Source organism: Enterobacter cloacae complex sp. ESBL7 (assembly GCF_041679625.1).
In the GTDB taxonomy this organism is placed as follows: domain Bacteria; phylum Pseudomonadota; class Gammaproteobacteria; order Enterobacterales; family Enterobacteriaceae; genus Enterobacter; species Enterobacter asburiae_B.
The window spans coordinates 517,851-680,027 of sequence record NZ_JBGORN010000002.1; the positions used below are offsets into that span (position 1 = coordinate 517,851).

Annotated in this window: 162 protein-coding genes, 7 tRNA genes and 2 pseudogenes (1 of these 171 cut by a window edge); 85 read left to right on the forward strand and 86 right to left on the reverse strand. The window is 50.0% G+C overall.

The genetic code is table 11. The features are described 5' to 3' along the window. From ACERY3_RS12480 to ACERY3_RS12495, 4 genes are all read left to right on the forward strand, one after another. On the forward strand, nt 1-785 hold the 3' portion of the coding sequence (locus ACERY3_RS12480) for an SDR family oxidoreductase (RefSeq protein WP_024908072.1). The gene continues 40 nt to the left of window position 1, outside the view; only the last 785 of its 825 coding nucleotides appear in the window; its start codon lies off the left edge, out of view; it ends in the stop codon at nt 783-785. A gap of 42 nt (nt 786-827) precedes the next feature. Further along, nucleotides 828-1,757, forward strand: a complete 930-nt coding sequence (locus ACERY3_RS12485; protein WP_033145949.1) for a LysR substrate-binding domain-containing protein — start codon at nt 828-830, stop codon at nt 1,755-1,757. A 219-nt stretch (nt 1,758-1,976) separates the two neighbouring features. Further along, on the forward strand, nt 1,977-2,039 hold the full coding sequence (gene yoeI, locus ACERY3_RS12490; RefSeq protein ID WP_099458931.1) for a membrane protein YoeI: 63 nt from the start codon (nt 1,977-1,979) through the stop codon (nt 2,037-2,039). After that, nucleotides 2,029-3,387, forward strand: a complete 1,359-nt coding sequence (locus ACERY3_RS12495) for an APC family permease (protein ID WP_033145948.1) — start codon at nt 2,029-2,031, stop codon at nt 3,385-3,387. Before yoeI ends, ACERY3_RS12495 begins: the two co-directional genes overlap by 11 nt. Before the next feature lie 118 nt (nt 3,388-3,505). On the opposite strand, the gene sbcB is transcribed toward ACERY3_RS12495, so the two are convergent. Then, entirely contained in the window at nt 3,506-4,942 is a 1,437-nt protein-coding gene (gene sbcB, locus ACERY3_RS12500) for an exodeoxyribonuclease I (RefSeq protein WP_370650855.1), read from the reverse strand. A 198-nt stretch (nt 4,943-5,140) separates the two neighbouring features. Here sbcB and dacD point away from each other — a divergent pair, with 198 nt between their 5' ends. The 4 genes from dacD (at nt 5,141) to ACERY3_RS12520 (ending at nt 8,545) form a co-directional block, all read left to right on the forward strand. Then, nucleotides 5,141-6,307, forward strand: a complete 1,167-nt coding sequence (dacD, locus tag ACERY3_RS12505) for a serine-type D-Ala-D-Ala carboxypeptidase DacD (protein WP_032658759.1) — start codon at nt 5,141-5,143, stop codon at nt 6,305-6,307. Nucleotides 6,308-6,426: 119 nt separating this feature from the next. Beyond that, nucleotides 6,427-6,900, forward strand: a complete 474-nt coding sequence (gene sbmC / locus ACERY3_RS12510; RefSeq protein WP_033145946.1) for a DNA gyrase inhibitor SbmC — start codon at nt 6,427-6,429, stop codon at nt 6,898-6,900. Nucleotides 6,901-6,992: 92 nt separating this feature from the next. Next, nucleotides 6,993-8,051 (forward strand): FUSC family protein, encoded by a 1,059-nt coding sequence (locus tag ACERY3_RS12515; protein ID WP_023312358.1) that lies wholly within the window; start codon nt 6,993-6,995, stop codon nt 8,049-8,051. Nucleotides 8,052-8,209: 158 nt separating this feature from the next. Next, nucleotides 8,210-8,545, forward strand: a complete 336-nt coding sequence (locus tag ACERY3_RS12520) for a DUF496 family protein (protein ID WP_008499467.1) — start codon at nt 8,210-8,212, stop codon at nt 8,543-8,545. A gap of 47 nt (nt 8,546-8,592) precedes the next feature. Here ACERY3_RS12520 and ACERY3_RS12525 read toward each other — a convergent pair whose 3' ends face one another. After that, nucleotides 8,593-8,928: a gamma-glutamylcyclotransferase family protein gene (locus ACERY3_RS12525; protein WP_058841463.1), complete on the reverse strand. Its 336-nt coding sequence runs from the start codon at nt 8,926-8,928 to the stop codon at nt 8,593-8,595. Between the two features lie 53 nt (nt 8,929-8,981). After that, nucleotides 8,982-9,057 (reverse strand) — tRNA-Asn (locus tag ACERY3_RS12530). Nucleotides 9,058-9,218: 161 nt separating this feature from the next. Here ACERY3_RS12530 and emmdR point away from each other — a divergent pair. The 7 genes from emmdR (at nt 9,219) to ACERY3_RS12565 (ending at nt 14,104) form a co-directional block, all read left to right on the forward strand. Beyond that, entirely contained in the window at nt 9,219-10,673 is a 1,455-nt protein-coding gene (emmdR, locus tag ACERY3_RS12535) for a multidrug efflux MATE transporter EmmdR (protein ID WP_139153142.1), read from the forward strand. Between the two features lie 103 nt (nt 10,674-10,776). Next, a tRNA-Asn gene (locus tag ACERY3_RS12540) sits at nt 10,777-10,852 on the forward strand. A 180-nt stretch (nt 10,853-11,032) separates the two neighbouring features. Continuing rightward, entirely contained in the window at nt 11,033-12,316 is a 1,284-nt protein-coding gene (locus tag ACERY3_RS12545) for a tyrosine-type recombinase/integrase (protein WP_373225772.1), read from the forward strand. A gap of 112 nt (nt 12,317-12,428) precedes the next feature. Next, a complete protein-coding gene (locus ACERY3_RS12550) occupies nt 12,429-12,881 on the forward strand; it encodes a hypothetical protein (RefSeq protein ID WP_373225773.1) in 453 nt (150 codons plus the stop codon). After that, entirely contained in the window at nt 12,878-13,135 is a 258-nt protein-coding gene (locus ACERY3_RS12555) for a hypothetical protein (RefSeq protein WP_373225774.1), read from the forward strand. The genes ACERY3_RS12550 and ACERY3_RS12555 overlap by 4 nt, the downstream gene beginning before the upstream one ends. Nucleotides 13,136-13,262: 127 nt before the next feature. Continuing rightward, nucleotides 13,263-13,730, forward strand: coding sequence for a hypothetical protein (locus ACERY3_RS12560; RefSeq protein WP_373225775.1), 468 nt, complete (start codon nt 13,263-13,265; stop codon nt 13,728-13,730). Further along, nucleotides 13,727-14,104, forward strand: coding sequence for a hypothetical protein (locus tag ACERY3_RS12565; RefSeq protein WP_373225776.1), 378 nt, complete (start codon nt 13,727-13,729; stop codon nt 14,102-14,104). Before ACERY3_RS12560 ends, ACERY3_RS12565 begins: the two co-directional genes overlap by 4 nt. A gap of 229 nt (nt 14,105-14,333) precedes the next feature. On the opposite strand, the gene ACERY3_RS12570 is transcribed toward ACERY3_RS12565, so the two are convergent. Continuing rightward, complete coding sequence (locus ACERY3_RS12570; protein ID WP_373225777.1) at nt 14,334-14,666, reverse strand: conjugal transfer protein TraD; 333 nt, start codon at nt 14,664-14,666, stop codon at nt 14,334-14,336. Beyond that, a complete protein-coding gene (locus ACERY3_RS12575; RefSeq protein WP_373225778.1) occupies nt 14,659-15,048 on the reverse strand; it encodes a hypothetical protein in 390 nt (129 codons plus the stop codon). The genes ACERY3_RS12570 and ACERY3_RS12575 overlap by 8 nt, the downstream gene beginning before the upstream one ends. Before the next feature lie 825 nt (nt 15,049-15,873). Between ACERY3_RS12575 and mobQ (ACERY3_RS12580) the strand changes: the two genes are divergently transcribed. Then, nucleotides 15,874-17,388 (forward strand): MobQ family relaxase, encoded by a 1,515-nt coding sequence (gene mobQ / locus ACERY3_RS12580; protein WP_373225779.1) that lies wholly within the window; start codon nt 15,874-15,876, stop codon nt 17,386-17,388. Between the two features lie 5 nt (nt 17,389-17,393). Here the strand turns inward: mobQ (ACERY3_RS12580) and ACERY3_RS12585 are convergent, their stop codons facing one another. Both ACERY3_RS12585 and ACERY3_RS12590 read right to left on the reverse strand, forming a co-directional pair. After that, nucleotides 17,394-18,032 (reverse strand): hypothetical protein, encoded by a 639-nt coding sequence (locus tag ACERY3_RS12585; protein ID WP_373225780.1) that lies wholly within the window; start codon nt 18,030-18,032, stop codon nt 17,394-17,396. Next, nucleotides 18,022-18,861: a GTPase domain-containing protein gene (locus tag ACERY3_RS12590; RefSeq protein WP_373225781.1), complete on the reverse strand. Its 840-nt coding sequence runs from the start codon at nt 18,859-18,861 to the stop codon at nt 18,022-18,024. Before ACERY3_RS12590 ends, ACERY3_RS12585 begins: the two co-directional genes overlap by 11 nt. Nucleotides 18,862-19,454: 593 nt before the next feature. On the opposite strand from ACERY3_RS12590, the gene ACERY3_RS12595 reads away from it, so the two are divergent. Beyond that, entirely contained in the window at nt 19,455-19,937 is a 483-nt protein-coding gene (locus tag ACERY3_RS12595) for a hypothetical protein (protein ID WP_373225782.1), read from the forward strand. 146 nt (nt 19,938-20,083) lie between these two features. Here ACERY3_RS12595 and ACERY3_RS12600 read toward each other — a convergent pair whose 3' ends face one another. Then, entirely contained in the window at nt 20,084-20,593 is a 510-nt protein-coding gene (locus tag ACERY3_RS12600) for a TIR domain-containing protein (RefSeq protein WP_373225783.1), read from the reverse strand. A 146-nt stretch (nt 20,594-20,739) separates the two neighbouring features. On the opposite strand from ACERY3_RS12600, the gene ACERY3_RS12605 reads away from it, so the two are divergent. Further along, a complete protein-coding gene (locus ACERY3_RS12605) occupies nt 20,740-21,576 on the forward strand; it encodes a macro domain-containing protein (protein ID WP_373225784.1) in 837 nt (278 codons plus the stop codon). 52 nt (nt 21,577-21,628) lie between these two features. On the opposite strand, the gene ACERY3_RS12610 is transcribed toward ACERY3_RS12605, so the two are convergent. The 11 genes from ACERY3_RS12610 to ACERY3_RS12660 form a co-directional block, all read right to left on the reverse strand. Then, on the reverse strand, nt 21,629-21,904 hold the full coding sequence (locus tag ACERY3_RS12610; RefSeq protein WP_373225785.1) for a hypothetical protein: 276 nt from the start codon (nt 21,902-21,904) through the stop codon (nt 21,629-21,631). A gap of 11 nt (nt 21,905-21,915) precedes the next feature. Further along, entirely contained in the window at nt 21,916-22,446 is a 531-nt protein-coding gene (locus ACERY3_RS12615) for a membrane lipoprotein lipid attachment site-containing protein (RefSeq protein ID WP_373225839.1), read from the reverse strand. Nucleotides 22,447-22,874: 428 nt separating this feature from the next. Next, nucleotides 22,875-23,996, reverse strand: a complete 1,122-nt coding sequence (locus tag ACERY3_RS12620; protein ID WP_373225786.1) for a tetratricopeptide repeat protein — start codon at nt 23,994-23,996, stop codon at nt 22,875-22,877. 55 nt (nt 23,997-24,051) lie between these two features. Then, nucleotides 24,052-24,450, reverse strand: coding sequence for a hypothetical protein (locus ACERY3_RS12625; RefSeq protein ID WP_373225787.1), 399 nt, complete (start codon nt 24,448-24,450; stop codon nt 24,052-24,054). Between the two features lie 165 nt (nt 24,451-24,615). Next, nucleotides 24,616-25,047 carry a hypothetical protein gene (locus ACERY3_RS12630; protein WP_373225788.1) on the reverse strand — a complete coding sequence of 144 codons (432 nt, stop codon included), beginning with the start codon at nt 25,045-25,047 and terminating at the stop codon, nt 24,616-24,618. Between the two features lies 1 nt (nt 25,048). Further along, nucleotides 25,049-26,227, reverse strand: coding sequence for a hypothetical protein (locus ACERY3_RS12635; protein WP_373225789.1), 1,179 nt, complete (start codon nt 26,225-26,227; stop codon nt 25,049-25,051). A 2-nt stretch (nt 26,228-26,229) separates the two neighbouring features. Beyond that, entirely contained in the window at nt 26,230-26,811 is a 582-nt protein-coding gene (locus tag ACERY3_RS12640; protein WP_373225790.1) for a PAAR domain-containing protein, read from the reverse strand. A gap of 71 nt (nt 26,812-26,882) precedes the next feature. After that, a complete protein-coding gene (locus tag ACERY3_RS12645; protein WP_373225791.1) occupies nt 26,883-27,416 on the reverse strand; it encodes a PAAR domain-containing protein in 534 nt (177 codons plus the stop codon). After that, nucleotides 27,413-27,943, reverse strand: coding sequence for a PAAR domain-containing protein (locus tag ACERY3_RS12650; protein ID WP_373225792.1), 531 nt, complete (start codon nt 27,941-27,943; stop codon nt 27,413-27,415). The genes ACERY3_RS12645 and ACERY3_RS12650 overlap by 4 nt, the downstream gene beginning before the upstream one ends. A 5-nt stretch (nt 27,944-27,948) precedes the next feature. Next, entirely contained in the window at nt 27,949-28,431 is a 483-nt protein-coding gene (locus ACERY3_RS12655) for a PAAR domain-containing protein (RefSeq protein WP_373225793.1), read from the reverse strand. Between the two features lie 78 nt (nt 28,432-28,509). Further along, nucleotides 28,510-28,827, reverse strand: coding sequence for a hypothetical protein (locus ACERY3_RS12660; protein WP_373225794.1), 318 nt, complete (start codon nt 28,825-28,827; stop codon nt 28,510-28,512). An 867-nt stretch (nt 28,828-29,694) separates the two neighbouring features. On the opposite strand from ACERY3_RS12660, the gene ACERY3_RS12665 reads away from it, so the two are divergent. The 3 genes from ACERY3_RS12665 to ACERY3_RS12675 all read left to right on the forward strand — a co-directional run bounded on the left by ACERY3_RS12665 (nt 29,695) and on the right by ACERY3_RS12675 (nt 31,531). After that, nucleotides 29,695-30,402, forward strand: coding sequence for a hypothetical protein (locus tag ACERY3_RS12665; protein WP_373225795.1), 708 nt, complete (start codon nt 29,695-29,697; stop codon nt 30,400-30,402). Between the two features lie 87 nt (nt 30,403-30,489). Then, nucleotides 30,490-30,969 (forward strand): DUF4756 family protein, encoded by a 480-nt coding sequence (locus ACERY3_RS12670; RefSeq protein WP_373225796.1) that lies wholly within the window; start codon nt 30,490-30,492, stop codon nt 30,967-30,969. A gap of 157 nt (nt 30,970-31,126) precedes the next feature. Further along, the gene (locus ACERY3_RS12675) at nt 31,127-31,531 is read left to right on the forward strand and encodes an H-NS family nucleoid-associated regulatory protein (protein WP_373225797.1); all 405 of its coding nucleotides are present in this window, start codon (nt 31,127-31,129) and stop codon (nt 31,529-31,531) included. Nucleotides 31,532-31,695: 164 nt separating this feature from the next. Here ACERY3_RS12675 and ACERY3_RS12680 read toward each other — a convergent pair whose 3' ends face one another. The 9 genes from ACERY3_RS12680 to shiA all read right to left on the reverse strand — a co-directional run bounded on the left by ACERY3_RS12680 (nt 31,696) and on the right by shiA (nt 39,569). Continuing rightward, a complete protein-coding gene (locus tag ACERY3_RS12680) occupies nt 31,696-32,076 on the reverse strand; it encodes a hypothetical protein (RefSeq protein ID WP_373225798.1) in 381 nt (126 codons plus the stop codon). 52 nt (nt 32,077-32,128) lie between these two features. Further along, nucleotides 32,129-32,419 carry a hypothetical protein gene (locus ACERY3_RS12685; protein WP_373225799.1) on the reverse strand — a complete coding sequence of 97 codons (291 nt, stop codon included), beginning with the start codon at nt 32,417-32,419 and terminating at the stop codon, nt 32,129-32,131. A gap of 78 nt (nt 32,420-32,497) precedes the next feature. After that, nucleotides 32,498-32,809 carry a hypothetical protein gene (locus ACERY3_RS12690; RefSeq protein WP_373225800.1) on the reverse strand — a complete coding sequence of 104 codons (312 nt, stop codon included), beginning with the start codon at nt 32,807-32,809 and terminating at the stop codon, nt 32,498-32,500. Between the two features lie 13 nt (nt 32,810-32,822). Further along, nucleotides 32,823-33,152: a hypothetical protein gene (locus ACERY3_RS12695; RefSeq protein WP_032260079.1), complete on the reverse strand. Its 330-nt coding sequence runs from the start codon at nt 33,150-33,152 to the stop codon at nt 32,823-32,825. Between the two features lie 15 nt (nt 33,153-33,167). Next, a complete protein-coding gene (locus ACERY3_RS12700) occupies nt 33,168-33,386 on the reverse strand; it encodes a helix-turn-helix transcriptional regulator (RefSeq protein WP_373225801.1) in 219 nt (72 codons plus the stop codon). Nucleotides 33,387-33,533: 147 nt separating this feature from the next. Next, nucleotides 33,534-34,397, reverse strand: coding sequence for a DUF6387 family protein (locus ACERY3_RS12705; RefSeq protein WP_032443437.1), 864 nt, complete (start codon nt 34,395-34,397; stop codon nt 33,534-33,536). 545 nt (nt 34,398-34,942) lie between these two features. Beyond that, on the reverse strand, nt 34,943-36,709 hold the full coding sequence (locus ACERY3_RS12710; protein ID WP_058841461.1) for an aminopeptidase P family protein: 1,767 nt from the start codon (nt 36,707-36,709) through the stop codon (nt 34,943-34,945). A gap of 18 nt (nt 36,710-36,727) precedes the next feature. Next, nucleotides 36,728-38,182: an AMP nucleosidase gene (locus ACERY3_RS12715; protein WP_058841460.1), complete on the reverse strand. Its 1,455-nt coding sequence runs from the start codon at nt 38,180-38,182 to the stop codon at nt 36,728-36,730. A 73-nt stretch (nt 38,183-38,255) separates the two neighbouring features. Next, nucleotides 38,256-39,569: a shikimate transporter gene (gene shiA / locus ACERY3_RS12720; protein WP_045887841.1), complete on the reverse strand. Its 1,314-nt coding sequence runs from the start codon at nt 39,567-39,569 to the stop codon at nt 38,256-38,258. Nucleotides 39,570-39,824: 255 nt separating this feature from the next. Here shiA and pagP point away from each other — a divergent pair, with 255 nt between their 5' ends. Further along, a complete protein-coding gene (gene pagP / locus ACERY3_RS12725; protein WP_033145939.1) occupies nt 39,825-40,400 on the forward strand; it encodes a lipid IV(A) palmitoyltransferase PagP in 576 nt (191 codons plus the stop codon). Here the strand turns inward: pagP and ACERY3_RS12730 are convergent. From ACERY3_RS12730 to ACERY3_RS12740, 3 genes are read right to left on the reverse strand one after another with little or no spacing between them, the layout of a single operon-like run. After that, nucleotides 40,397-41,362: an acyltransferase gene (locus ACERY3_RS12730; RefSeq protein ID WP_048979814.1), complete on the reverse strand. Its 966-nt coding sequence runs from the start codon at nt 41,360-41,362 to the stop codon at nt 40,397-40,399. The two genes, pagP and ACERY3_RS12730, sit on opposite strands and share 4 nt — an antisense overlap. Further along, the gene (locus ACERY3_RS12735) at nt 41,359-44,421 is read right to left on the reverse strand and encodes an efflux RND transporter permease subunit (protein WP_373225802.1); all 3,063 of its coding nucleotides are present in this window, start codon (nt 44,419-44,421) and stop codon (nt 41,359-41,361) included. The genes ACERY3_RS12730 and ACERY3_RS12735 overlap by 4 nt, the downstream gene beginning before the upstream one ends. Further along, complete coding sequence (locus ACERY3_RS12740; RefSeq protein ID WP_048976429.1) at nt 44,421-45,506, reverse strand: efflux RND transporter periplasmic adaptor subunit; 1,086 nt, start codon at nt 45,504-45,506, stop codon at nt 44,421-44,423. The genes ACERY3_RS12735 and ACERY3_RS12740 overlap by 1 nt, the downstream gene beginning before the upstream one ends. Nucleotides 45,507-45,901: 395 nt before the next feature. Between ACERY3_RS12740 and ACERY3_RS12745 the strand changes: the two genes are divergently transcribed. The 5 genes from ACERY3_RS12745 (at nt 45,902) to ACERY3_RS12765 (ending at nt 52,908) form a co-directional block, all read left to right on the forward strand. After that, nucleotides 45,902-46,333 (forward strand): universal stress protein, encoded by a 432-nt coding sequence (locus ACERY3_RS12745; RefSeq protein ID WP_023312348.1) that lies wholly within the window; start codon nt 45,902-45,904, stop codon nt 46,331-46,333. Nucleotides 46,334-46,380: 47 nt separating this feature from the next. Beyond that, on the forward strand, nt 46,381-49,074 hold the full coding sequence (locus ACERY3_RS12750) for a cation-transporting P-type ATPase (RefSeq protein WP_058841458.1): 2,694 nt from the start codon (nt 46,381-46,383) through the stop codon (nt 49,072-49,074). A gap of 61 nt (nt 49,075-49,135) precedes the next feature. Further along, the gene (ldtA, locus tag ACERY3_RS12755; RefSeq protein WP_373225803.1) at nt 49,136-50,032 is read left to right on the forward strand and encodes a L,D-transpeptidase; all 897 of its coding nucleotides are present in this window, start codon (nt 49,136-49,138) and stop codon (nt 50,030-50,032) included. A 160-nt stretch (nt 50,033-50,192) separates the two neighbouring features. Beyond that, nucleotides 50,193-51,899: an AAA family ATPase gene (locus ACERY3_RS12760; protein WP_058842184.1), complete on the forward strand. Its 1,707-nt coding sequence runs from the start codon at nt 50,193-50,195 to the stop codon at nt 51,897-51,899. Beyond that, nucleotides 51,889-52,908, forward strand: coding sequence for a hypothetical protein (locus ACERY3_RS12765; RefSeq protein ID WP_048979807.1), 1,020 nt, complete (start codon nt 51,889-51,891; stop codon nt 52,906-52,908). Before ACERY3_RS12760 ends, ACERY3_RS12765 begins: the two co-directional genes overlap by 11 nt. A 109-nt stretch (nt 52,909-53,017) precedes the next feature. On the opposite strand, the gene ACERY3_RS12770 is transcribed toward ACERY3_RS12765, so the two are convergent. Continuing rightward, nucleotides 53,018-53,093, reverse strand: a tRNA-Asn gene (locus tag ACERY3_RS12770). Between the two features lie 320 nt (nt 53,094-53,413). On the opposite strand from ACERY3_RS12770, the gene nac reads away from it, so the two are divergent. Beyond that, nucleotides 53,414-54,331 (forward strand): nitrogen assimilation transcriptional regulator NAC, encoded by a 918-nt coding sequence (nac, locus tag ACERY3_RS12775; RefSeq protein ID WP_033145933.1) that lies wholly within the window; start codon nt 53,414-53,416, stop codon nt 54,329-54,331. Between the two features lie 96 nt (nt 54,332-54,427). Beyond that, nucleotides 54,428-55,378 carry an HTH-type transcriptional regulator Cbl gene (gene cbl / locus ACERY3_RS12780; protein ID WP_023336219.1) on the forward strand — a complete coding sequence of 317 codons (951 nt, stop codon included), beginning with the start codon at nt 54,428-54,430 and terminating at the stop codon, nt 55,376-55,378. 43 nt (nt 55,379-55,421) lie between these two features. On the opposite strand, the gene ACERY3_RS12785 is transcribed toward cbl, so the two are convergent. Continuing rightward, entirely contained in the window at nt 55,422-56,027 is a 606-nt protein-coding gene (locus ACERY3_RS12785) for a glutathione S-transferase family protein (protein ID WP_048980132.1), read from the reverse strand. Nucleotides 56,028-56,200: 173 nt separating this feature from the next. Here ACERY3_RS12785 and ACERY3_RS12790 point away from each other — a divergent pair, with 173 nt between their 5' ends. The 3 genes from ACERY3_RS12790 (at nt 56,201) to ACERY3_RS12800 (ending at nt 57,932) form a co-directional block, all read left to right on the forward strand. Further along, complete coding sequence (locus ACERY3_RS12790; RefSeq protein WP_058841456.1) at nt 56,201-57,094, forward strand: LysR substrate-binding domain-containing protein; 894 nt, start codon at nt 56,201-56,203, stop codon at nt 57,092-57,094. A gap of 177 nt (nt 57,095-57,271) precedes the next feature. Next, nucleotides 57,272-57,625 carry a type II toxin-antitoxin system RelE/ParE family toxin gene (locus ACERY3_RS12795; protein WP_058841455.1) on the forward strand — a complete coding sequence of 118 codons (354 nt, stop codon included), beginning with the start codon at nt 57,272-57,274 and terminating at the stop codon, nt 57,623-57,625. Between the two features lie 4 nt (nt 57,626-57,629). Then, nucleotides 57,630-57,932, forward strand: a complete 303-nt coding sequence (locus ACERY3_RS12800) for an XRE family transcriptional regulator (RefSeq protein WP_058841454.1) — start codon at nt 57,630-57,632, stop codon at nt 57,930-57,932. Between the two features lie 74 nt (nt 57,933-58,006). Here ACERY3_RS12800 and ACERY3_RS12805 read toward each other — a convergent pair whose 3' ends face one another. Next, nucleotides 58,007-58,927 carry a LysR family transcriptional regulator gene (locus tag ACERY3_RS12805; protein WP_058841453.1) on the reverse strand — a complete coding sequence of 307 codons (921 nt, stop codon included), beginning with the start codon at nt 58,925-58,927 and terminating at the stop codon, nt 58,007-58,009. 141 nt (nt 58,928-59,068) lie between these two features. Between ACERY3_RS12805 and ACERY3_RS12810 the strand changes: the two genes are divergently transcribed. The 9 genes from ACERY3_RS12810 (at nt 59,069) to ACERY3_RS12850 (ending at nt 63,505) form a co-directional block, all read left to right on the forward strand. Next, nucleotides 59,069-59,458, forward strand: a complete 390-nt coding sequence (locus ACERY3_RS12810) for a RidA family protein (RefSeq protein WP_058841452.1) — start codon at nt 59,069-59,071, stop codon at nt 59,456-59,458. A 291-nt stretch (nt 59,459-59,749) separates the two neighbouring features. Next, nucleotides 59,750-60,007 (forward strand): hypothetical protein, encoded by a 258-nt coding sequence (locus ACERY3_RS12815; RefSeq protein WP_058841451.1) that lies wholly within the window; start codon nt 59,750-59,752, stop codon nt 60,005-60,007. Further along, the gene (locus tag ACERY3_RS12820) at nt 60,008-60,340 is read left to right on the forward strand and encodes a type II toxin-antitoxin system PemK/MazF family toxin (protein WP_058841450.1); all 333 of its coding nucleotides are present in this window, start codon (nt 60,008-60,010) and stop codon (nt 60,338-60,340) included. Between the two features lie 463 nt (nt 60,341-60,803). Further along, complete coding sequence (locus tag ACERY3_RS12825) at nt 60,804-61,667, forward strand: DUF6387 family protein (protein WP_373225804.1); 864 nt, start codon at nt 60,804-60,806, stop codon at nt 61,665-61,667. A gap of 147 nt (nt 61,668-61,814) precedes the next feature. Next, nucleotides 61,815-62,033 (forward strand): AlpA family transcriptional regulator, encoded by a 219-nt coding sequence (locus ACERY3_RS12830; protein WP_002911792.1) that lies wholly within the window; start codon nt 61,815-61,817, stop codon nt 62,031-62,033. 15 nt (nt 62,034-62,048) lie between these two features. Continuing rightward, complete coding sequence (locus ACERY3_RS12835; RefSeq protein ID WP_032260079.1) at nt 62,049-62,378, forward strand: hypothetical protein; 330 nt, start codon at nt 62,049-62,051, stop codon at nt 62,376-62,378. A gap of 13 nt (nt 62,379-62,391) precedes the next feature. After that, on the forward strand, nt 62,392-62,703 hold the full coding sequence (locus ACERY3_RS12840; RefSeq protein WP_373225805.1) for a hypothetical protein: 312 nt from the start codon (nt 62,392-62,394) through the stop codon (nt 62,701-62,703). 78 nt (nt 62,704-62,781) lie between these two features. Then, nucleotides 62,782-63,072: a hypothetical protein gene (locus tag ACERY3_RS12845; RefSeq protein WP_373225806.1), complete on the forward strand. Its 291-nt coding sequence runs from the start codon at nt 62,782-62,784 to the stop codon at nt 63,070-63,072. Between the two features lie 52 nt (nt 63,073-63,124). Next, entirely contained in the window at nt 63,125-63,505 is a 381-nt protein-coding gene (locus ACERY3_RS12850) for a hypothetical protein (RefSeq protein WP_157715735.1), read from the forward strand. Between the two features lie 125 nt (nt 63,506-63,630). Here the strand turns inward: ACERY3_RS12850 and ACERY3_RS12855 are convergent, their stop codons facing one another. The 3 genes from ACERY3_RS12855 to ACERY3_RS12865 form a co-directional block, all read right to left on the reverse strand. Next, a complete protein-coding gene (locus ACERY3_RS12855; RefSeq protein WP_373225807.1) occupies nt 63,631-64,035 on the reverse strand; it encodes an H-NS family nucleoid-associated regulatory protein in 405 nt (134 codons plus the stop codon). A 158-nt stretch (nt 64,036-64,193) separates the two neighbouring features. Continuing rightward, a complete protein-coding gene (locus ACERY3_RS12860) occupies nt 64,194-64,673 on the reverse strand; it encodes a DUF4756 family protein (protein WP_373225808.1) in 480 nt (159 codons plus the stop codon). A 319-nt stretch (nt 64,674-64,992) separates the two neighbouring features. Next, nucleotides 64,993-65,727, reverse strand: coding sequence for a DNA-binding protein (locus ACERY3_RS12865; protein WP_373225809.1), 735 nt, complete (start codon nt 65,725-65,727; stop codon nt 64,993-64,995). Between the two features lie 1,744 nt (nt 65,728-67,471). Between ACERY3_RS12865 and ACERY3_RS12870 the strand changes: the two genes are divergently transcribed. The 5 genes from ACERY3_RS12870 to ACERY3_RS12890 all read left to right on the forward strand — a co-directional run bounded on the left by ACERY3_RS12870 (nt 67,472) and on the right by ACERY3_RS12890 (nt 71,055). After that, nucleotides 67,472-67,960, forward strand: a complete 489-nt coding sequence (locus tag ACERY3_RS12870; RefSeq protein WP_373225810.1) for a PAAR domain-containing protein — start codon at nt 67,472-67,474, stop codon at nt 67,958-67,960. Next, on the forward strand, nt 67,960-69,537 hold the full coding sequence (locus ACERY3_RS12875) for a colicin E3/pyocin S6 family cytotoxin (RefSeq protein WP_373225811.1): 1,578 nt from the start codon (nt 67,960-67,962) through the stop codon (nt 69,535-69,537). The genes ACERY3_RS12870 and ACERY3_RS12875 overlap by 1 nt, the downstream gene beginning before the upstream one ends. Further along, nucleotides 69,534-69,788, forward strand: coding sequence for a pyocin S6 family toxin immunity protein (locus tag ACERY3_RS12880; protein ID WP_151360131.1), 255 nt, complete (start codon nt 69,534-69,536; stop codon nt 69,786-69,788). Before ACERY3_RS12875 ends, ACERY3_RS12880 begins: the two co-directional genes overlap by 4 nt. A gap of 450 nt (nt 69,789-70,238) precedes the next feature. Further along, nucleotides 70,239-70,769, forward strand: a complete 531-nt coding sequence (locus ACERY3_RS12885; protein ID WP_373225812.1) for a lipoprotein — start codon at nt 70,239-70,241, stop codon at nt 70,767-70,769. Nucleotides 70,770-70,779: 10 nt separating this feature from the next. After that, nucleotides 70,780-71,055: a hypothetical protein gene (locus ACERY3_RS12890; RefSeq protein WP_000428933.1), complete on the forward strand. Its 276-nt coding sequence runs from the start codon at nt 70,780-70,782 to the stop codon at nt 71,053-71,055. A gap of 41 nt (nt 71,056-71,096) precedes the next feature. On the opposite strand, the gene ACERY3_RS12895 is transcribed toward ACERY3_RS12890, so the two are convergent. The 3 genes from ACERY3_RS12895 to mobQ (ACERY3_RS12905) all read right to left on the reverse strand — a co-directional run bounded on the left by ACERY3_RS12895 (nt 71,097) and on the right by mobQ (ACERY3_RS12905) (nt 75,501). Further along, on the reverse strand, nt 71,097-72,971 hold the full coding sequence (locus ACERY3_RS12895) for a P-loop NTPase fold protein (RefSeq protein WP_373225813.1): 1,875 nt from the start codon (nt 72,969-72,971) through the stop codon (nt 71,097-71,099). A 386-nt stretch (nt 72,972-73,357) separates the two neighbouring features. After that, nucleotides 73,358-73,921 (reverse strand): hypothetical protein, encoded by a 564-nt coding sequence (locus ACERY3_RS12900; protein ID WP_058674310.1) that lies wholly within the window; start codon nt 73,919-73,921, stop codon nt 73,358-73,360. Nucleotides 73,922-74,001: 80 nt separating this feature from the next. After that, complete coding sequence (gene mobQ / locus ACERY3_RS12905; protein WP_373225814.1) at nt 74,002-75,501, reverse strand: MobQ family relaxase; 1,500 nt, start codon at nt 75,499-75,501, stop codon at nt 74,002-74,004. Nucleotides 75,502-76,253: 752 nt separating this feature from the next. On the opposite strand from mobQ (ACERY3_RS12905), the gene ACERY3_RS12910 reads away from it, so the two are divergent. Then, nucleotides 76,254-76,508 (forward strand): hypothetical protein, encoded by a 255-nt coding sequence (locus ACERY3_RS12910; RefSeq protein WP_058674308.1) that lies wholly within the window; start codon nt 76,254-76,256, stop codon nt 76,506-76,508. A gap of 33 nt (nt 76,509-76,541) precedes the next feature. Here the strand turns inward: ACERY3_RS12910 and ACERY3_RS12915 are convergent, their stop codons facing one another. Further along, nucleotides 76,542-77,126 (reverse strand): YkgJ family cysteine cluster protein, encoded by a 585-nt coding sequence (locus ACERY3_RS12915; protein ID WP_072207278.1) that lies wholly within the window; start codon nt 77,124-77,126, stop codon nt 76,542-76,544. A gap of 373 nt (nt 77,127-77,499) precedes the next feature. Here ACERY3_RS12915 and ACERY3_RS12920 point away from each other — a divergent pair, with 373 nt between their 5' ends. Beyond that, nucleotides 77,500-77,811 carry a conjugal transfer protein TraD gene (locus ACERY3_RS12920; RefSeq protein WP_373225815.1) on the forward strand — a complete coding sequence of 104 codons (312 nt, stop codon included), beginning with the start codon at nt 77,500-77,502 and terminating at the stop codon, nt 77,809-77,811. 228 nt (nt 77,812-78,039) lie between these two features. Here ACERY3_RS12920 and ACERY3_RS12925 read toward each other — a convergent pair whose 3' ends face one another. The 10 genes from ACERY3_RS12925 to ACERY3_RS12970 all read right to left on the reverse strand — a co-directional run bounded on the left by ACERY3_RS12925 (nt 78,040) and on the right by ACERY3_RS12970 (nt 91,655). Then, nucleotides 78,040-79,080, reverse strand: a complete 1,041-nt coding sequence (locus ACERY3_RS12925) for a hypothetical protein (RefSeq protein WP_373225816.1) — start codon at nt 79,078-79,080, stop codon at nt 78,040-78,042. Continuing rightward, on the reverse strand, nt 79,077-80,330 hold the full coding sequence (locus ACERY3_RS12930) for a hypothetical protein (protein WP_373225817.1): 1,254 nt from the start codon (nt 80,328-80,330) through the stop codon (nt 79,077-79,079). The genes ACERY3_RS12925 and ACERY3_RS12930 overlap by 4 nt, the downstream gene beginning before the upstream one ends. A gap of 190 nt (nt 80,331-80,520) precedes the next feature. Continuing rightward, nucleotides 80,521-81,732 (reverse strand): hypothetical protein, encoded by a 1,212-nt coding sequence (locus ACERY3_RS12935; protein WP_193804662.1) that lies wholly within the window; start codon nt 81,730-81,732, stop codon nt 80,521-80,523. Nucleotides 81,733-82,006: 274 nt separating this feature from the next. Continuing rightward, nucleotides 82,007-83,281 carry an integrase arm-type DNA-binding domain-containing protein gene (locus ACERY3_RS12940; RefSeq protein WP_089187607.1) on the reverse strand — a complete coding sequence of 425 codons (1,275 nt, stop codon included), beginning with the start codon at nt 83,279-83,281 and terminating at the stop codon, nt 82,007-82,009. Nucleotides 83,282-83,460: 179 nt separating this feature from the next. Further along, nucleotides 83,461-83,536, reverse strand: a tRNA-Asn gene (locus tag ACERY3_RS12945). 164 nt (nt 83,537-83,700) lie between these two features. Further along, on the reverse strand, nt 83,701-85,890 hold the full coding sequence (locus tag ACERY3_RS12950; RefSeq protein WP_045142987.1) for a TonB-dependent siderophore receptor: 2,190 nt from the start codon (nt 85,888-85,890) through the stop codon (nt 83,701-83,703). 26 nt (nt 85,891-85,916) lie between these two features. After that, a complete protein-coding gene (locus ACERY3_RS12955; RefSeq protein WP_069303042.1) occupies nt 85,917-87,242 on the reverse strand; it encodes a lysine N(6)-hydroxylase/L-ornithine N(5)-oxygenase family protein in 1,326 nt (441 codons plus the stop codon). Then, a complete protein-coding gene (gene iucC, locus ACERY3_RS12960; protein WP_373225818.1) occupies nt 87,239-88,969 on the reverse strand; it encodes an aerobactin synthase IucC in 1,731 nt (576 codons plus the stop codon). The genes ACERY3_RS12955 and iucC overlap by 4 nt, the downstream gene beginning before the upstream one ends. Then, nucleotides 88,966-89,913 carry a GNAT family N-acetyltransferase gene (locus tag ACERY3_RS12965; RefSeq protein WP_373225819.1) on the reverse strand — a complete coding sequence of 316 codons (948 nt, stop codon included), beginning with the start codon at nt 89,911-89,913 and terminating at the stop codon, nt 88,966-88,968. The genes iucC and ACERY3_RS12965 overlap by 4 nt, the downstream gene beginning before the upstream one ends. Then, nucleotides 89,913-91,655 carry an IucA/IucC family siderophore biosynthesis protein gene (locus ACERY3_RS12970; RefSeq protein ID WP_373225820.1) on the reverse strand — a complete coding sequence of 581 codons (1,743 nt, stop codon included), beginning with the start codon at nt 91,653-91,655 and terminating at the stop codon, nt 89,913-89,915. Before ACERY3_RS12970 ends, ACERY3_RS12965 begins: the two co-directional genes overlap by 1 nt. 138 nt (nt 91,656-91,793) lie before the next feature. Between ACERY3_RS12970 and ACERY3_RS12975 the strand changes: the two genes are divergently transcribed. After that, nucleotides 91,794-93,005, forward strand: coding sequence for an MFS transporter (locus ACERY3_RS12975; protein ID WP_373225821.1), 1,212 nt, complete (start codon nt 91,794-91,796; stop codon nt 93,003-93,005). Here the strand turns inward: ACERY3_RS12975 and mtfA are convergent. Next, nucleotides 93,002-93,799, reverse strand: coding sequence for a DgsA anti-repressor MtfA (mtfA, locus tag ACERY3_RS12980; RefSeq protein ID WP_033145920.1), 798 nt, complete (start codon nt 93,797-93,799; stop codon nt 93,002-93,004). The genes ACERY3_RS12975 and mtfA overlap by 4 nt on opposite strands. Before the next feature lie 215 nt (nt 93,800-94,014). On the opposite strand from mtfA, the gene ACERY3_RS12985 reads away from it, so the two are divergent. The 3 genes from ACERY3_RS12985 (at nt 94,015) to ACERY3_RS12995 (ending at nt 96,679) form a co-directional block, all read left to right on the forward strand. Continuing rightward, nucleotides 94,015-94,161, forward strand: a complete 147-nt coding sequence (locus tag ACERY3_RS12985) for a DUF2256 domain-containing protein (protein ID WP_071891562.1) — start codon at nt 94,015-94,017, stop codon at nt 94,159-94,161. Next, on the forward strand, nt 94,158-95,687 hold the full coding sequence (locus ACERY3_RS12990) for a cryptochrome/photolyase family protein (RefSeq protein ID WP_373225822.1): 1,530 nt from the start codon (nt 94,158-94,160) through the stop codon (nt 95,685-95,687). Before ACERY3_RS12985 ends, ACERY3_RS12990 begins: the two co-directional genes overlap by 4 nt. Before the next feature lie 92 nt (nt 95,688-95,779). After that, entirely contained in the window at nt 95,780-96,679 is a 900-nt protein-coding gene (locus tag ACERY3_RS12995; RefSeq protein WP_023312331.1) for a LysR family transcriptional regulator, read from the forward strand. On the opposite strand, the gene ACERY3_RS13000 is transcribed toward ACERY3_RS12995, so the two are convergent. From ACERY3_RS13000 to ACERY3_RS13015, 4 genes are all read right to left on the reverse strand, one after another. Further along, complete coding sequence (locus tag ACERY3_RS13000) at nt 96,654-97,442, reverse strand: substrate-binding domain-containing protein (protein ID WP_373225823.1); 789 nt, start codon at nt 97,440-97,442, stop codon at nt 96,654-96,656. The two genes, ACERY3_RS12995 and ACERY3_RS13000, sit on opposite strands and share 26 nt — an antisense overlap. After that, on the reverse strand, nt 97,439-98,752 hold the full coding sequence (locus tag ACERY3_RS13005) for an MFS transporter (protein WP_029741700.1): 1,314 nt from the start codon (nt 98,750-98,752) through the stop codon (nt 97,439-97,441). The genes ACERY3_RS13000 and ACERY3_RS13005 overlap by 4 nt, the downstream gene beginning before the upstream one ends. A gap of 282 nt (nt 98,753-99,034) precedes the next feature. Then, entirely contained in the window at nt 99,035-100,684 is a 1,650-nt protein-coding gene (gene fumA, locus ACERY3_RS13010) for a class I fumarate hydratase FumA (RefSeq protein WP_048977161.1), read from the reverse strand. A 55-nt stretch (nt 100,685-100,739) separates the two neighbouring features. Further along, entirely contained in the window at nt 100,740-102,248 is a 1,509-nt protein-coding gene (locus ACERY3_RS13015; protein ID WP_072210827.1) for an anion permease, read from the reverse strand. Between the two features lie 605 nt (nt 102,249-102,853). Here ACERY3_RS13015 and ACERY3_RS13020 point away from each other — a divergent pair. Further along, nucleotides 102,854-105,634: a flavocytochrome c gene (locus ACERY3_RS13020; RefSeq protein WP_373225824.1), complete on the forward strand. Its 2,781-nt coding sequence runs from the start codon at nt 102,854-102,856 to the stop codon at nt 105,632-105,634. Between the two features lie 94 nt (nt 105,635-105,728). Next, nucleotides 105,729-106,691 carry an FAD:protein FMN transferase gene (locus ACERY3_RS13025; protein WP_373225825.1) on the forward strand — a complete coding sequence of 321 codons (963 nt, stop codon included), beginning with the start codon at nt 105,729-105,731 and terminating at the stop codon, nt 106,689-106,691. Here the strand turns inward: ACERY3_RS13025 and dcuR are convergent. Further along, complete coding sequence (gene dcuR, locus ACERY3_RS13030; protein ID WP_045887823.1) at nt 106,672-107,391, reverse strand: two-component system response regulator DcuR; 720 nt, start codon at nt 107,389-107,391, stop codon at nt 106,672-106,674. The genes ACERY3_RS13025 and dcuR overlap by 20 nt on opposite strands. After that, complete coding sequence (locus ACERY3_RS13035) at nt 107,388-109,004, reverse strand: sensor histidine kinase (protein ID WP_039263791.1); 1,617 nt, start codon at nt 109,002-109,004, stop codon at nt 107,388-107,390. The genes dcuR and ACERY3_RS13035 overlap by 4 nt, the downstream gene beginning before the upstream one ends. A 164-nt stretch (nt 109,005-109,168) precedes the next feature. Between ACERY3_RS13035 and ACERY3_RS13040 the strand changes: the two genes are divergently transcribed. Then, nucleotides 109,169-110,032: an N-acetylmuramic acid 6-phosphate etherase gene (locus tag ACERY3_RS13040; RefSeq protein ID WP_373225826.1), complete on the forward strand. Its 864-nt coding sequence runs from the start codon at nt 109,169-109,171 to the stop codon at nt 110,030-110,032. A 52-nt stretch (nt 110,033-110,084) separates the two neighbouring features. Here the strand turns inward: ACERY3_RS13040 and ompC are convergent, their stop codons facing one another. Beyond that, on the reverse strand, nt 110,085-111,251 hold the full coding sequence (ompC, locus tag ACERY3_RS13045) for a porin OmpC (protein WP_087822815.1): 1,167 nt from the start codon (nt 111,249-111,251) through the stop codon (nt 110,085-110,087). 284 nt (nt 111,252-111,535) lie between these two features. On the opposite strand from ompC, the gene ACERY3_RS13050 reads away from it, so the two are divergent. The 3 genes from ACERY3_RS13050 (at nt 111,536) to ACERY3_RS13060 (ending at nt 114,186) form a co-directional block, all read left to right on the forward strand. Next, nucleotides 111,536-112,237: a phosphohydrolase gene (locus ACERY3_RS13050; RefSeq protein ID WP_064672753.1), complete on the forward strand. Its 702-nt coding sequence runs from the start codon at nt 111,536-111,538 to the stop codon at nt 112,235-112,237. Nucleotides 112,238-112,298: 61 nt separating this feature from the next. Further along, on the forward strand, nt 112,299-113,714 hold the full coding sequence (locus ACERY3_RS13055; RefSeq protein WP_069303031.1) for a DNA cytosine methyltransferase: 1,416 nt from the start codon (nt 112,299-112,301) through the stop codon (nt 113,712-113,714). Continuing rightward, on the forward strand, nt 113,695-114,186 hold the full coding sequence (locus ACERY3_RS13060; RefSeq protein ID WP_373225827.1) for a very short patch repair endonuclease: 492 nt from the start codon (nt 113,695-113,697) through the stop codon (nt 114,184-114,186). Before ACERY3_RS13055 ends, ACERY3_RS13060 begins: the two co-directional genes overlap by 20 nt. Here ACERY3_RS13060 and yedA read toward each other — a convergent pair. Then, on the reverse strand, nt 114,158-115,072 hold the full coding sequence (yedA, locus tag ACERY3_RS13065; RefSeq protein WP_039263786.1) for a drug/metabolite exporter YedA: 915 nt from the start codon (nt 115,070-115,072) through the stop codon (nt 114,158-114,160). The two genes, ACERY3_RS13060 and yedA, sit on opposite strands and share 29 nt — an antisense overlap. Before the next feature lie 178 nt (nt 115,073-115,250). Here yedA and ACERY3_RS13070 point away from each other — a divergent pair, with 178 nt between their 5' ends. The 3 genes from ACERY3_RS13070 to dgcQ all read left to right on the forward strand — a co-directional run bounded on the left by ACERY3_RS13070 (nt 115,251) and on the right by dgcQ (nt 118,185). Then, nucleotides 115,251-116,162: a DUF808 domain-containing protein gene (locus tag ACERY3_RS13070; RefSeq protein ID WP_373225828.1), complete on the forward strand. Its 912-nt coding sequence runs from the start codon at nt 115,251-115,253 to the stop codon at nt 116,160-116,162. A 78-nt stretch (nt 116,163-116,240) separates the two neighbouring features. Further along, a complete protein-coding gene (locus tag ACERY3_RS13075) occupies nt 116,241-116,423 on the forward strand; it encodes a YodC family protein (RefSeq protein WP_023312315.1) in 183 nt (60 codons plus the stop codon). Nucleotides 116,424-116,496: 73 nt separating this feature from the next. Next, entirely contained in the window at nt 116,497-118,185 is a 1,689-nt protein-coding gene (gene dgcQ / locus ACERY3_RS13080) for a cellulose biosynthesis regulator diguanylate cyclase DgcQ (protein ID WP_373225829.1), read from the forward strand. On the opposite strand, the gene ACERY3_RS13085 is transcribed toward dgcQ, so the two are convergent. Both ACERY3_RS13085 and yodD read right to left on the reverse strand, forming a co-directional pair. Continuing rightward, on the reverse strand, nt 118,182-118,982 hold the full coding sequence (locus ACERY3_RS13085) for a mannosyl-3-phosphoglycerate phosphatase-related protein (protein ID WP_262771255.1): 801 nt from the start codon (nt 118,980-118,982) through the stop codon (nt 118,182-118,184). The genes dgcQ and ACERY3_RS13085 overlap by 4 nt on opposite strands. A gap of 301 nt (nt 118,983-119,283) precedes the next feature. After that, nucleotides 119,284-119,511 carry a YodD family peroxide/acid resistance protein gene (gene yodD / locus ACERY3_RS13090; protein ID WP_008500310.1) on the reverse strand — a complete coding sequence of 76 codons (228 nt, stop codon included), beginning with the start codon at nt 119,509-119,511 and terminating at the stop codon, nt 119,284-119,286. 129 nt (nt 119,512-119,640) lie between these two features. Here yodD and dsrB point away from each other — a divergent pair, with 129 nt between their 5' ends. Then, the gene (gene dsrB, locus ACERY3_RS13095) at nt 119,641-119,829 is read left to right on the forward strand and encodes a protein DsrB (RefSeq protein WP_013097741.1); all 189 of its coding nucleotides are present in this window, start codon (nt 119,641-119,643) and stop codon (nt 119,827-119,829) included. Nucleotides 119,830-119,930: 101 nt separating this feature from the next. Here the strand turns inward: dsrB and rcsA are convergent, their stop codons facing one another. The 14 genes and pseudogenes from rcsA to fliF form a co-directional block, all read right to left on the reverse strand. Next, nucleotides 119,931-120,554 carry a transcriptional regulator RcsA gene (gene rcsA / locus ACERY3_RS13100; RefSeq protein WP_262771257.1) on the reverse strand — a complete coding sequence of 208 codons (624 nt, stop codon included), beginning with the start codon at nt 120,552-120,554 and terminating at the stop codon, nt 119,931-119,933. Nucleotides 120,555-120,841: 287 nt separating this feature from the next. Next, a pseudogene (fliR, locus tag ACERY3_RS13105) lies at nt 120,842-121,634 on the reverse strand (flagellar biosynthetic protein FliR); the annotation flags it as partial. 7 nt (nt 121,635-121,641) lie between these two features. Continuing rightward, nucleotides 121,642-121,911 carry a flagellar biosynthesis protein FliQ gene (gene fliQ / locus ACERY3_RS13110; protein WP_008500315.1) on the reverse strand — a complete coding sequence of 90 codons (270 nt, stop codon included), beginning with the start codon at nt 121,909-121,911 and terminating at the stop codon, nt 121,642-121,644. Between the two features lie 9 nt (nt 121,912-121,920). Then, the gene (gene fliP / locus ACERY3_RS13115) at nt 121,921-122,658 is read right to left on the reverse strand and encodes a flagellar type III secretion system pore protein FliP (protein ID WP_373225830.1); all 738 of its coding nucleotides are present in this window, start codon (nt 122,656-122,658) and stop codon (nt 121,921-121,923) included. Continuing rightward, entirely contained in the window at nt 122,658-123,032 is a 375-nt protein-coding gene (fliO, locus tag ACERY3_RS13120; protein ID WP_023312309.1) for a flagellar biosynthetic protein FliO, read from the reverse strand. The genes fliP and fliO overlap by 1 nt, the downstream gene beginning before the upstream one ends. A gap of 2 nt (nt 123,033-123,034) precedes the next feature. Then, nucleotides 123,035-123,448, reverse strand: coding sequence for a flagellar motor switch protein FliN (gene fliN / locus ACERY3_RS13125; RefSeq protein WP_023312308.1), 414 nt, complete (start codon nt 123,446-123,448; stop codon nt 123,035-123,037). Beyond that, nucleotides 123,445-124,449, reverse strand: a complete 1,005-nt coding sequence (gene fliM / locus ACERY3_RS13130) for a flagellar motor switch protein FliM (protein WP_023336184.1) — start codon at nt 124,447-124,449, stop codon at nt 123,445-123,447. Before fliM ends, fliN begins: the two co-directional genes overlap by 4 nt. Nucleotides 124,450-124,453: 4 nt before the next feature. Beyond that, on the reverse strand, nt 124,454-124,924 hold the full coding sequence (gene fliL / locus ACERY3_RS13135) for a flagellar basal body-associated protein FliL (protein ID WP_023312306.1): 471 nt from the start codon (nt 124,922-124,924) through the stop codon (nt 124,454-124,456). Between the two features lie 106 nt (nt 124,925-125,030). Continuing rightward, nucleotides 125,031-126,263 carry a flagellar hook length control protein FliK gene (gene fliK / locus ACERY3_RS13140; RefSeq protein ID WP_262771269.1) on the reverse strand — a complete coding sequence of 411 codons (1,233 nt, stop codon included), beginning with the start codon at nt 126,261-126,263 and terminating at the stop codon, nt 125,031-125,033. Next, nucleotides 126,260-126,703: a flagellar export protein FliJ gene (fliJ, locus tag ACERY3_RS13145; RefSeq protein WP_023312304.1), complete on the reverse strand. Its 444-nt coding sequence runs from the start codon at nt 126,701-126,703 to the stop codon at nt 126,260-126,262. Before fliJ ends, fliK begins: the two co-directional genes overlap by 4 nt. A gap of 21 nt (nt 126,704-126,724) precedes the next feature. Next, the gene (fliI, locus tag ACERY3_RS13150) at nt 126,725-128,095 is read right to left on the reverse strand and encodes a flagellar protein export ATPase FliI (protein ID WP_023336182.1); all 1,371 of its coding nucleotides are present in this window, start codon (nt 128,093-128,095) and stop codon (nt 126,725-126,727) included. Next, a complete protein-coding gene (fliH, locus tag ACERY3_RS13155; RefSeq protein ID WP_373225831.1) occupies nt 128,095-128,802 on the reverse strand; it encodes a flagellar assembly protein FliH in 708 nt (235 codons plus the stop codon). Before fliH ends, fliI begins: the two co-directional genes overlap by 1 nt. Continuing rightward, the gene (gene fliG, locus ACERY3_RS13160; protein ID WP_023312301.1) at nt 128,795-129,793 is read right to left on the reverse strand and encodes a flagellar motor switch protein FliG; all 999 of its coding nucleotides are present in this window, start codon (nt 129,791-129,793) and stop codon (nt 128,795-128,797) included. The genes fliH and fliG overlap by 8 nt, the downstream gene beginning before the upstream one ends. Next, nucleotides 129,786-131,465 (reverse strand): flagellar basal-body MS-ring/collar protein FliF, encoded by a 1,680-nt coding sequence (gene fliF / locus ACERY3_RS13165; protein ID WP_214579636.1) that lies wholly within the window; start codon nt 131,463-131,465, stop codon nt 129,786-129,788. The genes fliG and fliF overlap by 8 nt, the downstream gene beginning before the upstream one ends. A 228-nt stretch (nt 131,466-131,693) precedes the next feature. Between fliF and fliE the strand changes: the two genes are divergently transcribed. Together fliE and yedD are read left to right on the forward strand one after the other, a co-directional pair. Continuing rightward, nucleotides 131,694-132,008: a flagellar hook-basal body complex protein FliE gene (fliE, locus tag ACERY3_RS13170; RefSeq protein ID WP_008500329.1), complete on the forward strand. Its 315-nt coding sequence runs from the start codon at nt 131,694-131,696 to the stop codon at nt 132,006-132,008. A gap of 74 nt (nt 132,009-132,082) precedes the next feature. After that, nucleotides 132,083-132,496, forward strand: a complete 414-nt coding sequence (gene yedD / locus ACERY3_RS13175; protein WP_196366589.1) for a lipoprotein YedD — start codon at nt 132,083-132,085, stop codon at nt 132,494-132,496. 105 nt (nt 132,497-132,601) lie between these two features. On the opposite strand, the gene amyA is transcribed toward yedD, so the two are convergent. Genes amyA through fliD form a run of 4 tightly spaced genes read right to left on the reverse strand, consistent with a single transcriptional unit; the run spans nt 132,602 to nt 136,371 of the window. Beyond that, nucleotides 132,602-134,089, reverse strand: a complete 1,488-nt coding sequence (gene amyA, locus ACERY3_RS13180) for an alpha-amylase (protein WP_039263834.1) — start codon at nt 134,087-134,089, stop codon at nt 132,602-132,604. Between the two features lie 51 nt (nt 134,090-134,140). Beyond that, nucleotides 134,141-134,515, reverse strand: coding sequence for a flagella biosynthesis regulatory protein FliT (gene fliT / locus ACERY3_RS13185; protein WP_023312297.1), 375 nt, complete (start codon nt 134,513-134,515; stop codon nt 134,141-134,143). Nucleotides 134,516-134,520: 5 nt separating this feature from the next. Next, a complete protein-coding gene (fliS, locus tag ACERY3_RS13190) occupies nt 134,521-134,925 on the reverse strand; it encodes a flagellar export chaperone FliS (RefSeq protein ID WP_023312296.1) in 405 nt (134 codons plus the stop codon). Between the two features lie 21 nt (nt 134,926-134,946). Next, complete coding sequence (gene fliD, locus ACERY3_RS13195) at nt 134,947-136,371, reverse strand: flagellar filament capping protein FliD (protein WP_262770458.1); 1,425 nt, start codon at nt 136,369-136,371, stop codon at nt 134,947-134,949. Between the two features lie 401 nt (nt 136,372-136,772). Here fliD and ACERY3_RS13200 point away from each other — a divergent pair, with 401 nt between their 5' ends. From ACERY3_RS13200 to sdiA, 9 genes are all read left to right on the forward strand, one after another. After that, a complete protein-coding gene (locus ACERY3_RS13200) occupies nt 136,773-137,597 on the forward strand; it encodes a flagellin (RefSeq protein ID WP_058841426.1) in 825 nt (274 codons plus the stop codon). Between the two features lie 62 nt (nt 137,598-137,659). Next, nucleotides 137,660-138,865 carry a flagellin lysine-N-methylase gene (fliB, locus tag ACERY3_RS13205; RefSeq protein ID WP_373225832.1) on the forward strand — a complete coding sequence of 402 codons (1,206 nt, stop codon included), beginning with the start codon at nt 137,660-137,662 and terminating at the stop codon, nt 138,863-138,865. 129 nt (nt 138,866-138,994) lie between these two features. Beyond that, a complete protein-coding gene (locus ACERY3_RS13210) occupies nt 138,995-139,714 on the forward strand; it encodes an RNA polymerase sigma factor FliA (RefSeq protein ID WP_039263779.1) in 720 nt (239 codons plus the stop codon). A gap of 54 nt (nt 139,715-139,768) precedes the next feature. Then, nucleotides 139,769-140,320 (forward strand): flagella biosynthesis regulatory protein FliZ, encoded by a 552-nt coding sequence (gene fliZ / locus ACERY3_RS13215; protein WP_236903278.1) that lies wholly within the window; start codon nt 139,769-139,771, stop codon nt 140,318-140,320. Between the two features lie 86 nt (nt 140,321-140,406). Then, entirely contained in the window at nt 140,407-141,207 is an 801-nt protein-coding gene (tcyJ, locus tag ACERY3_RS13220) for a cystine ABC transporter substrate-binding protein (protein WP_023336163.1), read from the forward strand. A gap of 106 nt (nt 141,208-141,313) precedes the next feature. Further along, nucleotides 141,314-142,300, forward strand: coding sequence for a D-cysteine desulfhydrase (gene dcyD / locus ACERY3_RS13225; RefSeq protein WP_112778414.1), 987 nt, complete (start codon nt 141,314-141,316; stop codon nt 142,298-142,300). A gap of 21 nt (nt 142,301-142,321) precedes the next feature. After that, a complete protein-coding gene (gene tcyL / locus ACERY3_RS13230) occupies nt 142,322-142,990 on the forward strand; it encodes a cystine ABC transporter permease (RefSeq protein WP_014884380.1) in 669 nt (222 codons plus the stop codon). After that, nucleotides 142,987-143,739: an L-cystine ABC transporter ATP-binding protein TcyN gene (gene tcyN / locus ACERY3_RS13235; protein WP_182383772.1), complete on the forward strand. Its 753-nt coding sequence runs from the start codon at nt 142,987-142,989 to the stop codon at nt 143,737-143,739. Before tcyL ends, tcyN begins: the two co-directional genes overlap by 4 nt. Nucleotides 143,740-143,960: 221 nt before the next feature. Beyond that, nucleotides 143,961-144,683, forward strand: a complete 723-nt coding sequence (sdiA, locus tag ACERY3_RS13240) for a transcriptional regulator SdiA (protein ID WP_373225833.1) — start codon at nt 143,961-143,963, stop codon at nt 144,681-144,683. Between the two features lie 66 nt (nt 144,684-144,749). Here sdiA and ACERY3_RS13245 read toward each other — a convergent pair whose 3' ends face one another. Beyond that, nucleotides 144,750-144,974, reverse strand: coding sequence for a DUF2594 family protein (locus tag ACERY3_RS13245; RefSeq protein ID WP_008500345.1), 225 nt, complete (start codon nt 144,972-144,974; stop codon nt 144,750-144,752). Nucleotides 144,975-145,440: 466 nt separating this feature from the next. Between ACERY3_RS13245 and uvrY the strand changes: the two genes are divergently transcribed. The 7 genes from uvrY to ACERY3_RS13280 all read left to right on the forward strand — a co-directional run bounded on the left by uvrY (nt 145,441) and on the right by ACERY3_RS13280 (nt 149,875). After that, on the forward strand, nt 145,441-146,097 hold the full coding sequence (gene uvrY / locus ACERY3_RS13250; protein WP_013096026.1) for a UvrY/SirA/GacA family response regulator transcription factor: 657 nt from the start codon (nt 145,441-145,443) through the stop codon (nt 146,095-146,097). Next, nucleotides 146,094-147,926: an excinuclease ABC subunit UvrC gene (gene uvrC / locus ACERY3_RS13255; RefSeq protein WP_262770459.1), complete on the forward strand. Its 1,833-nt coding sequence runs from the start codon at nt 146,094-146,096 to the stop codon at nt 147,924-147,926. The genes uvrY and uvrC overlap by 4 nt, the downstream gene beginning before the upstream one ends. 56 nt (nt 147,927-147,982) lie before the next feature. Then, nucleotides 147,983-148,531: a CDP-diacylglycerol--glycerol-3-phosphate 3-phosphatidyltransferase gene (gene pgsA, locus ACERY3_RS13260; protein WP_028019572.1), complete on the forward strand. Its 549-nt coding sequence runs from the start codon at nt 147,983-147,985 to the stop codon at nt 148,529-148,531. A gap of 152 nt (nt 148,532-148,683) precedes the next feature. Further along, nucleotides 148,684-148,759: transfer RNA gene (locus tag ACERY3_RS13265), tRNA-Gly, on the forward strand. A gap of 46 nt (nt 148,760-148,805) precedes the next feature. After that, nucleotides 148,806-148,879: transfer RNA gene (locus ACERY3_RS13270), tRNA-Cys, on the forward strand. 12 nt (nt 148,880-148,891) lie between these two features. Next, a tRNA-Leu gene (locus tag ACERY3_RS13275) sits at nt 148,892-148,978 on the forward strand. A gap of 549 nt (nt 148,979-149,527) precedes the next feature. Continuing rightward, on the forward strand, nt 149,528-149,875 hold the full coding sequence (locus ACERY3_RS13280) for a hypothetical protein (RefSeq protein WP_126327672.1): 348 nt from the start codon (nt 149,528-149,530) through the stop codon (nt 149,873-149,875). 173 nt (nt 149,876-150,048) lie between these two features. Here ACERY3_RS13280 and ACERY3_RS13285 read toward each other — a convergent pair whose 3' ends face one another. The 5 genes and pseudogenes from ACERY3_RS13285 to ACERY3_RS13305 all read right to left on the reverse strand — a co-directional run bounded on the left by ACERY3_RS13285 (nt 150,049) and on the right by ACERY3_RS13305 (nt 155,054). Next, nucleotides 150,049-150,765: an ABC transporter ATP-binding protein gene (locus ACERY3_RS13285; RefSeq protein WP_094935629.1), complete on the reverse strand. Its 717-nt coding sequence runs from the start codon at nt 150,763-150,765 to the stop codon at nt 150,049-150,051. After that, nucleotides 150,762-151,637 carry an ATP-binding cassette domain-containing protein gene (locus ACERY3_RS13290; RefSeq protein ID WP_039263773.1) on the reverse strand — a complete coding sequence of 292 codons (876 nt, stop codon included), beginning with the start codon at nt 151,635-151,637 and terminating at the stop codon, nt 150,762-150,764. The genes ACERY3_RS13285 and ACERY3_RS13290 overlap by 4 nt, the downstream gene beginning before the upstream one ends. Beyond that, complete coding sequence (livM, locus tag ACERY3_RS13295) at nt 151,634-152,908, reverse strand: high-affinity branched-chain amino acid ABC transporter permease LivM (protein WP_069303023.1); 1,275 nt, start codon at nt 152,906-152,908, stop codon at nt 151,634-151,636. Before livM ends, ACERY3_RS13290 begins: the two co-directional genes overlap by 4 nt. Nucleotides 152,909-152,919: 11 nt before the next feature. Next, nucleotides 152,920-153,833: pseudogene (locus ACERY3_RS13300) on the reverse strand (branched-chain amino acid ABC transporter permease LivH). Nucleotides 153,834-153,932: 99 nt separating this feature from the next. Next, nucleotides 153,933-155,054 carry a branched-chain amino acid ABC transporter substrate-binding protein gene (locus tag ACERY3_RS13305; protein WP_033145885.1) on the reverse strand — a complete coding sequence of 374 codons (1,122 nt, stop codon included), beginning with the start codon at nt 155,052-155,054 and terminating at the stop codon, nt 153,933-153,935. Between the two features lie 423 nt (nt 155,055-155,477). Here ACERY3_RS13305 and ACERY3_RS13310 point away from each other — a divergent pair, with 423 nt between their 5' ends. The 5 genes from ACERY3_RS13310 to ACERY3_RS13330 all read left to right on the forward strand — a co-directional run bounded on the left by ACERY3_RS13310 (nt 155,478) and on the right by ACERY3_RS13330 (nt 162,074). Next, complete coding sequence (locus tag ACERY3_RS13310) at nt 155,478-156,146, forward strand: YecA family protein (protein WP_373225834.1); 669 nt, start codon at nt 155,478-155,480, stop codon at nt 156,144-156,146. Between the two features lie 380 nt (nt 156,147-156,526). Beyond that, complete coding sequence (locus ACERY3_RS13315) at nt 156,527-159,046, forward strand: type VI secretion system Vgr family protein (RefSeq protein ID WP_373225835.1); 2,520 nt, start codon at nt 156,527-156,529, stop codon at nt 159,044-159,046. Next, a complete protein-coding gene (locus tag ACERY3_RS13320; RefSeq protein WP_373225836.1) occupies nt 159,043-161,190 on the forward strand; it encodes a DUF3274 domain-containing protein in 2,148 nt (715 codons plus the stop codon). The genes ACERY3_RS13315 and ACERY3_RS13320 overlap by 4 nt, the downstream gene beginning before the upstream one ends. Then, nucleotides 161,187-161,882, forward strand: a complete 696-nt coding sequence (locus ACERY3_RS13325) for a hypothetical protein (RefSeq protein WP_262770463.1) — start codon at nt 161,187-161,189, stop codon at nt 161,880-161,882. Before ACERY3_RS13320 ends, ACERY3_RS13325 begins: the two co-directional genes overlap by 4 nt. A gap of 3 nt (nt 161,883-161,885) precedes the next feature. Continuing rightward, a complete protein-coding gene (locus ACERY3_RS13330; RefSeq protein WP_373225837.1) occupies nt 161,886-162,074 on the forward strand; it encodes a hypothetical protein in 189 nt (62 codons plus the stop codon). The last annotated feature ends 103 nt before the right edge of the window (nt 162,075-162,177 follow it).

Consider the following 162,177-nt stretch of genomic DNA (forward strand, 5'->3'; position numbering starts at 1 on the left):
TGCCGCTGGCGATGTCATTAGCCGCGAAAGGCTGGCAGGTGACCGGGAGCAAAACCACGGCGGATGGGGTAGAGGCAGCGCGCATGTGCGGTATTGATGGCGTTGAGCTGCGCCTTGAACCGGAGCTGGTGTGTGATGCTGACGATCTGGACACGCTGATGAACGTCGATGCGCTGGTGATCACGCTCCCCGCGCGGCGCAGTGGCCCGGGCGAGTCGTTTTATCTGCAGGCGATGCAGGAGATCGTCGACAGCGCGCTGGCGCACCATGTTCCGCGCATCATTTTTACCAGCTCGACGTCGGTGTATGGCGAAGTTGAGGGCGTGGTGAAAGAGAGTTCCGAGCGCCGTCCCGTGACGGCGAGCGGTCAGGTTCTGAAAGAGCTGGAAGACTGGCTGCATAATCTTCCCGGCACGCAGGTCGATATCGTACGTCTGGCGGGGCTGGTGGGCCCTGGCCGCCATCCGGGACGCTTTTTTGCCGGTAAGTCTGCGCCAGACGGCCAGCATGTCGTCAATCTTGTGCATCTTGACGATGTTGTTGCTGCGATTGAGCTACTCTTACAGGCTCCGAAAGGTGGACACATCTATAATATATGTGCACCTTCTCATCCGGCACGCAGCACGTTTTACCCGCTGATGGCACGTCAGCTGGGTCTGGCTCCGCCGGTTTTTGGTGAGGCAAAGGATGACAGTAAAGGCAAAATTGTTGATGGCAATCGCATTTGTCATGAGCTGGGGTTTGAGTATCAGTATCCCGATCCGCTGGTGATGCCCATGGAATAAGACCCGCAGCGGAGAAGATCGCGCACCAGAAGGGGGGCGAGCATGAAACCGCTGCTGGATGTTCTTATTATTCTGGATGCTCTGGAAAAAGAGGGGAGCTTTGCCGCTGCGTCAGCAAAGCTCTACAAAACCCCATCTGCGTTGAGCTATACCGTCCAAAAACTGGAAAGCGATCTCAATATCCAGATCCTCGATCGCTCCGGACACCGCGCACGTTTCACCCGTACCGGGCAGATGCTGCTGGAAAAAGGTCGCGAAGTCCTCCATACCGTTCGTGAACTCGAAAAACAGGCCGTAAAACTCCATCAGGGTTGGGAAAACGAGCTGGTTATTGGCGTGGATGATACCTTTCCGTTTTCTCTCCTGACGCCGCTGATTGAAGCCTTCTATCAACACCACAGCGTGACCCGGCTTATCTTTATCAACGGCGTGCTGGGTGGCTCCTGGGATGCCTTAACGCAGGGCAGGGCGGACATTTTCGTCGGTGCGCTCCATGAGCCTCCCCAGCTGAGTGATTTTGGTTTTGCCCGGCTGGGCGTGCTCGAGCAGGTATTTGCCATAGCGCCTCATCATCCCCTGGCTCAGGAACCCGAGCCGCTTAACCGTCGCGTGATTAAAGGCTACCGCGCCATAGTTGTTGGGGACAGTTCTCGTCCGGAATGCTCGGTTTCCTCGCAGCTGCTTGATGAGCAGGAGGCTATTACCGTTTTCGACTATAAAACCAAGCTGGAACTGCAAATAAGCGGCCTCGGCTGCGGCTATTTACCTCGCTATCTGGCGCAGCGGTTTATTGACAGCGGCGCGCTTGTTGAAAAACAGGTACTTGCTCAAAGCAGTAATGAATCGGTGTGGGTAGGCTGGAATGAACAAACTGCCGGGCTGGCCAGCGCCTGGTGGCGAGACGAGATTTTAGCAAATAGTGCTATCGCCGCCGTTTACTCTCAGCCCGGCGTCCAGAAATCAGCCAGTTAGCAAAAAGAAAAACGGACCGGGCGTTGCAAAGTATTGCCTTTTGTATCCGATGTGGGGCAAAATGCCGCCGCTGCAACCAAATGAATAATCGACGATATAAAAGGCGTCGGTTATTTTTTTTTGCATGTACGAAACGAAACTAAAAACCAAGAGGCCGGGCTTCGTACCGGATAGATATTTACTAAAATCCGACAGTTGTTGTCGCTGAGGAAGAAAGAAATGGGGCAATTTTTCGCTTACGTGGCGGTTATCACCGTAAAGGAGAATAACTATGTCGCATAACGCAACTCCAAACACCTCTCGCGTGGAATTACGTAAAACGCTTACGTTGATTCCGGTTGTTATGATGGGCCTTGCCTATATGCAACCGATGACGCTGTTCGATACATTCGGTATCGTATCAGGCCTCACAGACGGTCATGTGGCAACGGCGTACGCCTTTGCGCTGGTCGCCATTCTCTTTACTGCGCTGAGCTACGGTAAACTGGTTCGCCGTTTCCCGTCTGCAGGCTCTGCCTATACCTATGCCCAAAAATCCATCAGCCCGGCGGTTGGCTTCATGGTGGGCTGGTCATCTCTGCTGGACTATCTGTTCATGCCGATGATCAATATTCTGCTGGCAAAAATTTACTTCGAAGCGCTGGTGCCTTCTGTTCCATCGTGGATCTTCGTTGTCGCGCTGGTGGCCTTTATGACCATCTCTAACCTGCGCAGCATCAAGACCGTGGCGAACTTCAACACCCTGATTGTTATACTGCAGATGGGTATTGTGGCGGTTATCGTTGGCCTGATCATCTACGGTGTTTCTCACGGTGAAGGTGCAGGTACGCTGACCAGCACGCGTCCATTCTGGTCTGAAGGTGCGCACGTTGTGCCGATGATTACCGGTGCGACGATTCTGTGCTTCTCGTTCCTGGGCTTTGACGGTATCTCTTCTCTGTCCGAAGAGACCAAAGATGCTGAGCGCGTGATCCCGAAAGCGATTTTCCTGACAGCGCTGATTGGCGGCCTGATCTTTATCGGAGCTTCCTACTTCCTGCAGCTGTACTTCCCGGACATCTCTCGCTTTAAAGATCCAGATGCGTCACAGCCTGAAATCATGCTGTATGTAGCGGGTAAAACCTTCCAGTGGGGCGTGCTGATCTTCTCCAGCGTGACCGTACTGGCGTCCGGCATGGCGGCACACGCAGGCGTTTCTCGTCTGATGTACGTGATGGGCCGTGACGGCGTATTCCCGACCCGTTTCTTCGGCTACGTTCATCCGAAATGGCGTACTCCGGCGTGGAACGTGCTGCTGGTTGGCGCTATTGCCCTGCTGGCGATTAAATTCGACCTGGTGACGGCGACCGCGCTGATTAACTTCGGTGCGCTGGTGGCGTTTACCTTCGTTAACCTCTCCGTGATCTCACAGTTCTGGATCCGTGAGAAGCGCAACAAAACGCTGAAAGACCACTTCAACTATCTGGTGCTTCCAGTATGTGGTGCCCTGACCGTGGGCGCGCTGTGGGTTAACCTGGAAGAGAGCTCTATGGTGCTTGGCCTGATTTGGGCGGGTATCGGCCTGATTTACCTGGCCTGCGTCACGAAGAGCTTCCGTAACCCGGTTCCTCAGTACGAAGACGTCGCGTAATGACTTGCCGGGTGGCGCTAGCGCTTGCCCGGCCTACAAAACGACACACCCGTTGGCCTGTGCCAGCGGGCAAAAAAAAGCCGGAGACATCGCCTCCGGCTTTTTTTATACCCCTCGCTCAGACAATCTCTTGAGCGTACTGGAACAGGGATTTCAACAGCGCCTGTTTCTCAGCATTCCCCTCATACTGGCCATAAAGCATTTCCAGCTCCTGGGCATAGCTATTAAGGAACTCAGGGGTAAAGACATTGCGACGATGCTGCAGCCAGCGATCCTGCTCAGCCTCGTCCAGCGTGCCGGGGAAGTTACGCGCGCGGTAGTTAAACATCAGCTTTTCGATGCGTTTATCGGCAAAGGTGATATCCAGCGCCGGCAGGTTACGCGGCTCGGTTTGCAGAACGATATTCATCGCCGCGCGGTCGGCATCGCTGAAGAAGCCGTTGTAGAGCTGGGCATCCACGTTTTCAGACGGCACGAACGGCTCCGCCTCGGCAAAGATAGCAACTACTTTCTCGCGCACCTGCGGGTTATCGCGCAGCACTTTCAGGTTATCAAGGCAGCGCTGACGGTTAATGCCCAGTCTGTCCGCATCTTCCGGGCGCAGCGTATTCGCCTGCGCGAGTACCGGACATTTATTGATATGCACCAGTTTGACCGGCACCGCGGGCAGATCGCCGAGTTCATTTTTCGGGGTATAGAGCCGTTCGCGCAGGGTATCGCTGTCGAGCTCCAGCAGCGGCGAAATATCGCCGGCTAAATCCACCATGATGACCGCATTACGGTTGTCCGGATGCCACGCCAGCGGGGCGACCCAGCTGGTATTACCGCGCCAGGCACCAAACATGCCGGAAATATGCACCAGGGGTTTCATCTGCGGCACGTCGATAAGGGTCATCAGCTTCTGCTTGCTGCGGTGGCTCAGCAGATACTCAAACAGCCGGGGCTGCGCGTTTTTCACCAGCTTCGCCATGGCAATGGTGGCATAGACGTCCGCCATCGCGTCGTGGGCATTGCTGTGCTCGATGCCGTTGGCGCGCGTCAGGTGTTCCAGCCGGAAGCTGGTCAGCCCTTCCTCGTTTTCCGGCCAGTTAATGCCCTCAGGACGCAGGGCATAACAGGCGCGCATGATGTCGAGCAAATCCCAGCGTGAATTGCGGTTCTGCCAGCTCCAGGCATAGGGATCGTAGAAGTTGCGATAGAAGATGTTGCGCGTTACTTCGTCATCGAAGCGGATGTTGTTGTAACCGACCACGCAGGTATTGGGGACGGTAAACAGATCGTGGATGCGTCGGGCGAATTCTGCCTCGTTAACGCCTTTCTCGCGCGCTTCCTGAGGCGTGATCCCGGTGACCATGACCGCCCCGGGCTGCGGCAGGTAGTCATCAGCCGGTTTGCAGTAAAAGACCTCAGGCTCGCCAATAATGTTGAATTCGTCGTCGGTACGGATGGCGGCAAACTGCGCCGGTCGGTCCAGCGCCGGGTGCGTGCCAAAGGTTTCGTAGTCATGAAATAAAAAAGTCGGGCGAGCGGCAGAGTCAGACACCAGTAATACCATCCTGTTAAAAAATGACGTCACTATGGTAAACGATCGTGCGGTTCAGACCGAATAAAAAGCACCGCTGTCGAGCAAATTTGCGCGCCAGCATCAGAGAAAAATCTGTGCTCTGTCACATTTTTTTGCAATTAAGCCAGGTAACGACATCAGAACTCCCGTAAAAAGGTCATCGATTTTTAATGACCTGAGGATATACCGTTGAAACGCCGTCTGTTTATTGCTGTTTCTTTACTCGCTTCGAGTGTCTCATCTGCTTTTGCGGCCGAACCACTGGATTTTTCGCCGCAGCCTCCGGCCATTCAGGCTGGCTCCTGGGTGCTGATGGACTACACGACTGGTCAGATCTTAACGGCGGGCAACGAACATCAACAACGTAATCCGGCGAGCCTGACCAAACTGATGACAGGGTATGTGGTTGATCGGGCCATTGATAGCCATCGCATTACGCCGGACGACATTGTCACCGTCGGGCGTGACGCGTGGGCAAAAGGCAACCCGGTTTTTGACGGCTCGTCGCTGATGTTCCTGAAAGAGGGCGATCGCGTCTCCGTGCGTGATTTAAGCCGCGGTCTGATTGTCGATTCCGGCAACGACGCCTGCGTGGCGCTGGCCGATCACGTGGCGGGCGGTCAGCCGCAGTTTGTGAAGATGATGAACGACTACGTGCAGAAGCTGAACCTGCGCGATACGCACTTTGAAACCGTCCACGGGCTGGACGCGCCGGGCCAGCACAGCTCGGCCTATGACCTGGCCGTACTCTCCCGGGCCATCATTCACGGCGAGCCTGAGTTTTACCATATGTACAGCGAAAAGAGCCTGACCTGGAACGGGATCACCCAGCAAAACCGTAACGGCCTGCTGTGGGATAAAACCATGAACGTGGACGGGCTTAAAACGGGGCATACCTCGGGAGCGGGCTTTAACCTGATTGCGTCCGCCGTTGACGGCCAGCGCCGTTTAATCGCGGTGGTGATGGGGGCGGACAGCCCGAAAGGCCGTGAGGACCAGGCCCGGAAACTGCTGCACTGGGGGCAGCAGAACTTCGATACGGTGCAAATCCTGCATAGCGGTAAAAAAGTGGGGACAGAGCGTATCTGGTACGGCGATAAGGAGCAGGTGAAACTGGGCACCGACCAGGATTTCTGGCTGGCCTTGCCGAAAGCGGAAGTGCCGAACATCAAAGCCAAATACGTGCTGGATAAAAAAGAGCTGGAAGCGCCGATTGCTGCGCATCAGCGGGTCGGGGAGATCCAGCTCTATGACCGTGACAAGGTGGTGGCGCACTGGCCGCTGGTGACGCTGGAAGCCGTTGATAAGGGCGGACTGTTCTCTCGCATGAGCGATTATCTCCACCACACGCTTTAACCGCTGATGGGCAGACTGGCAGGGTTGCGAGTCTGCTCACATAATAAACACTCCTCGTTTGCCGATAATAGTAATCCAGCTTTATAGTGTATAAATATACAGTAATAAATGGAGGCAGCATGGACTACAGCATCAAGCAGCAACAGAAACGTAAGATTGCCGGTTTTCATTTGGTCGGACCGTGGGAACAAACGGTTAAACAGGGCTTTGAACAGCTGGTGATGTGGGTGGACGGGCGCCACATTGAGCCGCTGGAGTGGGTTGCGGTCTACTACGATAACCCCGACGAGGTCCCGGCAGAAAAACTGCGCTGCGATACGGCCGTTACGGTACCGGACGATTTCGTTATCCCGGAAAACAGCGAAGGCGTCATGATGACGGAAATCGCGGCCGGGGATTATGCCGTGGCGACGGCGCGCGTGGAAAACTACGACTTCGCCACGCCGTGGTATCAGTTCTTCAACTCTCTGCTGCAGGACAATAAGTACCAGATGGCGCTTAAACCCTGCTTCGAACGCTATCTCAATGACGGCAATGCAGACGGCTACTGGGATATCGAAATGTATATCGCGGTAGAGCATAAAACGGCTTAAGCCTGCTAAATGAAGGGTTTTTCAGCCGGGAGCGATCCGCCCGGCTGAAAACACAGTACAATTGTGATTTGCCGTGTAGCTGGAGAGCGGGTGTGCGTCCCGACAAATCATTAACCCCTTTTGAAATTCGGTTGTACAAACATTACCGCGTGGTGCACGGGTGCCGCATCGCGCTGGCGTTCGTATTGACGTTTGTACTGGTCCGTTTGCTTGATGTTCCGGAAGGGACGTGGCCGCTGATCACCCTGGTGGTGGTGATGGGGCCCATCTCGTTTTGGGGGAACGTTGTTCCGCGCGCCTTTGAGCGAATTGGCGGGACGGTTTTAGGCTCGGCCCTTGGGCTTATTGCCCTGAAGCTGGAGCTCATCTCATTTCCCGTGATGCTGGCATGGTGCGGGGCCGCCATGTTCCTGTGCGGCTGGCTGGCGTTGGGCAAAAGACCGTATCAGGCCTTGCTGATTGGGATTACTCTCGCGGTGGTTGTCGGTGCGCCCGCCGGGGATATGACCACCGCGCTGTGGCGAAGCGGGGATGTTATCCTGGGATCACTGCTGGCCATGCTCTTCACCGGCATCTGGCCGCAGCGCGCTTTTCTGCACTGGCGTATTCAGATGGCGAACTACGTCACCGCCTTTAACCGCGTCTATCAGGCCGGTTTTTCTCCGAATCTGGTCGAGCGTCCCCGGCTGGAAAAGCATCTGCAAACAATCCTCAACGACGTGGTCAAAATGCGCGGCCTGATCACGCCCGCCAGCAAAGAAACCCATATTCAGAAATCGATTTTCGAAGCCATCCAGACGGTAAGCCGCAATCTGGTCTGCATGCTTGAACTGCAAATCAACGCCCACTGGGCCTCGCGTCCCAGCCATCTGTTGATGCTTAACGCGCAGACTCTCAAAGAGACCCAGCAGATGACGCAGCAAACGCTGTTGACCATCGCCCATGCGCTCTATGAAGGGAACCCGCAGCCGATACTGGCCAACAGCGAGCGGCTGAATGAGATCGTCGCGGAGCTGAAGCAGCTCATCAATGAGCGCCAGAGCGATAACGTGGCGGAAACGCCAATTCATGGCTACGTCTGGCTGAGCATGGAACTGGCGCGGCAGCTTGAGCTGTTATCGCACCTTATTTGCCGGGCGCTGCGCAAATAAAAGGCGTATGTGACGGCTGCTGCTTCGATTCAGCAGCAATTGGGGTTATGATAGCTTTAAACGATATACTCATTGTCATTCGCAGCCGCTGTCAGTAAGGTTATTGTTACAACGGTTGCCTTAACGAATCCGAATCTCACATTATCAGGGGTGTAAAAATGGAAACTACCAAGCCTTCGTTCCAGGATGTTCTGGAATTCGTCCGCCTGTTCCGCCGCAAAAACAAGCTGCAGCGTGAAATCCAGGACGTTGAGAAGAAGATCCGTGACAACCAGAAACGTGTTCTGCTGCTCGACAACCTGAGCGACTACATCAAGCCAGGTATGAGCGTTGAAGCTATTCAGGGCATCATCGCCAGCATGAAGAGCGACTATGAAGACCGCGTTGATGACTACATCATCAAAAACGCTGAGCTGTCCAAAGAGCGTCGCGACATCTCTAAAAAGCTGAAAGTGATGGGCGAAATCAAAAACGGCGAAGCAAAAAGCGAGTAATCGCAGCGAATAATGAAAAAGGCTCTCTGGTGACAGAGAGCCTTTTTTTATGATTCAGAACGCGGCTGTAGCTGATAAATCCAGGCCTGAACCTGCTTGCCTTCAAGGGTGGTTACCATGACCTCAACCCGATCGTAGCCGTCTTCAAACTCGTCCAGCATTTGCCAGTTTGCGGCAAGGTTATCCGAGATAAACAGATAGCCTTCGACGCGGGGGCCATCAGGGTGGAGCAGAATTCCCGGGAAGTCCGCCGCGGCGCCCCAGCCGCGTTCGTAAAACGTGCCGGATACGGAACCGGCCAGCCATTCGCCGCCGATGTTTTCAAGAATATGCGCATTAGAGTGGCCCGGGCGCAGCGTGCCGTAGACAAACAGAGCGTTCATTTTCCCTCATCCGCAAAGCAAAAAGCCTGCTTTAAAAGCAGGCTTTTTAAATTTGGCTCCTCTGACTGGACTCGAACCAGTGACATACGGATTAACAGTCCGCCGTTCTACCGACTGAACTACAGAGGAATCGTTGTGGAGGCTTATCTTAGCGGCGAAAAAACTTTTGTCAAACCTGATCTTAGGGAAAATCGACTGATTGCTGATTCTGTCGTCAGTTTGTTGTAAATCCACCCATCTTTTTCTGGAAAATACTTTGCAGGATTAGCATTTGTCCCCCATCATTTGAAATGGAGTTTCAACTTTTCTCGCTAAGGTCCATTTTGAACGTCACTGCCTCCTTACGCCAGGCGATAACGCGCACGCCATGGTATGCAAAACGTAAAAGCTATCGTGTCCTGTTCTGGCGTGAAATCACCCCTCTTGCCGTGCCTATCTTCCTGGAAAATACCTGCGTTCTGCTGATGGGGGTTTTGAGCACCTTCCTGGTGAGCTGGCTGGGTAAAGAGGCGATGGCTGGGGTTGGGCTGGCGGACAGCTTTAACATGGTGGTGATCTCGTTCTTTGCCGCCATAGATCTCGGGACGACGGTGGTGGTGGCCTTTAGCCTCGGCAAGCTTGATCCCAAACGTGCACGCGAGGCGGCCCGCCAGTCGCTGATGATCATGACCATTTTTTCGATCGTTCTGGCGGCGGTGATCCACTATTTCGGTAAAGAGATTATCGATTTTGTCGCCGGGGAGGCCACTAACGAGGTTAAAGACCTGGCGCTGACCTACCTGGAAATGACCGTCTTAAGCTATCCGGCGGCGGCCATTGCGCTGATTGGCAGCGGTGCGCTGCGCGGGGCGGGCAACACCAAAATTCCGCTGCTGATCAACGGCGGGATGAATATCCTGAATATCATTATCAGCAGCGTGCTGATCTACGGCGTGTTCTCGTGGGAGGGGCTGGGGGTCGTCGGTGCCGGACTGGGGTTAACCATTTCACGCTATATCGGTGCGGTAGCCATCATTGGGGTGCTGATGGTGGGGATCACCCCCTCGCTGCGTCTGACGCTAAAAAGCTATTTCCGCCCCTTTAATTTCGCGATTATCTGGGAAGTGATGGGGATCGGCATTCCTGCGAGCATTGAATCGGTCTTGTTCAACGGCGGGAAGCTGCTCACGCAGATGTTTGTCGCCGGGATGGGCACCGACGTTATCGCCGGTAACTTTATCGCCTTCTCTATTGCCTCGCTGATTAACCTGCCGGGTAACGCGCTGGGTTCGGCATCGACCATTATTACGGGTAAACGGCTCGGGAAAGGGCAGATAGGCCAGGCGGAGCGGCAGCTGCGGCACGTCTTCTGGCTGTCGACCATTGGGCTGACGCTGATCGCCTGGGGAACCGCGCCGTTTGCCGGGCTGATGGCCTCGTTCTATACCCACGAAGATGACGTTAAAGAGGTCGTAAAGATCCTCATCTGGCTCAACGCGGCCTTTATGCCCATCTGGGCGGCCTCATGGGTATTACCCGCCGGGCTGAAAGGGGCGCGCGATGCCCGCTTTGCGATGTGGGTATCGATGCTCGGCATGTGGGGATGTCGCGTTGTCGCGGGGTATACGCTCGGGGTGATGCTTGGATGGGGTGTGGTCGGCGTCTGGCTGGGGATGTTCCTCGACTGGGCTGTGCGGGGTGCGCTGTTCTACTGGCGGATGGTCAGCGGACGCTGGCTGTGGAAATATCCGCGAAAAAATGCCTGACAATTGCGCGAAGTGGAGAATAATTCGGCAAACGATCGGAAATGTGCATTCTGCCTTTGACATCCCGGGGGAGCATCGATAATATGCGCCCCGTTCACACGATTCCTCTGTAGTTCAGTCGGTAGAACGGCGGACTGTTAATCCGTATGTCACTGGTTCGAGTCCAGTCAGAGGAGCCAATTTAAGGGAAGCAGACGTTCACTGACGTCTGCTTTCTGCATTTCTATCAGTTGGTTATCCCTCTTCAGTCGTTCACCCTCGTTCACTAAAAACCACTCGAAGCCATATCATTTTGATGGTAAAAATGCTGGTAATGCTGGTTCGATTTCCCTTTTACCAACAATCGAGGGGATGTTTTCATGTCACTGACTGATATTAAAGCAAAAAATGCAAAACCCCTTGAGAAGGAATACAAGCTTACTGATGGCTTTGGTATGTTCCTTCGTGTTACCCCTAAAGGTTCGAAATACTGGCAAATGGCCTACCGTTTTGAAGGGAAGCAAAAACTCTTCTCTATTGGTGTTTACCCTGCTGTTTCTCTTTCTGACGCAAGACAGCGCCGTGATGAAGCCAGAAGGCTTCTTGCTCAGGGCATTGACCCTAATGCAAAGAAACAAGCAGAGGTTAAAGAACTAAAGGCCAAGCGTGATAAGACACGCACCTTCACTGTGGTGGCTAAAGCTTGGTTCTCCACGAAAACAAAATGGTCAAAAGATTATGGTGACTCCGTATGGAAGCGCCTTGAAACCTATGTCTTCCCGACTATTGGCGATAAAGATGTTGCTGAACTGGATACGGGTGACTTGCTGGTTCCGGTGAAAAAGGTTGAGGCACTTGGTTATCTTGAAGTTGCCATGCGCATTCAACAATACATTACGGCGATCCTCCGCCATGCAGTCCAGCAAAAACTGATACGCCATAACCCCGCCTATGATATGGAAGGTGCAGTTCAGAAACCACAGACTGAACACCGCCCTGCACTGGAGCTGGAAGAAATCCCACAACTACTGAAAAAAATTGCCGAATACAAAGGTCGCAGGTTAACCATACTGGCTATTCAGCTCAACCTGATGATTTTCATTCGTTCCAGTGAGCTTCGTTTCGCTCGCTGGTCTGAAATTGATTTCAAAAGTAAGTTATGGGTGATCCCCGAACAGCGGGAAGCAATTGAAAACGTGAAACATTCGACTCGTGGTGCCAAAATGAAGCGTAAGCACTTTGTTCCCCTTTGTAAGCAAGCCATGAGGATACTGAAAGAGATCCGACAACTGACTTATGAAGAAGGCAATGATGACGGATTAATCTTTACTGGCTGTTATGACTCGTTTAAACCTATGAGTGAAAACACCATCAACAAAGCCCTTCGCAATATGGGCTATGACACGAAGCAGGACATCTGTGGACACGGTTTTCGCACACTGGCCTGTAGTGCCTTAATTGAGTCCGGTTTATGGTCAGAAGACGCAGTAGAGCTTCAGATGAGCCACAAGGAAAGCAATAGCGTCCGTGCAGCTTATACCCACAAAGCCAAGCACCTTGATCAGCGCCGCCTGATGCTTCAGTGGTGGGCTGATTTCCTTGATGCTAACAGCAATTCCATGATCAGGCCGTTTGAATTTGCGAAAACAGAAGAAGTAGTATAATCCCTTATTTTTCAATCCCTCCGGTAAACAGCTGGAGGGGAAAACCTTGCCTTATGTATGTGATAGCGTTAGATTATCTGACCACATCAGGTCGTTGATTATAAGGGTAACAATGGAACTGGAAAGTGTTGTAAAAGTTGCTGCTATCTGCGCATCTGTTGCTGCATTAGGAAATTTAGCTACTGCAGTTTTTTCATATCTGGCAACAAGAAAGACAACGAAAAATCAACGAGAGTTAACACAGCGACAGATCATTCTCCCATTATGGGATCATATTTCTGCCTTAAGTAAAATTAATCCTCAAAACCCTGTGACAGTTGATGTCGTTAAAAATATTAATGCTTTAGAACTTGTAGCACTCTGTTGCGAAGCAGATATTGTTGATGAAAAAGTTATTTTCAGAACGTTTTCTGAACAATTTATTCAGCACTTTGAAGACATTAAAAGCTGTCAGGATGTAGGTGATGGGAGAAGCGGTACGTCACTCATCAAAGAAAACCGGGCTGCAGAAGAGTTTTATGACCGTCTGAATGAAGCGAGAAAATCAACCGGGAGAATAAAATGAAGGATGATTTAGGTTTACATACAAAAGAAGCGATACGGCATTTATTATTGGCACTGAGACACGAACACCCTGAAATATTGAGAAACGGTGGTGATATACGGTCAGAGGACAGTAGAGATTTCTTAATTACTATATCAAAACTAGAAGTAGTGCTTGAGTCTTATCAGGGAACAGAGTTCTTTAAATCCCTTTCCATCTCGGCTCTTGGGGCTGGTGCTCCTTGCCCTAATTGTAGAGGAACGGGTAAGGTTTAATATTTTATTGTTGAACCCTACTCTTTAATAAGTGAAGGGCTTTTTATAGCCCTTCACCACAGTAAGATGAACAAAGAGGATAGATGAGCATAGGTTATTTAAAATGCTTTACTAAAAGGGGCTTATTTTGACACAAGATAGCATTATAACAATAGTAGGTACTATCGTAACCATACTCAGTATGATTATTACCATATGGCAAGCCTCTGAAGCACGTAGTTATAAAAACCAGATAAAATCAGACATTCGGAAAATAAATTTAACCAATATTTCTGATTCATTAAAACGAGCACAAGAAGAAATAAGGAAACTTCCCACGGCTTCCCAAGATATAAAGCGTGGAATGCGCCCGATTGAATTAATCCGTAAAACGCGAGAACATTTTGATATAGCCCTGAGCACTATAAATGCCAATGGACCAGATGGAAATATCCGAACACTCATTATTGAAGCCCAAAAAAGGTTAAACTCATATGAAATTTCGATGAATAAAGGATCCCCTAATCCGCAGGATGTTCATGAGCTTCAGGGTAAAATACAAGATGCCGTATCTATAACCAGTACAGCAATTTATCAAATGGAGGGTAAGATATGAATATAGAAGAAATATATAAAGAACTTGAGAAGCTTAAATATCATGTACGTATTCTTGGCGAGACTATTGATTATCAAGCCCACCCGGTAGAGTCTTTGATTCTTTCTATGGATTGGAATGAAGATGATATCGATAGTGCGCATGACATCTTCGAAAAATATGATCGAAAAATAGAAAATAAGGAAGAGATAGAGTGGTCAGAATTTGAATATGAACTGAGAAATAAGTTTAACATTGGATATCAAACAGTTAAACAAATAGTCATTTCATTTTTTAACAATCACCAATGGACCGATGTTTGTTATGGATACGCTATGAGTTTTGAGCCTTATACCCCTGTAGAGTTTCATCAGATTACACGAACTAACAAATAAAAAATGCTTACAAGGGCCTTTTGGCCCTTCTTATTTTAGGTAAAGAAACATCAGTAAAGATAATTTATTTAATAACAATAACTATTTTTCCTATTGTCTGGACGTGAAAACAATAAATTATCATTTTGAATATATCAAATTAATTAATCAAATTATACTATCGCGCCCTCTGGGGCTTGTTCAACACTTCACCCGCTCAAAACAAGTTTTAAGCAGGTTCACTGTTATATTACGTCTTCCTTCCCTTCATACTCGCCAGAAATAACAGACCGTTCTTTCTAAACCTTACCTTATCATCAGGATGTAAATGAGGGATATCTAATAAAACCCCTAAAACCAGTTCCTTATCAACAGTAAAAATGTCACAATCAAGAGCTTTGGCAACTTCAGCCCCCAAAATAATTTTCTGCCGTGTTTCAATCTGCTTGGATTCTTGCTTAGACTTATATTTCAAACGATTTAAATGCATCTGTGCCGAAGCTATTTTTTGCTTAATTGTTTTTTCTATTCGAGGTTTTTTGCTTTTCTCATTACCGTCAAGAACATCTCCCTGTTTACTCATCAGAACTCTTCTCCTTTTTCCATTCATTCATATAAAATGAAAGAAGTATATAAAAAACATTATCATTTCCATTATCAACGGTATGCCAGAACAGCTTGCCGGGGAAGAAGCCGATTAAGTTCGTCATTGAGGTGTTTTCTTCGAGATACATGAGTGAGTACAGGTAAGCATCCAGAGACACGCAAAATTTATAATAAGCTGGGAACGATACGTTGGTATGACGTTCAAGAAAGTAATCCATAAAGCAACAAAAATAGAATAGCTCATCGTCAAAGTCATCATTGTTGATTTGTATCCGTTTTTCAAATCCAGAGAACGACTTTTTCACCTCCTCTATCTTATTAAAATCCAGCCCCATGAAGTTAATGTATTTATGTGCCATTTATTTGTCCTTTTATTATTTAATGATTGCTCCTTGCAATACAATTAAAAAATGAAAAGGTCAAATAATATGACAGTAATGTGTTATAAATACTGAAACAGCGCCGTATGATTGTTTAAAACAATCATCTGCTGAACAGGCTTGTCCTGTTAATGATGGGATTTATCCCGAAACAATGGTGTTTTTGTTTTAAAAATGAGATATCAGTGAGCTAAAAATAAAATTATGCAACACAAACGAGTGCAGCCACTAACATTGAATGTCTGATTCTCTCTGCGTTACTTATTTTATCAGAACAATGAAAAACATTTTACCTGTTGTTTTTAAACTCTGATTTTGAGCCTTAACCTGTGAATTGTGCAACACATAAAATATTTTGTAACTTTCACCATTTTATCTTAAATTCTGCTTTCCCGCCTTACGGCGGGAGGGGAAACACTACTTTTGCCCTTACGGGCGTTATCTAAAGCCAAAATATTCAATATAACTACGCTACCTCAGCCGTTCATCCGATTCTAGCCCTGTTAATTTCACAGTCTGTAAAACTAGAGTTATTATTTAACTATAGAAAAACTTAATACATTGTCGTTATTTTTAGCTCCTTCAGGAGATATAAAAATAAAGCAATGCCCACCTATACACTCACTTCGTGAGCGTGTGGGGTCTACCGACGGTTGCTGCCGCAGGCTAACACCGTTTCCTTCGGAAACAAGGTCAACGTCAACACCAGAGTTTTTCTTGCGAAAAACTAAAACCAGCATAGTCGCATTGGAGATTTATATTTTGGTTTGATATTGAAATTTATATTGAGGTTGTTTTTATTGTATGGCTATTTTTCATCTTTATTTTAAAATTGTGAAACGTTCAGAAGGCAGATCTTCCGTTGCGAAAGCTGCCTATCATGCTCGTTGTAGAATCACAGATGAAAGAACAGGTGATACGTATGATTATAGTCGCCGTAATGATTTATACGGGCATTTCATATTAGCTCCTGCTAATGCTCCTGCACACATCGTAAAAGACTCTACAGCATTGTGGAATGAAGTTGAAAGCGTTGAGCGCCAGCACAACGGTCAAACATCCCGTTATTTCGATGTTGCCATACCTGCCGAGTTAACCAATGATGATAAGAAAAAGCTTGTTCTTGAATACTGCCAGAAAAATTTCGTTGATAAAGGCATGATTGCCGATATCGCTTTTCATGATCTTGATAGCGATAATCCTCATGCTCACGTTATGTTAACATTAAAAACCATAGGCCCTGAAGGTTTTGGTAAAAAAGAAAGAAGCTGGAACGACAGAAAAATGTCTGTTTTATGGCGTGAATCATGGGCATCGATGGCTAACAGCTACCTCGCTGCCGCTGGTTCATCAGAACGTATTGACCATCGCTCTCTCCAAGCCCAGCATGAGGAAGCTTTAGAAAAAGCAGCAGTAGCTTTAGATAATGAAGAAAAAGCGCTATGGCTTGCTAAAGCCGCTGAAACAAACCGTCCTCCAATGAAGCGTATCCATAGTGCCAAATGGCGTAGTAAAGCAGCACAAGAGCAAAGAGCAGCAGAACAGGCTGTTCGTGATGCTGCCAAGCAGGAAGCGGTTGAAGTCTACAAGACTTTCAGCGAACTTGATCTTGAAATCGTCGTTGATGTCAGAAGCTTTACGATTACACATCTTGCTGAACCAGAAGAGATTGTATTACCTAAAACACACCCCGGCTCTTCTACTGATGAGAATCAAAGACCTGTATTGGTAGCACCAACTCCTCATACTCGTATGCGTGGCGTTAAATCTTACAGTGATAAAACAAAAGTCAGTAAGGTCGTTGCTGGTAAGAAACCATTGGTAAGTATCTCTGATTCCAGAACAAATACTACCCTGAAAACATCCTCCTCTAAAAACCAAAACAGGCCATCCAGAAGCGCCCCTGAACGTGTTAAGAGGAAACAGACTACTCCACGTCAGGATAATATTTTTAAACGCTTCACAACTCTTGTCATTGATTTTTTTAAACAGAAGTTTGTATGGGCTAAAGAAAACAAATCCCATATTGATCTTATCAGTGAAGAACATGATAAACGTATTGCTGAAAACTACGTCTTTGACGAGGTATTAGGCCGTCATATCTCTCGCATTGAATATGAGCAAAAAGCCAAGTTTAACCAAGATGACTATATACCAACGCCGGATGAGACCAGCCGCTTCCCAAGTCATCCTAAAAAAGAACTGCCTGAAAGCGATCATAGTCTGGATCTCACACCACCTGTACCATCCAGACCACCTGAGCATTCGAGCAGCCTTCCCCCAAGGCTGAGGCCATCGAGTTATCGTAGTAAAAATTAGAGCTTTCAAATAATGAACTTCATAAAAAACAGTAATGAGATAATAATTAAATATATGAATGAAAAAGCAAGCAAGACCTGCCTAGTTTTTTTGTTTTTATTAATTATAAGTGAAGATACTCGTTCTGCTTGATATACTATTATAGAAACACGCTCTTCAATATTTCTTTCAATATTTTCTATCTCATTATAATTAACGTTTATTGAATCATTACCATTGAACTCCTCAAGTTCTTTCGTCTTAATATCAATCCATTTTTTAAAATTTTCATAAATATATTTCTCATAAGCATGAAATATATTTGATAGTTTTTCATGATTGCATTTATTACTTAAACCCTCCCATGCAAATATAATATGGGAGTTTCTCTCGTCTGCATTATTAATATCAGGATAGGTATCCTCTGAAAAAATAAAATGTATGCCTTTTTCGTTACTCTTTATACCAAAGGCATTTGTTATAATAGAGGAAATTAAGTATTTATTATTTTCTTGGTCATGAGATTGAAAATAACCATATGCTTTTAGCCCAAATTTCCTATCATTATAAATACAAAGCGTGTCTCTACCGTTTACTGGGAGAATAACAGCAAAATTGAATGGAATATCATTCAAAATCAAAGGTTCAAAGAAATTATTTTTCATATACATTCACCTTTATAAATTCAATTATGTCATTTAATGCATATGTAGTACTTGAAGTATTGTCAATGGCCTCTGAAACATTTTTATTTGAATATTCTATGCATTTTTTATTTTTACCAAAAACATGACTCCAATTAATTATTGCTTTTTTATAAAACCTTTCATATAAATCATAATCACGAGATAAATCAGACTTGTTTATTAAAAACAAAGTTGGGATGTTCTTGTTACTCCCCTTTTCATTATATGATGAACTCAAATCTTCGATTAATTTAACGTTCGCATTAATCCTTTGTTCATTAATAGCTGTATCATCGCTACTTTCATTATGATCTAGCAAGAAAATGATACAATCCGACAAATGCATAACGTCATTTATCTGTATAGTGCTTTCACCACTCATGTCGTAGAAAAAAACATCCTTTTTATCCCCGATGTTTTTTAACCTACCATAGATACCCTGCGTCCTTTTATTTAATGGTTTATTATAAAAAACAGTGTCAATTAAGGTTGTTTTCCCCGTTCTTGATAAACCTAAAACAGCAACTATAGGGATTATATCTTTATAATGATTTAAATCATTGTAAGAATAGACTTTATTATAATCTTTTTCCTTAAACCGCTTATTAACATAGATGAATTGAGATTGTATAAGAATAAAAATGGCTGAAACAACTAAGAAAACATTTAAAACTAAAGCGTGTTCTTTTATTAATTCTTGAACATCATTTTTTTGATAAGAATAAATGAATGCAAGTAATGTAATGATAACTACATATGTCCAGACACCTATTGATATCATAATATTCTTGGGTTTACGTTTAAACACTATTGCCTCTGAAATCCATTCGCAAAAAAAAATCAGGTATTTTATTATATTATTTTCACTATTGAAAAGCAAGATATATATACTATAGGTCTTATATCATGAACTCATTTAAATGATTTTATTATGAGAATTAATTTTATTGATAGAAATAACATTTATTATGTCCATCAGATTTTATTTATATTATAAATCTGAGGATTTGTTAAAGTATTAGAAAACACATAACAACTGCGCCCCTTAATATGCCATCCGAAATCTTTTTCTCTACATCTCTCTCTGTTGTAACTTATTAACATACAAGCTGAAAAATCGTATGAGGTGATAAGCAAAGCGATAACACGGTCTCTCCAACAATAATCTGTAAATTTCATTTTATTGGAAGTTATGGAATTAATCTCTCTCTTTCTGAGCCGTCCTTAAAAAATGGCCTAAGGGCGTTCATAGTTTGGAACTTACTCCACCAATGCCATCCTGAAAAAATACATTAAAGCTAATACCTTCCGGCTACAGAGAACAATAATAAAATACTCTTTTTAATTCACCGTCAGTTATGTATATTATCTAGATTAATATACTCACTCTACCAAGGACACATGTTGTTAACGATTACCGAAATCAAAGATGAAGCTACAATGTTTCGAAAATTGATCGAGAACTGTGACAAAAAGAACACCAGCCTTGTTATAGACTGTTTTCCTGTTATGAGTTGTAAACTTTCTTCGATGCTTCTTTCTTATCACTTCCTGATGTTATGGCCTGAACTTGAAATAAAAGGAGTCAGTGCAGCTACAGGAAAACATGATCGGATAACCCATTACTGGCTTGAAATCAATGATATTGTTGTTGATATCACAGGGGACCAGTATAACATAATCAATGATCGAGAATTAAATACTGAAATTATAAATAGCAGACCATTCCCGCCAATACATGTCTTACACAAGGATGAGAGCTACCTTAACAAGATATTCAAAACAAAGGAAATACATACTTTTGTTCATGGTTTTCCTGATATAGCTGATGATTTCATCGATGAGATGATTTGTGGGTATAGCCAGTTATTAAATCCTATATAGCTTAGAACTTTCTAAATAAGTGGAAGCTGACTATTTAGGTATTCATCTCAAGAAAACGTGAATCCAGAATATCACCCAATCTTAACTTTAAATAAAAAACCATAGTATAAGTTGTTATCTATGGTTTTTTTTAAAATTATAATAGCTTAAATACCCAAATCACTATAAACACTAGCTTTATAATAATATGGCCCTTTATTTGTGCTTGTGGAATAAGTCGCACAATAGTTATCTAATGCATGTTTGATGATTTTGGGCTGAAACGAAACAGACATAGTAAAGTGATTTGCATCCAATAATGGTTTAGGAATGAAATCATTATTCACAGTCCTGCCACCATCCAGATTAGCGATGACCACAGGAAGGTTAAACTCAAGAATGAGATCTATTTCATGTGCAAGGAATGAGTCGCCATCACCACCTTTTTTCTTGGCAGTTGAACTTCCAAGAAGTACGATTTGTTTGGCATTTTTCATTCGTTCACGAAGATTTTTCTTTATTGTATCTGGTTTACTTGTGTCTCTCGACACAAACAAATCATGAGCATCAAAGAAATTGAAATCGATATTTTCATTCGCTTTCCATGCTTCCATCAAACGGTAATAACTAATATCTTCGCTGGCAAATGCAACATAAGTCTTGTTTCTGTAACTCATCTGAAATCCTTATCTAAATTTTCTTTTGTGAAATTATGACTATACAATGAGTTGTTCACATAGTAAACTAACGAATTCAACATATTTGTTACAAAAAGAAACTACAAGCAGGAAGTGATAGAACAATACTGGAGATTACTTTTAACATGGCAAAAGTACAATTTTTAGACAAGCGCATTAGGAAAATATTCTCAGGTTATACGTCCACGATTAGCACAGCATTTTCATTAATCTTAATTTTTTTAACTATTCCTGCCGACCATAAAATTCGATATGGTTTTTTATTTATTCTGTCATTGTTAATTTTGTATTTTTTTTTATGGATAAGATCCAACGATCTCAATGAGGTTAGTCTGGATATTGAAGGTAGCACGGTAACAGTCAAAACAGGAGACTTGTTCGAGCAAGAGGGCTTTAAGGTAATAGCTTTTAATGAGTATTTTGATACTCAAGTTGATGATGTCGTGATTTCACGAAACTCACTTAATGGTATTTACATTAACTATTATCTTAATTCATCCATTCCTAATTTAGATGCTGCCATTAAGGAGTATAACCACGATGAATGTTGTGTTTTAAACGTTAATCATGAACGCAAATCAGGTAAGCAGCAGCGCTATGCTTTAGGAACTATATTCGTTAATGACGAATATTTATTGACTGCTTTTTCTAAATTTGATGCTCATAATCAGGCATACTTAACAATGCCTGATTACTTAGGTTTTTTGATAAACTTCTGGGATCAAATAAACAGAATATATGCACAGAAATGCGTTTCCGTGCCGATCTTTGGATCCGGGATAACCAGATTTAAAGAGCATAAAAACATAGGTGATGAAGAACTTCTCAAAATAATGTTATGGACTTTCAGAATAAGCGAGATGAGATTTAAATATCCAGCAAAGCTGACAATAGTTATCCATAAGGATAAAATAGATCAGATAAATTTACTGGATATCAAATCGGCAAGAAATGGACTTTAATTGAAAAAATAATACATGGGTGAGTTCCCCCATGTATTATTAAAATTTGCTATCACATTCTTCTTCTGAAAACAACATTATCAGAGAAGATAGCCTTGCCAGCCACAAACCCCACGATGGCAATTATCGGAAGGCTAATAGTCGCCCCAGCCATACCTGATGACATACCAATCAGAGCTGACAGTCCAAAAGTCAGCAGGATAACCACGAAAGCATACCAGCCGGGGTAGGCTCCGTATAAGACAGTCGCCATGCAGCCGGTGCAGACATGAACCCCACGCTGGCTTTCCTTCAGACAAAAAGGACACTGAATCGTATTATTTTCCATGAGCGTATCCTTTAATTAGTTTTCCAGCCGTTGCTGGTTTTAACAAGGGTCATAGTGCCATCAACTGGCCCATTCATTCCCTTAACATCAGAAAATGCGCTCTTATCCACCCAGCGTGGAACATCTACCAGTTTCCATGTATACGAAACCCTCACAACCTTTTGGTTGCCATTCCCCGGTTCTGTCCATTCCTTTACTTGATCGACAACACGACGGCCAATACAAACACCTTCTTGTGTATTCCAAATCTTGGCTGCTTTACCTTCATCTGTAATACCCAGCACGTTATCGTCCCAGCCTTTATTGAAGGCCATCAGCCCCTGCTCAACAAGCGCATCGAGGATAACAGAGCCTGTTCCAGTGCCAGTCTCATCAAATCGTGGTTTAGAGAGCCGAACAGGGAAATTGACATTGTTATCTCTCAGAGAAAAACAGGATTTTGATTGACCAATCTTCGCGTTGATCGCTTTCTCAAAGTCACCTTTTTCACCACAACCAGCAAGAGCCATAACAGCACCTGCCACAAGTAGAATTTTCTTCATTTTCATATCCAATCAGTGATAGTGGATGAGGTTGTCTAGCGTATGAATCAAGCGCTACGTGGGTCTTAGCCGGACTACAGGCAACGACACCAACAAAACAACCTGTTTAACCAATTGATAGGATTGAATTATTTTTACTGTTCGTCATATCGTTTATATCGATCGAATGCAAAACAATCAATAGATTAAATCTATCATAAAAACACTATTGATCGATTTAATCAATTAAAATACCGATCAATCAATCGTTTTTAATCGCTTGTAACTATTAAACTATGTTTATCGATCTTTTTTATCAATTGATTAGGGCAATGTGATACTACGGACCACCATAGTTGGAGTGCTTTGGTTGGATGTTCAAAGTAACAAGGAATGAAGCAACACACTAGGAACAAGGTGCTGCTTATACCGATTAGTCCTATCTGCTTTCACTTCAAATGACTCAACTCATCACAACTCTTCTTATAACCGTTATCACAGGATGCCTTAAACAGATCTATTGCCTTTTCTTTGGATTTATTTACCCCCTGACCATTTACATACATAATAGCCAACTGATATTTCGCCACCAATTGATAATCGTTCCCAAGATAATATATAGCTTTATTGGTTAGTGTGGTTGAGAGGGTTTCAAAATAGTTGAATGCTTTCTTGAAATCTTTATTGAGATAAGGTTCCTCACCATTAAGATAATAATATGAAATATCTCTTATGGCTTTGAAATTCCTACGCTCTGCCGCTTTCTTGAGATATTTTAACGCTTTTCCTTCATTGGTGTTATTAGTGTACTCATAGAGAGAATATGGAGCATCACGATTACCCTGTCGATCAGCTTCAATTAAGTAATTAAATGCCTTTTCACGGTCTCTCTTTAAACCATTACTCCCGCGTAAATAAATGTAGCCGATATCATACTGTGCATACGGATTACCTTCTTTAGCTGCCTTTTCAAGGTAATACATCTGCTTTTCCCGATCGTATTTTTGTATTTCATCTCCTTCATAGATCAAACTTAATTTATATGAGGCATCAGCATTACCATCATTGGAGAGCTGTTCCAACATCTTTTTGTTATTTTCATGAAAACGACTAAATCCATCATCGGCTTCTTTTAAGTCTTGAATGTCAGCATTCTTATTTTTTAACATAGAGTTAATATTTATAACAGCACGATACTCTCCTTTTCGTGCTGCCTGAAGAAATAATTTCTTAGCAATTTCGACACTCTCATGTTTTATATTTTTCTCTGTGTAATAAATTACTCCCAGTCCATTTAAAGATGAAGCATCACCGCTTTTAGATGCTCGCTCCCACAACATCTTTGCCATCTTAATATTTTGGGGAAGACCCTCACCTGTATAATACATTTTCCCTAAATTATATTGAGCCTGTGTATCACCATGTTCAGCTGCTTGCTGGCACACTAATACATCAACTTGGCACCTATCATAAGCCTCGTTTCTCTCCTGCATACTTTGTGCGTAAGCCGGAGCACCAATCAGAAATCCTTCTAAAAAAACAAACCCGATATAAAGACTTTTTTTCACCATTCCAAACAATCCTGTGAATTCATATTTCATGACAAAGAAAATTTAAAATGCTATTTTAGTCTGCAGCCTTAATCTCAACTGTATAAGTTTTATCAAATTTTGCAACATGTGAGAACATTCCACCACTGACACCACCAATAATACGAATAGTCAACAAACTAGTTTTCTTAGGTGTTCCTCTCACCTCTATGCAATTGCTATTATAAACATCGCCGTCACACGGTTGAAGATGTATTCCATTATAGGAAGTCACAAACTCTCCGGTGGGAGTAATAATATCCCCTACGACTCGATTATAATCTGAAACCACATGTCCACCCAAAATAGTTATTTTGTTGTAATATGGAATCCCAACGGTGGCATCATTGAGCTTTCCTTCATCAGGAATAAATTCAGCATTCAATGCACATGACGATAACATTAATAAAAAAGGAGAAAAAAGAATAGACCTCATTTTATTTCAATGGTTTAAAAACCATCCCCCCGAAAAATCCATTAATAAAAAACTGAAGGTTTTTACCTTCTTTAATTCCCACATTACTCCTCCACTATGAAAACATGTCATCTAGTCAAGAACGCTGCGATTTCTGGATTCTAAATACTATTTTATCTCTATAATTTAATTTTCTAGTTTGACTCTGAGATTGTAGGTTTTACTAAAGCTGGTTGATTTTGAAACCATGCTCCCATACATCCTCCCGCCAATATTTACTTTTATTATACCTCGTTTGGTTGGCGTTCCAAAAATCTCAACACAATTATAGTTATCACTAACATGTGGTTCAATAGTCGTATTTTCACTATAAGATGGTTGGCAGTTTCGCAAATATAAACCTGTATCATTTGGTACAATAAAACCGATTTTCCTTTCCAATCCCTCGCCGCCAATAACCACCCCGCCTAATATATCTATTTTAGCCATGTATGGGACACCAACCACAGCTTCTTTTAAATTTATACTATCAGGAATGAACTCTGATTTTGGAGTTAGTAAACTACATCCCGACAAAACTAATACTGATGAGATAAAAGTCATTTTTTTAAATTTCATGTTATTTTAATGGCTTAAATACCATACCTCCAAAGAACCGGTTTATAAAAAAATCAAGACTTTTTCCTTCTTTAATTCTCCCATTAACTCGTCCCCATGAAAAGAAGTCTAAATGAATGTTGTTATCGCTACATTGTATTACAGGTCCATTCCAAACAATCCAGTGTGTAGGTACGGTCATTCTCTCAGACTGACTCCCTTCTAATATACCATCATTAATTAATGTGATAACCCTATAGCCTTTTTTAACATATTCATTTAATTCACGTATCCCCTGAACTCCAGCTTGAGTAATCCCGACATTACTGAATGTTTTTTCATATCCGGCTCTTTCAAACCACGATGATAATGTATCCCACAAGGTTATCCCAGCAACAGGAGAGTCCAATGTATCGAAATTTAATACCGCATTTTCTGAATCTCGCAATCCAACTAGTGTCATCCAATCAACACCTAAAATAATAGCCCCATAATTATCATAAAAATCTCCAGAAGGATGCTTACAGCCATCTCCGGGAGCTATTTCCAGATGACCAATTTTAGTTTTCCCATATTTCCACAAATCTCTTGCGGCTTGAGCATACACATCAGGCCGATCTTTCTGTAAACAGTAAAAAAATGCCGCCGGACCACAGGTGCTTGCACCTCCTTGGTTCGGGTAATCCTGCCAGTTATAACGCCTGTTGATTTGTGTTTCTATTTTATTTTTCTCAAATGGATCACGAACATCACCAATCGGATATTCTTTCGCAATAAACGGACGGGATGGTATGGTGATTTGAACCTGCTGAGTATGCCCTCCCTGATTTTCCGGGCGTGGAGTCCCCTGTGTTTCAAAATAGCAGGGATTTTCACGTTTGACAGGCGACCATGCGTTTCCCGAAGCAAGTTCTCCCAACGTATACATTCTGGTAAAAGGCGTTGGCGTCATACATAGGGTTTTCAGCATTGTCTTTCTGTAAATCGTGACCTCCATGATAAAAATAGTAGAAAGATCATCCGTAATATTTTGGGTCATGTGATCACGGGTTTCATAATTGCTCTGTAAGGGCTGTTGTTTTACATCGATAATTATTATTTTATTTCTTTTTGAATCTACTCTGTATACAAGAAAATCATATAAAATATTGCAGGCTGCAACGTTCGACTTAATGCGGGTGCTTAAATGATACACAGGCATAATTAATGCATTTCCATATTAATAGCGACTATTTGTGCGGACTCATGACTATACCACCCGGTATCACCAAATTCATTAGTAATGCCAGTCTCAGTAAATCCGTCTGCGAACAGTAATGTGTAATGATGATGTGCCATTGCTGAACCCGCATCATTCATACAGTGGAACTGAATCATATAATCATTTTTTGATTCATTTGCAATTGCACTTTGACGTTGTTCACAGTAAAGACTTAATAATTCGCCTTCACTATTGGCAGAAGAAATGCTATATCCGACACATCCATCATCATAACCAATAAACTCAAAAGCTCCCGAAGAGGCTATCAGTCGGTTAACACCAACAGGACAACGACACTCGACAATATCCCCTTCAATACAAACGGGTCTGTCTTCAGCAAAGACATTAAAGGGCTGAGTCCGGCGAATGACACCGGAAGTTTTACATTGCGGACAGAACGATGTTGAGCCAATAAACGCGACCGCTTTACTCTGGCAAAATACTGTTCTGGCACCGTTGAGAACCCTTCCTCCGGTGGTGGTCTGGTCACCTACGGTGATGATTTTAAATCTCTTTCCTGACACGATCCTCAACACTCCATGAAATATGGTCGGGAATAACGGCAGAATACCATTCTGGCATTCCTGCCCGATGATTACAGGTGAACATGGTCGTTCAGAATATGCAGGCTGATATCGTCTGCTGATTCTGCGTAATGCCATCCAGTCAGGCCACTATCGTCTGTCATACCCGCTTCGGAACGCCCATCCGGGAACATCAGGGTGTAACGACAACACGCCATCAACCGTTTCTCATCGTCAACACACTGAAACCGGATACAGCCCCTTCTATTGTTGTCCTGTGCCTGTTGTGAAGGAATAGAATTATCTCGGGTATTGCGGGACGTCAGAGAAGAGAGTGTTGTGCTGGTGTATTGAGTAGCTGAACCATAGACATAATGATCGGAGCAACAACATAGCACCTTGTCGCCTGTTGCAGCATAGGCTTTCCTGTCTTCCGTCCAGTCCTGCGCGGATGCCATAATTTCGAAATACCCACTACATTTTCGACATGAGGCTTTGTCTCCAGTGCGGGCAATGGCTTTATTCCCCTCAAACCAGCTTGCAGTAGCGGAGATAATCTCTCCATAGGTGGTTTTATCACCGAGACATACAAGCGCTCTGCTCATTCTGATTGCTCCATGAAAACATTTAAATGGATGCCTCTGGCACTGTCAGCAAAATGCCATGCCGTCATCCCATTATCGTCAGTTTTTCCTTCCTCGGTGTGTCCGTCGGGGAACATAAGCTGGTATCGGTGTTGCTTAAGCAAGCTTCCGTTATCGTCAGAACACTGGAAATTAATTTTGTTTAGGCTACTGTTTTTCGCGCTGTTTATTTCATTCAACTGGTCAACAGGAATCGCGCTCCGCGTGATTATTCCGGGAGCAATGAGATAATTAATTCCTGCCGGGCATCCACACCTGACAGGTGCCCCATCCACAGCAACAGAGATACTGTCCTGAGTCTGATGGGCATTGCCTCCGACTATTTCCCCAACCTTATCACATTTGGGACAATAGGACGTTTTGTCGCCAAGATGAAGTTTATATCTGCCATGCACCGAGCTTCGGGTAAGTGAAGCATAACAGGTTGCCCCTGTTGATGTTTTATCGCCATCGAGGCCAACATTTTTACCGTGAACGATGTTTGCCACCAGTCTTATCCTTTTTCTGTCAGAAAATCTCCCGGTAACTGTTCACCTTCACGGTGAAGCAAAACCTCACTCGATTGTGGGGTGCTGATGATCTCATCCCCGTTGTTCAGACGGCTACCCACCAGCGCGACACTACGACCATTAACTTCACTCATCCTGCCAGAACCTGTCACAATTTTGGCAGTTTTGCCATCAGGATAAACGACATCATCGCCTTCCAGAGCGACATTAACTTTACGCCCATCTGGAAGCTGGATTTCACATCCATTGTAGTTAGTACGCACAATGCCCCCTTCTCTGGTAAGGCTACCATCTACAGCAATACGGTAAATGGCATTCACAGGGTGTTGGCGGCGATAATCCTGCTGGCCATCAATGATCCTTCTCGCCTCATCGTTCATTGCTACCAACTGTTCGGGAGTGAACGGTGATTGATCCATTGTTGCCAGCAGTTCCGGGGTCAGTTCATTGTTGTATTGACGATCCATTTCCTTTTCCTTGTCATTTCTATGGTTTAGTTGATGCAATACTAACCTATTTTTAATTTGACTTAAAAGAGATGTTTATCATTCGGTTACAAAAAATGCCCTCGGAACAATGGTGGTGGATTTAGCTCTGTGCATTAATGAATTTACTGTCACTTTACTTATCCCGCAGAGTTCAGAAAATAACCTTCTGTAGCTGTTTATCATTTGCTCTCTGTCCAAATCACCGTCAGCTTCTGACAGGAAGTAATAACCGTAATCTTTAATGTAAATGTTTTCACCATTTTCCAGCGTGAGGTTTATTCCTTTTTCATTTTCCTCCATGCTGGTGATCAAACAGGTCATAAAGGGAATGTTTTCTTTCGCTTTAAAGATGTTTATTATTTTTATAGCTTTCATTGTATGCTCCTCCTTATCTTATATAAAAAATACCATTTCCTGTTGAAGAAAATCCAATTTAACTTACTCTTCAGAACAGGTTTACTGCTTGTTTATTACTCTCTTTTGAAAAGATATTTATATTATGAGCTAACGCTCATGTGCTGCCGCACGGCTACGCCCTGACGCTGATATCAAACAGGATTTAATGGCTAACACATTTCCGATTATTTAATTGCAATATGGAAAGGATCCTTTTTTTGAACATCAGATCCTTCTTTCGATATATAGCATTACCGAGATAACATATAGCACTTGCTCTTAAACGTATAGGAAAACTAAATTTTCAGAAGCAGCACTTAGTGATTGTCCAAAACAATCACATTGCTGAAACAGGGTTCATCCCTGTTAATGATGGATTTATCCATAAAGAATTGCGGCGTAGCCGCTATAACGTAGAGGAAAAACAATTGTATATTTACTAAAAAATCAGCAGCGCTTCGTGATTGTATAAAACAATCACTTGCTGCCCATAACATCAAGTAAAAACAAAGCAGAAAAATAGACGGTGCCATTTAACCGGCACACTCCCCGTTAAGGTTATTAAACATATTATAGTATTAAGGAGGCGTAACCTATTATATTTAAAAGAGATTTCACGCAAAAAGTTTCCTGTACGGAAATTTAAGTTTCTTCTGTGGAAACTGAAGTTTCCTGTACGGAAACCAAAATTTCTTCTGTGGAAACTTTTTTATAGTTAAAACTCCCAGAAAGAAGTGAACGCTATTTCGCAAAAGTGTATTATTTTTCCTTTTTTCACATTTATTTTTGACAAAAGTATATCCTGCATTATATAGAATAAACATAAAAACAATAAAAGGATAACCGATGAGCATTGATTACAATACAATAATGACCTCCAGCAGTGAAGAAGTGGAAGAATATATAAACAGAAATCATTTCACAGACAAACAGAAACTGGAGATTTACAGTTTTTATAACAGAAACAGAAAAGATAAAATAACCGTAAATGTAAAAAAAGAGAGAGGTTCTGATATTCAACCGGGAATATCCTATGTCCATGCTTTTCTTGATAATCTGGAAAAACTCGGAAAAAATATGTCTGGTGCAGAATACACAATAATGATCCGCTTATGTAAACTCATGCAGCATGGAAACCTCATTGCCAGTATATCTCAGTCGGCACTCGCAGAAGAGCTTAATATGAGCAAATCTAACGTATGTAAATGCTGGAATAAGCTAATAAATAAAGGAATTCTGGTCAAAGAAGGGAAGCATACCATGATAAACGCAAATCTCTTTCTGAAAGGCCAGTACAGAACATTAAATGCCACAAGGAAAGAATATGTTAAGAAGTCGCTGAGAACGACCAGTGAAGGCATAGAAGACGTATTCGTCACCGTTTATAAAGATGCGGTACTTACAAACAACGCAGAAAAAACCATCGATAAAGGAGATGATAAACCTTTACTTTCTACGCCCGACGAAGATATTGACTGGGACTCTGTTTCAGAAGACAGCATATTTGATGATTATTCTCAAGAAGATGAGTTTGATGAAGAAGAAAACATATAAAACTTTTGCCTATATATTAGGTCATTTGACACTTACACCATATCTCGTAATATAAATATATACATTATTTTATTAACGAGGTTTTATATGAGAAAAGTAAAAACAGACAACAGTGATTTAATCCAATATTTAGATACAGTAAAAGAACTAAAAAATCATATTCCGATAGAGGAATACCGAAATGAATATCGTAAACTATGCTCTGATAATATTCCGTGGATTAAGATTCAAAAATTTAAGTCTGCCCATACCGAACTTCGCAGACTGGATAAAAAGAGAGAATCTCTTATTGAATGCTTTATTGATGAACTTAACCCGATAAGCAGTTCAAAAGCTAACACATCAGCGAAGTCATCAGGTAATCTTGATCTGTTTAACGAACGCGTTCTCTACCGTAAAGCAATCTCAGAAAAAAGTGATGAAGAAATTGTTGCCTTGGTCGTAAAACAGCGTACAGAAGCCGCTCTGGAGTTTCAGCGTTCTATTGAACAGAGCCTTGAGCAACTCTCTCACATCTCGTCAGAGTTCGCACCATCAAGCCAGAAGGGCAAGAAAATGTCTCTTTAAGAAAAAATCTATGTTATTCACTTGAAATAGGGTGTATTAGATTGGTCAATCAGTAGTATTTACTATATTATTTAATGGTTGGTATATTTTGGGCTGTTCAATCGCATCCTATACATTAACTTTATAAATCCCCATTTTAAACACAGGAAGGCATCGTATGAGTGAAACTCTCAAGGCACTGAACAATATCCGTACACTTCGTGCACAGGCCCGTGAAACAGATCTGGCAACTCTGGAAGAGATGCTGGAAAAACTGACGACTATCGTTGAAGATCGTCGTGAGGAAGAAGCGTCTTCACGCAAAGAGCAAGAAGAGCGTCAGGCTAAGCTGGAAGCCTACCGCCAGAAACTGTTAGATGATGGTATTGACCCGGCGGAACTCCTCGCAGCAGTTGGTTCATCTCAGACTAAAGCCAAATCAACACGCACTCCACGCCCTGCTAAATACAAATATACGGATGAAAACGGTAATGAGCAGACTTGGACAGGTCAGGGCCGTACTCCTAAAGCAATGGCTGCTGCTATTGACGCAGGTAAAACACTCGAAGACTTCGCGATCTGACCACTCTATGACCGTCAATTTATTTTGGCGGTTTTAATTCAAAGTCCTTAAGCACCGCTTTCGACGCTTCCACCGAAGTAGTCAGGCTATGTAAAACCGGAATCCATTCCGGCATTACACTATTAATATACTCATACATCCCTCTAAAGGATCTTTTTCTGATATTATCTCTTTATATCCAGATTCCAGTTCAGCACACCATAATCATCCATAGATATTCCTTCCTCCAGATTTCTTATCAACATATCCTTAATATACATACCATGATAAAACATTACTCTATTCAATAACTCTGCCATATCGATATATTCCTTTTTTTCGTTCCCCGTACCAAAAAGGATTTTGTAATAATCAAACTCCTTTAGAACCTCTAACATATGAACACGTAGCGCAAAATCAACGGCATCCTGCTCCTTAACGAAAGTCATGACATTTTCATCATTTACACTTGCCATACCGTAAATCTTGTTTACGTATAACATTAATGTCACTGATATTGCAAAGATCATCGTTTCATCTTTTTTACTCATTTTGTTTTTTTTCATTTATATCCTCTCTTATTGATATTTAGTATTTAATAAAAAGTAGTCGCAGGTATTAACAATACATCCAAGCATTACGTACAAGCCGTTCTGCTACTTCTTCGTAGTTAACCTCTTCAATATTCCCATGATGGCCTTCCTGCGCGGTTAACTTGTCAAAGTTATGACAAACATGATTAATCGTTATCCTTATAAATGCACTCATAAAATCAGCATCATCGACAAGATGCGAAATGCTGTCACTACACATATCCTGCATTGTTTTCCAGCTCGCTTCAAAAGAACGCTTTGCAAGATCATAAAACAACTCAGTAGATGTATTTTTACTTTCAATATTTTTAGTCATGATTACTCCTCATTTTTACATGATATATTTTAACTTACTCTTATTTTCAGCCCCTGAATACGGGGCTAAAACAAAAAACTACTTTTGAGAATCTTTCATAAAATCCATTTCTTTATGAAATGCCTTTAATGCTTTCAATATAAAATCGTTATCAATGAGTCTTAGTGATAACTTTACATCAAAGAATGTATTCCTTACGACTTTAGGGAACATCTGTTTTGCTACTTTAATACTGTCCTTATAAGTATTCATCATAAAAGCTTCTTCATGCTTGAGTTGTTCTACTTGTTCAGGATGGTTCTGAATAATAGAACTCACACGCAATTCAAAGCATTGTTTAGATAAATGCAGTAATATCTTGTTTGCTTCTTTTTTCAGATCTTTATTCATGATTTCTTCCTCTTTATTTAATGCCAAGTTTAGGATAGATTTTTTTGAACTCTCTATAAGAGTATTTTAAATCTTCCATAACTTCATCAATCAAAAAAATACATTCCCCAACATTATTGTCTCTCACCCACTTGAGGAAGTCTGGTTTTGTGATATAAATAATATGATCCATAACCATATTCATATATTTTTTATCATAAAGATGACGTTCAAATTGATCACCCATTATCTTAAACATGTTTTCCACATAAAGAGCTAAGTTATCCATTGCCATTCTTGAGAAAACTTCAGTTTTATCATTATCAAAGATAAATGATATTTCAGGCACATTTATATTTTTCATGTTATTTTCCTTTTATTAGTTAGATGTATTACGAGAAGCAGTTATAGCTTTATAAATCCACTCATCAACTTCGCTTTCAATGAAAGCAACAGCTCTTTCACCGATTTTTATTTGTCTGGGGAATTTCCCCGCGCTGATAAGTTTATAAATCCACGTCTTGCCGAACCCGGTTTTCCTTATTACTTCTGATAAGCGAATAAGTTTTAAAGTTTTATCTGTTTTGTTTTGAACCATGTTTATCTCCTGTGTTGTTCGATGGAGATAATTCTAGGATTTTGGCTGGTTCTAAACTAGGGATGTTCACCAACCGTGAGTTTCGCGGAAATTTTTGGAGGGATACTCTTTATAGGGACGTTCGCAGGTTGTGAACATCCCTTGTGTTTACTTTTTGTTTTTATCCGTGGCTTTATCGTTAAATGTTATCACGTCAGTGATCTTCCAGTCCTTTAACATATTGTTTTTAATATAAAAATCATTTAAAACCTTGAAGTACTCATCGTTATCAAGATAACTTTTCGCGTAATCATAATCAGTATCTTTGATGTTATCACGGCTCCGAATCCCACCAGTACCATGTAGAATGTCAGCTAAGATGTTGAAAGGTATGTTCTTACCTTCGTTGTAGAGCTGTTCCCATGAGATCAAATCCATCAAAGGGATGACTTTGTAATCAAGTATTCTTTCAAAGGTCTTATGACCAAACCGAAACATTCGTTTAGGTGGCTTAGGCGTTTTTAGGTGCTTTTGCCATAGAGCAATCAGTACTTTCAGGTGTTCTGCGAGATCGTCACTGCTGGCTTCTTCCAAGTCAATTTCAATCAGCATCTTGTTAGCAGGGTTCATGCCCCCTTGTTTAAGATACTCAGAGATGTAGTCCGAACTCACTGCAACAGGGTCTGTTTGCTCAGAATTCTCCAGCCGATACATAGCCCGCCCATAGTTGAACAATTGAACTCTGCTCATTGGTCTTACAGCATAGCTATGTGACAGTCTGTGATTGCCTGAAATCCAGTCCGATTGAAGTATCACATCACCACATCGGATTTTGGCATCATGGTATATAGCTTGCATTTGATTATCTTTGCCTGCTGTTTCCCATTGTTGCCTTGTTTTGTAAGCCAACATCCGTCTTTCAAGCTCTGCATAGATTTGTTCTAGGGTGAGGTCTTTCAGGCCATCATATCGGCGTACATCAAACCAAGATAATGCAGTCCTGATTTCTTCCATTTCCTTTTGTGTAGTCATTATTCTACCGATTGCTTTTAAGTTTCATAAAAGTTAACCCATTCAACATGATAGAGAAAGTGGAAAAGAGGGGCGGGTTTTCAAAATGGTGTGAGAGCAGATAAGTGATCTTGGATGTAAGTGCTTTAATCTTGACTAAACATCGTTTATTTACTAAAAATTAACTAATTGTTTTATATCAATTACTTTAACAAAAATAACGACAACATCATGTTGATAGATAAAGTTAAATCAGATTCGTATAGTTAGATGGTTATGACAACAACCAATTGTTTTTAATTGACATTTTATTGATAAGAAAACAATAATGATGGTAAATATGTTGGTAAAAATATATTTAACTTTAACAAAGTCAGTAATAACAGGAGATACAGATGAAGTTCGAGTCCAGTCAGAGGAGCCAAATTTAAAAAGCCTGCTTTTAAAGCAGGCTTTTTGCTTTTCTGCGCAAGGTAAATGCAAAACGGCAACCTTGTTGCCGTTTTTAGTGTGTGCACCCTCTCCCGTGGGAGAGGGTTGGGGTGAGGGCACCAGACCGCACGAAATTACACACGAATCGGCGCCGTCGCCTCAACCAGCCACGGACGCGCATCGCTATTCACCAGAGGTGAAAGCGCCTCGCGTACCTGCCGGTGATACGCATCCAGCCACTGCTTTTCCTGCTCGCTCAGCAGATGCAGCTCAACCTGACTTAAGTCGATCGGGATCAGCGTCAGCGAGGCAAATTTGCAGAAACCCGGACGGCTCTCCACAATCTCCACCTGGTTTTCAATACGAATACCGTGGCTATCGCCCAGATAGTAGCCTGGCTCGATAGTCATGATATTGCCCGCCACCAGCGGCCACGGGTTAACCTTTTTGGCGATGCGATGCGGGTTCTCGTGGATCAGCAGCTGGTGCCCCACGCCGTGTCCCGTGCCGTGATCGTAATCCAGCCCCATCTCCCACAGCGGGCGACGCGCAAACGCATCCAGCTGATGCCCCTGAGTCCCGGAAGGGAACTGCAGGGTAATGAGCGACAGGAAGCCTCTCAACACGGCAGTGTAGTGCAGGCGCTGCTGCGGATCGACGTTACCCCACGCCAGCGTGCGCGTGGCATCGGTGGTGCCATTAGCATACTGGCCGCCGGAATCGTTCAGGTAAAAATGGTCATGGCCGATGGGCTTATTGCTGGCCTCGCTCGAATGGTAGTGGCACATCGCCGCATTGCTCGAAGAGGCGGAGATGGTCGCAAAACTCTGCTCGATGAACCCGGGCTGCTGTTGACGGAACGCGAGCTGCTGCGCCTGCGCGTCCAGCTCGGTGAGCGGTTGTCCTGCCGCCTCGCGCAGCGGCACTTCGCGGCTCAGCCAGGCGAGGAAGTTGACCCACGCGGCCCCGTCCCGGTGATGGCACTCGCGATAGCCTGCCAGCTCGACCGGGTTTTTAGTCGCTTTCATCAGGGTGATGGGATCGGTCCGCCAGACAATTTCTCCCCGTGGTTCAACGGCGAAGCGCAGGGCAACCGGCGCGGAATCGGCATCAATCATCACCCGTTTGCCTACGGCAATCTGCTGGCAGCGTTCAATAAAGGTATCCTGCGGCGCAACGGTAAACGCATTGCGCACACCGTCAGGCAGGGCGCTGAGCTTATTGTCGTTAACAAACCACTCAACGCTACCATCACGGCTGAGCAGGGCGAAGGAAAGAGGAACCGGGCTAAAGGGGATATCTGATCCACGCAAGTTTAGCAGCCAGGCGATGTTATCCGGCAGCGTCACGGCGAGGAAATCAGCATTGTGTTCTGCCAGCACGGCGGCGACGCGCTGACGTTTGTCCGCGCTGCGTTCGCCGCTGTGTTCAACCGGCATCTCACGGATAAGCCCCGCCGGTGCGGCAGGGCGATCGGTCCATAGCGTGTCAAACGGCGAGGCCTTCAGCGGCACCAGCTCGCACGGCGTGGCAGACAGTTGCTCAAATTCCGCGTTGGTCATCAGCAGCGCGTCAAAACCGATGCGCGTTCCTGACTCAACGTTTTCTGCCAGCCATTCCGCCAGCGGCTCGTTGTGCAGGTGGTGGATCTCAACCTCATCCGTATTGACCTGAACGCGCGCCTGAACCTGATAGCGCCCGTCGACGAACAGCAGCGCTTTGTTTTTCAGCACCAGCGCCACGCCGGCCGAACCGTCAAAGCCCGTCAGCCAGGCCAGCTTTTCGTCGTAAGGCGCGCAGTATTCGCTCTGCCAGGCATCCGCCCGCGGGACGATCATCCCGTCGAGATGGCTGGCCTCAAGCCAGTGGCGCAGGGCAGAGAGCGGTGATGTGCTGGACATTGTTTTTCCTTATCGTGATTAGCGGAATGGCGGCTCGTTGAAGGTGCGCAGCTTGCGGGAATGGAGCCTGTCACCTTCTGCCCGCAGCAAATCAATGGCGCGAATACCAATCTGCAGATGCTCGGAGATTGCCCCTTCGTAGAAACGGTTGGCCTGGCCCGGCAGCTTAATTTCACCGTGCAGCGGCTTATCGGAGACGCACAGCAGCGTGCCGTAAGGAACGCGGAAGCGATACCCCTGCGCGGCAATGGTGGCGCTCTCCATATCGATCGCCACCGCGCGGCTCAGGTTGAACCGGAGCGCGGAGGCGGAGTAGCGCAGCTCCCAGTTGCGGTCATCCGTTGTGACGACCGTACCGGTGCGCAGGCGCTGTTTAACCTCTTCGCCCGGCATGCCGCTGACCTCTTTGGTGGCGTCATACAGCGCGCGCTGTACTTCGGCGATGCTCGGGATTGGGATATCCGGCGGCAGCACCGCATCAAGCACGTGGTCATCGCGCAGATAGGCGTGGGCCAGCACGTAGTCGCCAATCAGCTGGCTTTCGCGCAGGCCGCCGCAGTGGCCAATCATCAGCCACACGTCCGGGCGCAGTACCGCCAGATGGTCGCAGATGGTCTTGGCATTTGACGGGCCAACGCCGATGTTAATCAGCGTGATGCCCTGGCCGTCTGCGGTGATCAGATGCCAGGCGGGCATCTGGTGCTTTTTCCACGCCAGGTCGGAAATGGCCTGCTCGGGCGCTTCGGTTTCAGCGGTGATCCAGATCCCGCCCGCGCAGGACAGCGCGATGTACGGGCTCTCCGGATCGAGGATCTGACTACAGCCCCAGCGGACAAACTCGTCGACGTAGCGGGTGTAGTTGGTAAAAAGCACGAACGGCTGGAAATGTTCGACTGGCGTACCGGTGTAGTGGCGCAGGCGCGCCAGGGAGAAATCGACCCGGCGGGCATCAAAATGCGACAGGGGAGAAAATTCTGCCGGGTGATAAATCCCGTCGGCCGTCTCATCGCCAATCTGCGAAAGTTCCGTCGTCGGGAAGTGGCGGGTCAGCCCCGCGCTCATGGAGCGGTCAAGCGTTAACGCCGAACCGTCAATCACGTACGGATACGGGATCTCATGCTGCGAGGGCTCAACGGCAATGTGCGCGCCGTAATCCTGGTACAGCAGCGTGAGTTGTTCTTCAAGATACGGTCGGAACAGCGAAGGGCGGGTGACGGTGGTGCTGTAGCAGCCGGAGTGGGTAAAGCGCGCGTAGGCGCGGGTTTTGGGATTACTGCTGGCGCTGCCGTCCCAGGTCACAGAGAGCGATGGATAAACAAAAAGGCCCTCGGTTCTGGCCTTTTGGTCGGGAAGTTTCCCTGTTTCGATATATTCGCTGATGGCGCCGCGCAGCGCGTTGACGGACTGTTCATACAGCGCGTCGAGTTTTTCCAGCGCCTGAGCCGGGGTCAGGCTGGAGCCCTTATTATTCATCTCTGTCTCCTTGTTCCACAGGTGTGCGACTCTACCCGATAGTATGTCACACGCCTGTGAAACAAAAGGGAGATCAGCCGTGGCTCGTCTCTTTCATCAGCAGCGCCGTCGCCGCCGACAGCAGGCAGCCGGCCAGCAGATAAATCGCCACGCTGTGCCAGTTGCCGCCGGAGAAGGTCACCAGCGCGGCGGCAATAAACGGCGTAAATCCGCCGCCGACCACGCTTGCCACCTGATAGCCCACGCCCGCGCCGCTGTAGCGGTAGCTTGCGCCAAACAGCTCGGTGAACATCGGCTGCTGCACACACACCACCATGTCGTGAGCGATATTGGCGAGCATGATGGCGAAGAAGACAATCCAGAAGATCGACTGCGCCTCGAGCGCCATAAAGAACGGCCAGGCGCTGAGGGTGCCAATCAGCGCCCCGGTGATGTAGACGCGACGGCGGCCAAACCTGTCAGCCAGCCAGGCGAAGCAGGGGATAGTCAGACAGCTTATCCCGCCGACCAGCAGGCCAATATTGAGGAACAGCTCGCGCGGCAGACCGAGGTTCTGCGTCGAGTAGTTCAGGGCAAACGCGGTGACGATATACATCGTCAGCAGCTCGCACAGGCGCAGGGCGATAATTTTCAGAAAAGCGCCAGGGTGCCGGACGAGGGCTTCCATGACCGGAAGACGTCTGTTCGTGGCCGGTTTTTCCTGCTGCTTTTCAAACTCAGCCGACTCCTCCATCCCGTTACGGATCCACAGCGCGGCGATGACCAGCACGATGCTGAAGATGAACGGAATACGCCAGCCCCAGCTCAGGAACTGCTCGTCGGTGGTGAGCTGGCTGATTAGCGATACCAGCCCGGTGGAAAGCAGAAGGCCCACGCCGTACCCGACCTGTACGCCGCTGCTGTAAAACGCTTTCTTATTTTTCGGCGCGCTCTCTACGGACAGCAGCGCCGCACCGCCCCATTCGCCGCCTACGGCGAAGCCCTGGATGGCGCGTAGGGTGACCAGCAGTACCGGTGCCCACCAGCCAATGGTGGAAAACGAAGGGAGAATACCAATCAGCGCGGTGGCGATCCCCATCATCCAGACGGTGAGCATCAGCATGCGCTTGCGGCCCAGGCGGTCGCCGAAGTGGCCGAAGATCACACCGCCCAGCGGGCGAAACAGAAAGCCGACGCCGAAGGTGGCAAACGCGGCAAGCGTGCCCATCGCAGGGCTGACCTGGGGAAAAAACTCGCGGTTAAACACCAGGGCGGCAGTGATGCCGTAAAGCAGAAAATCATACCAGTCGACGACGGCACCCGCGAAGCTGCCTAAGGCTGCGCGGCGGGCACGATTGAGCGAAGGTGTCTCCTCGTTGGGACGATCGGAGATGAGGGTGGAGTCCATAGTTGTCCTGTCCGTACTGATTTTTAATTATTGGTATAAGAAAAGGTCACTCACATAGCGGCCGTCATATAAACGGAACCTATGAGACTACCGCGACAGAACGCCTGAGAAAACGTTTTTATCTTTCCGGATGGTGCTGAATAAATAAATTTCATCCCCGCCTGCATCGAGATAATTGTGTCTTCTGGCTCCGTTAAAGGCTGAATGGTTTACAGTAATAGTGACCGCTGCGTAAGTTAAGCTGAGGGAATAACGATGCAACGCACCTTTTCGGCATTCTGGATGGTCCTGTTTTTATTCGTCGCACCGCTTCATGCGGAGCCCAACGTCTATGGTGAACAGCGTATCAGCGGCTGGTGGAATGCGCTGACGGATGATATTTCGCAAACCTGGGAAGAGCCTCAGCGTTACGATCTGTACCTGCCGTTTCTGAGCTGGCACGCTCGCTTTATGTACGACAAAGAAAAAACCGACAATTACAATGAAATGCCGTGGGGCGGAGGCTTGGGCGTTTCCCGCTATAACGAAGAGGGCAACTGGAGCGCGCTGTTCGCGATGATGTTCAAGGACTCGCATAACGAATGGCAGCCCGCGATGGGCTATGGCTGGGAGAAGGGCTGGTATCTGGATGATGCCAAAGATTTCCGCCTTGGACTCGGTGCCGCGGCGGGCATCACGGCGCGAGATGATTTTGCAAACTATGTCCCGCTACCGTTCATCTTCCCGCTGTTTTCGGCCGGGTATAAGCGCGTTACCGTCCAGTTCACCTATATTCCCGGAACCTATAACAACGGCAACGTGCTCTTTGCCTGGCTGCGCTTGGGCTTCTAAAGGGTGATCACCTTTTTTGCCACGGCGTTAGACAATACCAGCATGGAGAACAGAACTGAGGTGACGAAGGTGAGCACAATCAGCGCCAGCTTCATACCGAGAGAGGTCACCGGTATCAGCGCCGTCAGCAGATGAAACACCGAGTAGTGCACAATATACACGCCGGTCATCGTTTTGCTGATGGCGGCCAGAATGGACTCCTTAAATTCAGCATTGCGGCGAAAGCGCACGCCGTTCGCCGCAATCACCAGCGCGATGATCAAAATGTAAATCTGCGAGCCGGTGAGAATAAAGGCGTTTCTGTCCGCCTTGAACAGCGCGAAGAAAAAGTGGCGCTCGTAAAACCAGGTGAAGAGGTAGATAAACGGGATGGCGACAACCGCCGCCCTGACGACATTTTTGCGGCTAATCCACTCGGCAATTTTCGGGTCGCAAAAGAGTTGCCCCGTCAGATAAAACAGCAGCCATGTCCACAGCCGATACTGCGGTGAAAGAGAAAGGGCGTGCGTTCCAGGATAGAGCGCTGACAGCAGATCGTATCCGTAGGAAAAGAGCAGCAGGGCGGCAATCGAGCCGCAGAACAGCCTTCGCCGCTGGCTGAGCCACTCCACCGCCGGGTGGAAGGTGTAAATCACCACAAACGCAAACACGAACCAGGGCTGGATTAAATACCCGCGCTGATAGGGCTCCCACAGGTAGTAGATCGTAATCCAGAACAGAAAAACAATCACCAGACTTTTAATTTTACCCAGCTGCCAGCGGGTGCCGTGCCGTGATTGTCCGTCGAGATAGCCCGCAACGACAAAAAACAGCGGCGTGGCAATCGTCGAAATAAAGGTTAAAAACCCCAGGATCCAGTGATAGTCATAATCATAATGATCCCAGGTGTTGTAGATGGTAAAGAAGGTCACCGCCGTCATACAGCCCAGCGTCTTGATAATGTTCAGCCCTGTCGCATTCATTGTTGTTTGGCTTCGTCCTTACGATGGAAACACGCATAGATCACGGGGAGTACCAGCAGCGTCAGGATTGTAGCAAACCCCAGTCCAAACATAATCACAACGGCCATGCTCTGGAAGAACACATCCAGCAGCAGCGGAGCCAGGCCAAGTACGGTCGTAAACGCGGTGAGCAGGATGGGGCGCAGACGCGAGGTCGCGGCGTACACGATCGCGCTGTGCTGATCCTGCTGCGTTTTCTGCTGCTCGATCTCTTCCACCAGCACGATGCCGTTGCGGATGAGCATTCCGCTCAGGCTCAGCAGACCAATCAGCGCCATAAAGCCAAAGGGAATGCCGGTAATTAAAAATCCCGGCGTGACGCCAATCAGCGCCAGCGGTACGGTCAGCCAGATGGCGACCGCATTTTTCACCGAACTGAACATCAGCACCGTAATGACAAACATCACCAGATACCCAAGAGGTAGCGTAGTGAATAGCCCCTGCTGCGCTTCGCTGGAGTTTTCCGCGTCGCCCCCCCACTCGATGCTGTAGCCGTGTGGCAGGGGAAGGGCATCTACCTGCGGCTTCACCCGGGCGAGAATGTCCCCGGAGGTTTGCTGGCTCAGCGGGTCCGGGTCCGTCTGCACCGTCAGCACCCGCGAGCGGTCGCGTCGAAGGATGAGCGGATCTTCCCACTCCAGCGAGAAGCGGCTGACGACGTTACTCAGCGGGATATACTGCTGCCGCGTCTGGCTCCAGACCAGCACGTTGTTCAGGTGACTGGCGTCCAGCCGTTCGCTCTCAGGCGGGCGCACCACGACCGGAAGCAGGTCACTGCCTTCCCGGTACAGCCCCGCCCGGCTGCCGGAGAAGTTCATCTCCAGCGCGTTATCAACGTCCTGCTTATCTACGCCAAGCTCGCGGCCAAGGGCGGCAACGTACTGTGGGCGGATCACCTTGCTGCGGTTTTGCCAGTCGTTCCTGACGCTGCCCGTGGCCGGGTCGCGCGTGAGGATATCGTCCACCTGGCTGGCAATCAGGCGCAGCCGGTCAGGGTCCGGGCCTTTAATGCGCACCTCAATGGCGCTGTCGCCGGAGGGGCCAAACATCACGCGTTTGGTGCTGGCGTTGACCTGCGGATAGTTTCGCGCGATGTACTCGTCCACGTGGCGCGTCAGGGCGGAGATGTTGCGCTGGTCGTCCATGCGCACCATGATCTGCGCATAGTTGCTGTACTGGCGCTGTCCGCTGTAGGTCAGAATAAAGCGCATACTTCCCTGACCAATGGTTGAGACGGTGGTCTCCACGCCAGGCTGGCCGTTAATGGTTTTTTCGATATCGCTGGTCATTTTCTCAGTCCACTTGATATCGGTACCGTAGGGTAACCACAGGTCGACAAAGAAAATGGGCGTATTAGACGACGGGAAAAAGTTTTGCCGTACGGCGCCGAAGCCCCAGACAGACGCTGCCAGCAGCGCAGCCATCACAATGAGCGTCGGTGCCTTATGGTGCAACAGCGTGTTAAGCAGGCGCTGGTAGGCGCGGTAGAGTCGTTTATCGTAAGGGTCTGATTCGTCGGTTTTATCCGGCGCGCTGTCGTTTTTAAACAACCACCACTTAATCAGCACCGGGGTGAGGGTGAGCGCCGAAAACCAGCTCAGCATCAGGGAAATCAGCAGCACCTGGAACAGGGATTTACAGTATTCCCCGGTGGAATCCTGCGACAGCCCGATAGGAGCAAACGCCAGGATGGCAATCACCGTCGCCCCCAGCAGCGGCAGGGCGGAGCGGCGGATGATGTAGTTTACGGCGGTTAACAGCGGGGAGCCCTGCTGTCGGGCAATCAGCACCCCTTCGACAATCACGATGGCGTTATCCACCAGCATGCTGAGGGCGATAATCAGCGCCCCAAGCGAGATGCGCTGTAGCTCAATGCCACACAGATACATAATCAGCAGCGTGCCCAGCACGTTAAGGGCGAGAGAAACCGCAATGATGATCCCGCTGCGTACGCCCATAAAGATCAGCAGCACGCCGATGACAATCGCCAGCGCCATCAGGAAGTTAATAATAAAACCGTTAACGGAATGGCCCACTTCAGCGGCCTGATCGTAAAACAGGTCTATCCGTATGCCTGCCGGTTTTTCCGCCGACATCTGGTTTAGCTTCGCCTCCAGCGCGTGGCCCACGTCGATCACGTTCACCCCGGGAATAAACGAGACGCCCATGGTGACGGCTTTTTTGCCGTTGGCATGGTAGATACTCGCTGGCGATTCGTTCAGCCCGCGCGACAGCGTGGCGATATCCCGCAGACGCGTCGCCGCCCCGGTGCCGGAAGGCGTGATGATGAGATCCGCCAGTTCATCAAGATTCCCGAACTCGCCGGTCGGGTGCAGGCGAATGGATTCGGTGCCGGAGGTGATTTCTCCTGCGCTGGAAACAACGTTAAGTCTGCTGAGCAGGGCGGAAAGCTGGTTCAGCGTAATGCCGCGCGCGGCCATTTTGCTCAGGGAGATATCAATGTTGACCTGCTGGCTAATCGCCCCGCCGATGGCGACCTTCGCGACGCCGGGTATCAGAATTAACTCCCGGCGCAGCTGCTCCGCGTATCTCACCAGTTCAGGGTTACTGAATTCATTCCCGGAAATGGCGAAGAAGAAGCCGAACACGTCGCCGAAATCGTCATTTACAAAGGGCGTAACGACGCCGGGCGGGAACTGACGCGAGGCATCGCCCACGCGGCGGCGCAGTTCATCCCAAATCTGCGGCAGCTCGTTCGAGTGATAGCGTGACGCGATGTTAACGGTGATTTGCGACAGACCGTTTGACGAGATAGAGCTGACGTTATCCAGATAAGGCAACTGCTGAAGGGCATTCTCCAGCGGAAGCGTCACCTCTTCTTCAACCTGCTGAGCGGATGCGCCGGGGTAGTGGGTGACCACCACTGCGGTTTTGATGGTAAAGGCGGGATCTTCCAGCCTGCCGATATTCAACAGGGCAAAAATCCCCCCGATGCCCAGCAGCAGGATCGTTAGCCAGACGCGAACAGGGTTATTGATAAATTGACGAGAGATATCCATTACAGTCCCCGTTCACGCGTCCAGATTCGCACCGGCTGGTTAGCATGGAGCTCCCCAACGCCCGCGGCCACCACGCGTTCGCCCGCCTTAAGCCCGCTGGTAATCACCACGCCTTCGGTGCTCACTTGCCCCACGCTGACCTTGCGGTCTTCGAGATGGAGCGCGTCGCCTTCGCCCGTTACGACCCAGACGTGCGGCTCATTGCGCGGGCTGTTGTCCGGGTTAAAGACGGCCTCAACCGGTACGACCAGCGCCTGAGCGCCCGCGCCCGCCGGAAGGTTGGTTAAATTGATGGTCACCGTACCGCTTACGCCGCCGACGGCGGGAAAATCATCTGGCCGCGGCATGGTCAGTATCACCTGCCAGGTCAGGGTATTGCTGTCGCTGCTGCCCGAGTGCTCTTTGTAGACGGCGGTAAATTCCCGATCCGGAATGGCGTTAATTCTCACCACGGGGCGATACTGCGCGTTGCGGATATCAAAGGTCTTAAACAGATTTTCAGGGATGCTAAACACCACGTCCAGCAGGTCGGTGCGGGTTAACGTCGCGATGGGCTGACCGGGGGACACTACCTGATGGTTTCGCACGTGCACGCTGGCCACCGTCCCGCTGAAGGGGGCGACGAGCGTCATCTGATTCAGCTCTTCCCGGGCAATCTGCAGCGCCGCATTCGCCGAATCGCGGTTCGCACGCTGCACGTCCATTTCCGCTTTCGAAATCGCCTGCCGGCCCGCCAGCGTCTGGAAGCGATCGAACTGCCTCTGGGCCAGCGTCGCCGCCGTTTGTCTGTCGTTAACCCGCTGCTGGGCTTCACGGGCGTTCAGTCTGGCAAGCTGTTGCCCCTGCTTGATGGCTGCGCCCTGACGCACATCCAGCGCTTCAATTTGACCTGCGCGCTTGAAGGAAAGGTCTGTGGCATCGCCCGATTCAATGCGGGCGGGGAAAACGCGCTGCTGGGCGTGACCGGGAACCGTCACCTCCGCCACTTTTACCATCCTGGGAAGGGGAGAGTCTTGCTTCGGTTTCGGGTCGCACGCCGTGAGCGTTAACAAAACGAACGGTAAAAGAGAGAGGTAGCGGTTCACTGTATTCCCCTAATAAATAACTGTTTTATTTATTCCATAACCTGGACAGGGGTGACACTATTCTGCCAGAACAGTGACGACCATATAGGTAAATAAACCAATCGCCGTGCTGGCGATAATGGCAAGCGCAATAAACATACCCAGACGGATCAGGCTTAAACCATACATACATTCCTCCATGAGCCGGAAGCGGTAGCTGACTATGAGCATAGTCGGCGAAAAGATAAATGTTAAATAACCATTATCAGTGGGGAAGCGCTAAACCTGATATTCCTGTGCTACGTTTAATGTTAATCATCTTTTTTTTCCGTAACTGGCATTAAGGGCAACCCCCTGCATTTAATGCGTTTTTTTCTTCATTCACTCTCGTGTTGGTTATAAAAAGGATGCTCGATATGTATAAAAACATTCTCGTTCCGGTGGATGTCTACGAGACAAGCCTTGCGGATAAAGCGTTGCAGCATGCACAGTTTCTGGCGCAAAGCGCATCGGGTGACATTCATTTGCTGCACGTCATGCCCAAATTTTCAGCCGAACTGACGCGTGGTTTTATTTCAGATGCGCGCAAGATGGATGAATATATGATTAATAATTCAAAAGAAAAGCTGTCTGACCTGGTCAAAAAAGTAAATCTGCCAGAAGAGCGTGTTCATCTCCACGTCCGTAGCGGGAATGTTCGTGATGAGGTTATTAAGCTGGCGGATGAACTTACCGTCGGCGCGATTATTGTCGGCTCGCGAAATCCAAATATTCAAACCCATTTGTTAGGATCGGAGGCGGCAAGTATTGTTCGTTACGCACATGTTCCTGTTTTCGTTATTCGTTAATTACAGAGAAGCAAGGTGATTTCTGAATAGAACCTGAGGAAGGAACGATGAAAACAGGAAAACCTGAACGTCCGTATTATCAACAAACCGTTGACGAAACCCTGTCGAATATTCACTCCACCCTGGAAGGCCTTAGCGGCACTGAGGCATCAGCCCGACTGCAGCAGCACGGTGAGAATGCGTTACCGCAAAAAAAGGGCAAACCCGCCTGGCTGCGCTTCCTGGCGCATTTTAACGACGTATTGATTTACGTTCTGCTGGTGGCCGCGTTGCTTAAGCTCTTCATGGGCCACTGGGTAGACATGTTTGTGATCCTTGGGGTTGCCATCATTAACGCGCTGATTGGCCATATCCAGGAGAGCAATGCTGAAAAATCGCTGCAGAGCATTCGCAATATGCTCTCCAGCGAAGCCGTGGTGGTACGACAGGGGAATCATGAAACGATCCCCACCACGGCGCTGGTCCCGGGAGATATCGTTGTGATCCGCGCCGGGGATCGTATCCCTGCGGACCTGCGCGTGATTGAAGCGCATAACCTTCGCGTGGAGGAGGCCATCCTGACCGGCGAATCCACCGTTGTTGAGAAAAACAGCGATGCGTTAAGCGGGGAACTACCCTTAGGTGACCGGTATAATCTGCTCTACTCAGGCACTACCGTTAGCTCCGGCGGCGGTAAAGGCGTGGTGGTGGCAACCGGGGGCGAGACCGAGCTGGGCCACATCAATCAGATGATGTCCGACATTGAAAAACACCGCACGCCGCTGATGGTGCAGATGGATAAGCTCGGTAAGACCATCTTCATCACTATCCTGGTGATGATGGTGGCGCTGTTTGTCTTTAGCCTCCTGTTCCGGGATATGCCGGTTTCTGAACTGGTGCTGTCGCTTATTAGCCTCGCCGTTGCCGCCGTACCGGAAGGCCTGCCGGCCATCATTTCCATCATCCTTTCGCTTGGCGTACAGGCCATGGCGCGTCGCAAGGCCATCATTCGCAAGCTGCCTACGGTGGAAACGCTGGGGGCGATGACGGTCATCTGCTCGGATAAAACCGGCACCCTGACGATGAATGAAATGACGGTCAAAGCGGTGATTACCGCTGACACGACCTATCGCGTAGAGGGCGACAGCTACGAACCGGTGGGGAATATTCACCCCGTAGATGACCCGACGCCCGTCAGCGTGACGCAGGGTTCCCTGCTGGAACGCTACCTGCGCACCATTGATCTCTGTAATGACAGCCAGCTGATCAAAGACGAGCAGGGGCTGTGGAAAATCACCGGGGGGCCAACCGAGGGCGCGCTGAAGGTGCTGGCGGCGAAAATCCCGCTCCCACCGGTCGACACCGAAATGCGCAGTAAAATCCCGTTTGATTCACAGTATAAATACATGTCCACCCTGTACCGGCTGTGCGATGAAGAGGTGATTTTAATCACCGGCGCGCCGGACGTCCTGTTCCGCCTCTGCCAGTACCAGCAGACGAATGACGGGCTGCAGCCGTTCGATCAGCCTTACTGGGAAGGGAAGATTGAAGAGTATGCCCGTGAAGGGCTGCGCATGGTGGCTGCGGCCTGGAAACCTGCCCACGAGGGACAACGCGAGCTGGATCACCCGGACCTGCATGACGGCGTGATCCTGCTGGGTATCGCAGGAATGATGGATCCGCCGCGTCCGGAGGCCATTACCGCCATTGCCGACTGTCTGCAGGCCGGGATCCGCGTGAAAATGATCACCGGCGACCACCCGCAAACGGCAATGAGCATTGGGCAAATGCTGGGGATTGGTAACGCCGCAAGCGCTATCACCGGACGTGAGCTGGAGGCGATGGACGATCGTCAGCTGAGCGACGCCGCACAGCAGTACGATATTTTCGCCCGAACCAGCCCGGAGGATAAATTCCGCCTTGTGCAGGCTCTGCAAAGTAAACAGGAAGTCGTGGGCATGACCGGGGATGGCGTAAATGATGCCCCCGCGCTCAAGCGGGCGGATGTGGGTATCGCCATGGGGATTAAGGGGACGGAAGTGACCAAGGAAGCCGCCGACATGGTGTTAACGGATGACAACTTTGCCACCATTGCCAGCGCGGTGCACGAGGGGCGTCGGGTTTACGATAACCTGAAAAAGACCATTCTGTTCGTTATCCCCAGCAACATCGCGCAGGCCCTGCTGATTATCATCGCGCTGCTGGCGGGGAACCTGATCCCGCTGACGCCGGTCCTGATCCTGTGGATGAACATGGCGACGTCGGCAACGCTGTCGTTTGGCCTGGCGTTTGAAGTGGGTGAGAAGGACATCATGAACCGGCCACCGCGCAAGGCGAATCTCCATGTGATGGACGGCTATGCCATCTGGCGCGTCGTGTTTGTCGGTCTGATGATTGCCATCAGCGCCTTCGTGCTGGAAGCCTGGCTACAGCCGCGCGGCTACTCGGCAGAATTTATCCGCACCGTGCTGCTGCAAACCCTGGTCACTGCGCAGTGGTTCTACATGCTCAACTGTCGCGTGAATGACGGCTTCTCGCTGAGCAAAGGCCTGCTGGCGAACAAAGGGATTTGGATCGTGAGCGGCGTACTGCTGGCGCTACAGCTTCTTATCATTTACGCACCGTTCATGCAGATGCTCTTTGGCACCGAAGCGCTGCCGTTCCGCTACTGGGTCATCACCTTCCTGATTGGTTTTGTGATGTTCCTTATTGTCGAGGCGGAGAAAGTGCTGACGCGCAGGTGGCGCAAAACCGAGGCGTAATAGCGTAAACTGAGAAAGCCTGCCTGAGTCCGGGCTTTCTCTTTTTTGAGCGCAGAAAACTATGATTCGACTTACCTGGTTCGTCCTTGCGCTGTGTGCCGCTGTACCCGGTGCGTTTGCCGTAACTTATACGCTTCCGCCGGAAGGCAGTCGTCTGGTAGGTACCCCGATTATCATCACCGTTCCCGAAGGCAACACGCTGCCTCTGGAAGCCTTTGCCGCGCAGTACGGGCAGGGGCTGAGCAACCTGCTGGAAGCAAACCCGGGCGTGGATCCTTTTTTGCCCAAACCCGGCACCCGGCTGGTGATTCCTCAGCAGCTGATTTTGCCTGACACCGTCCGCGAGGGCATTATCGTCAATGCGGCGGAGATGCGTCTCTACTACTACCCGCCAGGCGGTAACACCGTTGAAGTGCTGCCCATCGGTATCGGTCAGGCCGGGCGTGAAACCCCGCGTAACTGGGTGACGGCCGTTGAGCGTAAGCAGGAGGGGCCAACCTGGTCTCCAACGCCGAACACGCGCCGTGCCTATGCGGCAGAAGGGAAAACGCTGCCGGCATTCGTGCCCGCCGGGCCGGATAACCCGATGGGGCTGTATGCGATTTATATCGGCAGGCTGTATGCCATTCACGGCACAAACTCGAATTTCGGCATCGGGCTGCGGGTAAGTCAGGGCTGTATTCGTCTGCGTAATAACGACATAAAGTATCTTTTCGATAACGTTCCCGTGGGAACCCGCGTGCAGCTTATCGATCGGCCTGTAAAGATGACCACGGAGCCGGACGGCAGCCGCTGGGTGGAAGTTCACGAGCCATTATCACGTAACCGTGCGGAATTTGAGTCAACCCGGAAAGTGCCGCTGCCTATTTCAGCCGCGCAGCGAACGCAGCTGATAAACGAGGGCGCGGGCGCTGAGCTGGAACGGCGGTCGGGGATGCCGGTTAAGATTGGCATGTGAGGGCCATCTTTCCAGGCACAGAAAAGCAAAAAGCCTGCTTTAAAAGCAGGCTTTTCAAATTTGACTCCCCAGAATCAGGGAGTAAGGGGCAAATTTAATACACAACGATAAATAGTTGATGATATTCTTGACGTATTTCCCCTTCCGCAAGGAAAAGCTAATGAGTGCACTTTCTCTCTGTATTGAATGCTGGCGCAATATTACCGACCAGACCTATGACTTTTCCTTACAGTATCGATATCGCTTTAATCAGGAAAAATCCGTTATAGAAGTTTCTCCCCGGGATGACGCTGTTCCGGTCAATTTTTTTGGCGTCAATGCTGAAGTGGTCTGCCTGACTGGAATAAATGGCAGCGGTAAAACTGCTGTCATGGGCATTCTAAATCTAACAGGGATGAAATTAGAGCGGGGGCAGCGTGTAGATACTGGCGAGCAGGCAATGCGACAGGCTTTCACCTATATCTTTAAACATTCAGCGTGTCTGTATGTGATACAGGTAAAACAGGGTGTGATTATCAATTTATGGAAAGCGCGTTGCAATGACGTCGTTGGCTCAATGGCGCTCCACTGTGAATCTATATCATCAACACCTATCGCTAACACCTGGTATTACGCATCAAATAACGTTCAGTTGAGCGTTGCGTTCAGTAAAATTTCCCGCCACGATTTATCGATTGCGCAACGCCGTCGATATAATAGCTATGCAGCTCCCTATGAAATTTATCATGCCTACCAGGCAATGGATTATTTTGAACTAAGGGAGAGTATCGCTCCACGCTTTTATACCTGGCGTGTTCAGGCTTCCTGGTATCAACATTTTCAGGGAGTAGATGTAAAAATAAAACAAGTCAATCAGCGCTTCTCGAAGAACGTTTATTTGGCTTCGCTTGTTGTATTGAAGCTTTTTTGGTTGATGGTGAGTTATGCCGAAGAAAACACAGGTTTCTGGAAAGAGGCTAATGTATCATTACAGCTACTGGATATCATTCCTGAGCGTATGGAACTGCTTGAAGATATTGTTCAACTTAATTCAAATGCGAAAATACTTGAGTTGCTGGAGAAATTTGAACCATTGTGTCAATCTCTCTTTTTAATCGACACCTATGCATTGGTGAAATTCTTATCATATATTCAAAAAGGCCGTAGTAGTCAAAAAGGTACCGTGCGGTACGAGTTTGGTCCTTCCGAAAATTATGAGAAACCGTTTAACCATGTTCTTCCTGTTTTGCTGAAAATAATGATGCTGATGAGGGAGAAGGTCCCCGAATGTCGGTTTACGATTGATCCGCCCTTCAGCACGGGAGAATGGAAGCTCGTTGATCTTTATGCTACGCTACAACGTAAAGCTGAGGACGCCCGACTAAAATCTAAAAACATTCAGCTACTGCTTGATGAACCAGATTCTGATTTACATCCTAAACGACAGGCACGTTTAATTAAAACGGTGCTTGATATACTGTCTGCCTATCCAGACGTTTATTTTCAGCTCATCATCTCCAGCCACAACCCGATAGTAATTTCAGATTTGCCCCGGGCAAGTGTCATACCCGTTGCGCCAGGCCCTGAAGAGCTGGGTAAAACATTTGGAAGTAATATTCATGATTTGTATAAACATCGCTTTTTTGTGGAGCAATCCGTTGGAGAGTTTGCCAGCAAAAAAATACGAGATGCGCTGAAGAATCCGGATATAGATGAAACAACATTACGTTTTTTGATATCTGAAGTCGGAGAGCCTGTTGTGACGTACGCGCTTCAACGCAAACTGGACAAACCCGCTCTGCTGGAGAGACGTGAAATTGAACACTTTATCTCACAGTTGACGGATGAACAGCGTGCTATGGTCAGAGGAAAACTTAGTGAGAAATGATACGGCTTTTCTTGAATGGTGCGTGCGAAGTAAATTCTTCGAAGGATTCAACAGACCATCACGAGGAAAGGATATACTGAGGGATACTATAATTGCCGTTTTTTTCGCAGGGATAAAGGAAAATTATCTGGCATTTAACAACGCTATCGCCGAAATGCAGAAATGTAAAACATCGTCTGATAAACTTAAAAAGTTGCGAAGTATACTTCAGAATCCGCAGTTTTCATGCGTGAGAGCTGCAGTTCTAATTTCCCCATGGCAAAAAAAAGTATTGAGTGCACAAAGCGTTTCTTTTGAGAAGGCGCTTACAAGTCTACCTGCGGCTTATAAAGTGGTTTTTGATGACTGGATGAAAGAAAATTATACTTGTTTTCGAGATTCAGTTTCAGCACCGCGTTTTGCCGGAGCATTAAATACCCCTGTTTGCCCATACTGTGATAAAGCCTTTCTGGATGTTACTAAAAAATTTTACGGTGAGCTTGATCATTATTTGGATAAATCAACTTACAGCTATTATGCCTTGAACATCTATAACTTTGTCCCGGTATGCGCTGTTTGTAATAAGAAGAAAAGCAAAAAGAAACTTGAGCATTTCCATCCCATGAATGAAACTCTTGACTCAGTTTTTCAGTTTTGTTTATCCGATAGCGACAGAGTTATTGCGCTCTCAAATTACCAGGTGTTAAACGTAAAGATAAAACAGCGTTTCCTGGTGGGAAAATCTGATGCGCTAAAGGAGCTAAATGAGACGTTTGCGCTTGATGATCGTTATGAGAACATGATAGCAGTGGTGGATTATCTGGCACAGCTTAAACGTATTTACACATCAGACTGGCTTAAAGAGTTGCAGTCTATGTATGACCTCACCTTTACTCAGACAGAACTCAGACAATTGCTGCTGGGTCAGTTTAATTTCAGCCAGCCGTCGGTTCGATTACAACCGTTAACCAAGCTTATTGACGATCTGGTAAGAGATCTGGACGTGTTTAACGATAACATTCTGGACTGATTCACAGCCGTAGACATATTCTGACCAGACAAAGAGGCCTCTTCAAAGGCCTCCAGACTGTCTCACCAGAAACGGAAAAAGCCTGCTTTAAAAGCAGGCTTTTCAAATTTGGCTCCTCTGACTGGACTCGAACCAGTGACATACGGATTAACAGTCCGCCGTTCTACCGACTGAACTACAGAGGAATCGTGTGAACGGGGCGCATATTATCGACCTGCGTTCGCCTTGTCAAAGGGTGGATCAACGCCTTTTGATCGTTTGCTGACAAAATCGGCAAAGTGATGTTTTTGGCAGCGGAATGCACCGTCATGGTGCGGGTATACCCCTAATGGGGCAGATCATAAACTGCTGTTTCGGTAATAAAACCCCCCTCCATGATTAGGTTTCCTTATTTTCAGGCGCTTAGCGAACAATTTGGACCGCCTGGTAAAAGTGGCATTCATATTGCAAAACCTGTTCAACAACGACAGCCGGTTCCGGCACAGCATTTCGAACAGGGGGCAAAATGAACTTAAGACGACTGAAATACTTCGTAAAAATCGTCGATATCGGCAGCCTGACTCAAGCGGCAGAAGTGCTGCATATCGCGCAGCCTGCGCTGAGCCAGCAGGTGGCTACTCTGGAAGGCGAGATGGATCAGCAGCTGTTGATCCGCACCAAACGCGGCGTCACGCCAACGGAAGCAGGCAAAATCCTTTATACCCATGCGCGCACCATCCTCCGCCAGTGTGAACAGGCGCAGCTGGCGGTGAATAACGTGGGACAGACCCTGAGCGGGCACGTGTCTATCGGCCTGGCGCCGGGAACGGCCGCGTCCTCTATTACCATGCCGCTGCTGCAGGCCGTCCGCGCCGAGCTGCCAGAAGTGCTGGTGTACCTGCACGAAAACAGCGGCTCCGTGCTGAATGACAAACTGCTCAACGGCCAGCTGGATATGGCGGTCCTTTACGATCGCTCCCCGGTCGCCGGCATCACCAGCCAGCCGCTGCTGAAAGAAGATCTCTACCTCGTGGGCACCCGTGACTGTCCGGGCCAGAGCGTAGACCTTACCGCCGTGGCAGAGATGAACCTTTATCTGCCGCGCGACTACAGCGCCGTGCGCGTGCGCGTGGACGAAGCGTTCTCCCTGCGCCGCCTGACGGCCAAAATCATCGGCGAAATTGACTCAATCTCCACGCTCACCGCGGCCATTGCCAGCGGAATGGGGGTGACGGTTCTGCCGGAATCCGCAGCCCGCTCGCTGTGCAGCGCGGCAAACGGCTGGATGGCGCGGATCACCACGCCTTCGATGAGCCTGCCGCTGTCGCTGAACATGTCTGCACGCGGTTCGCTGACGCCGCAGGCGCAGGCGGTAAAAGAGATTTTGATGTCGCTGGTCAGCAAGCCGTCGCTTGAGAACCGTGAACTCCAGCTCGTGAGCTGATATTCCATAAAAGCATAAGATGCTGGTTTTTATTATTTGTTCTGCAGCGCGGCTGACTCTAACAATAGAGCTATGTCAGATGCGCCGGAGTGAACCGTGAATTTCCAGCAACTTAAAATTATCCGTGAGGCGGCCAGGCGGGACTACAACCTGACCGAGGTCGCCAATATGCTTTATACCTCTCAGTCCGGCGTCAGCCGCCACATCCGCGAGCTGGAAGAGGAGCTGGGCATAGAGATCTTTATCCGTCGCGGCAAGCGGCTGCTCGGCATGACGGAGCCGGGTAAGGCTTTGCTCACCATCGCTGAGCGGATCCTCAACGAGGCCAGCAACGTGCGTCGTCTGGCGGATCTCTTTACCAATGACGCCTCGGGCGTACTCACCATCGCCACCACCCACACCCAGGCGCGCTACAGCCTTCCGCCGGTGATTAAAGCGTTCCGCGAACTTTTCCCCGACGTCCGTCTGGAGCTCATCCAGGGCACGCCGCAGGAAATCGAAGTGCTGCTGCAAAACGGTGGGGCGGATATCGGCATTGCCAGCGAACGCCTGAGCAACGACCCGCTGCTGGTGGCCTTTCCCTGGTTCCGCTGGTATCACAGCCTGTTACTCCCGGTCGATCATCCGCTGAATCAGGTTTCCCCTCTGACGCTGGAAGACGTTGCGAAATGGCCGCTGATCACCTACCGCCAGGGGATCACCGGACGCTCGCGCATAGACGAGGCCTTCAACCGCAAAGGGCTAACGCCGGACGTGGTGCTGAGCGCGCAGGATTCTGACGTGATCAAAACCTACGTCGAGCTGGGTCTGGGCATTGGTCTGGTGGCGGAACAGTCCAGCGGAGAACGCGAGGACGGGAACCTGGTGCGTCTTGATACGCGTCATCTGTTCGACGCCAACACCGTATGGCTTGGCCTGAAGCGCGGGCAGCTGCAGCGCAACTACGTGTGGCGCTTTATCGAACTCTGCAACGCCGGGCTGTCGGTAGATGAGATTAAACGCCAGGTGATGGAGCCGGAAGAAGTGGCGATTGATTATCAGATTTAGGTGCTGATTTGCCCGGTAGCGCTGCGCTGACCGGGCTCATCGCTTAGCTGAACGGATATTTTTTAAAGACCGCCTGTGATTCAAATGATTCGGCAACCGCCTGAATCCCTCTAAAATCCGCTGCGTTAACGACGTGCGGGATCATCGACTGAATAAACGTCCAGACAACCGTGCTCGTGACGGCAACCTGATCGGGAACGGCGGAGGCCGGACGCGTCTCCAGCAAGGCATTCCATTCCCTGCAGGCCGCCAGCAGCTGGGTGGTAATGCGTTCGACCCATAAAGCGTGCTGCTTTTCCACCGGGCGCTGGTGGTGTTCATACACATTTTGCACGGCTTTCTCCGCGGCGGCGAGGATAAAGCCCAGCGTCTGAAGATCGTTTGCCAGCGCATCCGGCTCGACGGGCAGAAGTCTCCGCCCGGGTGCGGCCTGAGTCTCGAAATAATTCAATATCAATGACGAGTCCATCAAACGTATTCCGTTATCCAGAATCAGCGTCGGCGCTTTTACCGCGGGGTTGATTCGGGAGAACGCGTCGAAAGTGCTAAAGACCGACAGCGGCTGGCTTTCAAACTCAACGCCATAAAGCTCAAGGGAAATCGCCACGCGCCGTACATAAGGTGAATCCATCATGCCAACAAGCTTAATCATCGTTGCCGTTTTCCTGTCTCTGTGAAATAACGCGTCATTGAAGAGGATGAACAGACAGTACAATACAAACTTCCTGGCGAATATCTTCAGTATCTTACCGTAAAGGTTAGTATTACTGACATGTGGGCAAGTTGCCGTTATAAATCCAGCGCGGATAAGGGAGAGGTTTCATGTCGAATTTTCCACCCATTGCCAGTTTGCGAAGCTTTGAAGCCGTCGCCCGTCTTGGCAGCGTGACGCTGGCGGCGAAAGAACTCCACGTTACCCATTCCGCTATCAGCCAGCAGATCAAAGTGCTGGAGGAGATGGTGGGCGTTAAGCTCTTTATCCGTCAGGGACGCGGGGTGCAGATCAACGAAGAAGGGCGGCTCTATGCCTTACAGGTACGCGAGGCGTTGAACCATATTGCGGATGCCACCCGGCTTGTACAGGTGAAGCCGAGAAAGCAGGAGCTGACGCTGGCGATGGTTCCGTCTTTTGGATGCCACTGGCTGTTGCCGCGCCTGGAACGCTTTCGGGCGAAATATCCGCTTATCACCCTTCGGATCCAGGCCTGCCTGACGGTCACCAGCCTGCAGCAGGAAGGAACAGACATCGCGATACGAATGGGGAAGGGAAACTGGGAAGGGAGCGAAAGCCATTACCTTTTTTCCGATGAGCTTATTGTGGTGGCCGCACCCGGCTATAACGACGGTGTGCTGCCCGCTACGCCGGCTGAGATTGCAAAAAGTCATATTATTTTTTCCATGGAGTCGTGGAAAACGTGGTGCGTAAATGCGGGGCTGGAGAAAGAGATCGTGCCTGGCGGTTTATGCATTAACGACTCGAATTTAATTATCGAAGCCGTTCGGCTCGGGAAAGGCATCGCGCTGGAGCGCCGCTCTCTGGTTCAGGATGCCATCACCCGGGGCGAGCTGGTCCAGTTAACCTCCATTACCGCGCCGTATCCCTGGCCTTACTGGCTGGTGAAAGCGCGGTCAACGGAGACGAAGCCGGAGGTGGCTCTTTTTGTCGCGTGGCTGGATGAGGAAGTGGCGGCCTGGCGGCAGTTGCTGGGCTGCTGAACTTTTTCCGATGCTGCTCGTAACAAAATGAATATCCAACAAGGGAGACATAGAATTACTCCGGCACGCATTCAGTATTTCCGTAACCCCACAAGATTCTGCTTTTCCATCTCAGCATAATCATCGCTATAGCTTTGCACGTATATAGCTTTTGATCTATATTGGATGGAAGGTCTTGTGTGGGCAATTAACACGACGGACAGGTTTGATCGCTGGTTCACTTCGCTTGACGATACCGATCGCGCCAGCGTACTTGCAGCACTGCTTGTTTTGCGAGAGAAGGGGCCGGGTTTATCGAGACCCTACGCTGATACGCTTAAAGGCTCTCGTCACAGCAACATGAAAGAGCTACGTATTCAGAGTAAGGGCGATCCCTTGCGGGCGTTTTTCGCCTTTGATCCAAACCGTACTGGCATCATGCTTTGTGCTGGCAATAAGGTCGGCAATGAAAGGCGATTCTACGATGAGATGCTTCTCGTTGCTGACCAGGAATTCACTCACTGGCTGGATACATTAAAAGAGAGAGAATAGCGCGATGGGAAGAACCCTTGAGCAGCTTATAGCGGATGAAAAGCCGGAGGTTGTCGCCAGCGCTCAGGCGATAGCAACGGATATTTTGCTCAACATTCATCTTGCTGAGTTACGCGAGAAAGTACAAAAAACGCAGGTAGAAATGGCGCAGGCGTTGGGTATCAGGCAACCTACCGTTGCGGTAATGGAAAAGCCCGGGCGCGATTTGAAACTCTCTTCTCTCAAGCGCTACGTTGAGGCGGCGGGCGGAAAGCTGCGGCTTGATGTGGAGCTGCCGGACGGCTCGCACTATGAGTTAGTGCTGTAGGGCAGAAAAGCAAAAAACCTGCTTCAAAACCGCCAGCATGACCGTCACTCGCGGTGATGAACGAATAGATGCAGTTATTTATGGGTAGAAGTGGGGACATGCTGCTGCATCAATTCAACGATCCAATCAATAAAAACGCGCAGTTTGGCGTTAACGTGGCGGTTCGGCGGAAAGGCCAGATACAGGGGCATTGGATCAATACGCCAGTCTTCAAATAGCGGAATCAAGGAGCCACAAGCCTGATGTGCTGCCGCCATATAGACGGGTAGCGCAATCACGCCTAATCCCGCGAGCCCGGCTTCGAGGTAGGCATTGCCATCATCCACTGCAAGCACGTAGCTGCCCGTGATTTCAATATGTTCGCTCTCACCGTGCAGTACCAGAGGATCAACCTTACCGGTGCGTGAGGACAAGAATCCCACTATGCGATGGTCCGTGTTTTCCAGCTCTCGCGGATGCGCAGGTGCGCCGAGGCGTTCCACATAGCTCGGTGCGACGTAAACACCGATTTGCAGATCGCCGACATGGCGTGCGATCAGGGACTGGTCGTTGATTTCACCGCCGCGCACGACGCAATCCACGTTGTCGCCGATCAGATCCACCACCCGGTCACTCACGCCCATGTCGAACTGGATATCAGGGTAGCGCGCGTGAAAAGCCGGTAGCGCGGGCACCAGCACCAGGCGGGCGAGAGGAGTGGGCACGTCTATCCGTAGCCGTCCCCTGGGCGTCATCGCCGAACTGGACAGGCTGTTTTCAGCATCCTCCATGTCCGCCAGCAGGCGGATGACGCGCTCGTAGTAGACCGCGCCATCAGGAGTGACGCCGAGCCTGCGGGTGGTGCGATGGAGCAGCCTGACGCGCAGGCGCGCTTCCAGCTGCTGAATAAGCTGCGTCACCGTGGTTTTGCTCATATGAAGCGTTTGGGCAGCCCTGGTGAAACTGCCTGCCTCAACTACGCGAGCAAAGGCGCGCATCGCATCGAAACGATCCATCCGTTGTTCTCTCTTTTCACCGATTGTTTGGATATTACAAACAATGATGGACAAAGTCGCTTGTTTATCCGCCCGCTACAGCAACTGTAAAGTGTCTTTATGTTCACCGGGCAGATTTCGCCCCATTACAGAGGCACAAACATGACAACACGCGAAGCCGTTTTTCCCTTCGGTCGGCAGGCGCTCTACGAGCGCAACCGGTATTCACCCGCCATCAAATCTAACGGCTTCCTGTTTGTTTCGGGACAGGTTGGTAGCCGGGAGGATGGTTCGCCTGAAGAGGATCTCAACGCGCAGATCCGGCTGGCATTCGATAACCTTAATGCTGTTCTTGCGGCTGCGGGCTGCACGTTCGGTGACGTGGTTGACGTTACCCTCTTTGTCGTCGATCCCGAGTCAAACCTCGACGCAATCTGGAGTATCCTGCCAGAATATTGGGGGGAAGCGCCTTACCCGACGTTGACCGGGATCGGCGTGACGTGGCTGTACGGATTCCAGTTTGAGATTAAGGTGATTGCCAGGCTGCCCTGAGCGTTACGGGTCTTTCCGACGGTCAAAAGACAATACAGCGGGCGCAGCTCCGATCCGGAAGCCGCCTCGCATTTCGTTTATCCGATTCGCCATAATCCTTTGAACCGCAAAAACAGTTTTCTATTATCAGCCTTCTTAGTTCCGCGCTTCGTTCCCGCCTGCACTGTCCTTCGATGGATAACGGCTTTATGGACACCTAAATACGAAAAGGAAATCACCATGAATCTGATGAATAATTGTGCACTTCCCGTCATGAATGTTATATTAAAATATAATATCTGGAGGTGCGCTATGTATACAACTCGTCTGAAAAAGGTCGGCGGATCCATCATGCTGGCAGTTCCTCCCGCCGTGCTGAAAACGCTGGAGCTGTCGACGGACAGCGAAGTCGGCATGACCATTAATAATGGCTGCCTGATTATTGAACCCCAGAAGCGGCCTCACTATTCGCTTGAGGAGCTGCTGGCGCAGTGCGATCCGTACGCTGAAATGAGCGAAGAGGAGCGGGAATGGATCGATGCGCCTGCGGTGGGCAGGGAGATCCTGTAAATGGACAGAGGGGAAATCTGGCTTGTTTCACTGGATCCGATTGCTGGCCACGAGCAAAGTGGAAAACGTCCGGTTCTTGTCGTATCGAAGGCATCGTTTAACAAGCTGACCCGGTTACCGGTAGTGGTTCCCGTCACCAGCGGCGGAAACTTTGCACGTACAGCAGGTTTCACCGTTTCACTGGAAGGGGCGGGGACAACAACAACGGGCGTTATTCGCTGTGACCAGCCCAGAACCATTGATATGGCTGCCCGGAACGGCATGCGGCTGGAACGCATACCTGACGCCGTTGTAAATGAAGTGCTTGCCAGACTGGATGCGATTCTGAGTTAACATCAGTGACGCAGAAAAGCAAAAAGCCTGCTTTAAAAGCAGGCTTTTCAAATTTGGCTCCTCTGACTGGACTCGAACTTCATCTGTATCTCCTGTTGTTACTAACTTTATTTAAGTTAACTATATTTTTACCAACATATTTACCATCATTATTGTTTTCTTATCTATAAAATGTCAATTAAAAACAATTTGTTGTTGTCATAACCATATAACTATACTCATCTTATTTTACTTTCATTATCAACATGATGTTGTCGTTATTTTTTATAAAGTAATTGATATAAAACAATTAGTTAATTTTTAGTAAAGAAATAATGTTTAGTCAAGATGGACGTTCTTACATCCAAGATCACTTATCTGCTCTCACACCATTTTGAAACCCCGCTCCTCTTTTTCACTTTCTCTATCATGTTGAATGGGTTAACTTTTATGAAACATGAAAGTAATTGGCAGGACAAGAAAATTGACTACACAAAAGGAAATGGAAGATATCAGGGCAGCCTTATCTTGGTTTGATGTACGCCGATACGATGGCCTGAAAGACCTGACCCTAGAACAAATCTATGCTGAACTTGAAAGACGGATGCTGGCTTACAAAACGAGACAGCAATGGGATACAGCAGGCAAAAATAATCAAATGCAGGCTATATACCATGAGGCGAAAATCCGATGTGGTGATGCGATACTTGAATCAAAATGGATTTCAGACAATCAGAGACTCTCACATAGCTATGCTGTCAGACCAATGACCAGAAGTGCATTGTTCAACTATGGGCGGGCTATGTATCGGCTGGAGACTTCAGAGCAAACAGACCCTGTTGCTGTGAGTTCTGACTACATCTCTGAGTATCTGAAACAAGGTGGCATGAATCCTGCCAACAAAATACTGGTTGAAATTGACTTGGAAGAAGCCAGCAGCGACGATCTCGCAGAACACCTGAAGGTGCTGATTGCTCTATGGCAAAAGCAGCTTAAAACGGCAAAACCACCAAAACGAACTTTTCGGTTTGGTCATAAGACTTTTCAAAGAATACTTGATTACAAAGTCATCCCTTTGATGGATTTGATCTCATGGGAACAGCTCTACAACGAAGATAAGAACATACCATTCAACATCTTAGCTGACATCCTGCATGGTACTGGTGGTGTTCGGAATCGTGATAACATCAAAGATACTGATTATGACTACGCGAAAAGTTATCTCGAAAAGGATGAGTACTTCAAGGTTTTAAATGATTTCTATATTAAAAACAATATGTTAAAGGACTGGAATATCATTGACGTGATAACATTTAACGATAAAGCCACGGATAAAAACAAAAAGTAAACACAAGGGATGTTCACAACCTGCGAACGTCCCTATAAAGAGTATCCCTCCAAAAATTTCCGCGAAACTCACGGTTGGTGAACATCCCTAGTTTAGAACCAGCCAAAATCCTAGAATTATCTCCATCGAACAACACAGGAGATAAACATGGTTCAAAACAAAACAGATAAAACTTTAAAACTTATTCGCTTATCAGAAGTAATAAGGAAAACCGGGTTCGGCAAGACGTGGATTTATAAACTTATCAGCGCGGGGAAATTCCCCAAACAAATAAAAATCGGTGAAAGAGCTGTTGCTTTCATTGAAAGCGAAGTTGATGAGTGGATTTATAAAGCTATAACTGCTTCTCGTAATACATCTAACTAATAAAAGGAAAATAACATGAAAAATATAAATGTGCCTGAAATATCATTTATCTTTGATAATGATAAAACTGAAGTTTTCTCAAGAATGGCAATGGATAACTTAGCTCTTTATGTGGAAAACATGTTTAAGATAATGGGTGATCAATTTGAACGTCATCTTTATGATAAAAAATATATGAATATGGTTATGGATCATATTATTTATATCACAAAACCAGACTTCCTCAAGTGGGTGAGAGACAATAATGTTGGGGAATGTATTTTTTTGATTGATGAAGTTATGGAAGATTTAAAATACTCTTATAGAGAGTTCAAAAAAATCTATCCTAAACTTGGCATTAAATAAAGAGGAAGAAATCATGAATAAAGATCTGAAAAAAGAAGCAAACAAGATATTACTGCATTTATCTAAACAATGCTTTGAATTGCGTGTGAGTTCTATTATTCAGAACCATCCTGAACAAGTAGAACAACTCAAGCATGAAGAAGCTTTTATGATGAATACTTATAAGGACAGTATTAAAGTAGCAAAACAGATGTTCCCTAAAGTCGTAAGAAATACATTCTTTGATATAAAGTTATCACCAAGACTCATTGATAACGCTTTTATATTGAAAGCATTAAAGGCATTTCATAAAGAAATGGATTTTATGAAAGATTCTCAAAAGTAGTTTTTTGTTTTAGCCCCGTATTCAGGGGCTGAAAATAAGAGTAAGTTAAAATATATCATGTAAAAATGAGGAGTAATCATGACTAAAAATATTGAAAGTAAAAATACATCTACTGAGTTGTTCTATGATCTTGCAAAGCGTTCTTTTGAAGCGAGCTGGAAAACAATGCAGGATATGTGTAGTGACGGCATTTCGCATCTTGTCGATGATGCTGATTTTATGAGTGCATTTATAAGGATAACGATTAATCATGTTTGTCATAACTTTGACAAGTTAACCGCGCAGGAAGGCCATCATGGGAATATTGAAGAGGTTAACTACGAAGAAGTAGCAGAACGGCTTGTACGTAATGCTTGGGTGTATTGTTAATACCTGCGACTACTTTTTATTAAATACTAAATATCAATAAGAGAGGATATAAATGAAAAAAAACAAAATGAATAAAAAAGATGAAACGATGATCTTTGCAATATCAGTGACATTAATGTTATACGTAAACAAGATTTACGGTATGGCAAGTGTAAATGATGAAAATGTCATGACTTTCGTTAAGGAGCAGGATGCCGTTGATTTTGCGCTACGTGTTCATATGTTAGAGGTTCTAAAGGAGTTTGATTATTACAAAATCCTTTTTGGTACGGGGAAAGAAAGAAAGGAATATATCGATATGGCAGAGTTATTGAATAGAGTAATGTTTTATCATGGTAAGTATATTAAGGATATGTTGATAAGAAATCTGGAGGAAGGAATATCTATGGATGATTATGGTGTGCTGAACTGGAATCTGGATATAATGAGATAATATCAGAAAAAGATCCTTTAGAGGGATGTATGAGTATATTAATAGTGTAATGCCGGAATGGATTCTGGTATTACATATAGCCTGATTTTTAAAACCGTCAAATTATATTGACGGCCTTAGAATGATCAGATTGCGAAGTCTTCAAGTGTTTTACCTGCTTCAATAGCAACAGCGATCACTTTAGGAGTACGGCCCTGACCCGTCCAAGTCTGTTCATTACCGTTTTCATCTGTATATTTGTATTTAGCCGGGCGTGGAGCACGGGGTGATTTTGCTTTAGGCTGAGATGAACCAACTGTTGCGAGGAGTTCAGCAGGATCAATACCATCTTCTAACAATTTCTGACGGAAGGCTTCAAGCTTAGCCTGATGCTCTTCTTGTTCTTTAAGGGCTGCATTTTCATCTTCACGGCGCTCATCAACGATAACAGAGAGTTTTTCCAGCATTTCTTCAAGCGTTGTCAGATCTGTTTCACGAGCCTGTGCGCGGAGTGTACGGATATTATTCAGTGCCTTGAGAGTTTCACTCATACGATGCCTTCCTGTGTTTAAAATGGGGATTTATAAAGTTAATGTATAGGATGCGATTGAACAGCCAAAAATATACTAACCGATAAATAATATAGTAAATACTATCGGTTAATCAATCTAATAAATTCCATTTTACACTGAATAGCACAGGATAAGTTTTACAGAGGCATTTTCCTGCGTATCTGACTTGATGGTTTGAACTCTGACGAAATGCGGGAGAGTTGCTCAAGGCTCTGTTCAATAGAACGCTGAAACTCCAGAGCGGCTTCTGTACGCTGTTTTACGACCAAGGCAACAATTTCTTCATCACTTTTTTCTGAGATTGCTTTACGGTAGAGAACGCGTTCGTTAAACAGCTCCAGATTACCTGATGACTTCGCTGATGTGTTAGCTTTTGAACTGCTTATCGGGTTAAGTTCATCAATAAACAATTCAATAAGAGATTCTCTCTTTTTATCCAGTCTGCGAAGTTCGGTATGGGCAGACTTAAATTTTTGAATCTTAATCCACGGAATATTATCAGAGCATAGTCTACGATATTCATTTCGGTATTCCTCTATCGGAATATGATTTTTTAGTTCTTTTACTGTATCTAAATATTGGATTAAATCACTGTTGTCTGTTTTTACTTTTCTCATATATACCTCGCAAATAAAATAGTGGTTATATTATATATTACGGCGTATGAGGGAAGTGTCAAATTAACAGGCTGAAGAACTATAATTATCTATTACTCGTTATTTTGATTGGTGGCTTTTTTGTAATGAATTCTTGCTGAATGACCACATCCAAAAAATTGTTTTTTATCGTAGCTATAGAGATAGTCACCATCGATTTTTCCACAAGATTTACAAAAAGAGTATTCCCATCTAAGATTGTTTTTTTGTGAGACAGAAAACCTGTCTGTCATTTATCTTCCACATGAACATTGCATATTGATTCCCCTTGTTAACTATTTCAGGACACTGCTTTCAAATGGGAGGCAGCGTCAGTCAGGATTTTTCGTGCTTCCTCATTCTCTTTGGTTCGTTTATATACTTTTCTGGGTTTATCGATTTTTATGCTGTTTTTACCGTTAGGGACAGCGTGGTTTTTTTTCTTCTTACTAAAAATAAATGCATCCGTGTAGATGTCTTTAGTTTCGGTTTCTAATACTAAACTTCGTCTTTCCTGTTTTGTAAGGTCAGTGTAGTTTTCTGGGTATTGTTCAATATCAGCAGAAATGTTTTTGGCGTTACTCAAATGTTCTTTACGTTTCTCATCAAGTTGATGACTCATGCCTTTGGCAAAAATATTGGAGTTGATATACAGGTGTCCATGATGTTCAACGAGTATTCCTTTTTGTCTGAGTTTCTTAAATATATTGGACATATTCCCGGAGGCAATATTTAAAGCCTTACAGAGTGATGACTGTGAAAGATTGATAAGGTTTCCAAACTCCATGTATTCCAAGATATAAGTTAAGACACGGAATTCATTTTTAGAGATGTCCAGATCGGAAAAAACACGGAAGTTAGATGTAAAAGCAAAGACATAAGGTTGTGAAAATGAAATCGCTTTATCGTCTTCTGTGGAAATAACGGTGGTGGATTTGATCTCTTTGTTTTTTATCAGGGTTCGCGCGATATCAATCTTTTGCTCAGTCGTTAATGCTTCAAAAAGGTGTAATAGTTCGGCGTCATTTGTGTTCATATTAATCTCTCGTGTTATTGTTATTATGTATATTTAAATACTATGCAAAAAAATGAAAGTCAATAGATAACCTATAAATAAAATAGGAGAGGTATAATTATAACATGATAATATGTAAAGTAATGTTAAAAAAACTATGTTCAAACATAGATCCCGCTATGTTCAAACATAGGTACGATCTATGTGCGCACATAGGACTTTGCTATGTTCGAACATAGCAAAAAAAGTTGTGAGGCCCTGATTTTATTGGGCTGAGAGGGTGCTTATAATTAAATAATTAGTAAGAAGTTAAGAGAGTCTGGTTTTCCTTTAATGTTATGCAAGGAACGTTTTACGCAGGGATTCAGGTTTTTCTTGCTACTTATTTTCAGCGATGTGATTGTCTTATACAATCACGAAGCGCTGCTGATTGCTTTGTTTTCCCATTTGACAGAAAAATTAGTCTCAAATGTGTAATCGGGAACGGGATTTTGCGACAACAATAATATTGCAGAGAAAGGGCTAAGCCATGAGCGACAGTTGACGGGATAAAAACATTTTCCAGATCGTGTTTTTGATTAACAGGAAGGTTAAATATATAGATATTAATTTTATGATTAAGTTTACTCCTTTTTACTGGCGGCTGTCGCCGCGATCTTTTATGGATAAATCATCATTAACAGGGTAAACCCTGTTTCAGCGAAGTGATTGTTTTGAACAATCACGAAGTGCTGCCATTGGTAATATAGTTTTCCTATGCGTTTAAGAGCAAATGCTATATGTTCGAGGATGAATTCTGTATTGAAACAGATCAAGGGCGAAGCCTGTGAGCGTTAGCTCATGAGAAAAGTGTTTTTTTCAAAATGGGTTCTGGATAATAAAAAGTAAAGCCACAATAAAGATGAAACGCTATGATTAAATCACCTTCTTACTTACTGGCGGCTCCGCCGCTATTTTTATGGATAAATCCATCATTAACAGGGATAAACCCTGTTTCAGCAATGTGATTGTTTTGGACAATCACTAAGTGCTGCTTCTGAAAATATAGTTTTCCTATACGTTTAAGAGCAAGTGCTATATGTTATCTCGGTAATGCTATATATCGAAAGAAGGATCTGATGTTCAAAAAAGGATCCTTTCCATATTGTAATTAAATAATGGAAAAATGTGTTAGCCATTAAATCCTGTTTGATATCAGCGTCAGGGCGTAGCCGTGCGGCAGCACATGAGCGTTAGCTCATAAGATAAATATATTTTCAAAAAGAATGACAAACAAAAAATAAACCTGTGCTGAATGATGAGTTAAATTTGATTTTTCAGTGGGAAGTGGTATTTAAATATATAACAAACATAATAAAGAGAGGTAAACAATGGAAAACATAAAAATAATAAGTATCTTTAAACAAACAAAAAAATACCCTTTATGACATGTATCGCAAACGATATGGAAGTAAATAAAGACGGAATAAAGCTCATGCTGGAAAGTGGTGAAAGCATCTGCATTAAAGATTACGGTTATTATGTCCTGTCAGACGCTGACAGTGATTTGGACAGAGAACAAATGATAAACAGCTAAAGAAGGTTATTTTCTGGACTCTGCGGGATAAGTAAACTGACAGTAAATTCATTAATGTCCTGAGCTAAATCCACCACTATTGTTCCGGGGGCAATTTTTGTAACTGAATGATAAACATCTCTTTTAAGTCAAATTAAAAATCGGTTAGTATTGCATCAACTAAACCATAGAAATGACAAGGAAAAGGAAATGGATCGTCAATACAACAATGAACTGACCCCGGAGCTGCTGGCAACAATGGATCAATCCCCGTTTACAGCGGAACAACTGGCCGGAATGAATGATGAAACGCGTGCGCTCATTGCCGAAAAGCAGGCGTATTGCCGCCAGCATCCTGTTAATGCCATATACCGTATTGCAGTGGATGGCAGTCTTACCAGAGAGGGGGGAACAGTCCGTGCTGCATACAACGGAAACGAAATCGAACTTTCAGACGGCAGGAAGGTTAATGTTGCGTTAGTCGGTGATGACGTTGTTTACCCTGATGGGAGAACGGCGAAAATTGTCACTGGCGCGGGGAAAATGAGTGAAGTAAATGGTCGCGGTGTAGCACTTGTCAACAGTCGTCTGGATAACGGAGATGAGATTATCAGCACTCTGTGCGATGGCCCGATGATTGTAGGTCGTGAAGGAGAAGACATGCCGGAGGATTTCCTGTCATCTTGTGAGGCGGCGTAATGGGAAATCGATCTAACTGTTATGGGCGGGGAACAGCACTGGAGGGAGATAAAACAACCACGGGTGCTGAATGTATCGCCTCTATGTCCAATGATACTGAACATGGGCGAAGGGTTGTTCGTGTTGGGGATAAAACAACCCCCTGTCCTAAATGTGGTGAGGTAGGGGTTATCGTTTCCGGTGAACCCCGTGATACCAATAATGGAAAAATAGCGGCGGTTGATGGTTCAATTGTGCGCTGTGCCTGCCCTTCAGGGTCTAACTGGATTATTGCGCCAGCAGGACAATGGGTTGGCAGAGGCCCGGATCCTTCTATTGCAGCCCTTGCTGCATTGGTTGCTGAACGTAAGGCCGCAGAAGAAGAAAGAACTAAACAACTGGCTGAAGAGCGTGACCGCAATCGGGTATTCGCCAAATCCTGCCTTCGGGGTGAAGGTTGCAATGATGCCGGAGTAGATCAGGAGCCTCATACCAATTTCGCTGCGATGGCATTTTATCAGGCAGTTCCACCTGCTGATCCAGCTTCCGATACTGATGTTCCCCAACATGCTCAGACCGCCAAGAAAAAGAAACCTGTTGAAGATATTCCAAAGCCGAAAAAGCGAAGCGCCCTGTATAAATGGCTGAATGGTAATCATGAAGAAATCGAATACCAGCGGGCAACAGCCGCAGCTACAAGTGCTGCTAACGTTCAGACGGCTGTTGAAGGTGCCAGCATTCTTGGGCTGGTAGGCGGAAGTGCCATTACGTCAGGAACGTGGGCGGTAAAACTGGGTGAGATGGCTACAGGACTTGGAAGAATAGCCGCCAGCGGTCCCGGTGCTCCTGTAGCCGCAGTCGTGATGGGAATGATGCCCGGAAGACTTAATGACGGTGAACAGGACTTTATTGACCGGATGCGTCTGGAACAGATGCGTGAAGCGCCAAGCCGCGTGCGTTATACATGGGAACAGGATGATAGAGGTAACCCGGTTCCTCATGGCTGGCATACACCACCCGGCAAAGATATGGTGCGTGTGCGTAAAATGGAGTGGGACAGCAGCCGAAAAGCGTATACGTTCACCACAGAGGAAGATCCGCGTATCACCATTATCTGGACGCCCGACAGTTCAGGTGTCAATGTTCCTTCAAATACAGGCAACCAGAACCCAGTAAGGATACCAAATCCGGTAGTTGTCGATCCGCTGCCAGAAAATACCAGTATTGAGGCAACGACCACTCCGACCCCGGAAGAGAAGAATTTTGCGGATTATATTCTTGTTCTGCCACTGCCTAATATCCCACCAATATATATTTATCTGAATGCTGATCATAAATATCATGTGGCTCCAAAGGGAAATCCTCCATTACCTGCCTTCCCAGATGCTAAAACGGCTAAAAAAAGGACCCCGGTTAAGGGCGGGGGATCATTGCGTTCAAGATGGAAAGATTCTAAAGGGCGTATCTATGAATGGGATTCACAACACGGTACGGTCGAAATTTATGATCGTTCAGGGCGCAATCATTTAGGCGAGTTTGACCCAATAACAGGTGAGCAAACTAAACCAGCAGATCCGACAAGAAAGGTAGAAAAATGACAATTGTTTATACTATTGATGCTTTCGAACGTGTAGATGAACTACTCGTCTTCGAAATCGATATACCAAAAGAAAAACTCCCGGAAATAGCTAAAGTCATGGTTTGGACGGATGAAGACTATAGTGACTTTACTGCAGGGATCGGTGGATGGGATCTTAACAGCCAACAGGTCAAGGCAATTGAGAAAATCTTGGATAAAAACTTTTTCCAAGAGGATTTGGATTTTCAAATATCAGGTGGGGAACTCTGAAATAGAGTTATCCTCGCTTAAAGCGCGTTTTCAATTATCTATCCAACATAAGCAGCACAACACACCTTGTGTGCTGCTTCGTCCTTTATCCCTTAGAACATCCAGCCAAAGCCCCCAACTGTGGCGTTCCATTGCTGACCACGACATCAATCAATTGATATGAAAGATCAATAATTTATTATTGATAGCTTGTGACGATTAAAAACGATTAATTGATCGTTATCTCAATTGTTTTAGTCGATCGATATAAATAATTTGATAGCCTATATCTATCATTTGTTTTTTATCGATCGATTTAAACGATATGACGAACAACTAAAATAATTCAATTCTATCAATTGGTTAAACAGACTGTTTGTGGATCGGGTGCGATCCGCTTCGGAGTAGGATCTCTTTTCCTTTCAATCCTGCCACGAACAGTCAGTTCGTTAACATTGATGGGATATGAAGATGAAAAGAATTTTACTCATGGCAGGCGCTGCGTTGGTTCTGGCGGGATGTGGTGAAAAAGGCGACTTTGAGAAAGCAATCAACGCGAAGATTGGTCAATCGAAAACCTGTTTCTCACTGAGAAACAACAACGTCACATTCCCTGTCCAGCTCTCCAAACCGCGATTTGATGAAACAGGGACTGGAACAGGGTCTGTAATCCTCGACGGTCTCGTAGAACAGGGCTTAATGGCCTTTGTTAAAGGCTGGGATAACAATACGCTTGGGATAACAGATGAAGGTAAACAAGCCAAAATCTGGAATGCCAAAGAAGGTGTTTGCATTGGTCGACGTGTTGTTGATGAGGTGAAGGAATGGACCGAACCGGGCAACGGTAATCAAAAAGTTGTTCGCGTCACCTATACATGGAAATTAACTGATGTTCCATCATGGGTGGACAAAAGCGCGTTCTCTGGAGTGAAAGGGATGAATGAGCCTGCCGATGGTGCCATGAATCTTGTTAAAACCAGCAATGGCTGGAAAGCGATCTAAGGGGTCTATCATGGAAAACAAAACTATCCAGTGTCCGTTTTGCCTGAAAGAAAGTCAGAGAGGCGTCCATGTCTGCACCGGCTGCATGGCGACGGTTCTGTATGGAACCTTCCCCGGCTGGTATGCTTTCGTGGTTATATTATTGACCTTCGGCCTGTCTATACTGATCGGAATGTCTACAGGTATGGCGGGAGCTACTATCAGCCTACCAATAATTGCGGCTGTTGGGTTTGTCGCAGGTAAGGCAATTTTCTCTGATAATGTTGTGTTCAGGAGAAGAATGTAATTTTTAAGGGGCTGGACATTTCATTGACCAGCCCCAGAAACTTAAACATCAGGCACTGAAGATAGGATTGTTATTATCTCCTTAATGGTTGTATCAAGCTGTTCCATGAAATGTTTTTTTAGGGGAGGCATTCGAGGTATTTCTTTCGAGATTTTATTTTGTAACTCAATCCAAAACTCCTCTTCAATTTTCAGATATTTATATGCTCTCAGACCATTGAGAGTATCTCTCGAAGTATAACGTTCCTTTATAATATGATTAAAGTACGACGTTATGTAATTACTTGAGTGCAACAAGACCTTCACTAAGTCTTCAGCATTTAATTTATTGAAAAATGGCTTAAACTGATTTTCAGTATATAAAATATTGATCAGCTCATCCTTGTTTCCTTGTGCAAGATATGTGAATATTTCATTTGCTCTGATGATTTCTGCTTGGTGCTTTAATTCGTCAGAGATAGATTTGCATTCAGACCTGAGTAAATTAAATAGTTTTCTAAAGTCTTCATCTGAATCATTGTAGTAGCTATAGCCAGTATTGTTTCCAAAGACTATATCTTCAAAAGAGCGATTATTCAAAATAGCCCAACCATCTTTATAGGTTTTAATGTATTCATAAACTGTATTGTTTATTTCATCGATTTTCTTACTAATTAGAGAATTTTTTGAGAAGTAAATTATTAAGGCTAATTTATGTAAGTAAACCTGATGCTCTTCCTTCTGAAGAGAGTCGAACTCCAAAACTAACTGATTGGTAAGAGAAATAAACTGTTCTTCATTCAGTGTGCTAAAATTCCATAATTTGAACCAGAGAGGATGTTCATTGTTTTTTTGTTGTTTAAAATATACAAGTTCATCAGTTGCTGACTTTAAATTACTTGCATCACCCTTGAACAAAATATCAGCCCATAGATCACCTACATACAAGTTCCTGTAACTAATGTCATATTTATAAAATGCATTATTAGAACCATCGCTATTGTCTTTGTCACTTTGGAATGGCTCATTATTTCTTAATTTTTCCTCACTTAGCTCACCACTTTTCATTTCTAATGATAAGGCAAAGAAAACGCGTATTAACAGCGATGAATACTCTTCATTTTTAAATTTTTCTTCATCGATATAATTTGCAATGTATCCAAAATCTAAAATACTTTGCTTTAGTTTTCTGAGATTTGTATCATCTGAGCGTATATAGATGTTTTTAATGACATCTCTATGTCTCTTTAATGGCGCACATTCTGATTCATCGAGGAAGCCATCCAAAACATTATCAATATTATGTTTAATTTGGAATGTTTTACCTATAACTTTTTCTTTGAATTTTGAATAAATATCCGTATTTTTATCCGCGGATGATTTATCCTTTTCATGTAGAATTTTTTCATTAGCTATGAGAATGACTTTAACCTTTGAAATTTCGACAAGATAATTAACATACCCGAGAATTTCTTTTAACGGGATATCAGTGCGTTCAAGATCATCTAATGCGATAATGATCTCTCCGCTATCCGTATTAGTAGAGAATATTTCTCTGAATTTTATTTTATCTAAACTTGCATTAATATCTACATCCGGTTTGCTATCGCCATTTATATCTATCTTACAACCGAGCTTTAATGCTCCTTTTAGAATATTACCTGCTAACTTAGTATATCTGTGGCCTAAAAGTGGGTGTAATGATTGGAAAATCATTTCATCAATACTGGATGTGGTTTTAAAGCCGAATAAACTTATTTTTATTATTTTATTTCCAGACTGACTATCAATGGCATTTTTATTATATTCCTTTATGAAATTTTCTATAAAATAGGTTTTCCCAGCTCCCCACCCGCCAGTAATCATGAAAGCATATTCTGGAGTGCTTGTATTTAAGTAATAATTTAAATTATCGATTATATGATTATTAAGATCCATTTTTAACAAACCATTCGCTGTAAAGTGATTTTACATTCTACATCGAAAGTTTTTTGTTGTCATTTGTTATTAATAATATTAGATATTGAAAACATGGACTTAGGAGTAAATACAATACGAATAGAGGATGTATGGATATTGCCCCTATTGACATCTCTCGATTGATTTATTATTCCCCATAGTAAAGATAACAAAAATAGCAGAAAAATGAAGCTAAATGTTTGTGATGATTACTGAGTGATCTGAGTGAATAAAACGTTTAGTTTTATTATTCTTATAAATAAAATAGGAGAAAATCATGTTCCAAACAAAAAAAGAAAAAGATCAGATGCTTTTAACTGATCTTCAACAATATATTTTACATAGTATGAAAAATGAACCGCCAATCATTGATGTATATACTGGCAAAGTTGTTGGAAATCAGGTGGTGACAATTCCTCATAGTGTTTACCTTCACCAGTTATATCAATGCCAAAAGATATTATATTTGATGCAACAGTAATAGGCACAAAAGAATACCACCAAGTAGATGCTTTGGATTTAATCAATATATCTTTTTCGTGAGTTGGACCGATGCCATCAAACCCAACAGGAAAATAAGCAGCAATGGAAAGCCCGCGTAATAAATCTGGGCTGTTTTTATAGTATTCACTGGCGGATACAATATCTAGCCCTGTAGGGGCTATAGTGATTCTGCATTTTATGTTATTGATGGAATGAAGCCTGTCATTGATTATGGTGTAATATTTTAATGTTTCAGCCTGTTTTGGAGTTATTTCTCTACCATCTGGTAAACCGTGCCCAACGGGATCTTTGTCTGTAGTCAGACTAACTGCTGAGTTTTCCATAACAACACCATTGGATGAGAGAAACCGTCCTAGCAAGATAGAACCATCAGCTACAATCTTTTCAGCAGCTTTCTGCGATGTAAAATGGTAAAGGTACTGCATTTGGTTATCCTCGTTGTTTGAATCAATAGGGATAGAACCATAGAAGGCTTCTTATAGTCAATGCAGAAAATCAGGAATGATTAGTTCTTGCCACGATAGCTCGGCTGCCTCAACCTTTGATAGCTATTCTTTCTGACCTGCTCAAGTGACATAGAAGGGGTTAGATCCTTGCTGTGATCGATTTCTGGTTGTTCCTGCTTCGGACGGCTTGGGAAACGGGTGATCTCGTCAGTCGTTGGCTTGTAGTCATCTTGGTTAAACTTAGCTCGTTTCTCATATTCAGGGCGTAGAACATGACGGCCTAATACCTCATCAAAGACGTAGTTTTCAGCAATACGCTTATCATGTTCTTCACTGATAATATCAACTTTAGTTTTAGCCCATATAAATTTACCCCTGATAAAATCAACCAAAAGGGCTGTAAAGCGTTTAAAGATATTATCCTGACGCGGAATAGTCTGTTTCCTTTTAACACGTTCAGGGGCGCTTCTGGATGCCCTGTTTGGGTTTTGAGAGGAGGATGTTTGCAGAATAGTATTTGATCCAGAATCAGAAATACTGACCGATGGTTTTTTACCAGCAACAACTTTGCTGACTTTTGTTTTATCACGGTAAGATTTAACGCCACGCATACGAGTATGAGGAGCTGGTGCTACCAATACAGGTCTTTGATTCTCATCAGTAGAAGAGCCGGAGTGTGTTTCAGGTAATACGATCTCTTCTGGTTCAGCAAGAACAGCCACAGTAAAGCTTCTGACATCAACAATGATTTCAAGATCAAGCTCACTGAATGTTTTGTAGACTTCAACGGCTTCTTGCTTGGCAGCATCACGAACAGCCTGTTCTGCGGCTCTTTGCTCTTGAGCAGCTTTACTACGCCATCTGGCACTATGGATACGTTTCATTGCAGGGCGGTTTGTTTCAGCGGCTTTAGCAAGCCATAGCGCTTGTTCTTCATTGCCCAGAGCAGCCGCCGCTTTTTCTAATGCCTCTTCGTGCTGGGCTTGAAGGGAACGATGATCAATACGTTCTGGCGAACCAGCAGCAGCGAGGTAGCTGTTAGCCATCGATGCCCATGATTCACGCCACAACACAGACATTTTTCTGTCGTTCCAGCTTCTTTCTTTTTTGCCAAAACCTTCCGGGCCTATGGTTTTTAATGTCAACATAACGTGAGCATGTGGATTATCGCTATCAAGATCATGGAAAGCGATATCAGCAATCATTCCCTTTTCTACAAAATTTTTTTGACAATACTCAAGGACAAGCTTTTTCTTGTCATCATTATTTAACTCGGTGGGGATAGCAACATCGAAATAACGGGCTGTTTGACCATTTTGTTGACGCTCGACTCTTTCAACTTCATTCCACAATGCTGTGGAGTTTTTTACAATATATTGAGGAGCATTAACGGGTGCTAATATGACATGTCCGTATAAATCGGTACGGCGGCTATAATCATACGTATCACCTGTTCTTTCATCTGTTATACGTGTACGAGCATGATAGGCAGCTTTCGCAACGGAAGATCTGCCCTCACTTCGTTTCACAATTTTAAAATCAAGATGAAAAATAGCCATACAATAAAAATAACCTCAATATAAATTTTAATATCAAACCAAAATATGAATCTCCAATACGACTATGCTGGTTTTAGTTTTTCGCAAGAAAAACTCTGGTGTTGACGTTGACCTTGGTTTTGCTTTTAGCCTGCGGCAGGCAACCGTCGGTAGACCCCACACGCTGCGTAGCAGTGTATAGGTGGGCATTGCTTTATTTTTATATCTCCTAAAGGAGCTAAAAATAACGACAATGTTTTAAGTTTTTCTATAATTAAATAATAACTCTAGTTTTACAGACTGTGAAATTAAAAAGGTAGGAATCGGATAAACGGCGGAGGTAGCGTAGTTATATTGAATATTATTGTTTTAGATAGCGCCCGTAAGGGCAAAAGAAGTGTTTTTCCCTCCCGCCTTACGTCGGGAAAGCGTAAATTAGATGAAATTGATAAAATAACAAATGCTTTTATGTGTTGCACAATTCACAGGTTAAGACCAGAAATCAGAGTCAAAAAACAAGAGGTAAAATTGTTTTAATTGATTTAATAAAATAAGTAACGCGGAGAGTATTAGATATTTTAAGTTAGTGATTGCACTCGTATGTGTTGCATGTTTTTATTTTGAGCTTGCTGGCATGATATTTTTAAAACCAAAACACCATTTCTTGTTCCAGTGATGTTATTCTCACACCAATAAATAGGTGCTTATAATTTGATTTTTAGTTTATTAAATTGTATTTTAAACATATATTAAAAATAACACGAGGGATAATAATGAAAGATAATTGCAACCTAAATAATATCGGATATGATAACATAGATGTTGCTATGGTATTTTTATCCTTCATAACCAGTGAGGCATTTATTCTCTATCATGAAGAAACTAACTGTCTAGATGGGTTCATAAGAGAAACCAAAAAAAACATGGCGTCATATATTTCGGGTTTTAAATGCGAGGAAGAGGATAAGGAAAAGCATAAAAAAAATATCTTTGAGATTATTGATATTAAACTCAAAAGGAGAGGATGAAAAATGCCATTTTATAATGGCATTTTCTGATATTTAAAACCATTCGCGAATGTCGGCTGTATATCCTTGGCTGGCTTCAATTAGTGTTTGTAAAAGACCTTCTAGTCTCTCACTTGAATATGTATGGAAAGTATTATGGATAACATCTGGAGTCTGACAATATTTATAATGGTCAAAAGACTGGAAGTTTCTACAATGAAGAGGTCTTACTTTGTAAATTGAACAACTTGCGGTTGTTAGGTCCAAAAAAGGACAGTAATTATATTTATTTGCAACTGGATTTATTTCGAAAAGCTCTTTAGGTTTTCTTCCTAAATACTCTCCTATAAGGATTGCTTCCATTGCAGTAACTGAAACTGGTATTTTACAACAGTGGGCACATCCTTTTTGACAAATAGAATATGAAGGAACACCATCTTGCTCTCTGATTTGGTCTGCCAAATCAAGAATAATTTGTGTTCGTTCATTATTGTTTACTGCAAGTGAGTATTTTTCTATTAATGAATTAATCTGCATTACATCATAATTTTTAGACGCTTTCATTTTAATGCCATTAAGTTTAGGATCATAGTCTTTCAAACGAGACTTTATTAAAGCACTATCTGGTATGATTTTCATAAAAACCTTATTGGTGATGGTGAGTTGATGTTAAGTTACTCCATATAAATAAATTTTGCAATAAAGATGGTGTTGAAATATTGTTAAGGTATTATGGTTTTCTCTTTTAACATCAGAGGTAATCTGAAGTAAATAAATTTTATTTATTTATATTTCCTTTTTTAATTGGATGGTATCGGGTATTTTAAGTTAGTGGTTTAAAACCAAAGCATCATTTATGAACCCTGTTCCAGCAATGTGATTGTTTTGAACAATCATATCGCGCTGCGTAATTTAATCTGGAATACAAAGCATTCAATCTTCTGCCTATGATTTGACCTTTTCTTTTTTTAATTGTATTTCATGTTTCTGACAACTAAAAGGAAAAGTAATTATGGATACAGATGATAAAAACAGAAAGCCAAGAACAGAAAAAACAATTAAGCAAAAAATAGCATCAGCTCAAATGCGTCTGAATCGCCTTAAGATTAAAGAAAAATCTCTATCCAAGAGCGCTGAGACACGCTTAAAGATCATTTTGGGTGCTGAAGTGGCTAAAGCTGTTGGCTGCAAAGTAGAAGAAGTGGATAAAGAGCTAATATTAGGTCTAATATTACAATCATCGAATATTAGTGCTGAAGATAAAGCAAGGTTAAAATTACGAGGGGGAAGGTTTCTTGAGGATATGGTTGGTAGACAGGAATGAACTATCTATGAAGTTAATAGTCTAGGGAACGACTATATGATTTTATTCTCTAGCTGTGTTAGGTGTTGTGAATAGTATAAAAATAAAAATGCTATTATAACTCCCAGCCCAATGGGTTGATTTAGTGATCCCATGTGTGGGTATAGTAGTTTATATTCTATAGATAGTTCTTCTAAGGGGATGTGAAAGGGCTGGAAAGCCCTTTCCTTAAGTGGAACACATATCTTTTCAGAAAATTATTTTTTTTCGCTCTAAATCATAAAAATCACAAAGTAGTGCTATAACGGATTGTGATGATGCTGGTAGTGTTGAGGGGGAAGGTATATTATCTTGATAAGCAAAAGATTCGAATTGCTTTGCCATTTCAAACAATGAGTTATTGACATTTGGCCTTGAAAAATATTCAGCAAGTATTTCTGACTTTATACTATCCGATAGTTTTTTAAATTCACACTCTAGTGAGTTTTTTAAATTTGAATTTGGGATAACACTTTCGGCTAATGCGGAAATTATACTCCCCACTTTCTCAGTGAAATCTTTTCCTGAATTACCAAATTTAAAACCAAGATCCAAAACCGCTTTTCTCTTATCATGCTCACATGTTTGATATTCGCGCAAAATATAGTCTAAAGAAATAAGGAAATGTGACGTTGTGATATAAATCGCTCGCCATAAAGATATTGATGCTTGTAATTCAGTTGACAATCCAAGTGAACATTCAAAAAAATATTTTAAGTCCTTGAGATAAGCATTACAACTGTCAAAACTTATGTTGTCGATCAGTCTGGATTTTCCTTTTTCAATTTTACCTTTCCAGTCGCCTCCGATTTTATTATTGGATGCAATATCTAAATTGCTGAACAATGTCTCTTCTGTGATTCGTTCTGATTGACTTTTGTTACTTTTATACAATCTTGTCAGAAAACTACCATCTAAGACTCGGATGTGATGTTTAAGACCAAAATCTAAGACGTCAGCACGATTTTCGCTTGTGACTATCAGACAATCATCCAATCTCAATATTTTTGATACACCCTGAGCCCAGAAGAAACGTTCGATAGCTTGTGGGGTTTTTTTATTTTTTATGTCAACATTTATTCTAGTTCTTATCAGTGGAGATTCCTTCGAAAAAATTAAAAGATCAATATCTGTTACATCAAAATTTTTATATTTAAACTTAATGCCTCTTACCACATAAAAACCTAGTCCTAAAAAATAGTTTCTAAGAATCTCTTCTGTTTCATAACCTTTTGATAGCTTAATGCTCATGGATTCAGCCCTCCAGAACGAATATCATCGAGTAGATTTCTGGCTTGTATTTTAACCGCTTCAGTACAATTTTTTCGGATGATTTCTCTGTTTTTTTCTGGGCCAATATATTCAGTGACTTTTGCTCCGGGAATGTTCATAACTGCTTCAGCAGTAATATCTCCATTTTGAATTACAGATAACGCAAGTTGTCCTACTTCGGGCTTAAGCAGCCTCATACCGAATCGCCCATTATCATAAGGTATTATTTTTAACACGCCCTTGTACTCTAGTGCTTGATAATCATTTCCAATAGCAGTAGCTGGACCAACTTCCCCGCCATTAATTAGCTTTTGCATCAGCAGTGATATTTGCTGAATACGCCCTCGGTAATATGAACTTATCGTCATTCCATAAGTTAATGATGCGACGAATGCCTTAGCCAAATCCAAGGCATCATCTGCTATTGAGTCAGTGAATTTTGAAAAGGCGCTTGGTCTTGTAACAAAATAACTTCTACCTGACTCATTACCCACAACACTTACATCAAATAAAGCTATTGACTGCAGTTTTATGAAAAGTTCGTCACCAAGAATTCTTTTAGCTGTTTCTAATGGAATGCATCCCGAGGCTTCAAGACGTCCATTAAATTCTACTACCTTGGTACTTTCAGCACCGGATAAAGAAGATAGAATAATATTTGTTTTTTTTATGTCTTTTTTTCTGAATAAATTTCCATTGAATAAAAGTGATTCATTTTTAGATATTGTTTCAGAATCGAAAAATGTTAGTCCACAGCCAGTTGCAATCGTCTCTTTTGCTTCTCGACCAGAGATAGAATAATTGTCAGATATGTATTCCTCTGCGAATTTAGCAGTCAGTGGGGCATCTGATGCCTTTTCTGAAATATCAATTATTGCTTCTTCATGGCTGTCATGACTGCTTTCATTAAAGATGGTTGCAGTATATTCGAGAATGGTTTGCCCGGTAAGGGCTAAAACTTCAATACCTCCTTTTCCTTTAGATAATAAGCGCTGATTCTGTAGTTCATTTAATATTGCAGGCAATTCCGTTTTAGGACTAATATAGTTAGCTTTTGAGAGTGCTTCTAACTTTTTGGTACTGAGTTGTTCTTGTGTGCTTGCTGAAATAGCTGATAGGAAAAGACCACATTTTCCGGCAAAACCGATTGAATCAAAATCTTGATTAGTTGTTGTTTGTATTTTTTTTGCATGGTGGATGATCCATGCTCCTTTGATTTTTCGTTTCATACTACTATCTCCATAATCCTTCAAACATAGATAGATTGATAGCTATGGTTTTACAAAACCACGTATATTATATTTTAGTAATTTATTTTTGCCAATACAATAAATTTTTATTTGAGATATCATCAACAAAAAATCGTCGGATAATACTTTTATAGACGGCTTTTATTTATGTTTTGCTGAGAAAGTTACATCAGGATTTGATTGTAAGATACAGTTCGTTGTCATAAACGAAACGTTCAAATAAGCTAACTATTGTTCTATCATTGTATAAAATGAAAGTGCTTCGTATATAATTAAAAAAATTTGAAAACAGCAAGATTTTCATTTTCAAAATATTATCATTCGATTCGGTAAGAATATTCTCCATTGTTCTCCAGTCAATTCTACAGTTTTCATCTTCTGGTATGCCATCTTTTAATTTTTTGTTCTCTAATATTACTGGAATCTTCAAGAAAAGAGATAATGACCATGCTTCTTTATGAGATTTGACTGTGCTATTAATTGCACAGTTGATTGTTTCATTGCTTACATTGATTGCATTTTTATTGATTTCATGTTTACTGAGAAAAATATCTTCATGTTTTAAATTTGAGTTTGTTTTTTTTTGATAGCAATCCCTTAAAAATCGATTGCTGGGGATTACTATTTGGTAACTTGAGGGGCCGATGTAAAAATAAAAATTTAAAATTTTATTTTTTTTATATGAGTTTGTATTTTGTAATGAAACTATTAGGTTTTCATTTATCGGGATGTCTAAAAATGTATTTCTTTCAATCAATAGAAGATTGCTTGTTTTTATTTTTTCTATAATTTCTACGCCTTTATATAAATTGATAACAACAAATGGATTGTTGGAGTCATCCATTAAATAACTCTTCATGATGGAAAAATCTGATATCATATCGTAAGGCATGATAGAAAACGCCATCTTTAATATAGCTTTAAATACTTTAATTTTATTAAATCTTTGTTTTTTGTCTTTTATAATTACGTCATCTATACCTAATTTTATGATGTCGGTATTCATTAAATTAACATACTGTGAATTCCTGTCAGGAATGCTAACTATTTTGTGATTCAATCCTTTTGGATTGTCAATAATATATTCAAATCGTTTTGTCTCTTTGGGGATAATTTTAGAAAAAGCGCGTTCGATTCCCATAAATTTAGCTAGTTCAACTTCAAAGGCTGAGAAATATTTGTTGCAGGCATCACATTCATATTTTAAAAATATTTTTTTATTTCCGAGAAGTTCTGATATTGCGTGAGCATCATGAGCAAATAGTTCAGGCTTAAAGCCTTTTCCGCAAAATCTGCATTTCATAGGACTACCATTATCTATGTAATGATGATCTTCATTTACATCGTGTGTGCCAATGTCGGTAAAGGTTTTTATTTTCATAATAATATCAAAGCGGAATAATTGTAGTAGAATTCTGCTGCTGTTAGTAAGCTAGCAGCAGCAGAATACCTCATACGCTTCTTATTAAGAGAGCATTACAAGGATTAGCTCTAAAAAAATAATTATCAGCTTGATAATAGATTTTAACTTTTCCATAAGGAAAGTCCCTTATTTAAATTATATGCCATGCGGCAAAGTCAAAAAATAAGGGTTAGAGTTATAATAAAGCTATCATGATTATTTTACAAAGTAAAAAGATTTTTGGGTATGTTATCTACAATTTATGAGCAAACTCAAACGGCCTTACCATACCGTTGCTGTTCGCATCCAGATAATCAGCCCACCATTGGAGCATCAGGCGGCGCTGGTCAAGGTGTTTGGCTTTGTGGGTATAAGCGGCGCGGACACTATTGCTTTCCTTGTGACTCATTTGAAGCTCTACAGCGTCTTCTGACCACAAACCGGACTCAATTAAGGCACTACAGGCAAGTGTCCGGAAGCCATGACCACAAATGTCCTGTCGGGTATCGTAGCCCATCTTACGTAGCGCCTTGTTGATGGTGTTTTCACTCATCGGTTTAAAGCTGTCATAGCTACCCGTGAAGATAAAACCATCATCATTGCCATCTTCATAGGTGAGCTGTTTAATTTCTTCCAGCAACATGATTGCCTGACGGCAGAGAGGGATGAAATGTTTACGCTTCATCTTGGTGCCACGGCCTGAATATTTCACCCCTTCGATGACTTCCCGCTGTTCGGGGATAACCCACAGCTTGCTCTTGAAATCGATCTCTGACCATCTGGCGAAGCGTAGCTCACTGGAACGAACAAATACCTGCAGGTTAAGTTGAATCGCCAGTGTGGTGAGTCTGCGGCCTTTGTAGGTATCAATACGTTCAAGTAGCAAGGGAATCTCTTCAAGCTCCAGAGCAGGACGGTGTTCAGTTTCAGGTTTCTGTATGGAGCCTTCCAGATCGTAAGCCGGGTTATAGCGGATAAGCTGCTGTTGGACGGCATAGCGCAGGATAGAGGTGACATATTGCTTAACCCGTGTGGCAACTTCCAGATAACCAAGGGCTTCCACTTTTTTGAGGGGGACTAAAAGATCGCCAGTGGTAAGCCCGGTAACGTCTCTGTTGCCAATATCCGGGAAGATGTAGGTTTCAAGACGGGTCAAGACAGTGTTCTGGTAATCTTCAGACCATTTCTTTTTGGTAGAAAACCACGCCTTGGTCACTGCTTTGAATGTTCGGGTGTTATCACGCTTTGCTTTTAGCTCTTTAACTTCGGCCTGTTTCTTTGCATTAGGATCAATACCCTGAGCAAGAAGCCTTCTGGCCTCATCACGGCGTTGTCTTGCATCAGCAAGTGAAACAGCAGGGTAGACACCTATGGAGAAGATTTTTTGCTTCCCGTCGAAGCGGTAAGCCATTTGCCAGTATCTGGAACCTTTAGGGGTAACGCGAAGGAACATACCAAAGCCATCGGTCAGCTTGTATTCCTTATCAAGGGGTTTGGCGTTTTTTACTTTAGTATCAGTAAGTGGCATAGCGGCATCCCCCGTTTGTTGGTAAAAACGCAATCGAACTACCATTACCAACTTTTTTACCAGCAAATGGGTATGGCTTCGAGTGGTTTTTAGTGAACGAGGGTGAACGTGAAAGAAGGGATAACCAACTGATAAAAATGCAGAAAGCAGACGTCAGTGAACGTCTGCTTTTCTTAAATTGGCTCCTCTGACTGGACTCGAACCAGTGACATACGGATTAACAGTCCGCCGTTCTACCGACTGAACTACAGAGGAATCGTGTGAACGAGGCGCATAGTAGCGACCTCAGTACGCCTTGTCAAAGGGTGAAAACGCACTTTTCATTTGTTTGCCGACAATTTCAGCAAATCGCTGATTTTATAGCAAATTCGCGTTGAAATTACACAGCAAAATGCGCCGCCCGCAGGCGGCGCGCAGGATCAGAACAGTACGGAGTAGTTCAGACCAAACGTACGTCCGCGGCCTTTATAGGTATACAGCCCCGGTGCTCCGTAGGTTGGGCTATACAGCCCCGGTGCGCGCTGGCCCCAGGCGGTGGTGTAGTCTTTGTCCAGCAGGTTTTCCACGCTGAAGCTGACCTTACCCACCGGCAGGGCGTAGCTGCCCAGGAAGTCGACCGTGTTATAGCCATCGATCTTCTTGCCGTCGGAGTCTGACACGTCAAAGGTCTGCGTGCTCTGCACGCGCAGGGTCCAGTCGCCCGGCGCCCAGTTGACCCATGCGCTGGCTTTCGACGGGCTGGCGCTGTCAACCGTCAGCTTCTCCCATTTGCCGTTTTCGCGCGTTTCAGACTTGATGGCGTTAAAGTTCGCACCGGTGCTCCAGTCGCTGTCGGTGAAGAAATAGTCCACCTGACCTTCCACCCCGTAGATACGACGCTTATCGTCTTCCAGGTTGATGGTCATATCCGTCTTGTTAATGGTGATGGTTTTATCCGAGAGCGAGTAATACGCCGCGACCTGCGTGCGCAGGTTATCGCCGGTGTAACGCCAGCCCAGCTCATAAGCGTTGACCTTGATACCGTCCAGCGTCGAGTCGTTCACGTTGACGCTGTTCAGCAGGCGATAGTGACCGTTGCTGAGCTGATAGGTGCCGGAGCCGTAGTACTTCGCCAGGTCCGGAATTTCGAAGCCCTGGGAGAAGTTAAACCACAGCTGCTGCTGTTCGGTCAGGCGACCGAGGATCCCGGCGTTAAACAGGAAGTTGTTGTAATCGGTTTTTCCGCCCGGCACCGCGTCGGCGGAGGTGGCTTTCCCGGTGGCGATGGCCTGCTGCTGGGTATAACCGACAAAGTCGTCCACCTTGTTTTCGGTGTACTGATAGCGCACGCCGCCGCTCAGGGTGATGGCGTCAATGTCGTAGCTGGCCTGCAGGAACGGGGCGAGGTTGGTGATGCTGTAGCCCGGGTAACGGCCCACGTTGTAGGCGTTATCCAGCTCCATGCCGCCGCTCGCCGCGGCCTTGCTCAGGTTGAAGAACTGCTGGTTGGCATCGAAGGTTTCGTGGTCGGCATCCACACCCCAGGTCAGCGTCAAATCGTCCACCGGCTTGCTGTTCAGCGTCAGCTTGCCGCCGTAAAAATCGGTTTTCTGCTGGGACGCGCCGATGCTGCTCACCACGCCTTTGGTCAGGGTCGGGAACGGATAATAGGTCAGGCTCTCGTCGCGATAGTAAATCTGCGCGACCAGATCCTGGCCCCAGAAATCGGTATTGGAGTACTGCAGGTTAATCAGATGGCGCTCGGTGCCCGGTACGCGGTCAGAATCGAGATTATCTTTGTTGTACGCGGTCGCATCGCCCGTTACCGCCGAGAAGTTCTTCCCGAGATACAGGCCATGCTTGCCGTCGGACTCGCTCTTGTAGTACTGGGTCGTCAGCTGCAGCTGCTGGCGATCGTCAATGTTGATGGTGCCTGTGCCCATCACATCAATACGGTCGGAATACTGGAGGCCGGTCTGGGTGTTATCGATAATCACCTCGTTGCCTTTGCCGTCATACCAGCCGCCGTAGCGCTGATACGACACCGACAGACGACCGGAGGCATTGTCGTTGCCGCCGCTTACGGCTGCCGACACGTTCTCATCGCGATCGTTGTGGCTGTTAAACCCGCTCTTTGCCCCGGTCTGGAACTCAACTTCGGTATCCGGCTGGCCCTTTTTGGTGACGATGTTCACCAGGCCGCCGGTGCTGCCGCCACCGTAGAGCGAGGTGGCGCCGGAGATCACTTCGATACGGTCAATGTTGAACGGATCGATAGAGTCCAGCTGGCGGCTGTCGCTGCGGGACGAGTTCAGGCGAACGCCGTCCACCATCACCATCATGGAGCGGCCGCGCAGGTTCATGCCGTAGTTGGTACGGCCCTGGCTGCTGACGTCCATGCCCGGGATCAGCTGCGCCAGCACTTCTTTAATCTCTTTCCCGCCCTGAACCTGCTGCTCAATTTCAGCCCGTTCAATGACCCAGGTGGTCTGCGCCATCTCCGCCACGCTGCGGTGCGCGCGGCTGGCGGAGACCACGATATTTTCTTCCTTTTGTTCTTCCGCCCACGCAGAGGTAGAAAGCATTGCAAGCAAGCAAGGATTTAAAACCCAAAGATGAGAACGTTTCATTGTTATGTTGATCCTGATTGTGTGTGTCAGTACTCGGTTGTTTTTGCTAACGATTTAAAAACCGGGCTGTTCTCCGGGCTGGTGGTGCTGCGCCAGTGGATAACGCCGGGTGTGGTAGCCAGCTCAAACGGCTCGTCGGCGTGCGCGCGATTAAGAATTCGCGCCGCGCGCCAGGCCATCAGGCTGAGCTGGGGTTCGGCAATGCCGAGACGGTGCATCCCGGCATTCACGGCGAACAGGCGGTTGCTCTGCGGGCCGTCCCATTCGAGGGTGAAATCGTTGTTAATGCAGAAGGCTTCGTCCGTATCCAGATGCAGGCGGTGAGACAGCGGCGCGAGGAATGCGGGTTGCACGGCGCGGTAGCCGGTGGCGAAAATCACCACGTCGCTCTCCAGCTGCTCGCGGCCGCCGTCGAGGTGATGCTGAATGCTCAGGCGATGGCCATTTTCCTGGCGCGTCAGGGACGTCACCGAGCGGGACGGCAGGAGATGCGCCCAGGGTTTTTCACGCAGCACTTCGAAGCGGTGGTACATGGCGCGGTAAATCGCCAGCAGGGACTCGGTGGTGATCCCGTCGGACGTCATCTTCTGCTCGTGCAGCATCTGCCGACGGGCCTCTTCACCCAGCGTGGAGAAGCTGTCCACGTACTCCGGCGTGAAATACTCGTTGGCAAAGGCGGCTTCATCCAGCGCATTATAGTTATTGCGGCGCGATACCCAGTTCAGGCTCAGCGGCTGGCCCCATTCGCCGCGGAAGATATTCAAAAACAGGTCGGCGCCGCTCTGGCCGCCGCCGACGACGGTGACGCGCTTGCCCGCGAGATCCGGCGTGCGCAGCATCATCTCGCTGGCGTGGAAGCAGGTATCGTCCTGCGCGGTGACGCAGTCAGGCAGGTTGATCTGCTTGCCAATCCCCACGCAGACGTGGCGCGCCAGGAAACGGTCGCGCTGGGTCACCACCTCAAACAGGCCGCTTTTCTCATCAAAGCTCACCTGCTGTACCTGCTGGCTGAAGGCGAGGTTGGTAAGGTTTTCCGCCGCCCAGCACAGGTAGTCCGCAAACTCTTCGCGGGAGACGGTGCGCTGCTCGGTGGTCAGGAAGCGGTAGAACTTTTTGCGCTGCACCAGGTAGTTCAGGAAGCTGTGGCGGTTGGTCGGCTCCACGGCGCTGACCAGGTCCTTCAGGAAGCTGGTCTGCATGTGGCAGTCCGGCACCATCATCCCCGGGTGCCAGGAGAAGTGCGGTTTACGCTCAAGGAACAGCGAGCTAAAGCCGTCCAGGCCTTCGGCCAGAGCGGCGATGCTGAGGTTAAACGGGCCAATACCAATGCCGATGAAATCATAGGTTTTCATTGCGCTGACTCCCGGGAGGCGAGAAAAAGAGGGTTATCAAGGTCGGTGACGTAGTTCGGCAGCATGCGGCTGCCGCCGTCGTGTTCGGAGAAGGTCAGTTTGACCGGGTTGAGGATCACACGAATAATCTGCGGCTTGAAGAGATCGAATTTGGCGAAGCGCTCTGCCAGATCCGGGTGCGCCGCCATATAACCCCGTAATACCCCGGCCAGAATCTGGTAGAAGCGCGTTTCGCTCACGCCGCTTTGCAGCGTGAGGCGCGAGATAAAGCGCAGCACCGTCACAAAGTTACCGGTTTGCAGGTCGTGAATAATGTAATCCGCGCTCAGGCGCGCCGTGACGGCCTTCACCTGCTCCGGCAGGCTCTGGGCCTGCGGGAAATCCTCATCCACCAGGCGCATATCGCCCTGGAAATCTTTCAGCAGGATGCGCTGCGGGACGTAATCCTTCATCACCAGCGTCACGTTCTGGCCGTGGGCGATCAGCGCCACGCCGTAGCGGCAGAGCAGGTGATAGAACGGGATCACCGTTGCCTCAAACAGCTTTTCAAGCCACGCGTCGGCGCTTAGCCCCGAGTGTTTAATCCACGCGTCGATCAGCGGGCGCCCGGCATTGTCGGTTTCCATCAGCGCCGCCATCAGCACCGCCTGTTCACCGTCTTCTACATAGCAGGACGGATTCTCGCGCCAGATCACCCCCAGCATCTCCTGATAGCGGTAGGGCGCTTTCGGCAATGCGGCATAGCCCGGATGCGACAGATAACCGGCGGCGGGTTCGCCAAGCACCTGCGCACCGGAGCGGGCAAGCGTAGCGTCGGTAGCGAACTGCTGCTGCAGCCAGCGCGAAGCCAGCGGCCCGGCGGCAATGTATTTGCCCGGGATGCCGCGATAGCAGGAGGTGTTGTAGATGGTCAGCGGAAGCTTGATGTCATACGGCGCGCGACGGCTGGCGTTAGTGAGCGTGCGCAGGGACTGCTGCGCCAGATACTCGTCGCCAAATTCGCCCAGCTCAACCATCTCACCGCGCGCCAGCTGCGCCAGGAAATGAATGGCGATCTTCTGCTGCCACTGCCACGGGTGCAGCGGCACCGGCAGCCAGCCGTCGTTGAGACCCAGCGCGTGCCAGCGGGCGTCAAAGCGAGCGCGCTCGGCGCTGGCCAGCAGGGCGCTGATATCGCAATCGGCGTCGCTGCTCCAGACCAGATGCTCCCGCTGAACGGCGACCCAGTGCAGGCGAAAACGTCCGCGATACTCAGGCGCGTACTGACGCAGCGCGTCCAGGCCCCAGCCGCGGCGACCTTTGTTGAAAATAAACTTCGGGTGACCGCTCATCAGACACTGTAATTCGTCCGGGTCGAGGTGGATCAGCGCGTCCGCGTCCAGCGCTTCACGCGCCTGCAGCAGCTGCATGTCGCCGCGCAGCGTGGCGTAGAGATCTTCCATATGCTCTGCCGTTTGCGCGTCGCTCATCTCCAGCACTTTCGCCAGCTGCAGCAGCGCGCGTTCCGCTTCCACGGCATCGCCGCTGGCGACGATCAGGCTGTCCGGGTCGATATGCAGCCAGCCCCAGATCCCGCGCGTGGCGCGAAACTGCCAGGACTCGTTGCCCATGGCGATGCGCCAGCCGTTCGACGAAACCGGCTCAGCGCGCAGGGTGCGTTCGTACTCCAGCTCGGCGAGGATCTTCGCCACCATCTCGCGGTTCACTTTCTGCCAGAGCGCGTTCACAGTTCCACCTCGCTGAAGAAGCGGTGGCGCTGGCTCATGATGAGGCGCGAGCGCTTGTGCGGGAAGTCGAACTCTTTCACCGTCTCGAAACCGGCGGAGGCCAGATGGCGGAACAGGCGCTGGTTGTCGAAGCGCGGCTCGGCGACAATTCGCGCGGTGCGCGGTTCATCGAGATACAGATAGTGGCTCAGGCCGCGCAGCCAGCTGCGGATGTACTGCGCGCCGCGCCAGTTCTCTTCGCCCACCAGCATGTGCAGCCCGCGGTCAAACGACTGCCAGCGGTAGTGGCGGCCAATGCGGTCTTCTGGCGCCCAGTAGAGCTCAAAATAGCCGAACGGCTGGTCATCGAAGCAGCCGATAACCGGGTAGCAGTAGGTCGAGTCAAGCTGACGGCGCAGGTAGTTTTCCTGCTCGGCCTGCGGGCCAGCCATCTCCCAGAAGGCGTTCACGCGCGGGTTGTTCATCCAGCGCGTAAAGCGCTCGCCGTCCAGCGCCACGTCGACCACGCGGAAGCTGAGGGTGCGCTTAATTTGCGGATCGTAACGACGGTACACTTCGCCCTGCGGGCGGTGAGGACGCAGCGGGAAGTACAGCTGACGGCTCTCATCAAACTGCATACCGCCGCTGGCCTGCGGCCGTTCGCCTTTCAGCCACAGCGGCAGCTGCCAGAAGGTTTCGCGTGCCAGATAGTCCCCGTGGGCCAGGCTAAACAGCGCCTGCGCCTGGGGGGCATCCTGCCAGGCTGCCCAGGGCAGGGTAATGCCGGTCAGCGCGGGCGCGGCAACAAACAGCTGATCGAGTGCTTCGACCAGCCAGCCGTCCGGGATCCCATTCAGACGCTCGAGCACCGCGCTGCCGTCGAGACCCAACGTCAGCGGCAGCGCGCGATCCGTTGCGGTGCAGCGAAAGCCGTAGCCGGAATGGACGATATTCGCGATTGCCATTACGCCTTCTCCTTGTAAAACGGGTTGCTAAAGTCGAAATAGATCACCGCCGGATCGACGATGGTGTTTTCATTGCGATCGTGCAGGTAGCAGAAGAAGTTGCCTTTGCAGTTCCAGGTCGGGCTGTCGAGCACGTAGTCGAGGCAGCGGGTCTGCTTCGCCGTGCGGCGCAGTTCGGCCAGCGCGTCGCGCACGCGGGACATCAGGCTCTCCTCACTGTCGAAACCGGCGGCGGCGAGGGCGGCGGTGACGGCAAGGGTAGAGTTCAGCAGCAGGTAATAAGGGAAGTAGCGCAGCAGCTGGCTCTCACCGAAGCGGTTTTCCACCTCGGTTTCGCCCGCTGAATTCAGCCACGCGTCGGCCCCTTCGGTCCACGCGCTGCCCTGGCAGTCGCGGTAAATCAGCCCGACGGGGAAATCCTGCTGCATCTCAACGAGGATATTTTGCTGGTGCGCCAGCAGGACCAGACCGTAGTCCGCCTCGGCGCTGAACAGCGGGAGCAACACGCGGTCGCAATAGGCGTCCAGCCAGCAGCGGGCGGCCTGGGCGAGGGGTAAATCCAGACGCTGGCTCAGACGGCGCACCGCGGAGGCCAGCAGGCTGTCGCCGCCGTCCGGCGCGGCCTGGGTCAGGCTCACCAGCACGTTGGTCTGGGTGTCTGGCGTATCGAACAGCAGATTGACGCGCAGGGCCATCAGGCTCTCTTCCTGAATAACGCCGCTTTCGTCACGCAGCCCCGCCCAGCCGTCTTCCTGCATCACGCGCATGGTCGGGTAGCGGGCCTGTAATTCTTGCCAGCGTTCCGTTTTCGCCAGGCGCGCCAGGCGCATTCCGCGCTTAACTTCTTTGACCGACAGCGTGCGCACGGAGTTGGTCAGGCGCACGCTGAGGGAGAACTTAATCATGTCGCTGTTGGTTTCGCTGTACAGCGAGCGGGAGGAGCTGGTGGGCAGCCACTGCGCGCCCGCTTCACCCAGGTCCTGCAATGCACCGTTTTCCGCCAGACGCTGGCACCAGTCCTGCTCCAGCAGATAGTCGGCCTGCCACGGATGCATCGGCAGCAGCCAGCGGGTGTCGGTGAAGTGGCCGAGCAGCTCAGGCGCGCTCTGGGCCGCGAAGCGCAGCAGACGCTCACGCAGGGAGACGTTCAGGCTGTCGCCGGCAACGAGCGCGCTCTCAACGGCAAACCAGCGCAGCGGGAAGCGGGAGGCGAAATCAGGAAGATAGCGACGCGCCTCTGTTTCGCTGAACGGCTCGTGCGACTTCGGCGCAGGGTGAAACGCGTGGCCGACCAGCAGCGCCTGTTCCGCGTCGGCAAACGTCAGCGGCTTATCGCGCAGGGTTGCCCAGCCGTGGCGCAGATCGATTGCCTGCCAGGTGTGCGCATGGCTTTCGAGAACGCGCTGCTTAAAACGCGCCAGCGTATCGGCATCCAGCGAGCCTTTAACTGATGGTTTTTCAAGAATTAAATCAACCAGCTGATTAAATGTGACGGCGTCACCGTCATCACTGTTGCTCTGAAGAAGCGTTGCCGGGAAACGATACTGATGATGCTGGGTGGAAGAGAAATAGCGTACCGGAACCCGAAGAGCCTGGGTTTGGGACAGCGGGATGTGAATGTTCGGTAACGCATCCGCAGCGGTAGCGGGGAGATAGCGCCAGTCCTTCGTTTCACGCAACAGGGCGTTTAAAAAACACTGGGCTGCAACGTCTGTACCGGCAGAGCGGGGCAGAGCACGCATAGATGTACCTCATTCCATGATTGATAATAATTCTCGTTATGATATTCATTCTGTTTACAGTCGCAACCATTTTTGCAATATTTGTTTTCATAAACTTCATGATTTCCACACATTTATTGACACTATGTTCACATTCTCATGCGCGCTGACTCAGAAACATTGACCGAAAAGGTCACCTCAAAAGCCAACTGGCCCCTGGCGTTATGTGCGGGTTTATTAGGTATCGGGCAAAACGGCCTGCTGGTGATGCTCCCGCAGCTGGTAACCCTGACCGGGCTGTCGCTCTCGGTCTGGGCCGGTCTGCTGATGTTCGGATCCATGCTCTTTTTACCGGCCTCGCCCTGGTGGGGACGCCAGAGCGAGCGGCGGGGATGTAAGGCCGTGATGGTGGCCTCGCTGAGCGGCTATCTGGCCAGTTTCGCCGTCATGGCGCTGGTGGTCTGGGCGATGGCGGCCGGAAGGCTGGATACCGTCTGGGGACTGGCGGGACTGATTCTTTCACGTCTGCTTTACGGACTAACGGTCTCGGGGCTGGTGCCTGCGGCCCAGACGTGGGCTATTCAGCGTGCGGGGCTGGAGAAAAGAATGGCGGCGCTGGCGACGATAAGCTCCGGCCTCAGCTGCGGACGTTTGCTCGGCCCGCCGCTGGCGGCGCTGATGCTCAGCGTCAGCCCGGTCGCGCCGCTCTGGCTGATGGCGATCGCGCCGTTAATCGCGCTGATGCTGGTGCTTCGCGAAGCCGCAGACCCGCCGCTGCCGCCGGTGGCGCACCAGGCGACCCGCCTGCAGGCCTCCATGCTGCCGTTCCTGCTCCTGGCGCTGCTGCTGGCGGCGCTGGTCAGCCTGATGCAGCTTGGCCTGTCACCGCATCTTAGCCCCCTGCTGGAGGGCAACGCCCGGGAGATCAGCCATCATGTTGCGCTTCTGCTGAGCCTGGCCGCGCTGGCCACGCTCGCGGCGCAGTTTCTGGTGGTCCGCCCGCAGCATTTCACCCCGGTGACCTTGCTCTGCATCGCGGCGGTGTTAATGGTTGCAGGGCTTGGGCTGATGACCGTCGCCGGTTTAACGCTGTTCTACGTGGGGATTGTTATCACTTCACTCGGGGCGGCGATGGCCACGCCGGGCTACCAGCTTCTGCTGAACGACAGGCTGACCACCGGGAAAGGCGCGGGCGTCATCGCCACCAGCCACACGTTAGGCTACGGCGTCAGCGCGCTGCTGGTGCCTGTAGTGACGCGCTTTTACGGCGAGCAGTCTTTGACGGTGGCCGCATGGGGAATGGCAGTGCTGTTTTTAGCGTTGAGCATAGGGGTACGGTCAACCGAGCGGACCCCTTCCGAAAAGCCTTAATGGATCTGGCGGGAGGAATGGCCGCCAGACTCCTCATTTTGCCGCAGACGCTGGAGCGGATCCTGCTGATAAAACTGGCAGAAACGCTGCCACAGCGCCGGGAAGCGGGGCGCGAAGAGCTCGGGCGCGCTGAAGAAATACTCCGAGAGCACCGCAAAGCACTCGGCCGGGTCGGTTGCCGCATAGGCGTCAATGCTGGCCGCGCTTTCGCCCACCAGGTCTATTTCATCCTGAATGTTATCCATCGCCGCGTGCAGATCGTGCTCCCAGCCCGCCACTTCGCGAAGCGGGATCAGCGGAACTCCGCTGGCGCGATCGCCGTTGCGGGTATCGAGCTTATGCGCCACTTCATGGATAACCAGATTAAAACCGGACGCATCGAACGAGTCCTGAATGTCGAGCCAGTTGAGGATAATCGGCCCCTGCTGCCAGCTTTGTCCGGACTGCACCACGCGCTGGTTGTGCACCAGCCCAATGTCATCTTCCCACTCGTCATCGACGATAAAGGGGGCCGGATAGATCAGCACTTCGTGGAAACCGTCCAGCCACTCGATACCCAATTCCAGCACCGGCAGACAGAAAAGCAGGGCGATGCGCGCGTTTTTCAGGGGATCGAGTTCGAAACCCTGCAGTGGAACCAGGCGTTTTTGCTGTAAAAAACGATCCGCCAGCTGAACCAGTTTCGCTTGTTCATCCGGCTTAAGATTAGCCAGAACAGGGATCGTCAGCGCGTCATCCCATGGCAGCGCCATATCCCGGCCAGCTTCATTCGTTTTCCAGGGCCACTTTATCATCGCTTTGCTCGCAAACTCGTCACTTGAACAAAAATGGGAAAGTCAGGTTTGGTTAAGATGCCAGAAAATCGCTCACTGCGACAATTCCAGCCTGAATAAACTATCATTCGTACGTAGCGGTGGGTAGCGGTTTACGGGCATCACCTTCATTTTGTGAAGTCTGTCGTAGCCTGAATCCACAGGTTCAGTGAAGAAATCAGTACGGTATTGAAAAGATGAGCGATTTCAAAGGTAACAAGCAGGACCTGCCCAGCCGTGCGTGCGCGCACTGCCAGCGGCCCATGACGTGGCGCAAGAAATGGGCGAAATGCTGGGATGAGGTCAAATACTGTTCCGAGCGCTGTCGCAGGAGCCACCGTTGACCGAACTGCGCCTGATCCTCGGCGATCAGCTTAATCCGCACCACAGCTGGTTTGATGCCTGTAATCCAAATGTCATTTACGTGATGATGGAGCTGCGGGCAGAAACCGCGTACGTGCTTCACCACGCTCAGAAAGTGATCGCCATTTTTGCGGCCATGCGCGCGTTTGCCTCTGCGTTAAAGGAGAAGGGGCATCGGGTGAGGTATGTCCGGCTATCTGACGACTCAAACCGCGGCGCGCTGGAAGACAATCTTAACGCGCTTGTCGCGCATTACGGCGCCGACAGGGTGATATGGCAGGAGCCCGACGAATGGCGCCTGGACACGCAGCTGCAGGCGTGGGCGAAAGCGGCGTCCGTCGAAACGACCTGCGTCAGCAGCGAGCATTTCTTCACCACCCGTGAACAGGTGAGCGCGTTCTTTGCGCCACGCAAAAGCTGGCGAATGGAGTACTTTTACCGGGAAATGCGTCGTCAGCACGGCATACTGTTAACCTCAGAAGGCGAGCCGGAAGGGGGAAAATGGAATTTTGATGCTGAAAACCGCAAACGCTGGTCCGGCGAGCCGCCCGCGCCGGAGGATTCGCGTCCGCGCCACGATTATTCAGCCTTATGGGCGGAGATCCAGCGCTGCGGCGTAAACACCTTCGGCGAACCTCAGGCCGGGAATTTTCGCTGGCCGCTCAACCGTTCGGAAGCTAAAGCCAGGCTGGATGAATTTATCGCTCACGTGCTCCCGCAGTTCGGCGCCTGGCAGGACGCGATGCACGCGGAGGAGCCTTTTCTTTTCCACTCGTTAATTTCATTCGCGCTGAACACCAAAATGCTTAATCCGCGGGAAGTAGTGGCTGCCGCCCAGCAGGCATGGCGTTCGGGCCATGCGCCGCTGCCTGCCGTTGAAGGGTTTATCCGACAAATTCTCGGCTGGCGGGAGTACGTGCGTGGGATCTACTGGTCGCAGATGCCGGGCTATCGGGAGCTGAATGCCTTAGACCAGCACGCCCCGCTGCCGGACTGGTTCTGGACCGGCAGGACGCAGATGCGCTGCCTGGCGCATGCCGTTGGACAGTCGCTCACCGAGGCTTACGCCCACCATATCCAGCGCCTGATGGTCATCGGGAACTTTAGCTTGCTCAGCGGCCTGTCGCCGCAGGCGGTTCATGAATGGTATCTGGGGGTCTATATTGATGCCTTTGAATGGGTAGAGCTGCCCAATACCCTCGGCATGAGCCAGTTTGGCGATGGCGGATTGCTGGCCAGTAAGCCCTACGTCTCGAGCGCGTCGTACATTCACAAGATGAGTAATTACTGTCAGGGGTGCCGGTATCAGCACACCCAGCGTACCGGAGAGCTGGCGTGCCCCTTCAATGCCCTTTACTGGGATTTCTTTGCGCGCAACCAGGCGCGTCTGGGTAACAATCCCCGCCTGGGCATCGTCTTTAAACAGCTTGCAGACATGAAGGAAGAGGAGCGGCAGGCCATTGCCGATCGCGCCGGGTATATTCGCCTGCATCTCAACGAGCTCTGACGTATTTCACCACCGCGCCGGTTGCGGCGGGTTAATAAGACGCTATTATTTTTGACTTTGTTGCGTATTCCCTGACAGGACATCCAGACGCCATGCCCGTGAATTTTGACCTTAACGATCTTTATGCTTTCAGAGCGTTAGTGGAATACGGTAACTTCCGTGTCGCTGCTGAATCTATCTGCTTATCCCAGTCGGCGCTGAGCCGCAGGATTGAAAAGCTGGAAGCCGCGCTGGGAAACCGGCTGTTTGACCGTACCACCCGCCGCGTGGCCTTAACGTTATACGGGCAAAACTTTGCTGAACGCTCCGCGCAGCTGCTCGACAACGTTGAGTCAATGCTGGCGGATGTCGATAAGGTCAGCGAAGAGCGGACGGGGCTGATCACGGTTGCCACGGTCCCTTCCGCGGCCTGTTACTTTATGCCTGATGTGATTCGTCGTTTTCAGTCTCGCTATCCGCGCGTTCGCATTAAGCTCATCGACAGCAGCGCGGGGAATGTGATTGACGCCGTGGCCCGAAGCCAGGCGGATTTTGGTATCAGCTTCGCAGGAAACCTGCCGTCTGACATCGAATTTTTCCCGCTGGTGGAGGATGTCTATGTTGCGGCGTGCCGAAAGGATCACCCCCTGGCGCAGAAGAGTCACCTGACGTGGCAGGCCTTTTACCAGCAGGATTATATCTCCCTCGATAAAACGTCAGGTAACCGTAACCTGCTCGATCGGATGCTGGGGGATATCGTTCCCGAACGCCCCAGCGTCTGCGAAACGCGCCACGTTACCACGATGCTCGGTATGGTAGAGGCGGGGATCGGCATTGCTGCCGTTCCCGCCATGTCGATGCCGACGTCAGAGCACACGCTGCTGACGCATCTGCCGCTGGTGGCGCCGGAAGTGAAACGCACCGTGGGGCTTATCCGGCGCCGGGGGCGCATCCAGTCCTACATTGCGGCTGAACTGGAAAAGCAGATCACCGAGCAGTATCGCCGGACGTAACGGGGATCATCCCCGTCTTCTGGATGACGGCCCTGGAGGGCGGTGAGGCGAGATAGGTCAGCAGCGCTTTCCCCTCCGCGGGATGTTCTGCGTGACGGGTGACCGCACCCGCGAAGCGCGTGATGTACTGCAGATTATCCGGGATTTTCCCGATAAAGGTGACGCCCTGAACCGGCAGCAGCTCGCTGACCTGCTGGAAACCGACGGCGTATTTTCCTTTCGCCACTTCTGAGGCGACCGGGATACGCTCGACCATTGTCGCTTTACCCGCCACTTCTTTTTCAATCCCCATTTTTTTGAACAACGTCTGGCTGACGTACCTGCCGCTGGCGCTGTCAGAGTAGGCGATGGAGCTGGCCTGCAGCAGCGTTTTACGCAAAGCCGACTCGCTGCTGATATCAGGGACATCCGCCCCTTTTTTCACCACCATGCCAACGGGGGAGTCCGCGAGTTCCGTTCGCGAACCCGCCTGGGTCTGACCGGCTTTTTCAAGCTTCTCCAGCGCATCGCCCACCATAATCACCACGTCGGCTTTCTCGCCGCGCGCCAGTCGGTTTGGGATCGCCTGCGGCGTAGCGCCCATTGAGGGGCCGGGGATGATCACAATTTTATCCCCGGTCCGGCGTTCATAGTCCGGAGCCAGCTTTTCCAGGGCAGCCTTGAAGCCGCCTGAAATCATGACCTTTACGTCCTGGGCACAGGCATTAACGCTCAGGAGCGTCAGCGCCAGCGCGCTGGCGGTAAAGCGATAGGTGCGTTTCATACTGCCCCCTGTGACTTGACGGTGTTTTGCAGCGATACCGCGCGGCGGCGGTAGAGGTAGAGCGTGGCCAGCAGGGCGCACACGGCAGCGAAACTCATCCAGTAGCCAGGCGAGGCTTTGTCACCGGTGTATTCAATCAGCGCGGTGGACATGACCGGGGTAAAGCCGCCAAAGACCGCTGTTGCCAGGCTGTAAGCCAGAGAGAACCCCGCCACGCGCACTTCAGCAGGCATAATCTCCGTCAGGGCCGGGATCATTGCGCCGTTGTACAGGCCGTAAAGGAAGGAGAGCCACAGCAGCACGCTCAGCATCATGGAGAAGCTGGGCGCGCTCGCCAGCAGCGTCAGGGCGGGATAGCTGGTCGCCAGCGCCAGCAGGGCCATGGCAATCAGCACCGGCTTGCGCCCGAAGCGATCCGACAGCGCGCCGCCCACCGGCAGCCAGATGAAGTTAGAAATCGCCACCAGCAGCGTGACCAGCAGGCTGTCCGAGGCACTGAGCATCAGCACCTTTTTGCCAAAGGTGGGGGCGTAGACGGTGATCAGGTAGAACGCGGTGGTGGTCATCGCCACCATCAGCATGCCTGCGACCACCACCTGCCAGTTGCCGAGCAGCGTTTTAAAGACCTGACGCATCTCCAGATGCTGGCGGCGCGCGCTGAACTCTTCCGTCTCCTCCAGCTTGCGGCGCAGGAAAAAGATAAACGGCACGATTAAGCAGCCGAACAGGAACGGGATGCGCCAGCCCCATTCGCGAATGGCGCTCTCCTCCATCAGGGCATTCAGGGCAAAGCCCATCGCCGCGGCGACCATAATGGCGACCTGCTGGCTGCCGGACTGCCAGCTGGTATAAAACCCTTTGCGGCCCGGCGTGGCGATTTCAGCCAGATAAACCGAGACGCCTCCAAGCTCCGCACCGGCGGAAAAGCCCTGCAGCAGACGGCCCGTCAGCACCAGCAGCGGCGCCCACAGACCGATGCTTTGATAAGAGGGGATAAGCACGATCAGGAACGTCCCCGCCGCCATGATGGAAAGCGTGACGATTAGCCCCTTTCTGCGACCTACCTTGTCGATATATGCGCCAAGCACAATGGCACCGATGGGGCGCATCAAAAAGCCCGCGCCGAAGACGGCGAAGGTCATCATCAGCGACGCAAATTCACTGCTCGCCGGGAAGAACGTGTGGGCGATGTAGGTGGCATAGAAGCCGAACAGAAAGAAATCGAACTGCTCAAGAAAGTTGCCGGACGTCACGCGGAGTATGGCGCCCGCTTTCGAGCGTACGGTTGCAGGTGAGGTTGAGGAAAACATGGTTATCTCCAGTTTATTGTTGACGTTTTACGCGTCTGTTTTTGAAAACTGGATCAGGATGAGGAAATAGATAAGCGCAAATGCCGCATCGGCTGATGCACGTTTTGCATGAATAGCCTTCGCGGGATCAATACAATTAATGACAACAATAACTTAACAATTAATTGATTTTTTATTCACCACTTTTTGCTAAGTGGCTGATATCACGGTTTTGTGACATGACGCAGGCTCATGTCTTTCTGCGACTGCCGGGCAGCGTTGCGCCACCCGGCCTGTCTCAACCTAGCGCTGTGAACAACCCGCGCACTGTTTGTTCTGGATCTGCTGGAAGAAATCGTTGCCTTTGTCATCCACCAGGATAAACGCCGGGAAGTTCTCGACTTCAATTTTCCAGATGGCTTCCATTCCCAGCTCCGGATACGCGACGCACTCCAGGCTCTTAATGCTGTTTTGCGCCAGCACCGCCGCCGGGCCGCCAATGCTCCCCAGGTAGAAGCCGCCGTGCTTATGGCAGGCGTCGGTCACCTGCTGGCTGCGGTTGCCTTTCGCCAGCATGATCATGCTCGCGCCGTGGGATTGCAGTAAGTCCACATACGAGTCCATACGGCCCGCCGTGGTCGGGCCGAGTGAGCCAGAGGCGTAGCCTTCCGGCGTTTTGGCCGGTCCTGCGTAGTAGATCGGATGGTCTTTAACGTACTGCGGCAGCTCTTCACCGTTGTCGAGCAGCTCTTTCAGCTTCGCGTGGGCAATATCGCGCGCCACGATGATGGTCCCGTTCAGCGACAGGCGGGTAGAGACCGGGTGCGCGGAAAGCTGCGCCAGGATCTCCTTCATCGGCTTGTCCAGATTGATGCTCACTACGTCGCCTTCGCCCTGCTGGCGCAGTGATTCAGGAATATACTGACCCGGGTTGTGTTCCAGCTTCTCAATCCAGATCCCGTCGCGGTTGATCTTCGCTTTAATGTTGCGGTCTGCGGAGCAGGAGACGCCCATGCCGATTGGGCAGGAGGCGCCGTGGCGCGGCAGGCGGATCACGCGGATATCGTGGGCGAAGTATTTACCGCCGAACTGCGCGCCGAGGCCGAGGTTCTGCGCTTCCTGGAGCAGTTCCTGTTCGAGCTGAACGTCGCGGAACGCCTGGCCGTGTTCGTTACCTTCGGTTGGCAGCGCGTCGTAGTAGCGCGTGGAAGCGAGCTTCACGGTTTTCAGCGTGGCTTCCGCTGACGTTCCGCCAATCACAAACGCGATATGGTAAGGCGGGCAGGCCGCAGTGCCCAGGGTGCGCATCTTCTCAACCAGATAGTTTTTCAGCTTCGCCGGGGTGATCAGCGCTTTGGTTTCCTGATAGAGGTAGGTTTTGTTGGCAGAACCGCCGCCTTTTGCCATGCACAGGAATTTGTATTCGTCCCCGTCCACGCTGTAGAGATCGATCTGCGCGGGCAGGTTGGTGCCGGTATTCACCTCTTTATACATGTCCAGCGCCGCATTCTGCGAGTAGCGCAGGTTATCTTCAATGTAGGTGTTATACACGCCCTGGCTCAGCGCCGCTTCGTCACCGCCGCCGGTCCAGACGCGCTGGCCTTTTTTGCCCATGATGATCGCGGTGCCGGTATCCTGGCAGGTTGGCAGCACGCCTTTTGCGGCAATTTCAGAGTTACGCAGGAACTGCAGGGCAACGTATTTGTCGTTCTGGCTGGCTTCCGGGTCGTTGAGAATGGCGGCAACCTGCTTCTGGTGAGAAGGACGCAGCATAAACGCGGCATCGTGGAAGGCCTGCTGCGCCAGCAGGGTCAGGGCTTCCGGCTCCACTTTCAGCACTTCCTGACCGTCGAATTCGGCAACGGAGACGTGCTCTTTGGTCAGCAGGTAGTATTCGGTGTCGTCATGGGAAAGAGGGAAGGGGTTCTGGTAGATAAATGGTTTGTTTGACATAGCGTATTGCTCCACAAAAATAAAACCGCCGGAGGAGAAGTCCGGCGGTCAGGAATCAGAACATCATGGACATCCACGGATAACCAATCAGCAGCAGGGCCGCCAGGAAGATGGCACCGAAGATGGTGCCGAGGCGCCAGTAGTCTTTGGTTGGCAGGTAGCCGCTACCGTAGTAAATCGGGCTTGGGCCAGTACCGTACGGGGTGATGATCCCCATGACGCCCAGCGAGGTCACCATCAGCAGAACGAACACTTCCATATTCATGCCAGGGATGGTGGAGGCGATGGTCAGCATCGCAGGCAGCAGCGCCGTGGTGTGCGCGGTGGTGCTGGCAAACAGGTAGTGCAGCAGGTAGAACGCCAGCAGCAGGACGACGGTCGCCACGCCCGGAGAGATACCGCTCATCAACAGACCGCCTTCTTTACCTAACCAGCTGATAAAGCCGGTCGAGGAGAGGCCATCCGCCAGTGCCACCAGGGTAGCGAACCAGACGAAGGTGTTCCATGCGGCCTTGTTACCGGTGATATCGTTCCACTCCAGCACGCCGGTCCACAGCATCAGACCGACGATGAGCAGGGCTGCCATGGCAGGCTCAATCCATGCGGCAGCGAAGATCCACATCAGCAGCGCGCAGCATACGAACACCAGCAGCAGAATTTCATTGCGGGACAGTTTGCCGAGTTTTTCCAGCTCGCGGGTCGCCCACAGCGGCACTTCGTTATTCACTTTGACTTCAGGTGGGTAGAACCAGTAGGCCAGCAGCGGCATGGCCAGAATCAGCAGGATACCCAGCGGCAGGAAGGCGAGGAACCAGGTGCCCCAGGAGATATCAATCCCAACCGTACTTTTCACCAGCGCCAGGGCCAGCAGGTTTGGCGCGAGGGCGGAGAGGAACATTGAGCTGGTGATACAGGCTGCGGTGATCGCCACCCACATCAGGTATGAACCAATCTTACGCGCGCTTGGGTCGTTAGGTTTTGAACCGTACAGCGGCGGCAGGTTAGCGATAATCGGGTAGATGGTCCCGCCGCTGCGCGCGGTGTTGGACGGGGTGAACGGTGCCAGCAGCAGGTCAGCAAACGTGATGGCGTAACCGAGCGTCAGGCTGCGACGGCCGAGATACTTCACCAGAATCAGCGCCAGACGGCGGCCGAAGCGGGTTTTGTCATAGCCTGCGGCGAACATAAAGGCACCGAAAATCAGCCAGACGGTAGAGTTGCCAAACCCGCTCACCGCCCACTTAAAGGAGGCGCCCGCCAGCTTGAATTTCGGGTCAGCCAGCTGATCGGGGCTGAACAGCACCCACTGACTGCACAGGGCGATGGCAACCACGCCGGTCAGGCCGATCACCGCACCCGGCAGCGGTTCGAAGATCAGACCGACGATCACGCCGACAAAGATGGCGAAGTAGTGCCATGCGTAAGGCGGCAAGCCTTCAGGAACGGGAACAAACAGCAGCAGTACCGCGACGATGACGGGTAACGCCATCATCAGCAATCGTTTTGCGTTTCCATTTGATGCCTGGTTCGCCACAGGGGGCGTTACAGCAGTTTTTGTATTCATAGTTTCACGTCTTAAGTTGTCAAAAATTCGGTCGCACTGAAAAAGCACTTTATTTAGTTTCTTTGCTTTTTTTAGTTATTAAAGGTGCTTTCTTGTATTTTCAGTAATAGCGATTTAACGCGTTTTCGTGTGCGCTAAATTAAAAAAAAGATGATGTTTTTATATTGCGCTTTTGAATGCCATAACTATTGATCGCGATCAAAAAAATAGAATTACAGCGTTATTTTTATGCTTTTATTAATAACCACTCTGGCGTATGTGGTTATTGCCTGTTTTTTGCGTGTTTTTTATCATTTCTTTAACAAAATAGATTTTGGTGTCATTGTAATGTATTGTTTTTATTGATTTTGTATGTGTTAAGGTGAATTGGTTTTACCATTCATATTTTAACGGTTTTTAAATTATTGTGAATGACTGAATTACAATCGCTAACACCAATGTGTTATTTGTGTTATCGCAGGGATTAAATAGTTTTTTAACTAACGTAATAACTTTAGAAACTAAAAAAATCATTATATTAATATCATGACATCGGCAAATAACGACGAAATAAAAAATCAATCCGATAACGAATTCTTAATTTTTAAAAGTTTGGAGTTTCTATTATGAGCACTAACGAACGCATTCTTAGCCCCTTCACATTACCGAATGGTACTGAACTGAAAAACCGTTTGTTAATGGCCCCTATGACAACCTGTACCGGCTATTTTGACGGCACCGTCACCAGCGAGCTGGTGGAGTACTATCGGGCCCGTTCCGGCAGCATTGGCACCATCATTGTGGAGTGTTGCTTCGTCGACGATCTCGGTCTCGCCTTCCCGGGTGCCATCGGTATTGATAATGACGAGAAAATTGCCGGGCTGGCGAAAATTGCGGAGGCCATTAAATCCAAAGGAACTAAGGCGCTGCTGCAAATCTACCACGGCGGCCGCATGGTCGACCCAAAACTGATTGGTGGCCGCATCCCGGTTGGCCCGAGCGCCGTAGCCGCGCCGCGTGAAGGTGCCGCAACGCCGGTTGCTCTGACCGCTGAAGAAGTGGAAGGCATGATCGGCAAGTTTGGTGAGGCGGTGCGTCGCGCCATCCAGGCCGGTTTCGACGGCGTGGAAATCCACGGGGCGAACACCTATCTGATTCAGCAGTTCTACTCCCCGAATTCAAACCAGCGCGACGACGAGTGGGGCGGCAGCCGCGATAACCGCGCGAAGTTCCCGCTGGCGGTGCTGGACATTACCCACAAAATGGTGCGCCAGTACGCGGACGACGCGTTTATTATTGGCTACCGCTTCTCCCCTGAAGAGATGGAAGTCCCGGGCATCCGCTTTGACGACACCATGTATCTGCTGGAAAAACTGGCGGCGCGCGGCGTGGACTATCTGCACTTCTCCGTCGGCGCTACCCTGCGTCCTTCCATCGTCGACACCCAGGATCCCACCCCGCTTATCGAAAAATACTGCGCGATGCGTTCTGAAACGCTGGCGCAGGTTCCGGTCATGGGCGTGGGCGGCGTGGTGAATGCTTCAGACGTGAATGAGGCGCTGGACCACGGTTACGACCTGATTGCCGTTGGCCGCGCCACCATCGCTTATCCGGACTGGACCGACCGCATCGCGGCCGGCGAAAGCCTGGAGCTGTTTATGGACAGCACCCAGCGCGAGGCGCTGAGCATTCCTGAACCGCTGTGGCGCTTCTCGCTGGTAGAAGCGATGATCCGCGACATGAGCATGGGTGAATCCAAATTCAAACCGGGTACCTTTGCTGAGAAAGTGCAGGATGACGCTAACGAGCTGGTGATTAACGTCAGTCTGGAAACTGACCGCATTGCGGACATCGAGCTGGCCTCCGGCCCGAGCGAAGACGTTGAGTTTGTAACCAGCTTTGAAGAGATCCGTACCCGCATTCTGGACGCCAATACCCCGCACGTGGATGCCATCACCGGCGCAACCAGCCAGAGTGAAGCGGTGAAGAAAGCGGTCTCTAAAGCGATGCTGAAATCCAGCAAAGCGCTGGCCGCGGAAGAGGGCGTTGACCCGAACGAAACCCGCAGCGTGGACGTGGTCGTTGTCGGCAGCGGCGGCGCCGGTCTGGCGGCGGCGATTCAGGCTCACGACGAAGGCGCGAGCGTGCTGATTGTCGAGAAAATGCCGACCATCGGCGGGAACACCATTAAAGCTTCAGCCGGTATGAATGCCGCCGAAACCCGCTTCCAGCGCGTGAAGGGCATTCAGGACAGCAAAGAGCTGTTCTATCAGGAAAGCCTGAAAGGCGGCGGGAACAAGAACAACCCGGAACTGCTGCGTCGCTTCGTCGAAAACGCGCCGCAGGCAATTGAGTGGCTGGCAACGCGCGGCATCATGCTGAACGACATCACCACCACCGGAGGGATGAGCATCGATCGTACTCACCGTCCAAAAGACGGTTCAGCGGTAGGCGGCTACCTGATCAGCGGCCTGGTGCGTAACGTCAACAAACGCAACATCGAGGTGATGCTGGATACCTCCGTCAGCGACATCATCTTCGAGAACGGCGAAGTGACCGGCGTACGTCTGACCACCGAAGAGAACGAAACCGTCACCGTGGCAACCAAAAGCGTGATTGTCGCCACCGGCGGCTTCAGCGCTAACAGCCAGATGGTGGTGAAATACCGTCCTGATCTGGAAGGGTTCGTTACCACCAACCACAAAGGGGCAACCGGCGGCGGCATCGCGCTGCTGGAGCGCATCGGGGCCGGTACCGTGGATATGGGCGAAATTCAGATTCACCCAACCGTAGAGCAGAAAACCTCGTACCTGATTTCCGAATCCATTCGCGGCGGCGGGGCGATTCTGGTCAATCAGAAAGGGGAACGCTTCTACAACGAAATGTCGACCCGCGATAAGGTCTCGGCGTCAATCATCGCGCTGCCGGAGAAATACGCATACATCGTCTTTGATGAGCACGTGCGTGCCAAAAACAAAGCCGCGGATGAGTACATCGCGAAAGGTTTCGTGACCAGCGCCAGCTCGCCAAAAGCCCTTGCTGAGGCGCTGGGGATGGATCACCACGCTTTCCTCGCGACGCTGGAACGTTACAACGGCTTCGTTGAAAAACAGCACGATGATGATTTTGGCCGTACCACCGCGCTGCGCGCGCCTATCAACGAAGGGCCGTTCTACGCCATTCAGATTGCACCGGGCGTGCACCACACCATGGGCGGCGTGACCATCAACACCGAAACCTGCGTGCTGGACAGCAACCACAACGTGCTGCCAGGCGCGTTTGCGGCCGGTGAAGTGGTCGGCGGGATCCACGGCGGTAACCGTATCGGCGGTAACGCAGTGGCAGATATCATTATTTTTGGTACGCTTGCAGGACATCAGGCGGCTATGCGTTCGAAAAAGCAGTAAGACCCCTGTGTTGTAGGCCGGATACGCCCAGCGCTATCCGGCATTTTCCCCGGCGGCGCTGTGCTGGCCGGGGCTACATCTGAGGACTCCAGCCATGCCTGATAGCCATCGCGTTTACAGCTACTCCGCCGTCCTGATGGGCTCACCCATTCTCCTGAAACTCTTCTCCCACGACGAAGCCCTCGCGTCCCGCGTGTTTCGCCTGATCAAACAGTACGAAGATCTGCTCACCGTCAACCGCGCGCACTCGCAGGTGATGGACATCAACCATGCGGCTGGCCAGCATCCGGTTACCGTCAGCCGGCCGGTGTTTGAGCTGATCCGCTGTGCCAAAGCGGCAAGCCTGTTCAGGGACAGCGCCTTTAACCTGGCGATAGGTCCGCTGGTGAAGCGCTGGAAAATTGGCTTTCAGGGGAACAGCGTTCCGCCTGCCGATGAAATCGCGTCGCTGCTGGCGATAACCCGTCCTGAAGATGTCATTCTTGATGAGGCCAGCAGCAGCGTGTTCCTGACCAGAGCGGGGATGGAGATCGATCTGGGGGCCATTGCCAAAGGCTATATCGCCGACAGGGTGCGTGATTACCTGCATAAAGAGGGCGCTGAGCTGGGGCTGATCAACCTAGGCGGAAACATTCAGACGTTAGGCTCGCCGGAAGGGGGCTGGAGCGTGGGGCTGAAAAAACCGTTCGCCGGTGATGCGCTGATCGGCACGATGACCGTAGAGAACCTCTCCGTCGTGACGTCGGGAACGTACGAGCGCTACTTTGAGCAAAACGGCAAGCGCTATCACCATATTCTCGATCCGCGCACCGGGTATCCGCTGGACAACGAGCTGGACAGCGTAACGATTGTTTCGAAGGACTCCATCGACGGCGATATCTGGACCACTCTGATGTACGGTATGGGCGTAGAGAAGGGCTGTGCCGCCCTGCGCGCGCGCCCCGATATTGAAGCTATCTTTGTGACCAAAACAAAAGAAGTGGTGTTCTCTTCAGCACACCACTTCCGCTTTACCCTGCTGGATAACGACTACCGCGTTACTGACAGTATTGCTTGAGCAGGCCGGTCTGCTCCGGCTGGAGACGGTAGCGATACACCGGACGTCCGGTGGCACCGTAGTGAATGCTGGTGAACAGAATGTTGATTTGTGCGAGCCAAATCAGGTACTTGCGGCAGGATACGCGGGAGATATTGACCGCGCTTGCCAGGTCATCGGTAGAAAATTCCGTCTCCGGGTGAGCGTCAATCCACTGGCAAATCGTGCGCAGCGTTTGCGGCGTTAACCCCTTCGGCAGCTTTTTACTGTCCGCCAGTTCCGGCGCCCCGCCGTGGATCAGCCGGTCGACGTCGGCCTGCTCATAATACTGGTGCGAACCCATCAGGCTATGCTTTGCCTTCCAGCCGTTCAGCGCCTCTTCAAAGCGCGGGAACTGGAACGGCTTGATCAGATAATCCACCACGCCGTAGTGGATGGAGGTCTGGATCGTGGCGGCGTCGGCAGCCGACGAGATCATAATCACATCGATTGGGCGACCGGATGCGCGAATAACGGGCAGCAGATCCAGCCCGTTATCCTGCTGCATATAGACATCCAGCAGCACCAGGTCGACAGGCTGCCCGGGGTTATTAATGATGGCCTCGGCCTGGTTTAGCGTGGAGGCGACGCCGCAGCAGCTAAAACCTTCAACACGGTTGACATACAGACGGTTGAGGTCGGCTACCATGGCGTCATCATCGACAATTAATACATTTATCACGCGATATTCCTCTCGCTATCCCAGGGGATGTGAACAAAAAATTGGGTAAATACGCCTGGCTCAGACTCGACGGTGATATCGCCGCCGAGGTTCTGGATTTGCTGGCGAGCAAGGAACAGCCCAACGCCGCGGTTTTCACCTTTTGTTGAGAAGCCCTTTGTAAAAATAGCCTCCAGCTGAGCGGGTTCAATGCCGGGGCCATCGTCGCTGACTTCGCAGCTGAGCCAGCCATTCTGATAATGCAGCAGCAGGCCGATCTCACCTTCCTGCTGTCCTTCCATCGCGTCGAGCGCGTTTTCAATGAGGTTACCCAGCACGGTGATCAGCACCGCGACCTGCTCTTCGCTCGCGGTATCCGGTATCTGGCATTCATCCGCCAGCGTCAGGGTGACGCCCGCTTCTTTCGCCCGATTGATTTTACCCAGCAGGAACCCGGCAATAACCGGGGATTTTACCTTGCTCTGTATCGTACCGATATCCGTCTGGTAATTATGCGCCGTCTGGATGATGTACTCTTCCAGCTTGTCGTAGCGCTTCATGTGCAGCAGGCCCAGGATCACATGCAGTTTATTCATAAACTCGTGCGTGTGGCTGCGCAGGGCGTCGACGTAGTTGACCATGCCATCAATACGCTGCATCAGCTGGCTGATTTCCGTTTTATCACGGAAGGTGGTGATGGCGCCGATTACCCGATCCTGACTTTTAACGGGCACCATGTTGCACAGCAATAGACGCCCGTTACAGCTGATCTCCTGATCCTGGCGCGCGACGCCCGTCTTTGAGACTTCGCGCAGGCTGGCCAGCAGGGGGGCGCTGGCGTTTTCGGTCTGCTTGCCGGAAGGGAGAAGCAATATTTCTCTGGCGGTCTGGTTGATCATCGTCACGCGCCCGTGAATATCGACGGCCAGCACCCCCTCGCGAAGCGACTGCAGCATCGCCTGACGCTGTTCGAATAGGGCGGAAATTTCGTAAGGTTCGAGCCCGAACAGGATGCGTTTCAGTACCCGCACCAGACCCCAAATCGCCATGGAGCTCATAAAAATACTGAATAAAATGGTCCAGACGGCGTTGAGCCGCCCGCGAGCGATCTGCTCTTCAACCTTTTTCAGGGAGATACCTACCGCCACCACGCCGATCTGCTCGTGCTGGCCGTCGTAGACTGGGGTGAAGACGCGAAGCGCTTCGGCGAGCGCACCCCGGTTTACCGATACGTTCTCTTTGCCTTCAAGCGCGGGAGTTAAATCGTCACCGATAAAATGCAGCCCCAGCAGCGCCTCGTTCGGGTGAGAGTAGCGGATCCCGCGCATATCGGTGACCACGGTGAACAGCAGATCGTTTCGTTTCGTCACCGCCTGGGCGATGGGCTGAATAATATTCTCCTGCGGTGCCTGCATCAGGCCGCGCTGGATCTCCGGGCTGTTGGCCAGCGTTCTGGCAATACCCAGAGCCGTATCTTTTACATCATCGCGGGTCGCCCGGGTGATTTGCACGGAGTAGAGCGCAAAGACCACCAGCAGCACAGAGGCAATAATCGCGCACACCATCAGCGTGACCAGGGTGTTCAGCTTCATGGGGCGCTTGCGCGTCGGAAGGAAAGGCTGCAAATCGCTCATCAACACTCCGCGATGATTAAGAAAGGGGTAATTATCGCCGATGACGCGCTTTTCTTAAAGCCATGTAAAGGCGTGGATTTGGTCCTCTTTTCGTGACCCTCCTCGCAGGTCATCTATATAAAACACTTTATAGTGTGTGGGTACTCATAATAAGGAGGCTGTTTATGAGCGTTATGCTTACCGGTTCGGTCAAGGAAAGACGGCACGCCAGCACGATGAATATTGATAGATTGTCCACGCTGGACATGCTGAAAGTCATTCACCAGGATGATGCACTCATTTCTGCTGCGATTACCCCCTGTTTAAATACTATTGCCCGCGTGGTGGACAACGCCGCCGCGACGCTCAGCCACGGCGGTCGCCTGATCGTCGTTGGCGCGGGGCCGTCAGGGCGCGTAGCGCAACAGATTGCCGATGAATATGCGCCGGGCAAAACCCCTGTAATGGCCGTTACGGCACAAGAAGGGGAAGGGAGCTACGAGCGCGGCGTTGCCGATCTGCAGGCCATCAAGTTTGGTGAACACGATATGATGCTGGCCGTGACCGTCAGCGGAAAAACGCCGTGGGTCTGGGGGGCAATGCGCCATGCGTGGTCGCTGGGTTCACCGGTCGCTATTGTTACCGGTGATGCGCAAAGCGAAGCCGCGCAGCTGGCGAGCATGGTTATCGCTCCGGAGCTGGGGGCCGACGTCGTCGCAGGCTATATCAACACCAAAGCGGGGATCGCGCAAAAAATGATCCTCTCGATGATTGCCACCGGGCTGGCCGTCCGAACCGGACGGGTTTACAGCAACCTGCGGGTGGATCTTGAGGCAGGCACGACCAAATGGGCTGAACGGCAAATCGCCATTGTGATGGAAGCGGGGGGATGCACACGGGCGGAGGCAAAAGCCGCGCTGGCGAGCTGTAACCATAACTGTAAAACGGCGGTATTGATGGTGCTGACAGGGCTGGATGCGTGGAAAGCCCATGAACTGCTGGCGCAAAATAACGGGTTTATCCGCGTGGCGCTGCAGGAAGCGCCGTAAGATCTTCAGATAGTAAAAAGGCCGCAATTGCGGCCTTTGGTATTTTGGGGAATTAGAACTGGTAGGTCATGCCTACGCCAACGATGTCATCAGTTGAGATGCCATTGGCTTCGTAGAAGCTTTCATCGTTGTCCAGCAGGTTGATTTTATAATCAACGTAAGTCGAGAAGTTTTTGTTGAAGCTGTAGGTCATACCGAGATCGATATAGTTCACCAGATCCTGATCAACATAGTCGTAATTATTACCTGGGTTGTAATCATTGCCGCCAATGTCTTTACCTTTGGAGTAAACCCATGCCAGAGACGGACGCAGGCCGAAGTCGAACAGGTACTGCGCGACGGCTTCAAAGTTCTGAGTCTGGTTGGCGATACCAACGTTACCATATGGCGTCATGTTGCGGGTTTCCGCATACATCATGGCCAGGTAAACACCTTGCGCATCATATTTTGCGCCAATTGTCCAGGCTTCAGCGCGTTCGCCACCTGCATACGGGCTGTAGCGGTTGTAGTTACCTGCACCGTATGCAACCTGTTTGTTCGTGCGGTCGGAAGATGAATATGCCGCACCCAGGCTCAGTCCGAAGTCAAAATCATAGGTGGTAGACATACCAAAGCCGTCGCCGTTCTGGAAACGAACATTGTCATGGCCATTTTTCGTGCCTTCCTGACCTTCTGTTGCATCCTGACCTTCATTCGCACCCTGATACTGCAGCGCGAAATTCAGACCCTCAGCCAGACCGAAGAAATCCTGGTTACGATAGGTTACCAGACCGTTAGCACGACCGTTCATAAAGTTATCGGTCCAGGTGTAAGAGTCACCGCCAAATACAGGCAGCATATCGGTCCAGGCTTCAACGTCGTACACGACGCCGTAATTACGGCCATAATCAAATGAACCGTATTCACCATATTTCAGGCCAGCATACGCCAGGCGGTTAAACGATTTGTCACCCGCGCCCTCGGTATTATTAGCGAAGGTTTTATATTCCCACTGGCCGTAACCGATCAGATCGTTAGCGATCTGGGTTTCGCCTTTGAAACCAATCTGCACATAGGTTTCGTCGCCGTCGTCGCCAGGGTTGTCAGAGAAGGTATGACGCGCGTCGACTTTGCCGTACAGGTCAACTTTGTTGCCGTTTTTGTTGTACATTTCAGCCGCATTGGCTGCGCCTGCCATTAATAACGCGGGTACCACAATTGCCAGAACTTTTCTTTTCATTATATATTCCCTTCAAGCATAATTTATATGAATATATGTAATCACCCTCCGCAATTACAGGCTTGATACTATTCCAGGAAGTGTTATTTAGTTTCAAAAATAAATGTAATTAAATCCTATGAAATATTGCCAAACATTTCTATTAATCTCTTTATTTTTCTGCTGAATTAATTCATTGAATTTATACGGTGTAATTATTATTAAGTATTTCGTGGCTCTATTTTTAAATTGATTTAATTCGTCTATGTTATAATTCATGCACTTTTAAACAACAGGATATGACGATGGAACTTGCCCGGTGGCAGCAGCGATTTGAGCGCTGGCTTGAGGAAAACCACAGCACCGACGATACCGCACATGATATTTCGCATTTTCGTCGGGTCTGGATGACGGCGCAAAAAATCATGGCTGATCAGGCGGTGGAGCCGCTGGTGATCCTGACCGCATGCTATTTCCACGATATTGTCAGCCTGCCGAAAAACCATCCCGAACGCGGCCGGTCATCCCAGATGGCAGCGCGCAGGACGTGTGACATTCTGCGCCGCGACTTCCCTGAGTTTCCGCCAGAGCACGCAGCCGCCGTTGCGCACGCGATTGAGGCGCACAGCTTCAGCGCCGGGATTGCGCCACAGAGCATGGAAGCCAAAATTGTGCAGGACGCAGACCGGCTGGAAGCGTTAGGCGCGATCGGCCTGGCGCGCGTCTTTGCCGTCTCGGGCGCGCTGGGCGTGCCGCTTTTTGATGCAGACGATCCCTTTGCCGATGCGCGTATCCTTGATGACCGTGCGTTTGCCCTCGACCATTTTCAGACCAAGCTGCTGCGATTGCCTGATACAATGCAAACGGAAATGGGCCGCGAGCTGGCACGTCACAATGCCGATTTCCTGATCCAGTTTATGGCGAAACTCAGTGCCGAATTACACGGCGACTGCATCGGGCTGGATAGCCAGGTGTTGAGCCGCTTCCGTCGCAGTTTGCGCAACTGAACTGTGGTAATCTGTTTCCAGTCTTTACTCTCCGGTTAAAAGAATGCAGGAAAATCGATCAGTGACAGAGCCCGCGCCCGAGCAGGCTGAGAAATCAACGGCAACGGTGCAGGCGTTGCTGCGCCAGCTGTTGGATATCTATGATGCTAAAACGCTGGCCAATCTGCTGGTGGCGCACGGCGAGAGCCACTGGAGCCCGGCGATCCTTAAGCGTCTGCTGACCAGCGAACGCGCAGGGCGTCGCCTGAGCGAAGGCGAGTTTCGTTATCTGCAAAACCTGCTTCCGCGTCCTCCTGCCGCGCACCCGAACTACGCCTTCCGCTTTATCGATCTGTTCGCCGGTATCGGCGGCATCCGGCACGGTTTTGAAGCTATCGGCGGACAGTGCGTGTTTACCAGCGAGTGGAACAAACATGCCGTCCGGACCTACAAGGCCAACTGGTACTGCGATCCGCACGAGCACCAGTTCAACGCGGATATCCGCGATGTCACCCTGAGCCATAAAAGCGGCGTGAGCGATGAACAGGCCGCCGAGCACATCCGCCAGACGATCCCGGCGCATGACGTGCTGCTGGCCGGCTTCCCGTGTCAGCCCTTCTCGCTGGCCGGTGTCTCCAAAAAGAATGCCCTTGGACGTGCCCACGGCTTTGCCTGCGATACCCAGGGAACGCTGTTTTTTGATGTGGCGCGCATTATTGACGCCCGTCGCCCGGCCATCTTTGTGCTGGAAAACGTCAAAAATCTAAAGAGCCACGACGGCGGAAAAACCTTCCGCATTATTATGCAGACCCTGGATGAGCTGGGGTATGACGTGGCCGACTCGCAGGACATGGGCGCGGACGATCCTAAAATCATTGATGGGAAACATTTTCTGCCCCAGCATCGCGAACGTATCGTGCTGGTGGGTTTCCGCCGCGACCTCAATCTCAAGGGGGATTTCACCCTTCGTGATATCCCGTCTTTGTATCCCGAGCGTCGTCCTACCGTTGCCGACCTGCTGGAACCTGTCGTTGACGCAAAATTTATCCTTACCCCGGTGCTGTGGAAATACCTCTACCGCTATGCCAAGAAGCATCAGGCGAAGGGCAACGGCTTCGGTTTTGGGATGGTAAACCCCAACGATCCGCACAGCGTGACCCGTACGTTGTCCGCTCGCTACTATAAGGATGGGGCAGAGATCCTGATCGACAGAGGCTGGGACAAGGCGCTGGGTGAAAAAGATTTCGACGATCCGCACAACCAGCGCCACCGTCCGCGACGCTTAACGCCGCGGGAATGCGCCCGGTTGATGGGATTTGAGACCCCGCAGGGTTACCGCTTCCGCATTCCGGTTTCGGATACCCAGGCGTACCGCCAGTTTGGTAATTCGGTGGTGGTTCCCGCGTTCGCCGCCGTGGCAAAACTGCTGGCCTCGCGCATCAGACAGGCGGTGGCACTCCGTCAGGGTGAGGCCGTCAATGACGGATGTTCACGATAAGGCCACGCGCAGCAAAAATATGCGTGCCATCGGCACGCGTAACACCGCCATCGAAAAGCGCCTGGCCGGGCTGCTGACGCAGGCGGGGTTTGATTTCCGCGTGCAGGATCCCGCGCTTGCGGGTCGCCCGGATTTCGTCATCGATGCCTGGCAGTGCATCATCTTTACCCACGGCTGCTTCTGGCATCACCATGACTGCTACCTGTTTAAGGTCCCCGCGACGCGCACCGATTTCTGGCTGGATAAAATTGGCAAGAACGTCGAGCGCGACAGTCGGGATCTCACCGCGCTGATTGCGCAGGGCTGGCGGGTGCTGATCGTCTGGGAATGTGCGTTGAGAGGCAGATTAAAACTGAACGATACCGATCTGACCGAGCGGCTGGAGGAGTGGATCTGCGGCGGCGGCCAGACCGCGCAGATCGACATGCAGGGTATTCACCTGCTTACGGTTTCTCCACCTCGCAAGGCGTGACCACCGGTTTTGCGGGCAGTAAATATTTGCCCAGGGTGACCAGCACGACGGCAAAAACAATCACCCCTAATGCCAGCCATTCAACGGAAGAGAGCGTTTCTCCCCCCAATCCCGTCCCGAGCAGCACGGCCACGACCGGGTTGACGTAGGCATAGCTGGTGGCAACTGCCGGCGAGACATTGCGGATCAGGAACATATAGGCGTTAATGGCGATGATGGAACCAAACAGCGCCAGGTAGCCTACCGCCAGAAAGCCCGACAGCGGCGGCAGGGTCGTCAGCTTTTCTCCCGTCAGCGTGGAGGCGAGCAGCAGTACAATCCCGGCGGCGAGCATCTCAATCGCGCCCGCCATCATGCCGGTCGGCAGTTCGATACGCGAACCGTAGACGGAACCAAACGCCCAGCTCATCGAGCCAATCAGAATGATGATTGCGCCCCACGGATTCCCGCTCAGGTTACCGCCGCTGTTCAGCAGAATGATGCCGGCAAGGCCAATACCAATCCCCAGCCATTCCAGCTTGCGGGTGCGGATACCAAAAAGACGGCTAAAGCAGAGTGTAAACAGCGGTACGGTGGCAACGACCACGGCGGCGATCCCGGACGGTACGTTCTGGTGCTCGGCAATCGTTACAAACCCATTCCCCACCGCCAGCAGCAGCAGGCCGATCAGGGCGGCATTCAGCATCGGGCGCAGCGGGGGAAGCTTATGCCCGCGCAGCAGCAGGAAGGCCAGCAGCAGCACGCCAGCCGAGAGAAAGCGGACGCCCGCCATCATCAGTGGCGGCCAGCTTTCCACGCCGATGCGAATGACAAAGTAGGTTGAGCCCCAGATGATGTACAGCGAAAAGAGTGCCCCAATGAGCGGTAGCAATTGCCGGAAACGCATAATCCCTCACGACGAAATAAAAAGGTCGCTGATAGTAAACGCGAAAACTATCTCGCTGGCGAGCCCTTTAATTGTATGGCAGATGTGAATTTTTTGTTGACGTGAGGTGGGTGTTTCCGGGTTTGCGCTTTTGCTCCATACTATTCACCTAATTACCAAAAAATGAAGGATTAAGATTTTGGCAGGAAGTAGCTTATTAACATTGCTGGATGATATTGCCACCTTACTGGATGACATTTCAGTGATGGGGAAACTGGCGGCGAAAAAAACCGCAGGCGTGCTGGGAGATGATTTATCGCTTAACGCCCAGCAGGTGAGTGGGGTGAGGGCTAACCGCGAACTGCCGGTGGTGTGGGGCGTGGCAAAAGGCTCCTTCCTGAATAAGGTGATTCTGGTCCCGCTGGCGCTGCTGATCAGCGCGTTTATTCCCTGGGCCATCACGCCGCTGCTGATGATTGGCGGGGCGTTTCTCTGCTTCGAGGGCGTAGAGAAGGTCCTGCACTCCTTTAGCGCGCGCAAGCAGAGCGATACGCCGGAGATGCGCCAGCAGCGTCTCGAAGCGCTGGCCGCTCAGGATCCGAAAACCTTCGAGCGCGATAAGGTCAAAGGCGCTATTCGGACCGACTTTATCCTGTCCGCAGAGATTGTCGCCATTACGCTGGGCATCGTGTCTGACGCGCCGCTCCTGAATCAGGTTCTGATCCTCTCCGGCATCGCCATTCTGGTCACGGTCGGCGTCTACGGCCTGGTGGGACTGATCGTCAAGCTGGATGATATCGGCTACTGGCTGGAGGAGAAATCGAGCGCGGTGGCAAGAGGCATCGGCAAAAGCCTGCTGGTGCTGGCCCCGTGGCTAATGAAGAGTTTGTCGGTGGTGGGCACGCTGGCGATGTTCCTCGTGGGCGGCGGGATCGTGGTGCACGGTATCGCGCCGCTGCACCATGCTATCGAACATTTTTCCTCGGCGCAGGGGGCCGTTATCGCGGCGATTCTGCCCACGCTGCTGAATCTGGTGCTGGGCTTCATCATTGGCGCTATCGTGGTTGCAGCCGTGAAGCTGATTGAAAAAATACGCGGCACGTCGCACTAATTGTTACCCGTTATGGGGTGCAAAAAGACCATTCCTCGTCTAAATTGAAACAGTTTCACCCTGATACAGGAGGCAGGTATGGTCTTTTTGGTCAGTGATGAAGTTAAGCCTAAGAAGGGCGGCCCACGTATGATTGTGACCGGGTATTCCAGCGGAATGGTGGAATGTCGGTGGCACGATGGCTATGGCATCAAGCGGGAAGCATTTCGTGAAGATGAGCTTCAGCCGGGGGACGGGCAGCACCAGCGGGACAAGGCTTAATCACATAACGCCCGGCTTTGCCGGGCGTTTTTATCTCCAGTACCGGGTGTAAGGCAGCGATCAGGGAGTGTGTGTGCAGCGCGATACCTTTGTTGTAAGACAATCTTTTTTGCAATGGCTGCATAAGCGTAGCAATCCGGGGTTGATTGTTAATCTCTGTTTTCTGGTTGTTCTGGTATTTTCGACTCTACTGACCTGGCGTGAAGTGGTGGTACTGGAAGAAGCGTACATCTCCAGCCAGCGTAACCATCTGGATACGGTCGCCAGTTCGCTGGACAGGCAGCTGCAGAACAGCGTCGACAGGATGCTGTTGTTCCGTCAGGGCATGCATGATGCGATCCAGACGCCGCTGGCATTTGATGTACTCCAGAATGCGGTGTCACGCTTTAGCTCAGTCCGCATGCTCCCCACCTGGCAGCTTGCCGTTGATAAAAAACGCACCCTTCCCATTAACGGTGTCTCGGATGCCTTCGTCGAGAAAACCACGTTTCTGAATCGTGACGCCGAACGCCTCAGCCACGAGATTTCTGCCACGCTCGAAGTGGGGTATCTGCTCAGGCTGGCGTCGTCCAGAGCACAAACGGAAGCGCGCGTGATCTACGTCTCCCGCGCCGGGTTTTTCATTTCCACCGATACGCCGGACCAGGCGGGCGACATTACCTCCCGCTATTACCATCTTGTCACGCAGTCCTGGTTTACCCAGCAGTCAGAGCGGAACAATCGCGCTCGCGCGGTGCGCTGGTTCATCTCCACCCCCTCATCCTGGACCAATGATGAACGAATGATCACCGCCAGCGTCCCCATCTATTTCGATCATTACTGGTATGGCGTCGTGGCGATGGATTTTACGTTGGGCACCATGCAGCGCCTGCTGGCCGATGCGACCGAAGACCGAACGGAAGGGGAGTATCAGCTGTACGATACCCGGCTCAATATGATTGCCACCTCTGCCCATACGGAAAACGCGGTTAACCATTTTGACGAACGCGAAACGGCGCAGATTGCGCAGGCGATTGAGCACGCCACCGGCGGCGGGATCCGCCTCGGAAGCCGTTTTGTGAGCTGGGAACGACTCGATCACTTCGACGGCGTTGTCCTGCGGATCCACACCCTGCACGAAGGGGTACAGGACGACTTCGGCAGCATCAGTATCGTGCTGGCGCTGATGTGGGCGCTCTTTACCGCCATGCTGTTGATCTCGTGGCTGGTGATCCGCCGCATGGTGAGTAACATGTACACGCTTCAGCACTCGCTCCAGTGGCAGGCCTGGCATGATCCGCTTACCCGGCTGAATAATCGCGGCGCGCTGTTCGACCGCGCAAAATTGCTGGCGGAAACCTGTCGCCAGCAGTCGCTGCCGTTCTCGGTGATTCAGATCGATCTCGACCATTTTAAAAATATCAACGACCGCTTCGGCCATCAGGCCGGAGATAAAGTGCTCTCCCACACGGCAGGGCTGATTGCCAGCACGTTACGCAAGAATGATGTGGCAGGGCGCGTAGGCGGGGAAGAGTTTTGCGTCGTCCTGCCGGGGATTGGTCTGGAGGAGGCGAGAAGCGTCGCGGACCGTATACGTTGCCGGATCAACAGTAAGGAGATCCTGGTGAAGAAGAGCACGACCCTGCGCGTCAGCGCGTCGCTGGGGGTCAGCAGCGCGGATGAAGCGGGTAACTACGAGTTTGAACAGCTGCAGTCCGTGGCGGACGTCCGGCTGTATCAGGCCAAACAGAGCGGGCGTAACCGGGTCGTCTGGCGGGATTAAGAGAGGAAGTGATCCAGCCCCTCCTGCCAGCCCGCCGGGCCGGGCTGTCGGGTGTGATAAACCCGGGCAGGGTTATCGTCCCTTAGCGTGATGCCCTCACGGTTAATGCCCTTAATCACTACCGCGAAGTCAACGCTGTCGAGCAGCGGCGCATCATTGGGACCGTCGCCGAGCCCCAGCGTGGTGGGTTCAATCTCTTCCAGCTCGCGGTATTGCTCAATCAGCCAGTTCACCGCAACGTCTTTGCCGCAGCGGGCGTCCAGAACATGCCAGAAGCGTGCGCCCTGCAGGCATTTCAGGCCGGCATTCGCCAGCTCCTCTTCAAACTGAACCATTTTCTCGTCGGTATCGCGCCAGATGAGCGTGACGGACGCTTCATGCTTGCGGGCAAGCGCCGAACGGTAGCGCGACAGTCCGGTCCACTCGCTGATAACGTGCTCATCCACGTCGTCAAAGGTAGTGAATTTATAGCCCGACTGCAGGCGAATTTGCTCGATCCGCGGGCGAATATCCCGGTGCGTCATACCCCTGATCTGGCGCTGAATTCTATCCCAGCGTACGTCAGGCTGAATCACCGCGCCGTTCTCGGCAATAAAAGGCAGGCCTTCAAGCCCCAGATCCAGCTGGAGATCCAGCATCTCTGCCGCGGTCTTGCTGCTGCAAAGAATGACCGGAACCTGATTATCCAGCAGCCTGTCCAGCCAGGTCATGGCGGGTTGCCACTCATAGGTGTGAATATCCAGCAGTGAACCATCCAGGTCAGAGAAAATCAGCAATGTATCCCGCAGTGAAGGCATAGCGACTCCTGGTAACAGATGCGTTTCGATCTAAGAAAATTCCTAAAAAATAATGAAGGCGAAAACCGGAGAAAAGAGGAATGCTCCTGGCAAACCCGCATTCGGCGTGTGTTATTGCTCATAACGAAAAGCATTATGTTAAAAATATTATATTCATCGTAAGAATATATGCTTGTCAGCCAAATTCGTTGGGGATAGTGTGGCATGTACATCAGATTTCCTGGTGTAACGAATTTTCAAGTGCTTCTTGCATAAGCAAGTTTTGATCCCGGTCATCCCCATGGCCGGGATTTTTTTCGCCCTACCGATTGGCTTCAGACACGCTAAAGTCGTGAATATCAAGCTCGAAGGCCTCCGCCAGCTCGCGATAGGTGTGATAATCCCTTCCGTTGACAATGACGCGGTCCGAATTGTCGTCCGACCGGCGGACTTCTGACTCACTGATCTCATTGATGGCGGCCAGCAGGGCATCGACATCCACCTCGACTTCGCGCTTGATGGTGTCGCTGTACTCTTTATCGGTCTTCATTACGGGGTTCCTCTTTCAGCCGTGTCCAACGGTAAGTATAGACTGTGTATAAAAACGCCAATCACGCCGGGCGGCGATGTGCGTTTTTGCGTTTTGTTCTACACTGGCTCAAAACCAGAGGAGGAATGTATGAAGGTCAACGATCGGGTAACCGTTAAAACGGACGGTGGGCCGCGCCGCCCGGGTGTGGTGCTGGCAATTGAAGAGTTTAGCGAAGGCACAATGTACCTGGTATCGCTTGAAGACTACCCGCTCGGCATCTGGTTTTTTAACGAACTGGGGCATCCGGACGGCATTTTTGTCGAGAAGGCGGAGTAGCACGGCGTCGGGTAGCACATCGCGTGCCCGACAACCTTTCCAGAAGCAAAAATCTCTGGCCAGGCCAGAGATCAAAGGTAGGGTGCACAGGTCTTAAGCGACTAACGCATGTTGACGAAAATCCCGTTCGTCACATTATCGGTCAGGCGTACCACGTGGTAGATCACTTGCTTATTATGCGTTTTAATTTTCCTTTTAATATTTCCTTTGTGTGACGAAACGGTTTTCGCTTTAATATTCATCTGGTCAGAGATCTGAATAGTTCCTTGTCCCGCCATCCACATTCGCAGCATACTTGATTCAGTCCTGCTTAATGATAGGGTGGGTAAGTTAACCGCTCCTACATTTTTAACTTCTTTATTCAAATAATCACCCAGAATGTCATCCAGCGACTCGGGTTTAATCGATTTAGAACTGATCAATAAATTTTTACGGACCAACAAATACTCATCGAAATGGATATTCGCGATCGCCATAAAAACAATAAACAGGGTTTTTGGATGCTGATTAATGATTTGCTTAATGTGCTGACTGTTGGCTGGATCGTGAATGAAACAGTCCTCATTAATAAACACCACGCCTGGTTTTAGTTCGTCACAAGCGGTTGCGAGTTCGTCAACGGTGTGTGCATCGTTGATGTCTCTCTTTCTTACCCCTCTGCTTGCCAGGTACCCGGTTAACCCTAGCCGGGTGTAGCTGCATAAATCCATAATGATCGTTGACATGGCATACCCTCACTCAATGCGTAACGATAATTCACCATCTGCCTGAGAGCTCAAAACAGCCATACGGGATGGAAAAAAATAATAAACCTGTGAGCATGACAAAGACTTTCAGGCGGACTCACTATCCCGTAAAGTTACGTATAATTTGCCAGGAATCTTCTTAAAGTAAAGTAAATATTAAGTATTGTGAGATGGTTAGAAACAATTAAACCGCGTCAGATATATCCTGGAAGATGTTTTACGCGTTTTATTTTAGGAATATCCTCAGAAAGACAATAGCAACAGTGAGGGCTATTATTTACGTGGCAGCTCGCTGACAATATCCGCTAACAGGTTGAATATCTCGCCGAATAAATGTTCACAGAAGGGAGCGATAAGTGGCATCAGTAATGACATTAATAAAATCCCAACCGTTAGCGTCAGCGGAAAACCAATGACAAACACCGAAAGCTGCGGCGCCATTCGGTTGAGTAAACCTAACGCCAGGTTGACGGTCAGCAGCAGGGTGATGATCGGCAGCGCCAGCATCAGCCCGTTGAGGAAAATCAGCCCCGCAGCGCGAGTAAGCGCGAGGAAAGCGTTGCTGTTCACCGGATTTTCGCCAATCGGCAGCGTATGGAACGTATCCACCAGCATGGAGATAAGCCAGAGATGGCCGTTGAACGACAGGAACAGCAGCATGGCGAGCAGATCGATAATACGCGCCAGCACGGGCATGTTGAGATGACTGCCAGGGTCAACAAACGTGGCGAACGATAGCCCCATCTGCAGGCCGATCAGTTCCCCTGCGGTACGCACCGCGGCAAAGGCGAGCTGCATGGTAAAGCCGACGGCGACGCCAATCATCACCTGCTGCAGGGCCACCCATACCGCATTCGCCGAGAAGATCGGAATATCCACGGGGGGAAGAGAGGGCGCGACGATAATGGAGATGATAATGCCCAGCCCCACCTTGACGCGCTTGGGTATCGATTTCTCACTGAGAATCGGGGCGGTGGATATCAGCGCCATGATGCGCAGCATCGGCCAAAAATAGACGCCGAGCCACTGAACCCACTGGTCGCTGGTGAAGTGCAGCATCGTCAGGTCAGCCGATGATGTACGGCAGATTGGTAAACAGGTTGCGCATATAGTCCAGCAACAGGTTCAGCATCCACGGCCCGGCCACGATAATCGCCACGAACACGGCGATGATTTTCGGGATGAACGACAGCGTCATTTCGTTAATCTGCGTGGCGGCCTGCAGGATACTGATAATCAGACCGGTAACCAGCGCGACAAGCAGCAGCGGCGCGGCAACGGCAATCGCGATTTTCATCGCTTCCGTGCCCATCATCATGACCGATTCGGGTGTCATTGCCGTTCCTTAACTGTAGAAACTCTGCGCCAGCGAACTGACCAGCAGCTGCCAGCCGTCGACCAGTACAAAGAGCATGATCTTAAAGGGCAGGGCAATGGTCGCGGGCGGCACCATCATCATCCCGAGCGCCATCAGGACGCTGGCGATCACCAGGTCGATAATCAGGAACGGAATAAAGATGGTAAAGCCAATCTGGAACGCAGTTTTCAGCTCGCTGGTGACATAGGCAGGCAGAAGAATACGCATTGGCACCGCTTCCGGTCCCTGCATCTCGCCGGTGTTGGACAGGCGGGCAAAGAGGGCCAGGTCGGCTTCGCGCGTCTGGCGCAGCATAAATTCCCGCAGCGGCTGAGCGCCTTTATTCAGCGCCTCCTGCATGGAGATTTTGTCTTCGCTGAACGGCTGATAGGCGTCGGTATAAATCTTGTCGATCACCGGCGACATAATGAAAAAGGTCAAAAACAGTGCCAGCCCCAGCAGAACCTGGTTTGGCGGCGCGGAAGGGGTTCCCAGCGCGTTTCGCATCAGACCAAAGACGATGATGATGCGGGTGAAGCTGGTCATCATCAGCAGGATGGCCGGAATAAACGTCAGCGAGGTGATGAACACCAGCGTCTGCACCGGAAGCGACCAGCTTTGTCCGCCGCCCGCGAGAGGGGTGGAGACCAGACCGGGTAGCTGTGCATAGACCGCGGGAGCAAACAGGCCAACGCCCGCAAGCGTCAGGGATAACAAACGGCGCATCAGGATCTCCCGGAACGCTTAAGCAAACTCTTCATGACGGACTGAAAATCCGCAGGGGCGTCTGCGCGCTCGTCCACCACAACAGGGGCGGGCGGCAGCTTATGTAATACGCTGATGTTTGAGGCCGTGACGCCCAGGACCAGGCGCGCATCGTCTACCTCGACGATGACCACGCGCTCGCGTGGTCCCAGCGTGGTGCTGGCGCTGACCTTCAGGCCGCGGGCACCGGCGGTTTTACCCGCCAGGCCAAAGCGCTTCGCCAGCCAGGCGGCGATAAGAATAAAGGCAATAATACCGAACAATGCCCCGCTCACCTGGAGCAGAGGCGAGCCGGGAACGGCAGAAGGCTGTGATATTGTTGCCTGGGTTTTCATGCTTAACGGCTCAGACGACGCATACGTTCAGACGGGGTAATGATGTCGGTGATGCGTACGCCGTATTTATCGGCAACCACCACCACTTCCCCCTGGGCAATCAGATAACCGTTGATCAGAATATCCAGCGGCTCGCCGGCCAGACCGTCAAGGGCCACCACGGAACCCTGCGTCAGGCGCAGCAGCTCTTTAATGGTCATGCGGGTGCGTCCCAGCTCAACGGTCAGCTTAACCGGGATATCCATAATCAGGTCGATGTCCTGCAGCGTGCCGCTGACGTCACCGCCGCCGAGCTGCTGGAATACGGCATCCGCTGCACTTTTGGCCGGGGGTGCTTTTTGCTCGTTTAACGCGTCAGCCCACAGATCGTCCAGTGCTCCGCTGTTCTCATCGGACGGATTGTTCATGTCACTCATTTGGGCTGTTCCTCATTCAGCGAATTCAAAATCGGGTTGATCAAGTGCTCAACGCGTAACGCATACTGACCGTTAATCGTGCCGTACTGGCTTGTCAGCACGGGGACACCATCCACATGGGCAATAATGCGGTCGGGTTTTTCTATCGGCAAAACATCACCGGGTTGTAATTTCAGGATCTGAGATAACCGCAGCGGGATATCGGCGAAGCTCGCCACCAGCTCAAGCTGCGAATGCTGGACCTGGCGGACCAGGTTTTCACGCCAGTTCTGGTCTTCGTTGCGGGAGTTCTCCAGCGGCGGGTTCACCAGCAGCTCGCGCAGCGGTTCGATCATGCTGAACGGCAGGCAGATGTTGAACTCGCCGGTCAGGTTACCGATCTCCACGTGGAACGGGGTGTTAACGACGATATCGTTCGGGGAGGTGGTGATATTGGTAAATTTCACCTGCATCTCAGAACGGACGTACTCCACTTCCAGCGGGTTAATCGCTTTCCACGCGTCGCTGTAAGATTCCAGCGCCAGCTTCAGCATGCGGTTAATGACGCGCTGTTCGGTATGGGTGAATTCACGACCTTCTACTTTGGTCGGGAAACGCCCGTCGCCGCCGAACAGGTTATCCACCGCGATGAACACCAGGCTTGGCGAAAACACCACCAGACCGGTGCCGCGCAGCGGCTTCAGATGAATCAGGTTAAGGTTGGTTGGCACCGGCAGGTTGCGGGCAAACTCATGATAAGGCTGAATGCGGATCGCACCCACCGTAATATCCGGGCTACGACGCAGCAGGTTAAACAGCCCCATACGGAACTGACGTGCAAAACGTTCGTTAATGATCTCCAGCGCCTGCAGACGTTCACGTACCACGCGACGCTGGGTATTCGGGTCATAGGGACGAATATCGCTATCGCCGCCAATACCCGGTTTAGGATCATCATTGTTATCGCTGTCGCCGTTGAGCAGCGCATCGATTTCTGCCTGAGAAAGAATACTGTCGCCCATGTCGTTACCGCAGAATGAATGCTGTATACAGAACGTCAGTGACTTCCTGCTTAGGTTGGCCGTTTACCAGCGGGGTCGCCAGCGTTTGTTTAATGGCGTCGACCAGCTTTTGCTTACCCACATCGGTAGCCAGCGCCGAAGCGTCCTGACGAGAGAACAGCAGCAGAAGGCGGCTACGCACTTCAGGAAGGTAATCGTTCAGACGTGAACGGGTGGCTTCATCTTTCAGGCGCAGCGTAATGCCAACATAAAGCACGCGATCCGCATCACCCAGGTTGACGGTGAAGGTATCCAGCGGGAAGAACACTGGAGCCGGCGGAGGCGGTGCTTCAGCTTTGGCTGCAGCGGTGGTCGGTTCCTGCTGCATACGCCAGTAACTATAGCCCGCGGTAGCGCAGGCGGCGAGCGTGATCAACACCAGCAGCGGGATCCAGATGGAACGCTTACTTTTTTTGGTGATAGCGGAGTCAGTCATCTGATACGAGCTTCCTGTTTCGGTACAGCTTAATAAGGTGATTATCCCGTGTCCTGCTGTCGTCAAAGCGTGGAAAAGACGGGGATAATCACGCTACCTCTGGCGTTTAGGCGAAGATGTCTACGGCACTATTACCGCGCGCTGCGGACTGCAGGGCGGCAGGAACAGGCAGTAGCTCATCGCTCTCTTCATTAAAACCGCCGGTGTTGCCGGAACGCGAAGCCTGGTGCTGCTGCTGGGACGAGGACTGCTGCTGCCCGGCGAAGCTCTCGCTGCTGACGCTGCTCTGCGCAAGCTGAATGCCGTTTTCCGCCAGTGAGGTCCGCAGTACCGGCAGCGCGGCTTCCAGTGCCGCACGAACATGGCTGTGCGCAGAGACCATCTGCAGCTGGGCCTGGTTATCATCCAGCTTAAGCGAAATTTGCACCTGACCCAGATCTTCCGGGTGCAGGCGCAGCTCTGCCGTCTGCTGGCCCTGCTTAGTGAACAGGGTGATGTGCTGGCTCAGGGACTGCTGCCATTCGTGGGTCCCCAGAGGCTGGCTTAATACCGGCGCGCTGGCGACGGTGGCGGCCGTCTGACTGGTTGCATGGCTGGACATAATCGGTGCCAGAGTAGCTGTTGGTGATGATGAGGACGAGCTGGCGAGCTCCTGCTTCTCTGCCGCCGCGGCCACGGCCGGTGTAGCAGGCGCGTTGCCCTGCAGGGCCGGCTCGTGATTTTTCACCTGGTTCTGATAAGGCGTAGCACTCTGCGCTTTATCGTGGCTTCCCGCAGACGCGTTCAGGGACGGTTGGCCCGCGCCGTTTTGCGAAAGCGTCGCGGAATTCAGCGTTGAGGTGGCGGAAACGCCCTCGCTGCCTGCCGCGCGAGAGGCGGTAGTTTGCTGCTGGTGCGGCAGCATCGCCATCAGGGCGCTTAATCCGGCAAGCTCTTCTTCGCTCAGCTCGCTTTTACCGTCATCTTTGCTGTTCGCCGCATTGAGCGTCTTCAGCGCGTCGCCCTTAGACAGCGGCACCAGCCCGGAAACCAGCGTATCAAGCGACGTGACGGGCGACGTTTCATCGCCGTTCAGCGCGGTCTGGCGCGAAAGCAGGTCGGCAATTTTGGCCTGCAGGGTGGTATCCCCTTTGGCGTCCTGAGCCACTTTTGACAGCTTACTGCCGGCGGCTTTCAGATCAGCCAGGGTCAGCGGCGCATCTTTGCCCTTGCCCGTTGCGTCCGACAGGGCGCCCGCCAGCAGAGAGAGAAAGTCCTGTGCACCGTCGGTGCCTTTCCCCGTTTGCGTGCCGCCTGACAGGTCGCTGTCGCTCATCAGCAGTTGTTGCAGTGTGATCATTCCGGTTTCCTCATTGATGCGCGCTGGGCAAACTCATCCATTTTCTTCTGATCCAGACGGTTTTCCGCCAGGGTCGTTGCCGCGATCTGTCTGTCCTGTAAAGTCTGCCAGGCCTGCAGTCGCTGCTTCTTCTCGCGCCAGAAATTCAGCGCGGTATCGACTTTCTGGGTCCACTGGTTAAGCTGCTGGCGATGCTGATCTATCGCCTTCTCCAGCGTCTGGATAAACTGCTGATAGTTAATCCAGCGCTGGCTGCCAATGCCCTGTGTCATATCGGTATTGAGGTTGGTGCGATATTCATGCTGATAGTCGATCAACATCTTCAACTGTTCTTCAGCCTGCTGGCACCCGCGTCGCATTGCGCCTAGCTGCAATGCGGCATCATCAACTTCTTTTTCAGCCAGATCTTTCAGCGTTGATAACGCGCTGTTTTGCGCCATGACCTTCGCCCTCCACCTGTGTTACACCTGCGGGAAAATCAGCTCCAGTGCCTGAATTGAATCTTCCCAGTCGGCGCGTTCAAAAATGCCTTGTTGCAAAAATGCCTCCAGCTGCGGCCACAGGCTAATCGCCTTGTCGAGCATCGGGTCGCTGCCTTTGGCATACGCCCCCACGCTGACCAGATCGCGGTTGCGCTGGAAGCTGGAAAGCAGTTGTTTGAAGTTACGCACGCGGGCGTAGTGCTTCTCGGTTATCAGCGCCGTCATTGCGCGGCTGATAGAGGCTTCAATATCGATGGCCGGGTAGTGCCCGGCTTCGGCCAGACGGCGCGACAGCACAATATGACCGTCAAGGATCGCGCGCGCGGAGTCGGCAATCGGGTCCTGCTGGTCATCGCCTTCCGTCAGTACCGTATAGAACGCGGTGATGGAGCCGCCGCCGCTGATGCCGTTCCCCGCGCGTTCCACCAGCGCAGGGAGTTTGGCGAATACCGAAGGCGGGTAGCCTTTGGTCGCCGGTGGCTCACCGATGGCCAGCGCGATTTCACGCTGCGCCATCGCGTAACGGGTCAGGGAATCCATGATCAGCAGCACGTGCTTGCCGCGGTCCCGGAAATCTTCGGCGATACGGGTGGCATACGCGGCACCCTGCATGCGCAGCAGCGGCGACACGTCTGCCGGTGCGGCGATCACCACCGAGCGGGCGCGGCCTTCCGCACCCAGAATGTTTTCAATAAAGTCTTTTACTTCACGACCACGTTCGCCGATCAGCCCCACAACGATCACATCGGCCTGGGTATAGCGCGCCATCATGCCGAGCAGGACGGATTTACCTACGCCTGAGCCGGCGAACAGGCCCATACGTTGTCCACGTCCCACGGTCAGCAGGGCGTTAATCGGGCGCACGCCGGTATCCAGCACATGCTCGATAGGGGTACGCTGCAGGGGGTTGAACGGTTGGGTGATCAGCGCGCCGGTTTCGGTGGTGTCCGGGGAGGGCAGCCCGTCGAGCGGTTTCCCGCTGCCGTCCAGCACGCGGCCCAGCAGGGCAGGGCCAAGCGGCAGCTGCTTCCCGCTTTGCAGCCCATCGCCAGAAATGTTTTTGGCATACACGCGCGCGCCGGGCAGAATGCCTTCCACCTCTTCAAGCGGCATCAGGAACAGGCGCTGGCCGTTAAATCCGACCACTTCGCTTTCAACTTCACGCGTTTCCAGTCCATCCTGACGCTCAATGACGCAGGTCGCGCCCAGCGGAAGCTGCAGGCCGGTGGCTTCGAGAACCAGGCCGGTGGCGCGCGTCAGTCGCCCATAACGACGAACAGATGGCAGTTGCGCCATCTTCGTCTCAAAGTTGTCGAGCGTGGTGAGCCAGCGGGTGAGGCGCGCGGTCATCAGACGACTCCCGGTGCCGCCAGGCGGCACAGTTCCTGCCAGCGGGTGGCGACGCTGGCATCCAGATCGCCTTCATCGGCAGAGACTTTGCAGCCGCCGTGATGTAGCGACGGGTCGCCGCGCAGACGCCAGCCGTGCAGGTTAAGCGTCGCGCCCAGGCTCTCTTCAACGCGCTGCAGGTCGTCCGGATGGACGCGCAGCTGAGGTTTCCCGCTGAACAGCGGCTCCTGCTGAAGCAGACCCTGAATTTGTTTGATAAGCGCGGTGTTATCCACCACGGGCGTCTGGCCGATGACCTGACGCGCGGCTTCCAGCGCCATCTGCATCAGTCGCGAGGCAATCACGCTGTCCAGCGCGTCAAGGGTGTGCTGGAAATCGCTGACCAGCTGCTGCATGCGGGCATGGATCGGCGCCTGCTGCTGGCGCGCCTGATCGATACCGTGCTCTAACCCTTTCGCCAGACCTTCCTGATACCCCTGCTCGTGGCCTTTCTGTCGGCCTTCGTTCAGACCGGCGTTATAGCCCTGCTCGTGCGCCTGCATTTGCAGCTGCGCCAGCATCTGGGCCTGCTGCTCCTCTTCGGTCAGCTCGGGCTGCTCGACGTCAGGGTCAAGCTCTTCGGTTGCGATGACGGCCGGCGTGAACTCGGAGAGGGGAGGCGCCAGATCGTCCGGCGTCCAGCGCTTCCAGGGCAGCTCATTAGACATAGGTGTCGTCTCCGCTGCCAATCACCATCTCGCCGGTTTCCGCCAGACGACGAACAATAAGCAGAATGGCTTTCTGTTCGTTTTCCACCTGAGACAGACGAACCGGGCCGCGGTTGGCAAGGTCGTCGCGCAGGATATCGGCCGCACGCTGAGACATGTTGCGCAGGAACTTCTCGCGCAGCGGCTGCTCGGCACCTTTGAGGGCGATAAGCAGCGACTCGGAATCCACTTCCTGAAGCAGGCGCTGGATGCTGCGGTCGTCCACTTCGACGAGGTTTTCGAACAGGAACATCTCGTCGATGATTTTCTGTGCCAGCTCGCCGTCGAATTCGCGAACCGCCGTAATGACGGCCTCTTCCTGCTGCGTTTTCATCAGGTTGATGATTTCCGCCGCCGTTCTCACGCCGCCCATTTTGCTGCGCTTGAGGTTCTGACCGTCGAGCAGGTTGTTCAGCACTTCGGTCAGCTCCGCCAGCGCGGCCGGCTGGACGCCGCCGAAGGTCGCGATACGCAGCATCACATCGTGACGCAGGCGCTCTTCGAACAGGGCCAGAATATCGGCCGCCTGACCACGTTTGAGGTGGACAAGGATGGTGGCGATAATCTGCGGGTGCTCGTCGCGGATAAGGTCGGCGGCGCTCTGCGGCTCCATAAAGTTGAGCGTTTCGATACCGCTGGCGGTATCGCGCGTTTCCAGAATGTCTTCCAGCAGGCTGGAGGCACGCTCTTCGCCCAGCGCCTTGACCAGCACGGAGCGCAGGTAGTCGTTGGCGTTAATGTTGAGCGCGGCAAACTGTTCGGCTTCCTGTTCAAACTCTGCCAGCACTTCGGTCAGCTGCTTGTTGGAGATCTGACGCACGTTGGCCATGGCCGCACTGAGAATTTGCACTTCTCGCTGGGAGAGGTGTTTAAACACCTCTGCCGCACGATCTTCGCCAATGGTCATCAGCAGGATGACGCTTTTATCGGTGCCCGTAAGCGTATTACTCATGTTCGTTACCCATCCACTGGCGGATGACCAGCGCCACGACGCGCGGATCGTTATCTGACATTTCGCGAATGCGCTGGCTCATGACCTCAGCGCCCATGCGCTGGTTAGCACGACGCTGCTGTATCTGTTCATCTTTGCTGAGGCGCACTTCAACCGCTTCTTCCGTTTCCTGACGCGTGTTCATCTGTTCGCGAGCCGCTTTCTCGGCTTCAGCACGGCGCTGGAGCTGCGGACGAACGCCCTTACGCCACAGCAGCCACGCGACAATCAGCACCAGCAGCCAGCGTCCTGCGGACATCAGCTGGTCGATAAACGCCTGCTGTTGCCAGAACGGCAGTTCACCGCCGGTCTCATCAACCGAGTTGAACGGTGAGTTCACCACGTTGAGGGTATCGCCGCGCTTCTCGGAGTAACCCATCGCTTCACGGGTCAGGTTTTCAATCTGCTTCATCTGCTCGGCAGTCAACGGCAGCGGTTTGCCGTCCGCCAGCGTTTTGTAGTTCACCACTACCGCAACGGAAAGACGCTGAATATCGCCCACGTTCAGTTTAGTGTGGCGAATCGTCCGATCCACTTCGTAGTTCGTGGTTTCGTTACGGCTGCTGGTGCGCGGACCGGCGTTACTGGTCGTTGAGGTGGTCTGCTGATTATTTTGCTGACCGTTCTGCTGATTGGCCGGCGGCGTAGAGATCGGTGCCGCGTTAGCCGGGGCAGGCTGGTTAGACAGCGCGCCCGGCACGCCGCCCGGGTAGGCACCGCCGACCTGCTCGTTCGAATTGATCTGGCGTGAACGCATCACCGCCTGAGCCGCATCGCCGTTCGGGCTGTACTGCTCTTCAGTTTGTTCTTTGTTCGCGAAGTCGATCTGTGCGGTTACCTGCGCGTGCACGTTGCTGTTACCCACCACCGGGCCGAGGATCGCTTCAATACGGCGCTGGAGACGGTTTTCGACATCGGCGGCATACTTCAGCTGCGCATCATTCAGATCGCGACCGGCGGTATTGGACTGCGTCAGCAGGTGACCGCTTTGGTCAACCAGCGTCACGTTACCCGGCGGCAGACCGGCGACGGCGCTGGAAACGAGGTGCGTCACCGCGCTGATTTGCCCTTCGTCCAGCGCGCGGCCGGGTTCAAGGTTCACGGTAACGGAAGCTGAGGGTGATTTCTGTTCGCGGACAAATAAAGAAGGTTTAGGCATCGCCAGGTGCACGCGGGCACTCTTCACCGGGCCTAATGTTTCAATGGTGCGGGCCAGTTCACCTTCCAGCGCACGCTGGTAGTTCACCTGCTCGCTGAACTGGCTGATACCGAATTTTTCCTGATCCAGCAGCTCAAAGCCAACCGCACCGCCCTTCGGCAGCCCCTGCTGAGCCAGACGCAGACGCAGTTCGTGCACCTTATCAGCCGGGACCTCCAGCGCACCGCCATTATCGGCAAAGCGATAAGGGATGTTCATCTGGGTAAGCTGGGTGACGATGGCACCGCCATCCTGATCGGAAAGATTGCTGTAGAGCGTCCGGTAATCAGGGCTTTTCGCCCACAGGACCATCGCTACAAGGATCGCAATTGCGGCAGCGCCTGCCACGATCAACGGAATTTTAGGATTCGCGCGAAGGCGGTTCATCCACTCGAGTGATTTATTCTGCGGCGCTGTCGATGCTGTTGCACTCATTGCGCACCTCTTAAATCCTGGTGGTTTACGTTATTCGTGTAGAGAAACAAAACTGACTCCCGGGTCGGCAAACACGACAAAAGTTCCATATTGATGGCCCTGCCATTATTTGATGATTCGTGATTTTCTATGCGTCAAATAACCTGGTTTTTTCATGCTATTTACCGCCATTATCTTATTGACAAGCTGTTAGTCTTGACCGCGTAAAAAACCATCCAGGGGAGAGTCATGGCTATACAGGGCATTGAAGGGGTAATCAGTCAGTTGCAGGCAACGGCGATGACGGCCCGTAATCAGAATGTGGCAGATCAGCAGCCGAGCATCAGCTTCGCGGGGCAACTGCATGCCGCTCTTGACCGTATCAGTGATACCCAGACCGCCGCGCGCACTCAGGCAGAGAAGTTCACCCTCGGTGAGCCGGGCGTGGCGCTGAATGATGTGATGACCGATTTGCAAAAAGCCTCGGTTTCCCTGCAGATGGGGATCCAGGTGCGTAACAAGCTGGTGTCTGCGTATCAGGAAGTGATGGGGATGCAGGTTTAAGACCTGTCGATCTTCGCTGGCAGCCGCAGCGCTTTAATGCCACAATATTTTTTTCTTCGAATGCAGGAAAGATGATGAAAAAAATAGCAATTGCTGGCGTGCTGCTGGCACTGACCGGGTGCGTTCAGGTCGATAATTATAACGACGTGATCAAGCATCCTGTCCCGGCGCATCTGGCGGGATACTGGCAGTCGAAAGGGCCGCAGAGCAACATGGTCAGCCCGAAGGCGATTGCCACGCTGGTGGTGACGGAAGAGGGCGATACGCTGGACTGCCGTCAGTGGCAGCGCGTGATTGCCGTGCCGGGTAAAATCATGCTGCGTTCAGACAGTTATTACAACGTGACGCGTAAGCTGGATATCTATCCGCTGGAGCGCGATGGCTCGACGCTTGAGTATGACGGGCTGGAGCTGCAGAAGGTCGACCGCCCAACGGTTGAGTGTGCCGATTACCTGAGCAAGAATCCGCTCGAGAGTAAGCTGCCCTGAGGGTAAACGCAAAACGGCAACCACCTCGTTGCCGTTTTTGGTGTTTGCGCCCTCTCCCTGTGGGAGAGGGACGGGGTGAGGGCATCAGGCCCCACGTTTCCCGTTCTACAGCGCATCCTCTATCACCCAAACGCTGACGCTCCCCCCATTACAGGTAAACGTCCCTTCGCCATCCGCCGCCGTGGTGATGGTTTCTTCGCGATTGCCGAGAAAATCCCGCCACGTTTTGTTGCCGTAGTTTTCCCCCAGGCAAATCACTTTTTCACCATCATCCCCGTTCGACATCACCACCACGCAGCCGGGATCGTCTTCCGTACCGCTGCGGCTGAAGGCGATGCAATTTGGATGGTCGAAAAACAGCGTTTGCACGCCGTGGGCAAAACGCTGGCGCGCGAGGATCAGCTCGTGAAGCTGCTCAATGACTGGCATATCAATATGGTACGTTTCACCGTCTCCTCCCGCGTCGTCATAGCTTGCGCCGAAGAGATCCGGATAAAAGACGCTCGGCACGCCATTTTCCCGCAGCAGGATCAGCGCGTACGCCAGCGGTTTAAACCAGGCTTCGACCGGTGCTTCAAGCGCCTGCAAAGGCTGGGTGTCATGGTTCGCGACGAGGGTGACCGCATGAAACGGATCGGCTTCTACCAGGGTGCCGGTGAAGATTTGGCTCATGTCGTAATCCCGGCCCTGACGTGACGCCTCGTGGAATTTCATCTGCAGAGGGGCATCAAACAGCATGGTTTTGCCTTCGACCTGGTCAATATAGGCCTGAAGTTTATCCACCTCATGGGACCAGTATTCCGCCACGATAAACAGCGGCTGGTCGGCGACTTCCTGGACGTGCTCAATCCACTCTTTGTAAAACCAGGCGGGAATATGCTTGACGGCGTCCAGACGAAAACCGTCGCAGCGCGTCTGTTCCATGACCCAGCGGGCCCAGTATTTGATCTCCTCGGTCACGGCGTGATTGCGAAAGTCGATATTTTCGCCCATCAGATAATCGAAGTTACCCATCTCATCATCAACCTGATCGTTCCAGCCTTCGCCGGTGTAGTCGTTGACGATTTTAAAGATGCCGTCTTCATCGGGGTTTTCAATATGGTCGACGCCGCTGAAGCATTTGTAGTCCCAGATAAACTGTGAGTACTGCCCGGCCCGGGCAGGGAAGGTGTAGCGAGTCCATGCTTCGCATTCAATGACCTCGTCATCGATTTGCGTGCGGTCCTGTTCGTTCACGCGCTGAACGCGCACGGGTTCTTTTTCATCGGCGCCCATTTTGTGGTTGACCACCACGTCCAGCAGCACGGCAATGTCGTTGCTTTTGAGGGCATCAATGGCCTCCAGCAGCTGCGCCTTGTCACCGTATTTCGTGGCGATACTGCCTTTCTGGTCAAACTCGCCAAGATCGAACAGGTCATAGGTGTCGTAGCCGACAGAATACCCGCCGGATGCCCCTTTACAGGCGGGCGGCAGCCAGATCATGTTGATGCCGATTTCGTTAAGATTGGGAGCTAACGCCGTGACCTCTCGCCACAATTCACCGCCAGCAGGGTAGTACCAGTGAAAACATTGTAACAGGGTGGGGTTTTTCATCATCCTTGCTCCAGAAGCCATTGGCAGACTTCTGGAGTATGGATGAAGAAATCATAGTTGTGTGTCGCGGGTAAAACTTTCTGGATAAAGAATATTCCCTGACAGCTTTCCATAGGTAGACGTGATGGATTGCTGTTTACCGGTTTGATCAATCAGATTGCGCAGTTCGTCCATCCGGACTTTCAGCAGTGCCTTTAGCGCATTCTCATTTTCAAGGATCATTTCCAGCAGCGCACGCGCTTGCTCAACCTGAGCCGGAGGGCATGACATGATGGGTGTCTGCGAAATTTTTTCCACCAGTTGAACGTAATGCATTTCCTGCTCGATAAGCGCATCCCATTGACCAGAATGTGCGAGATTTAGCATAGCAATGCTCTGAGCATGTAACGCCTGCCAGTGGCTAAGCGCTGCGCTGGGATTATTCATCAAAATTATCCTGAAATAGAGGACGCATTGGGGCCGATTTGCTTCCACGCATCCGCAATGTTGTTTAATAAACCCTCGACTTCAACAATTGCGTCTACGTCGTTACTGACATTCGCCAGCAACAAACGTCGAACCATATATTCGTACAAGGAGGCAAGATTACCGGACAATTCGCTCTCAACCTCCATGTTCAGTCCTGCTTTCAAACCGTTGTCGATGATGTTGATGGCCTTGGATAAGGCTTCGCCTTTCTCACGAATTTGTCCGGCTTCCATGAACAAACGCGCGCGAACAAGGGCGCTATGCGCCCCGTCGAACAACATGACAATCAGCTGGTGTGGACTGGCATTCATGACTGCGCTTTCTACTCCTATCTGCTGATAGGATTGAACACCAGAGGTCTTATACATATCCACTCCTGAAGGCTACGACTATTTTTGTGAGAACTGTTGGGTCAGGTAGTTGGCTGTACTGGTCATTTTGGTGACTAATACGTCCAGACTGGTGAACTGGGTTTTGTAACGCGCCATGGTGGCTTCAATTTGAGCATCCATGGCATCGTAACGTTCGCCCAGCGTTTTCAGCGTTTTGTTGATCCCGTCTTTCGCGTTCTGGATCACCCCGGCGCTGCCGGTACTGGTGCTGAGCATGGTGGTCAGCGTGTTGTTCATCTGGGTCGCCATACCGGTTTTCTTTCCGTCACCGACAAAATACTGCTGTACGGCGTTCGGGTTGTCGGTCAGCGCTTTTTTCAGCTTATCGGTGTCGACTTTCAGGTTACCGACGGTACCGTCCGAGCCTTTCACCGGATCCTGGGTGATCCCCAACTGGGCCATGATCTGAATGGAGCCGGCCTGCACTTCGGTCAGCAGGCCGCGCAGCTGGGACTGAACCCCGCGCACGTTCGCATCACCGACCAGCGCACCGTTGCTGGTAGACTGGCTGCCGGCGCCTGCATCAACCGGAACATACTTCGTCAGGCTGTTAATGGTGGACTGCAGCGAGTTATACGCCGTGACCCAGTCGGTGATCGCCTTCTGGTTCGCATCCGTTGCGCGAGTCACCTCCAATGTTTCATCTGCCTTGCTTTCTGCTTTCAGCGAGAAAGTCACGCCAGGCAGGGCATCGGTAATGGTATTCGTCTGGCGCTCAATCGAAATGCTGTTCACTACCACAATTGCGTTTTGAGCTCCGGTGTTCACCGTCAGCGCGCCCGTTTTGGTGGTTGAATCATAACCAATGGCGCTTTGCAGCTTGGCGTCGCCGGTAACGTTGATGGTCATCGCACCATCCGTACCGGTGGTTTTAGATGACAGCATCAGGCGGTAATCACCGTCTTTCGCTTTAATGACGCTGGCGGTGACGTTGCCGTTCGCTTTATTAATGGCGCTCGCAATCCCGGCCAGAGACGTATCGCCATCCGCCAGGGTGACCTCTAAAGGCGTTTTCGTGCCCGGCTGGGTGATGGTGATTTTTCGCGTCGTACCTGTCGTATCGCCCAGCAAATCCGTGTTGTTTGCATAGGAGCCGGTAGTCAGTGCCTGTGCTTTTGCAACCTGGTTGACGTTGACAACAAAGGAACCCACGGACGCGTCTGCCGTTGTCGTGGCGGTAAAGGCCGTGTTGGTGCTGCTAACGGACGTTGAGTTCCAGGTAGTTGCTTTACCCAGCGCAGCGGTCGCAGTCTGCAGCGATGTCATGGCGCTCTGCAGTTTGCCGTAAGCGCTTAACTGTGCGTTATACGTTGATTGCTGGGAAGTAATCGTCGTCAGCTTGGTTCTTTCTGCTGCATCCAACTGATTATATAAATCCCCGAGTCCTGCAGAACCTATCCCGAGGTTACTGATAGTAGCCATGCATATTTTCCTTAAAATACGAAAGTAGTTCAGGACTCTTATCGGCCTCTCAACGTAAAAGTTTACGATGGTGAGAAAAAAATAATCCAAAGAATAGGCACGTCCTGGCGGGGTAAATGAAAGGATTGCACTTTAGGGTCATTATCCGTGCATTGAAAACACGAATAAGTGTGTGCCTTTTTTGTCATCTCTTTGCGCGTTAAAAAAGCATAAATAATAACGCTCTGATGGACCTTAATTGATTTTTTAAAAATAAAATGTTTAAAAATCAATGTTTTGCAATTTTTTCAAAATTGATTCTAAAGTCTTTTGGGGACCCGTCGATAACCTTGTTGACGGTGAGAGACGCTGTGAGTGTTAGGCACCGGACCTAAAACCCAATTTTTGAAGGAAACAAAATTATGGCAGTTATCAATACTAACCTGATGTCCCTGACCACTCAGAACAACCTGAACAAATCTCAGTCTTCTCTGGGTACTGCTATCGAGCGTCTGTCTTCAGGTCTGCGTATTAACAGCGCGAAAGACGATGCTGCTGGCCAGGCGATTGCAAACCGCATGACCGCTCAGATCAAAGGGATGACCCAGGCTGCACGTAACGCCAACGACGGTATCTCCATGGCGCAGACTGCTGAAGGTTCCCTGAACGAAATCAACAGCAACTTGCAGCGTGTCCGTGAACTGGCTGTTCAGGCAAGCAACGGCACCAACAGCGCATCTGACCTGTCATCCCTGCAGGATGAAGTTAAAGCGCGTCTGGCTGAAATCAACCGCGTTGCAGGCAAAACTGACTTCAACGGCATCAAACTGCTGGACGGCACTGCTGGTACTGCTGGTAAAGTTAAAATTCAGGTTGGCGTAAACGACGGCGACACCATCGATCTGGACCTGAGCGGTGCTAAAGCTGACACCACTACTCTGGGCGTGAACGCTATCGACCTGACAGCAATGACCGCTACTGACCTGGACACCATCGACAAAGCTATTGCTAAAGTTGATACCGCTCGTTCCGGTCTGGGTGCTGTGCAGAACCGCTTCACTTCTGCAATCAACAACCTGAACAACACCTCTAACAACCTGTCTGCTGCTCAGTCCCGTATCCAGGACGCTGACTACGCAACTGAAGTTTCCAACATGTCCCGCGCGCAGATCCTGCAGCAGGCTGGTACTTCTGTTCTGTCTCAGGCAAACCAGGTTCCACAGACCGTTCTGTCTCTGCTGCGTTAATTTTACGCGTGAAACCCCGCTTCGGCGGGGTTTTTTTATCTCTGCTATTTGAGAATCCGCCTGTGAAACAAATCAGTGTCACTCAACCAAAGCTGGTCGCAGATTTTTCATGTGTCGGTGGGGAATGCCGTGAACATTGTTGTCAGGGCTGGACCATCGCGTTTGATAAATCCTCCGTTAATCGCTATCTGAACAGTAAAAATGCCGCTATTCGTCAGACGGCGAAAACGGCGATAAAAGTCACCAAAAAAAACTATGACCACTGGGGTGAAGTGATTTTCCATACGGAAAGTAAAAACTGCCCGTTTATGGATACGGAAAAACTCTGTTCTGTTCATAGCACCATGGGCATCCAGGCCTTAAGCCCAACCTGTACGTCGTTCCCGCGGACAAACCGGGTCTATAAAAATGAAATCGAAAAATCGCTGAACCTCTCGTGTCCGGAAGTGACCCGACTTCTGTTGAACGATCGGGAGTCTATGTCGTTGATGGAATCTGTCATTGTTCAGCAGGACGTCAATAATGCGCCGATGATTGATTTGAAGGCAAAGGTCATCAATCTCTTCTGCCAGAATATTTTCAGCGTTGAGGGCGTCAGCGTTGAAGAACAGGTTTACGCCGTGGTGAAATTCCTCATGGTGGCTGAAAAGCTCGATAATCTCGAAGAGAATATCGGCACGCTCGAAACGGTCTATTTCTCGCTGGTTAACGAACTGGTGAGCGGTAAAATCAAAACGGAATTAGGCGGATTTAATCAGAACTACAGACTGAAATTCGCATTAATTTCGCTCATCCAGAGTTTCTTTACGAAGAAAACAGCCAGCCGCGGCGGCGCCGTGTTGAATCGTTATTTTTCTCAGCTTTATCAACAATTTGAGTCTGCGGGTGACACCGTGCCGGCAGAGAAAGTCATGGAGAACATCGAGTCCGTCTGGCGCGATGTGGCGGGCAGTTACCTGGCGACCAATGACCATTTGTTTAAGAACTTTTTTAAATACAAACTCTGGGAGCAGGGCTTCCCGCAGAACAATGGCCGCAGCATGTTGAATAACCTTTATTTAATCGTTGCGGAGTTCTATTTCCTTAAAACGTTACTTGCCGGTCAGGCGATCGTGGCGGGGAAAATTGAACAAGATAATATTATTGATGTTATTTACAGCTTCCACTCCCTTAGCCAGCATAATCAGGAAGCGGGAAAGCTCTTTCATCAACATATAGATAGCGTCAAACTGGGCGACGATCTTTCATTGTTACAACTGTTAATTTAGCCAGAAAAGTTGCCCCTGTTGTGGGCAACCTCAGAATAACCTCACTTTATCCCCCTTTTTCATCCAATTGAACGCCCTGCAGAATCGGATAATCATGCCGATAACTCAACTAACGCAGGGCTGTTTATCGTGAATTCACTCTATACCGCTGAAGGTGTAATGGATAAACACTCGCTGTGGCAGCGTTATGTCCCGCTGGTGCGTCACGAAGCATTGCGCCTCCAGGTGCGCTTGCCGGCGAGCGTGGAACTCGACGATCTGCTACAGGCGGGCGGTATCGGGTTATTGAATGCAGTTGACCGATACGACGCTCTGCAAGGAACGGCATTTACGACTTACGCAGTTCAGCGTATTCGTGGTGCGATGCTGGACGAGCTGCGCAGCCGCGACTGGGTGCCGCGCAGTGTTCGCCGCAACGCGCGCGAAGTGGCGCATGCGATGGGGCAGCTGGAACAGGAACTGGGACGTAACGCAACGGAAACCGAAGTGGCGGAACGTCTTGGCATTGCTGTTGAAGAGTATCGTCAGATGTTGCTCGATACCAATAATAGCCAACTCTTCTCTTATGACGAGTGGCGCGAAGAGCATGGCGATAGCATCGAGCTGGTGACGGACGAGCACCAGCATGAAAACCCGTTACACCATTTAATGGAAGGGAATTTACGCCAGCGCGTCATGGAGGCTATTGAAGCTCTGCCTGAACGCGAACAGCTGGTATTGACCCTTTATTACCAGGAAGAGCTTAACCTCAAAGAGATTGGCGCTGTTCTGGAGGTGGGAGAGTCGCGGGTGAGCCAGCTGCACAGCCAGGCCATTAAACGCTTACGAACCAAGCTGGGTAAGTTATAGGTGATTGATTCACCTTAAAAATGCCGCACAACGTATTGACAACCAGGAGTTATCATGACGGTGCAGCAATCTAAAAGACGGCCTTTAAGCCGCTACCTGAAAGACTTTAAACACAGCCAGACGCATTGCGCCCACTGTAACAAGTTACTCGATCGTATCACGCTGGTTCGCCGGGGCGAAATCGTCAATAAGATTGCGATTTCGCGTCTCGACACGTTGATGGACGAAGCAGCATGGCTCGAAGAGCAAAAAGAGTGGGTGGCGCTTTGCCGTTTCTGTGGGGATCTCCACTGCAAAGAGCAAAGCGACTTCTTCGATATTATCGGCTTCAAGCAGTTCCTGTTTGAACAAACGGAGATGAGCCACGGCACCGTTCGCGAATATGTCGTTCGCCTGCGCCGCCTTGGGCAACATCTGACCGTAAACAATATTTCTCGCGATCTGCTGAAAACCGGTTATCTGGATGAAAATCTGGAGCCGTGGCTGCCTGCGACCAGCACCAACAACTACCGAATTGCGCTGCGCAAGTATGCGCAATACAAGGTACAAATGCCGGGTGCCCTAAAGCAGAAAGCCCACGCCGGAACAACTTCTGATATATATTAAAAAAGAATAAGATGTAGCGCAGTCGCCTTTGACGTTGCAGGCGATTTCTCTACACTACGTAAAAATTCCACTATATCGGGGTATTTATGAAATTTGCACTTCTGGGTCGTCAGGCGCTGATGGGTGTTATGGCCGTTGCGCTGGTTGCGGGTATGAGCGTGAAAACGTTCGCCGCAGAAAACCTGCTGAATAAAGTAAAAGAGCGCGGTACGCTGCTGGTCGGGCTGGAAGGAACCTATCCTCCGTTCAGCTTCCAGGGCGATGACGGTAAGCTGACCGGTTTTGAAGTGGAGTTTGCTGAAGAGCTGGCGAAGCACCTCGGCGTTAAAGCGTCACTGAAACCGACCAAATGGGACGGTATGCTGGCGTCGCTGGACTCCAAACGTATTGATGTGGTGATTAATCAGGTGACCATTTCTGACGAGCGTAAGAAGAAATATGACTTCTCTACGCCGTACACCGTGTCCGGTATTCAGGCGCTGGTGAAGAAAGGCAACGAAGGCGGAATTAAAACTGCCGCGGACCTGAAAGGGAAGAAAGTCGGTGTCGGTCTGGGTACCAACTACGAAGAGTGGCTGCGCCAGAACGTGCAGGGCGTGGATATCCGCACCTATGATGATGACCCGACGAAATACCAGGATCTGCGCGTGGGCCGTATCGACGCCATTCTGGTTGACCGCCTGGCAGCGCTGGATCTGGTGAAGAAAACCAACAATACCCTGGCGGTAGCGGGTGATGCGTTCTCTCGTCAGGAATCAGGCGTTGCCGTTCGTAAAGGTAACGAAGACCTGGTCAAAGCGATTGATTCCGCGATTGCTGACATGCAAAAAGACGGCAGCCTGAAGGCGCTCTCCGAGAAGTGGTTCGGTGCAGACGTCACCAAATAAGTCTTTGACGTAAAAAAAGGCGCTTTTAAAAGCGCCTTTTTTATTTCTTTCGCGTCTGCGTGCATAATGAAAAATATCACATTTTGTCAGAGTTACCGGAGAACCCATGTCACTACAGAATTTAACGCGCTTTCCCCGCCTGGAGTTCATCGGCGCGCCGACGCCGCTGGAGTACCTGCCGCGATTTTCTGATTATTTAGGGCGCGATATTTTTATCAAGCGTGACGACGTGACGCCGATGGCGATGGGGGGCAATAAGCTGCGCAAGCTGGAGTTTCTGGCGGCTGATGCACTGCGCGAAGGCGCGGATACGCTCATTACTGCCGGTGCTATCCAGTCCAACCACGTTCGTCAGACGGCGGCAGTGGCGGCAAAGCTCGGGCTCCACTGCGTGGCATTGCTGGAAAACCCGATTGGCACGCGGGCAGAAAACTATCTGACCAACGGTAACCGCCTGCTGCTGGATCTGTTTAACGTGCAGGTCGAAATGGTGGAGGCGTTGACCGACCCGACCGCCCAGCTCGACGAGCTGGCGACGCGTCTGGAAGCGCAGGGGTTCCGCCCCTACGTTGTCCCCGTCGGCGGTTCGAACGCGCTGGGCGCGCTGGGGTATGTGGAGAGTGCGCTGGAAATCGCGCAGCAGTGCGAAGGCGCGGTAAGCCTCTCCTCCGTGGTTGTTGCGTCCGGCAGTGCGGGCACGCATGCCGGGCTGGCGGTGGGGCTGGAACAATTGCTGCCGGACGTCGAGCTGATTGGCGTGACGGTGTCCCGCAGCGTCGCGGATCAGAAGCCGAAAGTGGTCACTTTACAACAGGCGGTAGCCGCGCAGCTGGAGCTGAAGGCAAAGGCCGATATTCTGCTCTGGGACGACTATTTTGCGCCGGGTTACGGCACGCCTAACGAAGAGGGCATGGAAGCGGTGAAGCTGCTGGCGCGCCTCGAGGGGATACTGCTCGATCCGGTCTATACCGGCAAAGCGATGGCCGGACTGATTGACGGCATTGCGCAGAAACGCTTTAAGGATGAAGGGCCGATTTTATTTGTCCATACCGGCGGGGCGCCTGCGCTGTTTGCCTACCATCCTCACGTCTAAAAATCAGGTCGAAAAATAATAATGCAAGAAAGTATTCAACTGGTTATTGATTCTCTGCCGTATCTGCTAAAAGGTGCGGTATTTACGTTACAGCTCAGTATCGGCGGGATGTTCTTCGGGCTGGTGCTGGGATTTGTGCTGGCATTAATGCGCATGTCACCCATCCTGCCGGTACGCTGGCTGGCGCGCTTTTATATCTCCGTATTTCGCGGCACGCCGCTTATCGCCCAGCTCTTTATGATCTACTACGGCTTGCCGCAGTTTGGTATCGAGCTGGATCCGATCCCCGCAGCGATGATTGGTCTGTCGCTCAATACCGCGGCGTACACGTCAGAAACCCTGCGAGCGGCGATCTCCTCCATTGACAAAGGGCAGTGGGAGGCGGCGGCCAGTATCGGGATGACGCCATGGCAGACGCTGCGTCGGGCCATTCTGCCGCAGGCTGCGCGCGTGGCGCTTCCACCGCTCAGCAACAGCTTCATTAGCCTGGTGAAAGATACGTCCCTGGCGGCAACGATTCAGGTACCGGAACTGTTCCGTCAGGCGCAGCTCATTACTTCGCGCACGCTTGAAGTCTTTACCATGTATCTGGCCGCCTCGCTGATTTACTGGGTGATGGCGACGGTGCTGTCTGCTCTGCAAAACTACTTCGAAAACCAGCTTAACCGCCAGGAGCGTGATCCAAAATGAGTGCTATCGACGTCAAAAACCTGGTGAAAAAATTCCACGGTCAAACGGTGCTCCACGGAATCGATCTTGAAGTAGAGCAGGGTGAAGTGGTGGCGATTATCGGACCAAGCGGTTCGGGAAAAACGACGCTGCTGCGCAGTATTAACCTGCTTGAACAGCCGGAAGGCGGCACTATTCGGGTAGGGGAGATAACAATTGATACTGGGAAATCCATTAGCCAGCAGAAAGGGTTAATTCGCCGCCTGCGCCAGCATGTCGGCTTCGTTTTCCAGAGCTTTAATCTCTTCCCGCACCGTACGGTGCTGGAGAACATTATTGAAGGACCGGTCATTGTAAAAGGTGAATCGAAAGAGGACGCGACGGCGCGCGCGCGCGAACTGCTCGCTAAAGTCGGGCTGGCCGGGAAAGAGACCAGCTATCCGCGACGTCTGTCTGGCGGGCAACAGCAGCGCGTGGCGATAGCGCGAGCGCTGGCTATGCGCCCTGACGTGATCCTTTTTGATGAACCGACCTCTGCGCTCGATCCGGAACTGGTGGGTGAGGTGCTGAACACCATTCGCCAGCTGGCGCAGGAAAAACGGACGATGGTGATCGTGACGCATGAAATGAGCTTTGCACGCGATGTGGCTGACAGAGCCATCTTCATGGATCAGGGGCGGATTGTGGAGCAGGGGCCGGCGAAAAGACTGTTCGCTAATCCTCAGCAGCCGCGAACCCGTCAGTTCCTTGAAAAATTCCTGATGCAGTAGCATTTTTGCACTAATTTGCTCCAGAAATTTAGGCTGGAGCAAATTATTCTCCCTTCGGGGGCAGTCGTTTGTTTTTTTATTCCATCCGGCCCGGATAAACCTTATCAATAGTAAAGTTAATTGTGCTAATGCCGATATTTTGTAGTTAGAAAAAAGTTTTATGTGTTAGGTTATATTCACCATAATAATGATTATCTTTTCAGAGGCTTCATTTAGTAAGTATGAAGGATTCAGACTTTTTCACCTGGCGACGGGATTGCTCCCTCCGGTTTCAGGAATTGGCGAATACCGATGAGGTATATCGAGAGCTAGAGCGGCAAACTCAGGCGCTGGAATTCGATTATTACGCGCTCTGTGTGCGACATCCCGTGCCCTTTACGCGCCCTAAAATCTCTTTGCAGACCACTTATCCAAAGCCGTGGATGGCGCAATATCAATCCGCGAACTATTTCGCTATCGATCCTGTTTTAAAAGCGGAAAATTTCATCCAGGGTCATTTGCCCTGGACAGACGCATTATTTGCCGAGGCGCAGGAATTATGGCATAGCGCCCAGGACCACGGTTTACGCGCGGGAATAACGCAGTGCCTGATGCTGCCTAATCATGCGCTTGGCTTCCTGTCTGTTTCTCGTACTAGTGTACAGGAAGGGCCGTTTGCCCGTGAGGAAATAGAACTGCGGCTGCAAATGCTGGTGCAAATGGCCTTAACTTCTCTGATGCGTTTTGAAGATGGGATGGTTATGCCACCCGAAATGAAATTCAGCAAACGCGAGCGCGAAATTCTGAAATGGACTGCGGAAGGGAAGACGTCAGCGGAAATAGCGATCATTCTCTCTATCTCTGAGAATACCGTTAACTTCCATCAGAAAAATATGCAGAAGAAATTCAACGCGCCCAACAAAACCCAGATTGCGTGCTACGCGGCGGCAACGGGACTGATCTGACAGGATAATACGTTCTGCGTGACAGACGAACAAACGGCTGAATGCACTGCATCCAGCCGTTTTTTGTTACTGGCGGTAGGCTTGTTTGATTTGCTTAACGGTGTTAGCAAATACCGCAGATTCAGCCTGGTCTTCCATCTCCGCGATTTGTTTTTCCATTTTAATGATCACACGACCGGCATCCGCCTGGCCCATCGCCTGCAGCATCAGCGTCAGCAGTGCTTTCAGGCAGTTTACTTCCTGTGCCAGTTCCTGGTTATTCTCCGCAGTGGCAAATTCAGGTGTGCTCATTTATTTTCCTCATTATTTAACGGCGCTAAAGCGCGACGACGAAAGTCAAGGCGGCGGAGTATACCACAAGCTGCAGCAAAAAATGCAGCGGTTGTTTTTCGTACTTTTACGTGGATGTTTAATTGCGTAAACAGAACGCACCGGTAAACTAAACCGCCGTGAAAGGCTATTAATTGTTTATGCCCGGTTCGCTTGCCGTTAATTATTGTTACAAAAATTTGAGAACTGTTTTTTTGCAGGAAAAGCCTGCAAATTTTTTGTAACTTTTTGAATACAGATGCTTAAAAAAAGCTGCAAAAGCGCGGAATGCATGGTCTCTCTTTCCACGGACTGTACAGCCTAATTTCCAAAAACGAGAGCAAAATCGAATAGCCGGTTTTTTAACGTTTTAATCTTGCGAGGAAAACCGTTAATATAAACCAAATTATCACTCAGTAGCGTTATCCCTATTCTGGAGACATTTCCTTTGATCAACGTCCTTCTTGTTGATGACCACGAACTGGTGCGCGCAGGGATACGACGCATTCTTGAAGATATTAAAGGTATTAAGGTTGCCGGTGAGGCGTGCTGCGGCGAAGATGCGGTAAAATGGTGCCGCACAAACTCGGCCGATGTGGTACTGATGGATATGAACATGCCCGGTATCGGTGGTCTTGAAGCAACACGCAAAATCGCGCGTACCTTTGTTGATACAAAAGTCATCATGCTGACCGTGCATACCGAAAACCCACTGCCCGCGAAAGTGATGCAGGCGGGTGCAGCGGGCTACCTGAGTAAAGGTGCTGCGCCGCAGGAAGTCGTCAATGCAATCCGTTCCGTGTTTGCCGGACAGCGCTACATTGCTTCCGACATTGCTCAGCAGATGGCGCTGAGTCAGATTGAGCCCGAAAAAACCGAATCACCGTTTGCCAGTTTGTCCGAGCGTGAATTGCAGATTATGCTGATGATCACCAAAGGTCAGAAGGTGAATGAGATCTCGGAGCAGCTGAATCTCAGCCCGAAAACGGTGAACAGCTATCGTTACCGGATGTTCAGTAAACTGAACATTCATGGCGACGTTGAACTGACGCACCTGGCCATCCGGCACGGTTTGTGTAATGCGGAGACGTTGTTAAGTCAGTGAGTGATGTGTTCGATTCAAAAGCATTTCTGAAAACCGTAACCAGCCAGCCTGGCGTCTATCGCATGTATGACGCTGGCGGTACGGTTATCTACGTGGGGAAGGCAAAAGATCTTAAAAAACGCCTCTCCAGCTATTTTCGCAGTAACCTGGCCTCCCGTAAGACCGAAGCGCTGGTCTCACTCATTCAGAATATTGATGTCACCGTCACGCACACCGAGACAGAAGCGCTGCTGCTTGAGCACAACTATATTAAGCTCTACCAGCCGCGCTATAACGTCCTGTTGCGTGATGATAAATCCTATCCGTTTATTTTTCTGAGCGGCGACACTCATCCGCGCCTCGCCATGCACCGCGGTGCAAAACACGTTAAGGGAGAATACTTCGGGCCGTTCCCTAACGGCTATGCCGTGCGTGAAACGCTGGCGCTGCTGCAAAAAATCTTCCCTATCCGCCAGTGTGAAAACAGCGTTTACCGTAACCGCTCGCGCCCGTGCCTGCAGTACCAGATTGGACGCTGCCTGGGGCCTTGCGTGGAAGGGCTGGTAAGTGAAGAAGAGTATGCCCAGCAGGTGGATTATGTGCGCCTGTTCTTAGCCGGAAAAGACGATCAGGTCTTAACGCAGCTGATCGCGCGGATGGAAAAAGCCAGCGCCGCACTCGAGTTCGAAGAGGCCGCGCGTATCCGCGACCAAATCCAGGCGGTGCGCAGAGTCACTGAGAAACAGTTTGTCTCGAATACCGGTGACGATCTCGACGTCATCGGCGTAGCCTTTGACGCCGGGATGGCATGCGTGCACGTGCTGTTTATTCGCCAGGGCAAAGTGCTCGGCAGCCGCAGCTATTTCCCGAAAGTGCCCGGCGGTACTGAACTGGGTGAAGTGGTGGAAACCTTTGTCGGCCAGTTCTACCTGCAGGGGAGCCAGATGCGCACGCTGCCTTCTGAGATCCTGCTCGATTTTAATCTTGACGATAAAACCCTGCTGGCCGATTCGCTCTCTGAACTGGCGGGCCGTCGGGTGAATGTACAAACCAAACCGCGCGGCGATCGCGCGCGTTATCTGAAGCTGGCGCGAACCAACGCGGCGACGGCACTCACCACGAAGCTGTCGCAGCAGTCGACGGTGAACCAGCGCTTAACGGCCCTGGCGACGCTGCTGAAGCTTCCGGAAGTGAAACGGATGGAGTGTTTCGACATCAGTCACACAATGGGAGAACAGACGGTGGCCTCCTGCGTGGTGTTTGATGCGAATGGCCCACTGCGCGCCGAGTATCGCCGCTACAACATCACCGGGATCACGCCGGGCGATGACTATGCGGCCATGAATCAGGTGCTGCGTCGTCGCTATGGTAAAGCCATAGAGGAGAGCAAAATTCCGGATGTGATCCTGATTGATGGCGGGAAAGGGCAGCTCGGCCAGGCGAAAGCGGTATTTGAATCGCTTGATGTCAGCTGGGATAAAAACCATCCGCTGCTGCTGGGCGTCGCAAAAGGGGCCGATCGTAAGGCCGGTCTGGAGACATTGTTCTTCGAGCCGGAAGGCGAGGGCTTCAGCCTTCCGCCGGACTCCCCGGCGCTGCACGTCATCCAGCATATTCGCGATGAATCACACGATCATGCCATCAGCGGTCACCGCAAAAAACGGGCGAAGGTGAAAAACACCAGTAGCCTGGAAACGATCGAAGGCGTGGGGCCAAAACGTCGCCAGATGCTGCTGAAATATATGGGCGGATTGCAAGGATTACTCAACGCCAGCATGGAGGAAATTGCAAAAGTGCCGGGTATTTCGCAAGGGCTGGCAGAAAAGATCTACTACTCGTTGAAACATTGAGGGCTCTGTAGCAACATAGAGCTAAATTTTACTGACAACAAACAGTTACCGTCATTATGCAATTTAATATCCCTACGTTGCTCACTCTCTTCCGTGTCGTACTCATCCCGTTCTTTGTACTGGCATTTTACCTGCCGGTCGTCTGGGCACCTTTCGCCTGCGCATTGATCTTCCTTATCGCAGCGGTCACCGACTGGTTTGATGGCTATCTGGCGCGCCGCTGGAATCAAAGCACCCGTTTCGGTGCCTTCCTCGATCCGGTGGCAGACAAAGTGATGGTCGCTATCGCCATGGTGCTGGTAGCCGAGCACTATCATACCTGGTGGGTAACGCTGCCTGCGGCCACTATGATCGGTCGCGAGATCATTATCTCTGCACTGCGCGAATGGATGGCGGAACTGGGGAAACGCAGCAGCGTGGCGGTCTCGTGGATTGGTAAAGTCAAAACGACGGCGCAGATGGCGGCGCTGGTCTGGATGCTCTGGCGTCCGAACGCCTGGGTTGAGTGGGCGGGAATTGGTCTGCTGTGGGTAGCGGCAGTGCTGACGCTGTGGTCCATGCTGCAATATTTGAACGCTGCGCGCGGGGATTTGCTTGATCAGTGATCGTTTCGCCGTAATTTTCAGCAAACGATCCGGGGATGCAAAAAATAACGTTGACTCATAACGTCATATCAGTAGAATGCAACGCATCGAACGGCGGCACAGCAAGCCGGACGATAATGAAATCAAGTGGTTAGAAGTTTACTTGATGACATGCGGGAATAGCTCAGTTGGTAGAGCACGACCTTGCCAAGGTCGGGGTCGCGAGTTCGAGTCTCGTTTCCCGCTCCAGATTAAAGACATGCGCAGTAGCGGGTGTCAGTTTGAAAAGTTTTACGGCGCGTTAGCAAAGCGGTTATGTAGCGGATTGCAAATCCGTCTAGTCCGGTTCGACTCCGGAACGCGCCTCCACTTTCTTCCCGAGCCCGGATGGTGGAATCGGTAGACACAAGGGATTTAAAATCCCTCGGCGTTCGCGCTGTGTGGGTTCAAGTCCCACTCCGGGTACCATGGGAAACAAAGAATAATCAAAGCAATAAGCAGTGTCGTGAAACCACCGAAAGGTGGTTTTTTTGTGCCTGTAATTTCTGTTCACTTTTTTCGTCAGCTTGACTCGCCACAGGAAAAGGACAATCCTGTCCCGTACACTCTACATCAACCATTTTTCCTTTTTTATTAAATAGATAGTCATGTTTAAAGACTGTTGTGTTTTAGTCGAGTATCTTCAAGTTTCGAATGAAACACGGTTCGCATAAATTGATGCAAATCAAACTGATTTAAGTTAATGCATTTCTAATATTAATTAATTCGCGCAAAAAAATAATAGTGATGTATCTTAGCCGTAGCGAGAAGACGTTTAATTTGATAATTGCTGGTGGCGATTCGCTATATTGTCGGATCAAACCGTCAGTCTTATGTTCACGGGGTTAAGTCCTGGCAAGGAATGTCTTTACCAGAAACACACCTATCTCAGTTAACAAAATGTATATTTTACAATAACAAGAAGCCGTATCCCTGTCGGGAAAGACTCTAGATTTTAAAAGAATTGGATAATTAAAAATGAAAAAAATAATGATAGCTGCTTTTTTATCAGTAGTGATGACGGGATGTGCTAATAATCCTAACGCCTCTGACTATGAATTATGTCAGGCTATGAGCGGTGACACGTTCACCAGCGGGTCGGAAGCGGCTCAAATGATGCAAGCCAGAATACAGGCGGGCACTTCTACGGTCAGTGCGGCAGATTGTGCGGCTATTGCACAAAGTACGGCAGCAGGATGGCAACAAAAGGCGGCTAACCTGAATGCAGCTAGCGCTGCATATAATCAAAGTATTCAACCTAAACCTACCCTGGAAACTAATTGTAATCCGACTATAAACGGCGGTTTTACCTGTACGCAGCAATAATGAGTCCTTATAGCTTAACTTTGTGATAAAACGCGTTATTCACAATCCTCATCGTTCGCGCTATATGGGTGCAAGTCCCATCCGGGTTCCATGATAAACAAAGAATAATCAAAGCAATAAGCAGTGTCGTGAAACCACCGAAAGGTGGTTTTTTTGTGCCTGATATCAGCCAGTCAAACCCCGCCCAAATACGCCTTCCTCACCTCCTGATTTCCCAGCAGCTCCTCGCCGCTGCCGCTCAGCCGGATCTGCCCGTTAACCATCACATACCCGCGGTCGGAAAGCTTCAGCGCGTGATGCGCATTCTGCTCCACCAGAAAGATAGTCATGCCGTTGCGGGCCAGCTCGCGCAGCGTCTGGAAGATCTGTTTCACCACAATCGGCGCCAGACCGAGGCTCGGTTCATCCAGCAGCAGCAGCTTCGGACGGCTCATCAGCGCCCGGGCGATCGCCAGCATCTGCTGTTCCCCGCCGGACATGGTCATCGCGCGCTGCTTGCGTCGCTCCTTGAGGCGCGGGAACAGGTCGAACATGGTTTGCATATCCTCAGCGGCAAACTGGCTGCCGATGGGGATGGTCCCCATCAGCAGGTTCTCTTCAACGGTCATATCCGGGAAGATTCGTCTGCCTTCCGGCGCCTGCGCAATGCCGCCGGACGCGACGTAGTGGGTGGATTTATGGCTGATATCTTCGCCGCCGAAAAGGATCTGTCCGCTGCGAATGCGGGGCTGACCGAAGATGGACATCAGCAATGTCGATTTACCCGCGCCGTTTGCGCCAATCAGCGCCACGGTTTCACCTTTATTGACTTCGAGGGAAACCTGTTTAAGCGCCTGAATGGCGCCATAAAACACATCCACCTCGCGAAATGCCAGCAGCGGTTCGCTCATAGGTTGACCTCGCTTTCATCCGTACCCAGGTAGGCGGCAATGACCTTTTCATCATGCTGGATCTGCTCGGGTTTTCCCCTGGCAATAACATCCCCGTGGTCGAGCACGATAATGTCGTCCGAAATCTCCATCACCATCCCCATATCATGCTCAATCAGTAATACCGTGATGTCATGATGATCCCGCAGAAAACGAATAATGCTGCTGAGCTTATGCGTTTCAACCGGGTTAAGCCCGGCGGCGGGTTCATCCAGACAGATCATTTCCGGGCCGGTGCACATTGCTCGCGCAATTTCCAGACGCCGCTGCTGGCCGTACGACATCTCTCCCGCCAGACGATTGGCGCACTCCACCAGATCCACCACTTCCAGCCAGTAGAAGGCCCTGTCCAGGGCGTCGCTTTCCGCCCGCCGGTATGCCGGCGTATTTAAGATCCCGGCGAGCAGATTGCGGTTAACGCGCATATGCTGCGCAACCAGCAGGTTTTCCACGACAGACATCTCGCGAAAAAGACGGATATTTTGAAACGTGCGGGCCAGCCCTGCGCGGTTGACCAGATGCGTTCCGCCAAACATTTTGTAGAACAGACGCTGCCCGAACTGCGCGGGGTTAATCCAGTCACCCGGCTGGAATTTTTGTCCGAGCACCTGAATAACGTTGGTTGTTTTATGGCGGGTATTAAATAAAATGTTGCCGCCGGAGGCCCTGTAGAAGCCCGTCAGACAGTTAAACACGGTTGTTTTCCCCGCCCCGTTTGGCCCAATAAGGGCGGTAATTGAGCCACGCTGTACGTCCAGGTTGACGTCGTTTAGCGCCTTAATTCCGCCGAAGTGCATCATCAGATGTTCAACGCGTAATATCGTTCCGTTCATGGTGCGACACCCTTACGCACGGCGAACCCGCTGCGGTTAATGCGGATCAAACCGCGCGGACGCCAGATCATCATCACCACCATGAGCATGCCAAACAGCAGGACGCGGTACTCGGCAAAACTGCGCAGCAGTTCCGGTGTTACGGTGAGCACAAAAGCGGCCAGCACTACGCCAAGCGTCGAGCCCATACCGCCCAGCACCACGATGGCGAGGATCAGTGCAGATTCAAAGAACGTGAAGGAGGTCGGGTTCACGAACCCCTGATAGGTGGCGAAGAACACCCCGGCAATCCCTGCGGTCGATGCGCCCAGCGTAAAGGCCGACAGCTTAACCAGAACATGATTTAACCCCATCGAGCGGCAGGCAATTTCGTCTTCACGCAGTGCTTCCCACGCCCGACCAATCGGCATCCGCGTCAGGCGGTGCTTGATGTAGAGCACCAGCATCACCACCAGGAACAGCACCGCGTAGATAAAAATAAACTTCATGTTCGGGTTATAGGTCAGGTGGAAAAACTCGTGGAAGGGCACGCCGCCTTCTTTCGCGCGTCGCCCAAATTCCAGACCGAAAAAGGTGGGGGGAGGGGCCGACACGCCGTTTGGTCCGCCGGTGAAGGTCAGCCAGTTGTTCAGTATCAGGCGAATGATCTCCCCGAACCCGAGTGTGACGATGGCCAGATAGTCACCGTGCATGCGCAGTACCGGGAAACCGAGCAGGGCGCCTGCGGCGGCGGCCATGATTGCCGCCAGCGGCAGCATGCTCCAGAAACCTAAGCCGAGATACTGGTATCCCAGCGCCAGACCGTACGCCCCAATTGCGTAGAACGCGACATATCCCAGATCCAGCAGGCCGGCCAGACCCACGACGATGTTCAGCCCCAGACCGAGAAGCACGTAGATCAGCCCGAGAATGGCGACGGTCAGCACATATTTCGTGGCGACAAACGGAAAGCAAATCGCAAGAGCAATTACCAGAGGAATAATCCAGCGCATGCGGCTTTTGTATTCCGGTGGCCGGACATATACGCCCGCGCTATCGGCTTCGAAGCGTGCCTGGAAACGGGCGCCCGCGGCGGTACCTAAAAAGGCGCTCAGCAGAAAACGCCCGAGCATGACGATGCCGACCATCCAGGCCAGCCGCTGCCCGGCGAAGTTAAAGCTGTAACCGTCCAGCACCACGCCCGCAATGGGGCCGAAAATAACCAGCGCAATCAGTCCGGAAAAAATCGCGTCCAGAATGCAGCGTTTAAGTGAAAAACCGTGTGATGTCATCATTCTCTCCCTCACACTTTGGCCACAATCGGGCGCCCAAGCAGCCCCTGGGGACGGAAAATCAAGATCATGACCAGCAGGCCGAACGAAAAGACATCTTTATAGTCCGAGTTCACCATGCCCGAGAACTGGGCTTCCGCCACGCCCAGGATAAGGCCACCGAGCATCGCGCCAGGGAGGGAGCCGATGCCGCCGAGTACCGCCGCGGTAAAGGCTTTAATGCCGATCACGAACCCGACGTAGAAATCAAAGGTGCCGTAATTCATGGTGATCAACACCCCGCCAGACCGGCCATCGCCGCGCCGATGACAAAGACCAGCGAAATAATCCGGTCGGTGTTAATGCCCAGAATGGAGGCCATCTTACGATCCTGCTGTACCGCGCGGCACATCCGGCCCAGCCGGGTATGGTTGATAATCCAGGTGAGCACCAGCATGCCGGCAAAAGAAGCAATCAGAATAAACACTTTGGTGTAGGTTATCTGCACGAAGCCGTCGCCCAGATGCAGGCGAATCACGCCGTCCAGCATGGTCGGCACCCCTTGCTGGCGCGGACCCTGGCTCAGCTGCGCGTAGTTTTGCAGGATAAGCGACATCCCGATGGCGGAGATCAGCGGCGCCAGGCGCGTGGAGTTGCGCAGCGGCTTGTAGGCGATACGCTCGATGGTCCAGCCGTACACCCCGGTTACCACGATGGTGAACACCAGCGTCCCGAGGATCAGCAGCGGGAACGACTGCAGACCGAAGAACGAGAGCAGCGCCAGGCCGATGGCGCAGAGATAGGCGGAAATCATATACACTTCGCCGTGGGCGAAATTGATCATCCCGATAATGCCGTACACCATGGTGTAGCCGATGGCGATTAAACCGTAGACGGAGCCCAGCGTTAAGCCATTGATTAACTGTTGCAGGAAGAATGTACTCATCTTAGCGCGCTCGTTTTATAGGCTGCGCGATGCGCGCAGCCTGATGTTTATTACGCGCCGACGGGCAGGCCCGCCGACGTTGAGCGTGACTCCGTCCCGTTACTGCACTTCCTTATATTTGCCTTTGTCGTCCCACTGGTAAACCACGTAGTCAGACACTTTCAGATCGCCCTTGCTGTCCCACGCTTTTTTGCCCATCACCGTGTCGACGGAATTGGCTTTCAGCCACTCGCTGGCTTTGGCGGAGTCCTTGCCGCCGGTGGCCTTGAAGGCTGCGGCAATGGCCTGTACGGAGGCATAGGAGTAAAGGGTGTAACCTTCCGGCTCGAATTTACCGGCGCGGAATTTCTCGATAACCGCTTTACCGTCCGGGATAAGGCGCGGATCTTTACCGAAGGTCATGTAAATGCCGTTGGTGTATTGCGGGCCCCCCGCGGCGGTCACCATCTCTTCGTTGACAATGCAGTCGCCGGAGAAGAATTTCGCCTGCACGCCCTGTTCACGCATCTGGCGAACCAGCGGACCGGCTTCCGGGTGACAGCCACCGAAGAACACGACGTCCGGTTTTTGCGCGCCGATCTTGGTCACCAACGCGTTAAAGTCTTTCTCACCGCGAGATAACCCCTCATACATCACATCCTGAACCCCGCGTTTCGCCAGCGCCGCTTTGGTGGCGTCAGCCAGACCCTGACCATAGGTGTCTTTATCGTGAATAATTACCACGCGTTTGGCTTTCAGCTTGTCGATGATGAAGTCGCTGGCAACCTGCCCCTGCTGGTCATCGCGTCCGCACATGCGGAACATATCGCTCATGCCGCGTTCGGTGATCAGCGGGTTAGTTGAGCCGGGGGTAATCGCAATAATGCCCGCGTCGCTATACACCTCGGAGGCGGGCATTGTGGAAGAGGAGCAGAAATGGCCGACCACGGCGTTGACTTTATCCTGGTCAACTAAACGGTTGGCGACGGCCACGGCCTGCTTAGGCTCGCAGGCATCATCCCCCTGAACCAGTTTGATCTTCTCGCCGTTAATGCCGCCTGCGGCATTAATGTCTTCAGCGGCCTGCGTTGCGCCGTGCCAGTACTGATCGCCATAGGTGGCATTCGGACCCGTGAACGGCCCGGCCACGCCAATCACAATATCTGCCCGGGCGGAAAACGCCGTCACCAGGCAACCGGCCAACACAAGAGAAAGAGGAGTTCTGATTAATTTCAGCGACATTATTATGTTCCTTAGCAAAGAGGTTTTTGCACCACGGCGTAAACCCGAACGCCCGACGGCGCAGCCAATCCGAAACACGAGCAAGAACAAAATGCACTAAACGAACAAGATACAGACGGCATCCTGCATATTACGGCGAGATTTCCCTGCGCAGAGGCGCGCGAAGAACGTTAAGCAAAAACGTTGCCAGAATGGTTAACCCATTGACGAGCTTGCGACATGTTTGAGTATAGAGCGCCGCGTTATGCCGCCTTGCGGGAGGAGAAGAAATTACAGCGGAGATCACATATCATTAACAACAAAGCCCATAAGTTGTGCAAAGGTCACGATTTGCACGTTTTTGCAGCAATAAAGACCTAAACTTCAGCCCGGAGAGGCGTGAGTTATGTGTTAGGATCGTTTCCTTTTGCAGGAGTGTCAGCGATGACTGAAGGCCCATTGAATGAAAGCGAAATGGCGTGGCTTGAAGAGACGTTAATGTCTTACGGTCATGATGACGCGTCCGTGATTGACGTGTCCGAACTGGACGGCATGCTTACCGCAGTGCTTTCCGGTCCTGTTGTCGTTGAGCCAGATGCCTGGCTGGTGGCGGTGTGGGGTGGCGAGAAGTACATTCCGCGCTGGAAAAACGATCGTGAGATGAACCGTTTTATCGATCTCTGCTTTAAGCATATGAACGATATTGCAGAGCGCCTGAGCGAGTACCCGGATCAGTTTGAACCGATGTTCGGTTATAACGACATCGACGGTGAGAGCTATACCGTGGTGGAAGAGTGGTGCTATGGCTATATGCGCGGCGTGGCGCTGACGGACTGGTCAGCCCTGCCGGAAGCCCTGAAGGCCGATCTTGACGTGATTGCCCTGCACGGGACGGAAGAGAACAGCGAAAAGCTGGATGAACTGTCCGAAGAGGAGTATATCGCCAGCATCGAAAGCATCCAGCCTGCGGCACTGCGTCTATATCAATACTGGGTAAACAACCCGCAGCAGCCGGAAGTGAAGAAGCCGACGGTGAACGGCACGAAGGTCGGGCGTAACGATCCGTGTCCTTGCGGCAGCGGGAAGAAGTTTAAGAGCTGCTGTTTGCACTGATACATTTTTGTGGCTTTGGTTCGTTCACCTTAAGACCAGTAGAAAATAATACGTTTTTAACCTGTGACCGAGATAAGGGGCCGTCGAGGCCCCTTATATGGCCAGGCGTATCAGACGTGAATAAGCTCAATGTTATCGTTGCTCACCGAATATCATTGATCTATACGCCTTGAGGTGCTTATTTGTATTCTGATATTGTCATATTTCTTTCTGGTATTTATTTTATCTTTTCATTTAATTCATGAATGTTTATTTTGTGTTTATTTGTGCGTTGAATAAATTAAATCCCTTATCCCTTTTTGCGAAATAATGTTTTAATGAGTGGTCTCCAGGCGTATATTTTGATTAATCTTATCGATTGATCAAAAGGATATTTGACGATGGCAGGACAATCAGACACGGTTCAACAACAGGATACCCTGAATCGTTATTTACTGTATTTCCCACGAAGTAAAACCGTTTCACCGGATGTTCATTCGTTTTGCGGGGAAGAAGAACTCAGTAAGCCCTACCGTTATACCATTCGCTTCACCAGTCCAAATCCGAACGTTGCAGTCAAAGACGTTCTGAACCAGATGGCTGAATTTATTCTGCGCGCGCCTGACCCGAAAGCGAAATCGACCTGGCACAATCAGGAATCCTGGTTGCCGGTGCGCCAGATTAATGGCGTGATCACGTCATTTTCCCGTCTGAAGTCGTCCGCTGATGAAGCCCTGTATGAGTGCGTGCTGGAGCATGAACTGGCGCTGCTGGATCAGAACTACCGTTCGGCCGTGTACATGGACATGACAGTGCCTGAGCTCGTCACGAAGCTGATGAAGGAGAGCGGGCATTTTCAGGGTTACAACATCGATTTTGACCAACTGAGCCACAACTACCCCAGCCGCGAAATGATTATCCAGTGGAAGGAAACCGATCTCCAGTTTATCCGCCGCCTGCTGGCCGAAGTCGGGATCTGGTTCCGCTTTGAAAATCACGACAAAGTACAAGGTGAAACGGTAGTGATTTTCGGTGACAGTGGTCGCCGCTATGTTTTCAGTAATAAGCAGCTGCCATACGTCCGCCATTCTGGAATGACCAGTCATGAAGAGTACGTAACCGAACTCGAAGAGCAGTACCAGCTCATCCCCGAAAATGTACGGGTCCGTACCTATAACTACCGCGATCCGTTTTCCCCACAGGCGGATAAAACCATTACCGGAAACGACATTCCTGACGGGATAACCAGCGGAAAACAGTACCACTACGCCGATCACTTTCTGGCTGCAGGTGACTTTTACGGTCAGGAGGCAGAAACAGCCTCGTTCTACGCACGCCTGCGTTATGAACGCCTGCTGAACAAACAGAGCGTACTGGGGGTGACAACCAGCGATCCGGAACTGCTGCCGGGCGTGATGTTTCATCCGACAGGGGATATTCCTGCCGGGTTTAAGCCCGGATTTCTTGTGACCACCATGACGCTATCCGGCAGTCGCGCAGAGCACTACCGCGCCATCCTGAAGGGTATCCCTTATCTGAACGGCTACAGCTACCGTCCGGACTCTCTTCCGCGTCCGGTGATAGCCGGTACTGTGCCCGGCCGTGTGGCGGCTATTACTCGCGATCCCACATATGCCGGAGTCGATGCGCAGGGCCGCTACCGCGTGAAGTTTGATTTTGATCTCGATGAAAAACGTGACGGCTTTGAAAGTGCGCTGATGCGTCTGGGCAGACCGTACGGCGGGGATGTGTTTGGTTTTCACTTCCCGCTGCTGGACGGCACAGAAGTGGCTGTTGCCTTTGAAGGCGGCGATCCGGACAGGCCGTATATCGCGCACGTCATGCATGACGGCAGCCATCCGGATTTGGTCACAAACCGCAACGACACCCGCAACGTGATCCGTACGGCTGCGTCGAACAAGATTCGTCTTGAGGACCGGCGCGGGCAGGAACACATCAAAATTTCCACGGAGCACGGTAAGGGGCAGGTCAGCGTCGGCCACCTGGTGGACGCCGAAGGGAAAAAGCGCGGGGAAGGCGTGGAGGCCCGTACCGATGACTGGATGGCGCTGCGTGCCGCTAAAGGGGTATTACTCACGACAGAGGCCCAGCCGCGCGCGGCAGGCAAACAGCTGGATATGACGGCCGCCATTGCACAACTGGAAAAAGCGCTGTCACTGGCGATGACGCTGCAACAATCAGCGGCGACGGCCGGGGCCGGGAATGTGGAAACCGATCGGCAAAACCAGCTGAGCCAGATGCTGAACAACCTCACTGGTGCGGGCCTGCTGACCTATGCCGAAAAAGGACAGGCGCATGTCACGCCAGACAGCCTGCAGCTGTCAGCCGGGAATGACCTGATTGCCACGGCAGGCAGTGATGCCAGCGTGAACGTGGTAAAAAAATTCTCTCTGGCCGTGGGGGAAAAACTCTCGCTGTTCGCCCGCAAGCTCGGCATTCAGATGATTGCTGGTGCCGGTGACATCACGACGCAGGCCCAGCGCGGCGAAATGCACCTGCTTTCGCAGAAGGATTTCACGATGGCGAGTACCGCCGGGAAGATGAACGGCAGCGCTAAAGAGGGGATGCAGTTTGTCTGCGGTGGCGGCGGGATCCGTATCAGCCCTAATGGTCTGGTCACACTCTTCTCACCGACGGGAATCGAACTGAAAGCGCCAAACCTGAAATACGACGGCCCGGAAAGTGCGCAGGTCACGGTCCCGCCGTTCAATAAGGGGGCATTTAAACTCCGCTACCAGCTGCACGCCGGAGACGATCCGGAGCAAATTCTCGCGAACAAAAAATTCCGGCTGACCAGCTCGGCCGGGAAAGTGGTGGAAGGCGTGACGGACAGCAACGGCCACTCATCTTTGCTCGATGCCGATGACCTGGACACCTACAAAATGGAGTTAATGGAATGACGGAAGCCAAACAAAGCCCGTACGCGCCACGGGTGATTTCTGAAGGGGATATCCCGGTACACAAAAGTCTGGGTGAGGTTGCCCAGACGCGCCGCGTAGGTGTACCGCGCCCGATGCCGGGGATTGTGATCCTGGTTCACGGCGTAAACGACGTGGGTGAGGCGTACCAGAATCAGGAAAAAGGCATTCTTGCGGGTCTGAGTAAACGTCTTAATCGTCAGGACTTTTACGCGCATGAATGGGGAGAGTACCGCATTACCCATCCTGGTCGTTCGCCTGTTATCCCGTTCTACTGGGGGTATAAGCCTGTTACGCATGAAGACTACCGGGCAGACCAGAAGCGGTACCGGGATGAAGTCGGAAAACTTTCTTCCGGTGCCCATCTGCCGTATGACGCCTATCAGGAAGATAACGAGACGAACAAGGCCGCGCTGGGCAATGACGGTAAGGGTTCGTTTAAGTACCAGAATGACAACCTCAAGAATGGTCTTGATTCAAATTTTGCAAAAGGTGGCGGGACGTTCGCCAATGCGACTACCAACATTCCCGATATGCTGGGGCCAGGAGCGGGAGGTTTTGGCGTGGCAGCGGTGGGATTTGCATCACTGCATATGAACGACGGGGATTACACTCACCCCATTTATGAAAACCCGCACCGAATCTATCAGTTTTTTGCTGCCCAGCGTCTGGCTGATTTAATTTTACAAATCCGAACCGAAGAGGCAACTAAACATGATGTGATTAATATCGTGGCGCACAGTCAGGGGACCATCATCACCATGCTGGCAAATATGTTGGTGAAACAGGTGGGGCAGAATCCGGTGAACTGCGTCATCCTTAATCATTCCCCTTATTCACTGGAGTCCCGCATGGCTGAAAATATTCAGCTCGGATACCAACAGACGGATGCCGCCAGGCAGAAGACATTCAAAAAGTTCTGTAGCCTGATGCATACGCAGTGGAAAGGGGGAGGAAAATTATCTGAAGACGAATTACTGGCCCTTGAAGCCTCCTGTACGCTGCGCAAACCCTCTGATAATCCGTTGCGAGTTGATGACCGCTATGGACGTAACAATAACGGTAAAGTGTATAACTACTTCTGTCCAAATGATGGCGTTGTATCGCTGGAAAATGTACAGGGATTTGGCTGGCGTGGGATCCCTCAGAAAATTGCAGATGGCATTCCTAACCTCTTCCAGCGAGTTTTTTATCAGCACGGCGAAGTAGGGAAAGTACCTGACACTAAACCCTTTGAGTTGCCACAGCGAAAAGAGGGGGATGCAAAATATTCGTTTCTCCCGAATGCCAGCTACCGCGCCCATGACGTAGTGGTAAACGGTGAAGAATTGCCGGAGCCCTTTATTTTCAAACTACAGGGTCAGGATAACCATCCGGATAATGACCCTAAAACGAGTGACAAGCCGTATACGTATTATATCGACCCGGAGAGTCCGGATGCCTACATCTCCTATTCGGCTAAAGCCAGTGCCATCAAACGCACGGATTCTGCGATGTATATGCTTAACAGTTATCAGCGTATTAGCTGGAAGCCTGGGCATGTTTTAACACCAGATGAGCTGAAGGTGGAAAGCCATGACCGGGAGCATACCGTTATTCACGGGGAAGTTACTGGTTCTAAAGATTATCCTGTGTTGTCCATTACCTGGATGAAAACCCGTGAAGAACTTGAAAAAGAATGGAAAAAAGCTGACCCGGTAAGCTACAGCCAGCATTCGTCAATTGTTATGAGCGAGTTCACGCCTTCGCACGCGATGGCGTTCGACCTGGCAATCGGCCAGTGCAAGTTATTTGACTACAAAGCCGGTAAATTCTGGGAAAGCCTGTTGCATCGTGCCGACTGGCGTGATCCGCAGAATGGTTTTCCTGCTGCTAAAGAATATTATCGGACTGGCAAGTTGGATGAACCGCAGACTAAATGGTTTATGAACAAGCCTGATAAAGTGCTGCCTAAAGGGGACTATGGTGTGGAGAATGATTATGCTGGTACCAGACCTCGAGCACGTAATATGAAGGATATTGAGTCGGGAACCGTCAGATCGGAAGATTTTGAGGAAATAAAACTATTGCAATGGGAAATGCCAAAAACCAAATCTGACAGCCAGTTGGGTAAGGATAAGGCATGAAAATATTATGGACCAACTTGGCAAGTGCCGTCATGTTGCTGGCAGTTGCGTGTCAGGCCAAAGAACCGCCAACGCAAATTATTTACCGATTTGATGACCATCGTTATCTGGAGTTGAAAGGCTGGGACTGTGAAGGTGAACTCTGGTACACGGATATAAAACGCGGTATCCATACTGAGCCTGTTAGCCAATATTACAGATTATTTACCCGTAAATTTATCCATCCATCGGAGCGATATATCGCAATCACTGGCTGGGGGGCGGGTGGTTTTATTGTGTCTAAGGATTATGGACAAACCTGGAATTCTGTGCGGTTTGCTCCTGGACCTAATGAACCAAATGGCGATGATTACGCGCCTTATGAGGACGTTCTTTCCTTCTCAGTCGTCAACGATCAGGGATTTTTACAGACGAAACACAGGTTGTATATGTCGTCAAAGCCGTTCGATGACCCTCGTTTATTGCCGGGGGGGGCGGGGATTCAATATAAACTTGGCGATGGAACAAAAGGAGATATTAAGCCCGGTTCTGGTGGGTGGGCTTGGGGAATGGTTTATATGACTAAGCAAGGGCTTAAAGGAACAGTTCAGGAACTTCAGTCCAACTGGCAGGATCAGCCCGACAAGGTTCCAGGCGTGAAGGGTTATACCGGCTGGGACCATATGCGTTGTGACATGGACGTGGGGAAATAACTCATGAAAGGATTATGTGTAGGGATTATTACTACCGCTGTTTTATTTGCGGCGGCTTGTAAGGCTTCAGAACCGCCAACACAGGTGGTTTACCGATTTGATGATCATCGGTATCTGGAGTTGAAGGGTTGGGACTGTGAAGGGGAACTCTGGTATACGGATACAAAAGAGCCTGTAATTAAAATTGTGTAATTGCCTGATTTTGATATGTTCACTCCAACAACGGAGACAGGCAATTATGGACGAAAAGAAACTCAAAGCCCTTGCGGCTGAACTGGCTAAAGGCCTTAAAACC

Bases quoted from the DNA above. Each gene is read 5' to 3' on its own strand.
- fliD (WP_262770458.1), bottom strand. From the start codon at position 136,371: ATGGCTACTATCAGTAACCTCGGGATAGGTTCTGCAGGACTCGGGGAT.
- amyA (WP_039263834.1), bottom strand. From the start codon at position 134,089: ATGAAAAACCCCACCCTGTTACAATGTTTTCACTGGTACTACCCTGCT.
- ACERY3_RS12925 (WP_373225816.1), bottom strand. From the start codon at position 79,080: ATGAGCATTAAGCTATCAAAAGGTTATGAAACAGAAGAGATTCTTAGA.
- ACERY3_RS13040 (WP_373225826.1), top strand. From the start codon at position 109,169: ATGAGCGTTATGCTTACCGGTTCGGTCAAGGAAAGACGGCACGCCAGC.
- ACERY3_RS12820 (WP_058841450.1), top strand. From the start codon at position 60,008: ATGGACAGAGGGGAAATCTGGCTTGTTTCACTGGATCCGATTGCTGGC.
- ACERY3_RS12750 (WP_058841458.1), top strand. From the start codon at position 46,381: ATGAAAACAGGAAAACCTGAACGTCCGTATTATCAACAAACCGTTGAC.
- ACERY3_RS13315 (WP_373225835.1), top strand. From the start codon at position 156,527: ATGGCAGGACAATCAGACACGGTTCAACAACAGGATACCCTGAATCGT.
- fliE (WP_008500329.1), top strand. From the start codon at position 131,694: ATGGCTATACAGGGCATTGAAGGGGTAATCAGTCAGTTGCAGGCAACG.
- ldtA (WP_373225803.1), top strand. From the start codon at position 49,136: ATGATTCGACTTACCTGGTTCGTCCTTGCGCTGTGTGCCGCTGTACCC.
- ACERY3_RS12645 (WP_373225791.1), bottom strand. From the start codon at position 27,416: ATGAGCAGAGCGCTTGTATGTCTCGGTGATAAAACCACCTATGGAGAG.
- ACERY3_RS13000 (WP_373225823.1), bottom strand. From the start codon at position 97,442: ATGAAACGCACCTATCGCTTTACCGCCAGCGCGCTGGCGCTGACGCTC.
- ACERY3_RS12935 (WP_193804662.1), bottom strand. From the start codon at position 81,732: ATGAAAATAAAAACCTTTACCGACATTGGCACACACGATGTAAATGAA.
- fliL (WP_023312306.1), bottom strand. From the start codon at position 124,924: ATGACTGACTCCGCTATCACCAAAAAAAGTAAGCGTTCCATCTGGATC.
- ACERY3_RS12595 (WP_373225782.1), top strand. From the start codon at position 19,455: ATGTTGTTAACGATTACCGAAATCAAAGATGAAGCTACAATGTTTCGA.
- ACERY3_RS13085 (WP_262771255.1), bottom strand. From the start codon at position 118,982: ATGCCTTCACTGCGGGATACATTGCTGATTTTCTCTGACCTGGATGGT.
- ACERY3_RS12830 (WP_002911792.1), top strand. From the start codon at position 61,815: ATGGTTCAAAACAAAACAGATAAAACTTTAAAACTTATTCGCTTATCA.
- sbcB (WP_370650855.1), bottom strand. From the start codon at position 4,942: ATGGTATTACTGGTGTCTGACTCTGCCGCTCGCCCGACTTTTTTATTT.
- nac (WP_033145933.1), top strand. From the start codon at position 53,414: ATGAACTTAAGACGACTGAAATACTTCGTAAAAATCGTCGATATCGGC.
- ACERY3_RS12485 (WP_033145949.1), top strand. From the start codon at position 828: ATGAAACCGCTGCTGGATGTTCTTATTATTCTGGATGCTCTGGAAAAA.
- ACERY3_RS12900 (WP_058674310.1), bottom strand. From the start codon at position 73,921: ATGCAGTACCTTTACCATTTTACATCGCAGAAAGCTGCTGAAAAGATT.
- shiA (WP_045887841.1), bottom strand. From the start codon at position 39,569: ATGGACTCCACCCTCATCTCCGATCGTCCCAACGAGGAGACACCTTCG.
- fliI (WP_023336182.1), bottom strand. From the start codon at position 128,095: ATGACCGCGCGCCTCACCCGCTGGCTCACCACGCTCGACAACTTTGAG.
- fliQ (WP_008500315.1), bottom strand. From the start codon at position 121,911: ATGACACCCGAATCGGTCATGATGATGGGCACGGAAGCGATGAAAATC.
- tcyL (WP_014884380.1), top strand. From the start codon at position 142,322: ATGCAAGAAAGTATTCAACTGGTTATTGATTCTCTGCCGTATCTGCTA.
- ACERY3_RS12950 (WP_045142987.1), bottom strand. From the start codon at position 85,890: ATGAAACGTTCTCATCTTTGGGTTTTAAATCCTTGCTTGCTTGCAATG.
- ACERY3_RS12680 (WP_373225798.1), bottom strand. From the start codon at position 32,076: ATGAAAAAAAACAAAATGAGTAAAAAAGATGAAACGATGATCTTTGCA.
- ACERY3_RS12605 (WP_373225784.1), top strand. From the start codon at position 20,740: ATGGCAAAAGTACAATTTTTAGACAAGCGCATTAGGAAAATATTCTCA.
- ACERY3_RS12920 (WP_373225815.1), top strand. From the start codon at position 77,500: ATGGATACAGATGATAAAAACAGAAAGCCAAGAACAGAAAAAACAATT.
- ACERY3_RS12730 (WP_048979814.1), bottom strand. From the start codon at position 41,362: ATGAATGCGACAGGGCTGAACATTATCAAGACGCTGGGCTGTATGACG.
- ACERY3_RS12885 (WP_373225812.1), top strand. From the start codon at position 70,239: ATGAAAAGAATTTTACTCATGGCAGGCGCTGCGTTGGTTCTGGCGGGA.
- ACERY3_RS12760 (WP_058842184.1), top strand. From the start codon at position 50,193: ATGAGTGCACTTTCTCTCTGTATTGAATGCTGGCGCAATATTACCGAC.
- ACERY3_RS12735 (WP_373225802.1), bottom strand. From the start codon at position 44,421: ATGGATATCTCTCGTCAATTTATCAATAACCCTGTTCGCGTCTGGCTA.
- ACERY3_RS13245 (WP_008500345.1), bottom strand. From the start codon at position 144,974: ATGAGCACACCTGAATTTGCCACTGCGGAGAATAACCAGGAACTGGCA.
- ACERY3_RS12970 (WP_373225820.1), bottom strand. From the start codon at position 91,655: ATGCGTGCTCTGCCCCGCTCTGCCGGTACAGACGTTGCAGCCCAGTGT.
- ACERY3_RS12845 (WP_373225806.1), top strand. From the start codon at position 62,782: ATGACTAAAAATATTGAAAGTAAAAATACATCTACTGAGTTGTTCTAT.
- ACERY3_RS12880 (WP_151360131.1), top strand. From the start codon at position 69,534: ATGACAATTGTTTATACTATTGATGCTTTCGAACGTGTAGATGAACTA.
- mtfA (WP_033145920.1), bottom strand. From the start codon at position 93,799: ATGATAAAGTGGCCCTGGAAAACGAATGAAGCTGGCCGGGATATGGCG.
- ACERY3_RS12815 (WP_058841451.1), top strand. From the start codon at position 59,750: ATGTATACAACTCGTCTGAAAAAGGTCGGCGGATCCATCATGCTGGCA.
- ACERY3_RS13060 (WP_373225827.1), top strand. From the start codon at position 113,695: ATGACGGATGTTCACGATAAGGCCACGCGCAGCAAAAATATGCGTGCC.
- fliO (WP_023312309.1), bottom strand. From the start codon at position 123,032: ATGAAAACCCAGGCAACAATATCACAGCCTTCTGCCGTTCCCGGCTCG.
- ACERY3_RS12985 (WP_071891562.1), top strand. From the start codon at position 94,015: ATGAGCGATTTCAAAGGTAACAAGCAGGACCTGCCCAGCCGTGCGTGC.
- ACERY3_RS12525 (WP_058841463.1), bottom strand. From the start codon at position 8,928: ATGAACGCTCTGTTTGTCTACGGCACGCTGCGCCCGGGCCACTCTAAT.
- ACERY3_RS13305 (WP_033145885.1), bottom strand. From the start codon at position 155,054: ATGTCGCTGAAATTAATCAGAACTCCTCTTTCTCTTGTGTTGGCCGGT.
- ACERY3_RS12615 (WP_373225839.1), bottom strand. From the start codon at position 22,446: ATGAAGAAAATTCTACTTGTGGCAGGTGCTGTTATGGCTCTTGCTGGT.
- ACERY3_RS12840 (WP_373225805.1), top strand. From the start codon at position 62,392: ATGAATAAAGATCTGAAAAAAGAAGCAAACAAGATATTACTGCATTTA.
- ACERY3_RS12635 (WP_373225789.1), bottom strand. From the start codon at position 26,227: ATGCCTGTGTATCATTTAAGCACCCGCATTAAGTCGAACGTTGCAGCC.
- fliJ (WP_023312304.1), bottom strand. From the start codon at position 126,703: ATGGCGCAAAACAGCGCGTTATCAACGCTGAAAGATCTGGCTGAAAAA.
- ACERY3_RS12850 (WP_157715735.1), top strand. From the start codon at position 63,125: ATGAAAAAAAACAAAATGAATAAAAAAGATGAAACGATGATCTTTGCA.
- tcyN (WP_182383772.1), top strand. From the start codon at position 142,987: ATGAGTGCTATCGACGTCAAAAACCTGGTGAAAAAATTCCACGGTCAA.
- dcyD (WP_112778414.1), top strand. From the start codon at position 141,314: ATGTCACTACAGAATTTAACGCGCTTTCCCCGCCTGGAGTTCATCGGC.
- mobQ (WP_373225814.1), bottom strand. From the start codon at position 75,501: ATGGCTATTTTTCATCTTGATTTTAAAATTGTGAAACGAAGTGAGGGC.
- ACERY3_RS12655 (WP_373225793.1), bottom strand. From the start codon at position 28,431: ATGGATCGTCAATACAACAATGAACTGACCCCGGAACTGCTGGCAACA.
- ACERY3_RS12620 (WP_373225786.1), bottom strand. From the start codon at position 23,996: ATGGTGAAAAAAAGTCTTTATATCGGGTTTGTTTTTTTAGAAGGATTT.
- ACERY3_RS12910 (WP_058674308.1), top strand. From the start codon at position 76,254: ATGAAAGATAATTGCAACCTAAATAATATCGGATATGATAACATAGAT.
- ACERY3_RS12495 (WP_033145948.1), top strand. From the start codon at position 2,029: ATGTCGCATAACGCAACTCCAAACACCTCTCGCGTGGAATTACGTAAA.
- ACERY3_RS13330 (WP_373225837.1), top strand. From the start codon at position 161,886: ATGAAAGGATTATGTGTAGGGATTATTACTACCGCTGTTTTATTTGCG.
- ACERY3_RS12930 (WP_373225817.1), bottom strand. From the start codon at position 80,330: ATGAAACGAAAAATCAAAGGAGCATGGATCATCCACCATGCAAAAAAA.
- sbmC (WP_033145946.1), top strand. From the start codon at position 6,427: ATGGACTACAGCATCAAGCAGCAACAGAAACGTAAGATTGCCGGTTTT.
- ACERY3_RS12895 (WP_373225813.1), bottom strand. From the start codon at position 72,971: ATGGATCTTAATAATCATATAATCGATAATTTAAATTATTACTTAAAT.
- yedA (WP_039263786.1), bottom strand. From the start codon at position 115,072: ATGCGTTTCCGGCAATTGCTACCGCTCATTGGGGCACTCTTTTCGCTG.
- ACERY3_RS12810 (WP_058841452.1), top strand. From the start codon at position 59,069: ATGACAACACGCGAAGCCGTTTTTCCCTTCGGTCGGCAGGCGCTCTAC.
- ACERY3_RS12965 (WP_373225819.1), bottom strand. From the start codon at position 89,913: ATGGCAATCGCGAATATCGTCCATTCCGGCTACGGCTTTCGCTGCACC.
- ACERY3_RS12670 (WP_373225796.1), top strand. From the start codon at position 30,490: ATGAGAAAAGTAAAAACAGACAACAGTGATTTAATCCAATATTTAGAT.
- ACERY3_RS12675 (WP_373225797.1), top strand. From the start codon at position 31,127: ATGAGTGAAACTCTCAAGGCACTGAACAATATCCGTACACTTCGTGCA.
- pgsA (WP_028019572.1), top strand. From the start codon at position 147,983: ATGCAATTTAATATCCCTACGTTGCTCACTCTCTTCCGTGTCGTACTC.
- tcyJ (WP_023336163.1), top strand. From the start codon at position 140,407: ATGAAATTTGCACTTCTGGGTCGTCAGGCGCTGATGGGTGTTATGGCC.
- ACERY3_RS12715 (WP_058841460.1), bottom strand. From the start codon at position 38,182: ATGAATAATAAGGGCTCCAGCCTGACCCCGGCTCAGGCGCTGGAAAAA.
- ACERY3_RS13285 (WP_094935629.1), bottom strand. From the start codon at position 150,765: ATGAGCGAACCGCTGCTGGCATTTCGCGAGGTGGATGTGTTTTATGGC.
- emmdR (WP_139153142.1), top strand. From the start codon at position 9,219: ATGGAGTTTCAACTTTTCTCGCTAAGGTCCATTTTGAACGTCACTGCC.
- ACERY3_RS13310 (WP_373225834.1), top strand. From the start codon at position 155,478: ATGACTGAAGGCCCATTGAATGAAAGCGAAATGGCGTGGCTTGAAGAG.
- ACERY3_RS12570 (WP_373225777.1), bottom strand. From the start codon at position 14,666: ATGAGTAAACAGGGAGATGTTCTTGACGGTAATGAGAAAAGCAAAAAA.
- ACERY3_RS12975 (WP_373225821.1), top strand. From the start codon at position 91,794: ATGCGCGCTGACTCAGAAACATTGACCGAAAAGGTCACCTCAAAAGCC.
- fliP (WP_373225830.1), bottom strand. From the start codon at position 122,658: ATGCGCCGTTTGTTATCCCTGACGCTTGCGGGCGTTGGCCTGTTTGCT.
- ACERY3_RS12855 (WP_373225807.1), bottom strand. From the start codon at position 64,035: ATGAGTGAAACTCTCAAGGCACTGAATAATATCCGTACACTCCGCGCA.
- ACERY3_RS12545 (WP_373225772.1), top strand. From the start codon at position 11,033: ATGTCACTGACTGATATTAAAGCAAAAAATGCAAAACCCCTTGAGAAG.
- ACERY3_RS12835 (WP_032260079.1), top strand. From the start codon at position 62,049: ATGAAAAATATAAATGTGCCTGAAATATCATTTATCTTTGATAATGAT.
- ACERY3_RS12695 (WP_032260079.1), bottom strand. From the start codon at position 33,152: ATGAAAAATATAAATGTGCCTGAAATATCATTTATCTTTGATAATGAT.
- ACERY3_RS12610 (WP_373225785.1), bottom strand. From the start codon at position 21,904: ATGGAAAATAATACGATTCAGTGTCCTTTTTGTCTGAAGGAAAGCCAG.
- pagP (WP_033145939.1), top strand. From the start codon at position 39,825: ATGCAACGCACCTTTTCGGCATTCTGGATGGTCCTGTTTTTATTCGTC.
- ACERY3_RS12745 (WP_023312348.1), top strand. From the start codon at position 45,902: ATGTATAAAAACATTCTCGTTCCGGTGGATGTCTACGAGACAAGCCTT.
- ACERY3_RS13075 (WP_023312315.1), top strand. From the start codon at position 116,241: ATGGTCTTTTTGGTCAGTGATGAAGTTAAGCCTAAGAAGGGCGGCCCA.
- ACERY3_RS12665 (WP_373225795.1), top strand. From the start codon at position 29,695: ATGAGCATTGATTACAATACAATAATGACCTCCAGCAGTGAAGAAGTG.
- ACERY3_RS12865 (WP_373225809.1), bottom strand. From the start codon at position 65,727: ATGAACACAAATGACGCCGAACTATTACACCTTTTTGAAGCATTAACG.
- ACERY3_RS12870 (WP_373225810.1), top strand. From the start codon at position 67,472: ATGGATCGTCAATACAACAATGAACTGACCCCGGAGCTGCTGGCAACA.
- ACERY3_RS13020 (WP_373225824.1), top strand. From the start codon at position 102,854: ATGAGCACTAACGAACGCATTCTTAGCCCCTTCACATTACCGAATGGT.
- fliG (WP_023312301.1), bottom strand. From the start codon at position 129,793: ATGAGTAATACGCTTACGGGCACCGATAAAAGCGTCATCCTGCTGATG.
- sdiA (WP_373225833.1), top strand. From the start codon at position 143,961: ATGAAGGATTCAGACTTTTTCACCTGGCGACGGGATTGCTCCCTCCGG.
- fliZ (WP_236903278.1), top strand. From the start codon at position 139,769: ATGACGGTGCAGCAATCTAAAAGACGGCCTTTAAGCCGCTACCTGAAA.
- fliK (WP_262771269.1), bottom strand. From the start codon at position 126,263: ATGATCACACTGCAACAACTGCTGATGAGCGACAGCGACCTGTCAGGC.
- ACERY3_RS12790 (WP_058841456.1), top strand. From the start codon at position 56,201: ATGTCGAATTTTCCACCCATTGCCAGTTTGCGAAGCTTTGAAGCCGTC.
- yodD (WP_008500310.1), bottom strand. From the start codon at position 119,511: ATGAAGACCGATAAAGAGTACAGCGACACCATCAAGCGCGAAGTCGAG.
- ACERY3_RS12955 (WP_069303042.1), bottom strand. From the start codon at position 87,242: ATGAAAACCTATGATTTCATCGGCATTGGTATTGGCCCGTTTAACCTC.
- ACERY3_RS13005 (WP_029741700.1), bottom strand. From the start codon at position 98,752: ATGTTTTCCTCAACCTCACCTGCAACCGTACGCTCGAAAGCGGGCGCC.
- fliS (WP_023312296.1), bottom strand. From the start codon at position 134,925: ATGTATAAGACCTCTGGTGTTCAATCCTATCAGCAGATAGGAGTAGAA.
- ACERY3_RS13320 (WP_373225836.1), top strand. From the start codon at position 159,043: ATGACGGAAGCCAAACAAAGCCCGTACGCGCCACGGGTGATTTCTGAA.
- ompC (WP_087822815.1), bottom strand. From the start codon at position 111,251: ATGAAAAGAAAAGTTCTGGCAATTGTGGTACCCGCGTTATTAATGGCA.
- ACERY3_RS13200 (WP_058841426.1), top strand. From the start codon at position 136,773: ATGGCAGTTATCAATACTAACCTGATGTCCCTGACCACTCAGAACAAC.
- ACERY3_RS13035 (WP_039263791.1), bottom strand. From the start codon at position 109,004: ATGAGCGATTTGCAGCCTTTCCTTCCGACGCGCAAGCGCCCCATGAAG.
- ACERY3_RS12555 (WP_373225774.1), top strand. From the start codon at position 12,878: ATGAAGGATGATTTAGGTTTACATACAAAAGAAGCGATACGGCATTTA.
- fliH (WP_373225831.1), bottom strand. From the start codon at position 128,802: ATGTCTAATGAGCTGCCCTGGAAGCGCTGGACGCCGGACGATCTGGCG.
- dsrB (WP_013097741.1), top strand. From the start codon at position 119,641: ATGAAGGTCAACGATCGGGTAACCGTTAAAACGGACGGTGGGCCGCGC.
- ACERY3_RS12940 (WP_089187607.1), bottom strand. From the start codon at position 83,281: ATGCCACTTACTGATACTAAAGTAAAAAACGCCAAACCCCTTGATAAG.
- ACERY3_RS12660 (WP_373225794.1), bottom strand. From the start codon at position 28,827: ATGAAAGCTATAAAAATAATAAACATCTTTAAAGCGAAAGAAAACATT.
- ACERY3_RS13015 (WP_072210827.1), bottom strand. From the start codon at position 102,248: ATGAATACAAAAACTGCTGTAACGCCCCCTGTGGCGAACCAGGCATCA.
- fliF (WP_214579636.1), bottom strand. From the start codon at position 131,465: ATGAGTGCAACAGCATCGACAGCGCCGCAGAATAAATCACTCGAGTGG.
- yedD (WP_196366589.1), top strand. From the start codon at position 132,083: ATGAAAAAAATAGCAATTGCTGGCGTGCTGCTGGCACTGACCGGGTGC.
- ACERY3_RS12585 (WP_373225780.1), bottom strand. From the start codon at position 18,032: ATGAAAAATAATTTCTTTGAACCTTTGATTTTGAATGATATTCCATTC.
- ACERY3_RS12630 (WP_373225788.1), bottom strand. From the start codon at position 25,047: ATGAAATTTAAAAAAATGACTTTTATCTCATCAGTATTAGTTTTGTCG.
- ACERY3_RS13025 (WP_373225825.1), top strand. From the start codon at position 105,729: ATGCCTGATAGCCATCGCGTTTACAGCTACTCCGCCGTCCTGATGGGC.
- ACERY3_RS12860 (WP_373225808.1), bottom strand. From the start codon at position 64,673: ATGAGAAAAGTAAAAACAGACAACAGTGATTTAATCCAATATTTAGAT.
- ACERY3_RS12685 (WP_373225799.1), bottom strand. From the start codon at position 32,419: ATGACTAAAAATATTGAAAGTAAAAATACATCTACTGAGTTGTTTTAT.
- mobQ (WP_373225779.1), top strand. From the start codon at position 15,874: ATGGCTATTTTTCATCTTTATTTTAAAATTGTGAAACGTTCAGAAGGC.
- ACERY3_RS12800 (WP_058841454.1), top strand. From the start codon at position 57,630: ATGGGAAGAACCCTTGAGCAGCTTATAGCGGATGAAAAGCCGGAGGTT.
- ACERY3_RS13050 (WP_064672753.1), top strand. From the start codon at position 111,536: ATGGAACTTGCCCGGTGGCAGCAGCGATTTGAGCGCTGGCTTGAGGAA.
- ACERY3_RS12575 (WP_373225778.1), bottom strand. From the start codon at position 15,048: ATGGCACATAAATACATTAACTTCATGGGGCTGGATTTTAATAAGATA.
- fliN (WP_023312308.1), bottom strand. From the start codon at position 123,448: ATGAGTGACATGAACAATCCGTCCGATGAGAACAGCGGAGCACTGGAC.
- fumA (WP_048977161.1), bottom strand. From the start codon at position 100,684: ATGTCAAACAAACCATTTATCTACCAGAACCCCTTCCCTCTTTCCCAT.
- fliM (WP_023336184.1), bottom strand. From the start codon at position 124,449: ATGGGCGACAGTATTCTTTCTCAGGCAGAAATCGATGCGCTGCTCAAC.
- ACERY3_RS12550 (WP_373225773.1), top strand. From the start codon at position 12,429: ATGGAACTGGAAAGTGTTGTAAAAGTTGCTGCTATCTGCGCATCTGTT.
- ACERY3_RS12875 (WP_373225811.1), top strand. From the start codon at position 67,960: ATGGGAAATCGATCTAACTGTTATGGGCGGGGAACAGCACTGGAGGGA.
- ACERY3_RS12600 (WP_373225783.1), bottom strand. From the start codon at position 20,593: ATGAGTTACAGAAACAAGACTTATGTTGCATTTGCCAGCGAAGATATT.
- ACERY3_RS12690 (WP_373225800.1), bottom strand. From the start codon at position 32,809: ATGAATAAAGATCTGAAAAAAGAAGCAAACAAGATATTACTGCATTTA.
- fliT (WP_023312297.1), bottom strand. From the start codon at position 134,515: ATGAATAATCCCAGCGCAGCGCTTAGCCACTGGCAGGCGTTACATGCT.
- ACERY3_RS13290 (WP_039263773.1), bottom strand. From the start codon at position 151,637: ATGAACGGAACGATATTACGCGTTGAACATCTGATGATGCACTTCGGC.
- ACERY3_RS12805 (WP_058841453.1), bottom strand. From the start codon at position 58,927: ATGGATCGTTTCGATGCGATGCGCGCCTTTGCTCGCGTAGTTGAGGCA.
- ACERY3_RS12700 (WP_373225801.1), bottom strand. From the start codon at position 33,386: ATGGTTCAAAACAAAACAGATAAAACTTTAAAACTTATTCGCTTATCA.
- ACERY3_RS12995 (WP_023312331.1), top strand. From the start codon at position 95,780: ATGCCCGTGAATTTTGACCTTAACGATCTTTATGCTTTCAGAGCGTTA.
- ACERY3_RS12520 (WP_008499467.1), top strand. From the start codon at position 8,210: ATGGAAACTACCAAGCCTTCGTTCCAGGATGTTCTGGAATTCGTCCGC.
- ACERY3_RS12625 (WP_373225787.1), bottom strand. From the start codon at position 24,450: ATGAGGTCTATTCTTTTTTCTCCTTTTTTATTAATGTTATCGTCATGT.
- ACERY3_RS12710 (WP_058841461.1), bottom strand. From the start codon at position 36,709: ATGTCCAGCACATCACCGCTCTCTGCCCTGCGCCACTGGCTTGAGGCC.
- ACERY3_RS13280 (WP_126327672.1), top strand. From the start codon at position 149,528: ATGAAAAAAATAATGATAGCTGCTTTTTTATCAGTAGTGATGACGGGA.
- ACERY3_RS12915 (WP_072207278.1), bottom strand. From the start codon at position 77,126: ATGAAAATCATACCAGATAGTGCTTTAATAAAGTCTCGTTTGAAAGAC.
- ACERY3_RS13325 (WP_262770463.1), top strand. From the start codon at position 161,187: ATGAAAATATTATGGACCAACTTGGCAAGTGCCGTCATGTTGCTGGCA.
- rcsA (WP_262771257.1), bottom strand. From the start codon at position 120,554: ATGTCAACGATCATTATGGATTTATGCAGCTACACCCGGCTAGGGTTA.
- ACERY3_RS12890 (WP_000428933.1), top strand. From the start codon at position 70,780: ATGGAAAACAAAACTATCCAGTGTCCGTTTTGCCTGAAAGAAAGTCAG.
- ACERY3_RS12565 (WP_373225776.1), top strand. From the start codon at position 13,727: ATGAATATAGAAGAAATATATAAAGAACTTGAGAAGCTTAAATATCAT.
- ACERY3_RS12705 (WP_032443437.1), bottom strand. From the start codon at position 34,397: ATGACTACACAAAAGGAAATGGAAGAAATCAGGACTGCATTATCTTGG.
- livM (WP_069303023.1), bottom strand. From the start codon at position 152,908: ATGACATCACACGGTTTTTCACTTAAACGCTGCATTCTGGACGCGATT.